This is a genomic window from Methylobacterium fujisawaense (genome assembly GCF_014138435.1).
GTDB classification, from domain to species: domain Bacteria; phylum Pseudomonadota; class Alphaproteobacteria; order Rhizobiales; family Beijerinckiaceae; genus Methylobacterium; species Methylobacterium fujisawaense.
In genome coordinates this window covers 167003-393691 of sequence record NZ_JACJIM010000002.1, presented here as the reverse complement: position 1 = coordinate 393691, position 226689 = coordinate 167003, and the positions used below count along the sequence as shown (strand labels likewise).

General features: G+C 69.3%; 215 protein-coding genes and 1 tRNA gene (2 of these 216 only partly in view). 125 read left to right on the top strand and 91 right to left on the bottom strand.

Features of this window, described 5'->3' with window-relative positions:
- On the top strand, positions 1-121 hold the 3' portion of the coding sequence (gene ilvD, locus GGQ91_RS06775) for a dihydroxy-acid dehydratase (protein WP_043380071.1). The gene continues 1610 nt to the left of window position 1, outside the view; only the last 121 of its 1731 coding nucleotides appear in the window; its start codon lies off the left edge, out of view; it ends in the stop codon at positions 119-121.
- A complete protein-coding gene (locus tag GGQ91_RS06770; protein WP_043345803.1) occupies positions 108-1010 on the top strand; it encodes a tetratricopeptide repeat protein in 903 nt (300 codons plus the stop codon). Before ilvD (GGQ91_RS06775) ends, GGQ91_RS06770 begins: the two co-directional genes overlap by 14 nt.
- Positions 1011-1037: 27 nt before the next feature.
- On the opposite strand, the gene GGQ91_RS06765 is transcribed toward GGQ91_RS06770, so the two are convergent.
- Together GGQ91_RS06765 and xth are read right to left on the bottom strand one after the other, a co-directional pair.
- Complete coding sequence (locus GGQ91_RS06765) at positions 1038-1661, bottom strand: glutathione S-transferase family protein (RefSeq protein WP_043380068.1); 624 nt, start codon at positions 1659-1661, stop codon at positions 1038-1040.
- A gap of 71 nt (positions 1662-1732) precedes the next feature.
- Positions 1733-2527, bottom strand: a complete 795-nt coding sequence (gene xth / locus GGQ91_RS06760) for an exodeoxyribonuclease III (RefSeq protein WP_182591638.1) — start codon at positions 2525-2527, stop codon at positions 1733-1735.
- 95 nt (positions 2528-2622) lie between these two features.
- Here xth and GGQ91_RS06755 point away from each other — a divergent pair, with 95 nt between their 5' ends.
- From GGQ91_RS06755 to glpX, 3 genes are all read left to right on the top strand, one after another.
- Positions 2623-3309, top strand: coding sequence for a ceramidase domain-containing protein (locus GGQ91_RS06755; RefSeq protein WP_075380448.1), 687 nt, complete (start codon positions 2623-2625; stop codon positions 3307-3309).
- Positions 3310-3418: 109 nt separating this feature from the next.
- On the top strand, positions 3419-4735 hold the full coding sequence (locus GGQ91_RS06750; RefSeq protein WP_182591637.1) for a homoserine dehydrogenase: 1317 nt from the start codon (positions 3419-3421) through the stop codon (positions 4733-4735).
- Positions 4736-4880: 145 nt separating this feature from the next.
- A complete protein-coding gene (gene glpX / locus GGQ91_RS06745; protein WP_043345791.1) occupies positions 4881-5864 on the top strand; it encodes a class II fructose-bisphosphatase in 984 nt (327 codons plus the stop codon).
- 61 nt (positions 5865-5925) lie between these two features.
- Here the strand turns inward: glpX and GGQ91_RS06740 are convergent, their stop codons facing one another.
- Positions 5926-6861, bottom strand: a complete 936-nt coding sequence (locus tag GGQ91_RS06740; protein ID WP_043758118.1) for a L,D-transpeptidase — start codon at positions 6859-6861, stop codon at positions 5926-5928.
- Positions 6862-7362: 501 nt separating this feature from the next.
- Here GGQ91_RS06740 and GGQ91_RS06735 point away from each other — a divergent pair.
- The 4 genes from GGQ91_RS06735 (at position 7363) to GGQ91_RS06720 (ending at position 12185) form a co-directional block, all read left to right on the top strand.
- Positions 7363-8613 carry a nitrate/nitrite transporter gene (locus tag GGQ91_RS06735; protein ID WP_043380057.1) on the top strand — a complete coding sequence of 417 codons (1251 nt, stop codon included), beginning with the start codon at positions 7363-7365 and terminating at the stop codon, positions 8611-8613.
- 215 nt (positions 8614-8828) lie between these two features.
- Positions 8829-10121, top strand: coding sequence for an MFS transporter (locus GGQ91_RS06730; RefSeq protein ID WP_043380055.1), 1293 nt, complete (start codon positions 8829-8831; stop codon positions 10119-10121).
- Between the two features lie 6 nt (positions 10122-10127).
- Positions 10128-11348: a CaiB/BaiF CoA transferase family protein gene (locus GGQ91_RS06725; RefSeq protein ID WP_043356163.1), complete on the top strand. Its 1221-nt coding sequence runs from the start codon at positions 10128-10130 to the stop codon at positions 11346-11348.
- Between the two features lie 24 nt (positions 11349-11372).
- A complete protein-coding gene (locus tag GGQ91_RS06720) occupies positions 11373-12185 on the top strand; it encodes an enoyl-CoA hydratase/isomerase family protein (protein ID WP_043356161.1) in 813 nt (270 codons plus the stop codon).
- A gap of 9 nt (positions 12186-12194) precedes the next feature.
- Here GGQ91_RS06720 and GGQ91_RS06715 read toward each other — a convergent pair whose 3' ends face one another.
- The 4 genes from GGQ91_RS06715 to dctP form a co-directional block, all read right to left on the bottom strand.
- A complete protein-coding gene (locus GGQ91_RS06715) occupies positions 12195-12662 on the bottom strand; it encodes a YbaK/EbsC family protein (protein ID WP_043356159.1) in 468 nt (155 codons plus the stop codon).
- 194 nt (positions 12663-12856) lie between these two features.
- Positions 12857-14209, bottom strand: a complete 1353-nt coding sequence (locus tag GGQ91_RS06710; RefSeq protein WP_043356157.1) for a TRAP transporter large permease — start codon at positions 14207-14209, stop codon at positions 12857-12859.
- A complete protein-coding gene (locus GGQ91_RS06705; RefSeq protein ID WP_043380051.1) occupies positions 14206-14898 on the bottom strand; it encodes a TRAP transporter small permease in 693 nt (230 codons plus the stop codon). The genes GGQ91_RS06710 and GGQ91_RS06705 overlap by 4 nt, the downstream gene beginning before the upstream one ends.
- Positions 14895-15917, bottom strand: a complete 1023-nt coding sequence (gene dctP / locus GGQ91_RS06700) for a TRAP transporter substrate-binding protein DctP (RefSeq protein WP_043353295.1) — start codon at positions 15915-15917, stop codon at positions 14895-14897. Before dctP ends, GGQ91_RS06705 begins: the two co-directional genes overlap by 4 nt.
- 194 nt (positions 15918-16111) lie before the next feature.
- On the opposite strand from dctP, the gene GGQ91_RS06695 reads away from it, so the two are divergent.
- Both GGQ91_RS06695 and GGQ91_RS06690 read left to right on the top strand, forming a co-directional pair.
- Positions 16112-16765: a GntR family transcriptional regulator gene (locus GGQ91_RS06695; RefSeq protein WP_043353293.1), complete on the top strand. Its 654-nt coding sequence runs from the start codon at positions 16112-16114 to the stop codon at positions 16763-16765.
- A gap of 185 nt (positions 16766-16950) precedes the next feature.
- Positions 16951-17880: a class I SAM-dependent methyltransferase gene (locus GGQ91_RS06690; protein WP_043353290.1), complete on the top strand. Its 930-nt coding sequence runs from the start codon at positions 16951-16953 to the stop codon at positions 17878-17880.
- A 4-nt stretch (positions 17881-17884) separates the two neighbouring features.
- Here the strand turns inward: GGQ91_RS06690 and GGQ91_RS06685 are convergent, their stop codons facing one another.
- From GGQ91_RS06685 to GGQ91_RS06665, 5 genes are all read right to left on the bottom strand, one after another.
- Positions 17885-18565: a GntR family transcriptional regulator gene (locus GGQ91_RS06685; protein ID WP_043353288.1), complete on the bottom strand. Its 681-nt coding sequence runs from the start codon at positions 18563-18565 to the stop codon at positions 17885-17887.
- A gap of 21 nt (positions 18566-18586) precedes the next feature.
- Entirely contained in the window at positions 18587-21574 is a 2988-nt protein-coding gene (locus GGQ91_RS06680) for an FAD-linked oxidase C-terminal domain-containing protein (protein WP_182591636.1), read from the bottom strand.
- Positions 21575-21772: 198 nt separating this feature from the next.
- Positions 21773-23578 carry an IlvD/Edd family dehydratase gene (locus GGQ91_RS06675; protein WP_182591635.1) on the bottom strand — a complete coding sequence of 602 codons (1806 nt, stop codon included), beginning with the start codon at positions 23576-23578 and terminating at the stop codon, positions 21773-21775.
- 161 nt (positions 23579-23739) lie between these two features.
- On the bottom strand, positions 23740-24507 hold the full coding sequence (locus GGQ91_RS06670) for an SDR family oxidoreductase (protein WP_043380039.1): 768 nt from the start codon (positions 24505-24507) through the stop codon (positions 23740-23742).
- Between the two features lie 2 nt (positions 24508-24509).
- A complete protein-coding gene (locus GGQ91_RS06665) occupies positions 24510-25223 on the bottom strand; it encodes a GntR family transcriptional regulator (RefSeq protein WP_043353275.1) in 714 nt (237 codons plus the stop codon).
- Between the two features lie 119 nt (positions 25224-25342).
- On the opposite strand from GGQ91_RS06665, the gene GGQ91_RS06660 reads away from it, so the two are divergent.
- Genes GGQ91_RS06660 through GGQ91_RS06640 form a run of 5 tightly spaced genes read left to right on the top strand, consistent with a single transcriptional unit; the run spans position 25343 to position 31910 of the window.
- A complete protein-coding gene (locus GGQ91_RS06660) occupies positions 25343-26602 on the top strand; it encodes an ABC transporter substrate-binding protein (RefSeq protein WP_182591634.1) in 1260 nt (419 codons plus the stop codon).
- Positions 26603-26609: 7 nt separating this feature from the next.
- On the top strand, positions 26610-27485 hold the full coding sequence (locus GGQ91_RS06655; protein WP_043353271.1) for a branched-chain amino acid ABC transporter permease: 876 nt from the start codon (positions 26610-26612) through the stop codon (positions 27483-27485).
- A gap of 14 nt (positions 27486-27499) precedes the next feature.
- Positions 27500-30058 carry a branched-chain amino acid ABC transporter ATP-binding protein/permease gene (locus tag GGQ91_RS06650; RefSeq protein ID WP_182591633.1) on the top strand — a complete coding sequence of 853 codons (2559 nt, stop codon included), beginning with the start codon at positions 27500-27502 and terminating at the stop codon, positions 30056-30058.
- On the top strand, positions 30055-30978 hold the full coding sequence (locus GGQ91_RS06645; protein WP_182591816.1) for a 3-hydroxyacyl-CoA dehydrogenase: 924 nt from the start codon (positions 30055-30057) through the stop codon (positions 30976-30978). Before GGQ91_RS06650 ends, GGQ91_RS06645 begins: the two co-directional genes overlap by 4 nt.
- Positions 30979-30980: 2 nt before the next feature.
- Positions 30981-31910 (top strand): 3,5-dioxohexanoate:acetyl-CoA acetone transferase, encoded by a 930-nt coding sequence (locus tag GGQ91_RS06640; RefSeq protein WP_043380028.1) that lies wholly within the window; start codon positions 30981-30983, stop codon positions 31908-31910.
- Between the two features lie 183 nt (positions 31911-32093).
- On the opposite strand, the gene GGQ91_RS06635 is transcribed toward GGQ91_RS06640, so the two are convergent.
- Genes GGQ91_RS06635 through GGQ91_RS06625 form a run of 3 tightly spaced genes read right to left on the bottom strand, consistent with a single transcriptional unit; the run spans position 32094 to position 35007 of the window.
- Positions 32094-32375: a DUF167 family protein gene (locus GGQ91_RS06635; protein WP_043380025.1), complete on the bottom strand. Its 282-nt coding sequence runs from the start codon at positions 32373-32375 to the stop codon at positions 32094-32096.
- Positions 32376-32385: 10 nt separating this feature from the next.
- The gene (locus GGQ91_RS06630) at positions 32386-33753 is read right to left on the bottom strand and encodes an FAD-binding oxidoreductase (RefSeq protein ID WP_246410593.1); all 1368 of its coding nucleotides are present in this window, start codon (positions 33751-33753) and stop codon (positions 32386-32388) included.
- Between the two features lie 60 nt (positions 33754-33813).
- Positions 33814-35007, bottom strand: a complete 1194-nt coding sequence (locus GGQ91_RS06625; RefSeq protein WP_182591631.1) for a fumarylacetoacetate hydrolase family protein — start codon at positions 35005-35007, stop codon at positions 33814-33816.
- 300 nt (positions 35008-35307) lie between these two features.
- On the opposite strand from GGQ91_RS06625, the gene GGQ91_RS06620 reads away from it, so the two are divergent.
- The 6 genes from GGQ91_RS06620 (at position 35308) to GGQ91_RS06595 (ending at position 42618) form a co-directional block, all read left to right on the top strand.
- Positions 35308-36369 (top strand): ABC transporter ATP-binding protein, encoded by a 1062-nt coding sequence (locus GGQ91_RS06620; RefSeq protein WP_043380019.1) that lies wholly within the window; start codon positions 35308-35310, stop codon positions 36367-36369.
- Between the two features lie 71 nt (positions 36370-36440).
- Positions 36441-37748, top strand: coding sequence for an ABC transporter substrate-binding protein (locus GGQ91_RS06615; RefSeq protein WP_182591630.1), 1308 nt, complete (start codon positions 36441-36443; stop codon positions 37746-37748).
- Between the two features lie 23 nt (positions 37749-37771).
- Positions 37772-38728 (top strand): carbohydrate ABC transporter permease, encoded by a 957-nt coding sequence (locus tag GGQ91_RS06610; protein WP_043353236.1) that lies wholly within the window; start codon positions 37772-37774, stop codon positions 38726-38728.
- A 47-nt stretch (positions 38729-38775) separates the two neighbouring features.
- On the top strand, positions 38776-39663 hold the full coding sequence (locus GGQ91_RS06605) for a carbohydrate ABC transporter permease (protein ID WP_182591815.1): 888 nt from the start codon (positions 38776-38778) through the stop codon (positions 39661-39663).
- A gap of 132 nt (positions 39664-39795) precedes the next feature.
- On the top strand, positions 39796-41424 hold the full coding sequence (locus tag GGQ91_RS06600; RefSeq protein ID WP_182591629.1) for a dihydroxyacetone kinase subunit DhaK: 1629 nt from the start codon (positions 39796-39798) through the stop codon (positions 41422-41424).
- Positions 41425-41661: 237 nt separating this feature from the next.
- Positions 41662-42618 (top strand): D-2-hydroxyacid dehydrogenase family protein, encoded by a 957-nt coding sequence (locus GGQ91_RS06595; protein WP_182591628.1) that lies wholly within the window; start codon positions 41662-41664, stop codon positions 42616-42618.
- A gap of 25 nt (positions 42619-42643) precedes the next feature.
- On the opposite strand, the gene GGQ91_RS06590 is transcribed toward GGQ91_RS06595, so the two are convergent.
- Genes GGQ91_RS06590 through GGQ91_RS06575 form a run of 4 tightly spaced genes read right to left on the bottom strand, consistent with a single transcriptional unit; the run spans position 42644 to position 46690 of the window.
- Positions 42644-43777: an ABC transporter permease gene (locus tag GGQ91_RS06590; protein WP_182591627.1), complete on the bottom strand. Its 1134-nt coding sequence runs from the start codon at positions 43775-43777 to the stop codon at positions 42644-42646.
- Entirely contained in the window at positions 43744-44667 is a 924-nt protein-coding gene (locus tag GGQ91_RS06585; protein WP_182591626.1) for an ABC transporter permease subunit, read from the bottom strand. Before GGQ91_RS06585 ends, GGQ91_RS06590 begins: the two co-directional genes overlap by 34 nt.
- Positions 44664-46250: a peptide ABC transporter substrate-binding protein gene (locus GGQ91_RS06580; RefSeq protein WP_182591625.1), complete on the bottom strand. Its 1587-nt coding sequence runs from the start codon at positions 46248-46250 to the stop codon at positions 44664-44666. The genes GGQ91_RS06585 and GGQ91_RS06580 overlap by 4 nt, the downstream gene beginning before the upstream one ends.
- A gap of 2 nt (positions 46251-46252) precedes the next feature.
- Positions 46253-46690: a GlcG/HbpS family heme-binding protein gene (locus GGQ91_RS06575; RefSeq protein WP_182591624.1), complete on the bottom strand. Its 438-nt coding sequence runs from the start codon at positions 46688-46690 to the stop codon at positions 46253-46255.
- A 187-nt stretch (positions 46691-46877) separates the two neighbouring features.
- On the opposite strand from GGQ91_RS06575, the gene GGQ91_RS06570 reads away from it, so the two are divergent.
- On the top strand, positions 46878-47612 hold the full coding sequence (locus tag GGQ91_RS06570; protein WP_182591623.1) for a dihydrofolate reductase family protein: 735 nt from the start codon (positions 46878-46880) through the stop codon (positions 47610-47612).
- Here GGQ91_RS06570 and GGQ91_RS06565 read toward each other — a convergent pair.
- Both GGQ91_RS06565 and GGQ91_RS06560 read right to left on the bottom strand, forming a co-directional pair.
- Positions 47581-48609 carry an alpha/beta fold hydrolase gene (locus GGQ91_RS06565; protein ID WP_182591622.1) on the bottom strand — a complete coding sequence of 343 codons (1029 nt, stop codon included), beginning with the start codon at positions 48607-48609 and terminating at the stop codon, positions 47581-47583. The genes GGQ91_RS06570 and GGQ91_RS06565 overlap by 32 nt on opposite strands.
- Positions 48610-48689: 80 nt before the next feature.
- Positions 48690-49754 carry a WcbI family polysaccharide biosynthesis putative acetyltransferase gene (locus tag GGQ91_RS06560; RefSeq protein ID WP_043758069.1) on the bottom strand — a complete coding sequence of 355 codons (1065 nt, stop codon included), beginning with the start codon at positions 49752-49754 and terminating at the stop codon, positions 48690-48692.
- A gap of 747 nt (positions 49755-50501) precedes the next feature.
- Between GGQ91_RS06560 and GGQ91_RS06555 the strand changes: the two genes are divergently transcribed.
- Positions 50502-51230, top strand: coding sequence for a hypothetical protein (locus GGQ91_RS06555; protein ID WP_246410592.1), 729 nt, complete (start codon positions 50502-50504; stop codon positions 51228-51230).
- Positions 51231-51302: 72 nt separating this feature from the next.
- Here the strand turns inward: GGQ91_RS06555 and GGQ91_RS06550 are convergent, their stop codons facing one another.
- The gene (locus tag GGQ91_RS06550; RefSeq protein ID WP_182591621.1) at positions 51303-52157 is read right to left on the bottom strand and encodes a LysR family transcriptional regulator; all 855 of its coding nucleotides are present in this window, start codon (positions 52155-52157) and stop codon (positions 51303-51305) included.
- A 95-nt stretch (positions 52158-52252) separates the two neighbouring features.
- Between GGQ91_RS06550 and GGQ91_RS06545 the strand changes: the two genes are divergently transcribed.
- A complete protein-coding gene (locus GGQ91_RS06545; RefSeq protein ID WP_182591620.1) occupies positions 52253-53554 on the top strand; it encodes an aspartate aminotransferase family protein in 1302 nt (433 codons plus the stop codon).
- A 108-nt stretch (positions 53555-53662) separates the two neighbouring features.
- Here the strand turns inward: GGQ91_RS06545 and GGQ91_RS06540 are convergent, their stop codons facing one another.
- Positions 53663-55528, bottom strand: coding sequence for an ABC-F family ATP-binding cassette domain-containing protein (locus tag GGQ91_RS06540; protein WP_043380004.1), 1866 nt, complete (start codon positions 55526-55528; stop codon positions 53663-53665).
- Between the two features lie 276 nt (positions 55529-55804).
- Here GGQ91_RS06540 and GGQ91_RS06535 point away from each other — a divergent pair, with 276 nt between their 5' ends.
- On the top strand, positions 55805-56851 hold the full coding sequence (locus GGQ91_RS06535) for an HD-GYP domain-containing protein (RefSeq protein WP_246410591.1): 1047 nt from the start codon (positions 55805-55807) through the stop codon (positions 56849-56851).
- A gap of 27 nt (positions 56852-56878) precedes the next feature.
- Here the strand turns inward: GGQ91_RS06535 and GGQ91_RS06530 are convergent, their stop codons facing one another.
- Positions 56879-57781 carry a UDP-3-O-acyl N-acetylglycosamine deacetylase gene (locus GGQ91_RS06530; RefSeq protein WP_182591618.1) on the bottom strand — a complete coding sequence of 301 codons (903 nt, stop codon included), beginning with the start codon at positions 57779-57781 and terminating at the stop codon, positions 56879-56881.
- A gap of 244 nt (positions 57782-58025) precedes the next feature.
- Between GGQ91_RS06530 and GGQ91_RS06525 the strand changes: the two genes are divergently transcribed.
- The 4 genes from GGQ91_RS06525 to GGQ91_RS06510 all read left to right on the top strand — a co-directional run bounded on the left by GGQ91_RS06525 (position 58026) and on the right by GGQ91_RS06510 (position 61524).
- On the top strand, positions 58026-58712 hold the full coding sequence (locus tag GGQ91_RS06525; RefSeq protein ID WP_043353212.1) for a Crp/Fnr family transcriptional regulator: 687 nt from the start codon (positions 58026-58028) through the stop codon (positions 58710-58712).
- A 4-nt stretch (positions 58713-58716) separates the two neighbouring features.
- Positions 58717-59775, top strand: a complete 1059-nt coding sequence (locus GGQ91_RS06520; protein WP_100793968.1) for an ABC transporter ATP-binding protein — start codon at positions 58717-58719, stop codon at positions 59773-59775.
- Between the two features lie 64 nt (positions 59776-59839).
- A complete protein-coding gene (locus tag GGQ91_RS06515) occupies positions 59840-60754 on the top strand; it encodes an ABC transporter permease (RefSeq protein WP_043758056.1) in 915 nt (304 codons plus the stop codon).
- Entirely contained in the window at positions 60751-61524 is a 774-nt protein-coding gene (locus tag GGQ91_RS06510; RefSeq protein ID WP_043758053.1) for an ABC transporter permease, read from the top strand. Before GGQ91_RS06515 ends, GGQ91_RS06510 begins: the two co-directional genes overlap by 4 nt.
- A gap of 6 nt (positions 61525-61530) precedes the next feature.
- Here the strand turns inward: GGQ91_RS06510 and GGQ91_RS06505 are convergent, their stop codons facing one another.
- Both GGQ91_RS06505 and GGQ91_RS06500 read right to left on the bottom strand, forming a co-directional pair.
- On the bottom strand, positions 61531-62991 hold the full coding sequence (locus GGQ91_RS06505) for a sodium:solute symporter family protein (protein ID WP_182591617.1): 1461 nt from the start codon (positions 62989-62991) through the stop codon (positions 61531-61533).
- Positions 62988-63191, bottom strand: coding sequence for a DUF3311 domain-containing protein (locus GGQ91_RS06500; RefSeq protein ID WP_043353201.1), 204 nt, complete (start codon positions 63189-63191; stop codon positions 62988-62990). The genes GGQ91_RS06505 and GGQ91_RS06500 overlap by 4 nt, the downstream gene beginning before the upstream one ends.
- Before the next feature lie 200 nt (positions 63192-63391).
- Here GGQ91_RS06500 and GGQ91_RS06495 point away from each other — a divergent pair, with 200 nt between their 5' ends.
- Positions 63392-63622 carry a hypothetical protein gene (locus tag GGQ91_RS06495; protein ID WP_043353199.1) on the top strand — a complete coding sequence of 77 codons (231 nt, stop codon included), beginning with the start codon at positions 63392-63394 and terminating at the stop codon, positions 63620-63622.
- 39 nt (positions 63623-63661) lie between these two features.
- Here GGQ91_RS06495 and ureG read toward each other — a convergent pair whose 3' ends face one another.
- The 7 genes from ureG to GGQ91_RS28055 all read right to left on the bottom strand — a co-directional run bounded on the left by ureG (position 63662) and on the right by GGQ91_RS28055 (position 69471).
- Positions 63662-64279, bottom strand: coding sequence for an urease accessory protein UreG (gene ureG, locus GGQ91_RS06490; RefSeq protein ID WP_043353197.1), 618 nt, complete (start codon positions 64277-64279; stop codon positions 63662-63664).
- Between the two features lie 9 nt (positions 64280-64288).
- The gene (locus GGQ91_RS06485) at positions 64289-65014 is read right to left on the bottom strand and encodes an urease accessory protein UreF (protein WP_455709729.1); all 726 of its coding nucleotides are present in this window, start codon (positions 65012-65014) and stop codon (positions 64289-64291) included.
- Positions 64965-65462, bottom strand: a complete 498-nt coding sequence (locus GGQ91_RS06480) for an urease accessory protein UreE (protein ID WP_182591616.1) — start codon at positions 65460-65462, stop codon at positions 64965-64967. Before GGQ91_RS06480 ends, GGQ91_RS06485 begins: the two co-directional genes overlap by 50 nt.
- A gap of 13 nt (positions 65463-65475) precedes the next feature.
- Entirely contained in the window at positions 65476-67203 is a 1728-nt protein-coding gene (gene ureC, locus GGQ91_RS06475) for an urease subunit alpha (RefSeq protein ID WP_043379983.1), read from the bottom strand.
- A 2-nt stretch (positions 67204-67205) separates the two neighbouring features.
- Complete coding sequence (locus GGQ91_RS06470; protein ID WP_051975955.1) at positions 67206-67826, bottom strand: urease subunit gamma; 621 nt, start codon at positions 67824-67826, stop codon at positions 67206-67208.
- Between the two features lie 126 nt (positions 67827-67952).
- On the bottom strand, positions 67953-68966 hold the full coding sequence (locus tag GGQ91_RS06465; RefSeq protein ID WP_182591615.1) for a LysR family transcriptional regulator: 1014 nt from the start codon (positions 68964-68966) through the stop codon (positions 67953-67955).
- 160 nt (positions 68967-69126) lie between these two features.
- Positions 69127-69471 carry a hypothetical protein gene (locus GGQ91_RS28055; protein WP_246410590.1) on the bottom strand — a complete coding sequence of 115 codons (345 nt, stop codon included), beginning with the start codon at positions 69469-69471 and terminating at the stop codon, positions 69127-69129.
- On the opposite strand from GGQ91_RS28055, the gene GGQ91_RS06460 reads away from it, so the two are divergent.
- From GGQ91_RS06460 to GGQ91_RS06450, 3 genes are read left to right on the top strand one after another with little or no spacing between them, the layout of a single operon-like run.
- Entirely contained in the window at positions 69454-70317 is an 864-nt protein-coding gene (locus GGQ91_RS06460; protein WP_246410589.1) for a GNAT family N-acetyltransferase, read from the top strand. The two genes, GGQ91_RS28055 and GGQ91_RS06460, sit on opposite strands and share 18 nt — an antisense overlap.
- The gene (locus GGQ91_RS06455; RefSeq protein WP_043353190.1) at positions 70314-70928 is read left to right on the top strand and encodes a cysteine hydrolase family protein; all 615 of its coding nucleotides are present in this window, start codon (positions 70314-70316) and stop codon (positions 70926-70928) included. Before GGQ91_RS06460 ends, GGQ91_RS06455 begins: the two co-directional genes overlap by 4 nt.
- Positions 70921-71136, top strand: coding sequence for a hypothetical protein (locus tag GGQ91_RS06450; protein WP_182591614.1), 216 nt, complete (start codon positions 70921-70923; stop codon positions 71134-71136). The genes GGQ91_RS06455 and GGQ91_RS06450 overlap by 8 nt, the downstream gene beginning before the upstream one ends.
- Here the strand turns inward: GGQ91_RS06450 and GGQ91_RS06445 are convergent, their stop codons facing one another.
- Both GGQ91_RS06445 and GGQ91_RS06440 read right to left on the bottom strand, forming a co-directional pair.
- Positions 71137-71316 (bottom strand): hypothetical protein, encoded by a 180-nt coding sequence (locus GGQ91_RS06445; RefSeq protein ID WP_182591613.1) that lies wholly within the window; start codon positions 71314-71316, stop codon positions 71137-71139.
- Positions 71317-71770: 454 nt separating this feature from the next.
- Positions 71771-71998, bottom strand: coding sequence for a hypothetical protein (locus GGQ91_RS06440; protein ID WP_043353185.1), 228 nt, complete (start codon positions 71996-71998; stop codon positions 71771-71773).
- Positions 71999-72252: 254 nt separating this feature from the next.
- Between GGQ91_RS06440 and GGQ91_RS06435 the strand changes: the two genes are divergently transcribed.
- The 6 genes from GGQ91_RS06435 (at position 72253) to GGQ91_RS06410 (ending at position 80796) form a co-directional block, all read left to right on the top strand.
- Complete coding sequence (locus GGQ91_RS06435) at positions 72253-73506, top strand: efflux RND transporter periplasmic adaptor subunit (RefSeq protein WP_053610732.1); 1254 nt, start codon at positions 72253-72255, stop codon at positions 73504-73506.
- Positions 73507-73555: 49 nt separating this feature from the next.
- A complete protein-coding gene (locus tag GGQ91_RS06430; protein ID WP_043379972.1) occupies positions 73556-76720 on the top strand; it encodes an efflux RND transporter permease subunit in 3165 nt (1054 codons plus the stop codon).
- Between the two features lie 153 nt (positions 76721-76873).
- A complete protein-coding gene (locus GGQ91_RS06425) occupies positions 76874-78010 on the top strand; it encodes a CaiB/BaiF CoA transferase family protein (protein ID WP_182591612.1) in 1137 nt (378 codons plus the stop codon).
- 42 nt (positions 78011-78052) lie between these two features.
- Positions 78053-78802 carry a glucose 1-dehydrogenase gene (locus tag GGQ91_RS06420; protein WP_075380412.1) on the top strand — a complete coding sequence of 250 codons (750 nt, stop codon included), beginning with the start codon at positions 78053-78055 and terminating at the stop codon, positions 78800-78802.
- 10 nt (positions 78803-78812) lie between these two features.
- Entirely contained in the window at positions 78813-79961 is a 1149-nt protein-coding gene (locus GGQ91_RS06415) for an acyl-CoA dehydrogenase family protein (RefSeq protein ID WP_182591611.1), read from the top strand.
- Position 79962: 1 nt separating this feature from the next.
- Positions 79963-80796, top strand: a complete 834-nt coding sequence (locus GGQ91_RS06410; protein ID WP_043357632.1) for an HTD2 family dehydratase — start codon at positions 79963-79965, stop codon at positions 80794-80796.
- A gap of 171 nt (positions 80797-80967) precedes the next feature.
- Here GGQ91_RS06410 and GGQ91_RS06405 read toward each other — a convergent pair whose 3' ends face one another.
- A complete protein-coding gene (locus tag GGQ91_RS06405; RefSeq protein ID WP_043357630.1) occupies positions 80968-81393 on the bottom strand; it encodes an organic hydroperoxide resistance protein in 426 nt (141 codons plus the stop codon).
- Positions 81394-81479: 86 nt separating this feature from the next.
- The gene (gene ade, locus GGQ91_RS06400; protein ID WP_182591610.1) at positions 81480-83201 is read right to left on the bottom strand and encodes an adenine deaminase; all 1722 of its coding nucleotides are present in this window, start codon (positions 83199-83201) and stop codon (positions 81480-81482) included.
- Positions 83202-83329: 128 nt separating this feature from the next.
- Here ade and ilvD (GGQ91_RS06395) point away from each other — a divergent pair, with 128 nt between their 5' ends.
- A complete protein-coding gene (gene ilvD / locus GGQ91_RS06395) occupies positions 83330-85159 on the top strand; it encodes a dihydroxy-acid dehydratase (protein ID WP_182591609.1) in 1830 nt (609 codons plus the stop codon).
- On the opposite strand, the gene GGQ91_RS06390 is transcribed toward ilvD (GGQ91_RS06395), so the two are convergent.
- The 3 genes from GGQ91_RS06390 to fcl all read right to left on the bottom strand — a co-directional run bounded on the left by GGQ91_RS06390 (position 85160) and on the right by fcl (position 87910).
- The gene (locus GGQ91_RS06390; protein ID WP_043379961.1) at positions 85160-85837 is read right to left on the bottom strand and encodes a GDSL-type esterase/lipase family protein; all 678 of its coding nucleotides are present in this window, start codon (positions 85835-85837) and stop codon (positions 85160-85162) included.
- Positions 85838-85840: 3 nt separating this feature from the next.
- The gene (locus tag GGQ91_RS06385; protein ID WP_182591608.1) at positions 85841-86863 is read right to left on the bottom strand and encodes an SGNH/GDSL hydrolase family protein; all 1023 of its coding nucleotides are present in this window, start codon (positions 86861-86863) and stop codon (positions 85841-85843) included.
- A 75-nt stretch (positions 86864-86938) separates the two neighbouring features.
- Entirely contained in the window at positions 86939-87910 is a 972-nt protein-coding gene (gene fcl, locus GGQ91_RS06380; RefSeq protein ID WP_043357622.1) for a GDP-L-fucose synthase, read from the bottom strand.
- A 277-nt stretch (positions 87911-88187) separates the two neighbouring features.
- Between fcl and GGQ91_RS06375 the strand changes: the two genes are divergently transcribed.
- The 4 genes from GGQ91_RS06375 to GGQ91_RS28385 all read left to right on the top strand — a co-directional run bounded on the left by GGQ91_RS06375 (position 88188) and on the right by GGQ91_RS28385 (position 92410).
- Positions 88188-89612 (top strand): hypothetical protein, encoded by a 1425-nt coding sequence (locus tag GGQ91_RS06375; RefSeq protein WP_182591607.1) that lies wholly within the window; start codon positions 88188-88190, stop codon positions 89610-89612.
- A 73-nt stretch (positions 89613-89685) separates the two neighbouring features.
- Positions 89686-91209 carry a phytoene desaturase gene (locus GGQ91_RS06370; protein WP_075380409.1) on the top strand — a complete coding sequence of 508 codons (1524 nt, stop codon included), beginning with the start codon at positions 89686-89688 and terminating at the stop codon, positions 91207-91209.
- A complete protein-coding gene (locus tag GGQ91_RS06365; protein ID WP_182591606.1) occupies positions 91190-92260 on the top strand; it encodes a phytoene/squalene synthase family protein in 1071 nt (356 codons plus the stop codon). The genes GGQ91_RS06370 and GGQ91_RS06365 overlap by 20 nt, the downstream gene beginning before the upstream one ends.
- A gap of 21 nt (positions 92261-92281) precedes the next feature.
- Entirely contained in the window at positions 92282-92410 is a 129-nt protein-coding gene (locus GGQ91_RS28385; protein ID WP_257787419.1) for a hypothetical protein, read from the top strand.
- Positions 92411-92617: 207 nt separating this feature from the next.
- Here GGQ91_RS28385 and hemC read toward each other — a convergent pair whose 3' ends face one another.
- Positions 92618-93541: a hydroxymethylbilane synthase gene (gene hemC, locus GGQ91_RS06360; protein ID WP_182591605.1), complete on the bottom strand. Its 924-nt coding sequence runs from the start codon at positions 93539-93541 to the stop codon at positions 92618-92620.
- 186 nt (positions 93542-93727) lie between these two features.
- Between hemC and GGQ91_RS06355 the strand changes: the two genes are divergently transcribed.
- The 3 genes from GGQ91_RS06355 (at position 93728) to GGQ91_RS06345 (ending at position 95942) form a co-directional block, all read left to right on the top strand.
- On the top strand, positions 93728-94648 hold the full coding sequence (locus GGQ91_RS06355) for a metallophosphoesterase (RefSeq protein WP_182591604.1): 921 nt from the start codon (positions 93728-93730) through the stop codon (positions 94646-94648).
- Between the two features lie 201 nt (positions 94649-94849).
- Positions 94850-95404 carry a tellurite resistance TerB family protein gene (locus tag GGQ91_RS06350; RefSeq protein WP_182591603.1) on the top strand — a complete coding sequence of 185 codons (555 nt, stop codon included), beginning with the start codon at positions 94850-94852 and terminating at the stop codon, positions 95402-95404.
- Positions 95405-95480: 76 nt separating this feature from the next.
- Positions 95481-95942: an ABC transporter ATPase gene (locus GGQ91_RS06345; protein WP_182591602.1), complete on the top strand. Its 462-nt coding sequence runs from the start codon at positions 95481-95483 to the stop codon at positions 95940-95942.
- Positions 95943-95980: 38 nt separating this feature from the next.
- Here GGQ91_RS06345 and GGQ91_RS06340 read toward each other — a convergent pair whose 3' ends face one another.
- A complete protein-coding gene (locus tag GGQ91_RS06340) occupies positions 95981-97513 on the bottom strand; it encodes an acyl-CoA carboxylase subunit beta (protein ID WP_043379941.1) in 1533 nt (510 codons plus the stop codon).
- A 158-nt stretch (positions 97514-97671) separates the two neighbouring features.
- Positions 97672-97746 (bottom strand) — tRNA-Val (locus GGQ91_RS06335).
- 258 nt (positions 97747-98004) lie between these two features.
- Here GGQ91_RS06335 and GGQ91_RS06330 point away from each other — a divergent pair.
- Positions 98005-98346, top strand: coding sequence for an Rdx family protein (locus GGQ91_RS06330; protein WP_083683805.1), 342 nt, complete (start codon positions 98005-98007; stop codon positions 98344-98346).
- Between the two features lie 55 nt (positions 98347-98401).
- A complete protein-coding gene (locus GGQ91_RS06325; RefSeq protein ID WP_078947284.1) occupies positions 98402-100618 on the top strand; it encodes a sensor histidine kinase in 2217 nt (738 codons plus the stop codon).
- Between the two features lie 45 nt (positions 100619-100663).
- Here GGQ91_RS06325 and GGQ91_RS06320 read toward each other — a convergent pair whose 3' ends face one another.
- The 8 genes from GGQ91_RS06320 to GGQ91_RS06285 are packed head-to-tail and all read right to left on the bottom strand — an operon-like array spanning position 100664 to position 111957.
- The gene (locus GGQ91_RS06320) at positions 100664-101812 is read right to left on the bottom strand and encodes an ABC transporter permease (RefSeq protein WP_182591601.1); all 1149 of its coding nucleotides are present in this window, start codon (positions 101810-101812) and stop codon (positions 100664-100666) included.
- An 11-nt stretch (positions 101813-101823) separates the two neighbouring features.
- The gene (locus tag GGQ91_RS06315; RefSeq protein WP_043758002.1) at positions 101824-102840 is read right to left on the bottom strand and encodes an ABC transporter permease; all 1017 of its coding nucleotides are present in this window, start codon (positions 102838-102840) and stop codon (positions 101824-101826) included.
- Complete coding sequence (locus GGQ91_RS06310; protein ID WP_182591600.1) at positions 102837-104792, bottom strand: ABC transporter substrate-binding protein; 1956 nt, start codon at positions 104790-104792, stop codon at positions 102837-102839. Before GGQ91_RS06310 ends, GGQ91_RS06315 begins: the two co-directional genes overlap by 4 nt.
- Complete coding sequence (locus tag GGQ91_RS06305; protein ID WP_179696782.1) at positions 104789-105655, bottom strand: hypothetical protein; 867 nt, start codon at positions 105653-105655, stop codon at positions 104789-104791. The genes GGQ91_RS06310 and GGQ91_RS06305 overlap by 4 nt, the downstream gene beginning before the upstream one ends.
- A complete protein-coding gene (locus tag GGQ91_RS06300; RefSeq protein ID WP_182591599.1) occupies positions 105655-107496 on the bottom strand; it encodes an ABC transporter ATP-binding protein in 1842 nt (613 codons plus the stop codon). Before GGQ91_RS06300 ends, GGQ91_RS06305 begins: the two co-directional genes overlap by 1 nt.
- Positions 107493-109445: a glycosyltransferase gene (locus GGQ91_RS06295; protein WP_182591598.1), complete on the bottom strand. Its 1953-nt coding sequence runs from the start codon at positions 109443-109445 to the stop codon at positions 107493-107495. Before GGQ91_RS06295 ends, GGQ91_RS06300 begins: the two co-directional genes overlap by 4 nt.
- Positions 109433-110710: a glycosyltransferase gene (locus tag GGQ91_RS06290; protein ID WP_182591597.1), complete on the bottom strand. Its 1278-nt coding sequence runs from the start codon at positions 110708-110710 to the stop codon at positions 109433-109435. The genes GGQ91_RS06295 and GGQ91_RS06290 overlap by 13 nt, the downstream gene beginning before the upstream one ends.
- Entirely contained in the window at positions 110707-111957 is a 1251-nt protein-coding gene (locus GGQ91_RS06285; protein ID WP_043757995.1) for a glycosyltransferase family protein, read from the bottom strand. Before GGQ91_RS06285 ends, GGQ91_RS06290 begins: the two co-directional genes overlap by 4 nt.
- A gap of 226 nt (positions 111958-112183) precedes the next feature.
- On the opposite strand from GGQ91_RS06285, the gene GGQ91_RS06280 reads away from it, so the two are divergent.
- Positions 112184-113437: a glycosyltransferase family 87 protein gene (locus GGQ91_RS06280; RefSeq protein ID WP_244447648.1), complete on the top strand. Its 1254-nt coding sequence runs from the start codon at positions 112184-112186 to the stop codon at positions 113435-113437.
- Here the strand turns inward: GGQ91_RS06280 and GGQ91_RS06275 are convergent.
- Positions 113397-114257, bottom strand: coding sequence for a carotenoid 1,2-hydratase (locus tag GGQ91_RS06275; RefSeq protein ID WP_043757989.1), 861 nt, complete (start codon positions 114255-114257; stop codon positions 113397-113399). The genes GGQ91_RS06280 and GGQ91_RS06275 overlap by 41 nt on opposite strands.
- A complete protein-coding gene (gene crtD / locus GGQ91_RS06270; RefSeq protein WP_182591596.1) occupies positions 114254-115789 on the bottom strand; it encodes a 1-hydroxycarotenoid 3,4-desaturase CrtD in 1536 nt (511 codons plus the stop codon). Before crtD ends, GGQ91_RS06275 begins: the two co-directional genes overlap by 4 nt.
- A gap of 109 nt (positions 115790-115898) precedes the next feature.
- Here crtD and GGQ91_RS06265 point away from each other — a divergent pair, with 109 nt between their 5' ends.
- The 15 genes from GGQ91_RS06265 to GGQ91_RS06195 all read left to right on the top strand — a co-directional run bounded on the left by GGQ91_RS06265 (position 115899) and on the right by GGQ91_RS06195 (position 130410).
- Positions 115899-116768: a polyprenyl synthetase family protein gene (locus GGQ91_RS06265; protein WP_043352586.1), complete on the top strand. Its 870-nt coding sequence runs from the start codon at positions 115899-115901 to the stop codon at positions 116766-116768.
- Positions 116769-116788: 20 nt separating this feature from the next.
- Complete coding sequence (locus tag GGQ91_RS06260) at positions 116789-117925, top strand: methyltransferase (protein ID WP_182591813.1); 1137 nt, start codon at positions 116789-116791, stop codon at positions 117923-117925.
- 94 nt (positions 117926-118019) lie between these two features.
- A complete protein-coding gene (gene bchC, locus GGQ91_RS06255; protein WP_043379907.1) occupies positions 118020-118958 on the top strand; it encodes a chlorophyll synthesis pathway protein BchC in 939 nt (312 codons plus the stop codon).
- On the top strand, positions 118955-119959 hold the full coding sequence (locus GGQ91_RS06250; protein WP_182591595.1) for a chlorophyllide a reductase iron protein subunit X: 1005 nt from the start codon (positions 118955-118957) through the stop codon (positions 119957-119959). The genes bchC and GGQ91_RS06250 overlap by 4 nt, the downstream gene beginning before the upstream one ends.
- Before the next feature lie 3 nt (positions 119960-119962).
- Positions 119963-121492, top strand: a complete 1530-nt coding sequence (bchY, locus tag GGQ91_RS06245) for a chlorophyllide a reductase subunit Y (protein ID WP_043757979.1) — start codon at positions 119963-119965, stop codon at positions 121490-121492.
- Positions 121492-122958 carry a chlorophyllide a reductase subunit Z gene (gene bchZ, locus GGQ91_RS06240; RefSeq protein ID WP_182591594.1) on the top strand — a complete coding sequence of 489 codons (1467 nt, stop codon included), beginning with the start codon at positions 121492-121494 and terminating at the stop codon, positions 122956-122958. Before bchY ends, bchZ begins: the two co-directional genes overlap by 1 nt.
- Before the next feature lie 35 nt (positions 122959-122993).
- Entirely contained in the window at positions 122994-123215 is a 222-nt protein-coding gene (locus tag GGQ91_RS06235) for a hypothetical protein (protein WP_170861823.1), read from the top strand.
- A 127-nt stretch (positions 123216-123342) separates the two neighbouring features.
- Complete coding sequence (gene pufB / locus GGQ91_RS06230) at positions 123343-123579, top strand: light-harvesting antenna LH1, beta subunit (protein WP_043349888.1); 237 nt, start codon at positions 123343-123345, stop codon at positions 123577-123579.
- Positions 123580-123589: 10 nt separating this feature from the next.
- The gene (gene pufA / locus GGQ91_RS06225; protein WP_012319766.1) at positions 123590-123781 is read left to right on the top strand and encodes a light-harvesting antenna LH1, alpha subunit; all 192 of its coding nucleotides are present in this window, start codon (positions 123590-123592) and stop codon (positions 123779-123781) included.
- An 82-nt stretch (positions 123782-123863) separates the two neighbouring features.
- Complete coding sequence (gene pufL / locus GGQ91_RS06220) at positions 123864-124688, top strand: photosynthetic reaction center subunit L (RefSeq protein ID WP_043379897.1); 825 nt, start codon at positions 123864-123866, stop codon at positions 124686-124688.
- Between the two features lie 80 nt (positions 124689-124768).
- Positions 124769-125749, top strand: a complete 981-nt coding sequence (gene pufM, locus GGQ91_RS06215; protein WP_043379895.1) for a photosynthetic reaction center subunit M — start codon at positions 124769-124771, stop codon at positions 125747-125749.
- Positions 125750-125759: 10 nt separating this feature from the next.
- Positions 125760-126857, top strand: a complete 1098-nt coding sequence (gene pufC / locus GGQ91_RS06210) for a photosynthetic reaction center cytochrome PufC (RefSeq protein ID WP_182591593.1) — start codon at positions 125760-125762, stop codon at positions 126855-126857.
- A 108-nt stretch (positions 126858-126965) separates the two neighbouring features.
- Entirely contained in the window at positions 126966-127109 is a 144-nt protein-coding gene (locus tag GGQ91_RS06205) for a DUF3096 domain-containing protein (protein WP_075380395.1), read from the top strand.
- A gap of 165 nt (positions 127110-127274) precedes the next feature.
- Positions 127275-129965 (top strand): pyruvate, phosphate dikinase, encoded by a 2691-nt coding sequence (gene ppdK, locus GGQ91_RS06200; protein WP_111473873.1) that lies wholly within the window; start codon positions 127275-127277, stop codon positions 129963-129965.
- A 193-nt stretch (positions 129966-130158) separates the two neighbouring features.
- Positions 130159-130410 (top strand): hypothetical protein, encoded by a 252-nt coding sequence (locus GGQ91_RS06195; RefSeq protein WP_043379889.1) that lies wholly within the window; start codon positions 130159-130161, stop codon positions 130408-130410.
- An 88-nt stretch (positions 130411-130498) separates the two neighbouring features.
- Here the strand turns inward: GGQ91_RS06195 and GGQ91_RS06190 are convergent, their stop codons facing one another.
- The 3 genes from GGQ91_RS06190 to GGQ91_RS06180 all read right to left on the bottom strand — a co-directional run bounded on the left by GGQ91_RS06190 (position 130499) and on the right by GGQ91_RS06180 (position 135882).
- Positions 130499-131998, bottom strand: coding sequence for a peptidoglycan L,D-endopeptidase MepK (locus tag GGQ91_RS06190; RefSeq protein ID WP_182591592.1), 1500 nt, complete (start codon positions 131996-131998; stop codon positions 130499-130501).
- A gap of 143 nt (positions 131999-132141) precedes the next feature.
- A complete protein-coding gene (locus GGQ91_RS06185) occupies positions 132142-134151 on the bottom strand; it encodes a L,D-transpeptidase family protein (RefSeq protein WP_182591591.1) in 2010 nt (669 codons plus the stop codon).
- Between the two features lie 246 nt (positions 134152-134397).
- Positions 134398-135882 carry a sigma-54-dependent transcriptional regulator gene (locus GGQ91_RS06180; protein WP_043357728.1) on the bottom strand — a complete coding sequence of 495 codons (1485 nt, stop codon included), beginning with the start codon at positions 135880-135882 and terminating at the stop codon, positions 134398-134400.
- A gap of 250 nt (positions 135883-136132) precedes the next feature.
- Here GGQ91_RS06180 and GGQ91_RS06175 point away from each other — a divergent pair, with 250 nt between their 5' ends.
- The 7 genes from GGQ91_RS06175 to recJ all read left to right on the top strand — a co-directional run bounded on the left by GGQ91_RS06175 (position 136133) and on the right by recJ (position 145144).
- The gene (locus tag GGQ91_RS06175) at positions 136133-138004 is read left to right on the top strand and encodes a M3 family oligoendopeptidase (RefSeq protein ID WP_091955064.1); all 1872 of its coding nucleotides are present in this window, start codon (positions 136133-136135) and stop codon (positions 138002-138004) included.
- 105 nt (positions 138005-138109) lie between these two features.
- Positions 138110-139471, top strand: coding sequence for an ABC1 kinase family protein (locus GGQ91_RS06170; RefSeq protein WP_043379882.1), 1362 nt, complete (start codon positions 138110-138112; stop codon positions 139469-139471).
- 122 nt (positions 139472-139593) lie between these two features.
- On the top strand, positions 139594-139887 hold the full coding sequence (locus GGQ91_RS06165; RefSeq protein ID WP_043357734.1) for an aa3-type cytochrome c oxidase subunit IV: 294 nt from the start codon (positions 139594-139596) through the stop codon (positions 139885-139887).
- Between the two features lie 207 nt (positions 139888-140094).
- Positions 140095-141312, top strand: coding sequence for a Re/Si-specific NAD(P)(+) transhydrogenase subunit alpha (locus GGQ91_RS06160; RefSeq protein WP_043357735.1), 1218 nt, complete (start codon positions 140095-140097; stop codon positions 141310-141312).
- 24 nt (positions 141313-141336) lie between these two features.
- A complete protein-coding gene (locus tag GGQ91_RS06155; protein ID WP_043379880.1) occupies positions 141337-141792 on the top strand; it encodes a proton-translocating transhydrogenase family protein in 456 nt (151 codons plus the stop codon).
- Positions 141793-141796: 4 nt separating this feature from the next.
- Entirely contained in the window at positions 141797-143194 is a 1398-nt protein-coding gene (locus tag GGQ91_RS06150) for an NAD(P)(+) transhydrogenase (Re/Si-specific) subunit beta (protein WP_043357739.1), read from the top strand.
- Between the two features lie 252 nt (positions 143195-143446).
- Positions 143447-145144, top strand: a complete 1698-nt coding sequence (gene recJ / locus GGQ91_RS06145) for a single-stranded-DNA-specific exonuclease RecJ (RefSeq protein WP_246410616.1) — start codon at positions 143447-143449, stop codon at positions 145142-145144.
- 11 nt (positions 145145-145155) lie between these two features.
- Here the strand turns inward: recJ and GGQ91_RS06140 are convergent, their stop codons facing one another.
- The 4 genes from GGQ91_RS06140 to GGQ91_RS06125 all read right to left on the bottom strand — a co-directional run bounded on the left by GGQ91_RS06140 (position 145156) and on the right by GGQ91_RS06125 (position 148220).
- Entirely contained in the window at positions 145156-145611 is a 456-nt protein-coding gene (locus GGQ91_RS06140) for a CAP domain-containing protein (RefSeq protein ID WP_210274774.1), read from the bottom strand.
- 166 nt (positions 145612-145777) lie between these two features.
- Positions 145778-146851, bottom strand: a complete 1074-nt coding sequence (locus GGQ91_RS06135; RefSeq protein WP_182591589.1) for an HD-GYP domain-containing protein — start codon at positions 146849-146851, stop codon at positions 145778-145780.
- Positions 146852-146960: 109 nt separating this feature from the next.
- Positions 146961-147113: a hypothetical protein gene (locus tag GGQ91_RS06130; protein WP_167380416.1), complete on the bottom strand. Its 153-nt coding sequence runs from the start codon at positions 147111-147113 to the stop codon at positions 146961-146963.
- A 414-nt stretch (positions 147114-147527) separates the two neighbouring features.
- Entirely contained in the window at positions 147528-148220 is a 693-nt protein-coding gene (locus tag GGQ91_RS06125) for a GntR family transcriptional regulator (protein ID WP_043357745.1), read from the bottom strand.
- Positions 148221-148700: 480 nt separating this feature from the next.
- Here GGQ91_RS06125 and oxlT point away from each other — a divergent pair, with 480 nt between their 5' ends.
- Together oxlT and GGQ91_RS06115 are read left to right on the top strand one after the other, a co-directional pair.
- A complete protein-coding gene (gene oxlT / locus GGQ91_RS06120) occupies positions 148701-149978 on the top strand; it encodes an oxalate/formate MFS antiporter (RefSeq protein WP_075380389.1) in 1278 nt (425 codons plus the stop codon).
- A gap of 100 nt (positions 149979-150078) precedes the next feature.
- Positions 150079-150750 carry a class II aldolase/adducin family protein gene (locus tag GGQ91_RS06115; protein WP_043757949.1) on the top strand — a complete coding sequence of 224 codons (672 nt, stop codon included), beginning with the start codon at positions 150079-150081 and terminating at the stop codon, positions 150748-150750.
- 75 nt (positions 150751-150825) lie between these two features.
- On the opposite strand, the gene GGQ91_RS06110 is transcribed toward GGQ91_RS06115, so the two are convergent.
- Both GGQ91_RS06110 and frc read right to left on the bottom strand, forming a co-directional pair.
- On the bottom strand, positions 150826-151758 hold the full coding sequence (locus tag GGQ91_RS06110) for a methionyl-tRNA formyltransferase (protein ID WP_043351424.1): 933 nt from the start codon (positions 151756-151758) through the stop codon (positions 150826-150828).
- A 182-nt stretch (positions 151759-151940) separates the two neighbouring features.
- The gene (gene frc, locus GGQ91_RS06105) at positions 151941-153218 is read right to left on the bottom strand and encodes a formyl-CoA transferase (protein ID WP_182591588.1); all 1278 of its coding nucleotides are present in this window, start codon (positions 153216-153218) and stop codon (positions 151941-151943) included.
- 447 nt (positions 153219-153665) lie between these two features.
- Here frc and GGQ91_RS06100 point away from each other — a divergent pair, with 447 nt between their 5' ends.
- Positions 153666-153944: a hypothetical protein gene (locus GGQ91_RS06100; protein WP_043380811.1), complete on the top strand. Its 279-nt coding sequence runs from the start codon at positions 153666-153668 to the stop codon at positions 153942-153944.
- 5 nt (positions 153945-153949) lie between these two features.
- On the opposite strand, the gene GGQ91_RS06095 is transcribed toward GGQ91_RS06100, so the two are convergent.
- Positions 153950-154708 (bottom strand): hypothetical protein, encoded by a 759-nt coding sequence (locus GGQ91_RS06095; RefSeq protein ID WP_246410588.1) that lies wholly within the window; start codon positions 154706-154708, stop codon positions 153950-153952.
- 432 nt (positions 154709-155140) lie between these two features.
- Here GGQ91_RS06095 and GGQ91_RS06090 point away from each other — a divergent pair, with 432 nt between their 5' ends.
- Genes GGQ91_RS06090 through GGQ91_RS06080 form a run of 3 tightly spaced genes read left to right on the top strand, consistent with a single transcriptional unit; the run spans position 155141 to position 158538 of the window.
- Complete coding sequence (locus GGQ91_RS06090) at positions 155141-157027, top strand: MHYT domain-containing protein (protein ID WP_182591587.1); 1887 nt, start codon at positions 155141-155143, stop codon at positions 157025-157027.
- Between the two features lie 36 nt (positions 157028-157063).
- Positions 157064-157477 carry a response regulator gene (locus GGQ91_RS06085; RefSeq protein ID WP_043351430.1) on the top strand — a complete coding sequence of 138 codons (414 nt, stop codon included), beginning with the start codon at positions 157064-157066 and terminating at the stop codon, positions 157475-157477.
- Complete coding sequence (locus GGQ91_RS06080; protein WP_051975973.1) at positions 157474-158538, top strand: sensor histidine kinase; 1065 nt, start codon at positions 157474-157476, stop codon at positions 158536-158538. Before GGQ91_RS06085 ends, GGQ91_RS06080 begins: the two co-directional genes overlap by 4 nt.
- A gap of 10 nt (positions 158539-158548) precedes the next feature.
- On the opposite strand, the gene GGQ91_RS06075 is transcribed toward GGQ91_RS06080, so the two are convergent.
- Positions 158549-159112: a TetR/AcrR family transcriptional regulator gene (locus tag GGQ91_RS06075; protein WP_053610700.1), complete on the bottom strand. Its 564-nt coding sequence runs from the start codon at positions 159110-159112 to the stop codon at positions 158549-158551.
- A 97-nt stretch (positions 159113-159209) separates the two neighbouring features.
- Between GGQ91_RS06075 and GGQ91_RS06070 the strand changes: the two genes are divergently transcribed.
- The 4 genes from GGQ91_RS06070 (at position 159210) to GGQ91_RS06055 (ending at position 164903) form a co-directional block, all read left to right on the top strand.
- A complete protein-coding gene (locus GGQ91_RS06070; protein WP_043380805.1) occupies positions 159210-160313 on the top strand; it encodes an efflux RND transporter periplasmic adaptor subunit in 1104 nt (367 codons plus the stop codon).
- On the top strand, positions 160310-161413 hold the full coding sequence (locus GGQ91_RS06065; protein ID WP_053610699.1) for an efflux RND transporter periplasmic adaptor subunit: 1104 nt from the start codon (positions 160310-160312) through the stop codon (positions 161411-161413). The genes GGQ91_RS06070 and GGQ91_RS06065 overlap by 4 nt, the downstream gene beginning before the upstream one ends.
- A gap of 22 nt (positions 161414-161435) precedes the next feature.
- Positions 161436-164501 (top strand): efflux RND transporter permease subunit, encoded by a 3066-nt coding sequence (locus tag GGQ91_RS06060; RefSeq protein WP_043380799.1) that lies wholly within the window; start codon positions 161436-161438, stop codon positions 164499-164501.
- Positions 164502-164681: 180 nt separating this feature from the next.
- A complete protein-coding gene (locus tag GGQ91_RS06055) occupies positions 164682-164903 on the top strand; it encodes a hypothetical protein (protein WP_043380797.1) in 222 nt (73 codons plus the stop codon).
- Between the two features lie 16 nt (positions 164904-164919).
- On the opposite strand, the gene GGQ91_RS06050 is transcribed toward GGQ91_RS06055, so the two are convergent.
- Complete coding sequence (locus tag GGQ91_RS06050) at positions 164920-165297, bottom strand: 4a-hydroxytetrahydrobiopterin dehydratase (RefSeq protein WP_182591586.1); 378 nt, start codon at positions 165295-165297, stop codon at positions 164920-164922.
- Positions 165298-165484: 187 nt separating this feature from the next.
- On the opposite strand from GGQ91_RS06050, the gene GGQ91_RS06045 reads away from it, so the two are divergent.
- The 3 genes from GGQ91_RS06045 to GGQ91_RS06035 are packed head-to-tail and all read left to right on the top strand — an operon-like array spanning position 165485 to position 167969.
- Entirely contained in the window at positions 165485-166465 is a 981-nt protein-coding gene (locus GGQ91_RS06045; RefSeq protein ID WP_043349145.1) for an ABC transporter substrate-binding protein, read from the top strand.
- Between the two features lie 51 nt (positions 166466-166516).
- The gene (locus tag GGQ91_RS06040) at positions 166517-167254 is read left to right on the top strand and encodes an ABC transporter permease (RefSeq protein WP_043349142.1); all 738 of its coding nucleotides are present in this window, start codon (positions 166517-166519) and stop codon (positions 167252-167254) included.
- Entirely contained in the window at positions 167235-167969 is a 735-nt protein-coding gene (locus tag GGQ91_RS06035; RefSeq protein ID WP_053610698.1) for an ABC transporter ATP-binding protein, read from the top strand. The genes GGQ91_RS06040 and GGQ91_RS06035 overlap by 20 nt, the downstream gene beginning before the upstream one ends.
- A 162-nt stretch (positions 167970-168131) precedes the next feature.
- Here the strand turns inward: GGQ91_RS06035 and GGQ91_RS28380 are convergent, their stop codons facing one another.
- The 3 genes from GGQ91_RS28380 to GGQ91_RS06025 form a co-directional block, all read right to left on the bottom strand.
- The gene (locus tag GGQ91_RS28380; RefSeq protein ID WP_281375012.1) at positions 168132-168257 is read right to left on the bottom strand and encodes a hypothetical protein; all 126 of its coding nucleotides are present in this window, start codon (positions 168255-168257) and stop codon (positions 168132-168134) included.
- Between the two features lie 58 nt (positions 168258-168315).
- Complete coding sequence (locus GGQ91_RS06030) at positions 168316-170238, bottom strand: hypothetical protein (protein WP_182591585.1); 1923 nt, start codon at positions 170236-170238, stop codon at positions 168316-168318.
- A gap of 145 nt (positions 170239-170383) precedes the next feature.
- A complete protein-coding gene (locus tag GGQ91_RS06025; protein ID WP_043349135.1) occupies positions 170384-170710 on the bottom strand; it encodes a HesB/IscA family protein in 327 nt (108 codons plus the stop codon).
- A 153-nt stretch (positions 170711-170863) separates the two neighbouring features.
- Here GGQ91_RS06025 and GGQ91_RS06020 point away from each other — a divergent pair, with 153 nt between their 5' ends.
- Entirely contained in the window at positions 170864-172111 is a 1248-nt protein-coding gene (locus tag GGQ91_RS06020; protein ID WP_182591584.1) for a deoxyguanosinetriphosphate triphosphohydrolase, read from the top strand.
- A gap of 25 nt (positions 172112-172136) precedes the next feature.
- Here GGQ91_RS06020 and GGQ91_RS06015 read toward each other — a convergent pair whose 3' ends face one another.
- Entirely contained in the window at positions 172137-172577 is a 441-nt protein-coding gene (locus GGQ91_RS06015; protein WP_182591583.1) for a hypothetical protein, read from the bottom strand.
- Between the two features lie 279 nt (positions 172578-172856).
- Here GGQ91_RS06015 and argS point away from each other — a divergent pair, with 279 nt between their 5' ends.
- The 6 genes from argS to tatC all read left to right on the top strand — a co-directional run bounded on the left by argS (position 172857) and on the right by tatC (position 179195).
- Positions 172857-174608, top strand: a complete 1752-nt coding sequence (gene argS, locus GGQ91_RS06010; RefSeq protein ID WP_043349127.1) for an arginine--tRNA ligase — start codon at positions 172857-172859, stop codon at positions 174606-174608.
- Positions 174609-174656: 48 nt separating this feature from the next.
- Entirely contained in the window at positions 174657-176027 is a 1371-nt protein-coding gene (locus GGQ91_RS06005) for an SPOR domain-containing protein (protein WP_043380780.1), read from the top strand.
- 270 nt (positions 176028-176297) lie between these two features.
- On the top strand, positions 176298-177302 hold the full coding sequence (gene nagZ / locus GGQ91_RS06000; RefSeq protein ID WP_043355644.1) for a beta-N-acetylhexosaminidase: 1005 nt from the start codon (positions 176298-176300) through the stop codon (positions 177300-177302).
- A gap of 156 nt (positions 177303-177458) precedes the next feature.
- A complete protein-coding gene (locus tag GGQ91_RS05995; RefSeq protein WP_043355642.1) occupies positions 177459-177731 on the top strand; it encodes a twin-arginine translocase TatA/TatE family subunit in 273 nt (90 codons plus the stop codon).
- 103 nt (positions 177732-177834) lie between these two features.
- Positions 177835-178398 (top strand): Sec-independent protein translocase protein TatB, encoded by a 564-nt coding sequence (tatB, locus tag GGQ91_RS05990; protein WP_043355641.1) that lies wholly within the window; start codon positions 177835-177837, stop codon positions 178396-178398.
- Complete coding sequence (tatC, locus tag GGQ91_RS05985; RefSeq protein ID WP_043355639.1) at positions 178395-179195, top strand: twin-arginine translocase subunit TatC; 801 nt, start codon at positions 178395-178397, stop codon at positions 179193-179195. The genes tatB and tatC overlap by 4 nt, the downstream gene beginning before the upstream one ends.
- Before the next feature lie 13 nt (positions 179196-179208).
- Here tatC and GGQ91_RS05980 read toward each other — a convergent pair whose 3' ends face one another.
- Both GGQ91_RS05980 and tyrS read right to left on the bottom strand, forming a co-directional pair.
- Positions 179209-179892, bottom strand: coding sequence for a response regulator (locus GGQ91_RS05980; protein WP_182591582.1), 684 nt, complete (start codon positions 179890-179892; stop codon positions 179209-179211).
- Positions 179893-179932: 40 nt separating this feature from the next.
- Positions 179933-181204, bottom strand: a complete 1272-nt coding sequence (gene tyrS, locus GGQ91_RS05975; RefSeq protein WP_043355636.1) for a tyrosine--tRNA ligase — start codon at positions 181202-181204, stop codon at positions 179933-179935.
- Between the two features lie 123 nt (positions 181205-181327).
- Here tyrS and GGQ91_RS05970 point away from each other — a divergent pair, with 123 nt between their 5' ends.
- From GGQ91_RS05970 to ribB, 4 genes are all read left to right on the top strand, one after another.
- Complete coding sequence (locus GGQ91_RS05970; RefSeq protein ID WP_100793966.1) at positions 181328-182461, top strand: anhydro-N-acetylmuramic acid kinase; 1134 nt, start codon at positions 181328-181330, stop codon at positions 182459-182461.
- Positions 182458-183075 carry an MrcB family domain-containing protein gene (locus GGQ91_RS05965; RefSeq protein WP_182591581.1) on the top strand — a complete coding sequence of 206 codons (618 nt, stop codon included), beginning with the start codon at positions 182458-182460 and terminating at the stop codon, positions 183073-183075. The genes GGQ91_RS05970 and GGQ91_RS05965 overlap by 4 nt, the downstream gene beginning before the upstream one ends.
- 248 nt (positions 183076-183323) lie before the next feature.
- Positions 183324-184424: a chorismate synthase gene (gene aroC, locus GGQ91_RS05960; protein WP_053610690.1), complete on the top strand. Its 1101-nt coding sequence runs from the start codon at positions 183324-183326 to the stop codon at positions 184422-184424.
- Between the two features lie 32 nt (positions 184425-184456).
- Positions 184457-185533 (top strand): 3,4-dihydroxy-2-butanone-4-phosphate synthase, encoded by a 1077-nt coding sequence (ribB, locus tag GGQ91_RS05955; RefSeq protein WP_043380842.1) that lies wholly within the window; start codon positions 184457-184459, stop codon positions 185531-185533.
- 6 nt (positions 185534-185539) lie between these two features.
- Here ribB and GGQ91_RS05950 read toward each other — a convergent pair whose 3' ends face one another.
- A complete protein-coding gene (locus GGQ91_RS05950) occupies positions 185540-186157 on the bottom strand; it encodes a LysE family translocator (RefSeq protein WP_043355632.1) in 618 nt (205 codons plus the stop codon).
- A 150-nt stretch (positions 186158-186307) separates the two neighbouring features.
- A complete protein-coding gene (locus GGQ91_RS05945; protein WP_043380769.1) occupies positions 186308-187237 on the bottom strand; it encodes a histone deacetylase family protein in 930 nt (309 codons plus the stop codon).
- Between the two features lie 192 nt (positions 187238-187429).
- Between GGQ91_RS05945 and GGQ91_RS05940 the strand changes: the two genes are divergently transcribed.
- The 8 genes from GGQ91_RS05940 to GGQ91_RS05905 all read left to right on the top strand — a co-directional run bounded on the left by GGQ91_RS05940 (position 187430) and on the right by GGQ91_RS05905 (position 194037).
- Complete coding sequence (locus GGQ91_RS05940; protein WP_043380766.1) at positions 187430-188008, top strand: L,D-transpeptidase; 579 nt, start codon at positions 187430-187432, stop codon at positions 188006-188008.
- A 162-nt stretch (positions 188009-188170) separates the two neighbouring features.
- A complete protein-coding gene (locus tag GGQ91_RS05935; protein ID WP_043355628.1) occupies positions 188171-188611 on the top strand; it encodes a hypothetical protein in 441 nt (146 codons plus the stop codon).
- 100 nt (positions 188612-188711) lie between these two features.
- Entirely contained in the window at positions 188712-190715 is a 2004-nt protein-coding gene (locus tag GGQ91_RS05930; protein ID WP_043380765.1) for an acetyl-CoA carboxylase biotin carboxylase subunit, read from the top strand.
- 408 nt (positions 190716-191123) lie between these two features.
- Positions 191124-191555, top strand: a complete 432-nt coding sequence (locus GGQ91_RS05925) for a gamma-glutamylcyclotransferase family protein (RefSeq protein ID WP_043357002.1) — start codon at positions 191124-191126, stop codon at positions 191553-191555.
- A 146-nt stretch (positions 191556-191701) separates the two neighbouring features.
- Entirely contained in the window at positions 191702-192550 is an 849-nt protein-coding gene (locus tag GGQ91_RS05920; protein WP_043357000.1) for a formate/nitrite transporter family protein, read from the top strand.
- Between the two features lie 56 nt (positions 192551-192606).
- Entirely contained in the window at positions 192607-192891 is a 285-nt protein-coding gene (locus GGQ91_RS05915; protein WP_182591580.1) for an acylphosphatase, read from the top strand.
- 79 nt (positions 192892-192970) lie between these two features.
- Entirely contained in the window at positions 192971-193744 is a 774-nt protein-coding gene (locus GGQ91_RS05910; protein WP_179696754.1) for a DUF599 domain-containing protein, read from the top strand.
- The gene (locus GGQ91_RS05905) at positions 193741-194037 is read left to right on the top strand and encodes a DUF3253 domain-containing protein (protein ID WP_043356993.1); all 297 of its coding nucleotides are present in this window, start codon (positions 193741-193743) and stop codon (positions 194035-194037) included. The genes GGQ91_RS05910 and GGQ91_RS05905 overlap by 4 nt, the downstream gene beginning before the upstream one ends.
- On the opposite strand, the gene GGQ91_RS05900 is transcribed toward GGQ91_RS05905, so the two are convergent.
- From GGQ91_RS05900 to epmA, 5 genes are all read right to left on the bottom strand, one after another.
- On the bottom strand, positions 193986-194801 hold the full coding sequence (locus GGQ91_RS05900) for a YdcF family protein (RefSeq protein WP_043356991.1): 816 nt from the start codon (positions 194799-194801) through the stop codon (positions 193986-193988). The two genes, GGQ91_RS05905 and GGQ91_RS05900, sit on opposite strands and share 52 nt — an antisense overlap.
- A gap of 5 nt (positions 194802-194806) precedes the next feature.
- A complete protein-coding gene (locus tag GGQ91_RS05895; RefSeq protein ID WP_043356989.1) occupies positions 194807-195457 on the bottom strand; it encodes an RraA family protein in 651 nt (216 codons plus the stop codon).
- Between the two features lie 90 nt (positions 195458-195547).
- Positions 195548-196159, bottom strand: coding sequence for a glutathione S-transferase family protein (locus GGQ91_RS05890; RefSeq protein ID WP_182591579.1), 612 nt, complete (start codon positions 196157-196159; stop codon positions 195548-195550).
- A gap of 16 nt (positions 196160-196175) precedes the next feature.
- Positions 196176-197219: a lysine-2,3-aminomutase-like protein gene (locus GGQ91_RS05885; protein ID WP_043757902.1), complete on the bottom strand. Its 1044-nt coding sequence runs from the start codon at positions 197217-197219 to the stop codon at positions 196176-196178.
- Complete coding sequence (epmA, locus tag GGQ91_RS05880) at positions 197216-198271, bottom strand: EF-P lysine aminoacylase EpmA (RefSeq protein ID WP_182591578.1); 1056 nt, start codon at positions 198269-198271, stop codon at positions 197216-197218. Before epmA ends, GGQ91_RS05885 begins: the two co-directional genes overlap by 4 nt.
- A 198-nt stretch (positions 198272-198469) precedes the next feature.
- Between epmA and efp the strand changes: the two genes are divergently transcribed.
- On the top strand, positions 198470-199093 hold the full coding sequence (efp, locus tag GGQ91_RS05875) for an elongation factor P (RefSeq protein ID WP_197739341.1): 624 nt from the start codon (positions 198470-198472) through the stop codon (positions 199091-199093).
- A 45-nt stretch (positions 199094-199138) separates the two neighbouring features.
- Here efp and GGQ91_RS05870 read toward each other — a convergent pair whose 3' ends face one another.
- On the bottom strand, positions 199139-200146 hold the full coding sequence (locus tag GGQ91_RS05870; protein ID WP_182591577.1) for a heparan-alpha-glucosaminide N-acetyltransferase: 1008 nt from the start codon (positions 200144-200146) through the stop codon (positions 199139-199141).
- 353 nt (positions 200147-200499) lie between these two features.
- On the opposite strand from GGQ91_RS05870, the gene GGQ91_RS05865 reads away from it, so the two are divergent.
- From GGQ91_RS05865 to GGQ91_RS05830, 8 genes are all read left to right on the top strand, one after another.
- Positions 200500-201105 (top strand): cold-shock protein, encoded by a 606-nt coding sequence (locus GGQ91_RS05865; RefSeq protein WP_043757891.1) that lies wholly within the window; start codon positions 200500-200502, stop codon positions 201103-201105.
- Between the two features lie 150 nt (positions 201106-201255).
- Positions 201256-201750, top strand: a complete 495-nt coding sequence (locus GGQ91_RS05860) for a DUF192 domain-containing protein (protein ID WP_075380365.1) — start codon at positions 201256-201258, stop codon at positions 201748-201750.
- Between the two features lie 118 nt (positions 201751-201868).
- A complete protein-coding gene (locus GGQ91_RS05855) occupies positions 201869-202273 on the top strand; it encodes a hypothetical protein (RefSeq protein WP_043347060.1) in 405 nt (134 codons plus the stop codon).
- Between the two features lie 81 nt (positions 202274-202354).
- Complete coding sequence (locus tag GGQ91_RS05850) at positions 202355-203227, top strand: dienelactone hydrolase family protein (RefSeq protein WP_182591576.1); 873 nt, start codon at positions 202355-202357, stop codon at positions 203225-203227.
- A 189-nt stretch (positions 203228-203416) separates the two neighbouring features.
- The gene (locus GGQ91_RS05845; RefSeq protein WP_043347066.1) at positions 203417-203872 is read left to right on the top strand and encodes a response regulator; all 456 of its coding nucleotides are present in this window, start codon (positions 203417-203419) and stop codon (positions 203870-203872) included.
- A gap of 77 nt (positions 203873-203949) precedes the next feature.
- Entirely contained in the window at positions 203950-204150 is a 201-nt protein-coding gene (locus GGQ91_RS05840; RefSeq protein WP_043347064.1) for a hypothetical protein, read from the top strand.
- A gap of 116 nt (positions 204151-204266) precedes the next feature.
- Positions 204267-205442, top strand: a complete 1176-nt coding sequence (locus GGQ91_RS05835) for an alpha/beta hydrolase (RefSeq protein WP_182591575.1) — start codon at positions 204267-204269, stop codon at positions 205440-205442.
- A gap of 74 nt (positions 205443-205516) precedes the next feature.
- On the top strand, positions 205517-205717 hold the full coding sequence (locus tag GGQ91_RS05830; protein ID WP_043347054.1) for a hypothetical protein: 201 nt from the start codon (positions 205517-205519) through the stop codon (positions 205715-205717).
- 3 nt (positions 205718-205720) lie between these two features.
- Here the strand turns inward: GGQ91_RS05830 and GGQ91_RS05825 are convergent, their stop codons facing one another.
- From GGQ91_RS05825 to GGQ91_RS05795, 7 genes are read right to left on the bottom strand one after another with little or no spacing between them, the layout of a single operon-like run.
- Positions 205721-206677, bottom strand: a complete 957-nt coding sequence (locus GGQ91_RS05825; RefSeq protein WP_179696745.1) for a beta-propeller fold lactonase family protein — start codon at positions 206675-206677, stop codon at positions 205721-205723.
- A complete protein-coding gene (locus GGQ91_RS05820) occupies positions 206674-207207 on the bottom strand; it encodes an SRPBCC family protein (protein WP_043380734.1) in 534 nt (177 codons plus the stop codon). The genes GGQ91_RS05825 and GGQ91_RS05820 overlap by 4 nt, the downstream gene beginning before the upstream one ends.
- 21 nt (positions 207208-207228) lie before the next feature.
- A complete protein-coding gene (locus tag GGQ91_RS05815) occupies positions 207229-207819 on the bottom strand; it encodes a DUF447 domain-containing protein (protein WP_182591574.1) in 591 nt (196 codons plus the stop codon).
- 4 nt (positions 207820-207823) lie between these two features.
- The gene (locus tag GGQ91_RS05810; protein ID WP_182591573.1) at positions 207824-209386 is read right to left on the bottom strand and encodes a DUF6513 domain-containing protein; all 1563 of its coding nucleotides are present in this window, start codon (positions 209384-209386) and stop codon (positions 207824-207826) included.
- The gene (locus GGQ91_RS05805) at positions 209383-209958 is read right to left on the bottom strand and encodes an amino acid kinase family protein (RefSeq protein ID WP_179696743.1); all 576 of its coding nucleotides are present in this window, start codon (positions 209956-209958) and stop codon (positions 209383-209385) included. The genes GGQ91_RS05810 and GGQ91_RS05805 overlap by 4 nt, the downstream gene beginning before the upstream one ends.
- Complete coding sequence (locus GGQ91_RS05800) at positions 209955-210656, bottom strand: (5-formylfuran-3-yl)methyl phosphate synthase (protein ID WP_182591572.1); 702 nt, start codon at positions 210654-210656, stop codon at positions 209955-209957. Before GGQ91_RS05800 ends, GGQ91_RS05805 begins: the two co-directional genes overlap by 4 nt.
- A gap of 27 nt (positions 210657-210683) precedes the next feature.
- Positions 210684-211211, bottom strand: a complete 528-nt coding sequence (locus tag GGQ91_RS05795) for a DUF3280 domain-containing protein (RefSeq protein ID WP_043380837.1) — start codon at positions 211209-211211, stop codon at positions 210684-210686.
- Positions 211212-211397: 186 nt separating this feature from the next.
- On the opposite strand from GGQ91_RS05795, the gene GGQ91_RS05790 reads away from it, so the two are divergent.
- From GGQ91_RS05790 to GGQ91_RS05750, 9 genes are all read left to right on the top strand, one after another.
- Complete coding sequence (locus tag GGQ91_RS05790; RefSeq protein WP_075380358.1) at positions 211398-212669, top strand: ABC transporter substrate-binding protein; 1272 nt, start codon at positions 211398-211400, stop codon at positions 212667-212669.
- Between the two features lie 121 nt (positions 212670-212790).
- A complete protein-coding gene (locus tag GGQ91_RS05785) occupies positions 212791-213774 on the top strand; it encodes a YVTN family beta-propeller repeat protein (protein ID WP_043348205.1) in 984 nt (327 codons plus the stop codon).
- 67 nt (positions 213775-213841) lie between these two features.
- Positions 213842-214276 (top strand): cupredoxin domain-containing protein, encoded by a 435-nt coding sequence (locus tag GGQ91_RS05780; protein WP_078947281.1) that lies wholly within the window; start codon positions 213842-213844, stop codon positions 214274-214276.
- A complete protein-coding gene (locus tag GGQ91_RS05775) occupies positions 214276-214518 on the top strand; it encodes a hypothetical protein (RefSeq protein WP_043348203.1) in 243 nt (80 codons plus the stop codon). Before GGQ91_RS05780 ends, GGQ91_RS05775 begins: the two co-directional genes overlap by 1 nt.
- Complete coding sequence (locus GGQ91_RS05770) at positions 214515-215264, top strand: ABC transporter ATP-binding protein (protein WP_043348201.1); 750 nt, start codon at positions 214515-214517, stop codon at positions 215262-215264. Before GGQ91_RS05775 ends, GGQ91_RS05770 begins: the two co-directional genes overlap by 4 nt.
- Positions 215261-216154 carry an ABC transporter permease gene (locus GGQ91_RS05765; protein WP_043348198.1) on the top strand — a complete coding sequence of 298 codons (894 nt, stop codon included), beginning with the start codon at positions 215261-215263 and terminating at the stop codon, positions 216152-216154. Before GGQ91_RS05770 ends, GGQ91_RS05765 begins: the two co-directional genes overlap by 4 nt.
- Before the next feature lie 13 nt (positions 216155-216167).
- Positions 216168-216806, top strand: coding sequence for a hypothetical protein (locus GGQ91_RS05760; RefSeq protein ID WP_043348195.1), 639 nt, complete (start codon positions 216168-216170; stop codon positions 216804-216806).
- A gap of 247 nt (positions 216807-217053) precedes the next feature.
- On the top strand, positions 217054-219624 hold the full coding sequence (locus GGQ91_RS05755; RefSeq protein ID WP_182591571.1) for a TonB-dependent receptor: 2571 nt from the start codon (positions 217054-217056) through the stop codon (positions 219622-219624).
- Positions 219625-219836: 212 nt separating this feature from the next.
- Entirely contained in the window at positions 219837-220190 is a 354-nt protein-coding gene (locus GGQ91_RS05750; RefSeq protein WP_078947280.1) for a hypothetical protein, read from the top strand.
- A gap of 42 nt (positions 220191-220232) precedes the next feature.
- Here the strand turns inward: GGQ91_RS05750 and GGQ91_RS05745 are convergent, their stop codons facing one another.
- The 4 genes from GGQ91_RS05745 to GGQ91_RS05730 form a co-directional block, all read right to left on the bottom strand.
- On the bottom strand, positions 220233-221750 hold the full coding sequence (locus tag GGQ91_RS05745; RefSeq protein ID WP_043348191.1) for an undecaprenyl-phosphate glucose phosphotransferase: 1518 nt from the start codon (positions 221748-221750) through the stop codon (positions 220233-220235).
- 144 nt (positions 221751-221894) lie between these two features.
- Positions 221895-223094: a glycosyltransferase gene (locus GGQ91_RS05740; protein WP_182591570.1), complete on the bottom strand. Its 1200-nt coding sequence runs from the start codon at positions 223092-223094 to the stop codon at positions 221895-221897.
- A 140-nt stretch (positions 223095-223234) separates the two neighbouring features.
- Positions 223235-223918, bottom strand: coding sequence for a PAQR family membrane homeostasis protein TrhA (trhA, locus tag GGQ91_RS05735; protein ID WP_182591569.1), 684 nt, complete (start codon positions 223916-223918; stop codon positions 223235-223237).
- A 150-nt stretch (positions 223919-224068) separates the two neighbouring features.
- Positions 224069-225172, bottom strand: coding sequence for a COX15/CtaA family protein (locus GGQ91_RS05730; RefSeq protein WP_053610676.1), 1104 nt, complete (start codon positions 225170-225172; stop codon positions 224069-224071).
- A 186-nt stretch (positions 225173-225358) separates the two neighbouring features.
- Here GGQ91_RS05730 and GGQ91_RS05725 point away from each other — a divergent pair, with 186 nt between their 5' ends.
- Positions 225359-225565, top strand: coding sequence for a DUF2842 domain-containing protein (locus GGQ91_RS05725; protein ID WP_043345928.1), 207 nt, complete (start codon positions 225359-225361; stop codon positions 225563-225565).
- A gap of 69 nt (positions 225566-225634) precedes the next feature.
- The gene (locus GGQ91_RS05720; RefSeq protein ID WP_182591568.1) at positions 225635-226000 is read left to right on the top strand and encodes a hypothetical protein; all 366 of its coding nucleotides are present in this window, start codon (positions 225635-225637) and stop codon (positions 225998-226000) included.
- A 66-nt stretch (positions 226001-226066) separates the two neighbouring features.
- Here the strand turns inward: GGQ91_RS05720 and aat are convergent, their stop codons facing one another.
- Positions 226067-226689, bottom strand: partial view of a leucyl/phenylalanyl-tRNA--protein transferase gene (aat, locus tag GGQ91_RS05715; RefSeq protein WP_043757844.1) — the 3' portion only. The gene runs 61 nt beyond the window's last position; the window shows 623 of its 684 coding nt (coding positions 62-684); its start codon lies beyond the right edge, outside the window; it ends in the stop codon at positions 226067-226069.

The window sequence follows — 226689 nt, the reverse complement described above, 5'->3', positions numbered from 1 at the left end:
TCCGAACTCCGCGACCTCCGGCTACCTCTGGAAATACGCGCAAGGCGTCGGCCCGGCGCTTTACGGCGCCGTGACCCATCCGGGAGGTGCCAAGGAGACGCAGAGCTATGCGGACGTCTAGGACTGACCTCAGCCGGCGCAGGGCGCCGGTCGGGGCCGATCCCGGTCGGTTCCGGTTCGCCCGCGGCCTCGCCGTCGCGACCTGGGCGCTCGCTTTGCTTGCGCTCCCGGTCGAGACCTCGCGTGCGCTCGACGCCAATGTCCGCACGCCCGTTCAGGTGCCGGTCGCCGACAAGAGCTATCGCTCGGCCAAGGACGCGCTCCGGGCCGGCATGCGGGAGTACAATGCCGGCGACAAGCAGGGCGCGGCCCGCGCCCTCGAATACGCGGCCGGCCAGGGCCACGCCCTGGCTCTGTGGAAGCTCGGCCGGATGTATGCCGACGGCGACGGCGTGCCCCATGACGACTTGAAGGCGTTCGAGTTCTTCTCTCGGATCGCCGATGCCAGCACCGATGACGGCCCCGACCCGCAGAACTCGGCGGTTCTGGGCAGCGCCTTCACGGCTCTGGGTACCTATTTTCTGGAAGGGATCAAGGGCACCTACGTGCGCCCGAATCCCGAACGCGCTTACGACATGTTCAACTACGCCGCGTCGTACTACGGAGATCCCAACGCGCAGTACAATCTCGCCCGGCTCTACCTCGACGGGACGGGCGTCGAGGCCGATCCGAAGCAGGCGGCGCGCTGGTTCAACCTCGCGGCCGAGAAGGGCCACCATCCGGCGCAGGCACTGCTCGGGGACATGCTGGTCAACGGTCTCGGCGGGATCCCGATCCAGCGGGTGAGGGGCCTGATGTGGCTCTCCCTCGCGCGGGAAGGGGCAGAAGCGCGGAAGGACGACTGGATTGTCGCGCTCTACGACAAGAACTGGGCGGCCGCGAGCGAGGACGACCGCGCCGAGGCGCAGACGCAACTGCAAACCGTGGGCTCGATCCGGCGGCGGCGCTGAGCGCCGCCGCCGGACCGCCCGGCCGGTTCAGCCCTTCTTGGCCTCGAGTGCAGCCTTGAACGACGGCCGCGCCAGCGTGGCATCGACATAGGCCGCAAGCTTGGGCCAGCGGTCGGCATCGACCTTCGCCTGCGCCAAGTGCAGATTGTAGAAGCTGGTCGCGATGGAGATGTCGGCGATGCTGAACGCGTCACCGACCAGATACGGGCCCGAGATCTCGCGCTCCAGATAGTCGAACAGCGGCGGCAGGTCCGTGTCGAGCGCCTGGGCGACCGCACCTTCGTCGGTCGGCTGCTTCATCATGTTGGGTTTCAGCACCCGCTGGACGAAAGGCACGATCAGCTTCGCGAACAGTTCGGTGTCGCCGAACTTGTCGAACCAGACGGCGCGGCCGAGCGCCTTCGGTTCGGTCGGAACGAGGGCCGGCGTCGGGTGCTTCCGCTCCAGATACCAGAGGATCGCCGAGGAATCGGCAAGGCGGAAACCGTCGTCCTCGATGGCTGGGATCTTCCCGAGCGGGCTGGCCGCCTGGAAGTCGGCATCCGGCGCGTGGAACATCACAGGCCTGTGCTCGTAGGCGATGCCCTTCTCGGCAAGCGAGACTAGGACCTTGCGGACGTAGGGCGAATAGCCGGTACCGTAGACGATCAAGCGTGGCTCCTGAGCTGAAAGACGGGCGGCGACCGGTCTGGTCGCTGCGCCCGCCAACATGGGTTATCTTTTCAGCCGGCCGTCAGTTCCACCGTCACCGGCACATGATCCGACGGCTTGTCGAGCCCGCGCAGATGCTTCTGGACCGAGGCCGAGACCAGGCGGTCGCCGGCCTGGGGCGACAGCAGCACGTGATCGATGCGGATCCCGGCATTTCGCTGCCAGCAGCCGGCCTGGTAATCCCAGAAGGTGTAGAGCCCATCGCGCGGGTCGCAGGCGCGCAGCGCATCGGTATAGCCCTCGGCGAGAAGCGCCCGGAACGCCGCGCGGGTCGTCCCGAGAAAGAGCGCGTCGGAGCGCCAAGCCTCCGGATCGGCCGCGTCGGCAGGTTCCGGGATGACGTTGTAGTCGCCCGCCAGCACCACCGCGATCTCGTCCCGCAGGAGTGCCCGGGCGTGGAGCTGCAGCCGCTCCATGAAGGCGAGCTTGTAGGCGTATTTCGGGCTGTCCACCGGATTGCCGTTCGGCAGATAGATCGACGCCACGCGGACTGGGCGCGTCTCCGCGCCGGAAATGAGCGCCTCGATGTAGCGGGCCTGCTCGTCCGACGCATCGCCCGGAAGCCCGCGCCGGATCTCGGAGAGGGTTAGCGGTTCCCGGACGAGGAGCGCCACGCCGTTATAGGCCTTCTGGCCCAGCGTCTCGACCGCGTAGCCCGCCGCCTCGATGTCGGCCCGCGGGAAGGCCTCGTCCTGGCACTTGAGTTCTTGCAGGCAGACCACGTCGGGCCGCGCCTCCTCGAGGAAGGCGAGAAGATGCGGGAGCCGCTGCTTGATCGAATTGACGTTCCAGGTGGTGATCCGCATCGCCTCGCTTCCGGTCGCCGCCGGGCCGTCATCCGCGCTTCGCGTCGCGCTGACAAGGCCATCCCGGCGCAAGGACGGGGATCTAGGGTCGGCGGATGGACTGGTTCGAGCCGGTGAGAGCCTATTGCGAGCGCGGCGGTCCGCAATTCTGGGCCGAGCCGGCCAACGCCCTGTCGAACGCGGCTTTCCTCGTGGCGGCTGCCGCTGCTGCACGACGCGCCTCCGCAGCCGAGCCGCCGGACCGAGCCGGCCTCGCCCTATCCGCTCTGGTCGCGGTGGTGGGCATCGGCTCGTTCCTGTTTCACACGCTGGCGGTCTACTGGTCGATGCTGGCCGACGTGATCCCGATCGCCCTGTTCATCTACGCGTATCTCGCGCTCGCCCTGCGGCGATTCCTGAGGCTGGCGCCGATCCGGGTCGCTGCGGCGACGGGGGGCTTCGCGCTCCTCGGCTTCGCCCTCACGCCCGTGCTCGACGGGCTTACCGGCCTCGACGTCGCGCGGCTCACCAACGGATCGGTCGACTACCTGCCCGCTCTGCTGGCGCTGTTCGGGATTGCGGGCGCGGTCACGCGTCGGCCGGAGGAGCGCTTTCTCGGGACCGGGCGGCGGCTCGCCGGGATCGGCCTCCTGTTCCTGATCTCGCTCGCCGCGCGGACCGCCGATCAGGCCGCCTGCACGCTTCTGCCGACCGGCACCCATCCGCTCTGGCACGTGCTGAACGCCGTCATCCTCTACGCCCTGGTGGCGACGGCGGTGCGGCACCGCGAGTCCGCCGGGTGAGCCGTCCGGCGATCCGGGGCCGTTTCCTTGCGGGCGGTGCGGAATTCTTGCAGAAGTGCGCCGCATCGGGCGCCCGGCCCATCACGGTCGCCCGGGTACGGAAGGGGTCATGACAGTGAGCTTTCGCCTCGGGATCGCCGGACTCGGGACCGTCGGTGCGTCCGTGGTCCGGATGGTCGAGCGCCGCCGCGCCGCCTTCAACGCCGCGGGCCTCGATCTCCGCGTCACGGCGGTGTCCTCGCGCGACCGCACCCGGGACCGCGGCCTCGACCTCGCCGGCATCGAATGGTTCGACGATCCGGTGGCGCTCGCCCGGTCCGGTTCCGTGGACTGCGTGGTCGAGCTGATCGGCGGCGCCGAAGGACCGGCCAAGGCGGTGGTCGAGGCGGCGCTGGATGCCGGCAAGCCGGTGGTGACCGCCAACAAGGCGCTGCTTGCCCGCCACGGTGCCGCCCTCGCCACGCGCGCCGAGGACAAGGGCGTAGCCCTCGCCTTCGAGGCGGCGGTGGCCGGCGGCATCCCGGTGATCAAGACCCTCCGCGAGGGCCTGCCGGGCAACACGATCTCCCGCGTCTACGGAATTCTCAACGGCACCTGCAACTACATCCTCAGCCGCATGGAGCGCGAGGGCCTGACCTTCGAGGCCTGCCTGAAGGATGCGCAGGCCCTGGGCTACGCCGAGGCCGATCCGACCTTCGACGTCGAAGGTTTCGACACGGCCCACAAGCTCGCGATTCTGACGAGCCTGGCCTTCGGGACCGCGGTCGACGCCGAGGGCGTGTCGGTGGAGGGCATCTCCCGGGTGCAGCCTCTCGACCTGCGCATGGCGGACGAGCTCGGCTACCGGATCAAGCTCCTCGGCGTCGCGCAGGCGGCCGAGGCCGGCATCGAGCAGCGGGTCCACCCGACGATGGTGCCGAAATCCTCCGCCATCGCGCAGGTCATGGGCGTGACCAACGCCGTGACGATCGACGCGGATGCGGTGGGCGAGCTGACGCTGATCGGTCCCGGTGCCGGCGGCGAGGCGACGGCCTCCGCGGTCGTGGCCGACATCGCCGACGTGGCGCGCGGCGTGATCCGCCCGACCTTCGGCATTCCGGCCGCCGCGATGCGCCCCAGTGAGCGCGTGGAGATGCAGCGGCACGAGGGCGGCTACTACATCCGCCTCACCGTCCATGATCGCCCGGGCGTCGCGGCGGGTGTCGCTCAGCGGATGGCCGAGCGGGAGATATCCCTGGAGAGCATCCTGCAACGCCGCATCGAGGGCGCGGAGACGGATCCGCACGGCCGCTCCGGACGGCCCGTGCCGCTGGTGCTGATCACCTATGCGGCGACCGAGGGTAACATCCGGGACGCCCTCGACGCGATCGGCGCCGACGGCCTGCTGGCGGAGCCGCCGCAGGTGATCCGGATCGAGCGCGAATAACAGTGCATGCCGGACGGTGATCCGCGAGGCCTTGATGCAGGATAGTGGGCGCCCGCGAACAGGGGTATAGGCTTCGCGGCCGTCATTCGACGGCGTCCACCCGGGATCCGACCTCAAGATCGGGCTCGGACAAAGGCAGGAAACCATGGCTGAGGCCCCCAAGTCGGCATCGCGCGGCGTCCCGCGCACGCTCGCCCTCGAACTCGCCCGGGTCACGGAGCGCGCCGCCATCGCCGCCGCGCGATTGCGCGGTCAGGGCGACGAGAAGGCGGCGGACCAGGCGGCGGTCGACGCGATGCGCGACGAGCTGAACAGCCTGCCGATCCGCGGAACCGTGGTGATCGGCGAGGGGGAGCGCGACCAGGCGCCGATGTTGTTCATCGGGGAGCAGCTCGGTCTCGGCGAGGGGCCGGAGGTCGACATCGCGGTGGATCCGCTGGAGGGAACGACCCTCTGCGCCAAGGACATGCCCGGGGCGATCGCGGTCATGGCGATGGCCGAGCGCGGCTCGCTCCTCGCGGCCCCCGACGTCTACATGCAGAAGATCGCCATCGGGCCGGGCTATCCGCCGGGTCTCGTCGATCTCGACGCCAGTCCCACCGACAACATCGCTGCCCTGGCCCGGGCCAAGGGGGTCGAGCCGAAGCAGATCACGGCCCTGATCCTCGACCGGCCCCGGCACGCCGCCCTCGTGGCCGAGGTGCGGGCGGCCGGCGCGGCGGTCCGCCTGATCTCGGACGGCGACATCGCGGGGATCATCTTCACCGCGAGCCCCGAGGAGACGGGCATCGACATCTATCTCGGAACCGGGGCGGCTCCCGAAGGCGTCCTGGCCGCCGCGGCGATGCGCTGCATCGGCGGCCAGATGCAGGGACGCCTGATCCTCGACACCCCCGACCGGCGGCGCCGGGCCGCCGAGATGGGCATCGAGGATCTCGACCGGAAATACGATCTGACCGACCTCGCGAGCGGCGACGTCATCGTGGCCGCCACGGGCATCACGGACGGGGCGCTTCTGCGGGGCGTCCGATTCCGACCGGACCGGATCCAGACCGAGACGCTGGTCTACCGTTCCGAGGCCGGCACGGTCCGGCGAATCCTCGGCGAGCACCGCCGCGGCTTGACCTGAAGCCGCAGGCCGCTGCCGCCGGTTCTACCGGCGGCGCGGCTGATCGCGGTTCAGCCGGGCATCAATTCAGCACGACCACCTTGGTGCCGACATTGACGCGGCTGAACAGGTCGATCGCGTCCTGGTTGATCATGCGGATGCAGCCCGACGACACGCTCTTGCCGATGGAGAAAGGCTCCAGAGTCCCGTGGATGCGGAACAGCGTGTCCTTGTTGCCCTGCCAGAGGTACATGGCCCGGGCGCCGAGGGGATTGCGCAGGCCGCCCGAGACGCCGAGGCCGCTCTGCAGCTTGTCGACCTCGCTCGCGAGCTTCGGGCTGCGGGCGATCATCTCCTTGGGCGGATACCAATCCGGCCAGGCCTGCTTGGAATTGACCGTCGCGGTGCCCGACCACGAGAAGCCTTGCTTGCCGACACCGACGCCGTAGCGGCGGGCCCGGCCGTTGCCCTCCACCAGGGTCAGTTGGTGGGCCCGCGGGTCGACGATGATCGTCCCCGGCTCGTAGGGCCCGTGATAGGCGATCTCCTGGCGCAAGAAGGCCGGGTTCATTTTCTTGTAGTTGAACGCCTGCACCGGGAACACGTCGTCGGTGATCGGGCCATAGATCTTGGCGTAATCGATCGGCTCGTTGTCGGGCGCGCGCAGGATGGCCTTCGCCTTCGCGGCCTCCAGGGGCGAAAGACCTTCGGCGGGCGGTGCCCCGCCCGGACGGGCCGGGACGGTCGCGTCGGGGTCGAAGCTGGCGGCTGGCGGAGCAACGGGCGCCTGGACCGCCGGGGCGGGGCGCACGAAATCCGTGCGGCCCGTATAGGGCAGGTAGCGGCCGCCGCGACGCACATAGAGCGCACCGCTCTGATCCTGATAGAGCTGGCCGTCATCGCCGAACCCGTCGATGCCGGCATCGCCGACCGGGCCGCGGCCCTGGGCGTGAACGGTCGAGGCAAAGGCGAGGACTGTGAAGCCGGCCAGGAGAAGGCGACGGATCGAGGCGGACATGGATCGAAATTCCTCGGGAGGCGACACCGGGACTTGCCGCGGCGCGCAATCGAGCGGGCCTGCACGAAGTCGCGGCGGAGCTCGTCCCGGGGCTTAGCAAAACTCACGCTTTGCCGCCAAGTTGCCGACCGTGATCGAAGGCAATTTACTGGGTCTTCCGGACCGTTTCTCCGCCCCTGTGTTGCGCGCATGCAGCAACCATTACGAGCTGCGGCGCTCACCGATCCGTGATGGCGCCGTCCGGCCGCCCGTTTACTCGGCAGGCCTGCCTCGATGAACGGCAGCGGCTGGATCGATTCCGACACGATCCCGGGCCCGCCCGTTTGGGGCGATCGGCGCGTCGCGCATCAAACCCGACGTGGCACGCATGCTGCATTGCTCGATCAGCCGCGCCTGCTGCGGCGGCGGAGCAACGGCGCTCCAAACAGCGGACGGTGTGAGTCCGGATCCCCGGCATGAGCGACCGCGCAGCGGTTCGCCTCCTTTCGACGAGCACCAGCTATGGCCAGCTTCAAAACGGTGATGAAGTCGGGTCACCCCCCGACGCTGTTCGCGGCATTCCTCTATTTCGACTTCTGCTTCGCCATCTGGGTCCTGAACGGCGCCATGGGCCCGTTCATCACCGAGACCTTCAAGCTCACGCCGGCCCAGACCGGCTTCATGATCTCCCTTCCGATCCTCGCCGGGGCGCTGATGCGCTTCCCGCTTGGAATTCTGGCCCAGTATATCGGCCGCAAGAATGCCGCGATCACCGAGATGAGCGTGATCATGCTGGCGATGGCCTACGGATATCTCTTCGTCTCGTCCTACAACGACGTGCTCGCCATGGGCGTCCTGCTGGGCATCGCCGGCGCGTCCTTCGGCGTCGCACTGTCCCTCGGATCCGGATGGTTCCCACCGGAGCACAAGGGCTTGGCGATGGGTATCGCGGGCGCCGGCAATTCCGGCACCGTGCTGGCCGTGCTGTTCGCCCCGCCGCTGGCGCAGGCCTATGGCTGGCAGACCACCTACGCCTTCGCCGGCATCGTCATGCTCCTGCCGCTGGCGATCATGATCGTGCTCGCCAAGGAGCCGCCGGATTGCGAGCACCAGTCGTTCAAGGAACACGTCTCCTGCCTCTTCACCAAGGACGGCTGGGCGTTCTCGCTGATCTACGTCATCACCTTCGGCGGCTTCATCGGCCTGTCGAACTTCCTGCCGACCTTCTTCTACGAGCAGTTCGCCGTGACGAAGGTCGAGGCCGGGCGCCTGACCATGCTGGCGGCCTTCATGGGCTCGGGGATTCGGATCGTCGGCGGCTACTTCGCCGATCGGATGGGCGGGATCGCCGTGCTGTCGGTGGTGCTGCTCGCGGCGATCGCCACGCTCCTGTCCCTGACGGCGACCCCGTCGCTGGCATTGACCACGATCCTGTTCATGCTGTGCTTCGCGGCGCTTGGGGCCGGCAACGGCGCCCTCTTCCAGCTCGTTCCCCTGCGGTGGCCCAACAACACCGCCGTCGCCGGCTCGATGATCGGCGAGATCGGGGCCCTCGGAGGCGCCATCCTTCCGAACGTCATGGGCCTGTCCAAGCAGTATACCGGGTCGTTCTCCATCGGCTTCATCGGCTACGCCGCCTTCACGGCGGTCGTGCTCGGCTGCCTCGCCCTCTGGCAGCGGAAGTGGGTCGGAAGCTGGGTCGGGCCTCGCGGCAAGGCCCTGGGCACAGCGACCGAAGCCGAACAGAACCAGCTGCAGCCCGTCACGGCCTGACAGCCCGCGTCGCGATCGCGATCACCCAGAACGGGGGCCCGGGCGGCCCCCGTTTTCCGTTGGGGCGCCCGGATCGATCGCGCGCCGGATACAAGTCGGCGGTTGCGTTCTGCCGCGCGACGCGTTTGAATAATGCATTATGAAAGAGCGTCCGGTCCATCAGCCGAGGCGCCCGGCGACCGCCAGCGGCGGCGCCCCGATGGGAGGAACGGTCGATGTCGAAGCGCATCAGCGCCACGAACGGCGTGCTCGGCCTGCTCTGCGTGATGTATTTCATCACCTATCTGGACCGGGTGAACATCGCGACAGCCGGCGCAGAGATCATGCGCGATTTCGGGATGTCGAAGACCGATTTCGGTCTGATTCTGTCTGCCTTCGCGTATCCCTACGCGATCTTCCAAGTGATCGGCGGGTCGGTCGGCGACAAGTTCGGCGCCCGACGCACGCTGCTCGCCTGCGGCGTGATCTGGGCCGCCGCGACGATCCTGACCGGAATGGTCGGTGGCTTGGTGAGCCTGTTCCTGGCCCGGGTCCTGCTCGGCTTCGGCGAAGGCGCGACCTTCCCCACCGCAACCCGCGCGATGCAGAACTGGACCGCGCCCGGCCGCCGCGGCTTCGCCCAGGGCATCACCCACGCCTTCGCGCGCCTCGGCAACGCGGTGGCGCCGCCGATCGTCGCCTTCCTGATCTTCCATTTCGGGTGGCGGACCAGCTTCGTGATCCTCGGCGCCGTGAGCTTTATCTGGGTGGCGATCTGGTGGCTGTATTTCCGCGACGATCCCTCCGACCATCCGGCGATCACCCGGGCCGAACTCGACACGCTGCCGCCGCCCCGCAAGGTCGGCGCGAAGCAGAGCGTCCCGTGGGGCGCTCTGACCCGCCGCATGCTGCCGGTCACCATCACGTATTTCTGCTACGGCTGGACCCTGTGGCTGTTCCTCGGCTGGCTGCCGAGCTTTTTCAAGGAGAACTACAGCCTCGACCTGAAGAACTCGGCGCTGTTCGCTTCGGGCGTGTTCTTCGCCGGCGTGGTGGGCGACACGGTTGGCGGCATGATGAGCGACGCCATCCTGCACCGGACTGGCAAGGTGAAGCTCGCCCGCCTGTCGGTGATCGTCGTCGGGTTCCTCGGCGCCGCTGCGAGCCTCGCCGGCGTTTTCATGACGCGGGATCTGACCCTGGTGGCGCTGCTCCTGTCCTCGGGTTTCTTCTTCGCCGAGCTGGTCATCGGGCCGATCTGGTCCGTGCCGATGGATATCGCGCCGAAATATGCCGGCACCGCCAGCGGGTTGATGAATACCGGCTCGGCCGTGGCCGCGATCGTCTCGCCGATCGTCTTCGGCGTGATCGTCGACATGACGGGGAGCTGGACGCTGCCCTTCGTCGGTTCGATCGGCCTGTGCCTGCTCGGTGCGGCGCTGGCCTTCACGATGCACCCCGAGCGGGAATTCGTGGATCCCGCCCCGCCACTCGATGGTCGCGTGGGCTCCGTGGCGGCCGGGGAGTAGCGCGCGATGGCGGAAGCGATGAAACGGTCCGGTCCGCTCGCCGGGATGCGGGTGATCGAACTCGCCCACATCATGGCCGGTCCGGTCTGCGGGCTGATGCTCGCCGACATGGGCGCGGAGGTGATCAAGGTCGAGAAGATGGACGGCGACGACACGCGTCGCACCGTTCCGCCGGCCCTGGAAGGCGAGAGCGCCGCCTACATGATGATGAACCGCGGCAAGCGCGGCATCAGTCTCGACCTGAAGGACCCGGACGGTGTCGCGGTCCTGCGCCGCCTGCTCAAGGGGGCCGACGCGCTGATCGAGAACTACCGCGGCGGCACGATGGAGCGCCTCGGGATCGGCTACGAGACGCTACGCGAGGAATTCCCGGCTCTCGTCTACTGCTCGCTCTCCGGCTTCGGCCGCACCGGTCCTTATGCGGAGCGGGCCGGCTTCGACCTCGTGGCGCAGGGCATGAGCGGGCTCATGTCGATCACGGGGGAGGGCCCGGGGCGGCCCCCGATGAAGTGCGGACCGCCGGTGACCGACATCACCGCCGGCATCCTGGCCGCCATGGGCGTTCTGGCGGCCTACTCGAACCGGCTCCGGACCGGAAAGGGCCAGGCTGTCGACACCTCGCTGTTCGAGGCCGGCATCACCCACACCTACTGGCAATCGGCCATCGCCATGGCGACCGGGATCGCGCCGGGACCGATGGGCTCGGCCCATCCGCTGAACGCGCCCTACGAGGCCTTCGAGACCGCCGATGGCTGGATCACGATCGGGGCGGCCAACCAGACCAACTGGCTGCGCCTGCTGAAGGCGATCGGCGCCGAGGCCCTCGCCGATGATCCGCGCTTCGCCGTCAACCGCGACCGGATGATCAACCGGCAGGACCTCGCCGGTACCCTCGCGCCGATCTTCCGGGCCCACAGCTCGGCCGAATGGCTCGCCCGGCTCGAAGCCGGCGGCGTCCCGGCCGGGCCGGTGCTCGACGTCAACGCCATGCACCGGGATCCGCAGGCCCTCGCCCGCGAGATGGTGGTGGAGGTCGAACACCCGCGGGTCGGCCGCATGAAGACCCTCGGCCTGCCGGTCAAGTTCTCGGAGACCCCGGGGCGCGTGCATGGGCCGGCCCCGTTGCTTGGCGAGCATTCCCGGGCGATCCTGGCGGAGGCCGGATACGCCTCGGCCGAGATCGACGCGCTGATCGCGCGCGGCGTGGTCCGCGAGACCGCGGCCTGACCCCGCCACCCGGAGACCCCGCGCATGAGTGCCACGCCCGCCACCGACGAACTGCTGTTCACGACCGATGAGGCCGGCATCGCCCGCATCGTCCTGAATCGGCCGCAGGCCCGCAACGCGCTCACCTTCGCGATGTATCAGGGCCTGATCACCTGCTGCGAGGCGATCGCCGGGAATCCGGCCATCAAGGCGCTGATCATCACCGGGGCCGGCGAGAAGGCTTTCGCGGCCGGCACCGACATCGCCCAGTTCCGCAGCTTCAGCACGGCGGAGGATGCGCTGGGCTACGAGCGGTTCATGGACAAGGTGCTGGGCTCCCTGGAGCGGCTGCGGGTTCCGACCATCGCGGCCATCGCGGGTGCGTGCACGGGCGGCGGCGCGGCCATCGCGGCGGCCTGCGACCTCCGCATCGCCACCCGCGATGCCCGCTTCGGCTTCCCCATCGCCCGGACGCTGGGCAATTGCCTGAGCCAGGGCAATCTGAAGCGGCTTTCCGGTCTGATCGGGCCGGCACGGGTGAAGGACATCATCTTCACCGCCCGCCTGGTCGGGGCCGAGGAGGCGCTGGCCATCGGGCTGATCGGCGAGATGGTGGACGATCGCGCCGCGCTCACCGAGCGGGTCGATACCCTGGCGCAGCTCCTCGCCAACCACGCGCCGCTGACCATGCAGGCGACCAAGGAAGGGCTCCGGCGGCTGGCGGAGGAGGAGGCTGTCGCCGAGGGCGCGCCACATCCCGGCGATGACCTGATCCTCATGTGCTACATGAGCCAGGATTTCCGCGAAGGCATGGAGGCCTTCCTGGGCAAGCGCCCGCCCAACTGGACCGGGCGCTGAGGGCAGCCCTCAGGTCGGCAGCGCGCAGACATCGACCCACGCGGCATCTGTCAACGCGGCCATCCGCGTCGGCGCGATCCGCACGGAGCTGTGGGTGCCGCCGGCGGCCGGCACCACCTCGTCGAACGCTTGGAGCGAGACGTCGCAGTAGACGGGCAGGGGCGTGGCCAGGCCGAACGGGCAGACGCCGCCCACCGGGTGGCCGGTGACCGCTTCGACCTCGCCGAGATCGAGCATCCTCACCTTGCCGCCGAAGACGGCCTTGGCCTTCCTGTTGTCGAGACGCGCGTCGCCACGGGTGACGACGAGAGCGACATGATCGCCCACGCGGATCGACAGGGTTTTGGCGATCTGCGCCGGAGCGACGCCATGGCCCTCGGCCGCCTCGGCGACGGTCGCGGTGCTGGCCTCGAGCTCGATGACCGCGATGTCGGGCGCCTTCTCGGCGAAGAAGGCGCGCACGGATGCGAGACTCATGATTCGTTCCGAAGCTTCGATCAGGGCAGTGCGGGAAGCCCGCTGCCATAGGCGCACCGGCACGCTTCAGCCATCGCCTGGACGCGACCCGCCGGTGCGTGGGAGGTGGCGCTCGCGCGGCTGCACCCCGGCATGCGGCAGGCCCTTCCCCGGACGGAGAAGGGCCTGCCTGAGGAATCGATGCTTCGGTCCGCCTACCGTGTGGTCGCCAGCAGCAGGTCCGGGAGCCACAGGGCGATGCCCGGGACGAGGCACAGGATCAGGATCGCCACCGCCATCAGGATCACGAAGGGCAACGTCCCCCAGATGATGTCCGACAGCGGGATGTCGGGGGCGATGTTCTTGATGACGAAGATGTTCAGGCCCACCGGCGGGTGGATCAGGCCCATCTCCATGGTGATGGTCATCACCACGCCGAACCACACGAGGTCGAAGCCGGCAGCCTTGAGCGGCGGCAGGATGATCGGCGCCGTCATCAGGATGATCGAGACCGGCGGCAGGAAGAAGCCCAGCGCGATCACCAACGCCAGGATGGTCAGCAGCAGCAGCCAGGGCGAGAGCTGCATCGCGACGATCGCAGCGGCGGCCGATTGCGAGATGTGCAGGTAGCTCATCACGTAGGCGTAGAGCAGCGACATGCCGATGATCAGCATCAGCATGGTCGATTCCCGCAGGGTCGCGGTCAGGATCGGCGTGACGTCGCGGAACCGCCAGACGCCGTAGATCGCGGCGATGAGCGCCAGCGCCATCAGGCCGCCGAGACCCGCGGTTTCCGAGGGCGTGGCGTAGCCGCCGTAGAGCGCCACCATCACGCCGGTGAGCAGGACCACGAAGGGCAGGACCCGCGGCAGCGTCGAGAAGCGCTGCGCCATGCTGTACTGATCGTCGGCCAGGATCGGCGAGGCCGGTCCGCCACGCTCCATCACGGCCTTGGCCGCGGCGTATTCCGAGCGGAAGCGCACGATCGACCACGCCGCGAACAGGGCCACGAGCAGCAGCCCGGGTCCGATACCGGCGAGGAACAGGCGTCCGAGCGACTGCTCGGCCGCCACCGCGTACAGGATCATGGTGATCGAAGGCGGCAGCAGGATTCCGAGCGTGCCGCCCGCCGCGATGATCCCGGCGGCGAAGCCCGGCGAGTAGCCGCGCTTGCGCATCTCCGGGATGCCGGCCGAGCCGATCGCCGAGCAGGTTGCCGGGCTCGAGCCCGCCATGGCGGCGAACAGCGCACAGGCGAACACGTTGGCGATGCCGAGACCGCCCGGGATGCGGTGCATCCAGGCGTGCATGGCCGAGTAGAGGTCCTGCCCGGCCTTGGACCGGCCGATGGCCGCACCCTTCAGGATGAAGAGCGGGATCGACAGCAGGGTGATGGAGGCCATCTCCTCGTAGACGTTCTGCGCCACCGTATCGAGGGAGGCGCCGGGCATGAACGCCACCATGAAGGCGAGCGCCACGAAGCCGAGGGCGAAGGCGATGGGGATGCCCGAGAGCATCGCACCCAGGGTCGCGCCCGCGTACAGGAAGCCGATCGCGGCCGTGCTCATCGTTCAACCTTCGCGGAAACGGTCTGACCCATCGGATCCGGTCCTCGAGGCGCAACCTCGGGCGCCCCGTGCATGTCGCGGTTGACGTCGGCCCCGAGCCCGATCTTGGGCTGTGCCCAGCCGGCGGCCCGCGGCCCGTAGGCCAGGCCCTCGGCAATCTGGAGGACGAACTGGATGCACAGCAGGCTCATCCCGACGGACATCAGCGTATAGGGGATCCAGAGGGGCGGCCCCCAGGTCGATTGCGAGACCTGCCCGTCGACCCAGGCCTCGTGATCCAGCGACCAGCTCTTCCAGGCGAAGAACAGGCAGAAGGCGAGGCTGACGATGTCGGCCAGCAGAAGGCGCACGCGGTTGGCGGCCGGCGGCAGGAGACCGGTCAGGGCCTCGATCGCGACGTGGCCGCGCTTGGCCTGGACGCCGGCGGCCGACAGGAAGGTGGCCCCGATGATCAGGAACACCGCCATCTCGTCCTGCCACTCCGTCGGTTCCTTCAGGAGATAGCGGACGACCACGCTGTGGGTCAGGACGAGGCAGGCCGCCACCAGGCAGAGGCCGCCGACCGCCAGGATCACTTGATTCAGCAGGCGCATCGTCCGGTCGAAGGCGCCGAGCAGGCCGGGCAGACGCGGCTCGGCCGCGCCCCGCGCCTCCGGAGCGGCCGTAGCCGCGTCGAAGCCGTGGCTCACGCGACCTGCTCCGCGAGCTTCAGCAGTTCCGCGCAGTTCGCGTTCTTGGCGGCGTAGTCCTTCCAGGCCGTGTTGCGGGCGAGGTCCCGCCACTGACCCAGCGACTTCTCGTCAACCTGGACGACCTTGGCCCCGGCCTTGGAGAAGATCTCCTCGACCCGAGTGTCATCCTCCTTGGCGCCGGCTTGGCCGAAGGCTTCCAGCTCGGTGCCCACCGCCATGATCAGGTCCTGCTGCTCCTTCGGCAGGCCCGAGAACACGATCTTCGACATCATGATCGGCTCGAGCATGAACCAGTAGGAGCGCTCGCGGCCCGAAGTGAGGGCCTTGGACAGCTCTTCCAGGCGGAAGGAGATCAGGCTGGTGGACGAGGTGATCACCGCATCGCAGGCGCCGGTCTGCATCGCCGCGTAGGATTCGTTCGACGGGATGGAGAGGGTGGCTGCGCCGGCCTCTTTCATCATCATGTCCATCTCGCGCGAACCGCCTCGGACCTTCATGCCCTTGGCGTCGGCCGGCGAAACGAGGGCGCGCTCGCGGCTCGCGACGCCGCCGGCCTGCCAGACCCACGAGACCAGGACGATCCCCTTGGCGTCGAGGATTTCCGAGAGCTTGCGCCCGACCGGCGCCGCCTTCCAGGCCACCGCCTGGGCATAGGACGTCACCAGCGCCGGCATCAGGCCGATATTCAGCTCCGGCACCTCGCCGCCGGCATAGGGGCTCGGATAGAGCGACATGTCGAGGGCGCCCTTGCGCATCGCGCCGAACTGGGCGTTCGTCTTCATCAGCGAGGAGCCGGGATAGACTTGAACGTCCAGGGCGCCCTTCGAGCGCTCGCCGACCATCTTGGCGAACTTCCGGCACATGCGGTCGCGGAAGTCGCCCTCGTCGATGGTGCCGCCCGGGAACTGGTGGGACAGCTTCAGCGTGGTGGCGGCCTGGGCAGAGCCCAGCCCGAACCGCAGTACCGCCGGAGCCGCGAGCGTGGCCGCGATCAGCGAGCGACGAGTTGGCGTCATGGATTTCTCCCGCACCGCAAACAACGCGGCAAAGTTTTGTGCGCCGCAATAGTGGGGCGCTTCGTTGTATGCATGGAAAACCGCCTTGTATATTTTGTCAATGCTCCAGCATAATGTTCGCGTGCGTTGGACATCCGCCGGCCTCAACGGGCGGGACGACGCGCGGCCCGACGATCGGGGGAGGAACCAGGCGCATGAGCCACGCGCAACGGCTACGGCAGCGAATCGAGGACGAGATCGTGGCGGGCGAACTCGCGCTGGGATCGCGGCTCGATGAGAATCAGCTCGCGGCCCGTTTCGGGGTCTCGCGCACGCCGATCCGCGAGGCGCTGCTGCAGCTCGCCGTGACCGGACTCGTCCAGACGAAGCCCCGGCGCGGCGCCATCGTCAGTGCGCCCGAGCCACACCTGCTGCTGGCCATGTTCGAGACGATGGCGGAAATCGAGGCGGCGTGCGGTCGCCTCGCCGCACGCCGCCTCGTGGCCGAGGATGCCGCCGCGCTGCGCGCCGCCCTCGAAGGCTGCCGCGGGGCCCTGTCGACGGAGGATACGGAGGCCTATTACGCCGAGAATTACGTGTTCCATACGGTGGTGTATCGGGCCAGCCGCAACGCCTTCCTGGCGGAGCAGGCGCTGTCCCTGCACCGCCGTCTCGCGCCGTATCGGCGTCTGCAGCTGCGCGTGCGCCAGCGCCTGCCGCAATCGCTCGCCGAACACGAAGCGATCGTCGCTGCCATCATCGCCGGAGACGAAGTCGGGGCGGCCGAGGCGCTCCGGAGCCACGTCATCGTCCAGGGTGACCGGTTCACCGATCTGGTCGCGGGGTTGCGGGCGCAGAGCGCGGCCTGAAAGCTTCGACCTCTCCGGGTGCCCGACGATCATCCCGCGGCGCAGACCGCCCGCAGCGGGCCGCGAAGCCGGTGCGTCTTCATCGCCTCCTAACCGTGAAATCAGGTCGGACTGCGTAGGTGGTCCACCGGACTCGACCAGAAGTTGCAATCCCGGCATCCTTCACCCGGAACCCGGGAGGCACCATGCTGAAGGACGTTGTCAGGACTGCCGGCCGACGCGCGGGGGTGGATATCTTCCGGGCGAGCGGCGAAGCCTTCCGCTGGAGTCATACGGTCCACGATTACTATCCGGTCGTACCGTCCGCGCGGTGGAAGCCGGGCCAGGCGCCGCACGGCCGGCTCAAAGCCGTCCTCGGCCAGAACCATGCGGCCTACGAGGCATTCCTCACCGCCCTGGAAGCGCAGGCCGACCTGCTCCATAGCGTCCCGCACGACGCGCACGCTGCGGGTTCGGCTGCACCGCACTGGAACAACACGTGGTTCACCGCCCTCGACGGCGCCGCCCTGCTGACGATGCTGGCCTGGAAGCGCCCTGAACGATACTTCGAGATCGGCTCCGGGTGCTCGACCTGCTTCGCGCGCCACGCGATCGACACGCTGAAGCTGCCGACGCGGATCACCTCCATCGATCCGATGCCACGCCGCGAGATCGACGCCCTGTGCGACTGGACCGTCCGCAGCCCGCTGGAATCCTGCGACCTGAAGATCTTCGAGGAACTGAAGGCCGGCGACATCCTGTTCTTCGATGGATCGCATCGGTCCTTCGCGAACTCCGACGTCACGGTGTTCTTCTTCGAGGTGATGCCGCGCCTCGCGCCGGGCGTGATCGTACAGATCCACGACATCTTCATTCCGGACGATTATCCGTCAGCCTGGAATTGCCGCCTGTACAACGAGCAGTATCTTCTGGCCGCGATGCTGCTGTGCGGCGCTCCGCCGTTCCGCGTGACCGTGCCGGTGATGTATATCTGTCAGGACCCGGCGATGAGCGCCCGGGTGAAGACGGTCTTTGCCGCCCGCGCGACCGGACCGGACATTCCGTTCCTCTACGCGAACGATTCCCGCACCCCGGGCGCGTCGTTCTGGTTCGAGATGACGGGGATGCCGGGCTGAGCCTTCAGGCAACCTCCGCCGCGCCGTAATTGGCGGCGATGACGGACTTCTTCCCGCGGATATGCTCGCGCATCAGGACGGCCAGGGCAGCGCCGTCCCGGGCACGGAGGAGTTCGATCATCCGTTCGTGCTCGGAGACCGCGCGGGCCCACTGATCCGGGGTCTGGTGCGCGGAATACCGCGACCTTTGGATCCGGCCGGACAGGCTCTCGTAGATATTCGCCAGAATGACGTTGCGACTGGCCGCCATGATGCCTTCGTGGATCCGGCGGTTGTGGCTGAAGTAGCCCGCCTCGTCGCCCGACTGCCAAGCCGCCACCATCGCGTCGTGGTCGACCGCGAGGGCGTCGATCTCGGCGTCGGTGATGGTGCGGCAGGCCAGGTCCCCGGCGGTCGCCTCGAGCCCGGCGATCACCTCCATCATTTCCTCGAGCTCGGTCTCCGAGATGCTGGCGACCCGCGCCCCGCGGTTCGGAAGCAGTTCGAGCAGCCCTTCCGTCGCCAGGATCTTGATCGCCTCGCGGAGCGGGGTCCGCGAGATCCCGAAGCGCTCCGTCAGCTCGCTCTCGTTGATCCGGGCCTTCGGCTCCATCTCCCCGGACCGGATCAGCTCCCGCATCCGGTCCGCGACCTCGTCGTGGAGGTAGCGGCGGCTGATGCCGATCCCGGGCTCGATCTTGTTCATGGTCCCCCGACACAAACCAGATCAGTGCGACCTGTTGTGTATGTGTAAGTCTCCGGCAATGGAGTGTCGAGGCACGAGGGCCCGATCGAGAACGCGAGCCACATGTTCCGCCTCGAGACCGAGGCCATCGTGAATCTGATGTCGGCAGCTTGTCCCGTCGGCGATCACGAGATCGTCCGGCCCGGCGGCGCGCAGGGTCGGGAACAGCGACAGCTCTGCCATGGCGAAGGATGTCTCGATGGATTCCGGCCGATAGCCGAAGGCGCCGGCCATGCCGCAGCAGCTCGATTCGACGACCCGTAGGTCGAGCCCCGGCACGGCCCGGAGCACCGTCTCCACCGAGCCCATCACGCCGAACGACTTCTGGTGGCAATGGCCGTGCAGGTGCGCGACGCGCCCGCCCTGGTCCGCGAACGGTAGCGCGATCCGGCCCGCCGTCAGGTCTGCCGCCAGCAGCTCCTCGAACAGGACGGACTGCCGCGCCAGAAGCGCCGAATCCGCACCGGGGAGTAGCGCTGTGAACTCGTCCCGGAACGTGAGCAGGCAGGATGGTTCCAGGCCGACGACCCGCGCGCCCGCGCGGACGAAGGGCAGAAGCGCGTCGAGGGTTCGGCGCGCCTCCAGCCGGGCCCGGTCCGTCTGGCCGGCGGAGAGCCACGTCCGGCCGCAGCAGAGCGGGCGCCGGCCGCGGGCCGGATAGACCCGATGCAGCCGGTAGCCCGCGGCCAGCAGCACGCGCTCGGCCGCCTCGAGATTCTCCCGCTCGAAGGCGCGGTTGAAGGTGTCGCCGAAGAGGATCACGTCGCGGAAATCCCCCGCGACGTCGTGGGTATGCGCGGGTTCGCCCTGCTCGCTCCAGGGCCGACGCCAGCGCGGCAACGAGCGCCTGGCCGACAGGCCGGCGACGCGCTCCGACAGGGCCGCGAGGGCCGGGTACCGGTCGCGCAGGTTGAGGATCGGCGCGAGCTTCGCGGCCGCCCCGGCATAGAGCGGCATCATGGCGATGAGCCGCTCGCGGAGCGGCAGCCCGTGGCGGGCGTGGTAATGGTGCAGGAACTCGATCTTCATCTTGGCCATGTCCACGCCGGTCGGGCATTCCCGGCGGCAGGCCTTGCAGGAGACGCAGAGATCGAGAGTCCGCTTCATCTCCGGGCTGGTGAAGGCCTCCTTGCCGAGCTGGCCCGAGATGGCGAGCCGCAGGGAATTGGCGCGGCCGCGCGTGAGGTGCTGTTCCTCCCCCGTCACCCGGTAGGACGGGCACATGGCGCCGCCGGCGAGCTTCCGGCAGGTGCCGTTGTTGTTGCACATCTCGACGGCGGAGCCGAAGCCGCCCCAATCCGACCAGTCGAGCGCCGGCTTCATCGGCTCCGTCACCGTGTAGTCCGGCTTGAAGCGGAACAGAGACCGGTCATCCATCGCGAGCGGGCGCACGATCTTGCCGGGGTTCAGGCGGTTCTCGGGATCGAACGCGTCCTTCACGTCCTCGAAGGCGCGCGTCAGGACCGAGCCGAACAGCGGCTCGATGTATTCCGAGCGTGAGATGCCGTCGCCATGCTCGCCGGAATACGAGCCCTTGTAGCGGCGCACCAGCTCGGAGGTCTCCTCCGCGATCGCGCGCATCCGGCGGACGTCGCCAGCCTCCTTCATGTCGAGGATCGGGCGAACGTGCAGGCAGCCCACCGAAGCGTGGGCGTACCACGTGCCGCGGGTGCCGTGCTTGGCGAAGACCGCCGTGACCGCGTCTGTGTAATCGGCGAGGTGCTCCAGCGGGACGGCGCAATCCTCGATGAAGGAGACCGGCTTGGCGTCGCCCTTCATGGACATCATGATGTTGAGGCAGGCCTCGCGAACCTCCCACACCGATTTCTGGCGGGCGGGCTCGACCACCTCCACGACGGCGTCCGGGAAGCCGTGATCGGCCATGCAGGCGTCGAGGCGCTTCAGGTCGCGCGTCACGGCGGCGAGGTCGTCGCCGGCGAATTCGGTGAGCAGCAGGCAGTTCGGCTGTCCGCGGGTGATGTCGGCCAGCGTCGTGCGGAACAGCGGGATATCGGCGCCGAGCACGAGGACGTTGTTGTCGACGAGCTCGACCGCCACCGGGTCCAGGCCGACGATGTGCCGGGTCGTCTCCATGGCGGCCCGGAAGGATGGGAAGTGGCACACGCCCATCACCCGGTGCGTCGGCAGGCGCGAGAGCTTCAGCGTCACCGCCGTGGTCGCGGCCAGCGTGCCCTCGGATCCGACGAGCAGGTGCGCGAGGTTCGGCTGCGCTTCGATCAGCGCGTCGAGGTTGTAGCCGCCGACGCGGCGCTGGACCTTCGGGAAGCGCGCCTCGATCTCCGCGCGGTGGTTCACGGCGAGGCCGCGCATCCTCGCGGCCAGCGCCGCCGCCCGATCCGAGCCGTTCACGCCCGACCGGACGTCACCGGTCAGTCCGAAGCCGAAGGCCTCGCCGTCGTGGAACAGCGCCTCCATCGACAGGACGTTGTCGCTCATCTTGCCGTAGCGCAGGGAGCGGGCGCCGCAGGAATTGTTGCCCGCCATACCGCCGATGGTGCAGCGGGTCGCCGTCGAGGGCTCGACGGGGAAGAACCATCCGTTGGCCTTCACCCGGGCGTTCAGCCGCTCCAGCACCATGCCGGGCTCGACCGTGATCGTGCCCGCCTCCGGATCGTAGGCCCGGACGCCGTTGAAGTACCGCGAGCAGTCGACCACCAGGCCCGACCCGATCGGCTGGCCGTTCTGCGACGTGCCGCCGCCGCGCAGGATCACCGGCGCGCCGTGTTCGGCGGCGATGCGCAGGGTTGCGGCGATGTCGGCCGCGGAGCGCGGCAGCACCACGCCGGCCGGCATGATCTGGTAGATCGACGCGTCCGTGCTGTAGCGTCCACGCGTGAACGCGTCGAACCGCGCCTCGCCCTGGAGTTGCTCCGCCAGCCTGCGCGGCAATCCGGCTTCCAGGCGCGCCGCGGCCCGCGGCGCCGGGGCATGCGCCCTCGCTTCCGTCACGATCGATCCCTCCCGTGATGGGACATGCCCACCTGACGGGAAATGTATTCAAAATTCAGTGCAGAGCAAACCGGCCGAGCTGTCGCGCTGGAGAGCGGGCTCGCGATGCCCTGTGCAGCCGTAGGCCCGGAGGGCCGTCGCAAGGGTTGCTCAGGACACCGCATGTTTCAACCCCGCGGCCGACCCGGGGAACAGGCCTCAGTGGTTGTCCCGCGGCACTCCGGAGACCTGCGCGACCTTCTGGAACTTCACCGCGCCCTTGAGCACCATGCCCTGATCGAGCTGATCGACCTGATCGCGATAGATCTCCTGCCACGGCGTCTGGGTCGCCGGGTAGGGATAGCCGCCGCGCGCCTCCAGATCCGCGCGCCGGCGGGCGAGGTCCTCGGCCGGGAGCAGGATGTCGGCGCTCCGGCGATTGAGGTCGATGCGGATACGGTCGCCGGTCTGCAACAGGGCCAGCCCGCCCCCGGCGGCCGCCTCGGGCGAGGCGTTCAGGATGGCGGGCGTCCCGGAGGTGCCGGATTGCCGGCCGTCGCCGATGCAGGGCAGTGCGGTGACACCGCGCCGGATCAGCGATCCCGGCGGCTGCATGTTCACCACCTCGGCGGCGCCGGGATAGCCGATCGGTCCGGCTCCGCGCATGATCAGGATCGTGTTCTCGTCGATGTCGAGCGCCGGGTCGTCGATCCGTGTGTGGTAGTCCTCCGGTCCGTCGAACACGATGACGCGCCCCTCGAAGGCCATCGGGTCGTTCGGATTGCGCAGGTAGCGGGCCGCGAACTCCTCGGAGATCACGCAGGTCTTCATGATCGCCGAATCGAACAGGGTACCCTTGAGGTTCAGGAAGCCCGCGCGCTCCATCAGCGGCGCGCCATAGGCACGGATCACGTCGCGGTTCCAGCTGTGCCGGCCGCGGTAGTTCTCGCCCACGGTTCGGCCGTTGCAGGTCAGGGCGCCCTCGTGGACCTTCCCGGCGTCGATCAGCTCCGCGAAGACCGCCGGAAGGCCGCCGGCGCGAAAGTACTCCTCGCCGAGCCAGCGTCCGGCGGGCTGCATGTCCACCAGGAGAGGGATCTCGAATCCGACCCGCTCCCAGTCGTCGCACGTCAGCGGTACACCGATATGCTTCGCAATCGCGTTGATGTGGATCGGCGCGTTGGTCGAGCCGCCGATCGCCGCGTTGGCCACGATGGCGTTCTCGAAGGCTTCGCGGGTGAGGATGTCGGAGGGCTTGAGGTCCTCCCAGACCATCTCGACGATGCGTTGGCCGGTGGCGTAGGCGGCTTGCCCGCGCTCGCGGTAGGGGGCCGGGATCGCCGCCGAGCCGGGCAGGGCGAGACCGAGCGCCTCGGCGAGCGCGTTCATCGTGGAGGCCGTGCCCATCGTGTTGCAGTGGCCCGTGGACGGCGCCGAGGATCCGACGATGTCCATGAACTGCTGGAAGTCGATGTCGCCCGCCGCGTGCCGCTCCCGGGCCTTCCAGACGATCGTCCCCGAGCCGGTCAGCTCTTTGTGGAAGTAGCCGTTGAGCATCGGCCCGACATTCAGCGAGATCGCCGGGATGTTGACCGTGGCCGCCGCCATCAGACAGGCCGGCATGGTCTTGTCGCAGCCGGTGAGCAGGACGACGCCGTCGAGGGGATAGCCGTACAGCACCTCCACCAGGGACAGGTAGGCGAGGTTTCGGTCGAGGGACGCGGTCGGACGCTTGCCGGTTTCCTGAATCGGATGGCAGGGGAATTCGAAGGCAACGCCGCCGGCCGCCGTGATGCCTTCCCGGACCCGCTTGGCGAGTTCGAGATGGTGGCGGTTGCAGGGAGACAGGTCGGACCCCGTCTGGGCGATGCCGATCAGAGGTTTGCCCGAACGCAACTCCTCCGGCGTCAGTCCATAGTTGAGGTATCGCTCCAAATAGAGCGCGGTCATGCCGGGATTGTGCGGGTTGTCGAACCACGCCTTGGAGCGCAGGTCAGATGGGGTGATCCGGCGTTTGTCGCTCATGGTCGCTTCCTCGCATCCTGTGGCCGGCGCGGACGGTCCGGCTCCTGTCTTCGGCAGCGGCCGCAGGACGCGCGACCGCGGTCGCGGTCGCGGCGCCCCGGACTCGGTTTTGGATACTCCGGCGCATCAGGCAGGGCAGCCTCATCGGCGCTGGATTGATTTCAGGACAGCATCCGCGTGTCACCGTCGATGGAAATGGCCTGACCCGAGATGGTCCGGCCGCGGGGCGAGCAAAGCAGCAGGATCTGGTCGGCGAGCTGCCGGGCGGTGACGTAGTCCTTGACCGAAACGAACGAGAAGGCGCGGGCTTCCATCTCGGCGAAGCTCGTGCCCTGCTGCTGGGCCTTCGATTCGAGCACCCGGCGCTGCCGGTCGCCGGCCACCAAGCCCGGCAGGATCGCATTCACCCGGATGCCGGACCCGCCGAGTTCGATCGCCAAAGACTTGGTGAAGCCGATGACCCCCCATTTGGCCGCCGCGTAGGGGCTGCGCAGGGCGAAGCCGAACTTGCCGGCCGCCGAGGACAGATTGACGATCGAGGCATTCGGGCTTTGGCGCAGATGGGGCACCGCAAGGCGCGCGCAGTTGAACTGGCTGGTCAGGCACACGGTGAGACATCGGTCCCACTCTTCGGGGGCGATCTCCTCGACCCGGCCGGTCGGGCCGGCGATGCCGGCATTGTTGATCAGCACGTCGAGGCCACCGAGGAACTCGACCGCGCGGTCCATCATCGTGGCGACGCCATCGCGGTCGGCGACATCGGTCCGGATACGGCCGACCGCGTCCGGCAGACCGGCCAGGGCCTCGCTGTCTACGTCGCAGGCGAAGACACGCGCCCCTTCCTCCAGGAAGGCCTCGACGATCCCGCGGCCGATTCCGGCAGCACCCGCCGTCACCAAGACACGCAGGCCGGCAATCCCCAGATCCATGATCAGTCCTCTCCCTGAACGTCCCGCAATCCGCCGCGGGTCAAGATGAACTCCGCGGCTTCCCGGATGTCGGCCGCGATCGCGGCGGCGGCGGCCGCGCCGTCCCGGTTCTCGATCGCCACCACGGCCTCGGCGTGCCGCCGAAGCGCGAAACCCTGGCGCAGCCGCTCCGGATGGGCGCGCAGATCCAGATTGATGACCGGGCCCGCCTTCAGCCAGAGCCGGGCGATGATCTCCTGCAGGGGACCGAGTCCGCAGGCACCGTAGATCGCGAAATGCAGATCGCGGTTGAGTTGCACCGCGCGCGCCCGGTCGGGCTCTGCCGCCTCCGCTTCCGCCCGGAACGCGGCCTCGGTCCGCCGGATCGCTGCGAGTTCAGTGGCGGTCCGGAGCTCGGCCGCACGGGCCACGGCGATGCCCTCCACGGCGATGCGGGTCTCGACCAGGGCCCGGAAGGCGTCCGCGCTCATGACCGGCACCCGGATCACCCGGTTCGGAGCCACTTCCAGCACGCCGTCCGCCGCCAGACGGCTCACCGCCTCGCGGACCGGCATGACCGAGACGCCGAGCGCCGCCGCGCTCTGGCGCAGGGACAGCCGGTCGCCCGGCGCCAGCCGTCCCGAGGCCAGGAGGTCCGACAGCGCTTCGTAGACGGTGTCGGACAGGGTCCGCCGTTCGAGCAGAGGCAGTTCGGCAAGGACCGATGTGGAATTCATATGCCGACCCTAGACGGATCCGGCACTATCGCGCTAGTGATCTGTGATCACAGTTTGGGTGAGGGCCGCCAGAGCCCACAACAACAACCCGGCTGGAGGAAACGCACGGGAGCGGAACGATGACGGACCGGTTCGGGGATTCCCTTTCTCGCCGCAGCCTTCTGAAAGCCGGCGGCGCGGCGCTTCTCACGCCGGCTCTTGCGAGCCCGGCCCTGTCGCAGGGTCAGTCGGACGTGATCCGGATCGGGCACCTGACGCCGCGGACCGGCTTCCTCGGACCGCTCGGCGAGTTCGCCGTGCAGGCGGCGCAGCTCGCGGTCGAGGAGATCAATGCCGCGGGCGGCATCGCGGGTCGGAAGGTCGAGCTTCTCTCCGAGGACAGCGTCAACCCGCAGACCGCCTCGGCCAAGGCCGAGCGCATGGTCCAGCGGGACCGCGTGGCGTGCCTCGTCGGCGAGATCAACTCGGCTTCGGCGCTGGCGATCAGCCAAGTGGCTCAGCGGGAGAAGATCCTGTTCATCAACACCGGCGCCAATTCGGACGCGCTGCGCGGCTCCGACTGCAAGCGCTTCATGTTCCACGTCGAATCGCAGAACACCATGATGGTGCGCGCCTGCGGGCGGGCGCTGCTCGACCGGGGCCTGATCAAGGGTCGCAAGGTCTATGCGCTCACGGCCGACTACGCCTTCGGCCACGACCTGTTGAAGCAGGCCAAGAAATACTTCGCGGCCAACGACGCGACGCTCGTCGGCGAGGATCTGATTCCCACCGAGCTCACGGACTTCTCGCCCTTCCTGCTCAAGCTCCGTCAGGCCAAGCCGGACCTCGTGATCTGCAACCTCGCGGGCGCGCAGATCACCAATTTCCTCAAGCAATACAGCGAGTTCGGCCTGCCGTTCCCGGTCGCCGGCTTCGGCTTCGACACGGCGCTCGCCTGGGGTGCCGGGCCCGGCAACTTCCTCGGAACCTGGCCGGTGATCTGGCATCACCAGATCGACTCGCCCTCGGCGAAGACGTTCGTCGCCGCCTTCAAGGCCAAGTACAAGAAGCCGCCGGAGAACCAGGGCTGGGGCGACTACACCGCACTCAAGATCGTGGCGCAGTCGATGAACGAGGTGAAGGCGACCGAGTCGATCAAGGTCGTCGAGCACCTGGAATCGGGCGCGAAGTTCGACATCGCCAAGGTCCGCGAGGGCTATTTCCGCCCCTGGGACCACGAATTGATGCAGGAGATGTTCGCGATCACCGCCCTGCCGGCGGATCAGGTCAAGAACCCCTACGACATCTTCACCTCGACCGGGCCGCTCCCCGGTCCCGGCGAGAGCCTGGAGGTCCTCGCCACCACCCGTGACGAGAACGCCTGCACCTTCCCGGCGTGAGGCCGTCATGCAGCTCGTCTTCATCCTGGAGCAGGTGCTCAACGGCCTGCTGATCGGCGTGCAGTATCTGCTGATCGCGCTCGGCCTGTCGCTGATCTTCAGCCTCGGCGGCATCGTGAACCTCGCCCACGGTGCCTTCTACGCCATCGGCGCCTACCTGACCGTGCTGCTGACCCCCTCGATCGGTTTCGGCGGCGCCCTCATCGCATCTCCCCTGGCGGTGGGGGTGCTCGGGCTCGTGATCGAGCGCTTCCTGTTGCGGCGCTTCTATCGCGGCGATCCGACCCTCGGTCTGCTCCTCACATTCGGACTCGCCATGGTGGCCGAGCAGGCCCTGCGCATGGCCTTCGGGGCGGCGCCGGTGCCGTTCGGGATCCCGACATGGCTGCGCGGTCAGGTCTTCATCGGCGACCTGATCTACTCGCGCTACCGGCTCTCGATTCTCGTGGTGGCTGTGGCCTGCGTGGCCGGCCTTTGGCTGCTCCTGACCCGCACCAGCTTCGGGCGCGTGGTCCGGGCCGGCGTGCAGAACCCCGACATGGTCGCGGCCCTCGGCATCTCGCTCCGGCCCTACATGACCGCCGTTGTCACCATCGCGGTGGGGCTCGCGGCGCTGGCCGGGACCATGATGGCCCCGGTCACAGGGGTCCAGCCCGCCATGGGCGCCGAGATCCTCACCTTCGCCTTCGTGGTGGTGGTGATCGGCGGCCTCGGCTCTTTCTGGGGGGTGGTGCTCGCCGCGCTGATCGTCGGCGTGGTCCGGGGCCTCACCGCCTACGCCTATCCGCCGGCCACCGAGGCCGCCGTCTACGCCCTCATGGTGCTCGTCCTGCTGCTGCGCCCGCGCGGCCTGTTCGGCGAGCACATCGCCCGGTTCGAGTGAGCGGAGAGCGTCCCATGTCCGGAGCCGCCGAGCCGCTGCCGCTCGCCCTGCCGCAGCGCGGCCTGATTTTGCGCGAGAGCCGCCAGCTCTGGGCGGCGCTCGCCGCCCTCATCGTCCTGCCCTTCGCCCTCGACGCCATCGGCCTGACGCTGATCACCGCCACCGACGTGGTGATCTTCGCCCTGGCCGTGCTCGGCCTGAACATCCTGGTCGGCTGGACCGGGCTCACCTCCTTCGGCCATGGGGCGTGGTTCGGGATCGGCGCCTACGCGGTGGCGATCCTGCAGACGCGGCTTGTCCCCGGCGACATGGCGCTGCCGCTCCTCGGCGCCCTGGCGATCACCGGAGTCGCGGCTCTGGCGGCCGGAGCCCTGATCCTGCGACGGCGGGGTGTCTACTTCTCGCTGCTGACGCTCGCCTTCACGGCGATGCTCTACGCCATCGCGTTCCGCTGGACCGACCTGACCGGCGGCGAGAACGGCATCGGCAACCTGCACCGCTGGGCGGTGCTGCAGGAGCCCGGCGCCTACTACGCGGCGGTGTCGGGTATCGCCTTCGCGGTGCTGGTCGCGCTCTGGCGGTTCCGGCGCTCGCCGATGGGCACGGTACTCGTGGCGATCCGCGAGAACGAGCAGCGTGCCGGCTTCCTCGGCTACGCCACCAACCGCTACAAGCTCGCGGCCTTCGTGATCTCGGCGACGATCACCGGGCTGGCCGGGGCGCTCTCGGCCTACAGTCATCGCTTCACCTCGGCCGACCCGATCTCCATCGCGTTCTCGGGCGAACTGCTCGCCATGGTGGTGATCGGCGGGATGCGCTCGTTCCTCGGGCCGGCCCTCGGCGCGCTGTTCTACATCCTGTTCCGCGAGTTCCTGTCGATCTACACCGCCGACTGGCTGCTGTATTTCGGGCTGCTGTTCGTCGCCTTCATCGTGTTCTCGCCGGACGGGCTGGTCGGCATCGCGGCGCGGCTGCTCAAGCCGTTCCGGCGCGTCCCGACCGAGGGCGCGGCCATGGCGGCCCGCCGCGCCGGCGCCTCGGGCCGCGTCCCGGCGCGCTTCATCGCCGAGGGACGCGGCACGGGACCGGTTCTCGTCGCCGATGCCATCAGGAAGAACTTCGGCCCCGTGAACGCGGTGCGGGGCGTCTCCTTCGCGGTGGCGGACAAGACGCTTCACGCCCTGATCGGCCCCAACGGTGCCGGCAAGACCACGGCCTTCAATCTGCTTTCCGGCATGTTCCGGCCGAGCGGCGGCAGCATCCGCCTCGACGGTCAAGAGATTGCCGGCCTGGAACCGCACGCGATCACCCGGGCCGGACTCGGGCGCTCGTTCCAGATCACCAACCTGTTCCCGGGCCTCTCGGTGGAGGAGAACGTCCGCCTGGCGGTGCAGGCGCGCCACGCGGCGCATTTCAGCCCCTGGCGGGACGCCCTTTCGATCCGCGCGATCGCCGACGACACCGCCGAGCTGCTGCGCTGGACGGGCCTCGCCGGGATCGAGCGGGCCGAGGCCGGCAGCCTGTCCTACGGCGGCCAGCGGCTCCTCGACATGGGGCTGGCGCTGGCCACGCAACCCCGCGTGCTGCTTCTCGACGAGCCGCTCGCCGGCTTGGCCGCCGCCGAGCGCGAGCGCGTCGGCGAGCTGATCAAGGCGCTCTCGGCCGACATCCCGGTCCTGCTCGTGGAGCACGACATCGACCGCGTGTTCCGTCTGGCCGACCGCGTCACCGTGATGGCCGACGGCGCCGTGCTGGTCGACGGCTCCGTCGCGGATGCCCGGGACGATGCCCGGGTCCAGGCGGTTTATCTCGGATCGGGCACGGCGGCGATCGCCGCGAAGCCGCGCGCCAGCGCCGCCGAGGCCGAGACGCTGCTCGCCATGGAGGGCGTCGATACCTTCTATGGCAAGTCGCACATCCTCAACGGGGTCAACCTCACGGTGAACCGGGGCGAGGTGGTGGCGCTCCTCGGCCGCAACGGCGCCGGCAAGTCGACCCTGCTCAAGACGTTGATCGGCACAGCATCGCCGGCCGCCGGCCGGATCGTGCTCGCCAACCGGGACATCGCGGGCCTCTCGCCCGACAAGATCGCCCGGCTCGGCATCGGCTACGTGCCGCAGGGGCGGGCGCTGTTCGCCGGGATGAGCGTCGCGGAGAATCTGGGCCTCGGTCGTCTGCGGCGGCTCACCGGTGCCGGCATCCATTGGGACGAGGAGAAGGTTCTGGAGTTCTTCCCGCGGCTCAAGGAGCGCTGGACCGTCGATGCCGCCCGCCTGTCGGGTGGCGAGCAGCAGATGGTGGCGGTGGCCCGCGCGCTGTCGGGCGATACGCGGCTCCTGCTTCTCGACGAGCCGTTCGAAGGCCTGTCGCCGGCCGTGACCGAAGAGCTGTTCGAGGCCTTCGACCGGCTGCGCCGCGAGATCGCGATCATCCTGGTGGACCATCACCTCGATCTGGCGCTGGCCCTGTCCGACCGGACCGTGGCGCTGGAGCGGGGCAGCGTGCAGTGGGCGGGCGAGTCGCGCCTCTTGCGCGAAGATCAGGAGCTGAGACGGAAGGTGCTGTGGCTATGACCGAAAGCGTCGCAATCGTCGGCGCCGGCCTGATCGGCCGGGCCTGGGCGATGATCTTCGCCCGCGCCGGCTGGGACGTGCGGCTGTTCGATTCCGCCGAGGGCGTCGCCGAGGCTGCGCTCCCGCTCTGCGCCGAAGGACTCCGCACCCTGGCGGCCAACGGGCTCTGTACCGATCCGGAGGGAGCTGCCGGGCGCATCCGGAGCGCGGGGAGTCTCGCCGCCGCCCTCGACGGTGTGGACTTCGTCCAGGAGAACGGGCCCGAACGGCTCGACGTCAAGCGGACCCTCTTTGCCGAACTCGATGCCCACGCGCCGCGGGACGCGGTGATCGCGTCGTCCTCATCGGCCATCCGCTGCTCGCTGTTCACCGAGGATCTGCCGGGCCGGGCGCGCTGCCTCATCGGCCATCCGGTGAATCCGCCGCACCTGATCCCGCTCGTGGAGATCTCCGGCGCGCCCTGGACCGATCCGGCGGCTCTGGCACGAGCGCGAGCGGTGTACGAGGCCATCGGACAGGTCCCCATCACGGTGCTGAAGGAGATCGAGGGCTTCATCCTCAACCGGCTCCAGGGCGCCCTGCTGGCGGAGGCGTTCCGTCTCGCCTCGGAGGGCTATGTCACCCCGCAGGATCTCGACAAGACCGTCGCGGACGGGCTCGGCCTGCGCTGGAGCTTCATGGGACCGTTCGAGACGATCGAGCTGAACGCGCCGGGCGGCATCGCCGATTACTGCGCCCGCTATACCGGCTTCTACAAAAGCCTGGCCGCCGATCCGGCGCCGCCTTCGGTCTACGAGGCGCCGGCCACCGAGGCGATCCTGGCCAAGTGGCAGCCGCCGGACGATCTACCCGCACGCATGAACCGCCGCGACACGCGGCTGGCGGCGCTCCGGGCCCACAAGGCATCACAGAAGGACTGAGCATGGCCTCACAGCGGAAAGTCATCATCACCTGCGCGGTGACGGGCGCGATCCACACGCCCAGCATGTCGCCGCACCTGCCCGTGACGCCCGAGGAGATCGCCGACGCCGCCATCGGCGCCGCCGAGGCCGGCGCCGCCATCGTGCATCTGCATGCCCGCAATCCGGTGAACGGCCAGCCCGACCAGACACCCGAGGCCTTCGCCAAGTTCCTGCCGGTGATCAAGCAGCGCTCGAACTGCGTGGTGAACATCACCACCGGCGGCGCGCCGACCATGTCGATCGAGGAGCGGGTGCGCCCGGCCGCGACCTTTCAGCCGGAGGTCGCCTCCCTGAACCTCGGCTCGATGAATTTCGGCCTGTTCGGGATGCTCGACCGCTTCAAGGACCTGAAGCATCAGTGGGAGCGGGACTATCTCGGCAACAAGGACATCATCTTCCGCAACACCTTCGGCCAGATCGAGCACATCCTGACGACCTGTGGTCCGAACGGGACGAAATTCGAGTTCGAGTGCTACGACACCGCGCATCTCTACAATCTGAAATATTTTTTCGACCGCGGCCTCGTGCAGGCGCCGCTGTTCATCCAGACGGTGTTCGGACTGCAGGGCGGGATCGGCGCGCATCCCGACGACGTGATGCACATGAAGCGCACCGCCGATCGGCTGTTCGGCGATCAGTACCGCTGGTCGGTGCTCGGGGCGGGCCGCAACCAGATGAACATCGCCGCCATGGCGGCCGCGATGGGCGGCAACGTCCGCGTCGGCCTTGAGGACAGCCTGTGGGACGGGCCCGGCAAGCTCGCCGAGACCAACGCCGCGCAGGTGCGCCGCGTCCGGTCGATCATCGAGGGGCTCGGCCTCGCCGTCGCGTCGCCCGATGAGGCGCGCGAGATGCTGGCGCTGAAGGGCGGCGACAAGGTCGCGTTCTGACAGCGCGTCCTGCCTATCGGGACAGTGCGTCGCGATTGGCGAAGCGCACTGTCCCCCGCCGCGGGGTTTCGCGATCCCGTGCCCTCCTGGCGACCAGGGCAAAGCCGCTCAGCGGAGCGAGACATCGGCGAGCGTGCCCGGCTGGATGCTCCCGCTCCGCGCAAAAGCCGGGTCGGCAGCCTCTCAAGGCTGACCGAACACCCGTTCGAGATCCGCCTCGATGACGCCGTCGATCTCCAGGATCTTCAACCGGCTCTGATCGCCGGCGACGATGCGGACCGAGCGGCGTCCGACCTTGAGCGCCTTGGCGATCATCGCCACGAGGGCCTCGTTGGCGGCACCCTCCACCGGTGGCGCCGCGACGCGCGCCTTCAGGTAGGGCTGGCCCTTCTCGTCCCGTGCCCAGCCCTCCGCCACGTCGCGGCCGCCACGCGGCGTGAGGCGGACAGCCAGCCGGGTCACCACGGGCGATCTCTCAGAAGATCTTGCCCGGATTCAACCGCCCGTCCGGATCGAGCGCCCGCTTGACCATCCGCATCACGGCGATCTCCTCAGGCGAGCGCGACAGTTTCAGCTTGCTCCGCTTCTCCAGCCCGATCCCGTGCTCTGCCGAGACGGAGCCGTTCAGCTCCGCGAGGGGCTCGTAGATCGCCGCGTCGATGGCGGCGTTGCCGGCGACGTCGAGGCGGGTCGTATTCCAGTGCAGGTTGTTGTCGCCGATATGCCCATAGACGACGGCCCGGCAGCCCGGGATTGCCGCGAGCCGGTCGAGCGCTCCGCGGACGTAGCCATCCATCCGCGACAGCGGCACGCTGACGTCGAAAGCGCGTTCGATCCCGTCGGCATTCAGATGCTCCACGCGGTCGCGGATGCGCCACATGCCCCGGCGCTGCTCCTCCGAGGCGGCGACGGCGGCGTCGAGGATCGTGCCTTCGCCCATCAGCCCTTCGAGGAGGCTCAGAAAACGGTCCGATTCCTCGGCGACACACTCGATCTCGATGATCGCGTAGAACGGATAGTCATGGCCGAGAGGCGGGGTCGCCCGTCCGGGTGCCGTCATCAGGCGGTAGAAATCCGGCCACAGACCCTCGAAGGAGGACACGCGTCCCTGGAAGGCGCTTTGGGCTGCCCGCAGCACCCGCGCGCCGTCATCCACCCCCGGGCAGGCGATGAGTGCCGTCGCGTAGCCGGCCGGCTCGGGGCGCATGCGCAGGACGGCCCGCGTGACGATGCCCAGCGTGCCTTCGGTGCCGAGGAACAGCTGCTTCAGGTCGAGCCCGGTGTTGTTCTTGATGAGGGGGCGCATGGACGACACCACGGTGCCGTCGGCGAGCACGGCCTCCAGGCCGAGCACCATCTCCCGCATCATGCCGTAGCGCAGGACGCGCAGGCCCCCGGCATTGGTCGAGATCGCGCCGCCGATGGTCGCCGAGCCGCGGGCGCCGAGGTCCAGGGGAAAGAACAGCCCGGCCGCCGACGCCGCGTCCTGCACGCTCTCGATGGTGGCGCCGGTCCCGACCACCACCGTCATGCCCAGCGGATCCACCGGCTCGATGCCGGTCATCCGCTCCGTCGACAGCGTGATCTCGTCAGGCTGGCAGAGCGTCCCGTCGACGAGGCCGGTGGCTCCGCCGCGGGGCACCACGGCGACGCCGGATTCGTGGCACGCTGCCATGACCGCGCTGGTCTCCTGCGTGCTGCGGGGTCGAACGAGTGCCAGAGCGGCGCAAGGCTCGGCCGGGCGCGTCCAGTTGGCCGAGCGCCCGCGGAGCTCCGCGCCCGTGACGAGGCCGGACGGTCCGACGATCGCGGCGAGGCGGTCGAGGAAGGCGGCGTCGGTCATCGGCATCATCTCAGGCTTGGTCTGGTCGCCGCGTCGGGCGGCACTCCGCGCGACGCTCTCTCATAGAATCTTCCGCGCCGCGAGGTTTCGCATCAGTGCGCGGGCGCCGAACGTCCAGGGCTCGCAGGCATCGCAGGGGCGCATGCGGTTGACGAGGCTGCCGAGCTCCGGGCTCGCCACCACGACGCGGTCGCCCTCGGCATGGGTGAAGCCGAGGCCGGGCCCGTGCCGGTCCTGGATCGGCGCGAACATCGTGCCGAGGAGGAGCAGGGCCCCATCCGGGTAATTGTGCGTGCGCCCCATGAGCGCCTCCGCGAGTTCCTCCGGATCGCGGCTGATCTCGGCGAGCGGCGAGGTGCCCTCAAGCCGGAAGCCATCCGTCCCGGAGACTTCGAGGGTCACCGTGGTCCGGCGGACATCGTCGAGACCGAACGTGTCGTCGAACAGGCGGAGGAACGGGCCGACGGCGCAGGAGGCGTTGTTGTCCTTGGCTTTGCCGAGGAGCAGCGCCGATCGCCCTTCGAAGTCGCGCAGATTCACGTCGTTGGCGAGGGTCGCGCCGACGATTCGCTGGTCGGAGGCGATGGCGAGGGCCATTTCGGGTTCGGGATTGTTCCAGCGCGAATCCGGGTGCAGGCCCGCATCCGCGCCGCACCCCACCGCCGAGAGCGGCTGTGCCTTGGTGAAGATCTCGGCATCGGGGCCGATGCCGACCTCGAGATACTGGCTCCAGGCCCCTTGCGCGACCAGCACCGCCTTGAGCGCCGTGGCCTCGGGCGATCCGGGCTTCAGCCGACGCAGGTCGTGGCCGACCAAGCGCTCGACCTCGGCACGGATCGCCGCAGCGGCGGCGAGATCGCCCCGGGCGCGCTCCTCGATGACCCGCTCCAGCATGGAGGTGGCGAAGGTCACGCCGGCCGCCTTAAGCGCCTGCAGATCCACCGGTGCGAGGAGCCAGGGCCGGGCCGGGTCGCGGTCATCCGGCGGCGTGTTCGCCAAGATGGCGTCCAGGCCTCCGAGATCCTCGCCCGCCGCGCCGCGCAGGGCCGTTCCCGGGTCGCGCGCCTCGCACAGGTCGCTGACCGTCGGGAAGGCCGCGGTGATGTCGACGACGCGAGCCTCACCCACGGAATCGGCGCGGATCGCCACGACGCTCGGCCCGGCCGCATCGGGACGCCAGACCCGGCCCACGAGCGCGCCACGGCATCCGTCGGCGGGGAGGATCCCCCGTGCAGTCAGACCCGATGACGACATGCGCTCACCTCTCTCGGATGTCCGGGAACCGGGCAGCCCGCTGCGACGGGGGTCCGGTGCCACGATTCCGGATCGGCCTGCCGGCAGCGAGGCCGGATCGCGGTCCCATATCATCCCCGGCGCGCCGAGACGCGACGGTTGGTTTCACCGCGGCGCCCTCGTCACGGGTACAGATCGCGCCGCCTGACAGAACGAAGATTATCTGTAGCTTTACCCAGGTCCCCGCTTGCTTTCCCCCGGCCCCTCCTTTGTACTGCCGCCCTAGAGCCGCCGATAGAGCGGCCTTGATCGGGAGGAAGCATGGCCTCGGTGGGAATCCGCGAGGTTCGCAAGGCTTTCGGGTCGACGAACGTCCTGCACGGCGTGTCCGTGGACATCCGGGACGGGGAATTCGTGATCCTGGTCGGTCCGTCGGGGTGCGGAAAATCGACGCTTCTGCGTATGATCGCCGGGCTGGAAAATATCTCCGGCGGCGAAATCCGGATCGGCGAGCGCGTCGTGAATGATGTTCCGCCGAAGGAGCGGGACATCGCCATGGTGTTCCAGAATTACGCGCTCTACCCGCATCTCACGGTCCGCGAGAACATGGCGTTCTCGATGCGGATCCGGAAGGCCGCGGCCTCCGAGATCGACCTGCGCGTGAACAAGGCGGCGCAGATCCTCGGTCTCACCCACCTGCTCGACCGTTACCCACGCCAGCTCTCCGGCGGCCAGCGCCAGCGCGTCGCCATGGGCCGGGCGATCGTGCGCGACCCGCAGGTGTTCCTGTTCGACGAGCCGCTCTCGAATCTCGACGCCAAGCTGCGCGTGGCGATGCGCACCGAGATCAAGGAGCTGCACCAGCGCCTGAAGACGACGACCATCTACGTCACCCACGACCAGATCGAGGCGATGACCATGGCCGACCGGATCGTGGTGATGCACGACGGGGTCGTGGAGCAGATCGGGCCGCCCCTCGAACTCTACGACCGGCCCGACAACCTGTTCGTCGCGGGCTTCATCGGCTCGCCGGCCATGAATTTCGTGCCCGGGAAGGTCCGGGCGAACGGACGTCTCACCTTCACCACCGAGACCGGCCTGACGATCCCGCTTGCCGACGCCCCCTCCGGCGTCGAGGGGCGCCCCCTCATCCTGGGCGTCCGGCCCGAGCATTTCGACCTCGCATCCGACGGGATCGCAGCCGAGGTGGTGGTCGTGGAGCCGACCGGATCCGAGACCATGCTGGCGGTCCGGGCCCTCGGCCAGGAGCTCACCTGCGTGCTGCGCGAGCGCGTGCGCGAGCGGCCGGGCGAGACCGTCTCCCTGCGTCCGAACCGCGTGCATTTCTTCGACGCCGAGACCGGCCGTCGCCTGCCGAACTGACCTGCATCGGGGCCGATGCGGGCGCGCGCGCGGCGCGCACCTGAAGCAGATTCACTGAGGGAGAAGAACCGATGCCCGTTCTCGACCGCCGTTCCCTCCTCGCCGGTGCCGCCGCGACCGGCCTCGCCGGCGGCGACCTCCTCGGCTTCGCCCGGGCCTGGGCGCAGAGCACCGAGTGGAAGCCCGAGCCCGGCGCCAGCCTGTCGCTCCTGCGCTGGAAGCGCTTCGTGCCGAGCGAGGACGAGGCGTTCATGAAGATGGTCGACGCCTTCACCAAGGCGACGGGCGTCAAGGTCACGGTGACCAACGAATCCTTCGACGACATCCAGCCCAAGGCATCGGTGGCCGCCAATACCGGACAGGGCCCCGACATGGTCTGGGGCCTGTTCTCGTTCCCGGCACTCTTCCCCGACAAGTGCCTGCCGCTGGAGGACGTGGCGGACGCGCTCGCCAAGAAATACGGGCCCTGGTTCCCGTCGGCGGAGGCCTACGGCAAGGTCAAGGGCAAGTGGATCGCGATCCCCGTCGCCTTCAACGGCGGCTATCCGAACTACCGCATCTCGGCGATGAAGAAGGCCGGTTTCGACAAGTTCCCCACCGACACGGCCGGATTCCTCGAACTCTGTCGGGGCCTGAAGAAGAACAACACGCCGGCGGGCTTCGCGCTGGGTCACGCCACGGGCGACGGCAACACGTGGTGCCACTGGGCCCTCTGGTCCCACGGCGCCAACCTCGTGGACGCCAACGAGAAGATCGTGATCAACTCGCCCGAGACCGCCAAGGCGCTGGAATACGTCAAATCCCTCTACGAGACCTTCGTGCCCGGCACGGTGTCGTGGAACGACTCGTCGAACAACAAGGCGTTCCTCGCCGGCGACCTATACCTCACCAACAACGGCATCTCGATCTACGCCGCGGCCAAGAAGGACAACCCGAAGCTCGCCGAGGACATGGACCACGCCGTCTGGCCGATCGGACCCGCCGGCAAGCCCACCGAGTTCCAGCTCGCCTTCCCGATCCTGGCCTTCAAGTACTCGAAGGCGCCGAACGCCTGTAAGGCCTTCATCAGCTTCATGATGGAGGCAGCGAACTACAATCCCTGGCTCGAAGCTGCGCAAGGCTACCTGTGCGAGCCGCTGTCGAACTACCCCAAGAACCCGATCTGGACGAGCGACCCGAAGAACGCGGTCTTCGCCGAGGCCGGCCGGCGCTCCCTCGCGGCTGGCGGCCTCGCACCGGTCAGCGAGCGCATCGCCGCGGTGCTCGCCGACTTCGTGATCGTCGACATGTTCGCGAGCCACTGCACCGGCCGTGAGGACGTGAAGGGCGCGATCAAGAACGCTGAACGCGCAGCGACCCGCATCTTCCGGAACACCTGAGCGCGGCTGCCGGAGGCGAGACCATGGCGCATTCCGCACTGACAGAGCCGGCGCCAGTCGCTGTCCCGATCCGCTCGGGCTGGCAGCGCCTGCGCGCGAGCCGCGGCTGGGCGGGCTTCTGGTTCATGCTGCCGACGGCGCTGATCCTCGGCCTGTTCCTGGCCTATCCGCTCCTGAAGGGCATCTGGCTGTCCTTCACCAACGCGCGGATCGGTCGCGAAGGCGTGTTCATCGGCCTGGAGAACTACGCGTGGCTCTGGGACGACGACGTCTTCTGGCTCTCGGTGTTCAACACCTGCCTCTACACGGCGGTGGCCTCGGTGGTGAAGTTCGGCATCGGGCTCTATCTCGCCCTGCTGCTCAACAAGAACATGCCGTTCAAGGCGATCATCCGCTCGATCGTGCTGATCCCGTTCGTGGTCCCTACCGTGCTCTCGGCCATCGCGTTCTGGTGGATCTTCGACAGTCAGTTCTCGATCATATCCTGGTCCTTGCGCCATCTCGGCGTCATCGACGGCAACATCGACTTCCTCGGTGATCCGGCGATGGCGCGAGCCTGCGTGATCTTCGCCAATATCTGGCGGGGCGTGCCGTTCATTGCCATCACGCTGCTCGCCGGCCTGCAGACGGTCTCGCCGTCCCTCTACGAGGCCGCGACCCTCGACGGCGCCTCGAACTGGCAGATCTTCTCGCGGATCACGCTTCCGCTGCTGACACCGATCATCGCCGTGGTGATGACCTTCTCGGTGCTGTTCACCTTCACCGATTTCCAGCTGATCTGGGCCATGACCCGCGGCGGACCGGTCAACGCCACGCACCTGATGGCGACGCTCTCGTACCAGCGGGGCATCCTCTCGGGGACCCTGGGGGAGGGCGCCGCCATCGCCACCGCCATGGTGCCGTTCCTGCTCGCGGCCATCGGAATCTCGTGGTTCGGCCTGCAGCGCCGGGCTTGGCAGGCCGGGGAGTCCGACCGATGAGCGCGCCCGCACCGCCCGCCCACGTCGACCCGCATCTCGCCCCCGTGATGGAGGCGCGGCCGACCGGGCTCACCGACAATTCGGAGGGGATGGCCTATCTCGAGCGCCTGCCCCGGCGGCTCGTGACCACCTACCTGCCGCTCCTCGTCATCCTCGCCGTGCTGCTGTTCCCGTTCTACTGGATGGCGCTGACGGCCATCAAACCGGACGAGCAGCTGATCGACATGGAGCGGTTCAACCCGTTCTGGGTCGTGGATCCGACGTTCAAGCACATCCACAAGCTGCTGTTCGAGACGCAGTATCCGCGCTGGCTCTGGAACACGATGTACGTGTCGGTGGCGGCGACCGTGCTGTCGTTGTTCGCCAGCGTGCTCGCCGCCTATGCCTGCGTCCGCGTGCGCTACCGGGGTGCAGGCTGGGTCGGCGCGGCGATCTTCCTCGCCTACCTCGTGCCGCCCTCGATCCTGTTCATCCCGCTGGCCACGATCGTGCAGGCCTACGGCCTGTTCGACTCGCCGATCGCCCTCATCCTCGCCTACCCGACGATCCTGATCCCGTTCTCGACGTGGCTCCTGATGGGCTACTTCAAGACCATCCCGTACGAGCTGGAGGAATGCGCGCTGATGGACGGCGCCAGCCGGTGGCAGATCCTAACCAAGGTCATCCTGCCGCTGGCCTTCCCGGGGCTGATCTCGGCCGGGATCTTCTCTCTGACGCTGTGCTGGAACGAGTTCATCTACGCGCTGACCTTCCTGTCCTCGACACAGAACAAGACGGTGCCCATCGCCGTCGTGAGCGAGTTCGTGGACGGCGACGTCTACAAGTGGGGTTCGCTGATGGCCGGCGCGCTGCTCGGCTCGCTCCCGCTGGTGATCCTCTACTCGTTCTTCGTCGAGTACTACGTGTCGGCGCTCACAGGCGCCGTGAAGGAGTGACGGAGGCCGGCTCGACGCCTCCATCATCGCGAACGGCGTGACGAGGCCGTTGCCTGGGCGACCGGATTGCGCCGACACTGCGTGCGGATCCGCCGACCCAGAATCGGTGACCGCCCCATCGAAGGTCACGCCATGGCCCATGTCATCGACGCCCGCGCAACCCTGGTCAACGACGCCCTCGACGGCCTGCTGGCAGCCAGCGGCGGGCGCCTTGCGCGGCTCGAGGGCGATCCCGGGATCCGCGTGATCCTGCGCGCCGTACCGGAGCCCGGAAAGGTCGCTGTGGTTTCCGGTGGCGGCTCCGGTCACGAGCCGGCCCATGCCGGTTTCGTCGGGCCGGGTCTGCTGAGCGCGGCCGTCTGCGGGGACGTCTTCGCCTCGCCGAGCGTCGACGCGGTGCTGGCCGGGATCCTCGCGGTGACGGGACCGGCCGGCTGCCTGCTCGTCATCAAGAACTATGCGGGCGACCGGCTGAATTTCGGTCTCGCCGCCGAGCGGGCCCGGGCGCTGGGCCATAAGGTCGAGACCGTGATCGTCGCCGACGACATCGCCCTGCCGGACGCCAAGCAGCCGCGCGGCGTCGCCGGAACGCTGTTCGTCCACAAGGCGGCGGGTCATGCTGCGGAAGCCGGGGAATCGCTCGAAACCGTTGCGGCGCTCGCCCGCCGGGCGGCCGAAGCGGCGAAGTCGCTCGGCATCGCAGTCTCGACCTGCACGATCCCCGGTTCGCCGCGCAGCGAGCGATTGGCGGAGGGTCAGGCCGAGCTCGGCCTCGGCATCCACGGGGAGCCGGGCGTGGAACGCATCACCCTGCCGAGGGCCAGCGATCTCGCCCACATGATGGCCGACAGGCTTTCGCGGGCGATCGCGGGTGCCGACCGTCTGGCCCTCCTTGTGAACAATCTCGGCTCCGCCTCAGCCCTGGAGATGCAGATCCTCACGCGGGCGGTGCTCGCCACCGATCTGGGCCGGCGCGTCCGTCTGCTGCTCGGTCCGGCGCCGCTGATGACGGCGCTGGACATGCACGGCGCCTCGCTGTCGGTCCTCCCGCTCGACGATGCGCTGGAGCGGGCCCTGTCGGAGCCCGTGCCGGTCGCGGCCTGGCCGGCGGCAGTCCGGATCGCGCCGCCGATCCTACGGCCGGTGCCGGAGGGGCTCGCGGGTGAGACTTTCACACCGTCGCACGACGCCGTCACGGGGGCTCGCATCGCTGCCGTCACAAAGGCGCTGATCGAGGCTGAGGAGACCCTCAACGGTCTCGATGCCAAGATCGGCGATGGCGATGCTGGGACAACCTTCGCGGGGGCCGCGCGCGCCGTACGGGCTGAGTTCGACCGACTGCCGCTGGCCGATCCGGCCGCCCTGTGCCGGGCCCTGGCCGAGCGGATCGGCCGCGCCGTCGGCGGCTCGAGCGGTGTGCTCGGCTCGATCTTCTTCGCCGCGACGGCCTCGGCCCTTGCCGACGGGGCCGCATGGCCCATGGCGCTCGGGCAGGGCGTCGCGCGCGTCCAGAGCCATGGCGGCGCTCAGGCCGGCGACCGCACCCTGCTCGACGCGCTGATTCCCGCCGTCGAGGCCCTGAGGAGTGGAGACCTGACCGCCGCCGCGGCGGCGGCCCGAGCCGGTGCCGAAGCCACGGCCCGCATGACCCGCGCCGGCGCCGGCCGCTCGAGCTACCTGGCTATGGGCGATCTCGTCGGTATTCAGGATCCCGGCGCCGCCGGCGTCGCCGTGGCGTTCGCAGCATTGGCCGAGACCTAGGAGCCGTCCGCGTCTCCTCCGTGATCCCGCCGGCCGAATGTCGGGCGAGCCCCGACAGGGGGGATCTCTCATACTGGCCGCCCGCCCCGAAGGCCTGGTCGATCCCGGGCTCCGGGCTGGACGGCGCGGTCGTGGCGTGACGGGCTCGCTTGACCGCGGCGCAGTTTCGAAGAGCCGACGTCGTGTCATCGATCGGACTTCGTTGACGCTCTGCCCACCGAGGCCTACCCCATCGCCATGCGCACCTGCCTCATCCTCGACGATTACCAGCAGGCAGCCCTCGCGCTCACAGACTGGACTCGCCTCGCCGATCACGTCGCCGTCTCGGCCATCGCCGAGCACATTCCGGATGCGGATGCCCTCGTGGCGCGGATCGCGCAGGCGGAGATCCTTGTGATCATGCGGGAGCGCACGCCGTTCCCCGCAGCCCTGCTGGAGCGGCTGCCCCGGCTTCAGCTGCTCGTCACCAGCGGCATGCGCAACCTCGCGATCGACCTTGCGGCCGCCCGGGCGCGCAACGTGGTCGTCTGCGGCACGGATTCGAGTCCCACGCCGCCGACGGAGCTGACCTGGGCGCTGATCCTTGGACTGGCGCGTCACGTGGCGTCGGAGGGCCGGGCCATGCGCGAGGGGGGGCCCTGGCAGAGCACGATCGGAACCGATCTCGCGGGCGCGACCCTCGGCATTCTCGGGCTCGGCAAGATCGGGACGCGGGTGGCCCAGATCGGGCGATCCTTCGGCATGCGGGTGATCGCCTGGAGCCCGAACCTCGATGAGGCCCGCGCGGCCGCCGCGGGGGTCGAGCGGGCAGCCTCGAAGGAGGCGCTGCTGGAGGCGAGCGATATCGTCACGATCCACCTCGTGCTGGGCGATAGGACGCGCGGCCTCCTGGGGCCGGCCGAGTTGCGCCGCATGCGGCGCGACGCGTTCCTCGTGAACACCTCACGGGCGCCGATCATCGATCAGGACGCCCTGGTGCGGGCCCTGGACGAGGGCTGGATCGCCGGCGCGGGCCTCGACGTCTTCCAGACCGAGCCGCTGCCAGCCGACAGCCCGTTCCGCCGCCTGCCGAACGTGCTGGCATTGCCGCATCTCGGCTACGTGTCGCGCAACAATTACCGGACGTTCTTCACCCAGGCCGTCGAGGACATCGAAGCCTGGCTCGCCGGTGCCCCGATCCGGCAGCTGGGCTGAGTCGAGGAAGCCGCCGACCGCGGCATCAGTCTCCGCGGGGGTCCAGCGCGTCCGCGAGGCCGTCGCCGATCAGGTTGAGGGCCACCAGGGTCGCGATCAGGAAGGCGGCCGGGGCCGCGAGCATGTGGGGCGCCCCCTCGATGGAACGGGCGCCTTCGGCGATCAGGACGCCCCAGCTCGTCTGCGGCTCCTGCACCCCGAGCCCGAGGAAGGACAGGAAACTCTCCAGCAGGATCACCTGAGGCACCAGCAGAGTGGCGGTCACCGCCACCGGACCGAGGGTGTTGGGCACGATGTGCCGGAGGATGATGCGGGGTGTCCCGAGGCCGAGCGCCCGTGCGGCGCGGACGAAATCGCGCTCGCGCAGCGACAGGGTCACGGCGCGCACCACCCGGGCCATGTCGAGCCATTCCACCGCGGCGATCGCCACCAGCATGAGCAGCAGGCTCGGGCGGAAGAACACCAGCAGGAGGATCACGAAGAACACGAAGGGGAGGGCGTACAGCACGTCGACGCCGCGCATCATCACGGCATCGACGGCGCCCCCGATGAAACCCGCCGTGGCACCGTAGGCGACGCCGATGAGCAGGGCGACGAGGCTGGCGGCGAGCCCGATCGCCAGCGAGATCCGGCCGGCGACGAGGCAGCGGGTCAGCAGGTCGCGGCCCTGGATGTCGGTGCCGAGGAGGAAGTGCAGGCGCCGGATCGGCACCGCGACGACGAGGCTCCGACCGCCGTCGCGCTCGTCCAGGATGTCGGGGGATCCGAAGAGCGCCGAGCGCGGCAGGTAGGCCAGACTGCGCCGATCGACGCCCGCGTCGGACCCGAGGGTGAGCCGCAGCGTGTCGCCGTCGCGTGCGACTGCGTCGAGCCGGACCCGCATCCGGAAGGCGAGGCGCTCAAGCGCCGGCCGGAGATGCTCGGCATCGGGCTGTGCGGTGAGGCCGGCCGGGAGCTGACGCAGGTCCGGATAGGCGCGCTCGGGATCGTGGCCGGTGAGCCCCTGACCGATCAGGCAGGCGAGGGCGATCAGGATCAGCACGGCGAGGGCCGCCATGGCGGTGCGTTCCCGGGCGAAGCGGAGAACGGCGCGCCGGGCCGGCCCCGGAGCCGCGGCGGTGATGGTCACGACGCCGCCCGGAGGCGCGGGTCGAGCCATGCGCAGGCGAGGTCGGCGGCGAGGTTGAGGGCGATGACCAGTCCGGCGACCAGCAGCACCGTGCCCATCACCAGCGTGTAGTCCCGGTTGAGCGCGCCCTCGACGAAGTAGCGGCCGATCCCCGGCAGGCCGAAGATCGTCTCCACCACCACCGAGCCGGTGAGCAGGGACGCGGCCAGCGGCCCGAGATAGGCCACAACCGGGAGGAGCGCGCCCCGCAAGGCGTGGCGGGTGACGCGGGCCGGCGGCAGGCCGAGGCTGCGCATGGTGCGGACCGGCTGCGTCCGCAGGGTCTCGGCCAGCGAGGTCCGGGTCAGCCGGGCCAGGGCACCGACCTGCGGCAGGGCCAGCGTCACGACCGGCAGGACCAGGTGGCTCGGGGCGCCGTCGTTCCAGCCTCCCAGCGGCAGCCAGCGCAGCGTCAGCCCGAAGGCGATCTGGAGCAGGGGCGCGACCACGAAGCTCGGCAGCGAGAGGGTCAGGGCCGCACCGACGCCCAGGAGCCGATCGACGACGCCGCCGCGCCGGAGCGCCGCCGCGATCCCGAGCCCGACGCCGAGCGCCGTGGCCAGCACGAGGGCGAGGGCGCCCAGCGTCGCGGAAACCGGGAGGCCCCGGGCGATCAGATCGAGGACGCTCTGGTCGCGGAACGAGAAGGAGGGGCCCAGGTCGCCCCGCACCAGCGCCGCGAGATAGCTGCCGAACTGCGCGACGAGCGGCCGGTCGAGGCCGTAGACCCGGCGCAGGTTCTCCATGGCGGCGGGCGCCAGCGGCCGCTCCAGGTCGAACGGTCCGCCCGGGGCCAGCCGCATCAGGAAGAAGCTGACGGTCACCACGGCGAGCAGCGTCGGCACCGCCTGCAGGAGGCGGCGCAGGATGAAGCGGATCACGCGTCGAGCCTCAGGAACCGCGTCGGCGCGGCGTTGCGCAGGTTCGGATGGTAGCCATGCAGCCGCGGCGCGATCAGCGCCTTGGAGCGGTAATGCATCAGCGGGATCCAGGGCAGTTCGCGCAGGGCGATGGCCTCCGCGTCGTAGAGCAGGCCGGCCCGCCGGGTGAGGTCGCGCTCGGCGGCCGCCTGCGCCATCAGGGTGTCGTAGGCGGCATCCGACCAATGGCCGGCATTCATGCCGTCATTTCCGCTCTGGAGCAGGAACAGGAAGTTCTGCGGGTCTGAATAATCGGCGAGCCAGCTCATGCGGGCGACGTCGAAATCGCCGCCGTCGCGCAGATGGGCGAAATGCGTCTTGGCGTCGGTGTAGACGAAGCGGGTCCTGATCCCGAGGTCGCGCCACATGTCGCCGAGCGCCACCGCGACGGTGCGGTTGTTGTCGCTGATGTTGAACCGGTACTCCAGGGTGAGGGGGCGGTCCGGGCCGAAGCCCGCTTCGGCGAGCAGTCGGCGCGCCTCCGCCTCGTGGTCGATCGGCAGGCCGCGGCGGCCCTCGGTCTCGGGCGGCGTCCGGTAATTGTCGAGGCCGGGCGGACACAGGGAATAGGCGGGACTCATGGTGCCGCTGTTGAGCCCGTCGGCCAAGTATTCCCGGTCGATCACGAGCGACAGCGCCTGTCGGACGCGCCTGTCCGAGAACGGCGCCTTGCGGGTGTTCACCACCAGCGCCGCCAGTCCCAGCAAGGGTCCGAGCACCACCTGCGTTCCGAAGCGGCGACGCAGGTCGGCGATCTGGTCGACGGGCAGGTCGGAGAGCGAGTCGATCTCGCCGGCGGCGTAGCGGCGCACGGCCGATGCGATGTCGGGCGTCGGCAGGAAGGCGACCCGGCGGATCGCGAGGCTCGCCGCATCCGGATGGTGCGGGTTGGCCTCCAGCGTGATGGCGCCGCCCGGCACGCGGTCGGCGAGCCGATAGGGCCCATTTGTCACGAGGTTTCCCGGCCGGGTGAAACTGTCGCCGTAGCGTTCGACCGAGGCGCGGTGGACCGGCAGGGCGGTCTGATGGGTGAGGAGTTCCAGGATGTAGGGCGTCGGCTGTTCCAGGGTGATCGCGAGCCGCAGCGGCGCCTCCGCGACCACGCCCAGGGCGTCGGCCGGCTTCTCGCCGCGGTTCACGGCGGCGGCGTTGCGGATCGGGAACAGGATCTCGGCGTATTTCGCCGCCGTGGCCGGATCGAGCATCCGGCGGAGCGAGTAGACGAAATCCGCCGCGGTGACCGGCTCGCCATTCGACCAGCGACCGTCGGGCCGCAGGTCGAAATGCAGGGTCGCGCCGTCGTCCGAGACGGTCCAGGCGCGTGCGGCGCCCGGGATGATGGCGCCGCAATTGTCGTAGGTGAGCAGCCCGTCGCCGAGGTCGCGCAGGATATGCGCCTCCGCGACCGTGGACGAGCGGTGCGGGTCGAGGGTCTCGGGATCGGCGTCGTTGCCGCGGCGGTAGAGCGCCTCGGCCGCGCGGGCGGGCGGCACGGCCGAGAGGGCCATCGCGCCGGCCAGCCAGTCGCGCCGACGCAGGCGCATGGTCAGGCGCCGGTTTCCGGCTTCAGGCCGGCCGCTTCGATGCCGACCACCGCGCAGATCTCGTCGTTGTCGGAGGTGTCGCCGGAAATGCCGACCGCGCCGAGGAGCCGTCCCTCACCGGACCGGATCAGCACGCCGCCGGGCACCGGCACGAGGGCGGCGGGGCCGGTCAGATGGGTCACGGCGGCGACGAAATAGGGCTGCTGCTCCGCCCGAGCGTGGATCGCCCGGGAGCCGAGACCCAGCGCCAGCGCGCCGTTGGCCTTGCCGCTCGCGATCTCGGCCCGGCGCAGGGAGGTCCCGTCCTCGACCGCGGCCGCCTTGAGGGCGCCGCGGGCATCGTAGACGACGACGGCCAGAGGCTTGAGCGTCCGTGTCCGTGCCTCCCGCAGGGCGGTGTCGACGATGGTGCGGGCGGCCTCGAGGGTCAGGTCGATCATTGGAATCCAACACGGACGCCGCTCCCGGCGGCCGCCGCATTCTTACGGACCGGGGCGCGCCGGGTCCACAGACGCAAATCGCTGCGGCGTTCGATCCCGCGCGCCGCCCTGGGCCGAAGGGACGATCCGCCTAGTTTCGCGGGTGTTCGCGGGGGGAGAGCCCCGGCGCGCTGAACGAGGATCGTCCATGGCATCCGCCGAACGCCCGTACGTGATCTGTCACATGACCTCGTCGGTCGACGGCCGGATCAAGGTGCGCCGCTGGAAAACGCTGGATGCCGACAGCCATTACGAGCGCGTCCACGGTGAGCTGAAGGGCGATGCGTGGATGTGCGGGCGGGTGACGATGCAGGGCTATGCCGACAGCGCCGATCCGTTGCCCGAGCCGATCCGGGACGACGGCGTTCCGGTCCCGCGGACGGATCATGTCGCCCGCCGCGACGCGCCGGGCTACGCCGTGGCTCTCGACGCGCGCGGACGTCTGGATTGGGGGGCGCGCAATGCGATCGAGGGGGACCATGTGGTGGTGGTGCTCACCGAATCCGTGCCGGATCCGCATCTGCGCGCGCTCCGGGCCGGCGGCCAGTCCTACCTGTTCGCGGGCGAGCGGACCGTTGACTTCGCCCAGGCGGCGGCGAAGCTGCGCACCCTGTTCGGGATCGAGCGGCTCCTCGTCGAGGGCGGCGGCCACATCAACGGCTCGATGCTGAAAGCCGGGATCATCGACGAACTGAGCCTGCTCCTGGTGCCCGCCGTCGATGGCCTGACCGGGACGCCCGCGGTGTTCGACTTCGCCGGCGAGGAGGCGGACACGATGGGCAGCCGCCGCAAGCTCGACCTGACGGCCTGCGAGCGCCTTTCCGACGGCGTGGTGTGGCTGCGCTACCGGATCACGCCGGTCGAGCCGCCGGCAGCCGGATGATGCTCGCCAGGAACGCGTCGTAGCCGGCCGCGACGGCCGCCGGCTGCTCGAAATGCGGGAATGCGCCGGTCGGCAGGGTCTCGACGCGCCAGTTGGGCCGGTCGGCGACCCGCGGCGCCAGCCGGTAATCGACGAAGTCGCCGCGCGTGCCGTGCACCATCCAGACCGGAAGGCGCAGGCGCTCGTAAAGACGTGTCGCGTCGGTGGGGAACAGGTGACCGGCGATGAAGCACCAGGGGGCGTGCTCGGCGCCGGGCTGGTGCGCCGACGCGTACTCATAGGCGAGCAGACCCTCGTCGATGTCGGACGAGCCGAAGGTCTTCTGCAGGAAGAAGCGCATGCTCGGCCGTGTGACCAGGGCATCGAACAGCGGCCGGCCCAGGGGCGGCCGGTCGAGGGCGTCGCGCAGCCAGTCGCGGCCGCGATCACCGTCCGGGGGACCGTACCCCGAGAGCCGCCCATCGAATCCGGTCGGGCTGATCAGCGCGAGGCTGCGATAGGCATCCGACCGTTCCAGGCTGGCCCGCGCGAGGTACGAGGCCGACAGTGAGACAGCCAGGGCATCGATCGCCCAGCCGCCATGCCGGTGCCGGATCTCATCGACCGCGGCGTGGATCGCTTCCACCATCAGCCGCGGCGTGTAACGGCGGCGCGACCGTTCCGAGAAGCCGAAACCCGGCAGGTCCAGAGCGTAGACCGGCCGCGTGCCGCGGTAGCGCAGGTAGAGCGGCCGCACCTCGTAGGCGTTGGCCGCGGCGTTGATGGAATGGATCAGCAGGAGCGGCACGCCCTCGGCCTCGGTCGATCCGTAGAGCGAGATCTCGCCGGCGCGTCGGGTCCGGAGCCGTTCGTGCCGCCCCGGCAGGGCGGGCGGCAGGGGCATCCGCCGGTTCACCGCGAGCCCGCTCCAGCCGGCCAGGGCCGCGGCCGAGCCGACGAGCGTCAGGGCCGCCGCGGCCGCGAAGCGACCGGCGCTGTGCCGGGACTGAGAGCCCATCGAACCACCTCGACGTCCATCCCGCAGCCGCGGGCCGTGCGCGACAACGCCGGGACCGATGGGAAGTGCCCGCCTGAACCTTAAGACGCGTGTCCGGCGAGGCTGCCGGCGCTCAGGGCCGGGGCCCGGCTCTCCGACCGCGCCGGCGCCGCGTCGCGCCCGGCGGCCTCACGCAGGAAATCTACCGTCGGCGGGTCGCTGAGCCAGCCCTGGACACGCTGCGAGATCAGAAGCTTGCGCTCGCGCCGGTCGTAATTCGCGTAGGAGGCGGCGACGAACTCGGCCCGGCTCATCGTGCGCGCGGGACCGGACCGGCGCGTCTCCGCCTTGAAGAACAGGGCGCTGCCGGGCACGCCGTAATGCTGGGCGATCTCCGGATAGACCGGCCAGCTGCCCTGACCGCCGAGATCGTCCGGAAGGAACGCGTCGAGATCGCATTCCTCGAACGGGACGCCGGCCCGGGTCAGCAGGCCCCGGGCGAGGTCGGCGACGACGTAGAGCTTCGTGTGGTTGATCGAGTGCATGAAGCAGCCCCGGCGCGCCCAGCGCGTGAGGTGCGTGTCCAGATCGTACCCGGCCTGGACGCCGAGCCCGCGCAGATACGAAACCGACTCGTCCCAGAGATTGAAATACCCGAGGCGCTCGAAGACCGGCTCGGAGAACAGGCGCAGCGCCTGCGCCTGCGAGAATCCGGAGAGGTAGGCGAACAGCGTGATCGCCGAGTGCGAATGCCCCATCGGCCCCGAGATCAGGCCGTTGAGCGTGACGGAATCCTGCACGCCCACATGGACGAGATCCGGATGATAGGCGCTGAACACGATGGTGGGGATCAACCGCACCTTCGGGTGCGTCCGCAGCGTGTCGATCGTGCCGCCGCCCTTGAACCGGGGCAGGTAGATGCTGCTGAAGACGTGATCGTAGCCGTCCGCATGCGCCATCAGGTCCGCGAGACGCGGGAACCGGCGGGCCGCCGTAAAGGCCGACACGAAATCCACCCGCGCCTCGGGCAGCAGGTAGCGCATCGTCTTGGCGATGGACCCCGCTTGGCAGACGCCGATCACGAGGATGCGCGGCGATCCGGTCCGCTTCTTCCCGAACTGCGCGAGCCGGTGCCGCGCGCGCCAGAGGCTATCGACGGTCAACATTCGGCCTCTCTCGCATGTCCGCGGGCTGCGGGCAAACGCAGCCTTCGCCCACCCATCGGACGAGGGAATCGGCGGCGTTTGCCGGACGAAGGGCACCGTCGCCCCCGGCCACCGGGTCGCCCGATCACCGGGCCGCGGACCGCCGCATGGCATCCACCGGGTGTCCACGGCACAGGCGCACCGCGCATCCTGTGAATCGGGACGGCTCATGGCATGATGGGGCATGCCTTGGCATGACCGCCGAGAACTGCGTGTCATCCACTACATGTTTCAGTATAAAAATAGAAAACTCTGTTGTGTTACAGGCCTATTGTCTTCGCACATCGTCGCCGACACCGTGGAAAGGCGCGGGCACGGCCGGAATAGACTTGACACCTTCAAGTGTTTGCGTGCACGTAAGAATTAACGGAGCATGAAGCTCGCGGATGGGGTGCCGGTGGTCATGAGGGCCGCGTGGCGCCCGAGAGCCGAGGCGTTTCCCGCTTGCATCCCCGCCACTCCGCCTAACCGGCATCACGGACCGGCGCGTCCAGTTCTGAACAGGCCCGCTCTGCGCAGCCGGCCGCCTACGGCATGACCCGGCAGGCGCGACCGCTGACGCGCTTGGTCGCGCCGCGCGGCGACACCGCAGCTCGGCCCGGCCTTGCCGGGCGTCGCCGCGCCGGTTGCCGGTCCGGACGGCATTCGCCCGCTGTACCGCCGGCACGTCTGTCTGCCGGCGCAGCACGCTGAGGCACGCCGCTCACGTTGAGCGGCGATGGGAGCGCATCGGCTCGAAGAGATGGAGACCGCGCGATGGATTACATACCTCCCCTGGCTGCCGTCACGGCTGCCACCCAGAAAGCGAACCACGCCGAAGAACTCGGGCTGACGACAGCGAAGACGGCGCCGGCCGCCGTCTCGGCTGCACCGGATCCCCGGTCCATCTACACGCTCTCGCCGGAGGCGGCCGGCGCCGTCTTCGCGCTGGCCGAAACCCAGATCCGGGCGATCGACGCCATGCCGTTCGATCCGCCGGATCGGCGCGGCACCCAGATTGCCGCGGCGGCCATGGCGACGGTCACGGCGACGACGCCTGTCGTCTCTCCGGAAACGACCAAGACGATCGGCGCAGCCAACCGCAACTGGAGCGAGGATGTCCGGCTGGATCACAGTTCATCCCGCGTCGTGGGAACCGACACGGTCGTTCAGTATGACAATCCCCGGGTCATGGCAGCCTGGAGCGCGGCCTTTCCGGACGTGGCTGGCCGGAAGTTCCGGGGCGCGCACCTGTCCGATACGGACTTCCGCTCGGCCCTTCGCCAGTTGGAGATCGATATCGGCTTCCACGGGCCGGAGCGGGAAGTCTACGTTCTGTGCAACAGCGCGCATTTCGAAAGCATCAGTCAGGACAACCCGAAGACGCACTTCAATTGGATCGATGTCGACAACGACGACATCGTTGTGTTCTGGCCGAAATCCGGTGACGAAGCATAGATCCTGGCATGCGGCGGCGCTGGGCTTCACCGTCGTGGTCGATCGGCTTTCCCTCGCCGATCGATCGCAGGCTCAGAGCGCCGGCAGAACGGACCGGACATGGGCGGCGAAGGCCCGCGTGAGCGGAGTGGCATGCGCTCCATCCATGCGGATCGTCAGACCGATGCGCGGCAGCGCCGGCAATCCGCTGCTGCGGGTCAGGATGCGCAGATCGGGCGGGACGGCAGCGCGGGTCAGGACTGCCACGGCCTGCTCGGAGCGCGTCACGGCCAGCAGGCCCGACAGGCTGCCGCTCGCGTAGGCGATCCGGTATGGGCGCCCCGCCTTGTCGAGGGCGGCCCGCGCCGCCCGATGATCGAGGGTATCGGGATCGCCGAGGGCGAGCGGCAGCGGGTCGGGCCAAGCCGCGGGCGCACCGCGCGGCGCGACCCAGACAAGATCCTCGTGCCGGAGGATCTCCCCCTCGGCCGAGCGGGCAACGGAGACCAGCGCCAGATCGAGTCCACCGCGTTGCCATCGCTCCTCCAGACGGGGCGTCGCGGCGCAGACCACCGCGATCGCCGCCGCGGGGTGTCGGGGTGCGAAGCCGCGCAGCAGGGCCGGCAGGAACGCCTGCGCATAATCGTCCGGACAGCCGATCCGCAGCGTGCCGGTGAGACTCCGTCCGGACAATTCAGCCAGGGCGTCGTCGTGCGCGGACAGGATCCGGCGCGCATGAACCAGAAGGCGCTCCCCCTGCACCGTCAGGGAGACCCCGCGCCCCGTCCGCCGCAGAAGCGGCTGCGCGACGAGATCCTCCAGGCGCTTCATCTGCATGCTGAGGGCGGCCTGACTGCGGCTGACCCGCTCCGCCGCCCGGCTCAGGGCGCCGGTCTCCGCCACCGCGGCGAAACTGCGCAGGAGATCGATGTCGAGGCTGTGAGCCATAAGAACCTCTGAACTCTCGGTTCAGAACGATAAGCTTTTCTGCCGTCCGCGGCGGTCCTAGCATGGCGCGGCTGGACCCGGGTGCAGGACCGACGATGACACGGAACGACGACGCCGATTTCTGGACGCGCGCACGTCGGCATCTCGTGCGGTACGGCGGCTCCTTCGCGCCGGTCATCATCGAGCGGGCGGAGGGCAGCTTCGTCTACGACGCGGACGGCCGGAAGATCCTCGATTTCACCTCCGGCCAGATGAGCGCGATCCTGGGCCACGGGCATCCCGAGATCGCCGCGGTGGCCGCGCATCACGTCGGACATCTCGACCACCTGTTCAGCGGCATGCTGAGCCGGCCCGTGGTCGATCTCGCGACGGAGCTGGCCCGGATCGCCCCCGGCGACCTCGAACGGACGCTCCTGCTGACCACCGGCGCAGAGGCCAACGAGGCCGCCCTGCGCATGGCCAAGCTCGCCACGGGCGGCTGGGAGGTCGTGGGCTTCGCGCAATCCTGGCACGGGATGACGGCGGGGGCGGCCGGGGCGACCTACAGCGCCGGCCGCAAGGGCTACGGCCCGGCCTCCGTCGGCTCCTTCGCGATCCCCGCGCCGAACGCCTACCGCCCCACCTTCGAGAAGGACGGAGCCCCCGACTGGCAGACCGAACTCGATTACGCCTTCGCGCTGGTCGACCGGCAATCGACCGGCAACCTCGCGGCGTTCCTGGCCGAGCCGATCCTCAGCTCCGGGGGCATCCTCGAACTGCCACCGGGCTACCTCGCCGCGCTCAAGCGGAAATGCGCGGAGCGGGGGATGCTGCTGATCCTCGACGAGGCCCAGACGGGCATCGGCCGCACGGGCCTGATGTTCGCCTGCGAACGCGACGGCGTGGTCCCGGACATCCTCACCCTGTCGAAGACCCTGGGCGCCGGCCTGCCGCTCGCGGCGGTCCTGACCACGCCGGAGATCGAGGATCTCTGCCACGCCCGCGGGTTCCTGTTCTACACCACGCACGTCTCCGATCCGCTGCCCGCAGCGGTGGGCCTCAAGGTGCTGGAGATCGTCCGGCGCGACGGCCTCGTCGCCCGGGCCGAGGAGGCCGGCGCCCGGCTCGCCACGCGGTTGGGCGCCCTTCAGCAGCGCTTCGCCTGCATCGGCGACCTCCGGGGCCGCGGGCTTCTGCAGGGCGTCGAGATCGTGGCCGACCGGGGCACGAAGGTGCCGGCGCCGGATCTGGGCGATGCGATCACCCGGCGCTGCCTGGACCTCGGGCTGAGCATGAACATCGTGCAGTTGCCGGGCATGGGCGGCGTGTTCCGCATCGCCCCGCCGCTGACCGCCACCGACGAGGAGATCGACCTCGGCGTCGACATCCTGGAGCGGGCGATCGAACTGTCGCTCTGAACGAGCATCGCGCCGCCCGGCCTGCCGTGGCGCTGCTGGATGGTTTCGCAGCGCCCGCACGGATGGGAACCACCGGCCTAGAGGGGTCCGAGCGCGCCGGGGAACGCCTCAGGCGGCCTCGATCTCCGCGCTCACATTCAGCCATTCCTCCTCGGCGGAGGCGAGCGCCTGCGCGGCGTCCGCGCGCATCTTGGCGATCTCGCCGGCCTTGGCGGCGTTCTCCCGGAAGGCGGACCCGTCCTCCAGCGCCGCGTCGATCTTCTGGATCGCCGCGGTCAGCTTGGCCATGCGGGCCTCGATGGCCTCCAGGCGTTTGCGCAGCGGCGCCAGGGCCGCGCGGCGCTCGACGCCGGCCCGGCGCGCCTCGGCCTTCTGGCCGCCGGACGGTTCGGTCTCGCGCTCCGCCTCGCGCTCCGGCCCCGACAGGACGAAGCGCCGGTAATCGTCCATGTCGCCGTCGAAGGTCTTCACCGTGCCGTCCGCGACGAGCCAGAGCCGGTCGGCGCAGGCCTCGACCAGGAAGCGGTCGTGGGACACGAGGATGACGGCCCCTTCGTAGTCGTTGATCGCCTCCACGAGGGCCTGCCGGCTCTCGATGTCGAGGTGGTTGGTCGGCTCATCGAGGATCAGGAGGTGCGGGCCGTGGAAGGCCGCGAGGCCCATGAGCAGGCGCGCCTTCTCGCCGCCCGAGAGCTTCTCGACCGGCGTGTCGGCCTTGTTGGCGCCGAAGCCCAGCCGCGCCGTCGCGGAGCGCACCTTGGCCTCCGGAACGTCCGGCATCAGGGTTCGGACATGCGCGTAGGCGCTCTCGGAGGGCCGCAACTCGTCGAGCTGATGCTGGGCGAAATAGGCGACCTCCATCTTTGAGGAGCGCTTGACCTCGCCGGCCACGGGGCCGAGCCGCCCGCCGATCAGCTTGCAGAAGGTCGACTTGCCGTTGCCGTTCGCGCCCAGCAACGCCACCCGGTCGTCCGGCGCGAGGCTGAGGTCGAGCCCGGTCAGGACGATCCGGTCCCCGTAGCCGGCCTTGACCCGCTCCATCGCCACGATCGGCGGCGACAGGGGCTTCTCCGGGCTCGGCAGGTGGATCACCGGCACGTCGTCGTCGAGCAGCGCCGCGATCGGCTCCATCTTGGCCAGCCGCTTCATCCGCGACTGGGCCTGCCGCGCCTTGGTGGCCTTGGCCTTGAACCGGTCGATGAAGCTCTGGAGATGCGCGCGCTCGGCATCCTGCTTGGCCTTCGCCTTGGCCTGGAGCACCCGCTTCTCCGAGAGCTGCTTGGCGAAGCTCGAATAGCCGCCGCGGTAGATCGTCAGCTTGCCGCGGTCGAGATGCAGGATGTGATCGACGCTGGTGTCGAGCAGGTCGCGGTCGTGGCTGATGATGATGGCGGTGCGCGGATAGCGCTCCAGGTAATCGTACAGCCAGAGCGTACCCTCGATGTCGAGATAGTTGGTCGGCTCGTCGAGGAGCAGCAGGTCCGGCTCCGAGAACAGGACGGCGGCCAGCGCCACGCGCATCCGCCAGCCGCCGGAGAAGTCCGAGCAGGGCCGCCCCTGGGCGGCCGCATCGAACCCCAGGCCGTGCAGGATCGCGGCGGCCCGGGCCGGCGCCGAGTGGGCGCCGATATCGACGAGCCGGGTCTCGATCTCGGCGCGGCGCAAGCCGTCCGCATGCTCGGCCTCCGCCATCAGCCGGGCGCGCTCCGTGTCGGCGGCGAGCACGACGGCGTGCAGCGTCTCCGGCCCGGCCGGTGCCTCCTGGGCAACGGCGCCGATCCGCATGCCCTTGGGCAGCGCCACCGATTTCGCATCCACCGGCAGATCGCCGAGAATGGCCTTGAACAGCGTGGTCTTGCCGGCCCCATTGCGCCCGACGAGACCGACGCGGGCGCCTTCCGGGATCGTGAAGCTCGCGGAATCGAGGATCAGACGGTCGCCGATGCGATAGGTGAGGTCATTGACGCGCAGCATGACGGCGTTCTGGCTGTCCGGACGCGGCGAGGCAAGCGCCGGCTCCGCGCCGACCGGCACGATTCGAGAGGCCTCGGCGTGACGGGTTGGATACCTGATTGAAGCGGAGAATACCTGCCTGGGCGGCTAAAATTTTAACGTAATGCGACTATAATTATCTTGAGCGACGTCTATCCAGATTTCGATAGGCCGATCATTGGTTAGAGTGCGCTCGCACACGTTGGACGCCCGGAACGAGGCGAGCGACGGGGGGAGTTGTTGGGCCAGACCCTGATCTTGACCGACGATCTCGAGCGGGGCGGGCGGCTCGCGCGCAACCTCGGCGGCGGCATTTCCGTGATGTTGCACGACCTCTACGGCGACGCGGCCCCGCCATCGGGCGCCGCATTGATCATCAGCGACGTCAGCGCACTGACCTCCGAATCCGTCCGGCGCCTGCGTCAGGTCCTGTCCACGGTGCGGGCCCCCGGGGTCCCGTTTCTCGCCCTGATCCACGGCAATCTCGGGCGCGGCGAGATCCAGGCGACGGCTCTGGGGGCGACCCGGGTGATGGCGGCCTCCACGGCGAGCGCCCTGCTGCTGAATGCGGTCGCGACCCTGACCGGCGGCGGGCCGGATACGCGATCCGCCCGCCGGTGGCGGCATCAGATCCATGAGGCACATGCGGCCTTCGTCAGCCTGTTCCGGGCCGATCAGGCGCCCCCGCCGGCGGTGGTCGAAAGCGGCGCCGACTTGGTCAATCAGGCCATCCGCGAGGCGAAGGTGCGCAACTGGCTCGACGTCGTCGCGAATTTCGACGACGTCACCCACCGCCACTGCCTGAGCGTGGCCGGGATCGCAGCCGAATTCGCCCGTATTCTGGGGCTCAGCGAGGCCGATTCCCGGTACCTGGTCAAAGGGGCGCTGCTCCACGACATCGGCAAGGCCAAGATCCCGCTCGCCATCCTGAACAAGCCGGCACCGCTGACGCCTCTCGAGCGCAAGGAGATGGATCGTCACCCGGCGCTCGGTCACGCGATGCTGCTGACGGGCGATTATGACGCGCTGACCCTGTCGGTGGTCCGCTCGCACCACGAATATCTCGACGGTTCGGGCTATCCGGACGGCTTGCGCGGGTCGCAGATCCCGGATCTCGTCCGGCTGATCACCATTTGCGACATCTTCGCCGCGCTGATCGAGGCGCGCCCCTACAAGGCGCCGAAATCGGCCCAGGAGGCCTACGCCATCCTGACGCAGATGACCGCGAAGCTCGATGTCGATCTGGTCCGAGCCTTCGGTGAAGTCGCGGCCGCCTGCGAGCCCTCTCGACCTGCCTCCGCCTGAGGCCTCCCCCGGTCTGTCGGCCGCGCCTCAAACGAGTTCCCAGGCCGAGCTGTCGCTCATCAGGGCCGCGACCAGGGCGTGGTTGAGTTCGTGTCCCGTGTGGAAGGCTGAGATGCGGCCCTCGATCGGGTGCCCCGCCAAAGCGAGATCGCCGATGAGATCGAGGATACGGTGCCGCACCGGCTCATCGGGGACCCGCATCCCGCCGAGCACGTGCCCGCGCACGAGGAGCGCCGCCGAGCGGGGCGATACGCCCTGCAGGAAGTCCGTCCCCCGGATGAAGCCGTAGGCGCGCCCCGCCATGGCTCGCAGGTAGCGACCGAAGCTGCGCGCCGGCGCAATCTCCCGCTCGAAGCCTTCAGGCGTGATCGCACCCGACCAGTCGACCGACCCGAAATGCGCCAGCGCGAGGTGGCCGCTGATGTGGAGTCCGTCGCCGGGCTCGATCTGGAGCCGCCGCCGCCCGTTCTCGACCGCAACGGTCCGCAGCAGGCGGATGACCCGGCAGGGCAAGGTCTGCTCGCTCCGGCCCGCGGCCCGGATGGCCTCGCACCACGGCGTGGCGCTGCCGTCGAAGATCGGCAGCTCGTCCGCGTCGATCTCGGCCAGCACGTTGTCGATCCGCAAGGCGCTCAGCGATGCCATGAGGTGTTCGATCGTGCGGACGAGGACCCCCTCCCGCCGCACCGCCGAGGACAGCGGCTGCGATTCCCGAAGTCGCCAATCGGCCGGCACATCGACCGTGCGACCATCCTTCAGACGACGCCGAAAGACGATGCCATGGCCGGCCGGCGCCGGGCTGACGCGGACCGTGGCGTGTCGCCCCGAATGGAGGCTGCGTCCCGACCGCTCGAACGGATGAGACAAGGTCGCCTGAAGACGAGGGCCTGGAGCGGCTGTCGAGAGCGGGAATGGAACGTCTTGATGCATCGAGTCAGGCCGCCGCAGCGGACAGGGAACCTAGCCCTCATGGGTGATCCACGCCAATAAACTCCTGTTCATCGGGACGCGGCTTGACCGTCCAGCCCGCGACCGTCACGATCATTATGCCCGATCGATCCAGCACCGCCCCGGCGGAGCGCGACGTCACTGTACGGGCTGCTCCCGTCCCCAGATCTGCTGGCTGGCCCCCGTCAGGGCAGGGACGGAGGCCGGAGTTGAGGGAACACGATCGATGGCGCGGTTGGGGACGATACCCTTCTTCAAGGATCCGGGCATTGAGCTCGGGCCCTACGAGCCCCGCTGCCACTGGCGCCGCTTCGACGAGAACGAGGTTCTGGTCGACTTCGACGACATCTCCACCGACGTCTACTTCATCGCCTCCGGCGAGGTCCGCATCCTGAACCGGACCCAGTCCGGCAAGGAGGTCATCCTGGGGGAGATGCGAGGCGGGGCCTTCTTCGGCGAACTCGCCGCGATCGACGGGATCGGCCGCTCGGCCAACGTCACGGCGCTGACGCGCGGCGAGGTCTGCGTGGTGCCGGCCCCGGTGTTCCGCCAGATCGTCTTCGCGTCGGAGGCGATCGCCGACCGGCTGTTCCGGCTCCTGGCCAAGCGCGTGCGCGAGCTGAACACGCGGCTGATGGAGCACGCCCTGCTCGATCTCAAGCACCGGCTGTATGCCGAGCTGCTGCGCCTCTCCGTGCCGCGGGCCGGGGCCGGGGGCGAGCGGGTGGTGTCGCCCCCGCCCTACCACCACGTCCTCGCCGCCCGGATCGGCTGCCGGCGGGAGCAGGTGACCCGGGAATTCACCGCGATGGCCGCCGAGGGTCTGGTCGACCGCACCCGCGGCGCCCTCGTCCTGCGGCGGCCGGATCTCCTGGAAGCGCGCGTGGCCGAGGCGCTGCGCGAGGATTCCTGATCCGTTGTCCGGCCTGCCGGCGCCGCGCCTGCGGCTCGAGGAGCTGACCAAACGCTTCGGCACGCACCACGCCGTCGAGGCCGTGACGCTCGATCTCGAGCCGGGGGAGTTCTTCTGCCTGCTCGGGCCATCCGGCTGCGGGAAGAGCACCCTTCTGCGCATGATCGCGGGCTTCGAGAGACCGACCGCCGGGCGGATCCTGCTGGGGGAGGCCGATTTGACCGCGCTGCCGCCCCACCGGCGGCCGGTCAACATGATGTTCCAGTCCTATGCCCTGTTCCCGCACATGAGCGTGGCCGGCAATATCGGCTACGGTCTCAAGGGCCTTGGCCGCGCCGCCGCCGCGAACCGGGTGGCGGACCTGCTCCGGCTCGTGCGCCTCGACGGGTTCGGCGACCGCCGACCCGACACGCTCTCGGGCGGTCAGCGGCAGCGGGTCGCCCTGGCCCGGGCGCTGGCCCGGGAGCCGCAGCTGCTGCTTCTCGACGAGCCGCTCGGCGCCCTGGATCGCGGCCTGCGCGAGGAGACGCAGGGCGAGTTGCGCGCCGTCCAGCGGCGGCTCGGCACCGCCTTTATCGTCGTCACGCACGATCCCGAGGAGGCGATGATGCTTGCCGACCGGATCGGCGTCATGGAAGGCGGGCGCTTGATCCAGGTCGGACCTCCGGCGGAGCTCTACCGACGCCCGGCGAGCCGCTTCGTGGCCGGGCTGCTCGGCGACGTGAACCTCATCCCCGGCCGCCTCGGCGCGGGAGGGCCCGGCGGCGCCCGCGAAGTCGAGACCGCTTATGGCGCCGTGCGGGGCGTCGCGGCGGGCACGTTGGAGACGGGGGCCGCCGTCGTGGTCGCCGTGCGGCCGGAGGACCTCGTTCTCGGCACGGAGGGGCTGCCGGTGGTGATCGCCGATTCCGTCTTTCTCGGAGACAGGCTGCGTCGGACCCTGCGCCTGCCCGACGGCACGACGCTGCGGGCGAGCGGGCGACCGACGGAGGCCGGGCAGGCGCTCGGATCGGCCTCGCATGCCGGCTTCGCGGCCGAGGCCGCCGTGATCCTGCCCGCATGATGCCCATCGCGCCGTCGGACGACCCGCATGGCCGCCCGGAGCGGCGCGATCCGGGTGCCCGCCGGTGAGCGGCCGGATAACGGCACGGCTGTTCGATCGTCTCGTGCGGCTGCCACCCTTCCTCTGGCTGGCGGCGTTTTTCCTGCTGCCGTTCGCGATCACCCTCAAGATCAGCCTGTCGGAGCCGGCGACGGCGATCCCACCCTATTTGCCGGTGCTCGACTGGCGGGCCGGCCTCGACGGCTGGTCGACCTTTCTCGAAGCCCTGAACTTCGACAATTACCTGACGCTCTACGCCGACCCGCTCTATCGGGACGCCGTCCTCGGCTCGCTGACCTACGCCGCCCTGGCCAGCCTGATCCTTGTCGCCCTGGGGACACCGCTCGCCTACGCGCTGGCCCGCGCCCCGTCCCGATGGCAGCCGCTCCTCGTGGCGCTGGTGGTCGTGCCGTTCTGGACCAGCTTCCTGATCCGGGTCTACGCCTGGATCGCGATCCTCAAACCGGAGGGTCTGCTGAACCTCATGCTGATCCGGCTCGGGCTGATCGGCGAGCCGCTCACGATCCTCAACACCGACGCCGCGGTGATCATCGGCCTCGTCTACGCGTATCTGCCCTTCATGGTCCTGCCGCTCTACGCGGTGATGAACCGCCTCGACCCGACGCTGCGGGACGCCGCTGCGGATCTCGGCGCCTCGCCGACCCGGGTGTTCTGGACCGTGACCCTGCCGCTCAGCCTGCCCGGGATCGCGGCCGGCGCGGGCCTGTGCTTCATCCCGATGATCGGCGAGTTCGTGATCCCGGACCTTCTCGGCGGCTCGGAAACCCTGATGCTCGGCCGGGTGCTCTGGACCGAGTTCTTCTCGAACCGCGACTGGCCCCTGGCCTCCGCGGTGGCGGTCCTGATCCTCGCCATCGTCATCGGCCCGGTGGTGCTGTTCCGGGACAGCCTGCGCGCCGGCGAGGGAGAGTCCCCGTGACCTGGGTCACCCGCACCGCCCTCGCGGCCGGCCTCGTCTTCCTCTACGCGCCGATCGTGGTGCTGATCGTCTACTCGTTCAACGCCTCGCCCCTGGTCACGGTCTGGGGCGGTTTCTCGACCCGCTGGTACGGTGCGCTGATGTCCGACGCGCCGCTCATCGCAGCCGCCTGGGTCTCTCTGAAGGTCGCGATCCTCGCGAGCCTGCTCGCCACGATCCTCGGCACCCTCGCAGCCCTGGTCCTCGAGCGGCAGGGCCGCTTCCGCGGACGGGCGCTGTTCACCGGCCTCGTCGTCGGACCGATCGTGATGCCGGAGGTGATGATCGGGCTCTCGCTCCTGCTGATGTTCATCGGGATCGGGCTGGACCGGGGCCTCCTCACGATCGTCATCGCTCACACGACGTTCTGCACGGGCTTCGTGGCGGTGGTGGTCGGGGCGCGCCTGCGCGGTCTCGATCGATCCCTGGAGGAAGCCGCGGCCGACCTCGGCGCGACGCCGGCACGGGTGTTGATGACGGTCACCCTGCCGCTTCTGGCGCCCGCTCTGACCGCCGGGGCCCTCCTCGCCTTCACCCTGTCGCTCGACGACCTCGTCATCGCGAGCTTCGTGTCCGGCCCCGGCTCAACCACGCTGCCGATGCGGCTCTACAGCCAGGTCAGACTCGGGGTGAACCCGGAGATCAACGCGGCCTCGACCCTCCTGGTCGGGCTGGTGAGCGCCGCGGTGCTTCTGGCATCCTGGCTCACGACCCGGCGCGGGCAGGCCTGAGGCCCGTCACTCAGCGGCCTGCGCGGCGGTCGCCCCGACGCGCATCAGTTGCGCCACCGCGAGGGTGACCACGAGATTCACCATCAGCGCCACGATGCCGACATTCACGTCCTGGAGCGGTCCGAGGGCGGAGAGGCTGGACAGGCTGAACCCGCTCAGAACGGTCGCCGCCACGGTGGCGACGCCCGCGACGATGCCGGCCATCGCAGCGCGCCGATCGAGCGGGTTGCGCCGCATCAGGCTGGCGATGAAGCACGGGAAGAGCTGCGTAACGAAGTTGTAGCCCATCAACAGGAGCTGCACGATCGTGTCTCCGCCCGACAGGGTGAAGCCCACGCAGACCAGCGCCAGAACCGGCACCAGAATCTTGCACAGCCGGGCGGTGGCGGCATCGTCCATGCCGGGTCGCAGAGGCCGGACGAGGTTGTTGGCCACCAGCGTCACGCCGGCGATCAGGATCATCGATCCCGGGACCAGAGCGGTCAGCACGCCGGTGGCGCCGATGAGGCCGATGACCCAGGGCGGGAAGGTCGCAAGGGCGAGCTTGAACAGCGACAGATCGACATCCGGGCCGGTGAGGCCGGGCACCTGCATGACGGCCGTGAAGCCGATTACGAACACGAAGAGATTGATCAGCTGGTAGATCGGCAGGATCACGGCGTTTCGCCGGAAGGCGCCGGGCTCGCGCGCCGTGTAGAGCGACGCGAAGGTGTGCGGCCACATGTATCCGCCCAGGGCGGTGAGCAGGACCGTCGTGGTGAACCAGGTCGGGCTCTGGCCGCGATCGGGCAGGGCGAGGAAGCCGGGCTTCGCCGCCTCGATGGCCTGGAACAGCCCTCCATAGCCGCCGTAATAGTGCACCGGCAGGTAGATCCCGAGGAAGACCACTACGAACAGGATGCTGGTGTCCTTGATCACCGCCGTCCAGGCCGAGCCGTGGACGCCCGAGACGACCACGTAGACGGTGAGGGCGGCCGCCCCGATCCAGACCGCGGCGGTCGACGAGATGGCCCCGTAGGACGCTGTGGAGACGATGATCCCCAGGCCCTTGAACTGGAGCACGAGGTAGGGGACCAGCGCCACGATCCCCACCAGAGCCACCAGCATGCCGAGCGCCGGGCTTCGGTACTTGCGGGCGAAGAAATCGGGTTGCGTGTAGAGGCCGTTCTGCTTCGCGTAGCGCCAGACGGGCGGCAGCAGCCAATACGAGGTGACGTAGGCGAGCGTCAGGTAGCAGAGGATGTAGTAGGCCGGGCCGCCCTTGCCGTAGGCGATGCCGGACCCACCCAGGAACGTAAAGGTCGTGTAGATCTCGCCGGCCATCAGCAGGAAGACGAGGGTGGTGCCGAAGCCCCGGCCGCCCACCGTCCACTGTTCCAGGCCCATCTCACGACCCAGCCGTGCGTAGAGCCCGAGGCCGATCGCCAGCGCGAATCCGGCCGCCACGATGATGAGGGCGACGCTCATCGCGGATCCTCCGGGCTTCGGTTCTGGGGATCGGTGAGATAGATCACCGCCATCACCGCCGAGGTCCCGATCACGCAGAACACCAGCCAGGCGAGGAGCAGCGGCAGGCCGAGAACGAAGGGTTCGACCCGGTTCAGAAAGAACGGACCGATCAGGATGCCCAGAAAGGGCAGGGCGGCGAGCCACCGCAGATTTCGCATGCGCGATACCGTCCAGAAGGCCCCGATACCGCGGGTTGAATCAGTCGCGACGGACTGTCAACCTGACGGAGCCACCTCGATGCGCAGACAGATCAATCTTACGTGTTGTGCGCTCGCGCACGCGGCCCCGGGTCCGGCACGCCTAATCTCGTGCGGCTTCGCGACGTTCGGCGCCGCGGATGCACGAGGGATTTCGCGCGATGAAACCGACCCTGACCATCGCCGCGCTGGCGGCGCTTCTCGCCGTTCCGACGGTCCAGGCTGAGGCACGGCCGCGTCAGGCGGCCGCCAAGGTCCAGCTCAGCGCCGCACTCAAGGCGCGCCAGACCGTCATGAACGATTTCAACGCCCGCATGAGCCGCCTCGACGCGCTCATGGGTGTGCCGAAATCGTCGTCGGTTCGCGCTCGCTCCGCCGAAGCCGGGCGCTAGAGTCGAGCACCACGCGTTCGACGCGACCGGCTCATCGGTTCAGCGACCGAGACCGCCCGCCTCTTCGACGAAGCGCGCGACGGAATCCGCGCCCGCCCCCTCCCGCAAGGACGCGAACACGTAGGGCCGCGCGCCGCGCATCCGCTGCGTGTCGGATTCCATGACCGACAGGTCGGCGCCGACGAGGGGCGCGAGGTCGGTCTTGTTGACGATCAGCAGATCCGAGCGCGTGATGCCCGGGCCGCCCTTGCGGGGGATCTTCTCGCCGCCGGCGACGTCGATGACGTAGAGGGTGATGTCGGCGAGTTCGGGCGAGAACGTCGCCGCGAGATTGTCGCCCCCGGATTCGATCAGGACTAGATCGAGCTTGGGGAACCGCCGGGTCATCTCGGCGACGGCGGCGAGGTTGATCGAAGCGTCCTCTCGGATCGCGGTGTGCGGGCAGCCGCCGGTCTCGACACCGAGAATGCGCTCCTCGGGGAGGGCGCCGGCTACGGTCAGGATGCGCGCATCCTCCTTCGTGTAGATGTCGTTGGTGATCGCACAGATCTCGTAGCGGTCGCGGAAGCGCTTGCAGAGCTGCTCCATCAGGGCGGTCTTGCCGGAGCCGACGGGACCGCCGATGCCGACGCGGAGGGGGCCGTTCGAGGAGGTCATGCTTCGGGCTCAGGATCGGAAGATGCGGGAATATTGAGTCTCGTGCCGAAAGGAGCCGAGATCCAGGCGGAAGGTTGCGGCACCGAGGGCGTCGAGCCCCGCCTCAGCGGCGGCGGCGGCCAGCGGCACGAGCCGCGGAGCAAGGGCGGCGATCACCCGGGTCCCGGCTGCCTGGCCCACGGGCGCCGCCCGCAGGGCCGCCGAGACGAGGTTCTGAAGGAAGGCGAGGCCGTAGACGGCGAGAACCGACGCCAGCGCCATGCGATGCGCCCCGGCGGCGAGCCCGACGGCGACCGGGTAGGCGACCGGACCAGGCAGTTCTTCGGAGAGCGCCGCAAGCGCCGGGCAGGGCCAGGCGCCGCGTGTCGCGTCCAGAAAGCTCCGCCCCTGCTGGCTCGTCTCGAGGTGCAGTTCCCGGGACGGGGCGAGGGCGAGCGCGAGATCGTTGACGGCGATGAGGCCGACGCCGTCGGAGGCGCCTGCCGCCCGGTGGGCCTCGGCCGCGAGGATCAGGTCGTTGCGCAGGGCGCCGCGGGTACAGACGTCCTCGAGCCACAGCGTCAGGCCGGCCTCGTCGCGGATATCTCCGGCTTCGACAGCCCATTCCAGGCCGTGCGAGTAGGCGTAGGCGCCCACCGGGTAACCCGGCGACAGCCACGCCATCAGACGCAGCGAATCCAGGGTTTCAGCCGCCGGCATGGTGGTGATGGTGGTGGCCGCCGTGGGAATGGTCATGCTCGTGGGCGTGGCCGCCGGAATAGGCACCGCCCTCGGGCCGGAACGGTCGCTCCACGGGCTCGGCGGTGCCGCCGAGACCGCGCACCATCTCGGCGAGCACATGGTCATCGGCGATCCACACCGCGTCCGCGCCGATCTCGGCGGGGATGTGCCGGTTGCCGATGTGCCAGATCAGGCGCTTGAGGGCATGGTCGTCCGGTGCGCGGATCTCCAGAAGGCGCTCCGGCGCCGCCTCGACCCAGACGAGGCGGCCGTCCTGCAGGATTAGGGCGTCGCCGTCCTCCAGCACGGCCGGCTCCGGCAGGTCGAGCAGGAAGCCCAGCCCGCCTGCGCCGCGCATGGCGACCCGGCGGCGATGCCGGTCGCCGTGATCGAGCACGACGCGGTCGACGATCTCGCCGCCGGACAGGGCGTCCCGGCGAAGGATGCGGGTGGCGCGAATCATCGGACGGGACCGCTCAGAACAGGAAGTAGCGCTGCGCCATGGGCAGCACCTCGGCGGGCTCGCAGACCAGCAGCTCGCCGTCGGCCCGGACGTCGTAGGTCTCGGGATCCACCTCGATCTCGGGCGTGGCGTCGTTGAGGATCATGCTTTTCTTCGAGATGCCGCCGCGCACATTCTCCACGGCCACCAGGTCCTTCTGGACGCCGAGCCGTTCCCGCAGGCCGTCGTCGACGGCGGCCTTGGAGACGAAGGTCAGGGCGGTGGCGAAGGGGACCCGACCGTAGGCACCGAACATCGGCCGGTAATGCACCGGCTGCGGCGTCGGGATCGAGGCGTTCGGGTCGCCCATGGGGGCGGCCGCGATGCTGCCGCCCTTCAGCACGAGATCGGGCTTCACCCCGAAGAAGGCCGGCGTCCAGAGGACGAGGTCGGCGAGCTTGCCGGGCTCCACCGAGCCGATGTGCCGGGAGATGCCGTGCGCGATGGCCGGGTTGATCGTGTATTTGGCGATGTAGCGGCGCGCCCGCAGGTTGTCGGTGCCGGAGGCATCCCCCGGCAGCGCGCCCCGCTGCCGCTTCATCTTGTCGGCGGTCTGCCACGTGCGGATGATGACCTCGCCGACCCGGCCCATGGCCTGGCTGTCGGAGGACATCATCGAGAGCGCGCCGATATCGTGCAGGATGTCCTCGGCCGCGATGGTCTCGCGCCGGATCCGGCTCTCCGCGAAGGCGAGATCCTCGGGGATCGACGGGTCGAGGTGGTGGCAGACCATGAGCATGTCGAGATGCTCGTCGATCGTGTTCCACGTGTAGGGCCGCGTCGGGTTCGTGGACGACGGGAGCACGTTCGGCAGCCCGGCGACCTTGATGATGTCGGGGGCGTGCCCGCCGCCGGCGCCCTCGGTGTGGAAGGCGTGGATCGTCCGGCCCTTGAAGGCGGCGATCGTGTCCTCGACGAAGCCCGATTCGTTGAGCGTGTCGGTGTGGATCATGACCTGGATGTCGTGGGCATCGGCCACGGACAGGCAGGTGTCGATCGCCGCGGGCGTGGTGCCCCAATCCTCGTGCAGCTTCAACGCGCAGGCACCCGCCCGCACCATCTCGACGAGGCTGTCCGGCCGGGACGCATTGCCCTTGCCGGCGAAGGCGAGATTCATCGGGAAGGCGTCAGCCGCCTCGATCATCCGGGCGATGTGCCAGGGGCCCGGGGTGCAGGTGGTGGCGAAGGTGCCGTGGGCCGGCCCAGTGCCGCCGCCGAGCATCGTGGTGATCCCCGAGCAGAGCGCCTCCTCGATCTGCTGCGGGCAAATGAAGTGGATGTGGCTGTCGAAGCCGCCCGCCGTCAGAATCTTGCCCTCGCCGGCGATGACCTCCGTGCCCGGGCCTACCACGATGTCGATTCCGGGCTGCACATCCGGGTTGCCGGCCTTGCCGAGCTTGAAGATCCGGCCGCGGACGATTCCGACATCGCATTTAACGATGCCCCAATGGTCGAGGACCACGGCGTTGGTGATCACCGTGTCGACGGCGCCGTCGGCGTTGGTCGCCTGGCTCTGGCCCATGCCGTCGCGGATGACCTTGCCGCCGCCGAACTTCACCTCCTCACCGTAGGTGGTGAAGTCGCGCTCGACCGTGATCTCCAGGCTGGTATCGGCGAGGCGGATACGGTCGCCGACCGTGGGGCCGAACATGTCGGCGTAGGCGGACCGGGGCAGGCTGGCGGGCTTGGGCGAATTGGCCATGGTCAGAGCTTGCCCATCACGTCGCCGCGGAAACCGTACACGGTGCGTCCGCCGGAGAGCGGCACCAGCGCGACCTCCCGCGTCGATCCCGGCTCGAAACGCACGGCGGTGCCCGGCGCGATGTCGAGGCGCTTGCCGCGGGCCTGCTCCCGCTCGAACACGAGGCCCGGATTGACCTCGAAGAAGTGATAGTGCGAGCCGACCTGGATCGGCCGGTCCCCGACATTGGCGACTTCGAGCACGGTCCGCTCGGCGTCTGCGTTGAAGACGATCTCGCCGGGCAGCGTCGTCACGGCCCCGGGGACGTCTGCCGAGGCCGTCCCCCGGATCGGGTGGTGCACGGTGACGAGCTTTGTCCCGTCCGGGAAGGTGGCCTCGACCTGGATGTCGTGGATCATCTCCGGCACGCCCTCCATGACCTGATCGCTGGTCAGCACTTTGGCGCCGGCCTGCATCAGATCGGCCACGGTGCGGCCGTCCCGGGCGCCCTCGACCACGAAATCGGTGATCAGCGCCACCGCCTCCGGGTGGTTGAGCTTCACGCCCCGTGCGAGGCGGTTGCGCGCCACCTGTGCCGCCATGGCGATCAGCAGCTTGTCCTTTTCGCGGGGTGTCAGCAGCACGGGCAACCTCGTCGTCGTGGCCGCCGGAGCAAGGATCATGCGCGTTGCGCGGTCAAGGCCAAGGCGGGCCCCGTGGAGACGCTTCGGGCCATCGACGGTCGGGGGCCGCTCAGGGTCCCGGCGACGTCACGAGGTCATGGCGATGAACCCGGCGAACAGGTCCGGCAGGGACTCGCCCTTGACGGCGCCCGGCAGGTCGCGGGGATGGATGAACTCGTCCCGGAACCAGGGATAGCGCTTCGGATCGAAGGACGCCCGCAGCCAGTCGATCGTCCGCCGCACGCGGCCGATCCGCTCCGCATCCGGGTGATAGGTCAGCCAGATGTCGACGCCGAAGCGGCCGAGATTGTCCACCGGGACGACCTGCGCGCCGATCGCGCTGGCATAGGTCGGCAGGAGGCCGATCCCGGCGCCCTTCGCGATCGCCCAGTAATACGCGCTGCTGACATTGATCTTCAGGGTGATCGGCACCGTCGCGGGAAAGCCCGGCACTGAGCGCACGTAATCCTCGAGGCGCATGGTCTGGCTGCCGTCCTGAACCACGATCCGGTGGCGCGCGAGATCCTCGGGGCGATCGGGAAGCCCATACGTCTCCACGTAGCTCCGCCCGGCATAGGGCACCATGTGGATGCGGCCGAGCTTGACGACGCGCAGGTCCGGGCTCGTCGGGCGCGTCAGCTGGATGGCAACGTCCGCTTCAAGCCGCAGGACGTCGGCGGATTCCATGGCGCAGCGCAGGTCGACGGTCAGGCGCGGATTGGCGCGCTGGAACTCGACGAGCCGCGGCGCGAGCCAGAACGCCCCCAGCCCCTCCGTCACCGCGATGCGGACCTCGCCGGTCTCGGCGAACGGAGCGACCTCGCCCGTGCGCACCAGGCTGAACGCCGCAGCCTCCATGCGGTTGGCCGCGTCCAGGATCGCCTGGCCCTCGGTGGTCAGACGGATCCCGTCGACATGGCGCGTCATCAGCGGGGCACCGATCAGGGCCTCGAGATCGCCGATCCGGCGACGCACCGAATTCACGGACAGGCCGAGCTTGGCGGCCGCCGATCGGAAGCTTCCGGACCGCTGGAGCGTCAGGAAGACTCGGATGCTCTGCCAGTCGGGCATCGAGCCCCGGCTTGCCTCCGTCTGTTCCATCGACGGAACACCCCTGTTTCAATTTTTGCACATACAGCCAGAGCGCTAGATGCGAAGTGCTGGACCGTCAATCCGAAACCGAATGACAGGTCATCCGATGACACTGCACATGGCTCGCGGCCAGTTCGTGGCGGGGGATACGGATCAACTTGGTCCAGCGTCAGTCACTGTGGAGCCGCGGCATGACCTGAGCATGTTGCGCGTCGATCGTATCGCCCGTCATCTCGTCGTATTCATGCCGGCGCCGGACGATCTCAGACGCCTGATCGAAGATGCGCGTACAGATCTGCCGGATCTGGCACCCCTGCACGTCGTGCAGCGCGTGATGTCGATCAATCCGGACAGCGTCCTGGCGATTGCCCAGAAACACAAGTTCGATGCGGCACATCCGCAGGGCGACGGCTTCGTCGCCTGCCTGATGCTGAATGCGGCCGGCCTGGCCGCGCTCAAGACGGGAACGCTCGATGCGTCGGATCCACCGGCCGCGATGCTGGCCGGTCAGCACGAACGTCCGGCCGGGATCTATGTCTGGGCGGTCTACGCGCGGCGGCGGCTTGCCGGTGGCGTCAGCCTCGTCTTCGACCGTCTGTCGAGCCCAACCTATCGCGGCGTCGATTTCTACGCCCGGGCGGCGACGCCCGAGGGCGCGGATCTGCTCACGACGCTCGGCTTCACGGTCCGCAAGACCGGCTGTGTGGACCTGTACCATTTCGCCCGCGGGCCGAAGACGGAGGCCGCACCGCTCTACGACAGCCACAAGCCGGGCGGGGCCGGCACCAGCGTCGCGGTCGCGCGGAACCTGGAGGATCTGTCTCGGGTCATCGCCCTGCGCGCCGCCGTGTACATGGCAGAGCAGGCCTGCCCCTACGAGGAGGAGTTCGACGGCAACGACCTCTCGGCGACGCACCTGATCGGCTATGTCGGGGACGAGCCGGCGGGCTGCCTGCGCATCCGGTTCTTCGCGGATTTCGCCAAGATCGAGCGACTTGCGGTCCGGGCCGAGTTCCGCAACACCCGCTTGGCCTTCGCCCTGGTCCGGGCCGGCATCGAACTCGCGCGGGTGAAGGGCTACCGCCGGCTCTACGGCCACGCCCAGAAGCGCCTCGTCGGCTTCTGGAGCCGCTTCGGCTTCCGGATCTTCGACGGTGCGCAGGAACTGGTCTTCTCGGACTTCGACTACGTCGAGATGCTGATGGAGGCAGAGCCGCATCCGCAGGCCATCGGGCTCGGCGCCGACCCCTATGTCATCATCCGGCCGGAAGGACGCTGGCACCGGGCGGGGACCCTCGACCGGTCTCGCAGCCGGGCCGTGACGCGGCCCTCCGTGGACCGGACGGTGGCGGCGCGATGAACCGGCCGATCAATCCGGCGCTGTATCGCCGGCCCCGCAGCGTCCCGGTTCTGGTGCTGGTGGACATGCAGCAGGAATACGAGATCGCCGGGCGTCCGCTCGCCCTGTCGGGGATCGAGCCCGCGCTCCAAAACTGCCGCCGCGCCCTCGCGCATGCCCGCGCGAGCGGCATACAGGTGGCCTATGTCCGCTGGGTCGGGGCGCCGCTGTTCCAGGCGGGCAGCCGCTACGCCCGCTGGATCGAGGGGTTCGAGCCCCACGGCTGCGACATGATCTTCGACCGGGACCGCCCCTCCTGCTACGCGAGCCCCGCCTTCGCCGACGCGATGGAGCGCGGAAGCCCGCCCCTGGTCATGGCGGGCTTCGCCGCCGAATCCTCCTGCCTCGCGACGGCGGTCGACGGCTTCCACCGGGGTCAGGACGTGACCTTCCTGTCCGATGCCTCCGCCAGCCACGATCTGGAGGACATCGGCGCCGAAGAGATCCACCGGTCGGTGAGCGCGGTGATGCGGGTCTTCGGCGACGTCACGGACACGCAATCGTGGATAGCGACCTCCTCGCCGTTCAAGCCCATGCCAGCCGCCCCGAGATCGAGGCACGACAATGACTGACCGCGCCCAGAGCCACGGGATGCCGGAGGACGACCCAGCGGGCGAAGAGGACGTGACCCTCCGTCTTGGCCGCCACGCGATCCAGCTGCTGCAGGCGGCGCGCGATGCCGGCGAGCCGAAGCTGATCGCACAGGCCGAAGCCATGGCGATGGCGGTCGGCTTCGTCCTGGCGAGCCGCATTCAGGACGGGATGCCGGAGACCGATTGATCAGTCGGTTCCGTCGTCTCCGCCGATCAGGCGCATGGCGCGCAGGCGTGCCATGCGCTCGTCCCGCGCGCGCCTGTCGGCCGCGAGGGCGCGCCAGAGGGCCAGAAGCTCGGTCTCGTGAGGCGTGTCGAGGGTTTCGTCGGCGTCGTGCGCCGTTCCGGTGTGATCGAAGGCGTCCATCTTCGTAGTCCTGCGCCTTGAGTTGCGTTGGGCTAACAGCACGGCATCGCGATCGTCCAGCCCGAAAGATGTGCAGAGCCTGTACAAGCCGCGTGGATCGTCACGCCCGGGCGAATCCATAACCGGCAAACGAGCACCGACGCCGCGGCAACGCGCCGTCCCATTCGACTGCCGGGACCTGCCAGAAACGCCGGGGTACCAATATTGTGCAGGGCTGGATCAAGGGCCTTTTTTCGGCAAAGCGCGGCGTCGAATCCTGCCGCAGGACTGATCGATGACTCGGCACACCGGCGTCTGACTTCAAGGGCCGACCGAGCGGCGCATATCCGATCCCGGGAAGGCCGAGCAAAAAGCTCAGAAACATCCCGGACATCGAACTGTGGCAGTGCCGGACAATGGCATTCCGGACGAGGCGCCCGGAACGGGTTTTCCGACGATGCGGATCCGGATCGCGTCAGGTCCGGGATTGCGTGAGCGCGGCGATGATGGATTCGACCACTTCGATCTGCTCCTGCACGGCGACCAGCCGCGGACCGGCATCGGCGCCGTCACCCAGTACGAACGTGCCTTTCCGGCGCCGCGCGTCGCGCAGTTTCCGCACCGATGCGACGATGATCTGCCGTTCCTCGATTAGCGCATCGCGCAGCTCGTTCAGGCCATCCAGTTCCAGCGTCGAGGCCATGCGGCGTCCCGGTCTCACATCCTCGGCGCGGCATCGGCGGATGTTCCGCGCCGCCGCACCAGGCACGGATCGTCCGGACGGGGTGTCGGACGGCGTGACGCTACCCTCTGCCGTCGGCGCTTGCACGCTTTACGTCGGGGAACATTGCCGTGATCGGCGGGACGCCACGATGTCCGGAACGCGGATTGTATGCTAATGGATGCAAAATCTTCCGGCTGTGCGGAGCTTTCGGGCCAAGGGGCGGATAACGGCGCATGCTGAATGAGGACGTGCGTGAGCGCGACACCTTTCGATCCGACGCGCCGGTGACGCGCACGGACGACGACGGCGTCCATCGACCGGCGCCGGGCCCCGCATCGAGACGCTCCGGCGCGGCCGGTCTGGGCCTGCTCCTCCTCGCCATCACGGGCGGCGCCGCCTACGGCTACACGTATCTGAACAGGCCCGTCGCGAAGCCCGTGGCGGCGGCACCGCTTCCTGTGCCCGTCACCCTCGGGACGGTCGAGCAGGGTCCGTTCGCCCTGGTCTCGAACGGCCTGGGCACCGTGCAGGCCTACAACACCGTCCAGGTCCGCACGCGGGTCGACGGCGAGATCCAGCAGGTGGCGTTCCGGGAGGGACAGACCGTCCACAAGGACGATGTCCTCGTGCAGATCGACCCGCGGCCCTATCAGGCAGCGCTCGCTCAGGCGAAGGCCAAGAAGGAACAGGACACGGCCAATCTCGGCAACGCCAAAGCCGACCTTGTCCGCTACACCGGACTGGGCGCCTACGCCTCCCGACAGCAGACCGAGACGCAGACCGCCCTGGTCGCCCAGCTCACCGCGCAGGTGGCGTCCGATCAGGCGGCTATCGACAACGCCACGACGCAGCTCGGCTACGCGACGGTCCGCGCGCCCATCGACGGCGTCACCGGCTTCCGGCAGGTCGATATCGGCAACATCGTCAACGCGGCGGGCCAGACCCCGATCGTCACGATCACGCAGGTGGAGCCGATCTTCGTCGTCTTCACGGCGCCGGAGGATCAGTTGCCCGCGATCGCCGCAGCCCTGCGCAAGGGCGACGTCCCGGTGGAAGCCTGGAGTTCGGACGGGCTGACGAAGCTCGCGGACGGCAAGCTCGCCCTGTTCAACAACCAAGTCGACACGGCGACCGGCACGATCCGCCTCAAGGCCGTTTTCGAGAACAAGATCCACGCCCTGTGGCCGGGCCTGTCGGTCTCCACCAAGATGCGGGTCGGCACGGTCGCCGTCGCCATGACCGTACCGGACAATGCCATCCAGCACGGTCCCGACGGCCTGTTCGTCTTCTCGGTGGATGACGGAAACCACGCCCATCAGCGCGCTCTGAAAGCGGGGCGCTCCGATTCCGGTCGGACCCGGATCCTCAGCGGCGATCTGCAGCCCGGCGAGCGGGTGATCGTCGCCGGTCAGTACAAGGTCCAGGACGGCAGCCTCGTGGGTGACCCGCACGCCGCCCACACCGCGCAGGCGGAGGCGCTGCGTTGAGGGTGAGCGAGGCGGCGATGACGAGAGCAGTTCCGCGCGAGGCCGAGCGGTGAAAGGCGGCATCTCGGCACCCTTCATCCGGTTTCCGGTGGCGACCACGCTGATCATGGTCGGCATCCTGTTCCTCGGGGTCGTGGCCTATCCGCTGCTGGGCGTCGCACCGCTGCCGCAGGTCGATTTCCCGACGATTCAGGTGACCGCGCAGCTCCCCGGCGCGAGCCCGGAGACGATGGCTTCGTCGGTGGCGCAGCCGCTGGAGCGGCAGTTCTCGCAGATCCCGGGCGTGGCGCAGATGACCTCGACGAGTTCCCTCGGGATCTCGACGGTCACGGTCCAGTTCGATCTCAACCGCAACATCGACGGCGCGGCGAGCGACATCCAGGCGGCGATCAACGCCGCCAGCGGCCAGCTTCCGAAGAACCTGCCGACCCCGCCGACCTACCGCAAGGTCAATCCGGCCGACTCGCCGATCCTGCTGCTCTCGGCCACCTCCGACAGCCTGCCGCTGATCGATGTGGACGACGCGGTCGACGTGCAGCTGGCCCAGCGGATCAGCCAGATCTCCGGCGTCGCCCAGGTCTTCATCGGCGGCCAGCAGAAGCCGGCTGTCCGCGTCCAGATCGATCCGGCCAAGCTCGTGGCCAAGGGCCTGTCTCTGGAGGACGTGCGCGCGCAGCTCACGCTGACCACCGTCAACAACCCCAAGGGCAGCATCGACGGCGGCAGCCACAGCTACACGATCTACGCCAACGACCAGCTCACTGCGGCGCAGAACTGGAACGACGTCATCATCGCCTATCGCGACGGCGCGCCGCTGCGCGTGCGCGATATCGGACAAGCCGTCGCCGGCCCCGAGGATACCAAGCAGGCCGGCTGGACCAACGGCCGGCGCGGCATCTTCCTCGTCGTGTTCAAGCAGCCCGGCGCCAACGTCATCGACACGGTGGACAGCATCAAGGCGCAGCTGCCGCGCCTGACCGCCACCCTGCCGGCCGCCATCAAGGTCGGCATCCTCAGCGACCGCACCCAGACCATCCGCGCCTCGGTCGAGGACGTGCAATTCACCCTGATGCTGACGATCGTGCTGGTCGTCGGGGTGATCTTCGTCTTCCTGCGCAGCTTCTGGGCGACGGTGATCCCGAGCGTGACGGTGCCGCTCGCGCTGCTCGGCGCCTGCGCGCTCATGTGGATGGCGGGCTACACCCTCGACAACCTCTCGCTGATGGCGCTCACCATCTCGGTGGGCTTCGTGGTGGACGACGCCATCGTCGTGCTCGAGAATATCAGCCGCTACGTCGAGGCGGGGATGCGGCCCATGGAGGCCGCGTTCAAGGGCGCGGGCGAGATCGGCTTCACCATCGTGTCGATCTCGGTGTCGCTGATCGCGGTGCTGATCCCGCTGCTGCTCATGGGCGGGATCATCGGCCGGCTGTTCCGCGAGTTCGCCGTGGTGCTGTCGATGACGATCGCGGTCTCGGCCTTCGTGTCGCTGACGCTGACCCCGATGATGGCCTCGCGGCTTCTCAAGCCGCACGACGGCGAGCGCCATGGCCGCCTCTACCGGATCAGCGAGGCCGCGTTCGACGGGCTGCTTGCAGTCTACGCCGATGCCCTCGACGTGGCTCTGCGGTTCCGCCGCGTCACGCTCTTGGTGTTCTTCGCCACGCTGGCACTGACGGGCTACCTGTTCGTCGCGATCCCGAAGGGTTTCTTCCCGCAGCAGGACACCGGTTTCATGATCGGCGTCACCGAGGCGTCGCAGGACATCTCGTTCTCGGCGATGCAGGCGCTGCAGGAGAAGGTCGGCGCCATCGTCCAGGCCGATCCGGCGGTGGCCACCGTCGGCATGTCGCTCGGCGGCAACGGCCAGGCGCTCAATTCCGGGCGCATGTACATCACGCTCAAGCCGCGCGACGAGCGCGACGCCAATGCCTTCCAGGTGATCGGCCGCCTGCGGCCGAAACTCGAGCGCGTGGAGGGCATCCGGACCTTCATCCAGGCCACCCAGGACGTGCGCACCGGAGGCCGCACCTCGCGGACCCAGTTCGAGTACACGCTCCAGGATCCGGATCTCGCCGAGCTGAACGCCTGGGCGCCGCGCATCCTCGACACGCTGAAGACCCTGCCCGAGCTGCGCGACGTCGCCACCGACCAGCAGACGCGCGGCACGACGCTGACGCTGTCGATCGACCGCGACGCCGCCTCGCGCTACGGCATCACGCCTCAGCTGATCGACGACACGCTCTACGACGCGTTCGGCCAGCGCCAGATCGCCCAGTACTTCACGCAGCTGAACAGCTACCACGTCGTGCTGGAGGTTCTGCCGGCGCTGCAGGGCAGCGTCGAGAGCCTCGACAGGATCTACATCAAGGCGCCGATCGGGGGCGGGCAAGTACCGCTGGCGGCCTTCGCCCGCTGGACGACCGTTCCGGTGGCGCCGCTCGCCGTGAACCACCAGGGCCAGTTCCCGGCGGTGACGATCAGCTTCAACCTCGCTCCCGACGTAGCACTGGGCCAAGCGACCGAGGCGATCGGCCGGGCGATGCGGGAGCTGCAGGTGCCGCCGACCGTGGTGAGCGGCTTCCAGGGCACCGCCCAGGCCTTCCAGCAATCGCTCTCGACGGTGCCGCTCCTGATCCTGGCGGCGCTGTTCGTGGTCTACCTGATCCTCGGCATCCTCTACGAGAGCTTCATCCACCCGATCACGATCCTGTCGACCCTGCCGTCCGCCGGCGTCGGCGCCCTGGCGGTGCTGATGTGGGCGGGGTTCGACTTCAGCCTGATCGCGCTGATCGGCATCATCCTCCTCATCGGCATCGTGAAGAAGAACGGCATCATGCTGGTCGACTTCGCCATCGTCGCCGAGCGCGAGGAGGGGCTCACCCCCGAGGCCGCGATCCGGAAGGCCGCGCTGCTGCGCTTCCGGCCGATCCTGATGACCACGATGGCCGCACTCCTCGGAGGCATCCCGCTGATGGTCGCCACCGGCACCGGTTCGGAGATCCGGCAGCCCCTGGGCTACGCCATGGTGGGCGGCCTCGCGGTGAGCCAGGTGCTGACGCTGTTCACGACGCCGGTGATCTACATCTATCTCGACCGGCTGGCCCACCGCCTGTCCTTCCGCGACCGGCCGGAGACGACGCAGGTCGCCCGCGCGGACGCGGAGCCGGTGGAGGAGGTCCGCGGACCGCCCACGCTGCACGCAGCCGAGTAGGCTCGACCGCCGGCCTCGCCGGCACCGTGTGAAAGCCCGGCCGGAGGCCCACGACCGGGCAGCCCTGTCACCGCCGCCCGCTTGGCGGAGCCTCCGGCCGTTCCACTTGTTCCAGCTCCGGCCTCGCGGGGCGGCGCAAAGACGAAGGTGCGGATGAGCCAGAACCTGCCGTTGCGAGGGCTCACCGTGCTCGCCCTGGAGCAGGCCGTCGCCGCCCCCTATTGCACCTCACGGCTCGCCGATGCCGGCGCCCGGGTCATCAAGATCGAGCGGCCGGAAGGCGATTTCGCCCGCGGCTATGACGCGGCGGTCGACGGCCTGGCGAGCTACTTCGTCTGGCTCAACCGCGGCAAGGAGAGCCTCGTCGCCGACATCAAGGACCCGGCCGATGCCCGGCTCCTGCACGCGATCCTCGCGCGGGCCGACGTGTTCGTGCAGAACCTCGCCCCCGGCGCCGCGACGCGCGCGGGCTTCGGATCGGCGGAGCTGCGTGCACGCTATCCCCGGCTGATCACCGTCGACATCTCGGGCTACGGCGCCGGCAACCCCTACAGCGACATGAAGGCCTACGACCTGCTGGTCCAGGCGGAGAGCGGGCTCGCGGGCATCACCGGCCATCCGGCGGGACCCGGCCGGGTCGGCGTGTCCGTCTGCGACGTCGCCTGCGGCATGGATGCCCATGCGGCCGTGCTGGAGGCTCTGATCGCCCGGGGCATTTCCGGGCAGGGCTGCGCCCTGGAGGTCAGCCTGTTCAGCGCCGCCGCCGACTGGATGAACGTGCCGCTGCTCTATTTCGAGGGAACCGGGCATGCGCCGCAGCGGGTCGGCCTCGCCCATCCCTCGATCTGTCCCTATGGCGCCTTCCCCACGGCCGACGGCAGCCTCGTGCTGATCTCGATCCAGAATGAGCGCGAATGGGCGCGCTTCTGTGCTGGCGTGCTCGGGGAGCCGGATCTCGCCCGCGCCGAAGGCTTCGCGTCCAACAACGCCCGGGTCACCAACCGCGCCGCCGTCGACCTGCGCATCGGCGCCGAGCTGGTGCGGCTGAGCCGCGACGCCGCCGCCGCCCGGCTGGAGGCGGCCGGCACCGCCTACGGCTTCGTCAACACGCTTGCGGACCTCGCCACACACCCGGCGCTGATCCGCACGGAGGTCGGGACACCCGCCGGATCTGCCCGCATCGTCGCGCCGCCGGTGCTGGTCGACGGGCAGATCCGCGCCCTCGGCCCTGTCCCGGCGATCGACGCGCACGGCGCGCGGATCCGGGCCGAGTTCGCGCCCGGCACCTGAGGACCTAGAGATCGACACCGAACGACACGCGGGGAGGACACGATGAGGCTCGACGGCAAGATCGCGCTCGTGACGGGCGCCGGCAGCGGCTTTGGAGCGGGGATCGCCCAGCGTTTCGTCGCCGAGGGGGCGAAGGTCGCCTGCATCGACATCGACGGCGCGGCCGCCGCGCGGGTCGCGGCGGATCTGGGCGACAACGCCATCGCCATCGCCGCAGATGTCGGCCTCGCCGCCGATGTCATCGCCAGCGTCGACGAGACACGGCAGCGCTTCGGTCTGCCGAACATCCTGGTCAACAACGCCGGCACCACACACCGCAACAAGCCGCTGATGGAGGTCACCGAAGAAGACTTCGACCGGGTCTTCCAGGTCAACGTGAAGTCGATCTTTCACTACGTCCGGGAGGTCGCCCCGCTCATGCGCGATGCGGGCGGCGGCGTTATCCTGAACGTCAGTTCGACGGCGGCTCTGCGGCCGCGGCCGGGGCTGACGTGGTACAACGCCTCCAAGGGCGCGGCGAGCCTCGCCTCGAAGTCCCTGGCGCTCGAACTGGCGCCCTGGAAGATCCGGGTGAACGCCCTCTGCCCGGTCATGGGCGCCACCGGGCTCCTCGAGCATTTCATGGGCGTGCCCGATACCCCCGAGAACCGCGACCGGTTCATCGCCACGATCCCGCTCGGCCGCCTGTCCCAGGCGAGCGACATCGCGTCGGCCGCCCTGTTCCTCGCCTCCGACGAGGCGGCCTTCATCACCGGCGTCGATCTGCCGGTCGACGGCGGCCGCACGGCCTGAGGAGATGTCGATGGAAGCCTATACCGAGATCCGCGAGGCGGTCGCCAAGCTCTGCGCCGGCTTCCCGGGCCCGTACTGGCGGGCCCTCGACCGGGAGATGGCCTACCCGACCGCGTTCGTGAACGCGCTCACCGAGAGCGGCTACCTGTCGGTTCTGATCCCCGAGGCGTATGGCGGCTCCGGCCTGCCGCTCTCGGCCGCGGCCGCGATCCTGGAGGAGGTCCAGCGGGCCGGCTGCAACGGGGGCGCATGCCACGCGCAGATGTACACGATGGGCACGCTCCTCCGGCACGGCTCCGAGGCGCAGAAGGCCGAATATCTCCCGGCCCTCGCGGAAGGACGCCTGCGGCTCCAGGCCTTCGGCGTGACCGAGCCCACCTCCGGCACCGACACCGGCAGCCTCAAGACTACGGCCCGCCTGGAGGGCGACCACTACGTCGTCAGCGGCCAGAAGATCTGGACCAGCCGTGCTGAACATTCGGACCTGATGCTGCTTCTGGCGCGCACGTCGCCCAGGACCGAGGGCATGAAACGCACCGACGGCCTGTCGGTGCTCCTCGTCGACATGCGGGAGGCCAGGGGCAACGGCCTCACCATCCGGCCGATCCGCACGATGATGAACCATGCCACCACGGAGGTGTTCTTCGACAACCTCCGGGTGCCGGCCCAGAATCTCATCGGCGCGGAGGGCAAGGGATTCCGCTACATCCTGTCGGGCATGAACGCCGAGCGGATCCTGATCGCCGCCGAATGCATCGGCGACGCCAAGTGGTTCATCGAGAAGGCACGGATCTATGCCGGCGAGCGCTCGGTCTTCGGCCGTCCGATCGGTGCCAATCAGGGCGTGCAGTTCCCGATCGCCAAGGCCTACGCCAACATGCGCGCGGCCGAGCTGATGGTCCGGGAGGCGCTGGCCCTCTACGAGGGCGGCGCGAATCCGGGAGCCGAGGCCAACATGGCCAAGATGCTCGCGGCCGACGCGTCGTTCGAGGCCGCCAATGCCTGCATCCAGACCCATGGCGGCTTCGGCTTCGCCGAGGAATACGACATCGAGCGGAAGTTCCGCGAGACCCGCCTCTACCAGGTGGCGCCGATCTCCACGAACCTGATCCTCGCCTACCTGTCCGAGCATGTGCTCGGCCTGCCGCGTTCGTACTGACATGACCGATTTCGCCGCCTGGATCGGCCGGACACGCGAGGCCTCCGACCTCGTCACCCCACGCCTGATGGCCGAGTTCCGCGCGACCCTCGGGCCGCATCTCGCCCCGGTCGCCGACGGCATCGCGTGGCCGGCGCTGCACTGGTGTCTCGCCCCGGAGACGCCGGCCGCCGACGCCCTCGGGCCGGACGGCCACGTCGCGAAGGGCGGGTTCCTCCCGCCCGTGCCGTTGCCCCGGCGGATGTGGGCGGGCGGACAGATCGAGACCCTTTCGGATCTGCGCGCGGGAGACGCCGTCACCCGCACCGAGACGGTGCGGGACGTCGTCTTCAAGGACGGGCGAAGCGGAAGCCTGTGCTTCGTCACCGTCGAGCACGCCGTCGCCACGGGACGGGGCGTCGCGATCCGTGAACGGCAGGACATCGTCTATCGCGAGGCGGCCGGTGCGCAGACCGGAACCGATGCCGCGCCCGAACGCGACGATCCCGATGACTACGCGGCAATCTGGGCAGTGCCCGCGACGCCGACGCTGCTGTTCCGCTATTCGGCGATGACCTTCAACGGCCACCGCTTCCACTACGACCAGCCCTACGCGACGCAGGTGGAGGGTTATGCCGATCTCGTCGTCCACGGCCCGATGCAGGCCACGCTGCTGATGAACCTCGCAGCCACGCTCCTGGGACACGTGCCGCGGATGTTCACCTATCGCGGCGTCTCGCCGATGACGGCCAACCAGACCTTTCGCGTCTGCGGCCGAACCCGCGGGTCCGGGTTCGAGGGTGTGACCCTCGATGCAGCCGGGAAGGTCTGCATGCGCGCCCGCGCCGACATGTGAGATCCGGCGCGCGAGGTCAGTCGGAGGGCGGCCTTGTCCGGCACGGATTGCGGACCGACGCCATCAGCGTACGCGTCGCGGCGCCACGACGGCACGGCATCGACCCGCGGATCGAGCCCGCGGGTGGTGCGACGGCGGGCCTCGCGGACGCGAAACCCGCCGGACGCCGTCTTAGGCCAGCTTCAGACCGACGTTGACGTTGCCGCGGGTCGCGTTGGAGTACGGGCAGACCTGGTGAGCGGCGTCCACGAGCTTCTGCGCGTCGGCGCGGTCGAGGCCCGGCAGGCTGATCGTGAGATCGGCGGTGATGCCGAATCCGCCTTCGGAGCGCGGACCGATGCCGACGTCAGCCGTGACGCTGGTATCGGCCGGGACCTTGAGCTGCAGCGACGGGGCCACGGCCTTCATGGCGCCGAGGAAGCAGGCCGAGTAGCCGGAGGCGAAGAGCTGCTCCGGGTTCGCGCCCGGGCCACCCGCGCCACCGAGTTCCTTCGGCGTCGACAGCTTGACCTCGAAGCTGCCGTCGGCCGTGCGGGCGGCGCCGTCGCGGCCACCGGTGGCGGTGGCGGTGGTGCGATACTTCACATCTACGGACATAGCGATCTCCGGTTGGAGGAAGAAAGTCGGCATGTAGGCGCCGGCGGGCCTTCGCACAGCCCCATTTAGATTGCGCACAATCGAAATCAAGGGTCGATCAGGGCGAAACGGTCGACATCCACAAGCCCCCGGTCGGTGATCTTGAGATGGGGGATGACCGGGAGCGGCAGGAACGCCACCTGCAGGAAGGGCTCCGGCAGCACGACACCGAGGCCTCTGGCGGCCGACCGCAGAGTCACGAGCGACCGGCGGATGTCGTCGAACGGCATCAGGCTCATCAGGCCGGCGACGGGCAGCGCGATCTCGGCGCGCACCTCGCCACCCTCGACCACGACGAAGCCGCCCTCGATCTCGCCCAGACGGTTCACGGCCACGGCCATGTCGGAATCATCCGCCCCGACGACCGTGATGTTGTGACTGTCATGCCCGACCGACGAGGCGATGGCCCCCCGCTTCAGGCCGAAGCCTTTCACGAACGCGACCCCGATGCCGCGCACCCCCGGCGCGGAGCGGCCGTGCCGTTCGACCACCGCGACCTTGATGACGTCCTGGTCCAGGTCGATCCGGCGCTCCCCGCCGGAATAGGGCAGGGCGAGGTCGTGACGCAGGGTGATGATCTGGCCCGGGATCACCCCGATCACCGGCGTCGAAGGCCCGGAGCCCGGCGCGGCGAAATCCGCGGCGCTGACCCGCCGCGCCCGCACGCTGCCGCGGCCGATCGGCTCCACGGCGGGTCGCGTGGCGAACAACGCCTCGTTCACCGGGCGTCCGGCACTGAGAACCTGGGACACGGCGCAGGTGTCGAGATCGTCAAGCACAACGAGATCGGCGCGCTGGCCGGGGGCGACGAGCCCCCGGTCGTAAAGCCCGAACGCCCGGGCCGCCGACCACGAGGCCGCACGGTAGGCGGCGAGGGGTGGGACGCCGAGGGCGATGGCGGTCCGGATGACGAAGTCGAGATGCCCCTCCTCGGCGATGTCGAGGGGATTCCGGTCATCGGTGCAGAAGGCCAGGAACGGCGCCGTCCGCTCGGTCAGGATCGGCGCCAGCGCGTGCAGATCCTTGCAGACCGAGCCCTCTCGGATCAGCACCGTCATCCCCTTGGACAGTTTCTCCAGGGCTTCTTCCGGCGTGGTGGCCTCGTGTTCGGTGCGGATGCCGGCCGCGATGTAGGCGTTCAGTCCGAGGCCGCGCAGGAGCGGGGCGTGACCGTCGATATGCCGGCCCTGGAACGCGGCGAGCTTGTCGAGCACGCCGGGATCGGCCGCCAGCACGCCGGGAAAGTTCATGAATTCGGCGAGCCCGATGACCTTCGGGTGGCCGACGAAGGACAGCAGATCCTGCGCGTCGATCCGCGCCCCCGAGGTTTCCAGATGGTCGGTGGCCGGGACGCAGGACGAGAGCTGCACGCGCAGGTCCATCGCCAGCGTTTCGGACGAAGCAAGGAACCATCGAAAGGCGTCCGTTCCGAGCACGTTGGCCATCTCGTGCGGGTCGCAGATCCCCGTGGTGACGCCGTGGGGGAGAACGCAGCGCTCGAATTCCTGCGGGGGCATCAGCGAGGATTCGACGTGGAAATGCGTGTCGATGAAGCCCGGCACAACGACCTTGCCGGAGATGTCGATCTCCCGCGTGCCGCGATAGTGGCCGAAGGTGCCGACGATGCGGTCGCGGCAGATCGCGATATCGGAGGCGACAAGCGCCCCGGTGACGAGGTCGAGGAAACGGCCGCCCTTCAGGACGAGGTCAGCTTCCGTGCGACCCTGGCCCTGCGCGATGGCCCGCCGGAGCGATTCCACCTGTGTCATCACGATATGATCCCTCCGTCCTGCCATCTGCCAGGAGCATGCCACGGCGGCGGCCCCTTCCGCGACGCTTGCAGAGGCGCGAACACCGGCGCAGAAGCCTTTCACCTTTGAACCAGTCGAAGCTCTCGATGCCCGCCTATCGTTCCCGCACCACCACCCACGGCCGCAACATGGCCGGCGCCCGCGGCCTCTGGCGCGCCACCGGCATGAAGGATGCCGATTTCGGCAAGCCGATCATCGCCGTGGTGAACTCGTTCACCCAGTTCGTGCCCGGCCATGTCCACCTCAAGGATCTCGGCCAGCTGGTCGCCCGCGAGATCGAGGCCGCCGGCGGCGTCGCCAAGGAGTTCAACACCATCGCGGTGGATGACGGCATCGCCATGGGCCATGACGGGATGCTGTACTCGCTGCCGTCCCGGGAGCTGATCGCCGATTCCGTCGAGTACATGGTCAACGCGCATTGCGCCGACGCGATGGTGTGCATCTCGAACTGCGACAAGATCACACCCGGCATGCTGATGGCCAGCTTACGCCTCAACATCCCGACGGTGTTCGTCTCGGGCGGCCCGATGGAGGCCGGCAAGGTCCAGCTGCCGGGCATCGCCAGGAAGGTCGATCTCGTCGACGCGATGATCGCCGCAGCCGACGACCGCATCTCCGACGAGGATGTCGCGGTGATCGAGCGCTCGGCCTGCCCGACCTGCGGATCGTGTTCGGGCATGTTCACGGCGAATTCCATGAACTGTCTCACCGAGGCGCTGGGCCTGGCGCTGCCGGGCAACGGCTCGGTGCTCGCCACCCATGCCGACCGCAAGCGCCTGTTCGTGGAGGCCGGTCACCTCATCGTCGATCTCGCCCGCCGCCACTACGAGCAGGACGACGCGGGCGTGCTGCCGCGCGCCGTGGCGAGCTTCAAGGCGTTCGAGAACGCCATGACCCTCGACATCGCCATGGGCGGCTCGACCAACACGGTCCTCCACCTGCTGGCGGCGGCGCAAGAGGGCGAGGTGCCCTTCACCATGGCCGATATCGACCGGCTGTCCCGGCGGGTGCCGGTGCTGTGCAAGGTCGCCCCGGCGGTGGCCAACGTCCATATGGAGGACGTGCACCGGGCCGGCGGCATCATGGGGATTCTCGGCGAGCTCGACCGGGCCGGTCTGATCGACACCGAGGTCGGCAACGTCTCGGCCGGCACGCTGGGCAACGCCCTTGCCCGCTGGGACGTGCGCGCCGCGCCGAGCGCGTCGGTCCAGACCTTCTACCGGGCGGCCCCGGGCGGCGTGCCGACCCAGGTGGCCTTCAGCCAGGAATCCCGCTTCGACGAGCTCGACCTCGACCGGGAAGGCGGCGTCATCCGCGATGCCGCACACGCCTATTCGCAGGATGGCGGGCTCGCGGTCCTCTACGGCAACCTCGCCGAGCAGGGCTGCATCGTGAAGACCGCAGGCGTCGATGCCTCGATCCTGACCTTCACCGGGACGGCGCGGGTGTTCGAGAGCCAAGACGCGGCCGTCGACGGCATCCTCAACGGCAAGGTCACGGCTGGCGAGGTGGTGCTGATCCGCTACGAGGGGCCCCGCGGCGGCCCCGGCATGCAGGAGATGCTTTATCCGACGAGCTACCTGAAATCGAAGGGGCTCGGAAAGGCCTGCGCCCTCGTCACCGACGGGCGGTTCTCCGGCGGCTCCTCGGGCCTGTCCATCGGCCACGTCTCGCCGGAGGCCGCCGAGGGTGGCCTGATCGGCCTCGTGCGCGACGGCGATCGGATCGCCATCGATATCCCGAACCGGCGCATTCATCTGGACGTGGATCAGGCGGAGCTGGATCGGCGGCGGATCGCGCAGGACGCGGCGGGCTGGCAGCCTGCGACCCCGCGCAAGCGCAAGGTGAGTACGGCATTGCGTGCCTATGCCATGCTGACGACCAGCGCGGCCCACGGGGCGGTGCGCCGGCTCTGATCAGCGGGCGCCGAGAACCAGAACGGCGGCAGCACCGAGGAGCGCTGCCGCCGCCACCGCAAGACCGATCCACCGTCGGCGGACCTTGGCTGCGCCCCGCCCCACCCCTCCGGGCGTCGGCGGCGGGATGCGCCCGAGCGCGGCGAGCATCAGCGGCTCGATGGCGGCGTAGCCGGCCGGGCTCAGATGAAGCCCGTCGGTGCCGTATTCGGGCCGGAGTCCGCCTGTCTCGGTCGCCAGCACCGCATGGTAGTCGATGAATGTCGCGCCGTGCTCGTGCGCATGGTCTCGCAACCATGCATTGACCGCCGCGATCATTGCCGGCGCGTCGCGCACCTCCGGATTCCAGGGGATGCTGGCGGCGGGCATGATCGAGCCGATCCAGGCCTTCACGCCCATGGCACGGGCCTCGTCGAGCATGCCGGCGAGCGTTCGGGCGATCTCGTCGGCCGGGACGAAGAAGCCCTCGTTGCGGCCGATATCGTTCACACCGCACAGAAGATGCACGCCCCGGGCTCGCGTTTCCTCGAGGTCGCGCCGAAACCGCATGGTGATCCAGCGGGCCGTCTGACCGGACCCGCCGCGGGGGATCAGGTTGTAGGCCTCGAAGGTGCCGGCCCGGTGGAAGCCCCACAATTCGGTGATCGAATCCCCGATGAAGACGATCGGTTCGCGCACGGCTCAGGCCGGCGTCGCGGTCCCGAGGGTCTCGGCCACCTCCGCCTGGAGGCGGTCCGCCATCATCTGGCGGCCCTCTGAGGTCACGTGAACGATGTCCGTGAAAAGGTTTCGGGCGTCGCCTTCGAACAGGCGGCTGAGGTCCCGGGCCGCAAAGGCTGAATCCTGCGTATCCAGCCGGCCGAGAACACCCTCGAAACGTGCATATTGGCGGTCGAGATAGGCCAGGAACGTGTCGGAGGCCGTGCCCGCCTCCGTGCCGACGGGCGCGCCCTTGCGGACGATCGTGGGCTGCAGGAGGAACCGAACCGGGGCACCGATGCCGGGAGAGAGCCGCGCGAGCCGCCTGAGCGCCAGCTCGAACTGCCGCACGACCTCCCATTCCCAGATCTCGGACTGCCAGTTCGTCAGCGCCCGCAGATTCTCGAGACGGTTGAAGATCATCGCCTGCAGGCCGTCATAGGACAGTGCTACCGTGTCCTCTGCGCTCTTCCTCGGGTCGAAGAAGTAATCGTAGAGACTTTCATTGGCGAAGTGATTGTATGGAACGCCGGCCCGCGGATCGAAACTCCAGGGCTGGAAGATGTCGGTCGCTCCGCCGACGATCAGGATGACATCGGGCTGAAGATCCATCAGCCGCGTCGTGACCAGGGCGATCATCTGATTCAGGCAGGCCGAGACGGCGCCGAAATTGTAGACGCGCGCCCCCGCCCCATGGGCCTGCTTCAGCCCGGTCTCCAGCCGCCCCGGCACGGTATCGGCGAAGACCTGTCCGTCGATCAGGGTGCTGTCGCCGACGACGAAGACCCGCAGCGTCTCGGATGAGGGCCGCGTATCCGCATGCACGTCGTTGCGATACCCGAGGGCGTCGTAGCGCCAATCCTGGCCGCCCGCGACCGTCAGCGGCTTGCCAGCGAACTGGACGTACGGTGCGGGAAACCGGCTGTTCGCGTCGAAGTTCTGGAAGCTCTGCAGGAACTTTCGGCGTCGCGCATCGGCGCTGTCATCGGGTGGCCGATGGGCCATGAACCGTCTCCTCCCCGAGCGGATGGTCGGTGGCGATGGAGTGAAAGGATGAGGCGGCCGCGCCGGCGCGGCCGTTCAGCTCCGAATCGAGGCGTGGTTCTCGAGGAACCATCCATAGGTCTGGCGCAGCCCGTCCTCCAGGCCGATCTCCGGCCGCCAGCCCATGGCCCTGAGGCGCGACACGTCCATCAGCTTGCGCGGCGTCCCGTCGGGCTTGGTGGCGTCGAAGTCGAGCCGGCCTGCGTAGCCGATTACCTGGGCCAGCGCCTCGGCCAACTCCCGGATGGTGCAATCCTCGCCGGTGCCGACATTGATGTGCGACAGGTCCGGCCGCGTGTTGGCCGCGTAGACCCCGTCGTCCATCTCCATCACGAAGACGCTGGCGCGGGCCATGTCGTCCACGTGCAGGAACTCGCGCATCGCCCGGCCGGTGCCCCAGACCGTGACCGACGGGCGGCCTTCGACCTTCGCCTCGTGCAGGCGGCGCATCAGCGCCGGCAGGACATGGGCGTTCTCGGGATGGAAGTTGTCGTTCGGCCCGTACAGGTTCGTCGGCATGACGCTACGGTAGCGCCGCCCGTATTGGCGGTTGTAGCTCTCGCACATCTTGATCCCGGCGATCTTGGCGATCGCGTAGGGCTCGTTGGTCGGCTCCAGGAGCCCGGTCAGGAGCGCGTCCTCGCGCATCGGCTGCGGGGCCAGCTTCGGGTAGATGCACGACGAGCCGAGGAACAGCAGCCGGTCGACATCGTGCGTGTGCGCGGCGTCGATCAGGTTCGACTGGATCAGCAGGTTCTCGTGGATGAACTCGGCCGGGTACGTGTTGTTGGCGTGGATGCCGCCGACCTTGGCGGCCGCAAGGTAGACCTGATCGATGCGGTTGTCGGCGAAGAAGCGACGGACCGCCGCCTGATCGAGAAGGTCGAGACTCTGGCGGTCGGCCGTGAGAATGCGCTCGTGGCCCAGCTCACGCAGCCGACGCACGATCGCCGAGCCCACCATGCCCCGATGGCCCGCCACGAAAATGGTCTGACCTCGACCGTCCATCACGCGTCCGTTCCCTGCCGAAAGCTCGGATTTCCAAGCCCCTATAGCCCCTTTCCGTCGGGATATCGCCGCGCAAACACGCGTTTTCTGAGGCGGCTGCCGGTGCCCCCTCGGCCGCCGGGAGAACACCTATCTGTGCGGGCACTTCCGATATCAATACAACCGAAAGTTAGCGTTAATCATTCCACTAGAAGATGCATTCTGTTCCCGCTCGCTGATCGCTGAGTTGCATGGCCGGTTCGGAACCCCGTCCCGCTGCGCAGCAATGGAGTTCCAGATGCGTCCCTCGACCCTCGTGCCGGCTCGCGCCCGGGCTGCCTGGCTCGCCGTCCCCCGCTGGTGGATCACCCCGACAATCCCGCTCACCGCCGGCCTCCTGATCTGCACGGCGCAGACGACACCGGTCCAGGCGCAGCTTCTTCGCGGCACCCTGGACACAACCACGGGTAGCATTCTGGGCACCGGCGTGACGCTCGGCACCACCGCTCCCGGGACCGGCATCCTCGGGACCGGCCTCAACGTCGGGACCACGAGCGGAGGCGTCCTCGGAACCGGTCTGGTCGTCGGCACGACTGGCCCAGGCGACGGACTGCTCGGCACCGGTCTCAACCTCGGGACGGCGAGCGGAACCGGAACTGGCGGAACTGGAACCACCGGCGGAACCGGCGGAAGTGTGACCGGCGGCGGGACCGGCGGAACAGCGGGAAGCGGAGCAGCCGCCAGCTCCAATCAGGGTCTCTACATCGTCACAGGGAGCACCACGCAGTCCCAGGGCCAGACCGTAATCACCGACCTGAGGCTCTCACAGCTGTCCAGCATCACCGGCGTCGCCGCCAACAACACCAGCGGCTTGGCCGCCCCGATCGCTGTCGGCGCCGACGCCCTCGCGGTGGGCGCCGGTTCAAGTGCGGCCGGTTCGGCATCGACCGCCGTGGGCACCGGCGCGAGCGCGGCGAATACCGGCAGCGTCGCCCTCGGCTTTGCGGCGAGCGCTCAGGGCCTCGGCGGAACGGCCATCGGTACGGCATCTGCGGCGTCGGGGGCCGGGAGCACCGCGCTCGGGTTCGTCGCCGGCGCGACCGGGACAGGTTCCACCGCCATCGGCGCGGCCGCTTCGGCCGCCGGAAACAACAGCGTCGCGCTCGGCAACGGGGCTGCCGCCAACCAAGCCAACACGATCGCCATCGGCGCCAACGTGAAGACCACGCAGGCCAACCAAGTGGCGATCGGCAATTCCGCCAACACCTACCGGCTGGCCGGCGTCGCATCTCAGGCAAGCGCTGCCGCTCAGAGCGGAGCGACGGCCTTCGTGACCACCGATGCCAGCGGCAACCTTGCGGCCTCGGCCTACGGGCCGTCGACGATCGCAGGTCTCGGGAACCGAATCGATTCGGTCCAGGGACAGGTCAACGCTTTGGAGGCCAAGACCGATTCCGTGCAGCGCTACGCCATCCAGACCCGCAAGGAGGCCCGGCAGGGCGTGGCGATGGCCATCGCGATGGCGACCGCGCCGATGCCGTCCGCGCCGGGCAAGACCACCTGGGCAACGAATGGCGCGACCTATCGGGGCGAGTGGGCGGGCGGCCTTGCGGTGGCGCACCGCTTGCCGACCTGCTGCGTCCCGATCGCGGTCACGGCCGGCATGGCCTATGGCGGCGACAACGCCGTCGGCGTCCGCGCCGGACTGGCCGGCGAGTTCTGAACGACTGGGACCCGGCACGGCGGACGGCACTTCGACCTTGCGCGTCGGTGAAAGGCCGCAGTAGTGTCAACCAATGCTGACACTCGCAGTCGACCACAGGGTTGCGCATTCGATCGATGGGCGTCCGCACGCCGTCGTCGTCGGCTCAGGCTTCGGGGGTCTCGCCGCCGCGATCCGTTTGGGTGCGCGGGGCTACCGCGTCACCGTCCTCGAACGCCTGGCCCAGGCCGGGGGCCGTGCCCGGGTCCACCGGCAGGACGGCTTCACCTTCGATGCCGGTCCGACGATCGTCACGGCCCCGCAGCTTTTCGAGGAACTCTGGCAGCTCGCCGGTCGCCAGCTCGCGGACGATGTGACGCTGGTGCCGATGGATCCGTTCTACCGGATCCGCTTCGCCGACGGGACATCCTTCGCGTACAGCGGCGACGTGGATCGCATGCGCGCCGAGGTCGCGCGCTTCGCACCGGACGACGTCGCGGGCTACGAGCGCTTCATGGCTCACAGCCGGGCCGTTTGCCGGATCGGCTTCGAGCAGCTCGGTCATGTGCCTTTCGGCAGTGTCGGATCGATGCTCAAGATCGCACCCGACCTGTTGCGCCTGTCCGGACACCGTTCCGTTTACGAGGTGGTGGCGCGGTTCATCCGCGACGAGCGGCTGCGCACGGTGTTCAGCTTTCACCCGCTGCTGATCGGCGGCAACCCGTTCCGAGCCAGCGCCATCTATTGCCTGATCGCCGATCTCGAGCGGCGTTGGGGCGTCCACTTCGCCATGGGCGGGACCGGGCAGCTGGTCGATGGCTTGGTGCGTCTGATCCGGACACAGGGCGGCCGCCTCCGCCTCGGCGTCGACGTCGCGCGCATCCAGGTGGAGGAGGGCGCTGCCACGGGTGTCGTACTGACCAGCGGCGAGGTGATCGGCGCCGACCTCGTGGTCTCCAACGCCGACTCGGCCGTGACGCATGCGAGTCTGCTGCCGGAAGCGCAGCGCTGGAGCCGCACCCGGTTTCGGCGGGCCCGCTCGTCCATGGGGCTCTTCGTCTGGTATTTCGGCACCAATCGGCAGTATCCGGGGGTAGATCATCATACGATCCTGCTCGGACCGCGGTACCGCGGCCTGCTGGCCGACATCTTTGACCGGAAGGTCTTGGCCGAGGACGCGAGCCTCTACCTGCACCGGCCGACCGCCACCGACCCGAGCCTCGCCCCCCCGGGATGCGACGCCTTCTACGTCCTGGCCCCGGTGCCGAATCTCGCGGGTGGCCAGGATTGGCAGGCCCTTGCCGAACCGTATCGGCGCCGGATCGCCGCCATGCTGGAGGCGAGTGTGATGCCCGGCCTGTCGGAGTCCATCGTTACGTCCAAGGTGACGACCCCTCTGGATTTTCAGGACGATTTCCTGAGCTACCGGGGCTCGGGCTTCGGTCTGGAGCCGGTGCTGACCCAATCGGCGTGGTTCCGGCCGCACAATCGGTCGAACACCGTCCGCAACCTTTACCTGGTCGGCGCCGGCACACACCCGGGTGCGGGCCTGCCGGGCGTGCTCTCCTCTGCCCGTATTCTCGACAGCGTGGTCCCCGATGCCCGCGTTACCGCCTGAATTCGCCGCCGCGGCCGACCGCACCGCCTGCCGGGTCGCGATCCGGGCCGGTTCGAAGAGCTTCTTCGCCGCCGGCCAATTGCTGCCGGCCGAAGTCCGCGAGGCGGCCTACGGCCTCTACGCCTTCTGCCGACTCTCGGACGACCTCGTCGACGACGCGGCCGATCCGGCCGGACGACGCGACGCCGTGGCCCGCCTCGAGGCACGCATCGGCCGTGCCTATGCCGGGCGACCCGCCGACGCTCCCGCCGACCGGGCCTTCTCGGAGATCGTCGCCACGTACGCGATCCCGGAGGCCCTGCCGCGTGCCCTGATCGAAGGCTTTGCCTGGGACGCCGAAGGCCGGCGCTACGCCGATCTGGGGGCGCTCCATGCCTACGCCGCCCGTGTCGCCGGCTCCGTCGGTGCCATGATGGCGCTGATCATGGGCACCCGCGAACCGGACGCCCTGGCCCGCGCCTGCGACCTCGGCGCCGCGATGCAATTCACCAACATCGCCCGCGACGTCGGCGAGGATGCCCGGATGGGCCGTCTCTATTTGCCGCTGGACTGGATGGATGCGGCCGGGCTCGATCCGGAGGCATTCCTCGCAGATCCGCGGCCGAGCCCGGCGCTGGCCAAGGTGGTGGCCCGCCTCCTCGCCGAAGCGGACGTCCTCTATACCCGCGCGGAGGCCGGAATCGCAGCGCTGCCGCGCGGCTGCCGGTCGTCGATCCGGGCGGCCGGATTGATCTATTCCGAGATCGGCCGCGTGGTGGCGGCGCACGACTACGATTCGGTCCAGCACCGCGCCCGGGTCGGAACGGCACGGAAGCTGGTTCTGATCGCCCGCGCAGCCCGCACGCCCGCGGTCGCGGCCGGCCTCGGCGGGCCTTCACTGCCGGAAGCCGCCTTCCTGATCGAGGCTGTCGCGCGCGAACCGCTCGTGCCGACGCGTCGGCGCCCGGCGCTGCGGCCGTGGTGGGATGTCGGCGGCCGGGTCGTGCACGTCCTCGATCTGATCGAGCGGATGCGTGAGCGCGAGACGTTCGGCCGCTCGGCGCCGTCCTGACCTGCGGCCTGGAGGACATCGGTGAGCGACGGGCTGTTCGCGGCTTTCGATATCGGCCTCGTCTTCGCCCTGGCTTTCGGGGTGGGGATTTGGCAGCTCATCGTGGTCCGCCGCAGCATCCGGCGTGATCGCGATCGCAAGCCGGACTGAGGCGATCCGCACCGCACAGGTCCCGGCCGACTGGCCAGGCGCTGAAAGCGCCCGTCGGCGGATCCGGGCTCTGTCAGCGACGGGCGACGTCAGGCCCCAAATTCGCCCTCCAGCACGTCACGCTCCCCGCCACAGGGCGGCGGCCGGTCGCCATCCGCACCGGCCTGCGTGAGGGCGATCGGGAGGGTGGGTCCTGCGGCCCGTCTTCTACTGCAGGTGACGGGTATAGGTGTCGCCGGCAGCCGCCTTGAGGGCGGCTCCCGCCTCCTGGCCGATCCGCTCCGCATCCGCCACGGGCCCCTGTCGGGACGCGGACCAGTGGCGGCTGCCGTCGGGCAGGAACAGCAAGCCGTCGATCCGCAGGACATCCCCGTCGATCTGCGCCAGGGCGGCGATCGGCGTCCGGCAGGATCCATCGAGTTCCGCGAGCAGCGACCGCTCGGCCGACACCGCGATGGTGGTCCGGGCGCAGGCGATGGGCGCCAGGAGGTCGCGGATGACCGCGTCGTCCGTACGGCACTCGATGCCCAGTGCCCCCTGTGCCACGGCCGGCAGCATCTCCTCGACCGACAGGACGCTGCGGGCCATGTCTTCCAGCCCGAGGCGCTGGAGGCCCGCCAGGGCGAGCAGCGTCGCGTCGCATTCCCCGGCCTCAAGCTTGCGCATCCGGGTGTTGGCGTTGCCCCGCAGCGGCACGACCCGGAGATCGGGCCGCCGCATCAGAACCTGCGCGCCGCGGCGCAGCGACGAGGTCCCGATCCGCGCGCCCGCCGGCAGCCCGGCCAGACCGTCCGCGTGCGGCGACAGGAATGCGTCCCGCGGATCGTCACGTTCGAGGATGCAGGCGATGGTGAGCCCGTCGGGAAGCCAGGTCTCCACGTCCTTCATCGAGTGCACGGCGACGTCGACCTCGCCGGAGAACAGCGCCTGCTCGAGTTCCTTGGTGAACAACCCTTTGCCGCCGATCTCGGAGAGCGGCCGGTCCAGGATCTTGTCTGCCACGGTGGTCACGACCACCAACTCGGTCTCCAGGCCCGGATTGGCGGCGACGATTTGGTCCCGCACCATGCCGGTCTGCGCGAGCGCCATCGGAGAGCCGCGGGTGCCGATGCGCAGGGGGCGGTTCAACATCTGGTTCCGGATCACTTCGCTGGACGAGACACTGCCTTATAAACCGAGCGGGGCGGCAGGCCATGGTCCGTCTCGCGGTTTCGAAGCGGCAAAGCGCGATCGTGAAATCCAGTCTTGCCCCGCTTTCGCCGGACTGCGCTCCTAGCGGGACACCGGCGTAGTTCGGAGCCAACGGGTGTTGTCGCGATGCTGATCATGCCGAGCCGACGGCAAGTCCTGACGGGGCTCGCTGCAGGCGCGGGCATCACCGCCGCCACCGGCGTCTATGCCCTCGACATCGAGCCGCTGCATCGGCTGGTGGTGACATCCTATGCGCCGACCCTGCCGCGGTGGGATCCGTCGCTGCAACTACGGGTGGCGGTCCTGGCGGATTTCCACATCTGCGAGCCGTTCATGCCGTTCGACCGGGTGGCGCAGATCGTCGAAGCGACCAACGCGCTCGAATCGGATCTGGTGCTTCTGCTCGGCGATTATCCGGCCGGGCGGATCGCGTGGCGCAAGCTGCCGCTCGATCAGTTCGCCCGGATGATGACCGAACTCAAGGCGCCCCTCGGCACGCACGCGATCCTCGGCAATCACGATTGGTGGGACGACCATACGGTCCAGAGGAACGGCCGCGGCGTGCCCGCGGTCAGGCGCCTGCTGGAGGCACAGGGTATCCCGGTTCTCGAGAATCGTGCGGTGCGCCTGGTGAAGGACGGCCGGCCGTTCTGGCTCGCCGGTCTCGGCGACCAACAGCCCTTCTTCGACGCGTGGAACACGTTCAGCTTGGCCGACCTGCCGCGAACGCTCGATCCGATCACCGATTCGGCACCCGTGATCCTGATGGCGCACGAGCCCGACATCTTCGTCGCCGTGCCCGACCGCGTCTCCCTGACCCTCGCCGGGCACACCCATGGCGGCCAGATTCGCCTGTTCGGCCACGCCCCCGCGATCCGCAAAGTGCAGGGACACGACTATTCCTACGGCCATGTCATCCAGGACGGCCGCCACATGATCGTCTCGGGCGGGTTCGGGATGAGCCGCATCCCGGTGCGGATGGGCGTCCCTCCCGAGATCGTCCTCCTCGAACTCGGCAAGACGGACGCGGTGACGGCCGCCAGCTGAACGCGGGGCATTCGCGGGACCGCCGCTCGACTGTCAGACGATCGATGGATCGTCGAAGCACAATCTAGCCGCGCGCAAGTCATGCGATCGGAATTCTTTAGATCAGATGATGAATTCCGGTGCCCGGAGGCTTTCGGCGGCAATTTGACACATCGAGATGTGCATGGGACCGTCCCGCATCGATTCGATCTGGGGACGTTCATGCCGATCCTGCTCGGCCTCATCGGTATCATCGTTGCGGGACTGTTCTGGATCTTGCGGACGCACGGGACCGTCAAGGGTCTGCAGGAGGTCAACCGGGACACGAAGGGGCTCCAGCGCCGCGCCGTGTCCACCTTCGAGAACCTCGTCGGAACGCCGCTGCAGCGTGTGCGCGATCCCCGCTTGGCCGCGATCATCCTGATGATTCAGCTGGTCCGTACGGGCAGCCCCCTCACCGCCAGCGAGAAGACGCGGATCCTCGAATACATGGAGACGCCCCTGGAGGTGGAGCGGATCTCGGCGACCTTCGAGCGGGCCTGGGGCTACACGCAGGCGCGGCTTCCCTTCTCGCACGTCGCCGACGCGCTGGCTCCGCTGCTGCGCGACGCGCTGACACCGGCCGAGCGGGAGCAGTTGATCGCGATGCTGACCCAGGTGGCTGGCGCGCATTCTCCGCCGAGTGAGTTGCAGCGCGAGGGCATCGCCCGCCTGAAGCGACGGCTTCTCGCCGGCGCGGGGGCCGCTCTCGACACGCGGCGGGGCGAATCCGCCTGATCCGGACCATGGCGGGTCGGAGGCGCCGAAGCGCCGGTTGGCTCGCCTTTGCGCGCCGTCGCGCTACCTCGCGGGAATGCGCGCACTCTTCCCCCTGATCGTCTTCACACTTCTCGCGGCCGGCTCAGGAACGGCCCGGGCGCAATCCTGCGACACCTTGATCGACAAGGTGACCGGCGAGACTGCGGCCAAGACAACGGATCGCCGGAGCGACTATGCCAGCTTCACGGCCGGTGAGGACATGACCCTGACCCTCGCCTGCGGCGGAACGGACCACTCGTCGGTCGGCGCCCAATATCGGGGCGCCACTCCGCCGGATCGCTATTTCGACGTGTTCGGCAAGGCCGGCCACGCGGTGACGGGCATCGATGCCTCCGTCATCACGGAGGCCGCGCACCGGGCCCAGGCCACCGCGACCAAGCTGCGCCACAGCAATGTCGATCTCGGCGGCGCTCGGGTGACCTGTTCGGCCATGGTGTCGCCCGACAAGGGTCCGCTGACCCTGTGCGCGGTGATCGAGAACAGCGACCGCAGTTGAGAGGCCGGCGGAGCGTGCCGCCGGCCACCGCGCCCGTGTCAGAGCGGGATGTTGTCGTGCTTCTTCCAGGGCTGTTCCATCTTCTTGGTGCGGAGCATGCCGAGGGCCTTGGCGATCCGGCGGCGGGTCGAGTGCGGCATGATCACCTCGTCGATGTAGCCGCGCTCGGCCGCCACGAACGGTGACAGGAAGCGGTCCTCGTACTCGCCGGTGCGGGCCGCGATCTTCTCCGGGTCGCCGATCTCGCTGCGGAAGATGATCTCCACCGCGCCCTTGGCGCCCATCACGGCGATCTGGGCGGTCGGCCAAGCGTAGTTGACGTCCGCACCGACGTGCTTGGAGGCCATGACGTCGTAGGCGCCGCCGAAGGCCTTCCGGGTGATGATCGTCACCAGCGGCACGGTCGCCTGCGAATAGGCGAAGAGCAGCTTTGCGCCGTGCTTGATCAGGCCGCCGTATTCCTGGGCCGTGCCGGGCAGGAAGCCCGGCACGTCCACGAAGGTCACGATCGGGATATCGAAGGCGTCGCAGTAGCGCACGAACCGCGCGGCCTTCCGCGAGGCGTCCGAATCGAGGACGCCCGCAAGCACGAGCGGCTGGTTCGCCACGAAGCCGACGGTGCGCCCCTCGATCCGGCCGAAGCCGGTGATGATGTTGCGGGCGTAGGCGGACTGGATCTCGAAGAAGTCGCCCTCATCCACGACGCGGCGGATCAACTCGCCCATATCGTAGGGCTTGTTCGGATTGTCGGGGATCAGCGTATCGAGGGATGCATCGATGCGGCTGACGTCGTCGAAGCTCGTGATCTCCGGCACGCCGTCGGTGTTGTTGGCCGGCAGGAAGTCGAGGAGGCGGCGGATCTGCAGGATCGCCTCGACGTCGTTCTCGAACGAGCCGTCGGCGATGGACGACTTGGTGGTGTGGACCTTGGCGCCGCCGAGCTCCTCGGCCGTGACGACCTCATTGGTGACGGTCTTCACCACGTCGGGGCCGGTCACGAACATGTAGCTCGTGTCGCGGACCATGAAGATGAAGTCGGTCATGGCCGGCGAATAGACGTCGCCGCCCGCACAGGGGCCCATGATCACCGAGATCTGCGGGATCACGCCCGAAGCCATGACGTTGCGGCGGAACACCTCCCCGTAGCCGCCGAGCGCCGCGACGCCCTCCTGGATGCGGGCGCCGCCGGCGTCGAAGATGCCGATGATCGGGGCGCGCATCTTCAGCGCCATGTCCTGGACCTTCACGATCTTCTGGGCGTGCGCCTCCGACAGGGAGCCGCCGAACACCGTGAAGTCCTTGGAGAACAGGAAGACCGTGCGGCCGTTGATCGTGCCCCATCCGGTGACGACGCCGTCGCCCGGGATCTTCTGCTTCTCCATGCCGAAATCGGTGGAGCGGTGCTGCACGAACATGTCGAATTCCTCGAACGACCCGTGGTCGAGGAGGAGTTCGATCCGCTCGCGCGCCGTGAGCTTGCCGCGCTTGTGCTGCGCCTCGACGCGCTTCTCACCGCCGCCGAGCCGGGCCTGCGCCCGCCGCTCTTCGAGCTTGTCGAGGATATCCTTCATGGCTGTTCCCGCCCTTCCCCTGCCCGTGACCTGCGACCCGGATCGGGCCGGGTCCAAGCTTATGCGTTCACCGATCGAGCGCCCTTAGCACGCGCATTTCGGGTGGCAAACCGACACGGTGGTCCGCGGGATCAGACCGTCTGGGGATGGGAGCGGGATGGTGGACGGTGCAGGGATCGAACCTGCGACCTTTCCCGTGTGAAGGGAACGCACTACCGCTGTGCTAACCGTCCGTACCGGCGTGCCGTTTCAACGCACGCGACCGAGCCGCTCGCCCCCGAGGGCGCCGCGACCCGGTGGCCGGCGTTCTAGAGCGCGGCGGCCCGGGACGTCAAGCGCGGCCGACGATCTTTGCCGCACGGAGACGGGCCGGCGAAGCGCCTCCGCGTCCCGGATTGCCGAGTGCGGGTTCGGCCGTCGCCGGCGGCAGGCGCGCCACCACGGGCGCCGGCGAGGTTGACAAGGCCCGCGGCCCGGTGCGCTGTGGGGCCATGCACGATGGGCCAGCGGGCGCGAGACAGGGCAGCGACGTGACGGCGGCCTGCGCGACGGGGCCGGATCGGCCGCGCGTGGCGATCACCTACTGCACCCAGTGCAACTGGCTGCTGCGGGCAGCCTGGATGGCGCAGGAGCTCCTCTCAACCTTTCGCGACGATCTCGGCGAGGTCGCCCTCGTCCCAGCCTCGGGGGGCCTGTTCCGCATCACGCTGGGCGATGCGCTCCTCTGGGAACGGGTGCGGGACGGCGGCTTCCCGGACGTGAAGACCCTGAAGCAACGCGTGCGCGACCACCTCGACCCGGCGCGCGATCTCGGCCATATCGACCGATCATGAGGCGAGGGAACGGCAAGGCGCCTGCGGGGCACTGCGGGCCGGGGACGGACCCCGCTTGAGTCCGGATCACCAAGCCGAGGGGGCGGGCGTCCCGGCGGTCATCCCCGCGCGCCGGTCGTGGCTGTCGCGGCGGCTGCATCGCTTCGGGCGGAACGGCTTCTCGACGCAGGTCTACCTGATCGCGCTGGTGATCGCGCTGATCGGCCCGGGCCTGCTGTTCACCAGCATCCTGCTGATGCGCTACGCCTCCGCCGAGCGGGCGCGCTTCGAGCAGGACGCCCGCGAGAACGTGCGCGGCATCGGCCTGTCCCTCGACCGCGACACCGCCGGTCTGGTCTCGGTGCTCCAGACACTGGCCACCTCGCCGCGGATCCGGCAGGGCGATTTCGAGGCGTTCGACGCCCAGGCGCGTCTCGTGCGCGAATCGATCGATCTGGACGTCCTGCTGCGCCGGCCCAACGGTCAGGAGGTGGTGAACACCGGCGTTCCCCGTGGGGCGCCGATGCCGATCGTCGCGTTCCCCTTCGATCAGGACCTCGCCCGGGGCACGCAACGGGCGATGGTGAGCGGCTACGTGCCGGGTCCGATGCCGGGCGAGGCGACCTACGCGGTGGGCGTGCCGGTGATGATCGACGGCGAGGTCGGCTACATCCTGAGCTTCACGGTGCCCCTGTCGCGCCTCCAAGGCATCCTGTCCCGTGAGGTCGTCCCGGGCTGGACCACCGGCATCAGCGACCGGGCCGGCATCGTTCTCGCCCGCCTGCCGGATCCCGAGGCGGTGGTCGGCAAGCCGCGCCTTGCCAGCCTTCGACAGGTGCAGTCGGCGACGCCCGGCGTCTGGGACGGCCAGGACCGCCAGCACAAGCCGGTGGTGGTGATCGAAGCGCGCTCGCGGCTCACAGGCTGGATGGTCGCCACCAGCATCCCGCAGACTGTCGTCGATGCGCGGGTGCGGCGCTGGATCTGGGCGTTCGCCGGTTTCGGCCTGCTGGTCCTCGCCACGTCGTCGCTCCTGGCGGTGAATCTCTGGTCGCGGGTCTCGCGCCCCCTCCGGTTGCTGGCCGCCTCCGGGCCAGCCCTCGCCCGGGGCGAGGCGATCCCGCGGGTGTCCTCACCGGTGCACGAGATCCAGCGACTCGCCGTCGTGCTGTCCGAGGCCTCGCTCCGGCTGCGGACCCGGGAAGAGGAGCGCGACCGGGCGCTGGCGGAGACCAAGCGCGGCCTGAGCGCCCTGAGCGAGAGCGAGGCGCGCTTCCGGCACATGGCCGATTCGGCGCCGGCCCTGATCTGGATGACCGACGAGACCGGGGCGGTCAGCTTCGCCAATCTTCATTTCGAGCACTTGTTCGGGCTGCCGGCCAACCAGTTCAACGACGATGGCTGGCACCAGATCGTCCATCCCGATGATCTGGACGGCTTCCGGACCGCCTTCGCGGAGGCCTTCGAGGCCCGGATCCCGTTCCGCACGGAGGCCCGGGTGATCGACCGGACGGGGGCGGTGCGCTGGCTCCAGTGCGAGGGTGTCCCGCGGCTGGACGACGGACAGAATTTCCTGGGCTACACCGGCTGCAACATCGACATCACCGACACAAAGAATGCCGAGGAGCACCTGCTGCTCCTGATCCACGAGTTGAACCACCGGGTGAAGAACACCCTGGCGACGGTCCAGTCGATCGCCGCCCAGTCACTGCGCGGGCTGGAGGGCGCGGAGGCCGATGCGGCACGCGCCGCTTTCGAGGCGCGCCTCCTGGCCCTGGCGCGGGTCCACGATGTCCTCACGCGGGAGAGCTGGGAGGGCGCGGAACTCTCCGCGGTCGTGGCGGACGCGATCCGGCCTCTGGAGGCCGGCGCCGGCCGGGACTCGCGGTTCCAGGTCGTGGGACCGGCCCTGCGTCTGCCGCCACGGCTCGCGCTGTCCATCGCCATGGCCCTGCACGAACTCGGTACGAACGCCGTGAAGTACGGCGCGCTCTCCGCGGAGGGCGGCGTGGTCGAGATCTCGTGGACCGTCCGGCGCGCGGAGGACATGCAGCTGTCGCTGCGGTGGTCCGAGCGCGGCGGTCCGCCGGTGAAGAAGCCGACGCGGACCGGCTTCGGCTCGCGTCTGATCGAGCGCAGCCTCGCCCGGGAACTCGCCGGCGAGGTCGTCCTCAGCTACGAGCCGACCGGCGTGGTCTGCACCATCGACGCCCCGGTGCCGCCGCCGGGCCTGCTCGAGCGCAAGGGCGTCGCCGCACCGACACGTATCGCACCGTTGCCGCTCGCGGGTTAGGGGTTTAGAGACGCCCGTCCGGACGTGCGGGGACGGCCGCCTCCGTCAGTGATAGGGATCGGCCGCGTCGCGCAGGCCGTCGCCCATGAAATTGAAGGCCAACACCGTCACCAGCACGGGCAGGACCGGCAGGAGCAGCCAAGGGTAGAGCTGCACCGCCGCAAGATTCTGCGCCTCGTTGAGCAGCACGCCCCAGCTGGTCACCGGCGGTCTCAGGCCCAGGCCGAGGAACGACAGGGCGGTCTCGCCGAGGATCATGGTCGGGATCGACAGGGTCGCCGAGGCGATCAGGTGGCTCATGAAGTTCGGGATCAGGTGCCGGCCGATCACCCGGGCGGGCGAGGCGCCCATCAGTTCGGCGGCCTGGACGAAATCCTCCTCGCGCAGCGCCAGCAGCTTGCCGCGCACCGCCCGGGCGAGCCCGGGCCAGTCGAGCAGCCCGAGAATCACCGTGATCCCGAAGAAGATCAGCAGCGGGCTCCAGTTCGGCGGCAGGGCCGCCGACAGGGCGAGCCAGAGCGGCAGCTCGGGCAGGGACCGGACCACCTCGATCAGCCGCTGCACCCCGGCATCGACCACGCCGCCGAAATAGCCCGCGATACCGCCGAAGAAGAGCCCGAGGGTGAAGGAGATCGCCACGCCGACAAGGCCGATGGTGAGGGAGATCCGGGCCCCGTAGACCATGCGGGAGAACAGGTCGCGCCCGAGCTTGTCGGTTCCGAGGAGGAACAGCGTCCCGTTCTCCGGCGGGCAGACGAGGTGCCAGTCGGTGTGGACGAGCCCGAGCCAGTCGTAGCCGTCGCCCCGGCAGAAGAACCGCAACGGCTGCGGCGCGGACGCGTCGACCTTGTAGTCCCGGCGGAACGTGTCGAGGTCGAGATGGGCCCGGTAGGGATAGACGAACGGGCCGACGAAGCGGTCCGCATGGAACAGGTGAACGCCCTGGGGCGGCGCATAGAGGTAGTCGCCGTTGCGGCGGGCCTGGCCGTAGGGTGCCAGCTGCTCGACGAAGGGCACGATCGCGTAGAGGGCGAGCAGGATCAGGGCCGAGGCCACGGCCAGACGATGGCGCAGGAACTTACGCAGGATCAGCCGCCAGGCGGACGCCGTCGCGACCGGGCTCTCGGCCCTGGCCTCAGGCTCGAAGGGGGCCGGATCGACGAAATGTCCCGATGCGGCGAGCGCGTCGTTCATGGCGGGCCGGTTCATCGCAGGCCCATGCGGATGCGCGGATCGAGCCAGACCAGGATCAGGTCCGAGATCAGCATGCCGACGAGGGTCAAGGCCGCGACGAACATCAGGAGGAAGCCGGCCATGAACTGATCCTGACTGCGCAGGGCTTCGAGGAGCAGCGGCCCGACGGTCGGCAGGCTGAGCACCAGAGAGACCAGAACCGAACCCGAGACGAGGTGCGGCAGCAGGTTGCCGATATCCGCCACGAACGGGTTCAGCGACATCCGGAACGGATACTTCAGCAACGCCTGCAGGGGCGGCAGGCCCTTGGCGCGGGCCGTGACCGTGTAGGGCTTGGCCAGTTCGTCCAGCAGGTTGGCACGCATCCGCCGGATCATGGCCGCCGTACCGCCGAGTCCGATCACCAGGGTCGGCACGATGAGATGCGCCAGGAGCGAGCGGACCTTCTCCCAGGTCCAGGGCTGGTTGGTGAGGGCCGAATCGTAGAGGCCGCCGATCGACAGCCCGAACCAGCGGTTGGCGTAGAAGAGCAGGATCAGCGCCAGCAGGAAGCCCGGGACCGCGAGGCCGACATAGCCCAGCAGGGTCACGACGGCGTCGCCGACCGTGTTCCGGTGTGTCGCCGAATAGATCGCCGCCGGGATCGCGACGAGGTGGACGAACACCACGGCCGTCAGATTGATCAGCAGGGTCAACCACAGGGCGTCGCCGACGACATCCGCCACCGGCTTGTCGTACTCGAACGACCAGCCCCAATCGCCCTGGAGCAGGCCCGAGAACCCAACCGAGCCGGGCATCACCCCGATCCACATCAGGTATTGCTGCCAGACCGGGCGGTCGAGCCCGTATTGCTGGATCAGCAACTCCGCCTTCGCCACGGAGCTGGCATCGCCGGTGGCGCGCAGCTCCATGATCCGGTTGGACAGGTAGTCGCCGGGCGGCAGCTTGATGATGATGAAGACGAGCGCCGAAATGACCAGCAGCGTCACCGCCATGGTGACGATCCGGCGAAGGATCTGACGGATCACCGGACCTCCGCGCGGGTGTCGGCGCCGGTCTCCCAGAACAGCTCGTCGAGGCGCTGCACGCCGATCATCGCAGTGGGTTCCCAGGAATAGAGGGCGCGCTTCGGAAGGTTGATCAGGCGATCCGCGCCGACAACGGGCTGGAGCGCCCCCGCCACCGTGCCGATCACCCAGGTGTTGCGCGCGTGATTCGTCAGCATCTCGCGCCAGATCGCGGCCTGCTTGGCGGCGTCGTCGGTGTCGCGCCACTGGCGGTCGAGGTCGAGCAGCCGCTGGACCTCCGGAACGTCGCAGGGCTCGCCGCTCTTGCCGCGGCTCTCGACGTTCATGCTCCAAAGGGGCCAGGAATAGTGCTCCGGCTGGGCAGGGCTCAGCTCGGTCGGCGGCATGATCGCGGTCGGCACCGCGAGGTCGAGCCCCTGGGCGGCTACCATGATGGTCATGCCGCCGATGGAGCGCCGATGCAGGTTGGTGCGCTCCTGCGGCTTTGTGATCAGCCGGATGCCGACCTCGCGCCAGAACTCCGTGATGAGGAGCAGCGCGTCCAGCACCATCTCGGCCTCGCCGTCGCTCTCCACCACGATCTCCAGCGGCCGCCCACCGGGCAGCAGCCGCGTGCCCGCGCCGTCGCGTCCGGTCAGACCGAGTTCATCGAGGAGCTTCGCCGCCTGCGCCGGATCGTAGGCGGCGTTCAGCGTCCGCATCTCCGGCTCGAAGAGGGCGCTGTCCGAGAGGATCGTATCGTTCCCCTCGGTGCCCAGTCCGAACAGCAGCGTGTTGTTCAGGGTCCGGCGATCGATGGCGAGCGACAGGGCGTGCCGGTAGCGCACGTCGCGGTTGAGCTGCCGCCAAGCCGGATCCGTCGTGGTGAGATTCGGGTAGAGGGCGATCTCCGATCCCCGGGCCACGGGCCACAGGTTGGTGCGGTACCGATGGGCCGCCTCACCCTCCTTGAGGCTCGGGATATCGGGCATCGTCAGGCCGCGAAACATCAGGTCGGCCTCGCCGGCGTTGGTCTTGGCGACCAGGAGGCCCTGCGAAGCCACGTCCATCACGATGGTGTCGACATAGGGCAGTTGCGTGCCGGCCGTGTCGACCCGGTGGTAGCTGCGGTTGCGCTCGAAGCGGAACCGGGTGGCCGGCGAGCGGGTCCGCGGCACCCAGCCCTGCAGGGTCGGACACTCCGGATTGTTGAGCTCGTAATTGTCGTCGAGGCGGTTGTGCAGCGCCGCCCAGCTGCGGAGCTTGAGCGCCTTGGCCTTCGCGTCGGCCGCCTCCTTGCCGATATAGCGGGCATGATACGGTTTCAGGTAGTGCGCCGGCCGGTAGATCAGCGGGTCCCGCGGCGCCGCCAGGGCGGGCAGGAACATCGGGTTCGGCCGGTCCCAGCTGTAGCGGACCGTGACCGGGTCGAGGAATTCCACCTGCGGCAGCTTGCCGTCGACCCGGAAGAAGGCCGGCGGCCCATCGGGATTCAGCGCCTTCTCGTTGGCGACGTCCTCCCAGTAATAGCGGAAATCCTCCGTGGTGAACGGATGGCCGTCCGACCAGCGGTGGCCCTGGCGGAGCGTGAAGGTGAAGCGCCCGCCCTCGACATCGACACGTTCCAGCACGTCGGGCCGCAGGTTCAGCGCGGCATCGTAGCCGACCAAGCGGGTATAGCCGTAGACCGACAGGTAGCGGACATCCCGGGCCTTCGCGATGAGGGTCCGGATCGTGCCGCCTGCCGTCCCGAGACGGCGGCCATGGGCGGCGAGGTCGGCGACGGCGGGCTTGGTCGGCGGACCGGGCGCATCCGTCGGCGGCGTCTCTGCGAAGGCCCATGACGGCGCGCGCGACCAGCTCAATGTGGCGCCCAGGCCGGCGAGGAGGGCGCGGCGGGAGACCGTGCCGTCCCGTCTGCCGCGGTGCGGGAGGGAGGCGAAGGCGTCGTCCCGGAAATCCCCGGCGCTCATGGGCTGCCCCGAAGCGTCACCGAGGTCAGCCGCGCCGGCGAGTAGCCCGTGGCCCGGTGCAGGTCATCGAAGGCATGCGACCGCACGATCAGGTCTGCAGCCTGCCGGAGAAGAGAATCGTCGGCCGGCTGCTCGAAGTGGCGGCCGTTCCGGGTCCAGCGGATCGGCTCCGGGCTGCGTTCGGGGCCGGTGATCATCGCGATGGTCGGATGCGCAGGTCCGCCATGGGCGTGGATCCGGTGTCCGGCCGCATCGTCGTCGAAGAGCAGACGGGTCAGGCCCCGGGCCTGCGCCTCGACGACCCGCCGCCCCTGGGCGACGTGGTCGTCGAAGAACGCCACCGTCCGCGCCGGGTCCAGTATGGACCAGTCGGCTTTCGACCAGTCGGCGGTGCTGTAGCGCGCCTGCCGGTCGCGGTACTGGAGGCCCGACAGGTCGGGATCGTGGCAGAAGATCTGTGCCTGCGGGCGGGCCTGCCGGATGACCCAGGTGGTGAGGCCGCGGAACACGCCGGATTCGACCACGAAATCCGGCTTCAGCGCCCGCATCGCGATGTAGAGCTGCAACGCGCCGTTGAAGCCGCTCCCGCCCCGGCGCTGGCGGACGGGCGCGGTGGGGATCAGCGCCCAGAACGCCTGGACCTGTTCGAGGACGTCGCCATCCGGAACCAGGCCGGCGGCGGCGAGATCCCGTTCCAGGATGGCGGCGGCCGATTCGAGCAGCGTCGCCACCTCGCGCGGTGACGTCGGCCGGTGGCTCCAGTCGGGGGCCGCCGGGACGAGGTCGTAGCCCAGGCGGTCGAAGAGCGGCGACAGCACCTTGCGGCGCAGGCGCTCCAGCATCACGGGTGGCCGGGCCTGCATCACGCGGCCTCGACCGCGTGGGCGGCGCCGAAGCGCACCCGGTGGCCGCTCTCGACCGCGCGCATCGCCCCGGCCTCGTCGGGGGCCAGGCGAAAAGGCTCCTCCCAGCGCATCGGATCGTTCTGGTCGCCCGCGACCGCCGCGAAATCGAGCGGATGGTCGAGGCTCGGATCCGGCACGGCCGCGAGCAGCGCCTGCGTATAGGGATGCACCGGCCGGCGGAACAGGGCGGCGCGGGGCGCCTCTTCGACGATGCGCCCCCGGCACATCACGCTGATGGTATCAGCCATGTAGTCGATCACTGCCAGATTGTGGGAGACGATGAGGTAGGAGAGACCCAGCGCCGCCTGGAGATCCTTGAGCAGGTTCAGGATCTGGGCCTGGACCGAGACGTCGAGGGCCGAGACCGGCTCGTCGAGCACCAGCAGCCGCGGCTTCGGGGCGAGGGCCCGGGCGATGCCGATGCGCTGCCGCTGGCCGCCCGAGAAGGCGTGCGGGTAGCGGCCGAGACCGCTCGACTCCAGACCGACCATCGCCATCAGGGCACGACAGCGCTCCCGTCGCTCTCCTGCCGGGACGCCGTGGATCTCCATCGGCTCGGACAGGATCTGGCGCACGGTCATGCGCGGATCCAGGGACGCGTAGGGGTCCTGGAACACGAACTGGACCGTGCGGCGATAGGCGAACAACGCATCGCCGCTCAAGGCGTGGACGTCCCGGGGGCCGCTACCGTCGTCGAACAGGATCCGCCCGGCATCCGGCCGCAGCGCCCGCATGATCATCTTCGAGACGGTGGTTTTGCCCGATCCGGACTCGCCGACGAGCCCGAGCGTCTGGCCGCCCGCGAGGCTGAGCGAGACGTCCGAGACCGCATGGACGGTCCGCGGCTTCTGCCACATCCGTCCCGCGCGCAGGGTGAAGCTCTTGCTGACGCCCTCGACCTGGAGGAGCGGCCCCGGCAGCGGCGCGGGCTTCTGCCCGGGCGGTATCTCGGCCCGCGCGGGGCGGATCGGCGTCAGGCGCTCGCCGGGTTGCATGTCGAAGCGGGGCACCGCGTGAAGGAGCGCGCGGAGATAGGCATGGCCCGGCGTCCGCATCACCGTGTCGCGCGGGCCCGCCTCCACGAGGCGGCCGCGATACAGGACCGCCACGTCGTGGGCGATGTTGGCCACCACGCCGAGATCGTGCGTGATCAGCAGGATCGCCATCCCGGTCTCCTCCTGGAGCCGGGCGAGCAGGGCGAGGATCTGAGCCTGCGTTGTGACGTCGAGCGCGGTGGTCGGCTCGTCGGCCACCAGCAGGGCGGGCTTCAGGATGAGCGCCATGGCGATCATGGCCCGCTGGCGTAGGCCCCCGGACAGCTCGAACGGATAGGTCCGCAGGGCGCGGTGCGGATCGGGGAAGCCGACCCGGGCCAGCGCCTCCTCGGTTCGGGCATCCGCCTCCTTGCGGTCGGCACCGGTATGGATCCGCAGGGCCTCGCCAATCTGATCGCCCACCGTGTGGAGCGGAGACAGGCAGGTCATCGGCTCCTGGAAGATCATCGCGATCCGCTGGCCGCGGATCGCCCGCATCGCCTCGCTGTCGGCGGGGAGGCGCGCGATGTCGGTCTCCGTTTCGCCATCCCGAAACAGGATCCGGCCGCGGGTGATGGCGGCGGCCGGGGGCAGAATCCGGAGGATCGCCTGGGCGGTCACCGATTTGCCCGAGCCGGACTCCCCGACGAGAGCAAGGGTCCGGCCGCGGTGAACGTCGAGGGACAGGCCGTGCAGCGCCTCGAACGGGCCGCTCTCCGTGCGGAACGCGACCGCGAGGTCGCGGATGGACAATAGCGGGCTCAACCCGTCCTCGCGATCTGTGAGACCCGAGACTTAGACGCCTTGAGGCCCATGTCCATCGCGGCGACGCCGAAGTGCTCGCGAAGATCCAGCAGCTGTATCGCCGGGTGCCGGACGAGGTGCGCGATCAGCGCCGCGACGAAGCTCCAGAGGGCGTCGTCATGGACGCGATGGTGGGTCAGCAGACCGACCGGCTGCTCCGGCGCACGGACGATGGCGTCGGCGACGCCGGTCAGCAGCGCCTCCGGATCGCGCAGGGACCGGGTGCCCCGCCAGTCGATCGGGTCAAGCGTGGCGTCGAGCCGGCGCAGACCCGGAACCGGTGGGCCGGGTACGGCCGAGAGGCCGCAATAGCCGAGATCAGGCAGGGCGGCGGCGAGATCCGGCGCGAGGCGGTTCCAGGGTGGGACGAAGACCGGCAGCACCGTGGCCTCCGCCAGCCGCGCGCGGGCGATCCTCAAGCCGGCCGCGGCCTCCGCGATCCGGATATCGAGGGGCCGGTGCGCACCGAACTCCGCCGGCTTCTCGCCGGGGGGCGCGTGGTTGCTGTGGGCGAGGCCATGAATGGCGACCCTCACGCCCGGAGCCGTTTCGAGGCGCCGTTTGAGCGACGGCTCGATCCCGGACGGAATCGCCGCGAGGAGCAGCGGGATGCCGTGCGCCTCCGCAAGCCCCACGAGCCGATCGAGCTCCGGGCTCGCCGCGATCGCATCGTCGTCGCGCCAGAACAGCGGAACACGCCCGCCGCGGGCGGCCACGGAATCCAGGGCGCGATCGATGACCGCGAAGGCCGGATCCGTCGGGGGAACGGATCCGCGCCGCGCCGGACCGACGCCGTGCAGGCTCTCGACCAGTTCCACCGTGCGCCGGGCGCCGGCGATGTCGATGCCGTGCGGACCGGGGACGGGTGCAGCCGCCTGGGCCTCGACGGCCTGGACCAGGGTTTGGGCCGTCAACTCCGATTCCGGCAGCACACGGGCGAGACCGCGGGCGGCGAGGCACGCGGCGCGCAGGCGTTGCTCGGTCTCGACGCCGGCCTCGAACGGCACCAGCACGGCGGGCGTGCCCGTGGCGAGGAGATCGATGGCCGTGTTGTAGCCGCACTGGCTCACAGAGACGGCGGCCCCGGCCAGGAGGGCGCGGTAGTCGGGCCGGGCACGGCCGAGGACGCCTGGAGGAAGATCGCGGCCGATCCCGGACAGCGCCGCCTCGGGCACGCCGTGGCCGGCGAGGATCCGCCAGCCGAGATCCGGCCGCTGCCGGGCCGCCTCGGCGGCAGCGCCGAGCAGAACCAGCCCGGCCGGCCCGGATCCGGCGGCGACCAGCACGCCGGCGCGACGGATTGCCGGCGGAGCGACCGTGCCCTCGTCCACGTAGCCGGTGTACCGGACTTTCGCGGCGGTGGCCGCATCGACGGGCCAGGAGGCATCGAGGGGCACGAGAGCTGGATCGCCGTGTACCAGAACGGCGTCGTAGAGGTCCGCCACGCGTGCGTGCGCCTCGGCGATGCGCGCGGGCTTCGTCGAGGCGACGAGAATGTCGCGGACGGATGCGAGGACGAGCGGGCGCGGCCGACCTGCACGAGCGGCATCCACCAGAGCCAGGAACTCGTGTGCCAGGGCGCGCCGGCCGAAGGGGAACAGCTCGGTGATGACGGCATCCGGTCCGAAGGCCGTCACGGTCTCGATCATCAGGGCGCTTCGGCGTGCCAGCAGCGCCGACTCGGCCGGACGGCCGTCGGGCTCCAGCAGCGTCGAGAACTCCGTGCCGGCGATCCGTAGCGGCGGCAGCTGAACGAGGCGCAGGCCGTCGCGGCGGACCATCGGCGCCGGAACGCCCCCTGAGACCAGCAGTGTCTCGTGACCGGCCGCCGCGAAGGCGCGGGCGAGGGCGGCGGCGCGGGTGAGATGCCCCGCGCCCAAGAGATGCGTCACCGCGATCAGGACGCGCACGCGGGCAGCTCCGATTCGTGTGCGGCCACGTCCGACGACAGACCCGCGGAGGCACGCAGCCGGCCGGCGATCAGCGCGATCGCGGCCTCCTCGGAGAAGTCTCGCACAAGCCGCGCCCGGGCGGCCTCGCCCAGCCTCCGGCGGAGGCCCGGATCGTCGGCGAGACGGATCAGCGCCGCCGCCAGCACCGCCGGGTCGCCCGGCGGGACCAGGACCCCGTGCGTGCCATCGGTGATGAATTCCGGCGTGCCGGCGAATGCGGTCGCCAGAATCGGCAACGCTTGGCTTGCCGCCTCCATCAGCACGTTCGGCAATCCGTCGCGGTCGCCGCCCGGGGCCGGCTTCGTCGGCAGGACGAACAGGTCGGCCGCGCGCATGGCCTCGATCACCGCAGGCTGCGCCAGGGCGCCCCGGAAGCGGATCCGCTCAGCGAGGCCACAGGTGCCAACCCGCGCCTCCAGGGCAGCGCGCAGCTCTCCGCCGCCGATCAGGTCGAGCTGCCAATGCAGGCCTGCGGGCAGGGTGGCCAGGGCGTCGATCAGATCGTCGTGTCCCTTCTTGGCGACGAGCCGTCCGACGCAGAGGAGCCGGAGCGGCCGGGCCGGATCCGTGCCGTCGCGCGTTTCATGCGGCGGCGGGATCGGAAAGCGGCTGAGGTCGAGCCCGTGGTAGGCGAGCAGCGTCCGGCCGGGCGCGAGCGCGTCCAGACGTGCAAGCCCGTCGCGGGTACAGGTCACACCCCAAGCGGCGTCGCGTAGCTTCTCGGTCAGCTCCCAGTCCGGCGTCGTCCAGATATCCTTGGCATGCGCCGAGAAGCTCCACCGGCGCGCGGTGAGCAGCGCGGCGTAGCGGGCGACGCTGGCCGGCGTATGCAGAAAATGCACATGGATATGGGCGATGTCGGCCGGCAGTTCCCGGGCGAGGACCAGGGCCTGCCCGAGGCGGCGCAGCCGCGACGCCGTCGGGTCGCGCCGGAAATCGCGGACGAACAGCGCGAGAAGCGCCGGGAGGTTCCGCCGCCGGAGCGCCGCACCGAGTCCGCGGAGCACACGCAGCGGCGCATCGCGCAGATATTCGGGCAGGTAGGCGGCCTCGGCTCGGATCTGCCCGTGCATCGGATGGCGCGCCCGGTCGGTCGGGCGGCGCAGGGACCAGATCTCCAGGGACAGACCGCGCCGCTCCAAGGCGAGCAGCTCCTGCGCGATGAAGGTCTCGGAGAGCCGCGGATAGCCCTTCAGCACCACGGCGACCCGTTTGGCGCTCACGAATAGGCCTGCAGGCACGGGCGAGCCTCTTCGTCCGCGCTGCCGCGCGCCGTCAGCGCCCGCACGCGGCGGGCGACCGCGTCGAGGCCGTCGAGCAGACCCGGCACCAGCACCCGCGACGGCGGATCCTGCTCCGGCAGGTCGCGGAGCGCGGCCGCCATGCGCCCGGGCGTCCGGCCCTCGGCCTCCATCAGGACCCGCGCGAGGCCAAGCCGCTCGGCCGCGAGCGCCCGGATCGCCTGCTCCCGCCGCGGCTCGGTCCGGGGCACGAGGATTGCGCGACGGTCGAAGGACAGAATCTCGCAGAAGGTGTTGTAGCCCCCCATGGCGACGATGCCGGCGGCCTTGCGCAACAGGAACTCGATCTCGCTGTCGAAGGTGATCGCGGCGATCTTTCCGCCGAGCGCGCGGATGCGCGCCGCGAAACCGTCGCGGGTGGCGGTATCGAGGAAGGGACCGAAGGCAATCAGGGCGGGCAAAGGGATCGCCGGATCGGCCTCGTAGGCGGCGATCACCCAGTCGATCAGGGCGGCACCATCGCCGCCGCCGCCCGGCGTGACCAGAATGAACGGGCCGTCGGCGATGGCCGGCTCCTCGCGGTCGGCGCGGCGCTCCGGGAGGTCCCGGCGCAGATAGCCGGTATAGATCAGGCGCGCGTCGATGCGCGCGGCGATCTCGGGATCCATCGGCAGCGCCGCGAGGGGCTGATGGATGCGGCTCAGCCCATAGACCCAGATCTCGTCGTAGAACTGCACCATCGTCTCGATCGCCCCCTTGCGCTCCCATTCGGGCACGAGACGATCGGCGTCGTCGAGGACGTCGCGCAGTCCGAGGACCAGGCGGATGTCGCGGTCGGCGGCGCCTTCCAGCACCGGCAGCAACTCGCCGTGGAAGCCAGCCGGTTCCTTGTCGACGATGATCAGGTCGGGGCGGAAGGTTCCGCAGGCCTGGGCGATGATCGCCGACCGCTGCTCGACCGTGCGGGCGAGGGGGGTCGCCGCGTCGAGGCTGGCATAATTGCCATCCGCGAACTTGGTCACCGGCGGCAGCCGGACGGTCCGGACGCCCGGCGCAAAGGCGAAGCGATCAACCACCGGCGAGCCCGAGACGATCATCGCTTGAGCGCCGCGGTTGCACGCCACGATCGCGTTGGCGATCGCCCGCGAGCGGCGCAGATGCCCCAGCCCGAAGGTGTCGTGGCTGTAAATCAGGACGCGCGGGGCCGAAGACGCCTCGTCCAGTCGCATCAAGGTGACCGCCCCGGTTGACGGCGCAAGGATCGCAGCCGCCGCCCTCTCGCACAAGCCGGGCCGGGCCGCAAACAGCGCTGTTAACGGGCTTCAAACCGCGGGAACCTAAGCTTCCGCCAAGTCCGGATACCGAAATCGCCCGATGCCTGCGCCTCCCCAGTCCCGCGCGCCGGGCCCCGCGACCGCACGTTTGCCTGCCTTATGGGCCGACCTCGCGGATCTCGTGAGCAGCGACGCCCGACTGTCCGCCTTTGCCATGCGCGCGGCCCGTGTGCTGGTCCCGTTCGGCCTCGCCCTGGTCCTGCTGGTCTACGGGACCGGCCCGGAGCCGCGGCGGAACTGGTACGGCGATCCGCTCGGAAACGATTTCGCTCAGGTCTGGACGGCGGGCCGTTCCGCTCTGGAGGGCCGGGGCGGCGAGCCCTACGATCTGCCGGTGCATCTGGCGAACATGAAGGCCGCCTTCGGGCAGGATTGCCGCTTCGCCTGGCACTACCCGCCGGTGTTCCTCCTGCCGGCGGCCGCCATGGCGCTCATGGAACCGCAGCCGGCCTATCTGCTCTGGATTGCACTCTCGGTCGCCCTGTTCGCGCTGACGATGCGCGTGGCAGCCGGCCGGATGGATGTGGCTTTCGTCGCGCTCGCGCATCCCTTGGTCCTGAGCAACCTCGCCTACGGCCAGAACGCTCTGTTCACGGCGTCGCTTCTGACCCTCGGCGCGGTGCTCGTGGACCGGCGCCCCTGGCTGGCCGGGCTCTGCTTCGGCCTGCTGGCCTACAAGCCGCATTTCGCGGCGCTGGCGCCCGTGCTCCTGCTGGCGACCGGGCGGCGGGATTGTCTGGCGGCCTGCCTCGCCACGGTGCTGGTCCTCTGCCTCGCATCGCTGGCCCTCTTCGGCACGGCGCCCTGGAGCGGCTTCTTCGGCACGCTCGGAGACACGAATCGGATCATCCTGCAGAACGCCGCCGCGGGCCTCGACCTCAATGCCAGCGCGTTCGGGGCCGTGCGCTTGGTCGGCGGCGCGATGGCCACAGCCTGGATCGCGCAGGTGCTCGTCGCCGCACTGGCCCTCGGGGTGGCCTGCCGCGCCTGGTGCCGCCCCACCGACGCGGCGCTGCGCGCGGCGGCGCTCGTCGCCGCAGCGCCGATGCTGTCGCCGTATCTGCCGGTCTACGATCTGGCGCCCGTCGTCCCGGCCACGCTCCTGCTGGCCCTCGCCGCGCACCGGGCGGGCGGATTGCGACCGCACGAACGCGTCCTGATCTGCTGTGCGCCGCTCTTCGCGGTCACGCGGGAGGTGGCGGGGCTGACCGGCTTTCCCCTCGGATTCGTGCTGAGCGTCGCAACGCTCGCCTGCATTGCCCACCGCATCCGGCCCTGGACGGTCTTCGAAGGTCGGCACCGAACCGGGAGGGGCGGCGTCGACATCCAGGCCCTCACGGGGCCAGCGGCCGGGGAATCCGGAAGGGCAGCATGAGCCGCACCAGCGGGTTGCGGAACCGGTCGAGCGACAGGCTCTCGTGCATGGCCCGCACCGGCTCGCCGCCCAGCGTCGAGGCGAGGAGCGAGCGGGCGTAGAACGGCGTGTCCTCGTAGGTCGCGAGCACCCGCGACCGCCCGTCATCGCTGCGGGTCTCGCGCGGCATCCGCCAGAACCCGGTCGCCGGCAGCGACGCCGCGGGCGGCGGCCGTATCTCGCGGCGGCTGCCGTCGGCGGAGAACCGGAGCGACAGATTCTGTCCGCCGCCGTCGCGATGGTGGACGTCGTACAGGATCGCGGCGCCGTCCGGCAGGTCCGCCCGGCACCACGTCCACCGGGAGAAGGCGGCCTCCAGCGGTTCGTCGCCGTCATTCGTGTCGAAGTAGCCTCCGCCACTCCAGCGCAGATCCGGCTGGTCGAAATCCACCTCGACCCGGGAGGACGGCGCCATCGGCCACCAGCGGTGGCGGCCCGCCCTGTCGAGATGGAACGGGCCCGCCGTGAAACCGCGCGGCTCGAGACGGACGGTGCCGCGGAGTCGATGGGGCAGCGGCGCCCCGCGCTCGTCGATGCGAACGGTCAGCGCCGTGCCATCCCAGTGCATCGCGCTCGGGCCGATGGCGATGTGATCGGGGCCGCGCGACAGGCTGGCGGCGCGCCGCTCGGTCATCGCGAAGCGGCCGCGATCGCCGTAGAGGACCACATTCATGGCGCAATGGGCGAAGGGGTCCTTCTCGGCGCTCCACGCGTAGTAGGGCGAGAACACGCTTCCGATGAACGCGATGATCGTGAGGCCGTGACGGCCATCGTCGCTCACCGCATCGACGTACCACCACGCGTAGCCGCCCCGCGCGACCGGGCCATCGAATCGCGGTCCTCCAGGATCGCCGCCGCTGCCAGCCGACCCGATTGCGCGGCCATCGGCACGCCCGGGCCGGGATGGATCGAGCCCCCCGCCAGATAGAGGCCCGGCAGCGCCGTCCGGGCGCCCGCGCGCTTGAAGGTCGTCGCCCATCCCTGCGCCGCCCGCCCGTAGAGCGCTCCGCCCGTCCCGGGAAAGAGGGCGTCGAAATCCCGTGGCGTCGTGGTCACCGCCGACGACGCGAAGGTCAGGGTGAGCCCGCAGGCCTCCAACCGGCGGATCAGGGTCGTCTCGCATCTCTGGGTCTCCGACGGCGTGAGCGGTCGCTCCCGGCCATCCGCCGGTGCGTTGACGAGCATGAGCAGGCGCTCGGGCCCCTGCGGCGCGGTCCCCGCCGCGTCCCGGTCCTGGGCACAGACGTAGACCGTGGGATCGTCGGGCAGGCGACGGTCTCGCAGGATCGTGTCGAACTCGGCCCGGTAATCGCGGGAGAAGAAGACCGTGTGGTGCGCCAGCGGGAAGCCGGAAGGCACCGCCTCCGCGCAGAATGTGACGGCGGACAGCGAGCGCTCGCCGGGCGCGAGCCGCTCGCCGGCGACGGCGGCGTCCGGTCCGAACAGGCCCGCGCCGAGGGCGGCGCAATCGGCATTGCAGACGACGCGGTCGGCCGGAACCGTCGTGCCGTCGGCCAGGCGCACGCCGACGACCCGACCGCCCGCGGTGAGGATCCGCTCGGCCTCCGCAGCGTAGCGGAAGGCCGCGCCCCGCTCCTCGGCGAGATCGGCCACGGCCCGCGCGAGGCCGCTGAGGCCGCCCGAAACGGTCCAGATTCCGGCCTGCTCGACATGGGCGACGAGCATCAGCGTCGCCGGCGCGGTGTAGGGCGAGGCGCCGCAATAGGTGGCGTAGCGTCCGAACAGCTGGAGCAGCCGGGGATCGCGGAAGTAGCTGCCCAGCGCAGACTGGAGCGTGGTGAAGGGCTGGATCCGCCAGAGGTCGCCGAGGCCCGACAGGCCGACCCTTTGCGCGAGGCCGGCGGGGCCGGTCCGGCCCTCGCGGATGAACGGCCCTTCGAGAGTGCGGTAGACCTCCGCCGAGCGGGCGCAGAAGCGCCGATAGCCGTCCGCCTCACGCCGTCCCGCGAAGGCCGCGACGGCGTCGGCGGACGCCTCGATGTCGGCGAACAGGTCGAGGCGCTCGTCCCGGCTCCAGGCATGCCGGGCGAGGAGCCGAGCCGGCGCCAGGGAGATCCGGTCCCCGAGCTCTGCACCGCATTCCGCGAACAGCTCCTCGAAGACCCAGCGCATCGTGAAGACGGTCGGGCCGGCCTCGATGGCGCGGTCTCCGACGGGGATGGCGCGCATCTTTCCGCCGGGCTGCTGCGCCCGCTCGAGGACCGTAGTGTGGAATCCGGCATGAGCGAGCCGCACGGCCGCGGCGAGACCACCGATCCCCGCTCCGATCACGACGACGCGCTCCTGCGCCACGGTCGCTCCACCTTCTCCCCCGGAAACGGGATTGATCTGCCGGCGCCAAAGTGTCAATAAGAAATGACACTTGTTGCTGACAACCGCACACAACACGGGAGGCAACGCGATGGAGTCCGGTCGGCGGATCGAGATGGCGCTGGATCGCGCCGTTGCTCACGCGGAGGCGCCGGGCGCGCCGCCCCTTCTGGCGGAGGCGCTCCGTTACGCGGTGTTCCCGGGCGGGCATCGGATCCGGCCGCGGCTGTGCCTGTCGGTCGCCCGCGCCTGCGGTGATGACGACCCGGCCGGCTCAGAAGCGGCGGCCGCAGCCATCGAGCTTCTGCACTGCGCCTCCCTGGTCCATGACGACCTGCCGTGCTTCGACGATGCGCCGATGCGGCGGCAGAAGCCCTCCGTCCATGTCGCTTTCGGCGAGCCCATCGCCGTCCTGACCGGCGACGCCCTGATCGTCCTTGCCTTCGAGACACTGGCCCGGTCCGCCGGCTCCCATCCCGCGCGCCTGGGACGGCTCGTGGGCCTCCTCGGTCGCGCCGCCGGGTCGCCGTCGGGCATCGCCGCAGGGCAAGCCTGGGAATCGGAGGCCCATATCAGCCTCAGCGACTACCAGCAGGCGAAGACCGGGGCCCTGTTCGCCGCCGCCACCGTCGCCGGCGCCGCCGCGGCGGGAGCGGATTCGGAGCCCTGGCGCCGCCTCGGCGAGTGCCTCGGCGAGGCCTATCAGGTCGCCGACGACCTGCGTGACGTCGCCTGCCGCCAGGAGGAGATCGGCAAGCCTGCCGGGCGCGACGCAACTCTGGGGCGGCCCAACGCTGCGGCGCTTCTGGGCACCGGCGGCGCGCTGGATCGGCTGTCGAGACTGACGCGCGAGGCCGTGGCGGCGATTCCGGCCTGCCCGGGCATGGCCGCGCTGACCGCCGAGATCGAGGCGCAGGCGCGGCTGTTCCTGCCCGCGAGCCTGCGGGCGGTGACGGCCTGACCGGCCGATCGCTCTCCGGCATCGGTGCGGCGGCGTCCGTCCCGTCCGCCTGGACGGATCGATGGAACGCCTGGCGCAGCCGCCTGGTCGCGAGCCCCCGCTTCCAGCGCTGGGCGGCGGGCTTCCCCCTCACGCGGGGCATCGCCCGCCGGAACACGCGCGCCCTCTTCGATCTCTGCGCGGGCTTCGTCTACGCGCAGGTTCTGACTGCCTGCGTCCGCCTCGACCTGTTCGCGATCCTGGCCGAAGGCCCCCTGACGATCGAAGCCCTCGCTCGCCGGCTCGACCTGCCGCCGGACAACACCCAGCGCCTTCTTCGGGCCGCGGAATCCCTCGGGCTTGTCCGCGCCCTGTCGGGTGAGCGGTTCGGGCTGGCCGATCTCGGCGCCGCTCTCGTCGGCAATCCTGGGATCGCCGCGATGATCGAGCATCACGCGCTGCTCTACGCAGACCTTGCAGATCCGGTGGCCCTGCTTCGCGGCCAGGCCCCGCCGACCGGACTCGCGCGCTACTGGCCCTATGCCTCCGGCCTCTCGGGCGATGCGCAGACGGTGGCCCCCTACAGCGGCCTGATGGGCGCCTCGCAGGCGCTGATCGCGGAGGACGTGCTCGATGCCTGCGACCTGTCAGGGGTCCGGCACCTGATGGATGTCGGAGGCGGGGAGGGCGCCTTCCTGCAAGCGGTGGCAGGACGGCACGCGACGCCGCGCCTGACCCTGTTCGATCTCCCCGCCGTGGCCGAGCGCGCCGCCAGCCGCTTGGCCCAGGCCGGCCTCGAAGGCCGGATCGCCTGCCGCGGCGGCGATTTCCACGGGGGCCTGCCGACCGGCGCCGACACGATCTCCCTCGTTCGGATCGTCCACGACCACGACGACGAGCCCGCCCTGGCGTTGCTCCGAGCGGCCCACGCGGCTCTGCCGCCGGGCGGAACGCTTCTGCTCGCGGAACCCATGGCCGGAACGCCGGGCGCGGAACCGGTCGGGGACGCCTATTTCGGCTTCTATCTCCTGGCGATGGGATCCGGGCGCCCGCGCCGTGCGGAGGAGCTCCGCGCGATGCTCCGGACGGCAGGATTCGCCGTGACGCATGAACATCCGACCCGACGCCCGCTGCTCACCCGAGTTCTGAAAGCCCAAAAAACAGGCCGTCTCAAGTAAGTGTCACTTGACGCTGGCCTGTGTCTATCTAGGATGACACTTAGCGGCTTCGCATCAGAGAGAGTCGCAAGGCAAAGGGTGGACGATTCCAGCCATGGACGCTCTGGCCGTCATTCTGGAAAACCCGGAGCACCTTTCGGTTCAGCGCTTGGCTCTGACGCCGCCCGGCGATGCCGATGCCGTGGTGGCCATTTCCTGGAGCGGGATCAGCACCGGCACCGAGCGCCTGCTCTGGTCGGGCCGCATGCCGCCCTTTCCCGGGATGGGATATCCGCTCGTACCCGGCTACGAATCCGTCGGGACCGTCATTGAGGCCGGCGCCGATACCTCGGTTCGGGTCGGCCAGACCGTCTACGTTCCAGGGGCACGCTGCTTCGGTTCCGTCCGCGGCCTGTTCGGCGGCGCGGCCTCTCATTTGGTGGCGCCGGCCGCCCGGCTCGTGCCGGTGGACGCGTCGCTGGGCGACCGGGCCTGCCTCCTGGCCCTGGCGGCGACGGCCTATCGCGCCCTCGGCGGAATCCGGCCCGGGGCGACCCCGCTCATCGTCGGGCACGGCGTCCTCGGACGGCTGCTCGCCCGCCTGACCCTGGCGGCCGGCGCGGAGCCGACGGTCTGGGAGACGGATCCGGCCCGGGCCACGGGAGACCATGGCTACGCGGTCGTGGCGCCCGACGCCGACCCGCGCCGCGACTACGCCACGATCACCGACGTCAGCGGCAACGCCGCCGGCCTCGACGATCTGATCGCCCGGCTGGCGCCCGGCGGCGAGATCGTCCTGGCCGGCTTTTACGAGGCTCCCCTGAGCTTCGCCTTCCCGCCCGCCTTCATGCGCGAGGCGCGCATCCGGATCTCCGCCGAGTTCCGTCCTGAGGACACCGCGGCGGTGACGAAGCTGATCGAAGGCGGACGCCTGTCTCTCGACGGACTGATCACCCACCGTCTTCCCGCGGGTCGAGCCCAGGACGCCTACCGCACCGCATTCGCGGATCCGGCCTGCCTGAAGATGATCCTCGATTGGAGGGACGCCGCGTGAACGTTCAGCTCAACAAGGCCGCCCTGTCCCAAGCCGCGCAGCTCCGCGCCGAGGCCGCGGTCGAACCGGATCCCGTCGCGACGAGCCAGGCCAAGAAAGAGACCCAGATCATCGCGATCTACGGCAAGGGCGGCATCGGCAAGTCGTTCACGCTCGCCAATCTCAGCTACATGATGGCCCAGCAGGGCAAGAAGGTCCTGCTCATCGGTTGCGATCCGAAGAGCGATACCACCTCGCTGCTGTTCGGCGGCAAGGCCTGCCCGACCATCATCGAGACCTCGACCAAGAAGAAGCTGGCCGGCGAGGCGGTCGCCATCGGCGACGTCTGCTTCAAGCGCGACGGCGTCTACGCCATGGAACTCGGCGGCCCGGAGGTCGGGCGCGGCTGCGGCGGCCGCGGCATCATCCACGGCTTCGAGCTCCTCGAGAAGCTCGGCTTCCACGAATGGGGCTTCGACTTCGTCCTGCTCGACTTCCTGGGCGACGTGGTCTGCGGCGGCTTCGGCCTGCCGATCGCCCGGGACATGTGCCAGAAGGTCATCGTCGTCGGCTCGAACGACCTGCAATCGCTCTACGTCGCCAACAACGTCTGCTCGGCGGTGGAGTATTTCCGCAAGCTCGGCGGCAATGTCGGCGTCGGCGGCCTCGTGATCAACAAGGATGACGGCACCGGCGAGGCGCAGGCCTTCGCGGATGCCGCCGGCATCCCGGTCCTCGCCTCGATCCCGGCCGACGACGATATCCGCCGCAAGAGCGCGAATTACGAGATCATCGGCCGGCCGGAGAGCCGCTGGGGCAGCCTGTTCTCGGATCTGGCCGCCAACGTCGCCGACGCCGCGCCGCACCGGCCGACCCCGCTGACACAGGATGGGCTGCTCGGCCTGTTCTCCAGCGACGTCACCGGCCGCGACGTGGTGCTGGTGCCTGCGACCCACGAGGACATGTGCGGCGTCGCCCGCGTGTCCAAGCCGTCCCTCGAAGTCGTCTACGACGAGGTCTGAGCGATGGCCGTCTCCCTCGACATCGCCGATCTGCGGGCCCGCCAGGCGGCGCCCACCATCGATCGCGCCGCCACCGAGGGCGACGGGCTCGGCTGCCACGCCGGCAAGGACGCAATGCGGGCGGCCGCCGAGGCCGCCGGCCTGTCGGACACCCTGGCACAACTCCGCAGCGACTATCCGCAGGGTCCGCACGACCAGCCCCAGAGCATGTGCCCCGCCTTCGGCTCGCTCCGGGTCGGGCTGCGCATGCGCCGGACCGCCACGATCCTCTCGGGCTCGGCCTGCTGCGTCTACGGCCTGACCTTCACCTCGCACTTCTACGGGGCCCGGCGCAGCGTCGGCTACGTGCCGTTCAATTCCGAGACCCTGGTCACCGGCAAGCTGTTCGAGGATATCCGCGAGGCGGTCTACGCCACGGCGAAGCCCGAGGATTACGATGCCGTCGTCGTCATCAATCTCTGCGTGCCCACGGCCTCCGGCGTCCCGCTGCGCCTTCTGCCGAAGGAGATCGACGGCGTCCGGGTGATCGGCATCGACGTGCCGGGCTTCGGCGTCCCGACCCATGCCGAGGCGAAGGACGTGCTCGCCGGCGCCATGCTGAAGGTCGCCCGCGCGGAAGCCGAACAGGGACCGGTGGCGGCGCCCCGGGGCGGCCGTTCGGAGCGCCCGAGCGTGGCGCTCCTCGGCGAGGTCTTCCCGGCCGATCCGGTGGTGATCGCGTCGCTCCTGGAGCCGCTCGGACTCGCGGCCGGCCCGGTGGTGCCGACCCGCGAGTGGCGCGAGCTCTACGCCGCCCTCGACTGCGCCGCCGTGGCGGCGATCCACCCGTTCTACACCGCCTCCATCCGCGAATTCGAGGCGGCGGGCCGCCCGATCGTCGGTTCGGCCCCGGTGGGCGTCGACGGAACCGCCGACTGGCTCGACCGGATCGGCGAGGCCTGCGCGGTGCCCCGCGCCACCGTCGAGGCGGCCAAGAACCGGATCCTGCCCGGCATCCGCGGGGCGCTCGCCGCCATGCCGATCAAGGGCCGGATCACCCTCTCGGGCTACGAGGGCTCGGAGCTGCTGGTGGCCCGGCTGCTGGTCGAGAGCGGCGCCGAGGTCCCCTATGTCGGCACCGCCTGCCCGCGCACGCCCTGGTCCGAGTCCGACCGCGCATGGCTGGAAGCGCGGGGCACGCAGGTTCAGTACCGCGCCTCCCTGGAGGACGATCTCTACGCCCTGGATTCGCTCAAGCCCGACCTCGCCATCGGCACGACGCCGGTGGTGCAGCGGGCCAAGGAGCGCGGCACGCCCGCCCTCTACTTCACCAACCTGATCTCGGCCCGCCCGCTGATGGGCGCGGCCGGCGCCGGGTCGCTCGCCACGGTGATCAACGCCGCGCTCGGCAACAAGGCGCGGTTCGATGCCATGCGCGACTTCTTCGAGGGCGTCGGCACCGGCTACGCCGCGGGGGTCTGGCAGGAGGTGCCGCAGCGGCGGCAGGGCCCGAAGATCGAGGGCCCGAAGAAGCCGATCGGGGAGATGGCATAATGCTGATCCTCGATCACGACAGGGCCGGCGGATACTGGGGCGCGGTCTACGTCTTCACGGCGATCAAGGGCCTGCAGGTCGTCATCGACGGCCCCGTGGGCTGCGAGAACCTGCCGGTGACGTCGGTGCTGCACTACACCGATGCGCTGCCGCCCCATGAATTGCCGATCGTGGTCACGGGCCTCGCCGAGGAAGAGCTCGGACGGCACGGCACCGAGGGCGCCATGAAGCGCGCCCACGCGACCCTCGATCCCGGCCAGCCCAGCGTGGTCGTCACCGGCTCCATCGCCGAGATGATCGGCGGCGGCGTCACCCCCGAGGGCACCGGCCTCCAGCGCTTCCTGCCCCGGACCATCGACGAGGACCAGTGGCAGGCCGCCGACCGGGCGATGCGCTGGCTGTGGCAGGAATACGGGGCGAAGAAGTTCGCCAAGAAGGGCATCCCGGCCCGGCCGGAGCGCAAGACCGGCGAGCGGCCGCGGGTCAACCTCATCGGTCCGGCCTACGGCACCTTCAACATGCCCTCCGACCTCGCCGAGATCCGGCGGCTGGTGGAGGGGATCGGCGCCGAGGTGAACCTGACCTTCCCGCTGGGCTCGCACCTCGCGGACGTGCCCAAGCTGGTCAACGCCGACGCCAACATCTGTCTGTACCGGGAATTCGGCCGCCTGCTCTGCGAAGACTTGGAGCGGCCCTACCTGCAGGCGCCGATCGGCATCCTCTCGACGACGAAGTTCCTGCGCTCGCTGGGTGCCATTCTGGGCCTCGACCCGGAGCCGTTCATCGAGCGGGAGCGGCACACGACCATCAAGCCGGTCTGGGATCTCTGGCGGTCGGTGACCCAGGATTTCTTCGGTACCGCGAGCTTCGGCATCGTCGCCACCGAGACCTACGCCCGGGGCGTGCGTCATTTCCTCGAAGACGAGATGGGCCTGCCCTGCCATTTCGCCTTCGGCCGCTCCGCCGGGCTGAAGCCCGACAACGACGCCGTGCGGGCCGCCATCGCGGCCAAGCCGCCCCTGGTTCTCTTCGGGTCGTTCAACGAGCGGATGTACCTCGCGGAGTGCGGCGCCCGGGCGACCTATGTTCCGGCCTCGTTCCCCGGCGCCATCATCCGGCGGCATACCGGGACGCCGTTCATGGGCTACGCGGGCGCCACCTACCTGGTCCAGGAAGTCTGCAACGCCCTGTTCGACACCCTCTTCCACATCCTGCCGCTCGCCCGCGACATGGACAAGGTCGAGGCCACACCGGCCCGCCTCCACCGCGAGCTGCCCTGGGACGAGGCCGCCCGTCAGGCCCTCGACAGCCTCGTGGAGGCCCAGCCGGTCCTGGCGCGGATCTCCGCCGCCAAGCGCCTGCGCGACGCCGCCGAGCGCGCCGCACGCGACACAGAATCCGCCGCCGTGGCGCCCGCCCATGTGGCGCGGGCCCGGGCCGATCTCGCCGGGGGGATCCCCGCGTGAGCCGCCTTTCCGTTTCACCCAGAGGAGACCTGACGATGAGAACGATGGTCCCGACCGGCCGCCAGCATCAGGAAGCCATTCAGTTCCGGCTGATCCTGACGGCGACCTACCCGTTCTTCCTCGCCGCGGCCGCGCTGAACCGGTTCCGGCCGGCGCGCGAGGCGGCCCGTCCTGGCCTGGCACCGGCGCGGCGCTCGGTCTTCGGCGAGGCCCGCGCCATGGCGGTTCAGGCGATCCCCTTCGCCTTCATGGGCTGACACGCCCCTGAGCGAGACACTTCCGTCCGGTCACGCGGGGGAAGTCGAGCCGCGACCGCTGCAAGGCATCGTGGCTGAACCCGTCGCGCCTCGTCAGAGGCGCGGCCAACACACGGAGGTCTGAACGATGGCGAGTGGACCCGTCACAACAGAAAGACCGAGCAGCCTGTCCGGGCTGACGGAACCGGAAGCCAAGGAGTTCCATGCGATCTTCCTGACGAGCTTCCTCATCTTCACGGCGATTGCCGTGGTCGCTCACATCCTCGTCTGGTTGTGGCGCCCCTGGCTTCCCGGACCGCAGGGCTACGCCTCTCTCGACGGCGTCCGCGATGCGGCCCACGCCCTCGTCACGATGATCGGCTGAGGAGGATCGAATGCACAAGGTTTGGTTGCTTTTCGATCCGCGGCGCACGCTGGTGGCTCTGTTCACCTTCCTCTTCATCCTGGCGCTGCTGATCCACTTCATCCTGCTCTCGACCGACCGGTTCAACTGGCTTGACGGTCCGAGAAACAACAAGGCGGCCGAGAACACCATCACGCTCGCGCTGCCGCAGATGCCGGCCTGACCGCCGGTCCGGACCGCGGCGCGCGAGGGCCGCGGTCACCCCAAACCTTCCCTTTCTCCGGCCTGACTGAGGAGCAGCCGCCATGGCGATGCTGAGCTTCGAGCGCAAATACAGGGTCCGCGGCGGCACCTTGCTCGGCGGCGACCTGTTCGACTTCTGGGTCGGGCCGTTCTTCGTCGGCTTCTTCGGGGTCGTCGGGTTGTTCTTCACGGTGCTGGGCACCGCCCTCGTCATCTACGGCGCGGCGATCGGGCCGACCTGGAACGTCTGGCAGATCAACATCGCGCCGCCGGATATCAGCTACGGCCTGAGGCTCGCCCCGCTGAAGGAGGGCGGTCTCTGGCAGATCATCACGTTCTGCGCGCTCGGGTCCTTCGTGTCCTGGGCGCTGCGCGAGGTCGAGATCTGCCGCAAGCTCGGTATCGGCTACCACGTGCCCGCGGCCTTCGGGATGGCGATCTTCGCGTATTTCACGCTGGTGGTGGTCCGGCCGTTCCTGATGGGCGCCTGGGGATACGGCTTTCCCTACGGCATCCTCAGTCACCTCGATTGGGTTTCCAACACCGGCTATCAGTATCTGCACTTCCACTACAATCCAGCGCACATGCTGGCCGTGACGTTCTTCTTCACCACGACGCTCGCCCTGGCGATGCACGGCGGCCTGATCCTGTCGGCGACCAACCCGAAGAAGGGCGAGGTCGTGAAGACGCCGGAGCACGAGGACACCTTCTTCCGCGACACGATCGGCTACTCGATCGGCACGCTCGGCGTTCACCGCCTCGGCCTGTTCCTGGCCCTGTCGGCGGGGTTCTGGAGTGCGGTCTGCATCGTGATCAGCGGGCCGTTCTGGACGCAGGGTTGGCCGCAATGGTGGGGCTGGTGGCTCAATCTGCCGGTGTGGCGATGACAAGCCGGACGCGATCGGAACGAAGGACATAACGCGGGTCGCCGCCGTCGAGCGCGCGGCACTCCGGGGGAGGGCAGGCCATGGCCTATTACCAGAACATCTTCACGCAGGTTCAGGTGCGCCCGCTGGTACCGGAGCACGGCGTTCCGGTGGCGGTCGATGACCGGATCGGCAAGCCGTTCAACAGCTACCTGTTCGGGCTTATCGGCAACAGCCAAGTCGGTCCGATCTATATCGGCTATATCGCGGCGCTCTCGATCGTCTGCGGCTTGATCGCCTTCGAGATCATCGGGCTCAACATGTGGGCCTCGGTGAATTGGGATCCGGTCCAGTTCGTCCGGCAATTGCCGTGGCTCGCCCTGGAGCCGCCGCTCCCGAAGTACGGGCTGAAGGTCCTTCCACCCCTCAACGAGGGTGGCTGGTGGCTGATCGCCGGCTTCTTCCTGACGGCCTCGATCCTCCTCTGGTGGGTCCACCTCTATCGGCGGGCGCGGGCGCTCGGGCTCGGCACCCACGTGCCGTGGGCCTTCGCGTCGGCGATCTGGCTCTACCTCGTCCTCGGCTTCATCCGGCCGGTGCTGATGGGATCGTGGTCGGAAGCCGTGCCCTTCGGCATCTTCCCCCACCTCGATTGGACCGCGGCCTTCTCGCTCCGCTACGGGAACCTGTTCTACAACCCGTTCCACATGCTCTCGATCACGTTCCTCTACGGATCGACGCTGCTGTTCGCGATGCATGGCGGCACGATCCTGGCCTGCTCGCGCTACGGCGCCGAACGGGAGATCGATCAGATCGTCGACCGCGGCACGGCCACCGAACGCGCAGCTCTGTTCTGGCGCTGGACCATGGGCTTCAACGCCACGATGGAGTCGATCCACCGCTGGGCCTGGTGGTTCGCGGTCCTGACCACGCTCACGGGCGGCATCGGCATCCTGCTCACCGGGACCGTGGTGGACAACTGGTACCTCTGGGCGGTCAAGCACGGCGTCGCGCCCTCCTATCCGCAGGTCTACGGCCCGATCGTGGATCCCGCTCATCTCGCACCCGGCATGAAGCCGTGAGGAGGCCGTCATGAAGACGATTCTGGCGGTCATCGGCGGGGCTCTGGCCCTGTTCCTCACCATCGCGATGTTCGGCGGCGCGGGCTGGACCCATCCGCCGATGGCGAACAAGCAGACCGGCTTTCGCGGAACGGGCATGGACCTGATCCGCACCCGGGCCGGGAACGCGGCGCTGTCGGCGGCCAACGTCGCGCCGGCGCCGGCCGACCCGGCTGAGGCAGGGGGCGACAAGGCTTCGGCGGTCTACCAGAATGTGCAAGTGCTGGGAGATCTCTCGGCCGAGCAGTTCAACCGCTTGATGGTGTCGATCACCGAGTGGGTCGCACCCCAGCAGGGCTGCACGTACTGCCACAGCACCGAGAACATGGCTTCGGACGAGCTCTACCAGAAGCGCGTCGCCCGGCGCATGCTGCAGATGACCCAGTACATCAATTCTACTTGGAAGGAGAAGCACGTCCACGAGGCGGGTGTGACCTGCTACACGTGTCACCGCGGCAATCCGGTGCCGGCGAATATCTGGTTCGACCACCCGGTTCAGGGGACGGGGCGTTTCATCCCGCGCAACAACAGCCAGAATCTCGCGTCCGCAGAGGTCGGCAACACGTCGCTGCCCTACGACGTCTATCAGGCCTTCTACCAGCACAAGGACACGCCCGAGGATGCGGTGCGGGTCAACGCCACCACGGCGCTGCCCGAGACGAAGGGCAAGCCGATCCAGGACGCGGAGAAGACCTTCGCAATCATGATCAGCATGTCGCAGTCACTGGGCGTGAACTGCACCTTCTGCCACAACACCCGCTCGGTGGCGCAGTGGGATACGAGCACGCCGAACCGCGTCCATGCCTGGTACGGCATCCGCATGGTCCGCGATCTGAACCAGGACTACATGACGCCGCTGACCTCGGTCTTTCCGCGGAATCGCCTCGGAGTTCTGGGCGACGTGCCGAAGATCAACTGCGCCACCTGTCACAACGGCGCCAACAAGCCGCTCAACGGCGCCAACGTGATCGAGCCCTATCCGGAACTGTCGCACCCGACGATTTCGGCGAACCTGCCCACGGGCGAGGCGAAGGACCCGATTCCCGGCACCGAGACGCCGAAGCCGTGATCGGACCGGAGCGGCCGGACCGTCCGGCCGCTCCGCTCAAGCTCCGGGGAACCTCTGTTGGGTAAAGGCGTCGATACCGGCGGCCAAGCTCGGCCTCAGGAGGCGCCCGTGACCATCACCATCTCGAACCTCCAACCGCTCATCGCGATCCTTGCCGGGATCCTGATCCTGGTGATGCCGCGGCTGCTCAACTACATCGTCGCGATCTACCTGATCATCGTCGGCGTGATCGGGCTCGGAATCCTCCATTGAGGGGCAGCGCCCGCACCGCGACGCGGGGGGCCTGACAGACCGTCGAACCCGTCATCCACGCACGCACAGGGCCATCGCGCGTTCATCTTGCGTTGCGCTGCGGGATGGTCCAACCCCGCCCATCAGCTCGGCCAGCGCCGGGCACCAGATACGGACGGGATCGACATGGCGACCGGAAGCGCGAAGTGGGTCTACGCCTTCGGCGACGGCAAGGCGGAGGGCAAGTCGCAGATGCGCGACCTGCTCGGTGGCAAGGGCGCCAACCTCGCCGAGATGTGCAATCTCGGCCTGCCGGTTCCGCCCGGCTTCACCATCACCACCGAAGTCTGCACCTACTACTACGATCACGGGAAGTCCTACCCGCCGGAGTTGAAGGATCAGATCGCCGCTGCGCTCGCCCAGATCGGCACGCTCACCGGCCGCAAGTTCGGCGATGCCACGAATCCCCTCCTCGTCTCGGTCCGCTCGGGCGCCCGGGCGTCGATGCCCGGCATGATGGACACGGTCCTGAACCTCGGGCTCAACGATGAGACCGTGCTGGCGCTGGCCAAGGAGGCCGAAGACGAGCGCTTCGCCTTCGATTCCTACCGTCGCTTCATCACCATGTATTCGAACGTGGTGCTGGGCGTTGAGCACCACGCCTTCGAGGAGGCGCTGGAGCAGTACAAGGAAGCCAAGGGCTTCGAGCTGGACACCGAGCTCAGCGCCGCGGACTGGAAGACGCTCATCCAGACCTACAAGAAGATCGTGCGCGACGAGCACGGATCCGACTTCCCACAGGTCGCGGACGACCAGCTCTGGGGCGCGATCAGCGCCGTATTCAATTCCTGGATGATTCCCCGAGCCAAGAAGTACCGGGAGCTGAACAACATTCCGGAGAGCTGGGGCACGGCCGTCAATGTGCAGGCCATGGTGTTCGGCAACATGGGCGACACGTCGGCCACCGGCGTGGCCTTCACCCGCAATCCGTCCACCGGCGAGAAGGCGCTCTACGGCGAGTTCCTGATCAACGCGCAGGGCGAGGACGTGGTCGCGGGCATCCGCACGCCGCAGAACATCACCGAGAAAGCCCGGATCGAGGCCGAGAGCGACAAGCCTTCCATGGAGAAGGCCATGCCCGAGAGCTTCGCGGAACTGACCCGGATCTACGGGATCCTGGAGTCGCACTACCGCGACATGCAGGACATGGAATTCACCATCGAGAAGGGGAAGCTCTGGATGCTCCAGACCCGCAACGGCAAGCGCACGGCGAAGGCCGCCCTGCGCATTGCCGTGGATCTGGCGGGCGAGGGGCTGATCTCCCGTGAAGAGGCGATCGGCCGGGTCGAGCCCGGGGCGCTCGACCAGCTCCTGCATCCGACCATCGACCCGAAGGCGGACCGCAAGGTCATCGCCTCGGGCCTGCCGGCCTCGCCCGGTGCGGCGACCGGCGAGATCGTGTTCAGCTCCGAGGACGCGGAGGCGCATCGCAAGGCGGAGCGCAAGTGCATCCTGGTGCGGATCGAAACCTCGCCCGAGGACATCCACGGCATGCACGCCGCCGAGGGCATCCTGACCACCCGAGGCGGCATGACGAGCCACGCGGCCGTGGTCGCCCGCGGCATGGGCAAGCCCTGCGTCTCCGGCGTCGGCTCCATCCGGATCGACTACAAGGCGCAGACCCTGACAGTCGGCGGCAACACGCTCAAGGCCGGCGACAAGATCACCATCGACGGGTCCACCGGACAGGTGATCCAGGGCGAGGTGAAGATGCTGGAGCCCGAGCTGTCGGGTGACTTCGCCACCCTGATGGAATGGGCCGACGCCTTCCGCGGCATGAAGGTGCGGGCGAACGCCGATACGCCGACGGATGCCCGCACGGCGCGCAACTTCGGCGCGGAGGGCATCGGCCTCTGCCGTACGGAGCACATGTTCTTCGAGGGCGACCGCATCATCGCGGTGCGCGAAATGATCCTGGCAGACGACGCCGAGGGCCGCCGTGCGGCACTCGCGAAGATCCTGCCCTATCAGCGCCAGGACTTCCTCGAGCTGTTCACGATCATGTCCGGGCTGCCGGTCACGATCCGTCTGCTCGACCCGCCGCTCCACGAGTTCCTGCCGCATACCGATGCCGAGGTCGCCGAGGTCGTGAAGGCGACCGGGGTCGCCGAGGAGAAGATCCGGCACCGGATGCGGGAGCTGTCCGAGCACAACCCGATGCTCGGCTTCCGCGGCTGCCGGCTCGCCATCGCCTTCCCGGAGATCGCCGAGATGCAGGCCCGGGCGATCTTCGAGGCGGCCGTCCAGGCCGCCGCCGATACCGGTAGCCCGGTCACGCCCGAGGTGATGGTGCCGCTGGTGTTCACGCGCGCCGAGTTCGACATCGTGAAGGCGCGCATCGACGCGATGGCGAAGGCTGTCGCCGAGGAGAAGGGCGCGACCCTCGACTATCAGGTCGGCACGATGATCGAGCTGCCGCGCGCAGCGCTCAAGGCCGGCGAGATCGCCGAGACGGCCGAGTTCTTCTCCTTCGGGACGAACGACCTGACGCAGACGGCCTTGGGCATCTCCCGCGACGACGCGGCAACCTTCCTGGGTCCGTACACCCAGAAGGGCATCCTGCCGGCCGATCCGTTCATCACCATCGACCAGGAAGGCGTGGGCGAACTGGTGCGCATCGGCGTCGAGCGCGGCCGCAAGACCCGGCCGAACATCAAGCTCGGGATCTGTGGCGAGCACGGCGGCGATCCGGCCTCGATCGGCTTCTGCCAGGAGGTCGGCCTCGATTACGTGTCCTGCTCGCCCTACCGGGTGCCGATCGCCCGGCTCGCGGCCGCCCAGGCGGCGCTGGGCAAGGTCTCGGGCAAGGAAGGCTGAGCGCGCGCCGGAGGCCGCCGCGCGGCGGCCTCCGGATGGCGACCAACCATCCGAATGAAGACCAGTGGAAAAACCTCGCCTTTCGGTTGAACTCGACTCTTTGTGAGGCGTTCTTTCGTTGAACGAGGCGGTCTGGCGTGCGCCTATTCGGCCTGCGTCGGGTCAACGTCGCCCGTCAGAATCGGCCGTCAAGATGTCTCACAGCCCATCGCCGCTGTGCCTCACCGGGACCGATGCGGCCGCGTCAGTGCCGCGCGCGGCCGTCCGTGCGTATCTCGCCCTGGTCGGCGGCCTGGGCGGCTTGGTGACCGCCGTGATGCTGATGATGTCGGTCGCGGCCAACAGCGGCGGCGAAGCCGAACGCATCGCCGGGACGCAGGACGACAGCTACGCGGCAACGCTGGTCGGCGCCTTGGCGGTCAACCTGTCCAAGCCCCTGCGCTGAGTCGAACGGGCGCTCTGGCCGCCCCGCACGAGCCGTCCGACGCGGACGGGCAGGCGAAGCGCACCTCCCCGTCAGACCAACCCCTCGATCAGCGTGCTCCGGGCAAGGCGCGCGCGGCGGAGCCGGTAAACCGGGTTGTCAGGTCATCGCCCGGACTGCGCGTGCTGAACCGCGTCGTGACGCGGTCCGGAACCGCAGCGACGACCGAGTCGGGGGCTGCACCGCGGAGACGGGTGGCAGCCACATGCACGGGGACAGCGCGGCTCGCCGGCGTCGCAACGGGACCGGCGGACACGGAATCGAACAGGGCGCGCAGCTGGGCCTTCGCGTCCGCGTCCGGAGCCACGAGCGAACGCGGACGAACCGGGTCCGGCGCCGTGGGCTTGCCGAGGGCGCGAATCTCGCTCGCGGACGGAAGATTGGCCATCCCCCGTTCGAGCGCGGCGAATTGCACCGGGCGCGGTGGCGGAAGCGGCATGTTCAGGCTCGCAACCGCGGCTGCGAGGTCCGAGGGACGCCGCGGCGGCAGCGGCGTCGTGACCGCCGGCATGGCGTCGTCGGCGGGCGCGGTTTGATCGGCCGTCAGAAGCGACTTGGCGTCGGTCGGCTTGATCTCCGCGCTCTTCGCCTGAGCCCGCGCCGCCAGCGAACCGCGCAGCGCGTCGTCGGTGGCGGGAGCCGCATAGGCGAGGGCCGTCCGTGCGCCCACCGGATCCTGCGGATCGGCGCTCGCCACGGCGACGACGGGGGCGCGCCGTCCCTTCTTCTCGACCGCCACCGGCGGCGGTGCCGGAGCGGGCTCGGGGCTGGATCGACCGCCGCCGAACAGACTCGCCAGGAAGCCGAACAGGCCGGGACCGTCTTCTTCCTCGCCGCCGGCCATCTGGGTCGTGATCCCCGCCACGGTACCGCCGCGGGCCAGGATCTCGGCCTTGGCCTCCTCATAGCGCGGGAAGGGACGGTTGTCGCTCGGGAGCAGCACGGTCTTGCCGTCGGGGAAGAGCCGGGCGAGCTGATCGTGGGTCATCCGCGGCCACATCCGCACGGAACCGACATCGAGATGCACGAAGGGCGTTCCGGCATGCGGATACCAGCCGACGCCGCCCCGTTGCATCTGGAGCCCGACCTCGCGGATCCGGTCGATCGAGACGTCCGGCACGAAGAAGTCCATCGCCTTGCCGAGCATGTGCTGGCTGTACTCGGCCACCATCTTGGAGCGGCGGCGAAGCATCGCGTTGGTGCCGGGAGACCGATAGGCCGAGACGATGTGGATCGGTTGCGACGAGCCGACCTGGCGATAGGCCTCCCAGACCGTATCGAACAGCCGCGGATCCATCTTGGTGGGCTCGTTGATCCGCCAGTCGCGGAGCAGCCAGTTCAGCTGATCGAGGGCCGCGCGGTCGTAGCGGCCATCGCGCTTGAACGTGATGGTCGCGCTTTCCTGCGTGTGCGTGTGGTAGATGGTCAGCGAGCGGGTGTCGCCGTTGGCCACCGCGTCCTCGGTTTCGGCCGTCCCGACCAGCACTCCGAGCACGAGGCCGGACAAGCCGAGGGCGAGATGACGGAGGGGACGCGGGAGACTGGGCACGACGGTCCTGATCCTCTCCCGAAACCCTCGCCCGAACGCATCTCAGCCCGGGCTGTCGGTCGAAACGGCTAAGGCTCGACCGTGGCGAAATCGTGCCCGGCTGTGCGTCTGCGCACGCGAAAGTTGCGGGTTCCGCGGGTGGCCTACCACCACCCGCGCGGCGCCGATTGCTGCGGCGCAGGCGTCCAGAGCCCGGGCTCGCCGTATTCCGGCGCGCTGTCGGCCCGGGCGGCGCGGCGCAGGGACCGGCGCCGCGTGTCCGCTTCCTCGTAGCGCCCTTCGGGCCACGCCTCGGCATTGGCCACCGGGCGCTCGGGCGCGCGGCGATGGACCGTCCGCGCCACGGGCGGCTTCGGCGCAGACTCGGCCTTGCGCCGCGGCGGCTCGTCCGGCAGCCGGGCAATCGCCGGTCCGCCGCCGCCGGGCAGCCCGAGGGCCGCGCGCATCGGCGCGTCGTAGCCGTAAAGGTCCGGCAAGGTGCGGTAGGTGCCGCCATCGTCCACGAAGGCGGTGAAGTAGGCGAGATGGACCGGCAGCTTCTCCGGCAGCCGGATCGTCCGCTCGCCCTTGCCGATCAGCTTCTTCAACCTGTCCTGAGACCAGTCCGGCAGCACCGCGTCGGCAAGGCGGAACGGGTCGTCGACGCGCACGCAGCCGTGGCTGAAATCCCGCTTCGAGGCTGAGAACAGCGAGCGGTTGGGCGTATCGTGCAGGTAGACCGCGTGCTGGTTCGGGAACATGAACTTGATGAAGCCGAGCGCATTGCGCTCGCCGGGGGGCTGGCGGAGCGAGATGTGCCCCCCGCGGCGGACGACCTCGTAGCCCCCCCAGGTCTTGCCACCGTAGCCGGCGAGCTTCGGCGCCATCGTCTTCAGGATCGAGGGCGGCACGTACCAGGACGGGTTGACGACCGCGTATTCCATCAGCCCCGAGAACAGGGGCGTCCGCGATTCCGGCTTGCCGACGATGACCCGCGCCTCATCGCGCAGGACGCCGCCCCGGTAGGCGCGCAGGCGGTATTCCGGGACGTTGACCAGGATGTAGTCGGATCCCAGATCGCCGGGAAGCCACCGCCACCGCTCCATGTTGACGATGAGTTCGGCCTCGCCCCCCGTCGGGCGTGCGGCGCGACCGGCATCGGCAAGGGCCAGGACCGTCTGGACGTTCAGGACCCCGTTGCCCGGCAGCCCGCGGCCGCGCTGGAACTTCGCGACCGCGTCGGCGACGACGGACTCGTACTCGTCCGGCTCGCCGGGGGGCTTGTCGAACGTTCCGGCCGGGCGGCTCTCGAGATTGAAATGCGCCCGGAGCAGCGGCACGCGGGCATCGCGCATGCCGACGCGCAGGGCCGGTCCGGCCGGAAGGCGCAGCGGCTTCACGGCGGTCGGCACGGGACCGCGCAGGGCGGCGAGACGCGCCTTGAGGGCGAGATAGCCGGGCGTCGCCGGATTGTAGCCCTGGAGCGCCTCGCCGGCCTTCGCGCCGGCCTCATCGAGCTTCGCCAGCACCGCGTCCCCGGCGGGAAGATCGAGATGCGGCGTGATCAGCCGCGAGATCGAGGCCAGGTTGACGCGGCCGCCACGGGCGTCCCGGGCATAAAGCACGGCCGCCGCGGACAGGCGGAGATCGGCATCGGCGAGCGCCTTCTCGTCCGGCTTATCGGGCAGCGACGGGACCGTGTAGGCACGCGAGTCGAGACCGTCCTCGGCGGCAGCCGCCAGCCGGGCCGACACCGCCTTTGCAGCCTCGGTCCACGCCCCGCCGGAGATCCAGAGCGGCTTGTAGGTGCGGGCTTCGTAGAAGCTCCGGATCGCATCGCGATCCTTGCCGGTCAGACGGAGCAGAAGGGGGGCGGGATCCGCGAAGCGGGCGAAGACCGCAGCACCGAGCGGATCCGTCGGGGCGACCGGCGCCGTGGCGGCGGGGGCCGGCGCCGGCTCGGCCGCCGGTGCCTCAGGCTTGTAGTCGGGTAGAGCCGTCGTGGCCGGAGCCGAGGGAGCCGCCTGCGCAGGCGGCGCGGCGGCTGGCGATGCCGGGACATCGGCGGAGGGCTGGTCCAGCGAGACGGTCTCCGCACGAAGCGAGGCGGCCGGGGCCAGCGTACCGCAGAGAAGGGCGGCCAGCGCCATGAGGCTGGAGCGCGGGACGCGCATCGTGATCTCCCGGGGTGCGGCGGCAGGACCGCACGCTCAGAGTGTGATTATCCGCGCAAGCGTGGCTTTCAGCAACCGCAGTCGTCGCGAATAGAACCTCTGTCGCGCAGATGAATGTGTCATTTCTAATGCTGCTCAGCTTATGATCTACCTAATCGTCGGTCGATTGCGTGCAGCATCAGGTGAATTTCCCGCACCACCGCACCGACCGAATGCGGTCGGTGCGTTAGCGCACGCGGCGCTCGATCAGGCCGCGTCCTCGGTCTTCGCGTCGTCCTCCAAGCCCAGATCCTTGAGCTTTCGATAGAGGGTGGAGCGACCGATGCCGAGGCGACGCGACACCTCCGACATCCGCTGCCGATAGAACTGGAGCGCGAAACGGATGATCTCCGCCTCCAGGACGTCCATCGGCTTCATCTCGCCGGTCTCCTCGGTCACGAGGGACATGGCGTGAGGGTCGCGCACCTCCACGCGGACGATCTCGCGCACGGGCTCGGGGGCGTAGGCCGGCATCTGCGTCTGAACCGGCAGGGCCGGGATGCGGACGTCGAAGCCTTCCACCTGCGCGGCGATCTGGGGGAATTCGGCCACGGTCAGTTCGTCGCCGTCCGCGAGCACGACAGCGCGGAACAGGGCATTCTCCAGCTGCCGGACATTCCCCGGCCAGGGATAGCGCGTCAGCAGTGCCATCGCCTCCGGCGTGATGGCCCGGACGCGCTTGCCTTCCTCGGCCGAGAACCGCGCGCAGAACGAGCGAACGAGGTCCGGTATGTCCTCGCGGCGCGCCCGCAACGGCGGCAGCGTCATCGGGAAGACGTTCAGGCGATAATAGAGATCCTCGCGAAACTTGCCCTGCTTGACGAGGTCGAGCAGCGATCGGTTGGTGGCGGAGACAAGGCGGATGTCCACCCGCACGGAGCGTTTGCCGCCGACGGGATCCACCTCGCCTTCCTGCAGGGCCCGGAGCAGCTTGACCTGCGCGTCGAGGGGAAGCTCGCCGATCTCGTCGAGGAAGAGCGTACCGCCCGAGGCCTCGACGAACTTGCCGGCATGCTTTTCGGTCGCACCGGTGAACGCGCCCTTCTCGTGACCGAACAGCGTGGATTCCACGAGATTCTCGGGGATCGCCCCGCAATTGACCGTCACGAACGGCTTGCCGCGCCTGTCGCCGGATCCCTGGATCGCCCGGGCCAGCACCTCCTTGCCGACGCCGGACTCGCCCTCGATCAGGACCGGGATATTCGATTTCGCCGCCCGCTCGGCGAGGCGGATCAGCCGCTCCATGTCGGGGCTTTTGGACGTGAGATCCTTGAAGGTCAGCGCCCCGGAGGCCCGGCGGCGCATGCGACGCACCTCCTCCTCCAGCGTATCGACCCGCAGGGCGTTCTTGATCGAGACCTGCAGCCGCTCGGCACCCGCCGGCTTGACCACGAAGTCCACGGCGCCGGCCCGCATGGCGCCGACCACCGTGTCGATGGAGCCGTTGGAGGTCTGGACGATCACCGGGGTGGCAAGGCCGCTCTTGCGCATCTCGGCCAGCACGCCAAGCCCATCGAGACCGGGCATGACGAGGTCGAGGAGCACGACGTCCGCGCCTTCGGACCGGAGCAGGGCCAGTGCGTCCGCGCCCGTTTCGGCGACCCGGGGCTCGAAGCCGAAGCGGCGCACCGCCGCCTCGGCGAGACGCCGCTGGACCGGATCGTCGTCCACAATGAGCACGGTGGCGGACATGGCGGCTCCCTGAACGGCGCGCGAAGGCCGGACTCGCGACATGGGCTCAACCCCGTCACGGGCTCCGATTCGGCGACTGTTTCGTTTCGAGCCGTAGGGTGACCCACAGACGTAAAGTGGCGCTTAACGACGTTTGCATCGTGTCGTCGACGATCGCGCGGGGCTTCGAACCGACACGCCGCGTTGAACGCGTGGCGGCACGCTCGATATCAGGGTACGGGGCCGCTGCCCTTAGAGAGGATTGCACGACATGATGCCGAGCCACGCCGCATCGCCGGTGACTGTCCGCCTGCCGGAGGGCGTGAGCGCCGCGCGCGCCGCCGCGAAGGCTGCCGACCTCGGCCATCTTCCGGAATGGGATTTGTCGGACCTCTATTCCGGCCTCGATGACCCCAAATTCTCCGGCGACATGACCCGGGCCGAGGAGGAGTGCCGCCGGTTCTCCGAACTCTATGCCGGCCGCATAGCCGAGCTCGCCGCGGGACCGGAGGCGTCCGCCCGACTGGCGGAGGCCGTGCGCACCTACGAGGGGATCGAGGACCTGCTGGGCAAGCTGATGTCCTTCGCGGGTCTCGTCTATTCCGGCGATACCACCGACGAGGCACGGGCCAAGTTCTACGGCGACACGCGCGAGCGCCTGACCAGCGCCTCCGCGGATCTCCTGTTCTTCGCCCTGGAGCTGAACCGCGTCGACGACGCGGCGATGAATGCCGCGATGGCGGAGGGGCCGCTCGCCCACTACGCGCCGTGGATCGAGGACCTGCGCAAGGAGAAGCCGCACCAGCTCGACGACCGGACCGAGAAGCTCTTCCTCGAGAAGTCGGTCACGTCGAACGCCGCCTGGGACCGTCTGTTCAACGAGACGATCGCCTCGCTGCGCTTCACCGTGCAGGGCGAGGAGATGCCTCTGGAGCCGACGCTCAACAAGCTCCAAGATCCGGACGGAGCCGTCCGCAAGGAGGCGGCCGGTGCGATCAGTGAGGTTTTGCGTGGGCAGTTGCGCGTCTTCACGCTGATCACCAACACGCTGGCGAAGGACAAGGAGATCTCCGACCGCTGGCGCGGCTTCAAGGACGTGGCGGACGCGCGCCACCTGTCGAACCGGGTCGAGCCCGAGGTGGTGGAAGCCCTCGTCGACGCCGTACGGGCGGCCTATCCGCGGCTCTCCCACCGCTACTACAAGCTGAAGGCGAAGTGGTTCGGGCAGGAGACGCTGCCCTATTGGGACCGGAACGCGCCTCTTCCGCGGGTCGAGCAGCGGACGATCCCCTGGACGGAGGCCCGTGACACGGTTCTCTCCGCCTACGATGCCTTTTCGCCGGAGATGGCGGGGATCGCGAAGCGCTTCTTCGATGAGCGTTGGATCGACGCGCCGACCCGTCCCGGCAAGGCGCCGGGCGCCTTCGCGCATCCGACCGTGCCGTCGGTGCACCCCTATGTCCTGGTAAACTACCAGGGCAAGCCGCGGGACGTGATGACGCTGGCGCACGAGCTCGGCCACGGCGTCCACCAGGTTCTCGCCGGCCCGAACGGCGCCCTGATGGCGCCGACCCCCCTGACGCTCGCGGAGACCGCCAGCGTGTTCGGGGAGATGCTGACCTTCCGCAGGCTCCTCGCCGCCACCACCGACACGACCCAGCGCCGGGCCATGCTCGCCGCCAAGGTCGAGGACATGATCAACACGGTGGTGCGCCAGATCGCCTTCTACTCTTTCGAGCGGAAGGTGCATCTCGCCCGCGCGAAGGGCGAGCTGACCACCGATCAGATCAATGCCCTGTGGCTGTCCGTGCAGGCCGAGTCGCTCGGTCCGGCCATCACGCTGGATTCCGGCTACGAGCCGTTCTGGGCGTATATCCCCCACTTCATCCATTCGCCGTTCTACGTCTACGCCTACGCGTTCGGCGACTGCCTGGTGAACTCGCTCTATGGCGTCTACGCCCAGGCGGAGGAGGGCTTCGTGGAGCGCTACTTCGCGCTGCTCGCGGCAGGCGGCTCCAAGCCCTACGGCACGTTGCTTGCGCCGTTTGGGCTCGACGCGAAGGATCCGGGCTTCTGGCAGATCGGGCTCGGCATGATCGAAGGGATGATCGCCGAACTGGAAGGCATGGAAGGCCAGCCCTGACCGCGACGCCGCGGGGTGCCCCCCCGCGGCGCAGGGCCCCACGCCCCTGGTTCACGCGGGGGCGCGGCTTATCTCCGGATCATCACACGACAAGCAGATCGAGAGATGGCCGAGACCGACCGCGAAGCCAACCGCTTCTCCGCCCGTGCCGGGCGCTACGCCAGCGTGGGCGCCAATGTCGGCGGCGTAGCCGCTCGCATGGCCATGGCACGGCTGTTCGGGAAGGAGGGCACGACCAATGCGGCCGCCCTCGCGCAGGCGCTGGGCGGCCTGAAAGGTCCGATCATGAAGGTGGCGCAGTTGCTGGCCACCGTTCCCGACCTCCTGCCCCCCGAATACGCCACCGAGTTGCAGAAGCTCCAGGCCGACGCGCCGCCGATGGGCGCGGCCTTCGTCCGGCGCCGGATGCAGTCGGAACTCGGAGCCGGGTGGCAGAGCCGCTTCGGGAGCTTCGACCTCAAACCCGCAGCCGCCGCCTCGTTGGGCCAAGTGCACCGTGCAACCGCCCAGGATGGTGAACGGCTCGCCTGCAAGCTTCAGTATCCGGACATGCAATCGGCCGTGGAGGCCGACCTGAAGCAGCTGGAAGTCGCCTTCGCGCTGCATCGCCGGATGAACACGTGGCTCGACACCCGCGAGATCGCCAAGGAGATCGGCGCCCGGGTCCGCGAGGAACTCGACTACGAACGTGAAGCCAAGCACGCGGCACTCTACGGGGCCGTTCTGAAGGACATCGCGGCGGTGCGCGTGCCCCGGGTCTTTCCGGATCTCTCCACCAAGCGCCTCCTGACGCTCAGCTGGCTCGACGGAGACAAGATCCTGGGCTTCGCCGACGAGCCGGTGGAGGTGCGCAACCGGATCGCCCAGGCGATGTTCAAGGCATGGTGGCACCCGTTCAGCCGCGCGGCCGTGATCCACGGCGATCCGCATCTCGGCAATTACACCGTTTTCTCAGAGGGCGGCGAGGCTGCGGGCATCAACCTGCTCGATTACGGCTGCGTCCGCATCTTCCATCCGCGATTCGTGGGCGGTGTCGTGGATCTGTATCGCGGCCTCTTGGAGAACGACGAGGCCCGCATCGTCCACGCCTACGAGGTGTGGGGCTTCAAGGACCTCGACAAGGAGAAGATCGAGATCCTGAACATCTGGGCCCGATTCATCTACGGCCCCCTGCTGGAGGATCGGACCCGCACGGTCGCGGACGGGGTGAAGCCCGGAGAATATGGCCGGCGGCAGGCCTTCCAGGTCCACCAGGCGCTGAAGGAGCGCGGACCCGTCACCGTTCCGCAGGAATTCGTCTTCATGGACCGCGCCGCCGTCGGACTCGGCGCGGTGTTTCTCCACCTCAGGTCGGAACTCAACTACCACCGGTTGTTCGAGGCCGAGATCGAGCATTTCTCGCTGGACGAATTGTCGGATCGCCAGGGCCGGGCCCTCGCCGAGGCGGGATTGCCGGAACCGGTCTGATCGGGATCGAAGATCCACCGAGAGAGCGATCAACTTGCGTGCGTCCGATTGCGGCAGATAAACGCTTGAGCTACATCCGACCCTGACCGCAAGAAGTCGCGTCTTAGGGAAACGAGCGCACGATGGCCGAGAGTGACACGGTGGCCGGGCACACCTACAGCCCGGCGATGGACGCGAGGACTCACGAACAGACCTATCGCGGGTTCGTCCGGTTCGTCGAAATTGCCACCGGCGTCGTGATTTGCTGGGTCTTGGCCCTTGCGATCGGCGGAATCCGCGAGGCGTGGCTGCTGGCCATCGTCGGCGTGATCGTCGCTGGAGCGGCAGGAGCCGTCGGTGCCCTGGCGCCGGCCGTCGGCTGGCGTGCGCCGCTGGTCGTGGGCATCCTCCTCGTCCTCTACCTGTTCTTCGCCTGAAGCGAGGCCCGAGCGGCCGGTTCGCTGGCTGCCTCGGATGAGGAGCTCGCTCGCATTCGCCGAGCGGGCCGCTGACGCATTGTTGGCAATTAAATTGAGCACAAGTTACATTCCGGCCGCTTCCAACGCGGTATCGTAGATCCGCCTCTCGAAAAGCGTCGCCGGTTCGCGCATTCGAAGGCCGAGCTTTTCCAGGGGAACCCTCGCATGCGCATTGCTGTGCTGTCCGAGACGGACTCCGCGGAGCCGCGCGTCGCCGCGGTTCCTGAGACCGTCAAGAAGTTCATTTCGCTCGGTGCCGATGTCGTGGTGCAGTCCGGTGCGGGCAAGAGAGCCGGCATCCTCGACAGCGAGTACGAGGCGGCCGGCGCCAGCATCGCTGGCAGCGCGGCCGACGCCGCCGGTGACGCCGATCTCGTGCTCAAGGTCCGCCGACCGAGCGCCGAAGAGCTGCCGCAGCTGAAGCGCGGCGCCACCGTGATCGCGATCATGGACCCCTACGGAAACGAGGCGGCCCTGAAGGCGATGGCCGAGGCCGGCGTCGACGGTTTCGCCATGGAGCTGATGCCCCGCATCACCCGGGCCCAGGTGATGGACGTGCTGTCCTCGCAGGCGAACCTCGCCGGCTACCGCGCGGTCGTCGATGGTGCCGCCGAGTACGGGCGGGCGATGCCCATGATGATGACCGCCGCAGGCACGGTGCCGGCCGCCCGCGTCTTTGTGATGGGCGTCGGCGTGGCCGGTCTCCAGGCCATCGCGACCGCCCGCCGCCTCGGCGCGGTGGTCACGGCCACCGACGTCCGACCCGCCACCAAGGAGCAGGTCGAATCACTCGGCGCCAAGTTCGTGGCCGTCGAGGACGACGAGTTCAAGCAGGCCGAGACCGCAGGCGGCTACGCCAAGGAGATGTCGGCCGAATACCAGAAGAAGCAGGCGGAGCTCGTCAAGGGCCACATCGCCAAGCAGGACATCGTCATCACCACGGCGCTGATCCCCGGACGTCCGGCTCCCAAGCTGGTGTCCGAGGAGATGGTGGCCTCGATGAAGCCGGGTTCGGTCCTAGTGGATCTCGCGGTGGAGCGTGGCGGCAACGTCGCCGGCGCCAAGGCCGGTGAGGTCGTCACCAACGACCGCGGTGTGAAGATCGTCGGCCACGTCAACGTTCCGGGGCGCCTCGCCGCGACAGCCTCGAGCCTCTATGCGCGCAATCTCTACGCCTTCGTCGAGACCCTGATCGACAAGGACTCGAAAGCGCTCGCCATCAACTGGGACGACGAGCTGGTGAAGGCCACGAACCTCACCCGCGGCGGTTCGGTCGTCCACGCATCCTTCCAGCCCAAGACCGAGGGAGCGACCTCGGAAGCCGCGTCCGTGGGGCTCGCCAAGCCGGAGACCGGCACGGCCGCTCCGGCCGGCGCACAGTGAAGCCCGGCCGAGAGGAGTAGCAGAATGGCAACCGTCATCGTCCCTCCCGATCAGGCAGCCGATCAGGCCCGCGTGCTGGCCGACGCCGCGCGCGCGGCGGCCGCGGTGGCCCGCAACGCCGCCGACCAGGCACAGGCCATCGCCGACGGCATGGGCCACGGGCTCAGTGCCGCGACCGGCGGCGCCGTGGATCCCACGGTGTTCCGGCTCGCGATCTTCGTGCTGGCGATCTTCGTCGGCTACTACGTGGTCTGGTCGGTGACGCCGGCGCTCCATACGCCGCTCATGTCGGTCACCAACGCGATCTCGTCGGTGATCATCGTCGGCGCGATCCTGGCGGTCGGCGTTCCCCTGATCGAGAAGGGCACCGGACTGGCCCGGTTCTTCGGCTTCATCGGCATCGTGCTCGCCAGCGTGAACATCTTCGGGGGCTTCCTCGTCACGCAGCGCATGCTCGGCATGTACAAGAAGAAGGGCTGAGCCGGTGTCTGAGAACGTCTCCTCCCTCCTCTATATCGTCGCCGGCGTCCTGTTCATCATGGCGCTGCGGGGGCTCTCGCACCCTACCACCTCCCGGCAGGGCAACCTGTACGGCATGGTCGGCATGGGTCTCGCGATCCTCACCACGCTGGTCGGCCACCCGCCGGCCGGGTTCGGCGCCTGGATCCTCGTGCTCCTCGGCCTCGGCATCGGCGGCGGCGCCGGCGCGGTGATCGCGAAGCGCGTGCCGATGACCGCGATGCCGCAGCTCGTGGCCGCCTTCCACTCGCTGGTCGGTCTCGCCGCGGTCTTCGTGGCGGCCGGCGCGCTCTATGCGCCGCAGGCCTTCGGCATCATCGAGAACGGCCACTTCCACAAGCAGTCGCTGTTCGAGATGGGCCTGGGCGTCGCCATCGGTGCCATCACGTTCACCGGCTCGGTGATCGCCTTCGCCAAGCTCGACGGACGCATGTCCGGCAAGCCGATCATGCTGCCCCAGCGTCACCTCATCAACGCGCTGCTGGCCGCCGGCCTCGTCCTGCTCATCGCCCTGTTCATCGGCACCGAGTCCAAGGCGATCTTCTGGCTGATCGTCATCGCCGCGCTGGTCCTCGGCGGCCTGATCATCATCCCGATCGGCGGCGCCGACATGCCGGTGGTCGTGTCGATGCTGAACTCCTACTCGGGCTGGGCGGCGGCCGGCATCGGCTTCACCCTGGGCAACCTCGCGCTGATCATCACCGGCTCGCTGGTGGGCTCCTCGGGTGCGATCCTGTCCTACATCATGTGCCATGCGATGAACCGGTCGTTCATCTCGGTCATCCTGGGCGGCTTCGGCGGCGACACCGCGGCGGCCGGCACGGGCCAGGTCGAGACGCGCCCCGTGAAGCAGGGCTCCGCCGACGATGCCGCCTACATCATGAAGAATGCCGAGCGGGTCATCATCGTCCCGGGTTACGGCATGGCGGTCGCCCAGGCGCAGCACTCGCTCCGCGAGATGGCCGACATGCTCAAGAAGGAGGGCGTCGACGTGAAGTACGCCATCCACCCGGTGGCGGGGCGCATGCCGGGCCACATGAACGTGCTGCTCGCCGAGGCGAACGTGCCCTACGACGAGGTCTTCGAGCTGGAGGACATCAACGGCGAGTTCCCGCAGGCGGACGTCGCCTTCGTGATCGGCGCCAACGACGTCACCAATCCGGCGGCCAAGACCGACAAGGCTTCGCCGATCTACGGAATGCCGATCCTCGATGTGGAGAAGGCCAAGACCGTGCTGTTCATCAAGCGTGGCATGGGTTCCGGCTATGCGGGCGTCGAGAACGAGGTGTTCTTCCGGGACAACACCATGATGCTGTTCGGCGATGCCAAGAAGGTCGTCGACAGCATCCTGAAGTCGCTCTGAGGCCCGGGTCTCGGGCGGATTTCCGGGGCGGGCAGCGATGCCCGCCCTTTTTCGTTGCGACGGCGCGCGTTCGCCGACGCTGTTGCGGCGGTGCGCAAGATTCTGCGGCCCACCCGGTGTAGGGTGGCATCCGTGTCATCCGCCCCGCCCTCCGTCGATCCGCCGCCCTTCCTGGGGGTCGCCGCCTCCATCACCGGCCGGCGCTGGCAGGAGCGCTGTGGCGGCGCGGCGGTCCAGAATCACATCGCCAAGATGGTTCAGGCCCACGGCCTGCCGGAATTGCTCGCCCGTGTGCTGGCAGGGCGCGGGATCTGTCCGGAGGCCGCGCCGCGCCACCTTGCGCCGCGTCTGCGCGACCTGATGCCGGACCCGAATACGCTGCTCGATATGGACGCCGCCGTCCGCCGCCTGGTCCGGGCCGTGCGCCGCGGCGAGACGGTGGCGGTCTTCGGCGACTACGACGTGGACGGCGCCGCGAGCGCGGCCCTGCTCGCCGGCTACCTGCGCGGTGTGGGCCTGAGGGCTCCGATCCACATCCCCGATCGGATCACCGAGGGCTACGGCCCCAACATCGCTGCGATCACCGCATTGGCGGCGGACGGCGCGACGCTTCTGGTCTGCGTCGATTGCGGCACGAGCGGCCACGCGCCTCTGGAAGAAGCCGAGAAATCGGGCCTCGACGTGATCGTCCTCGACCATCATGCGGCCTCCGAGGTGCTGCCGCCGGCCCGCGCCGTGGTCAATCCCAACCGCCTCGACGACCTGTCGGGCCTCGGCCATCTCTGCGCCGCCGGGATCGTGTTCCTCACCCTGGTGGCGCTGAACCGTGCCCTGCGGCTGGAGGGCTTCTTCGGGCCGGACCGTCCCGAACCGCAGCTCACCGATGCCCTCGACCTCGTAGCGCTGGCGACCGTGGCCGACGTCGTGCCCCTCACCGGTCTCAACCGGGCCTTCGTGACGCAGGGCCTGACGGTGATGCGCCATCGCGGCCGCATCGGCCTGGCGGCCCTGCTGGACGCGGCCTCGCTGAGCGAGCCGCCGGAATCGTGGCATCTCGGCTTCGTCCTCGGGCCGCGCATCAATGCCGGTGGCCGCATCGGCGATTCGGCCCTCGGTGCCCGGCTTCTGACGACGGCGGACCCGAACGAAGCGGCCCGGATCGCCGCCGACCTCGATCGCCTCAATCGCGAGCGTCAGGCGATCGAGGCGCAGGCCGTCTCCGAGGCCGAGGCCGAGATGGACCGTGCCCTGACGCTCGACCCGACCCGCACCGTGCTGGTCACGGCCAGTCCTGAGTGGCATCCCGGCATCGTCGGACTCATCGCGTCGCGCCTGAAGGAACGGTTCAACCGCCCGGCCTTCGCCTTCGCGATCCGACCCGACGGCAGCGCCACCGGCTCGGGTCGCTCGATCCCGGGGTCAGATCTCGGGCTTGCGGTGCGCGCCTGCGTCGAGGCCGGGATCGCCCTCAAGGGGGGCGGACACGCCATGGCGGCCGGCGTCACCGTGCGGACCGACGACATCCCCCGCTTCGAGGCGCATCTCGTCATGCTGCTGGGGGCGAGCGTGACCGTGGCGCGGGCGGCCGACGCCCTGCTGATCGACGGCGGACTCAGCGCCGGGGGCGCCACGGCGGAAACGGTCCGGCTGCTCCAGCAGGCCGGACCGTTCGGACAGGGCGCGCCGGAGCCGATCTTCGCCCTCGGGCGCCATCGCCTGGTCGATGCCGGCGTGGTCGGGTCGAGCCATGTCAGGGCCCGCCTGCGCAGCCGCGACGGACAGGCGGTGGGCGCCATCTGCTTCCGTGCCGCCGAGCGCCCCCTCGGCCTCGCGCTGCTGAACGGGATCGGTCGGGAACTGCACGTGGCCGGAACGCTGTCCTGCGACCGCTGGCGCGGGGCCGAGCGGGCCCAGCTCCGGATCGTCGATCTGGCGCCGGCGGACCCCTGAGAGCCGCGGCGTCAGGTTCCTGCCATGACAAGGGCCCAGAACCGCTTGTAGCGCGTGGTCGGCGCATCCACGCGGGCGATCCCGATCCTGCGGATCTGCGGCAGCAGCATATTCTTGTTGTGCTCGGGGCTCGCCTTCCAGCGGGCGAGCACCTGCTCGAGGGTCTCGGAGCCGGCACTGAGATTCTCCGCCGCCCAGGCTTTCGCCAGACCGACGGAGGCCATGCGCGACGTGAAGCTGCCGCCGATCTCGTGGCTGAGCTGGCCGTGGCGCGCGTTGTTGCCGGCCTGGAAGGCCGCTGCCTTCACGAGAACCGGATCGACCACGACGGGGCTCAGGCCGTTCTGAACCCGGTAGGCCGAAATCGCGGCCGCGGCCGCGACCTCGTCGAGCACGGCTGTGTGCGTCGCATTCTCAACGGACGCATCCGGCATGACGGAGACGCCGCCGCATGCGGTGAGGCTCATCAGAAGGGCGGCGGCGAGGGCGAACTTGAATTTCGGCACGGTCCGGACGGCGATCGGTGATAGACACCCGCCTCCCTCCAGGGCGGTTGCGGCGAAAGCGCGGCACGCGGCGTGCCCGCACGATGCCGCACTCGCGCGTGGCACGCGCGCCACGCACCCGGCGTGATCACGCCGCCAGGGACATGCCGGCCAGCATCGAGGGTGCGAAGGCGCGGAGGAGATCCAGATCCAGATGACCGGTGCCGCCGACCATCGTGGCCAGGGCGTCGGCGGGGGTCGCCGATTGCCGATACGTGCGCCGCTCGGTCAGGGCCGAGAACACGTCGCAGATCGTCACGATGCGCACGAGGTCCGAGATGGCCGAGCCGGCCAGGCCGTCGGGGTAACCTTTGCCGTCCAGGCGCTCGTGGTGATGACGGACCACATCGATGATCGCCGCCTCGAACTCACCCTGAGCGACCAGCAGGTCGGCGCCGATATCGGGATGGCGCTGCATGAGCCGCATCTCCTCAGGATTGAGCGGCCCCGGCTTGTTGAGGATCTCGACCGGAATGCGCGACTTGCCGATGTCGTGCAGCAGCGCGGATCGAACCAGTCGCGCGAGGTCGGTCCGATTGAGGCCGATCTGCGCGCCGAAGGTCGCAGCGTGTCCGGCGACGCCGAGCGTGTGCTGATAGACGCCGATCTCGTGGCGCCAGACTTCGGCGAGCCACGCCCCGATGCCGACCTCGGAAACGGCAGCGAGGACCAGCTCGGTTCCCCGCTCCACGTCGGCACGCCGGAGTCGGGCGCCGAGGGCGGCGCTGTCGAACAGGTCGGCGACGATTGCGGTGGCATCCGTGACGCGCTCCGCGAGCTGTCGCCGACGCGCCTCGGCCGACCGCGTCGCCTCTTCGATCATGGCGAAGACATTCGCCAGGACGATCTGGCGCGGTGCCGCGGCGGGGAGCTGGCGGAGGTTGGACGCACCCGCCATGGGCTCGCCGCGTACGAGAACCAGGAGCGGGAGTGACGGCCTGTACCGGTCGAGAGTGGTCCGCAACGTTGCGGCTTGGACCGGTGGAAGATCCAGAACCACGAGGTGGGGCCGCTCGGCCGGGATCGGCGCGCCCGGCGAGAGCGCCCGGCAATCCATCACCAGCGCGATCGCGCGCTCAAGGGCTCTCTGCTCGGATGGGCGATCCGAAATCAGAAGGACGTAGGGGCCGTCCGAGAATCGCGATGCGGCGCCGAGGGCCAACGCGGTCGCTCCTCGCCCGCAGGGTCAACGATCCATTTACCCTACGCGCAAGTTTTGAGGAAAGCGTTAACCGTGCTCGGCGCCCTCACCGAAACATCGACGGATCGCGTCAGGCCAGCTTGGCGGAGGCGACGTCGCCGGTCGGTGCGACGGTCGAACGACCGGACGTGCGCTCGGAGCTCAGAAAGTCGGCGAACTTCACGGTCAGCAGCGCCTGGCAAACGGCGAAAGCGACAAAGATGGCGAGGAAGCTGGCGATCATCGGACTCTCCAGGGCGGCCGGGCACCGCGATATGTTGCGGTGCGAGAGATGTCATGCCGCCCCGCAAACTGGTATGCCAGATAACGAATACCGTTCATGCCGCCTATGCATGGAAGGCGGAGATGCGACCGCATTGCGCACAGAAGCCGCACATCGCATGCGCCACGCTCGCAGTTAAGAGTGGCGCACAGAGACTTCGCGCCTTTCAAAATTTTTGCAGTGCGGCAACGCTTGTGCGCGATTTAATTTGTAACCAGCACTCGGTCGGGGTTCAGACCACCGGGTCGGTCGGTGCTGTCGCAGCCGAAGCGCACGACCGTGCGGCCCTCGCCGACGATTCCCGATGCGGTCGGCAAAGCGGTCGGCGAGGCTTTGTCGGTCGAAACGGACCCTGTGGGACGGTCTCGACGCCGATCAGTCCAGGTAGTCGCCGTAGGTGTCGACGTGCTGAGCCAGCCCGAGGCCATGCTCGCGCACGAGACGTTCGGCCAGGTCGGCATCTCGCGCTTCCAGAGCCGATATGATGGCGACGTGCTCCCGGATCGAACGCTCGGCCCGGTCGCCCTGCCGGAGCGCCGTGCTGCGGATGCCCCGCACATGCATCAGAAGATTACTGGTCAGATCGGCAATCGCATCGCAGTGTCCCAGAGCGATGATGCGTTGATGGAAGCGGATGTTCGCGTCCGAGTACTCATCGATGTGCTCTGAGGGCTGTCCCTCGAAGAATTCCGGGAAGGACTCGCGCAGGGCGCGAAGCTGGGCATCGGTGGCGCGGGTGCAGGCGAGGCGAGCCGCCATGCTTTCCAGCGCCGTCCAGGCGTGGATCATGCTGACGATCTCGCGCTTGTTCTTCTTGATCACGAAGACACCGCGCCGGGCCTCGGACCGGACGAAGCCTTCCTGCTCCAGAACCGTCAGGGCCTCGCGCACCGGCGTCCGGCTGACGCCGAGATCCTGCGACAGCTTCCGCTCGTCGAGGCGGACCTCGTCCGGACGTCCGTAGATGTCCATGTTGGTGATGGCTGTCTTGAGCGCCTCGTAGGCCAAGGTCCGGAGACTGGAGCTGGCGACGATGGGCTTCACGCTCAGCGGTTCGGAATTCGACATCCCTCGTCCAGTCAGCTCACACGTATGATGTCTCGCACGCATTCTCTGTCGTGCGCTCCCAAGCGGACTAACCCAAACCTTGGCCAGATCCTAGTCAATTGCGGGGCGGCCCCACAGACCTGTGACCTTTGCCGACTTTTCGCCTCGCGGAAGTTGTGCAGGCGCGGCTCCCCATCCCCCGTTTTGACCGCACGTTCGGCCGATCTGTTTTAATCCCAGCACCGAAACGTGTATTTTTATGCCGGTTCGATTGACAGCCCGGAGGGATACCAGCACCATCCTGCTGGCATACCGTCGACCATCAGTCCCGCGCTGCTGAGTCCAATGCGGATGCTCGAGTACTTGAGACTTTATTTGCCTGCGGGCCAAGAATTTTTCGAAGAATCCCGGTCATCTTGTTCTGCCAAGCTGGGCCGCGGCAGGGCATACAGCCGGTCTGAGCACAGACCCCAACAATAATACTGCCAAGGAGGGATGAGTATGTCCGAGATCGTCAAACCGGCGGGGCGTGGCCGCTGGCTGCAACTCGCCTTCGGCGTCGTCTGCATGTGCATGATCGCCAACATGCAGTACGGTTGGACCTTCTTCGTGAACCCGATGCAGGAGCGGCACGGCTGGGATCGCGCGGCGATCCAGGTGGCGTTCACGCTGTTCGTCGTCACCGAGACGTGGCTGGTCCCGATCGAGGGCTGGTTTGTCGACAAGTATGGCCCGCGGATCGTCACGCTGTTCGGCGGCCTGCTCTGCGGCATCGCCTGGGTGATCAACTCCTACGCCGACTCGCTCACCGTGCTGTACATCGCGGCCGCGATCGGCGGCACCGGCGCCGGTGCGGTCTACGGAACCTGCGTCGGCAATTCGCTGAAGTGGTTTCCCGACCGACGCGGCCTCGCCGCGGGCATCACCGCGATGGGCTTCGGCGCGGGCTCGGCCCTGACCGTCGTGCCGATCCAGGCCATGATCAAGTCGCAGGGCTACGAGGCGGCGTTCTTCTACTTCGGTATCGGGCAGGGCGTCATCGTGATGCTCATCGCCCTGTTCCTGCGGTCGCCCGCGAAGGGGCAGGTTCCGGAGATCGCCCGGGTCAGCCAGTCGAAGCGCGACTACAAGCCCTCCGAGATGGTCCGCACGCCGATCTTCTGGGTCATGTACGCGATGTTCGTCATGATGGCGGCCGGCGGCCTGATGGCGACCGCGCAGCTCGGCCCGATCGCCAAGGACTTCAAGATCGCCGACGTTCCGGTCTCGCTGCTCGGGATCACGCTGCCGGCGCTGACCTTCGCGGCCACGCTCGACCGGGTGCTCAACGGCGTGACGCGTCCGTTCTTCGGCTGGGTCTCCGACCATATCGGCCGCGAGAACACGATGTTCCTGTCCTTCGCGATCGAAGGCCTGGGCATCTACGCGCTCAGCCAGTTCGGCCAGAACCCGATCGCCTTCGTGCTTCTGACCGGTCTCGTGTTCTTTGCCTGGGGTGAGATCTACTCCCTGTTCCCGGCGACCTGCGGAGACACGTTCGGGTCGAAATACGCCGCCACCAATGCCGGCCTGCTCTATACGGCCAAGGGCACGGCGGCGCTGATCGTCCCCTATACCAGCGTGCTCACGACCATGACCGGGAGCTGGCACGCGGTGTTCCTGGCGGCAGCGGCCCTCAACATCGTCGCGGCTCTGCTGGCGCTCTTCGTCCTGAAGCCGATGCGGGCCGCCTATACCAAGAAGCCCGAGGCGAGCCTCGCGCCGGTCCTGGCCCAGTAGCGCGGTCCAGGCGACACGAACCGACGAGAATGAGTCCGGCGCCGTCTTTACGGCGCCGGGCTTCCTGCATACCGGGGACCGGACTTTCCGGAGATCGGGTATGGATAGGGACGAGCGGATCGCGCGGGAGAGCGTCGTGGCGGCGGCACGGGCGCTCGACGCCCAGGGGCTGAACCGCGGGACGTCGGGGAACGTCTCGGTGCGGTTCCGCGATGGGCTCCTGATCACACCCTCCGGCATGCCCACCGACAGGACGGGACCGGACGATGTGGTCCCGATGGCATTCGACGGCACCCACCCGCCGGATCAGAAGCCCTCTTCGGAATGGCGCTTCCATCGGGACATTCTGGTGTCCCGTCCGGAATTCGGTGCGGTGGTCCACGCACATCCGGTCTACTGCACCGCTTTCGCCATGTGCGGTCAGGCGATACCGGCGATCCATTACATGATCGCCGCCTTCGGAGGCCCGAGCGTGCGCTGCGCGCCGTATGCGCCCTATGGCACCGCTGAACTCTCGGACCTGGCCCTGACGGCGCTGGCCGATCGCAACGTCTGCCTCCTCGCCAACCACGGCATGATCGCGGCCGGCACCGATCTGGAGAAGGCCCTCTGGCTCGCCGTCGAGCTGGAGACCCTCTGCCAGCAATACGCCGTCGCGCGGCAGATCGGGACGCCGATCGTCCTGTCCGACGAAGAGATCGGCATCACCGTCGAGCGCTTTCGCGGCTATGGGCTGAATGCGGCGGGGAGCACAGGCTCAACGACCGCGTAGCCGAGAGGCCCCGCGGGATCGGTCGGGCGCCGCGCCGTCTAAGGTCGGATGCGCTCCACCGCCGGCGCGGGCATCCTATCGCCCGAGCACCTGCCCGACCGCCAGCCCGACCTCCTGGGCGAATGCAGCGGCCGCGATCTTCTTGCCGCCCTCCGCCTTGACCTTGCGAATCTCGATCCGGCCGCCCTGCGCGCAGACGCTGAACCCCGCGTCGTCGATGGCGATCACCTCGCCGGGCTTGCCCACGACATCGGCGAGCTTACGGACCCGATGCAGGGTCGAATCGAAGATCTGGAGCTTCTTGCCGTCGAGCGTCGTCCAGGCGCCCGGCGCCGGATTGGCCGCGCGGATCAGGTTGTAGATCTGCTCGGCATGAGCGGACCAGTGGATCTCCGCCTCCGCCCCCCGGAACCAGCCCTCGTAGCTGGCGGCATCCTCATCCTGGTCAATCTCGACATGCTCTCCCGCAACGACGAGATCGGCCGCCTCGAGCATCGCCTCGACGCCCATCGGGAACAGGTTGTCGAAGTAGACGTCGCCCAGCGTCGCATCGGCGCCGATCGGGCAGGTCTTCTGCAGGATCACCGGCCCTTCATCGAGCCCGTCGGTGGGCCGGAAGATCGTAAGGCCGGTCTGCAGCTCGCCGCGGGCGATCGGCCAGTTGATCGAGGACGGGCCGCGATACCGCGGCAGCAGGCTCGGATGATACTGGATGGTGCCGTGCTTCGGGATATTGACGAAGCTCTGGGGCGCGAATTGCAGCACGTAGGCCATGATGCCGATGTCGGCATCGAGCCCGCGCATCGCGGCCTCGGCCTCGGGACTCTTCAGGCTGGGGAACTGGAAGACGGTCAACCCCTTCTCGACCGCCGCGGTCTTGAGGACGTCCGGCTTGGCGCCGGGCTTCTCGGGCGCGCAGAACACCGCGGCGACCTCATCGCCTCGCTTGAGGAACGCCTCCAGGACCGCCTTGCCGAAATCCTGTTGGCCGATGAAGGCGATGCGCATGCAATCTCCTGGGCTTCGACCGGGCCCATGGCGGCCCGGGAAAGGGACGGTCGGAGCGCGGGGCGCGGCGGCGAGCGGTCGTGCCCCGTTGGTCGGACGGCGTCATCCGAAGTCCGGGACGGTGCGGCCCCGGACACGACGGCGGCGAACCCAGGCCGGAGCCCGGGATCGCCGCACGCCGCTCACTCTGCGGCGATCTTCTGAACGACGCCGATCGCGCCGGACTCGGAGATTTCACCGACCTCGGCCTCGGAATAGCCCAGCACGCTGCGCAGGATCTCCTCGGTATGCTCACCGAGCAGCGGGGAGCGCTTCACGTCGCTCGGGCTCGCCGACAGCTTGATGGGATTGCCCACCGTCAGGTACTTGCCGCGCGTCGGATGGTCGACCTCCACGATCGTGCCGGTCTTCCGCAGCGACTCGTCCTCGGCGATCTCCTTCATGGACAGGATCGGGCCGCAGGGGATGTCGTACTTGTTCAGCGTGTCCATCACCTCGAACTTGGACACCTTCATCGTCCACGCCTCGATCCGCGTGAAGATCTCGTTGAGATGCGGCAGTCGGGCCTTCGGCGTGGCGTAGTTCGGGTCGGTCTTCCAGCTCGGCTCGCCGATGATGTCGCAGATCGGCTCCCACACGGCGGCCTGGGTGATCACGTAGATGTAGGCGTTCGGATCCTGCTCCCAGCCCCTGCAGCGCAGGATGCGGCCCGGCTGACCGCCGCCGGAATCGTTGCCGGCGCGCGGGGTCGCCTCGCCGAACGGGATGCCTTCACCGAACTGGCTGTATTCCTTCAGCGGCCCGTGCTCGAGCCTCTGCTGATCGCGCAGCTTCACCCGGCACAGGTTGAGCACGCCGTCCTGCATCGCGCAGTCGACCTTCTGGCCGAGGCCGCTCTGGGTCCGGTGATACAGCGCCGTGACGATGCCGAGCGCGAGGTGCAGACCCGTTCCGGAATCACCGATCTGCGCACCCGTCACCATCGGGATACCGTCCCGGAAACCCGTGGTCGAGGCCGAGCCGCCGGCGCATTGCGCGACGTTCTCGTAGACTTTGCAGTCCTCGTAGCGGCCGGGACCGAAGCCCTTCACGGAGGCCAGGATCATGCGCGGGTTGGCCTCGTGGATCTTCTCCCAGGTGAGGCCCATGCGGGCGAGCGCGCCGGGTGCGAAGTTCTCGACCAGGACGTCGCATTCCTTGATGAGGCGCCAGAGGACCTCCTTGCCCTTCGGATTCTTCGAATCCAGCGTGATCGAGCGCTTGTTGTGGTTCAGCATCGTGAAATAGAGGCTGTCCACGTCAGGAATGTCCTGAAGCTGCTGACGCGTGGCGTCGCCGACACCCGGCCGTTCCACCTTGATGACGTCTGCACCGAACCAAGCCAGGAGCTGCGTGCAGGTCGGGCCGGATTGAACGTGGGTGAAGTCCAGGATGCGGACGCCTTCGAGGGCCTTGGTCATGATCGGTCTCGGAGCTGGAGTCGGATTCGGGAATGTCGGAGGGCGGCTCAGGCCGCGCGGAATGCCGGCAAGCTGCCTGCACGGGTCGGTGACGGGCAACGCGCGACGCCGGGGCAGGGACCTCTCATCCTCGAACGGATCATGTCTGCTATCCCTCCCAATGCGCGGTCTCGTCGTGTCGCGACACCGTCACTCGGACCCTGGGTGACGAGTCCTCGAATTTGTATACCACATGCCATTCGCCGGATGCGAGTGCCGATTGTGGATCGGGCCTATGGCGGCCCGTGACGAAGCGTAAGCCGGCCAGACGCGGCGCTCAACAGACAGCTTGCAGCCTCGGACCAAGTGGGAGCGCCCCTTGGCATTCGCGGCCGGGCGGTCCATGATTTCGCCAAAATTGGCCCGCCGCCGCGGGATTAAAGTCGCAACGCTGCACGAGGAACGCCCATGCTCGCCAGCACCAGCCTGATCAAATCCTCCTGGATCGCCGTCGACGTCGCCCGAGACCGCGCCGAGCGCGTCCTCGTCGTGGAGACCTACATCGCGGTCAGTCCGCTCGAGCCGAACTACGATGCCGCGCAGTACGAGCGTGTCCTGGCCTGCGTCCAGAACGTGCTCAAGTCGCACCCGGAGATCGACCGCGCGTCGATCCTGAGCATGCACCGCGGTTCCGGATGCACGGCGCTGTTCCGAGACCAGTCCGCCAAGCAGTCCGCCGCCGCCTGAGGGTCTCAACCCTCTCCGTCTTCGGCTGGCCGGGAGAGATCCGGCGGGTCCAGGGCGACGCGCGCCGCGTGAAACCACCAGAGCGGTATGTCGCGATTGGCCTGGGCCAGTTCCGAGGCCCAGCCTTCCTTCGGCATCACGTCGGCGCGGTCGGCGAACAGGCGCAACGCCGCCTCCGCGCGCTCCCTGCGGCACCGTTCCGCGATGGCCCGGCGCTCGGCCTCGGCGCGCGCATCCGTCTGCTCGATGAGGCGGCGGGTCGCGAGATCGTCGGCATCGAAAGCGAATTGCTGCCAGAACGCCTCCGCCTCCCGGGCGACGTCGCGCTCGCGGCGGAGCGTGGCGAACGCTCCCTCGGCCGCCTCCCGGGCCGCTTCGGCCGTTTCAGCGCGCGCGAGAAGACGGTTGTTGGCCTCCAGAAGCTCGCGCTCCCGCTCCGGCGACATCCGCTGCCGACGCAGCACCCGCAACTCTTCCTCGTCGGCGAGGCGGCTCAGAAGCCATTCGGCGAGCGGGCCGTCGGCAAGGGCGTCGGCGGAGCGGCGATAGCGCTCGCGCAGACCCGGGTGACGGCTCTCGAAATCCGCGGCCTCCCAGCCCGCGCACGCCTCGCCCGCCGGACGGTCGTGATCGTAAAGGGTCCGCGCCAGGGCGTCGCGCAGGTCGTCCGGAAGTCGTGCCGCAGCGTGTCCGTTCATGAACCTGCATTCGCGATGAGCGATCGACGGAACTCTAGAACGCGCGCGCGCGACCGATGAGGCCATCGCGGTCTGGCGAACGCGGATTTTTCTACGCAGTCTATGGGCGCGCCGGCGGCGGCGCCCAGGGTCGGTCGGGGCCCGGCCGTCGGCTTGCCCGGATGGGGCCCGCATCTTGGCTCCCCCCTCCACCGCGAACCCGCGTCAGGCTGGCGGATCTTCGGCTCGGGCGGGGGCCACGATGGATCGTCGCTCCTCCTGCTTGCCGCAACCTGTCGGGACAGGCCGAAGGCCGCCGCGCGGGACAATGCGCGATCGCCGCGGCGACGGGAAGGCCCGGGCTTCCGCCACGCCGCGCCAGCCGCAGCCGACCGGCAGGTCGGCCCCGCGCTCACGATCCTGGCTGCGGGAGACCACGGTGCCTTCGATTCCCGATGGCGCGCTTCCAGGGCTCAGGATACATCCCGATCTGCGCGCTCCACACGTCGATCCCAGTCGATGGTCCATACAGGCTACAATCCGGCGCTCGTCGCCCTGTCGATCGGCCTCTCCATCTTTGCGTCCTACACAGCGCTGGATCTGGGCAGTCGCATCCGAGGGCCCGTCGCGGCGGGCCCCCGCTGGCCGTGGATCACCGGCGCTGCGCTCGCCATGGGCGGCGGCATCTGGTCGATGCATTTCGTCGGCATGTTGGCCTTCGAAACCGGCATGCCCACCACCTACGACATCGGCCTGACCCTCCTGTCCCTCGCGATCGCCGTCGCGGCCACCGGCGCCGGCTTTCTGTGGGTGGAGCGGACCGGGGAGGGGCTCGGCAGCATCCTCGTGGCGGGCGTGCTGATGGGTCTGGGGGTCGCCGGCATGCACTACACCGGCATGGCGGCGCTTCGGATCCCCGGCGACCTTTCCTACAATCGGCCCATGGTCGCGCTCTCGGTGGCGATCGCCGTGACCGCGGCGACCGCGGCCTTGTGGCTCTCGTTTCACCAGCACGGCGTCTGGCAGAAGCTTGTCGCGGCCTGCGTCATGGGGGTTGCCGTGGCCGGCATGCACTACACCGGCATGGCCGCCGCGACGATCACCGTCGATGAAGGCGGCCCCCACGCCGCCCATGCGATGACGAGCGTACAGGGCCAGCAGAATCTCGCGCTCTACGTCGCCGGCGCGACCTTCCTCATCCTGTTCCTGGCGATCCTCGCCTCGTCCCTGGACCAGCAGCGGGTGCAACGCGAATTGCTGGCGAGCGAGGCACGGTTTCGAGCCGCGGTGCAGGCCGTGCGTGGCGTCCTGTGGACCAACGATGCCGAAGGCCGGATGCTCGGCGACCAGCCCGGCTGGAGCGCGATCACCGGCCAGACGCGGGCGGAGTACCAGGGCTACGGCTGGGCCGACGCGGTGCATCCGGACGACGTGCAGGCCTCCATCGAGAGCTGGAACGCAACCGTCCGGGCGCGACAAACCTACGTCCACGAACACCGGGTCCGGTCCCGCGACGGATCATGGCGACATTTCGCAATCCGCGCCATTCCGGTGCTCGATGCACGCGGCGCGATCCGGGAATGGGTCGGCGTCCATACGGACATCACCGAACAGAGGCAGGCCGAAGCCGATCTGCGCGAGTCCAACGAGGAGATCCAGCGCTACGCCTATATCGTGAGCCATGACCTGCGCGCGCCGCTCGTCAACGTCATGGGTTTCACCAGCGAGCTGGAGGCGACCCGGACCGAGATCCAGGCAGCCCTTCGCGGGCACCCGGAGGCGGAGCGGCTCGACGGCGATCTCGCCGAGGCGCTCGGCTTCATCAAGGCGGCGGTGAACCGGATGGAAGGGCTGATCGCCGCCATCCTGAAGCTCTCCCGAGAAGGGCGGCGGCAATTCTCCCCCGAGCGCCTCGACATGACGAATCTGCTGCGCGACGTGGCGGACGCTCAGAGGCACCAGACGGAGGCCACGGGCGCCACCGTGACGATCGCCCCCGACCTGCCGACGATCGTCGCCGATCGCGTGGCCGTCGAGCAGGTCTTCGGGAACCTGCTGGACAACGCCGTGAAGTATCTCGACCCCGGCCGGCCGGGACGCGTGACCGTGACCGCCACGGCCGTCGGAGACCGGCGGGTTTGTTTCTCCGTCGCCGATAACGGCCGGGGGATCGCCGCACGGGATCATGCCCGCGTCTTCGAACTCTTTCGACGCTCCGGCCTGCAGGATCGCCCGGGCGATGGGATAGGCTTGGCCCACGTCAAAGCCCTGGTGCGCTCGTTCGGCGGCCGGATCGAGGTCCGTTCGGAACTCGGCGTCGGCACGACGTTCGACGTGACCTTGCCCCGCGCTCCGGCTACAGCGGTCCAGATAGACCCCGAACCGGCGCCCATCGCCGCCGAATGAGCGTGGAGCCCGCCCGTGCATCCTGTCAGCATCGTGATGATCGAGGATGACGAGGGACATGCGCGCCTCATCGAGCGCAACATCCGTCGCGCCGGCGTCAACAACGAGATCGTCCCGTTCCGGAACGGCACCTCGGCGCTGGACTACCTGTTCGGCGCGGACGGCACCGGCGAGGCGAGTGCCCGGCGGCATCTGCTGATCCTGCTCGATCTCAACCTGCCCGACATGACCGGCCTCGACATCCTGGAGAAGGTCAAGGCGAACCCGCATACGCGGCGCTCCCCGGTGGTTGTGCTGACCACCACGGATGACAGCCGCGAGATCCAGCGCTGCTACGATCTCGGGGCCAACGTCTACATCACCAAGCCGGTCAGCTATGACGGCTTCGCGAACGCGATCCGTCAGCTCGGATTGTTCTTCTCGGTCATGCAGGTTCCCCAGAACCCATGAGCACCGGGCGTGTCAGCGGGGACGGGACCGCCGCGGCGGCACGCATCCTCTACATCGACGACGATCCAGGCCTCGGTCGCTTGGTCCGGCGCGCCCTGGAGGCCCGGGGCTACGCGGTCGAGATCTGTCCCGACGGCGCCGCGGGGCTGGCACGGCTGGCGCAGGGCGGTATCGATGCCGTCGCCCTGGACCATCACATGCCCGGCCAGACCGGCCTCGATCTGCTGCCGGAAATCCGTGCCCTGCCTGAGGCGCCCCCGGTCATCTACGTGACGGGCTCCGAGGACAGCCGCGTCGCCGTCGCGGCCTTGAAGGCCGGCGCGGTCGACTACGTCTGGAAAGACGTTCAGGGGCAGTTCCGGGAGCTGCTGGGCGAGGCCGTCGCCACGGCGCTGCGGCAGGAGAGCCTGCGGCGCGACAAGGAACGCGCCGAAGCGGAGGTGCGTGAGGCGCGCGACCGCGCCGAACTGCTTCTGCGCGAGGTCAACCATCGCGTCGCCAATTCCCTGGCCCTCGTCGCGGCCCTTGCGCATATGCAGCGCAACGCCGTCACGGATTCGGCTGCCAAGGCTGCGCTCGACGAGATGCAGGCCCGGATCTCGGCGATCGCCGGGATCCATCGGCGCCTCTACACCTCGGACGACGTCGAGTCCGTGGAGCTCGACGCCTACCTGCAGAGCCTCGTCGAGGAATTGCAGGCGGCCATGCGGGCGAGCGGGCGGGATCATGCCATCCGGCTCCGGGCGGCGCCCGTGCGCCTCTCGACGGACAAGGCTGTCTCGGTGGGCGTGGTCGTAACCGAACTCGTCACCAACGCGTACAAGTACGCCTATCCGGTCGGCACGTCGGGCGAGATCCGCGTGGCGATCGAGTGCGATGCCGCCGACACCGTGCGGCTCGCCGTCGAGGATGATGGAATCGGCTGGACCGGAGAGGGTGAGATCCGCGGCACCGGGCTCGGCTCACGGATCGTGCGGGCGATGGCGTCGAACCTGCGCTCGGCATTGTCGTATGCTCCCGGATCTCCGGGCACGCGGGCGGTTCTCGCCTTTCAGGTCTGAGCGCGCAATCTCAGCCGTCGGTCCGGCTCGCGATACGATCGAGGGCGTCGAGCATCGGCACGAGCGAATCCTCGCCGAGCTGGTGGAAGCCCAGGGCCCGACTCATGAACAGGCCGAGGATCGCGAAGAACAGGACGGAACCCTCGCCCGGACGGGCGCCGTCGATCTGACCGAGCTGATCCAGCTGATCCACCACGAAGGCCTGGAACCCCTTCTGCGCCTCCGGCGACTCCATCGAGGCCAGCAGGAGTGCGCGCGCGGATTCGTTGTCCTCGCAATAATGCCCGCGCACATGCGCCACCATCGCCTTCGGGAACTGAGACGGGCCGGCGGGGATCGCCGCAGCGCATGCCGCGATCTCCTCGCGCACATCCGCAAGCTTTCGGGCGACCAGAGCCACCACCAACGCATCCTTCGACGCATAATGGTGCAGAACCCCGCCTTTGCTCAGCCCGGCCTCGGCGGCAACCGCGTCGATCGTCAACCCCCGCACGCCCGCCTTGAGCAGCACCGCGGCGGCGGCCTCAAGGATGATTTCGGGCCGGGCCGCCAGCCGTTGTCGCTTCACCTGCATCGCTGACCTGCACTAAAAACCGTCTGGACGGTATGTAACGGATGGCGTAGGAACGCGCCACGCATTTCGCACGAGCCGCGCCGACACGGTCGATCGCATGAGCCGCATCGTCTTCCGTCCACCCCCATCCGTTGTACTGGTGTTAACCGCGCTCGCGTCGATCGGGTGCGCACGGGCCGAACCGGACGCCGCGCTCGATCCCGCGATGGCGCGCGTGCGGGTGGTGCAGGCACGCCGTACGCCCCAGGCGCTCGAGGTCGTGGTGACCGGCGACATCCAGGCCCAGGCGCAGGTCAACGTCTCGTTCCGGACCAACGGCAAGGTGGCCGAGCGGCGGGTCGAGGTCGGGGATCACGTCACCGCCAATCAGGTCCTCGCCGTTCTCGAGCCGCTGACCCAGCAGGCGAATCTCGACAACGCGAAAGCCGCCCTCGCTTCGGCCGAGGCACTCCTGACCCAGGCCAAGATGTCCTTCGAGCGTCAGAAGCAACTTCTTGCCGGCGGCTTCACCACGCGCTCGACCTACGACAATGCCGAGCAGGAGCTGCGCACGACACAGGCGGCCGTCGATTCGGCGAAGGCCGCTTTGGGAACCGCGCAGGAGCAGTTCTCCTATACGGAACTGCGCGCCGGCGTGGCCGGTGTCGTGACCAGCCGGAGCTTCGAGGTCGGCCAGGTGGTCCAATCGGGGCAGACCGTTCTCGTGATTGCGCAGGACGGCCCCCGGGATGCGGTCTTCAATGTCTACGAATCGCTGCTGGCCCAGCCGCCGGCGGGCGACACCATCGCGGTCGCGCTCCAGTCGGATCCGGCGATCACCGCGGTCGGGACCGTGCGCGAGATCTCGCCGACGGTGGATGCGGCGAGCGGCACCGTCCGGGTCAAGATCGGACTCAAATCGACTCCGGCCGCGATGGGGCTGGGTGCCGTCGTGGTCGGCCGCGGACGCTTCGCGCCCCATGAAGCGGTGATCCTGCCCTGGTCGGCGCTGTACCGCTACGACGGGCAACCGTCCGTCTGGATCTACGACCCCGACCGGCGGACAGTCTCGGTCCGCGCCGTCGAGATCGACCGCTTCGGGCCCGACATCATCGCGCTGAAGCGCGGCGTCGAGCCGGGCGAGCGCGTGGTCGTCGCCGGCATCCAGTTCCTGCGCCCCGGTCAGACCGTCGCGGCCGCCGAGATCGGAGCTCGCCCGTGAAGGCGCACACGTATCTCGCCCTGAGCCTCGTCGCGGCAGCGCTGGCGGCCTGCAACGGACACGGCGAGGAGGGCGGCGAAGCCGCGGCAGCGGCCCCGATACGTCCGGTGCTCACGCAGGTGGTCGTGCCGAGCGACACCGTCATGTTCGGGCCCTTCGCCGGCACGATCGAGCCGCGCTATCAGGCGCAGCTCGGCTTCCAGATTCCCGGCCGCATGGTGGCGCGGGACGTGACGATCGGCGACCTCGTCACCCGGGGCCAGCGCCTCGCGGCCCTGGACACCATCGTGACACGCTTCGACCTGACCCGTGCCGAGGCGGACCTCGCCGATGCGAAGGCGCAGGCCGAGAACGCCGAGGCCGCCGAGGCGCGGACCCGGCGCCTGATGTCGGGCAACAGCGTCGCCCAGGCCACGCTCGACCAAGCGGTTGCCAAGCGCGAGACGGCCCGGGCGCGGGTGGACCAGGCCTTGTCCAGCCTGCAGAAGGCCCGCGACCAGATGGGCTACACCGAGCTGAAGGCCGAGTTCGACGGTGTCGTGACCCAGCGCCTCGCCGAAGTCGGCCAGGTGCTCACCGCCGGCCAGGGTGTCGTGACCGTGGCGCGGCCGGACGTCCGCGAGGCCGTGGTCGACATTCCCGAGGTCTATGTCGGAGCGCTGCCGGCGGACGGCGTCTTCACCGTCGCGCTCCAGAGCGCCCCGGAGCTCACGGCGCGCGGGCGCGTCCGCGAGATCGCGCCGCTCGCCGAATCGGGGACGCGCTCCAAGCGCATCCGGATCAGCCTCGACCAGCCCGGCCCGGCCTTCCGGCTCGGCGCGACCATCAACGTGTCGCTGATGCGGAATGTCTCGCCCACCGTGCTGCTGCCGGCATCGGCACTGCTCGAGGACGGCGGCCGCCGCTCGGTCTGGGTCGTGTCCGCCGACGGGAAGTCCGTGTCGCGTCGCGACGTGACCGTAGCGGCGGCGCGGGACAACGCGGAGGACGGTCGCATCGCGGTCGTCGATGGGCTGAAGGCCGGCGAACGCGTCGTGGTCGCGGGGGTCCATGTCCTCAAGGAAGGCCAGGCCGTGCGCCTGGCCAACGGCGCCGTCTGATCCGGCCGCACGGGGTTTTCGCGTGAAGGATTTCAACCTTTCCGACTGGGCGCTCGAGCACCGCTCGTTCGTCTGGTTCCTGATGCTGGTCTCGCTCGTGGCGGGCGTGATGGCCTATGGCCGCCTCGGCCGCGAGGAGGATCCTCCGTTCACCATCAAGACGATGGTCGTGCAGACGACTTGGCCGGGCGCGACCATCAAGGATACCCTCGATCAGGTCACCGACCGGGTCGAGAAGGAACTCCAGCAGCTCAACGGCCTCGACTACGTCCGCAGCTACACGACCCCGGGATCCTCCACAGTCTTCGTGAATTTCCGCGACACCCTGAAGAAGGGCGAGGTCCAGCCCGCCTTCTACCAGGTTCGCAAACGTCTCGGGGATATCAAGAGCCAGTTCCCGGACGGTGTGCAGGGGCCGTTCTTCAACGACGAGTTCGGCGACGTCTACGGCAACGTCTACGCCTTCACGGCCGACGGCCTGACTCACCGGCAGTTGCGCGACTACGTGGAGAGCATCCGCACCGACGTGCTGCGCGTGCCCGATATCGGCAAGACGCAGCTGCTCGGCACCCAGGACGAGACCATCTATCTCGACTTCTCGACCCGGAAGCTCGCCGGTTACGGCATCGATCTCCAGGCCCTGATCAAGGCGCTTCAAGCGCAGAACGCCGTCTCGGCATCCGGGGTCGTTCAGGCCGGACCGGAGCGCATTTCGCTGCGGGTCAGCGGCTCCTTCGCCTCCGAAGCCTCGCTTCAGGACTTCAATCTGCGGGTGAACGATCGCTTCTTCCGTCTTGCCGACATCGCCGAGATCAGCCGCGGCTACGAGGATCCGCCCGCGCCCCTGTTCCGGGTGGACGGCAAGCCCGCGATCGGGCTGGCCATCGCGATGCGTCCGGGCGCCAACCTGCTGCATTTCGGTGAAGCGCTGAAGGAGCGCATGCGGCGGATCGAGGCGACGCTGCCGGTGGGCGTCGGCGTCCACCTCGTTTCGGATCAGCCCAAGCAGGTCGAGCATGCGGTCGGCGGCTTCACCGAGGCGCTGGTCGAGGCCGTGGTCATCGTGCTGGCCGTGAGCTTCGTGAGCCTGGGCATCCGGGCCGGCCTCGTCGTCTCGGTGTCGATCCCCCTCGTGCTGGCGATCGTCTTCGTGGTCATGCAGATCATGGACGTGACCCTGCAGCGCATCTCGCTCGGCGCGCTGATCATCGCGCTGGGCCTGCTGGTCGACGACGCCATGATCACCGTCGAGATGATGGTCGCGCGGCTGGAGCGGGGCGACACGCTGCGCAAGGCCGCCACCTTCGCGTACACGTCGACGGCGTTCCCCATGCTGACCGGAACGCTGGTGACCGTGGCGGGCTTCCTGCCGATCGGCTTCAACGGCTCCGGCGCGGGCGAATACACCTACTCGCTGTTCGTGGTGATCGCCGCATCGCTGCTGGTATCGTGGGTCGTGGCGGTTCTGTTCGCCCCGCTCGTCGGCGTCACGCTGCTGCCGAAGACCATGAAGCACCACACGGAGAAGCGCGGCATCTTCACGCGCCTGTTCATGGCGGCCCTGCGCGTCGCCATGCGCTGGCACTGGACGACGGTGGTGGTCTGCCTCGCGCTGATGGCGGCCGCCATCGTCGGGATGGGGCATGTGCAGCAGCAGTTCTTCCCGTCCTCGGACCGCTCCGAGGTGCTGGTCGACCTCACCCTCCCGCAGAACGCCACCATCGCCGAGACCAGGGCGCAGATGGACCGGTTCGAGACGAACCTGAAGGGCGATCCGGACGTGTCGAGCTGGTCGTCCTATGTCGGTCAGGGCGCGGTCCGATTCTACCTGCCCCTCGATCAGCAGCTCGCCAACGCCTTCTTCGGTCAGATCGTCATCGTCACGAAGTCGCTCGAGGTGCGCGACCGCGTGATGGCGCGTCTCCAGGCCATCGCCCTGCGCGACTTCGTCGGCACCGACGTGCTGGTGCAGCCCCTGAGCCTCGGACCGCCCGTAGGCCGACCGGTGCAGTACCGCCTCAGCGGCCCGAACATGGAGACGGTGCGCCGCCTCTCGCTCGACCTCGCCAACGTGGTGGCCGGCGACAAGCGGCTCGACGTGCCGACCTTCGACTGGAACGAGCCCGGCAAGGTGCTGCGGGTCGAGATCCTTCAGGACAAGGCGCGTCAGCTGGGCGTCACCAGCCAGGACGTCGCCGGGATCCTCAACGGGATCGAGGGCGGCCAGGCGATCACGCAGGTCCGGGACTCGATCTATCTGGTCAACGTCGTCGGCCGCGCCCGCGCGGTGGAGCGGTCTTCGCTGGACACCCTGCAATCGCTGCAGGTCGGTCTCGCGAACGGCACCGTGGTCCCCGTGCTCGCCTTCGCCCGGATCGGCTACGATCTCGAGCAGCCGATCGTCTGGCGCCGCGACCGTCTGCCGACCGTGACGGTGCGCGCCACGATCCACGACGCGACCCAGCCGGCCACCATCGTCGCCGCTCTGCAGCCCGGCATCGACGCCTTCATCAAGGCGCTGCCGGAGGGCTACACCGTCCAGACCGGCGGCGCCGTTGAGGAATCCGCCAAGGGCCAGGGCCCGATCGCGGCCGTCGTCCCGGTCATGCTGCTCGCCATGGCGTTCTTGCTGATGATGCAGCTCCAGAGCTTCGGCCGGATGATCCTCGTCTTCACCGTGGCGCCGCTCGGCCTGATCGGCGTCGTGCCGGCGCTGCTCCTGTTCGACAAGCCGATGGGCTTCGTCGCCATCCTGGGCATCCTGGCGCTGATCGGGATCATCATCCGCAACGCGGTCATCCTGGTGAGCCAGATCGAGGAGTTCCGGGCCGAGGGGATGGCCCCCTGGGAAGCGGTCTTCGAGGCGACCCACCACCGCATGCGGCCGATCCTGCTGACGGCAGCCGCCGCGAGTCTGGGCCTGATTCCGATCGCCCGGGAGGTCTTCTGGGGCCCGATGGCTTTCGCCATGATCGGCGGGATCCTGGCGGCGACTTTCCTCACGCTCCTGTTCCTGCCGGCCCTCTACATCGGCTGCTACCGCATCCGCCCGGATGCGGGCGCCCGACCGGCGGCCCACGCCGGCTGATCGCCCGGCTCACGCGATCGCAGCGCCCGCGGGTGCTGCGAGAAACGGTCGGCCCGCCCCTCCGCCCCCTCAGGGCGGGCCGACCGTGACGAAAGCTTGATCGCGGGCCGCAGCCCGTCATCGGAAACCTTGCGGTGGCTTGGCGCGTAGGGTGCGGCGAGAACGAGGACCGCCCCATCCATGAACGCCTTCATCGCCGTCGTATTGGTCTGCGCCAACGGCCTGGCACAGGACGCCTGCACGGACGCCCAGGCCCTTGAGGTCCGGAAGGTCCGAGTTGCCAACGAGCTCGGATGCGCCACCGGCTGGCAGGAGATCATCGCCCGCACCGAGCGCCGCGACGAGATCGGCAAGACCGCCTACCTCAAGACCGAGTGCCGCCGCGTGAAGGACCCGCAGTGACGCCCGCGCCGCGCGGCTACTTGTCGTACTTGATGTAGGCGAAGCGCGGATCCGCGGGCGTCCCTTCGAGGCCCTGTCCCTCCAGGGCCGGCTGCCAGGACACGACCTCCTCGATTTTCCGGGCGAGGGCGAAGTCCTTCTCGGTGATGCCTTTGGCGGCGTGGTTCATCAGCCGGACCTCGACCCAGGCATAGGACGCCGTGATGTCGGGATGATGCCAGGCTGCTTCGGCGAGGTGACCCACGGTGTTGATCACCATCAGCGTGCCCTTCCAGCCGGCCGTCTTGTAGGTGCGGCGGATCCAGCCATCCTCCAGGCGCCAGGCGGGCAGTTCGGCCTTCAGCCGCGCCTCCACGGTCGCCTCGTCCAGAACTCCCTCGCGTCGCTCGGTCATGATCGCATGTCTCCCCTGATGGCGTCTCGGTCGAGGGTGCCGCCGCAGCCGGTTGCGCGCAAGCGTGTTCCGCACGGTGGACGGAAACCGGTGTGAGCCCTATGACCTTTTTCCAGTGGCGTCCCGTTCATGCGGCACGTCAGTCTACCGCCGTCGAAGACTGCGAAATACGATGGGAGAAGGCGTGATGCTGTCACGGCGCGCGATGCTCGCCGGCGGCCTGCTGGGCGGCCTCGGCCTGCGGGCGGCGCGCGCGGACGTGCCGACCATCCGTCTCGGGAGTCTGCCCTTCGGGACGTCGACCTGGGAGGCTGCGGTGATCAAGGCCCGCGGCCTCGACACCGACAACGGCTTTCAGCTCGATGCCGTGAAGCTCGCCGGCAACGACGCGGCCCGCATCAGCTTCATCGGAGGACAGGTCGATACGATCATCGGCGACCTGCTCTGGGCCGCCCGCCTCGGCAATGACGGGCAGGCGGTGCGCTTCATCCCGTACTCGACCTCCGAGGGCGGCGTGATGGTACCGGCCGGGAGCGCGGTGAAGAGCCTCAAGGATCTCGCCGGCAAGCGCCTCGGGGTGGCCGGCGGTCCCCTGGACAAGAACTGGCTGCTGCTCCGGGCGCAGGCGAAGGACGCGGCCGGAATCGACCTGGAGCGCGAAGCCGAGATCGCCTACGGCGCGCCCCCGCTGATCACGCTGAAGCTGGAGCAGGGCGCCCTCGACGCAGCGCTCACCTACTGGACCTACTGCGCCCGCCTTCAGGCGAAGGGGTTTCGCCAACTGGTCGGTGCCGAGGACATCATGCACGCCCTCGGCGTCCCCGGTGACGTGGCGCTGATCGGCTACCTGTTCCAGGACACCACCGTGAAGGAGAAGCCCGCTGCCGTGGCGGCCTTCGCGCGGGCGTCGCGGGCGGCCAAGGACATCCTGGCCTCGGATCCGACCGCGTGGCAGATCGTGCGCCCGCTGATGGCGGCCGAGGACGATGCGACCTTCGAGGCGCTCAAGCGCAACTTCCTCGCCGGCATCCCGCGGCGCCCCGTGGCGGAGGAGCGCGCCGATGCCGAGAAACTCTACACCGTGATGGCGCGGCTCGGCGGAGCGCGCCTCGTCGGAAAGGGCGACGCACTGCCTCCCGACCTGTACTACACCGGTCGCAATGGGTGATGCGCCGGCCCAGCGGGCCACCGTTGCAGCGGTCCAGACAATCGGGATCGCCTGGGCGTGCTGACCCGCATCGCGTCTTTGGTCGTGCTCCTTGCAGCCTGGCAGTTGGCTGCACTCGAGGCGGGATCGCGCCTGCTGCCGGCGCCGCTGGCGGTGCTGCGCTTCATCGTTCAGGAGGCGGAGCGCGGCGACCTCGCACACAATGTCGGCATGACGCTGCTCCGCGTAGCGATCTCATTCACGGTGGCGATGCTTCTCGGCGTCGTCCTCGGCGTCGCGCTCGGACGCTCGAAGGTCACCGATCTCACGCTCGACACGCCGCTTCTCGTCCTCCTCAACACGCCGGCCCTGGTGATCACCGTACTGGCCTATGTCTGGGTCGGGCTCACCGAGACCGCGGCGATCCTGGCGGTGGTCCTCAACAAGCTCCCGAATGTCGCGGTGATTGTCCGGGAAGGGGCCCGTAATCTCGATCCCGGCCTCGACGAGATGGCCCGCGCCTATCGGCTCGACCGGCTTACCTGGGCCCGCGACCTCCTGATCCCGCAGCTCCAGCCCTACATCGTCACGGCGGCGCGGTCCGGCCTCTCCCTCGCCTGGAAGATCGTGCTGGTGGTGGAACTGCTCGGTCGTCCCGACGGAGTCGGCTTCGCGATCAACTATTACTTCGTCCAGAGCACCGACGTGGCGGCCATCATCGGCTACAGCCTCGTCTTCATGGCCGTGATGATCGGCATCGACGTCCTCCTGCTGCAGCGGCTCGAAGCCTATGTCCGTCGCTGGCGCTGAGCCCGTTCTTCAGGTCGCGATCGCGTCGAAATGGTATCGGCCGCGCGATGCCGAACCGGTCGAGGCGGTTCGCAACCTCGAATTCGAGGTCGCAGCCGGGGAAATCGTCTGCCTGATCGGGCCATCGGGCGCCGGAAAGACCACGACGCTGCGGATCCTGCTCGGCCTCGATACCGCGTTCGAGGGACGCGTCTCCGGGGCGGAGCGGGCCGGTATCGTATTCCAGGAGCCGCGGCTGCTCCCCTGGCGCAGCGTCGAGCACAATGTCCGCCTCGGGCTCCCTCGGGCGCGGCGCGGGCTCGACCTTGACGGCTTGTTCGCGCAGCTCGGCCTGACGGCATGGCGGGCCAGCTATCCGAAGGCGCTCTCCCTGGGGATGCAACGCCGCGTGGCACTGGCACGGGCCCTGGCCGACGGGCCGCGGGTGCTGGTCCTCGACGAGCCCTTCGTGTCCCTCGACGATGCCGCCGCCGCCGAGCTTCGCGGCCTCGTGGTGGATACGGTGGATCGGTCCGGCATGAGCGTCCTGATGGTGACACACAACGTCGCCGAGGCGATCGGGATCGCCGACCGTCTGCTGCTGGTCTCCCGGCGTCCGGCGGGTCTCATCGCCGCCGTGTCCCTCGATCGACCGCGCCGGGAACGCGACCGCGCCTGGGCCGAGGCGACCCGGGCGAACCTGGCAGCGCAGCATCCGGAGATCATCGCGCTGTAACCTCCGCAACGGGCCTGCGTGATCGCTTGAGCAGCGAAGTTCGACGCAGGCCGTTCCGCGGTCGACGACGAACGCTCCGACAGCCGGCGCGGCAGCTTTCAGCCTTGGGCTGTCTCGGCTCGGTCCAGTTCGAGAGCCAAGCCCGATCGGCGAGACGGGAATCTACCCGACCGGCCGCAGGCCAGATCGCGCGGCGGCAACGTCTGCGACGTTGCCATACTCGACCGGCATGCAGGTCAGCGCCAGGGCGGCGGCGAGCGCAGCCTTCGCGAGACGGACGGCGCGCATGGGGCCTCCTCAGGCCGGTCTTCCGGCTGCGACAGCCCGGAGACCGGTCACGGTCGCCTCAATTCGCCTTCGCCTCGACGTCCAGCCGGTCGAGCACGGCCGCCGGCGAGCGCGCCGCGCCGAGATCGATGAAACCGATCCCGGCGGGCTCTTTGGACTTCGCGTGGACCACGAGCTTGCCGGGCTTCATCACGAACTGGCCCATGGCGGCGCCGATGCCCTTGGCGGCCGCGCTGTTGCCCAGGATGATCGGCACGCCGAGCAGGCTGGCGGTGACGTACTCCTTGCGCAGCTCGTCCGGCTTGAGGCTGAGATCCTTCGATTGCGCGGCCAGGAAGCGCTCGAACAGGCCCGCGTTCTCCACCGTCAGGTCGAGGGCCTTGGCGCTTCCCGAAAACATCACCATGGTCGCGGCCGGCAGGGTGCCGGAGAAGAGCTCGGGCCCGATACCGCCCAGCGTGCCGGATAGCCGGACGGTGCCGATGTCGCGACCCGACACCGTCACCTCGCGCAGGGCGAGGTCGCGGGCCTTCTCATCCAAAGTGGCGTCGGCCACGAGGTCGAGGTCGAGATCCCGGTACCCGTAAACCGGCAGCATGCCGATGATCGGCGCGCCCGCCACGAGATCCGCCGGCAGGTTGAGGCCGGAGAGACTGAGGCGGGTCGCGCTGGGCACGCCGTCATTCGGCGCCCCCAGAGCGAGTGTGGCCTCGCGCAGGGCGATCCGGCGGACAGGCCGGGGCGATACCGACAGGGCGAGGGGGTCGGCGGCGGTGTCGCCCGTCCTCGGATCTGCCGGCCTGCCAGGCCCCGCCCGGCCAGAGTCGGAGAGGCCGCCGCGGGCCGGAGCCCGACCATCACGCGGCGGCGCCCGCTCGGGTTCGCCCTCGGGCGGCAGCTCGATCGACAGGTCGCTCAGGGTCAGATTGCCGAGCTTGGGCGTCAGGCGGCGCATCTCGATATCGGAGAAGCCGGGCCCGGCCGTCGGCTCGGCGGCGATCCCCTGGAGGGCCGCGACGGTCGGCACCAGCGAGGTCCCGAGGACGGCGAGGCGACCGACATGGACACGCAGGCTGCCGCGCGACAACGCCAGGTTGTCCAGGACGGTGCTGCCCTCCGACCCGGCGGAGGTGTAGGCGGCCCGGCCGATCTCGAACAGAACCGGCCCCTTCGGATCGGAGTCGCTGACGCTGAGGCCCTGCATCTCCAGGCTGCCGACGGCGGTGGCGGCGATGAGATCGGCCGCCGCGGCGGCCAGGGGACGCCGGTCGCTGGAGCCATCGAAACCGCCGGCCACGATCGCGAAGGCGCCGCTCCAGCCGTCGGGGATCTGCCGGCCGCCGAGATCACGCCCGTCGAGGCGTGCGATCTTCACCGTCGTGCCGCGCGCGTCGGAATAGGTCACATCGGAGACCTGGATGGTGCCATAGACCCGCTGGACCGGTCCCTTGCCGTCGCCCGGAACCGTGTACAGCCGGCTGAGGGCCGCCAGATCCAGATCCGTGGCGCGCACCTGCCCGTAGGTTCCGGAACCGCGGTTCGGCCCGGCGACGGAGCTGACCGTGGCGCCGGCCGCCGTCAGTTCCCCGACACGGCCGGCGCGGATGTCGCGGGCGACCACATCGCGGTAGGTGACGGTCTGCCGGTTGTCGCCGGGACCCGCATTCTCGGAGGTGAGGACCGGCACGGTGAGGCTGCCCGCATCGAGCCGGGCGAGCCGCTGCTCCCAGGGCACGTTGGAATCGGGCCGCAGGATCGCCGCAAGATCCTCCTTGGAGAGGCGCGTGCCGCTCGCCGTGAGCTTCGGGGCCTTCAGCAGCGTGCCGCCGAGCGGGATGACCACGTCGGTGACCGTCACGTCCTGGACGGCGGCGGCGCCCTCCTGCGCGGCGAGTGGCGCGGGGGCGAGGCCGAGGAGGACGAGGATACCGGTTGTCGCCCAGGCCGACCGGAGGCGGAGGCGGGCCTTCGGGTGGTTCATGGCTGCATCCGGACCAGGGCTCGCGCGGGAATTCCCTAGCCGTGCCGCGTTTTTTGAGGCGAGGCAATCAGGCATGCCGGCCCGGGCGACCGTGCCGGCACCGGTGTCGTATGGACGCAACGGCGCGGATGCGCCGGGCGGGTCGCTACAACGAGAAGGAGGTGCCGCAGCCGCAGGAGGCGGTGGCAAGCGGGTTCTCGATCTTGAAGGACTGGCCGATCAGATCGTTCACGAAGTCGATCGTGGAGCCGTTCATGTACTCCATCGAGATGGGGTCGACGATGACGGTGGCGCCGTCGCGCTCGATCGCGACGTCCTGCGCCTCACGGGTGCGGGCGATGTCGAAGGCATACGAGAAGCCCGAGCAGCCGCCGCCATTGACGCTGATCCGCAGCGACGAGCCGGCCGGCTCCGCCCCCATGATCTCGTTGATGCGCTTGGCCGCGCGGGCGGTCAGGGTGATATCAGCCATCAGTCTCTGGCCACGCAATCGTTTGGTGGACGGCGCACCCCGCCTGTTGCCGAGGGCGTCCCGGCCCACAAGATATGAGGCGCAAGCCCGCGCCGCAACGCGCCGGGCGAGGAGCCGTCATGAGCAGGGTGCGTGAGTTTGCGAGCGGATGCCGTGCGATCCAACGGTGAGCGCTGGCGCGCGGCCTACGCCACCGATCCGGCCCGCACCCGGGGACGCCTGATCCCCGAGGCCGGTTCGCCGACCCGCAGCGACTTCCAGCGGGACCGGGACCGGATCATCCACTCGACGGCGTTCCGGCGGCTGAAGCACAAGACGCAGGTCTTCGTGCATCACGAGGGCGACCATTACCGCACCCGCCTCACCCACACCCTCGAGGTCAGCCAGATCGGCCGGGCGCTCGCCCGCGCCCTCGGGCTCGACGAGGATCTTGCGGAGGCGCTGGCCCTCAGCCACGACCTCGGCCACACCTGTTTCGGCCATACCGGGGAGGACGCCCTCGACGCCTGCATGGCCCGCTACGGCGGGTTCGACCACAACGCCCAGGCCCTGCGGATCGTCACGCGGCTGGAGCGGCGCTACGCCGGCTTCGACGGGCTGAACCTTGCCTGGGAGACCCTGGAGGGCCTCGTCAAGCACAACGGCCCGCTGCTGACGGCCGACGGCCAGCCGACGCCCCGCTACGCCGCGCGCGGCATCCCGGCGGCGATCCTGGAATACGATGCGCTGAACCCCCTCGACCTGTGGAGCCAAGCCGGCCCCGAGGCCCAGGCGGCCTCCCTCGCCGACGACATCGCCTATGCCGCCCACGACCTCGACGACGGACTGCGCGCCGGCCTGTTCGAGATCCCGGAGCTGCGCGCGGTGCCGTTCCTGGCCGGGCTGCTCGACGAGATCGACCGGCTGCATCCGGGCCTGGAGCCCTCGCGCATGATCCACGAACTCGCCCGGCGGGTGATCACCCGCTTCGTCGAGGACGTGATCCGCGAGGGCGGACGCCGCATCGCCGAACTGGATCCGCGCCGCGTCGAGGACATCCGGAATGCGGATCAGGCGGTCATCGTCTTTTCGCCGGAGATTGCGGCGGCCGATGCCGATATCATGCGCTTCCTGTGGGACCGCATGTACCGGCATCCCGGCGTGGTGGCGGTGCGGAAGAAGGCCGACGCCATCGTCAACGACCTGTTCGCCGCGTTCACCGCGGCGCCGTCCCGGATGCCGGAGGAGTGGAGCGCCGGTCTCGAGGAGGCCAGCGAGGCGCGGGTCGCCCGCCGGGTCGCCGACTACATCGCCGGCATGACCGACACCTATGCGGTCCTGGCGCATCGCAAGCTCTACGCGACGACGCCGGACCTGCACTGGGAATTGCCCAGCCGGGGCCTGCCCCTCGCCGAGCCCTGAGGGCCCGGCGCGGGATGGGTTGGGATCAGCAGCCGCAGCCGCAGGTGAAGCTGCCGCAACACCCGCCGTAGCCACCGCCGTAGCCGTAGCCGCCGTAGGCCGCCGGATAGCCGTATCCGTAGCCGCCATAGGCGGCCGGGTAGCCGTAGCCGTAGCCGCCATACCCGTAACCACCATAGCCGTAGCCGCCGTAGACGCTCCCGGCGGCGAGCCCGAGCCCGAGGCCGATCCCCGCGCCGGCCAGCCCGTAGCCGAGGGCCCGTCCGTAGCCGCGGCGATAGCCGTAGCCGTAGCCGCGCCCGTAGAAGCCGCGGGCCGCGTAGCCGCCCCGGTAGCCGTAGCCGCCCCGGAAACCACCGTGGACGCCGCCGTGGAAGCCGCCGCCGTGGAAGCCGCCCGCCTCCGCACCCGGCGCGGCCAGGATCAGGGCGCAGAGCGCCGTACCCGCAATCGTCAAGGTCTTCATCAGTAACTCCGCGATCGGCACACGCGCGACCGTCGGCGATGACACAGTGTCGTCCCGGCCAAGACAAGCCGAACACTGCGCGATCCGTATTCGTCGCGTGGGATAACGTGAGAGCGCCGCGCGCTTGGTTACCGGACCGATGCCGGGAATGTGGGCTCCTCCAGGCCGGCGAACCGCTCGGCGCCGTGACACCCTCCCGCCCCCTTGCTAGACCGCCCGGGCGGGCACAGGCCGGACGAGCCGGGCGACGAGACCCCCGCGCAAGCGAGATCGAGACCCATGAACATCTTCGCCCTGTTCGAGGCGCGCGTGCGCGAGGCCGTGGAGGCGCTGACCCGCGCCGGCCATCTGCCCGAGGGCCTCGACCTGGGCCGCGTGGTCGTCGAGCCGCCCCGGGACGCGGCGCACGGCGACCTCGCCACCAACGCGGCGCTGGTCCTGGCCAAGGAGGCGCGGGCCAACCCGAAGGCGCTGGGGGAAGCCCTGGCGGCGGAACTCCGCGCCGATCCGCGGATCGTGGAGGCGAGCGTCGCCGGGCCCGGCTTCATCAACCTGCGGCTCGATCCCGCGATCTTTCACGCAGTCGTGCGCGACGCGCTCTCCGCGCCGGAGGCGTTCGGCCGGGCGGAGCTGCCCGGCGGGCCGATCAATGTCGAATACGTGTCGGCCAATCCCACCGGGCCGATGCATGTCGGCCATGGCCGCGGCGCGGTGTTCGGTGACGCCCTCTCCAATCTGCTCGTCGCGGCCGGCAGGCAGGTGACGCGGGAATATTACATCAACGATGCCGGCGCACAGGTCGATGTGCTGGCCCGCTCCGCCTTCCAGCGCTACCGCGAAGCTCTGGGCGAGCCCTTCGCCATCGCGGACGGCTTGTATCCGGGCGACTACCTCAAGCCCGTGGGCGCCAAGCTGGCGGAGACCCATGGCCGCGCGCTCCTCGACCAGCCCGAGGCCGCGTGGCTTCCCACGGTGCGCGAGACCGCGCTGGACATGATGATGACCATGATCCGGGCCGATCTGGAGGCGATCGGCATCCGCCACGACGTGTTCTTCTCCGAGCGCACGCTCCAGGAGAGCGGTGCCGTGAAGACGCTGCTCGCGGAATTGCGCGCCAAGGGCCTCGTCTACGAGGGCCGCCTGCCGCCGCCCAAGGGCCAGCTGCCGGAGGATTGGGAGGACCGCGAGCAGACGCTGTTCCGCACCAAGGAATTCGGCGACGACAGCGACAGGCCGCTGCTGAAGTCGGACGGCTCGTACACGTATTTCGCCTCCGACATCGCCTACCACCGGGCGAAGTATCTCGCGGGCGCGACCGAGCTGATCGACGTTCTCGGTGCGGATCACGGCGGCTACGTGAAGCGCATGCAGGCTGCCGTGAAGGCGGTGAGCGACGGCGCGGCGACGCTCGACGTCAAGCTCTGCCAGCTCGTGCGGCTGTTGCGCGCAGGCGAGCCGGTCAAGATGTCGAAGCGGGCCGGGGAATTCGTGACCCTGCGGGACGTGATCGACGAGGTCGGCCGCGACGCCATCCGGTTCATGATGCTCTACCGGAAGAACGACGCGACCCTGGATTTCGACCTCGCCAAGGTGGTGGAGCAGTCGAAGGACAATCCGGTCTTCTACGTTCAGTACGCCCATGCCCGCGTCCGCTCGGTGCAGCGGCAGGCGCGCGAGGCGTTTCCCGAGGCCGACCTCTCGGCCGCGGCGCTGGCACGCGAGGCGGACCTCGCGGTGCTGAGCGATCCGGGCGAGATCGAGATGATGCGCCTCATCGCCCAGTACCCGCGGGTTCTCGAATCCGCAGCCCTGGCGCACGAACCGCACAGAATCGCATTCCACCTCTATGAACTGGCCTCGGCGCTACATAGTTTCTGGAACAAGGGCAAAGACTTGCCGCAATTACGGTTTGTTAATGCAACCGACCGAAAGTCGACGTGGGCCCGGCTGGCGCTCATCGAAGCTCTGCGGAGCACGCTGGCGGCCGGCCTTGCGATTCTCGGTGTGACCGCGCCGGACGAGATGCGATAGGCCCGAGCGCATCGGGCCGGTCACCGGCGTTGATGTGAGGATGCTGCCATGACGAACGCTTCGCGCGCTCAGGTCGATCTGGACGCTTTCGCGCGCGATCTGCGTCAGGAGACGGGTCAGGCGCCGCAGGCGGCCAAGGCGGATCCGCTGGCGGAACTCGCCCGCATCGTCGGCCAGGACGATCCGTTCCGGGCTCTGCTCGCCGCGCGCGACGAGATGCGCGCCGTCGCGCCCGACACCCAGCCGCAGGCCGGCTGGAACGCTCGGGTGGAGCCGAGCTTCGCGCCGGAGCCCGCCAAGGCGACGCCGGCCGACGCATTCGATCAGTACCTCGCCTCCGTGGAGCAGGACACGCATCGCGAAGGCGGCGCCTACGCGCCAGATGGCGTCGCGGTATCGAGCGGCGACGACGCCTACGCGGACAGCCACGCCCTGCGTCGCGCGAATCCGCGCCGGCGCCTCGTCTCGGTCGGCGCCGGCGTCGCCGTGGTGGCGCTCGCGGTCACCGGTGCGCTCACCTACAAGGGCATGAGCAATTCGGGCCATGGCGGCGTGCCGGTGGTGCAGGCCGATTCCACCCCGCTCAAGGTCGCCCCGAAGGTGGCCGACGGTGTCGAGATCCCGGATCAGAACCGGCAGATCTACGATCCGAAGGGCAAGAAGGACGGCCAGATCAAGATCGTCAACCGCGAGGAGCAGCCCCTCGACGTGGCCGAGGCCGCGCGCGCGGCCCAGGGCCCGTCGCAGCCGACCGGCGCCCAGGGCGGCACGACGCCGGGCAACGGCCCGTTCGAAGCGTTCGGGGAGCCCCGCCGCGTCCGCACCGTCGCAGTCAAGCCCGAGGCGCCGCCCGCACCGCCGCCGCGGGAGCAGCAGGCCGTCGACGCCGGGCCGGCCCCGATCCCCACCATGGTTCTGCCCGGCGACGAGCCGCCGCCGGCAGCGCCCGCGAAGTCGAAGCCGATGCGCCAGGCCGCCGCCATGCCGGCGACCACGGCCACGCCCGTCGACGCGCAGCCGGACGCCGCGGTCGAGCCGCCGGCTCCCAAGCCGGTGGCCGTGAAGCCGCCGCCGAAGGCCGCCCAGCGGATCGCCGCCGTCGCCCCGGCCGGAGCGGCCGCGCCCGACACCACCGCCAGCACCACCACCGACGACGAGGCCGTGAAGTCCGGCCCGGTCAGCGGCTTCTCGGTGCAGCTCGGGGTGCGCAGCTCCGCCGCCGAGGCGAAGGCCGCGTTCCGGCAGATGCAGGCCAAGTACACACAGCTCGCCGGCAAGCCCGAGCTGATCCGGCAGGCCGAGGTGAACGGCAAGACGATCTATCGCGTCCGCGTCGGACCCCTGGAGAAGGCTCAGGCCGCGAGCCTGTGCAGCGCCCTGCAGGGCGAGGGCGGCCAGTGCTTCGTGGCCAAGAACTAAGGTTCTGACGGAAAGCCGCGGTCGGGGCAGCGCTCCCGCCCGCGGTGATCCGCTCGGGCGCCCCGCCGACCGAGGCTCGCCGACCGAGTCTTGCCGACCGAGTCTTGAAGGCCACACCGGCGGCGGCATCGCTCCGGCCTCCGCCCGGAGCCGCGGTTTGGTCTTGCCGGCTCCCCGTTCCCGCCCGACTCTGTCGCCATCGAGCCGAACCGCCCGGCGATCCCGCCGCCGTCTTCGCGCCGCCACCGAGCAGTTTCCGAGCCGTTCCTGATGACCTCCCGCGCCCTGATCCTCGGTTGCACCGGCTCGTCGCTCTCGGCGGAGGAGCGGTCCTTCTTCCGGGACGTGAAGCCCTGGGGATTCATCCTGTTCAAGCGCAACATCGGAACCCCGGACGAGGTCCGCGCCCTCACCGGCGCGCTGCGGGACTGCGTCGGATCCGATCGCGCGCCGATCCTGATCGATCAGGAGGGGGGCCGGGTCCAGCGCATGGGTCCGCCCCACTGGCCGGCCTACCCGGCCGGCGGCCGCTACGGACGCCTGAACGGCAGCGCCGCGGCCGTCGCCCGCCTCGGCGCGCGCCTGATGGCGCACGACCTCGCGGAGGTCGGCATCAACGTGGACTGCGCCCCCGTCCTCGACGTGCCGGCGCCGGGCTCGCACGACATCATCGGCGACCGGGCCTACGGGACGAGCCCGGACAGGGTGGCCGAGATCGGCCGCGCGGTCGCCGAGGGCCTGATGGCCGGGGGCGTCCTGCCGGTGATGAAGCACATCCCGGGGCATGGGCGCGCCACCTGTGACAGCCACCACGGCCTTCCGGTGGTGGATGCGACGCGCGCGGATCTGGCGGAGCAGGATTTCCGGACCTTCCGGGCGCTCGCCGACCTGCCGATGGCGATGAGCGCCCACGTGGTCTTCACCGCCATCGACCCCGACCGGCCGGCCACCCAGTCCGCCATCGTCATCCGCGACATCATCCGCGGCACCATCGGGTTCGACGGGCTTCTGATGACCGACGATCTCTCCATGCACGCGCTGACCGGCTCGTTCCGCGACCGGACGGAGCGCGCCTTCGCGGCGGGGATCGATATCGGGCTCCACTGCAACGGCGCCATGGACGAAATGCGCGCCGTGGCCGAAGCGGCGCCCGCGCTCACCGGAGAGGCCGCGCGCCGCGCCGCCTCCGCGCTGGCGCAGCTCGACCCCGCCGGCGACGGACTCGACGTTCCGGAAGCCCGGGAGCGCTTCGCCGCGGCCCTCGCCGCCGCCTGACCTGGGCCCCTTGCGGCCTTCCACCGCGGCCTTCCACCGGCCGTGGCATCGCCTCTGCTTGTGTTCGGGCGGCGCGATCCCTAGGTTCGCCCCGAAATCCTCAACCGGACGTGGCGTCGCGCTCCCGCTTCTTCGGGGCGCCCGCAGGAGGTTGCCATGGGCAGCATGAGTATCTGGCACTGGGTCATCGTCGCGGTCATCGTGATGCTGCTCTTCGGACGCGGCAAGGTGTCCGATCTGATGGGCGACGTCGCGAAGGGCATCAAAGCCTTCAAGAAGGGCATGGCCGAGGATGAGACCCCTCCGGTCAGCCAGGCCGCGCCGCCGCCGGCCGAACCGGTCCGCACCATCCCGCACGCCACCGAGACGAGCCCCGGCACGGCGATCCCGGCGAGCCATCTTCCCGGCGGCGAGCGCAAGCCGGTCTGACGGCGGGCGCGACTGTAGGACTGGCAGAGCGCACGCGCTCGTGTAGAGCCTGACGGGGTCCGGCCACCGCGCCGGATCTCAGGGCAGCAGGACCGTCGACGACATGCTGGACATGAGCTGGGGCGAGGTGATGCTGATCGGCGGCGTCGCCCTCATCGTCATCGGGCCGAAGGATCTGCCGAAGGCGCTGCGCACCGTCGGGCAGATCACCTCGAAGCTGCGCCGCATGGCCGGCGAATTTCAGATGCAGTTCAACGAGGCGATCCGCGAGGCGGAACTCGACGACGTCCGGCGCGAAGTGGACGGGATCCGCAACACGGTCCGGAATGCGAGTTCGACCTTCAATCCCGTGCAGACCATCCGCGACGAGTTGAAGGGCGCCGTCGAGGGCCGGGCCAAGGTCGGCCCGGAGAAGCTCGGCCCGGAGAAGCCGCCGGTCGAGACCCGATCCCTCGCCGATGCCACGGCGCAGCTCAAGGCCGAGCAGGACGCCGCAGCACCGGCCCCGGTCTCGGGGACGCCGCCCGCCGAATCGTCCCATGATCCTGCACCGCAGATGGCGGAGGCACCCCTGCCCGTGCCCGGGTCGGTGGACGATCCGTTCGGGCCTCCGCCCGCCCCGCATCACGCCACCGAAGAGTCCCAGAACGGCACGGCCGCCCGATGATCAGCGATGCGGACGAGGCCGAGATCGAGGCGTCGCGGGCGCCCCTGCTCGAACACCTGATCGAATTGCGGGCGCGGCTGATCAAGTCGCTGATCGCATTCGTGCTGATGTTCTTCGCCTGCTTCTTCTTCTCGCGCGATATCTACAACGTTCTGGTCTACCCCTATGTCTCGATCGTGGGTGCGCAGAACGCCGAGCTGATCGCCACGCACTTCCTCGAGCAGGTGTTCACCAACATCAAGCTCAGCGTCTTCGGGGCGGCCTTCCTGGCCTTCCCGGTGATCGCCACGCAGATCTACGCCTTCGTGGCCCCGGGCCTCTACCGCAACGAGCGGAAGGCGTTCCTGCCCTACCTCGTGGCCACGCCGATCTTCTTCGTGCTCGGCGCGCTGGTGGTGTTCTTCCTGGCGATGCCGCTGCTGATCAAATTCTCGGTGTCGCTCCAGCAGGTGGGCGTGGCCGGGGAGCCGACGATCAAGCTGCTGCCGAAGGTCGACGAGTACCTGTCGCTGATCATGACGCTGATCTTCGCGTTCGGGATCGCGTTCCAGCTGCCGGTGATCCTGACGCTGCTCGGTCAGATCGGGATCATCGACGCGGCCTTCCTGCGGGAGAAGCGGCGCTATGCCATCGTGCTGGTCTTCGTCGCCGCCGCGATCCTGACGCCGCCGGACGTGATCTCCCAGCTCTCCCTCGCGATCCCGATGCTGCTGCTCTACGAGGCCTCGGTGTTCTCGGTGGCGCGGGTCGAGAAGCTGCGGGCGGCGCGGCGCGCGGCGGAAGGCCTGGAGCCGTGAGGCGGCGCCGGGCTCAGTCCGGCGCACGCAGGCGGTAGCCCACGCCGGTCTCGGTGAGCAGGTAGCGCGGGCGCTCCGGGTCCGGCTCGAGCTTCTGGCGCAGCTGCCGGATATAGACGCGCAGGTATTGCGGATCCGACGAGGCCGGCGCGTGGCGCATGAGCTGCGCGTGGGTCAGCACCTTGCCGGCATGCTGCACCAGCACGCGCAGGAACTCGTATTCCCGGCGCGACAGCTTCACCGCGCGCTCGCCGACCCGGACGACGCGGCGGACGAGATCGACCGAGAGGTCGTCGACCCGGAAGACCGGCCGCTCCCCCTGCATGGCCAGGCGATGGCGCAGGGCGGTGCGGATGCGCGCCAGCAGCTCGTTCATGCCGAAGGGTTTGGTAACGTAATCGTCGGCCCCGAGATCGAGGGCCTCGACCTTGCCGCGCTCGTCGTCGCGACTCGACAGGATCACGACCGGCAGGTCGGGCCAGCGCTCGCGGATCGCCGCAAGGAGGGCATGGCCGGGCATGTCCGGCAGGCCGAGATCGAGGATCGCGAGATCCACGCCCCCGGCCTCCAGGGCGGCGAGCGCCGCGGCCCCGTCGGCGGCCTCGGCGACCGCGTAATCCTGCGTCCCGAGGCCGGTGCGGAGCAGCCGGCGGATCGGCGGCTCGTCGTCGATCACCAGGATCCGGGCAAGGCTCACGCGGGCTGTTTCCCGTCGCGGATCCAGGCGGCCGGACGGCTCATTCCGGCCGGAGCAGCACGTGCCGCTTCTTGCCGAAGGACAGCTTGATCACGCCGTCCGGGGTCAGGTCGCCCTGGCCGAGCATCGCCTTCTCATCCGTGACCGGTACATCGTTGACCCGCAGGCCGCCGCCCTTGATCTGCCGGCGCGCCTCGCTGGTGGAGGGCACGAGCTTGGCGACGTCCGGGCCGAAGGCGGTGAGCACCCCGAGCCCGGCCTCCAGGGTGGCCGACGGCACGGTCACGCTCGGCAGGTCGGCGGCCAGCGTCCCTTCCACGAAGGTCTTGCGCGCGGTCTCGGCGGCGGCCTCCGCGACCTCGCGGCCGTGCATCAGCGCGGTGGCCTCGGTGGCCAGCACCGTCTTGGCCGCGTTGATCTCGGAGCCGGCGAGCGCGGCGAGACGCGCGATCTCCTCCATCGGCAGCAGGGTGAACAGCTTGAGGAAGCGGGCCACGTCCGCGTCCTCGGTGTTCCGCCAGAACTGCCAGTAATCGTACGGCTTCAGCATCTCCGGGTTGAGCCAGACGGCCCCGGCCGCGGTCTTGCCCATCTTGGCGCCCGAGGATGTCGTCAGCAGCGGGCAGGTCAGGGCGTAGAGCTGCGGCGTGCCCATGCGGCGGCCGAGATCGATGCCGTTGACGATGTTGCCCCATTGATCCGACCCGCCCATCTGCATGACGCAGCCGTAGCGACGGTTCAGCTCGACGAAGTCGTAGGACTGGAGGATCATGTAGTTGAACTCCAGGAACGACAGCTCCTGGTCGCGCTCCAGGCGCAGGCGCACGCTGTCCATCGACAGCATCCGGTTCACCGAGAAATGCCGGCCGATGTCGCGCAGCATCTCGATGTAGTTGAGCTTGGTCAGCCACTCGGCGTTGTCGACCATCACGGCGTCGCCGGCCCCTTCGCCGAAGCGGAGGAACCGGTCGAAGGTCTTGCGGATCTCGGCCTTGTTGGCGTCGATCTGCTCGACGGTGAGGATCTTGCGGGTCTCGTCGCGGCCCGACGGGTCGCCGACCCGGGTGGTGCCGCCGCCCATCAGGGCGATCGGCCGCCCCCCCGTGGCCTGCAGCCAGTGCAGCATCATGATCGACAGCAGGTGCCCGACATGCAGCGAGGGCGCCGTGCAATCGTAGCCGACATAGGTGGTCAGCCGGCCTTCCAGGGCCGCGGCGTCGATGCCGGCCAGGTCCGAGGTCTGGTGGATATAGCCGCGCTCGGTCAGGATCCGCAGGAAGTCGGATTTCGGCGCGAAGCTCTCGGCGGTCATGGCTGCCATCTCGGGTCGCGCGCTGGCGCGACAGGCCGAGGCCCCGCATGCTAGCTCGCGCTGGGTTCAGGATACGGCGCGCTCTTAGCAGGGCGTTGGCCGAAAGGCACGGGGCAGGGCGGCATGGCGATGATGCGCGCGATCGGACTGATGAGCGGCACCTCGCTGGACGGCGTCGACATCGCGCTGATCGAGACCGACGGCGAGCGGGTCCACGTGGTCAAGGGCCACAACAACTTCCTGGAGCCGCTGGGTCCCACCGGCTACCGCGGCTACGCCGACGACGAGAAGGCGCTCCTGCGCGCGGCCACCAAGGATGCCGAATCCGTGCTCCATCCCGGCGACCGGCCCGGGCGGCTGCCGGAGGCGGAAGCGTTCGTCACCCTGGCCCATGCCGAGGCCGTGGAGCGCTTCCTGGAGGAGCATGGCCTGTCAGCGTCCGAGATCGACGTGATCGGCTTCCACGGCCAGACGGTGATCCACCGGCCGGACCAGCGCATCTCGATCCAGATCGGCGACGGGCAGGCGCTGGCGACCCGGCTCGGCATCCCGGTCGTCTCGGACCTGCGCCGGGCCGATATCGAGGCGGGCGGGCAGGGGGCGCCCCTGGTGCCGGTCTTCCACAAGGCGCTGGCCGAGGCCTCGGGCTTCGACGGGCCGTTCGGCATCCTCAACATCGGCGGCGTCGCCAACGCGACGCTGATCGACTCGAAGGGCGGCGTCATCGCCTTCGACACCGGTCCCGGCAATGCGCTGATCGACGAATGGATGCAGGAGCGCGAGGGCAAGAACCTCGACGATGGCGGTCGCACCGCGGCCCGGGGCCGTCCCGACGAGCAACTGCTCGCTTGGCTGCTGACGCACCCGTTCTTCTTCCGCAAGCCGCCGAAGTCGCTCGACCGGAACTGGTTCTCCCACAAGCTCGCCGGCCAGCTCTCCACCGAGGACGGCGCCGCCACCCTGACGGCCTTCACGGCGCGCGCGGTGGCCCGCGCCCTCGACCACGCCCCCGAGATCCCGACCCGCTGGATCGTGGCCGGCGGCGGCGCGCGCAACGGCGAGCTGGTGCGGCTCCTCAACTATCATCTGCGCGCGGAGATCACGACCGCGGACGCCATCGGCTGGTCCTCGGCCTACCTGGAGGCGCAAGCCTTCGCGTATCTGGCGGTGCGTTCGCTCAAGGGCCTGCCGATCACCTTGCCGTCGACCACCGGGGTGCGCGAGGCGATCACCGGTGGGGTCCTGACGCGGCCGTGAGTCTCGGCCACGCGCTCCGGCGGATCATCGAGGAATACCCGCTCGCCCGGCTCGACCCGCCGGCCGGCCATCCGCTGGCCTCCGTCATCCGCAAGGGCGCGCCGGAGGAGCTGCGCGCCGCACTGGCGCCGATCGACGGGCCGTTCCTGGTCAAGGGCAGTCCCGGGCGCGGGAGCCATTGGGCTGCGATCCCCTGGCTCGCCGTGTTCGACCCCGCCATCACCACCAGCGCCACGCGGGGCTACTACCTCGTCTACCTGTTCCCGGCCCATCGCGAGGCGGTGCACCTGTCGCTGGCGCAGGGAACGGTGGCGGCGATCCGGAGCTACGGTCCGACGGCGGCCGGCGCCCATCTCCGTGCAAGCGGCGCTGCGCTCAAGGCGCGGCTCTCGGACTTCGCCGACGCGCTGCCGAACGCGACGATCGCCCTCGGCAGCGCGGGCGAATTGCCGGAAGGCTACGAGGCCGCCCACATCCTCGGCCTCACCTACGACCTTCCCAATCTCGGCGACGAGCGCCGGCTGCACCGGGATCTCGCCGTGGCGGTCGCGGCATATCGGGCGCTGAAGGCGCGGGGCGGGCTCGACCTGTCCTGTTCGGGCGGGACGGCATGAGATCGCAGGCCGCCGCGAGGGCCGTCCTGACGCAGCGACGCAATCCGGTAGCGCCGCTGTTCCGCTGCCCGGGATCGCTGCGCTGCGCCCGCAGGGACGGGGATTCCGAGCGAGCGAACGCATCCGCCAAGCCCTTCGCCAAGCCCTCCGCCCAGCCCTCCGCCCAGCCCTCTACCCAGCCCTCCGCCCGGACCCTTGCAGGCACCGCGTTTGTGCCCCCGGCGCTCCCGCGCTAAGGCAACGGCGCCATGTCGCACAACACCTTCGGCCACCTGTTCCGCGTCACGACCTTCGGCGAGAGCCACGGGATCGCGCTCGGCTGCGTCGTCGACGGCTGCCCGCCGGGCCTGCCCCTGGAGGCCGAGGAGATCCAGGCCGAGCTGGATCGCCGGAAGCCCGGCCAGTCGCGGTTCACGACGCAGCGCCGCGAGCCCGATCAGGTGAAGATCCTGTCCGGCGTGTTCGCGGACGACCGCACCGGTGGCCGCCAGCTCACCACCGGCACGCCGATCGCGCTGATGATCGAGAACACGGACCAGCGCTCGAAGGACTATTCGGAGATCCGCGACAGCTACCGCCCCGGCCATGCCGATTACACCTACGACGTGAAGTACGGCATTCGCGACTATCGCGGCGGCGGCCGGTCCTCGGCGCGCGAGACCGCCGCCCGGGTCGCGGCCGGCGCCGTGGCGCGCAAGGTCATCCCGGGCGTGACCATCCGGGCAGCCCTGGTGCAGATGGGACCGCACGCCATCGACCGGTCCCGTTGGGACTGGGCCGCGGTCGGCGACAACCCGTTCTTCTGTCCCGATGCCGAGACGGCCGCCTTCTACGAGACCTACCTCGACGAGATCCGGAAGGACGGCTCGTCGGTCGGCGCTGTCATCGAGGTCGTGGCCGAGGGCGTGCCGCCTGGCCTCGGCGCGCCGGTCTACGGCAAGCTCGACGCCGATCTCGCCGCGGCGATGATGTCGATCAACGCCGTGAAGGGCGTCGAGATCGGCGACGGGTTCGCGTCGGCGGCCCTGCGGGGCGAAGACAATGCCGACGAGATGCGCGCCGGCAACGGCGATCGGCCGCGTTTCCTCGCGAACCATGCCGGCGGCATCCTCGGCGGCATCTCCAACGGCGAGCCGGTCGTGGTGCGCTTCGCCGTGAAGCCAACCTCCTCGATCCTGACGCCCCGCCGTTCGGTCGCCCGCGACGGCAGCGAGGTCGATCTCGTCACCAAGGGCCGGCACGATCCCTGTGTCGGCATCCGCGCCGTGCCGGTTGCGGAGGCCATGATGGCCTGCGTGCTGGCGGATCACTATCTGCGCCATCGCGGACAGGTCGGATCGCAGCCCTGATCCGGGTCCGTCCCAACGATTCGAGAATGCCCGTGCCCCACTGCTCCGTCACAGAGGCCATTGCGGCCTTCGCCCGCGGCGAGATCGTGGTCGTCACCGACGATGACGATCGCGAGAACGAGGGCGATCTCGTCGTCGCCGCCTCGCTCTGCACGCCGGAGAAGATGGCGTTCATCATCCGCAACACCTGCGGCATCGTCTGCGCGCCGATCACGCAGAGCGAGGCGCGGCGGCTGCACCTCGCTCCCATGGTGGCGTCGAACGACGCGCCGCTGGGTACGGCCTTCACCGTCACGGTCGACGTCAAGCACGGCCTGACCACGGGGATCTCGGCGGAGCAGCGCTGCAACACGGTCCGGGCGCTGGCCAACGGCAACATGGGCGCGGGCGACTTCGTGCGGCCCGGCCACGTCTTCCCGCTCATCGCCCGCGACGGCGGCGTGCTCATGCGCTCGGGCCATACCGAGGCCGCGGTCGACCTGTGCCGCCTCGCCGAGCTGCCGCCCGTGGGGGTGATCTGCGAGCTCGCCAACGACGACGGCACCGTGATGAAGGGGCCGCAGATCGAGGCCTTCGCCGAGACGCACGGCCTCAAGCAGGTCTCGGTGGCCGATCTCATCGCCTACCGGCAGGCACGCGACCGGCTGGTGGAGCGCGTCGGCCACTTCACGGTCCGCTCGAACCACGGCGACGTGAACGCCTACGTGTTCTCGACGCCCTTCGAATCGATCCAGCAATTCGCCTTCGTGATGGGCGACATCGGCGACGGCCGGGACGTGCTGGTGCGCCTGCACCGCTCCAACGTCGCCGCCGACGTGATCGGCGGGGGAAAGCAGATCGACGCCGTGCTGAAGCGCTTCGCGGCCGCCGGGCGCGGCGTGCTGGTCTATCTCCGGGACGGGACTGCGGGCGTGCCGGTGAAGACCGTCACCGACGAGGGCACGGAGGCCCTGCGGGCGCGGCAATGGCGCGAGATCGGGCTCGGCGCCCAGATTTTGCGCGATCTCGGCGTGGTTTCGATCCGCAACCTCGCGACCTCGTCGCGCTCCTATGTCGGCCTTTCGGGATTCGGCATCGAGCTCTTGGGCGACGAGCCCCTGGAGGGCTGACGCTCTTCAGGCGCGGCGCAGGACGGTCCAGACCGCGGCGCCGGCCATGATGGCGGCGGCACCCCGGTTCAGCCGCACGCGGACGGCGGGCCGTCGCAGGGTCTCGCGCGCCCGGGCCGCCAGCGCCGCGTAGGGCGTCATCACGGCCAGCAGGATCGCGGCCGTGATCAGGATGAGTGCGACGACATCGGCCGCCGTCACGCGCCGCAGATCGACGAGCGTGGGCAGGATCGCGAGGTAGAAGACGATCGTCTTCGGATTGCCCAGGGTGATGGTCAGGCCGGCGACGAAGCTGGTCAGCGGCCGGTCGCGGGCTTCGCCCGCGATCCGGACAGCCGTTCCGGCGGCGCGCCAGAGCCGGAACGCCAAGTAAGCGAGATAGAGCGCCGCGCCGTAGCGGATGACGGCGAAGACTGCGCCGAATGCCTCCGCAATCAGTGACAGGCCGAAGATCGCGGCGGCGAGATAGGTCAGGTCGCCCAGGATCAGACCGGCCGAAAAGGCCATCGCGGCGCCGAAGCCCGAGCTGAGGGCCCGCGCGACAAGCGCGACGACGCCGGGTCCCGGCACAGCGGCGGCAACGCCCAGGGCCAGCGCATAGGTCAGGAAGCCCGTGAGCGTCATCGGCCGAAACCCGGACGGGCTGCGCCGGTGCGGTCGACGCGCTGGCGCGCAAGCGACGGCATCCGGCTCAGCGTCAGCATGGCGGCAGTCTCTCGAAGCGCAGATTATGGCGCGCGCGGGAGCGGGTGCAATCGCGATGCAGCGCCGCCGTCAGCGCCCCATCAACGCGTCGACATGGGCCGCCACCGATTTGCCGAGCCCCTCGAGACTGTAGCCGCCCTCCAGGATCGAGACGATCCGCCCGCCGGCGCAGCGGTCCGCGACATCCATGAGCCGGCGGGTCGCCCAGCCGAAATCCTCCGCTTCGAGGCGCAGATTGGCCAACGGATCGAGCCGATGGGCGTCGAAGCCGGCGGAGATCACGATCACGTCCGGCCGGAAGCTTTCCAGGCGTGGGAGGATGCCGGTTTCGAAGGCTTCGCGAAACACCTCGCCGTCGTCGTTGGGCCGCAGCGGCACGTTGACGATCGTGTCCTTCTCGCCGCGCTCGGACGACGCCCCCGTCCCCGGATAGAGCGGCATCTGGTGGGTGGAGCAGTAGAGCACCGCGGCGTCGTCCCAGAAGATGTCCTGGCTGCCGTTGCCGTGATGGACGTCCCAATCCACCAGGGCCACCCGCTCGGCCCCGTGCTTCTGGCGGGCGTGGCGGGCCGCGATGGCGGCATGGTTGAACAGGCAGAAGCCCATCGACCGGGTCCGCTCGGCATGGTGACCCGGCGGGCGCATGGCCACGAAGGCGTTGCGGCACCCGCCGCCGACGACGGCATCGACGGCGTGCATTCCGCCGCCCACCGCCCGCAGCGTCGCCTCCAGGCTCCCCGCCGACAGGATCGTGTCGGAATCGATGCCGACCATGCCGTGCTCGGGCACCGCAGCCACCAGCGCGTCCACGTACGCGCGCGGATGGGCGAGCGTCACCGCCTCGATCTCAGCCTTGGGTGCAGAGGCCCGCACGAGGCCGGCGAAGCGCTCATCCTCCAGGGCCCGCTCCACGGCGCGCATCCGGGCCGGCCGTTCCGGATGTCCCTCCGGGACCTCGTGATCGAAGCTGGCGGGATGGCTCACGTACAGGGTGGTCACGAGGGTCGCTCCCGGATGCTCTCCTGTCGCGCACCTGCAACAGGAGCCGGCAATGTGCCACGGGCCCAACGCGCGGACTACGGCGGGGTGCCGTTGCCCCCTTATGGTTGCGCGATTCTTCCGTGGGACGGACCCGGATCATCAATCCATCGAGGCTCCGTCCACCGCCGCGAGGATCGTCGGGGCAGAGCCATGCGCATCACATCGGTCATCGGCTGCGCGCTGTTGCTGGCGGGCTGCACCTTCAAGGGCGTGCCCGATCCGGCCCTTTCGGCCCGCGATGCCGAATTCATGGCCCTGGTCCCGGATGCCGAGTTCGATCCGCACTTCGCCCGCTATGAGGTCGCCGATCCGACCCGGGAATCGCCCGGCACGATCGTGGTCGAGACGAAGGAACGGCAGCTCTACCTCGTGTTGCCGGGCGGCAAGGCGATCCGCTACGGCGTGTCGGTGGGCGACGAGGCCTATGGCTGGACCGGCACCGCCCGAATCGACCGCAAGGCGGAATGGCCGGCCTGGAATCCCCCGGCCGAGATGATCAAGCGCTGGCCGCACGTCCACGCCATGCAGGGCGGCCCGATGAATCCCCTTGGCGCCCGCGCCCTGTACCTGTCGGATCACGGCCGGGACACGCTCTACCGGATCCACGGCACCAACGAGCCCGAGAAGATCGGGCAGGCGGTCTCCTCCGGGTGCATCCGGATGCGCAACATCGACGTGGTCGACCTCTACAACCGGGTCCCCGTCGGGGCCTCGGTCATCGTCCGGTAACGCAACCGGTCAACGTCCCAATAAGCCTGCTTGCTCGGGGGGTGTTTACCTGAACTTCCGTTCAGATCTCGCCATTAACCTCTGGAAGGGAAGCGGTCCCGTAAGTTGAAGACACACAGGGACTAGCACCGGCCGCAGCAAAGGTCGGAGGAGCAGGCGATCATGACCACCATCTCCGTTCAACAGTTCTGCAACCATGCTGTTTCGACCGGCACGATCAGCGACGAGGACCTGCTGGTCCTGAAGCGCGAGGTTCTTCCGGAAGGCCTCATGAACCGCGAGGACGCCGACCTGCTGATCGCCCTCGAGCGGGCCGTGATCGGCTCCGACGCCTTCGCCGACTTCCTGGTGGCCTCGGTCGTCGACTTCGCCGTGTGGGGCTCGCGCCCGACGGGCTACATCGACCGCGACGTCGCCGCCTGGCTGGCCGCCTCGCTCAGCGGCCGCGACGGCCCGAGCGCGGTGGGCGCCCGGATCGCCATGGAAGTCGTCCGTGAGGCGCAGAGCAGCGCAGAATCGCTGGTGGCCTTCGCCCTCGAAGCCAACCGCCGCGCCCGGGACACGGTTTCGGCCCCGCGGATGACCTTTGCCCTGGCGGCGTGAGCCTCGGAGCAACGCACAGCTTCCGTCCGCGGCGCAACTGATCTATCGGGACAGTCAAGCCGGTGCGCAATCCGGCGATCTCGAAAGCAGTGCGCCAGCGATGTTCGAAAAGATCCTGATTGCCAACCGGGGCGAGATCGCCTGTCGCGTGATCAAGACCGCCCGGAGGATGGGCATCAAGACCGTAGCGGTCTACTCGGATGCCGATCGCGACGCCGTGCACGTCGCCATGGCGGACGAGGCGGTCCATATCGGCCCCGCTGCCGCATCCGAATCCTATCTCGTGATCGAGAAGATCGTCGAGGCCTGCAAGAAGACCGGCGCCCAGGCGGTCCATCCCGGCTACGGCTTCCTGTCCGAGCGCGAGGCCTTCCCGAAGGCGCTCGAAGCCGCCGGCATCGTGTTCATCGGCCCCAACCCGGGGGCCATCGCCGCCATGGGCGACAAGATCGAGTCGAAGAAGGCGGCGGCCGCCGCCGAGGTCTCGACCGTTCCGGGCTTCCTCGGCGTGATCGAATCACCCGAGCACGCCAAGACGATCGCCGACGAGATCGGCTACCCGGTGATGATCAAGGCCTCCGCGGGCGGCGGCGGCAAGGGCATGCGCATCGCCTATTCGGGCGACGAGGTGGCGGAGGGCTTCGCCCGCGCCAAGTCGGAGGCGGCCTCCTCCTTCGGCGACGACCGCGTCTTCATCGAGAAGTTCATCACCGACCCGCGCCACATCGAGATCCAGCTGATCGGCGACAAGCACGGCAACGTCGTCTATCTCGGCGAGCGCGAGTGCTCGATCCAGCGCCGTAACCAGAAGGTGATCGAGGAGGCGCCGTCGCCGCTCCTCGACAAGAAGACCCGCCGGAAGATGGGCGAGCAGGCGGTCGCGCTGGCCAAGGCGGTGAACTACGATTCGGCCGGAACGGTCGAGTTCGTCGCCGGGCAGGACAAGTCCTTCTACTTCCTAGAGATGAACACCCGTCTGCAGGTCGAGCATCCGGTCACCGAGATGATCACCGGCCTCGACCTCGTCGAGCTGATGATCCGGGTCGCGGCCGGCGAGAAGCTGCCGATCACCCAGGACGACGTGAAGCTGAACGGCTGGGCGGTCGAGAGCCGCGTCTATGCCGAGGACCCGACCCGCAACTTCCTCCCCTCGATCGGCCGGCTGACCACCTACCGTCCGCCGGAGGAGGGCCGGCAGGGCACGGCGATCGTGCGCAACGATACCGGCGTGGAGGAGGGCGGCGAGATCGCCATCCACTACGATCCGATGATCGCGAAGCTGGTCACCTGGGCGCCGACGCGCGCCGAGGCGATCGCCGCGCAGGGTGAGGCCCTCGACGCCTTCGCCATCGACGGCATCCGCCACAACATCCCGTTCCTCTCGGCGCTGATGGCCCATCCGCGCTGGCAGGAGGGGCGGCTGTCCACAGGCTTCATCGCCGAGGAATTTCCCGAAGGCTTCACGGCGCCGGAGCCGGCCGGGCCGGTGGCCATCCGCATGATGGCCGCCGCGGCGGCGATTGACCACAAGCTCAACCAGCGCAAGCGCGGCATCTCCGGGCAGATGCGCGCCCCGGGCCTCTTCGCCTTCGAGCGCGAGCGCGTGGTGATCCTGGCCGGCCAATCCTATCCCGTGACCGTCGAGCCGGAGGGCGAGGATATCCTCGTGACCCGGGACGACGGCACGGCGCTCACGGTGGCGAGCGCGTGGCGCCCGGGCGAGCCGGTCTGGATCGGCACGATCGGCTCCGAGCGCGTGGCGATCCAGGTGCGCAGCCTGCTCAACGGCGTGTTCCTGCAGCATGCGGGCGCGGCCGCCGAGGGCCGGGTCTATACCCGCCGCGAGGCGGAGCTCGCCGCCCTGATGCCGGTGAAGGAGCAGGCGGGCTCGGGCAAGCAGGTGCTCTGCCCGATGCCCGGACTCGTGAAGCAGATCCTGGTCACCGAGGGCCAGGAGGTAAAGAACGGTGAGCCGATCGCGGTCGTCGAGGCGATGAAGATGGAGAACATGCTCCGCGCCGAGCGCGACGCCACGGTGGCGAAGATCCACGCCAAGGAGGGCGACAGCCTCGCCGTCGACGCGGTGATCCTGGAATTCGCCTGATCGCGGCAGGCGCGTCGCATCCGCCGTCGCGACGGCGGTTCACGACGCGCAGACCAAGCTCCTGGCGACGGCGCTGAACAACAGCGCCGGTGCTTCGCGGTGATCGGCTGCGTCACGCCGATCACCGCCATGAGCTTCGGGATCGCCAATGCGCCCGTCCTGCGGCCGGCGACCGCTTTCTTCGCGGCGATCTGGCCTTGTGCGGCGATGGGCTTACATTGGATCGGGAGGCGCGTGCTGCGGCGCATCAGACCATGGGCTCGGGGGAGATCTTCGTGACATTCGTGATCCCCGCCTTCACGCTGGCACTCGCCTGTGCGGCCATGCGGGCGAACGAGTGGTCGGTCCAGCGCGACGAGCGCAAGCCCGGACGGTAATTCGGGCGCTCGGCCGACCAAGCGCGGCCACATGCCCCTCTATTTCGCCTACGGCGCCAACATGGATGCCGCCGCGATGGCGCTCCGCTGCCCGGTTTCGCGGCTGATCGGTGGCGGGCACCTGCCGAATTACCGCTTCATCATCATGCGTGAGGGCTACGCCTCCGTCGTGCCCGATCCCCGACGCACCGTCTGGGGCGTCCTGTGGGAGTTGGCTGTCGACGACATCCCGGCGCTCGACCGCTACGAGGGCGTCGCCGGGGGGCTCTACACGAAGGCGGCGCTCCCGGTCCGCACGGGGGAGGGCGTCAAGCGTGCTCTGATCTATCGCGGATGCTCGACCGCGCCTGGCCGCCCGCGGCCCGGATATCTGGACGCCGTCGTCGCGGCGGCGCGCGCGGCGCAGCTGCCGTCGGCCTATCTCCGGGAACTCAGCAGTTGGGCCCGCGGCCTTCCCGCCTGAGCGCCGCGCACTTGGTACGCGACATGCTTGCCCACGATCGAGCTGGAGGGCGAACGGCAGCACCACGCCTGGCCAGCCATCCATGATTGCGCAGCGCGCCCGTCGGCCAACGATGATTGGCGTGCGCCTGCGAGGGAGAGTTGTACATGTCGTATTTGGCGCCCGCCGATTTCGTGAAGAAGGCCGTCGATGCCGGTGAGGCAAAGGTCTTCATGGCGACCAAGGATACCTTCATCCGGGCCTACATGGCCGGCGCGATCCTGGCGCTCGCCGCCGCCTTTGCGGTGACCGTCAACCAGGCGACCGGTCAGCCTCTGGTCGCGGCGCTGCTGTTCCCGGTCGGCTTCTCGATGCTGTACCTGCTCGGCTACGACCTGTTCACCGGCGTCTGCGTGCTGACCCCGCTCGCCCTGATCGACAAGCGGCCGGGCGTCACCGTCGCCGGCGTCGCCCGCAACTGGGTGCTGGTCTTCTTCGGCAACTTCGCGGGCGCGCTCACCACCGCGGTGTTGATGTCGATCGTCTTCACCTTCGGCTTCGCCACCGAGCCGAACGCCGTGGGCAAGCTCATCGCCGGCATCGGCGAGGCGCGCACCCTCGGCTACGAGAAGTACGGCGCCGCCGGGATGCTGACCCTCTTCGTCCGCGCCATGCTGTGCAACTGGATGGTCTCCACCGGCGTCATCGGCGCCATGCTGTCGACCTCGGTGCCCGGCAAGGTCATCGCGATGTGGATGCCCATCACGGTGTTCTTCTTCATGACCTTCGAGCACTCGGTGGTGAACATGTTCCTGTTCCCGTCGGCGATCCTCATGGGCGGCCACCTGACGGTGATGGACTACCTGCTCTGGAACGAGATCCCGACGCTGATCGGAAACATCGTGGGCGGCATCGCCTTCACGGGCCTGATGCTCTACTCCACCCATGTCCGCACCGGTGCGACGCGGAGCCCGGCCCTGGGTGCCGGCGTCCGTCGCCCGATCGCGGCCGAGTAAGGCCATCCCGGCCCGCGTCGCCCGGCGCGGGCCCAGTCAGACGAAACGGCGCCTGCATGAGCGAGACCCGGACGATTTCAGTCATCGTCACGGGCCGCGTCCAGGGCGTCTCCTACCGGGCCTGGACGCAGGCGGAAGCCCGCGCCCGGGGCCTCTCGGGTTCCGTGCACAACCGCGACGACGGCACGGTCGAGGCGGTGTTCAGCGGCCCACCGGAGGCCGTGGCGGCGATGGAGGCCCTGTGCCGGTCGGGTCCCGCCGGTGCGCGCGTGACCAACGTGGCCGTGCGTGCCGGCGGCGACGTGCCGCCCGGCGGCGGATTCCGGATCCTGCGCGACTGACCTCGGCGGCGCGGGTTCAGTACGCGCCCGCGGGCTGATATGCGGGATCGCCCCCTCGCGAATCCGCCATCCGGAGACCATGAACGACCTCTCCGCCGGCAGCGCCGCCTTCTCGCACCTCGACCTCGGGGCGCTCCTCTACTTCATCGTCGCCTGGGTCGCCTACGGCCTCTCCGTGGGCCGGCTGCGCGGACGGATGGTCTCCCTCAGCCAGATCATGAACGGCCACCGGGCCAACTGGGCGCGCCAGGTCATCGGCCGCGACAACCGGGTGGTCGATACGCAGATCAACGCCTCCCTGCAGAACGGCACGGCCTTCTTCGCCTCGACGTCACTGATCGCCCTGGGCTCCGTCCTCACCCTGTCGCGGTCCGGGGACGATGTCCTGAACCTGTTCGCGACGCTTCCCTTCGGGACGGTGGCCAACCGCCTGACCTGGGAGTTGAAGGTCGCCGGCCTCGCACTGATCTTCGTCTACGCCTTCTTCAAGTTCGCCTGGGCCTACAGGCTGTTCAACTACACGGCCATCCTGCTCGGCGCCGTGCCGCCGAAGGGATCCGGCGCGAGCGACACCGAGATGCTGCGGGCCGTGCGGCGGCTCGCGGCCATGAACGTCAGCGCCGGGCGTCACTTCGCCCGCGGACAGCGGGCGTTCTTCTTCGCGCTCGCCTATCTGGGCTGGTTCATCAGCCCCTACATCCTGTTCGTCTCGACGACCGCCGTGGTGATCATCATGTGGCGCCGCCAATTCGCCTCGGAGATCCGCAAGGCGCTTCTGGAAGCCGGGGAGGGACCGCACGAGGGGCCGCTCGACGCTCCGCTCCTGTCGCCCGCCGAGGAGGCACGCACATGACCGACGCACGACCCGACGACGACGCCATCGAGACGACGATGCTGCGCCTCGTGACCGAGCGCGGCGCCGACAAGACCGTCTGCCCCTCGGAAGTCGCCCGCGCCCTCGGCGGTCCGCATCCGGATGGCTGGGGGCCACTGATGCAGCCCGTGCGACGGATCGCGGTGCGGCTCGCCCATGCCGGGCGCATCGCGATCCTGCGAAAGGGAAAGGCCGTCGATCCGGACGATTTCCGGGGCGTCTACCGGCTGTCGTTGCCGGGCTCGGGCGCGGGAAGCCAGTCGGGCGTGTAGCCGGACCAGCGGTAGACGGCGAGGCCGATCCACTCCTTGATCGCGAGGTCGAACTGGAGGAGCCCGTCCGAGGCGAAGCCGTGGACACGGGTCACGTCACCCCAGCCGCGGGTCCGGTAATCCACCGGGAAGGCGTCCACCGTGAAGCCCGCTTGGCGGAAGCAGCCGATCGCCCGCGGCATGTGCCAGGCCGAGGTGACGAGCAGCCAGCGCTCGCCGGGCTTCGGCTGCACCAGAGCGGCCGAGAAGGCGGCGTTCTCCTGCGTGTTGCGTGAGCGGTTCTCCAGGATGAGGCGCGTCCGCGGCACGCCGATCACATCCGCCTGCCGACTGACGATGTCGGCCTCCGCGATGCCGCCGGCGATGAAGCCGCTGCCGCCGGAGAAGACCAGCCGCGCCCCGGGAAAGCGGCGGGCGAGGTCGGCGAGGTAGATCGGTCGCTCGCCGGCATCGTTGACGACGATCTGATCCCGCGCTTCCGAGAGGCCGGCCTCGATCCCGCCCCCCAGCACGATGATCCCCGCCGGTGCCGGACCGTCGGCCGGATAGGGCGGGAACCGCTGCTCGAGGGGCAGCAGGACCATTTCCGACACCGGCGACAGGCCGCCTGCGGCGAGCAGCAGCGCGCCGAAGAGCGCGCATCCGAACCCGGTTCTGCGCCACCGCGTCATCGCCGTCAGGCCGAGGCCGACCAGGATGGCGAAGATGCAGAAATTGGAGGGCGTGATCAGGAAGAAGATCAGCTTCGAAGCAGGGAAAAACACGGATCTCAAGCCGGCTTCGTCTCGGATTCGAACCGGGCCAGGGCGGCGGCATCCGGCGGAAGCAGGCTCGCGAGCGTGGCGCCCCGCTCCACCTCGCGCTGGATCCAGAGATCGAGACGCTGCTGCTCCACGGCTTCGAGGGCGACGCGCTCTGCGATCGCGGCCGGCACGGCGACGATTCCGGTGGATTCGCACACGAGGATGTCGCCCGGATGGATCGCCGCCCCTCCGCAGGCCACCCGCTCCTGCGTGCCGACCAGGGCGAGGGTGCCCCCGGCGGCTGCCGGCCGGCTCCAGGCCGGGATGCCGATCTCGTCCGGCAGGGCCGCGTCGGTCACGAGGCCGACGGCGCCCCGCTGGGCGAGCCGCGCGGCCAATATCGCCCCGAACGGCAGGGCCAGGCCGGACGCGGCGGCATCGATCACCACGACCGCGCCGTCCGGCACGGCGTCGATGGCGGCGGCGAGGTCGCCGGCGGCATCGTCACGGGCTGGAATCATCCGCATCGTGTAGGCGGGGCCGACGACGGCGCCGCTGCCGCGCGCCGAGAGGCCGTGCGGGGTGAAGGCCTTCACGCCGGCCCGCGTCAAGGCGCGGGCGAGGCTCGCCGGGGTGACGGCGGAGAGCGCATCGCGCAGGGTCGGATCGATGGCCATCGGGGGCTCCGTGAAAGGCCGGCCCCGGTCCGGGCGGCGCGGTCGGGAAAGGTGGATCGCGCCGGCGCGCCGGCAAGTCCGAGGATGCCGTCAGGCGATGGGCTCGCCCAGGGCGCGGGCGGCGCCGGGCCGGGCGGCCACGCGCTCGTACCAGCGGTGCAGCGCCGGGCGCCCGATCCGCTCGGCCGGCAGGTTCAGCCAGCGATGCGCCGCGCAGCCGAGGGCGATGTCGGCGATGCTGAAGCCCTCGCCGACCATGTAGGTCCGCTCCGCGAGATGGCGGTCGAGGATCGCGGCCATGGCCTCGCTCTTCTCCAGCGAGGCGGCGATCAGGGCACGGTCGGGCGCGGCCGCCCGGTAGAGCTGCCAGAACGCGTCGCGCATGGCGGGCGTGAAGCTCGTGGCCTGCCAATCGACCCATTGCTCCACGTGGGCGCGCGCCCGCGGATCCGCCGGCAAGGCCAGGGCCGGACTGGTCGCCGCGAGATAGCGCAGGATCGCGTTGGATTCCCAGAGGACAAAGCCGTCCTCCTCCAGCGTCGGGACGAGACCGTTCGGGTTCAAGGTGCGGTAGCCGGGATCGTTGACGACCCCGTGGGCACCGCCGGCCGCGACCCGCTCGTAGGGCAGGCCGGCCTCGTCGAGCCCCCATACGGCCTTCTGCACGTTAACCGAGGTGAGGCGGCCCCAAAGCCTGCGCATGGTCGAAGAGTCTCCGTCACACCTTGGGCGGGTAGGCATGATCCTGCCCGTTCGGATCGGTCACGCGGACCCCGTCCCCCGTCTCGCGGAGGTAGCCGGGGCCGATCGGCACCTTGCCGTGCCCGCCGGGAATGTCGAGCACATAGGTCGGCTGGGCGAGGCCCGAGAGGCGGCCGCGCAGGGCGCGCATCAGCTCCTGCCCCTCGGGCACACCCGTGCGGAGATGGCCCGTTCCGGGGGCCAGATCGCCATGATGGAGGTAGTAGGGCTTGATCCGGTTCTCGACGAGAACTCGCATCAGCGCCTCGAGGGTCGCGGCCTCGTCGTTGACGCCGCGCAGGAGCACCGACTGGCTCACCAGGGGGATGCCCGCATCGACCAACCGGGCGCAGGCGGCGCTGGCAGCGGCGGTGAATTCCCGCGGATGGTTGGCGTGGATGGCGACGAAGACCGCCCGCCCGAAGCGCTTGAGCGCCTGGACGAGCGCATCGGAGACGAGATCGGGTTTCACCACGGGCACGCGGGTATGGACCCGCATCACCCGGACATGCGGGATGGCGGCGAGGCGCTCCGCGATGACGCCGAGGCGGCGCGGCGAGAGCGCGAACGGGTCGCCGCCGGTGAGCACCACCTCCCAGATCCGCGGATCCTGCGCGATGTAAGCGAGGGCGGTGTCGAGCTCGGCGTCGGTGAGCGTCCCGAGCCCGTCGGGTCCGACCATCTCCCGGCGGAAGCAGAAGCGACAATAGACCGGGCAGACATGGAGCGGCTTCAGCAGCACGCGGTCGGGATAGCGATGCACGATCCCGGTCACGGGGGCGTGGGCGGCGTCGCCGATCGGGTCGGCGCGCTCCTCCGGCGTCGCCACGGCCTCCTCGGCCCGGGGGACGAACTGGCGGCCGATCGGATCGTCGGGATCCTGCGGGTCGATCAGTTCGGCCATGTCGGGCGTCACCGAGACGGCGTAGCGTGCGAGGACGGCGCCGAGGGCCTCGGCCTCCGCCCCGGAGATCAGGCCGGCGGAGAGAAGGTCGTCCGCGCTGCGCAGGGCCCGGTTCATGGCCGCGTCTCCGCCACGGGTGTCCAGATCACGTCCTCGATCCGGGTTGCCCCGCAGGCCAGCATCGCCAAGCGGTCGAAGCCCAGGGCGATCCCGGACGCCTCCGGCATGACGGCGAGCGCCGCGAGGAAGTCGTCGTCGATCGGGTAGCGCTCGCCGTAGACGCGCTGCTTCTCGGCCATCTCCGCCTCGAACCGGCGGCGCTGCTCCTCCGGGTCGGTGAGCTCGCCGAAGGCGTTGGCGAGTTCGATGCCGCAGGCGTAGAGCTCGAAGCGCTCGGCCACGCGCGGATCGTGCGGCGCCGGACGGGCGAGGGCGGCCTCGCTGATGGGGTATTCGCACAGGATGGTCGGGCGGCCGAGGCCGAGATGCGGCTCGATCCGCGCGACGAGGACGCGGGAGAACAGGTCGGCCCAGGTGTCGTCCGGGACGACCCGGAGCCCGGCCCCGGCGACGGCGGCGGCCAAGGCATCCCGATCGGTCGCACCGCTCGGCGTGACGCTGGACAGGAGGTCGATCCCGGCGAAGCGGTCGAAGGCCTCCGCCAGGGTCAGGCGCTCCGGTTCCGCGAAGGGATCCGTCTCCCGGCCGCGGAAGACGAGACGACGGGCGCCCGCGGTCTCGGCCGCGCAGGCGAGCAGCGCGGCGCAATCCGCCATCAGCGCCGTGTAGGCGGCGCCGGCCCGATACCATTCGAGCATGGTGAACTCGGGATGGTGCAGCGGCCCGCGCTCGCGGTTGCGGAACACGCGGGCGACGCTGAACAGCCGCGTCTCGCCCGCGGCCAGAAGCTTCTTGCAGGCAAACTCCGGTGAGGTGTGAAGGTAGAGGGGCGTGCGGGCACCGCTGGCGCCGATCGCCTCCGTGGCGAAGGCCGACAGATGCGCTTCGTTGCCGGGCGAGACCTGGAGGCAGGCGGCCTCGGCCTCGATGAAGTCGCGGTCGGAGAACCATGCGCGGAACGCCGCGAGGATGCGGTTGCGCAGGAGCAGCGCCGGGCGCCGGTCGGCGTGGCGGCCGGCTGACCACCAGGGGGAGGCCGCGCCCGTCACGACCGGCCTCCGCGTCCGCTACGGAGCGAGTCCGGCCGGCTCCGACCGTACGGCGTCGCGTTCTCGAGCACTCTCAATCCTCGGCCCTGACTGGCTCCGGACCGCGGAGACGCGCCGCGGCCGAGGCTGTGTGCCATCGACGGTTCACGCCCGCCCGCTGGCAACCGCGGCGCAGATGCGATAGTGGCGGGGTCCGAGATGCAGCGCCCGCGCTTGGCGCGTGCCGGCCCCCATGTCAATGCAGGACGCAATTCCGTGAAGGTGATCGCCTCAACGCTCCGTAAGGGCAATGTCGTCGAGAAGGATGGCAAGCTCTACGTGATCCTGTTCGCCGAGAACATCCACCCCGGCAAGGGCACGCCGGTGACCCAGCTCGACATGCGGCGGATCACCGACGGCGTGAAGGTGTCCGAGCGCTACCGGACGACCGAGCAGGTCGAGCGCGCCTTCGTGGAGGATCGCGAGCACACCTTCCTGTACAGCGATGGAGAGGGGTTCCACTTCATGAACCCCGAGAATTACGAGCAGATCGCCGTGCCGGAGGACGTGGTGGGCGATGCCGCCCCGTATCTCCAGGAGGGCATGGCGGTGATGCTCTCGGTCCATAACGGCGTCCCGCTGACGATCGAGCTGCCGCAGCGCGTGACCCTGGAAGTCGCCGAGACCGAGCCGGTCCTCAAGGGTCAGACCGCCTCCTCGTCCTACAAGCCCGCGACCCTGTCGAACGGCGTGCGCACGACCGTGCCGCCCCATATCGCGGCCGGCACCCGCGTCGTCGTCATGACGGCCGACGGTTCCTACGTCGAGCGCGCCAAGGACTGATCCGGTCCTCGCCGGTCGCCGGGCCCGGGCGGTCCGGCGCCGGGCTCAAGGCGCGGCCCGCGCGGCCGCGTCCAGGGTGGCGTAGCAGGCCTGCGAGAGCCCCTGCGCGCGCAGGCGCTCCGTCCCGCTGAAGGGGCGTCCATCCTCCCGGAACAGATCCTCGCGGAGCAGCGCCTCCGACGTGCAGCGCGCGGCGATGCGGCAGAGCGCCGGCTCGCCGCCCGTGCGGGTGCAGATCGTCACGTAATCGGCGCGGAACGCTTGCAGCCCGGCACGTGGATTGGCGCCGATCACCGTGACGACACCGGTCAGCAGGGCCAGCAGGACGGGCTGGTGGATGAGGTAGATCGCGAGGCTGTGGCGGCCCGCGAAGGTGGCGGCGCGCCCCAGGCGCGTGCGTGGAGCCCAGGCCCCGAGGCGCGAACGGGCAAGCTTCGGCAGCGCCAGACGACCCAGGACGATCCCGGCCAGAACCAGCCCGAACCAGGGGAAGAGCGGCACGTAATCGTTCGTCCGTGGCACGACCGAGCCCAGGCCGAGAAAGGACAGGGCCGCGGCGTCGAAGATGGGCGCGTGCACGACATGCGGTGCGGCGAGGAAAGCGGCGGCCGCAACGGCCGTGACGGGCACCGGCAGGAACAGGAACGGCAGCCCGAGCAGGCTCGAGACGGCGATGCAGTGGAGCACGCCGAAGAACACGAAGGCGTCCGGGAACATGACCCAGGTGCCGAGGGTCACGAGCAGCGCCGCCCCGCCGATCCGCGCGAACCGCAGCAGGGTCGGCCGGACCCGGACGCCCCGGCCGTTCATCAGCACGAGCCCGACGCCGACCAGAAGCAGGAAGCTTCCGGCGATCGCCTCGGCGGCGTGCCGGCCCAACGGGGTCAGCGCGTAATTCTCCGCCGTCAGCCGCAGATGGCCGAGATCCCAGACCGTGTGGTAGCTCGCCATCGCCGCCAGGGCTGCGGCCCGGGCGGCGTCGATGACCGGCCATCGGCGCTGCGCAGCCGGTGATGCGGAGACGGGGCGGTCGAGGGTGACGTCAACGGACATGATGGTGCTCCCAAACCATGTCGGCGCCGCCCTTTCCACCGGAACCGGCTCGGGTCGCCTCGGCCCACCGTGACGCAGGCGCGAAGGCTCTCGGAAACGTGAAGGCGGTGGGCGCGCGAATGTGCGGCGACGGTCCGCAGCGGGGGATCGGAAAAACCCTTCGGCGGCCCCGGCGCTTAAACCCCGTTTTCCCCGGGAGCTGCGACCGATCGACTGTTGCGGCCCCGCCTCCGTGCGCCAAGATTGCAACTTCGCGGGGCTCATCAGACGGCCAAATGGGCTTCCCGGCCATCAGGACTTCGTTAATCTTGCCGGGAGAGCGCGCGGCGTGATTCGGTGTAGGTTGCTCGGCCATGTCTGACGAACGCGGATCCGGGCCGGAGAACCCCGAACGGTTGCCGGTCGCCCGAACCGGCGAACAGGGTCAGTACGAGGACGAGGCTCTCGATCTCGTCGAGGTGGCGGGGCGCATCAAGTGGTTCGACGTCTCGAAGGGCTTCGGCTTCATCGTGCCCGACGACGGCGCGCCGGACATCCTGCTGCACGTGACCTGTCTGCGTCGCGACGGGTATCAGGCCGCGAGCGAGGGCGCACGCATCGTCGTGGAAGCCGTCGAGCGCCCACGGGGCTGGCAGGCGTTCCGGGTGATCTCCCTCGATCAGGCCACGGCGGTGCATCCGTCCGAGATGCCCATGCCGCGCACCCACGTCACCGTGACGCCGACCAGCGGATTGGAAACGGCCGTCGTGAAGTGGTTCAACCGCCTGCGCGGGTTCGGCTTCCTCACGCGGGGCGACGGCACGCCTGACATCTTCGTGCACATGGAGACGTTGCGGCGCTACGGGATCGCCGAGCTGAAGCCCGGGGAGTCCGTTCTCGTCCGCTATGGCGACGGCTCGAAGGGCGTCATGGCGGCCGAGGTCCGGCTGATCGACGGGGCGATGCCCGCCTCGCATTAGTTTGCGCCCTCCCGGCGGCGCGCCGCCTGCGCCATAGGCTTGGCGCATCGGCGGAAATCCGGCGCCGGATTCCCCTGTCGCACATCCTGGTCTAACACCGGCGCCGGCACCGCGCGGGACCGCGCGCCATTCCTCGAGAGGCTTGAGCCTGTGAGATCCATATTCCGCGCCGCCTCGGCGGCCGCACTAGCCTGTCTCGCCGTGAGCGCGGTCGGCCCGGCCCCGGCTGCTCGGGCGCAGGCTGCGGCGCGCGCCGCTGCGGTCAAGTCGGAGCCGCTGACGATCATCACGAAATCCGGACCCAAGCGCTTCGACGTCGAGGTGATGCGCGATGACGCCGCCCGCGCCCGGGGCCTGATGTTCCGTCGGCACATGGCGGGGGACCACGGCATGCTGTTCGATTTCGAGCAGGACCAGCCCGTAACCATGTGGATGAAGAACACCTATCTGCCTCTCGACATGGTCTTCATCCGCGCCGACGGGACGATCAGCCGGATCGCGGCCGATACCGAGCCGCTCTCCACCGCGATCATCGCTTCGGGCGGCCCCGTCCTCGCGGTCCTGGAACTGAATGCGGGAACCGCGGCGAAGCTCGGGATCGCGCCGGGCGACCGGATCGAGCACGCCATGTTCAAGGCCCGCTGACGTCCATCCCGGCCCGCGAACGCACCGGGAACAAGTGCCTTGACCGCCGCCGAATTCCGCGCCAGTGTTCCGGCAATGTTCCGGTGCGCCGGAAGGCAGGTTCAGGGCGGAGGACCCGATGGGCAACGCAGCCGCGGCCGAACTGTTCGGCAATGACGACTGGTCGGTCCAGACGGACGGGATCGAGCACCGGGAGACCGGCTATTTCATCGCGCGCGGCGCCCTGGCCATGCGCCGGGCCGAGGGCTTGTGGGACTGGCCGCTGCAGATGGCCGAGAAGCGCTGGTGCCGGCCGAGCCTGTTCCGGGAAGCCTTCCTGGCGGCCCTCGACCGCTTCGGCATTGCGCGCGACGCCGAGCTGATCCGGTCCTTCGCACTGGGCTACGGCATCCGCGCGGTGGTCGCACCGGCCGCCGACACCTTCGTCAGCCTGGGTGAGATGCTGACGCCGCGCGAGACGCTTGAACCGATCCGGGTAACCGTGCGCCGGCCGGCGCGGGCCCTGGCTGCCGCAGGGGCGTGACGGACCAGCGGCGGGCGGATGATTTGACCCGGGCCGCCGCACGCGGATAGCCCTCATCCTTGAAGCAAGGGAGAGAGCATCATGGCGGATCACGACCGGGCTGGACTCGACGGGCTGATCACGCCGCCCTTGTCCCGGCGAGGCTTCGTGATGACGAGCCTGATGAGTGGCTTGACCCTCGCGACCACCCGCGTGGAAGCTCAGGTGATCCACACGGACCCGACCGGCATCGAGGCCGGCGAGGTCAAGATTCCGGCCGCAGACGGGCCGATGCCGGCCTATCGGGCGGTTCCGGAGGGCACCGGCCCCTTCCCGATCGTTCTGGTGATCGAGGAGATCTTCGGCGTCCACGATTATATCAAGGACATCTGCCGCCGGCTCGCGAAGGCCGGCTACTGCGCGGTGGCGCCCGAACTCTACGCCCGCCAGGGCGATCTCTCGACCATGTCGGATCCCAAGCAGATCATCCGGGACGTCATCGCGAAGACGCCGGACGCGCAGTGGATCGGCGACCTCGATGCGGCGGCCGCCTGGGCGGCTTCGGCGGCGAAGGGTGATCCGAACCGGCTCGGCGTCATGGGCTGGTGCCGGGGTGGACGTGACGTCTGGCTGTACGCGGCGCATCGTCGCGACCTGAAGGCGGCGGTCGCTTGGTACGGGCCTGTCGGCGGCGAACGCACCGACATTCAGCCGCGCACCGCCGGCGACGTGGCCGCCGAGATCCATGCTCCGCTGCTCGGCCTGTATGGGGGAGCCGATACCGGTATCCCGGTGAAGGCCGTGGAAGAGGCGCGCGATCGTGCTCTGGCGGCGGGCAAAAGCGTCGAGATCGTGGTTTATCCGGATGCGCCGCACGGCTTCCACGCGGATTACCGTCCGAGCTACCGGCGGGAGGCTGCCGAGGATGGCTGGACACGCGCTCTGGCTTTCCTGAAGTCACACGGTGTCGGCTGAAAAGACGTCATCGACGGTCGAGCGAACGCGTTCTGCGTTGGCTGTGTTGCCCAAGACACGGCCTCAATTTCTCAATTGTGCAAGGATCAAAGGAGGATCTGTGCCCGCGCGGGTGTGGCCCTTCGCGGCGTTCGGGCGTTGAACCGATCGAAGCGACCGCCGTTCAGCCCCTGTAGAGTGTCCTGGCCCATGAGCGAATCGGTACAGCCTGGCCAGAAGCCCGTGATCCTCGTCGTGGAAGACCAGCCCGACGAGCGCTTCCTCGCGGCCACGCTGCTGGAGGATACGGGCTTCACGGTCATCGAAGCCGAGACCGCCGATCGCGCCCTGGCCATTCTCAATGATCGCGCGGACGAGGTCAGCGTGGTGTTCTCGGACGTCCGGACTCCCGGGCCGATCGGCGGTTTCGAACTGGCGCGGATCATCGGCGTGACCTGGCCGCGCGTGCGGGTCCTCCTCACCTCCGGCGATGCCGGCGACCAGCCGAGCGACCTGCGCGTCTCGGCGACGTTCATCCCGAAGCCCTGGCGCGCCGAAGACATCCTCGCCTGGGTGGAACAGGCCGCCGGCCGGCCGTCCACCGAGCCCGGACCGTCCGTTATCGGACCGGGCGGCAAAATAATCCCCACCGGACTGGAAACCTGAGGCGGCCACACAGTTGTACGCCACTCCGGAGCAGCAGCCCCCGGACGTGCGCAGTACACTTGACCCGCGGCACCGCCATGAAGATCGTTGCAATCAACCACGCCGATTCCCTGCGCCGGCCCGGCGCCCGGGATACGGTCGAGTCCGTCCTTCTCGATACGGTCCGCGAGGGGCTGCTCAGCGTCTACGGCGCAGCGGAGCACGACATTCCGGCGGAGATGGCAGCGATCGTGCGGCGGCTCGACCGTCCGGATATGACGCGGTGCATGCTGTCCTGAGGCTCGACCGCCGAAGCTTGGCGGAAGACTGAGGCGATGAGTCGCCAAGGCGAGAGAATCTGCTATTCAGCGCATTCTGACCTGCCGACGCCAAGCGTCTCTCAGTCGAGTCCCTGATGCGTCTCACAGTTCTTCGCGGATCGCTGACTGCCGCCGCGATCATGACCCTGGCCGGCCTCGCATCCGTCCAGGCGGCGACGCCGCCCGCCCAGCCTGCCAATGGGGCGGGGGGTGCGGGTGACCGCAAGGCCACGATCACCAAGCGGCTGCTCGGGCGCGGCACGCCCTCCACCTATGCGTTCTACGCCGCGGGCGCTGCGCCGGAGGCGGGACGGCCCGTCGCCATCGTCCTGCACGGGTGGGGGGCGGTCAATCCGCAGAGCTATGGCGGCTGGATCGACCATCTCGCCCGCCAGGGCTGGCTCGTCCTGTTCCCCCGGTTTCAGGAGGTCAACCGGACGCGACCGGCCGATGCCCCGGCCATCGCGGAAGGCTTGGTCAAGGCCGCGCTTGCCGAACTTGCGACGGAGAGCGAGGCCAAGCCCGATCTCGGCCGCGTCGCGATGATCGGCCATCTCGCCGGCGCGCCGCTCGCCATGGATCTCGCAGCGGCCGCGAAGGCGCAGGGCCTGCCGGTTCCGAAGCTGATCTTTGCGGCGACGCCCGGCGGTATCGCCAGCGGGCCGAAATCCAGAGGTATCGCGCTGACCGACCTGGCGGCGATCGACCCATCCACGCTCCTCGTGGCCATGGTCGGCGACAAGGACACGCGGGCTGCCGACCTCGCGGCGAAGCGTCTCCTGCGCGAGGCCAGCGGCGTGCCGCTGGACCGCAAGTTGTTCGTGCGGGTCCTTTCGGACGATCATGGCTTCCCGGCCCTTACGGCGACGCTGGCCGCCCCTGCGGGCGTCGACAGCGCCTATGACGGGGGCAACATCAAGCCCGCGCCGGAGCCCAAGGATGCGCCGAAGGAGTCGACCAAGCCGCCGCCGTTCCGCTGGTCCGCCGACATGGCCTTGACCGGCGAGCAGCAGACGCTGGTCTCGCAGATCAATCTCGCCCGGGTCGATGCCCTGGACTATCTCGGTTTCTGGAAGACCTTCGACCTCGCCGCCGCCGCGGCCTTCGCCGGGTCGGATGCGACGGCGCTGAAGAACAATCCGCGCTTGGCCGACATGGAGCGCTGGAGCGACGGCTGGCCGGTGAAGCGGCTCGCCGTCGAGACGCCCCGGCCCACGCCGGCCGCGCAGGCGGGGACGCCGGCATCCGCGCCCGCAGGCCGCAAGCGCTGAGATCGGCGGTTCCGGCAGCTTGGCCCTGGCGCGGGGCTTGCTAATCTCCTCCCGTTCGACACGGGAGCGCGATCATGCCCGAGTTCGTCGCCAGCCTGCTGGCCGCTGCAGCCTTCTGCCTGACATTGCTCGCGCTGAACGCGCTGACGCGGCTGCTGATCCAGGCGCATTTCGCGCCCTCGGATCTCGGCGAGACCGGCCTCCTGCAAATCGGCGGCGCGCTGGTGATGGCCCGGGCGGCCTACCGCCGGGCGCCGCACCGCCGCACGGGCTGAGCCTCAGCGCAGGAAGGCGCCGAACGAGCGCGGGCCGTTGCCGGTGGGGATGGTCGCCAGCACCTTGAGCGTCTTGGAATCGAGGACGCTCAGGGTGTTGTCGCCCCAATTGGCCACGTAGAGGCGGCCGTCCGAATCCGCGGCGATCCCTTCCGGATGATCGCCGACATCGACGTCGGCGATCGGCTTCAGCGTGGCGAGGTCGAACGCCGTGACGCTGCCGGCATATTGGTCGGTGACGAAGCCGCGCCCGCCGGCGAGGGCGATCACGTAAGGCCGGCGGCCGGTCGGCACGCGGCCGATCTCGCGCCCGGTCTTCAGGTCCAGAACCGAGACGTCGTCCCCGGTGACATTGGCCGTGTAGGCGCGCCCGGCCGCGGCATCGAGGGTGATGCCGAACGGATGCTGCCCCACGGGAATGACGGAGCTCTCCCGTCGGGTCGCTGTATCCACGACGGAGACCGTGTCGGCCTCGCGGTTGGCGACATAGAGCGTTCCGCCATCGGGGCTGACGGCGATTCCCGAGGGCGAGGCGCCGACCGCGATCTCGCCGTCCGGGACCAGCGTACCGTCGCGCTCGGTCAGCACGAACAGACGGTGCCCGTACCAGTCGGCCACGTAGACGGTGCCGCCCCGCGGGTCGGCCGCGACGCCGAGCGGCCCGCCGGGCAGCGGCACCTCGGCGAGGACGCGGCCGGCATCGAGATCGAGGATCGCGAGACCGTGCCCCTCCGGACGCGTGACGTAGGCGCGCCGGCGATCGGGCGACAGGGCGATCCCGGCCGGGGCCCCGTCGACGGGGATGCGGCGCACCACCGTCCGGGTGGCCAGATCGACGATCTCGATCGCGCCGCCGAGCTGCGCGGTGACGATGGCCTCCCGGGCCGGTTCGGCTCGGGAGGCGGTTGCGATGAGAACGAGGCCGGCGACGAGGGCCGCGCGGCCCCGAGACAGGCTCACGAGCCCTTCTCGACCTTGGCCTTCAGGTTGGCGAGGCTCGCCTTGATCCAGTCGCCGACGCCCTTCTCGGAAGCCTCGTCGTTCAGATCCGGCGGCGGATCGTTGTTCATGTAGCCGCGATAGAAGGCCGCCTTCCACTCGACCTTCGACTTGGCGTTGCCCTCGGGCTCGACCGTGATCGTCGCCGAGTAGTCGTTCGCCGGAAGATCCTTCACGTCGACCTTGTCGATGTAATAGGAGAACAGCTTGTCATCGGGCTTGTACTTGTTGCTGGTCTCCTGGATCTGATCGCCGTTCTTCAGGGTCAGGACACGCTTGAACTTGCCGGCCGGATCGCCGTTGAGCTCCGTCTTGGTGACGTTCTGCATCCAGTCGGAATTCTTCATATCGCCGAGCACGGCCCAGACCTTGTCGGCGGGGGCATTGATCTCGATCGACTCGGTGATCTTGCGCCGGGTTGGGCCGTGGGCCTGCGCGGTAGCCGCCACTAGGGCTGCCGTGGCCGCCAGGGCCAGGGTGATTTTCTTCATCTTGTCCTTCTCCTCCCGCCCTCAGCGGTCGTCGCGATCGAGAACGCGCGCCTCGGGGCCGAGCGCCGCCGCGACCTTGTCCTCGATCCAACCCCAGGCCTCGCGCTCGCGCGGCCCAGCGGTCTTGCCGATGGCGATGGCGAGGTAGGCCATCTCCGTCAACACCTTATCGGGCTCCAACATGTGGAGCCGGGTCGAAAGAATGGCGCCTTCGAGGACGGCGGCCTGCGCGCGGTTATAGCCGATGAACGGCGCGTGCGCGGCGCTGTGGACCATGCGGCCGCGGAAGCGCGGCCGCGTCTCGTGGGCCTCGACGGCGGCGACGGCGAACTCCGCGTGGCCGAAACTGTCGGCGAGGCGGCGGCCCTCGATCGCCGTGCAGGGCAGCGTCGGCCATTCGCGTCGGCCGGTCACCGCGCCGGCGATCACCCGGATGTCGCGGGGGCTCGAGGCCGCGAAGCAGGGGTTGGCCTCCAGATTGGCGATGGTCGGCGACGGCCGGAACGGCGCGAGGGCGTAGCCGTCATCCTCGCCGATCAGTCCGAACGGAACGAGGTGCAGTTCGCCCGCCGGGGACAGGGTCGTGACGATGGTCTCGAGGATCAGCGGCATGGCCTCACGCCTTGTCGGCGGGGACGAGGCGCCCGCAGACCAGCTTCGTCGGCGGGTCCTGCGGACGCTCGGGCGCGGCCTCGGCCCGCACCTGGGCTTCGGGAATGGTCTCGGGCGGCGTTGCGCCGGCCTCGGGCCCGACCAGCCGCGCATCGCGGGTCCCCGGTGGCGGCGCATCGGGTCCCGAATGCCGGGTATGGCCGGCCTTCTTGAAGGCGGTGGCATCTTCGATGTCGGCGTCGGCGGCGCAGCCCCAGTCGAGCGCCTCGTCCTGGACGTAGCGCTTGCCGAGCCGCCACGCCGTCTCCGCCTTGGCCAGTTCGGCGCCGAGATAGAAGGCGTGGGCGCCGTCGCTGGCCACATCGAGTTCGGGGAAGAAGGCCATCGCGTCGGTGCCGACCCTGTGGATGTCGCGATTGTAGAGGTGGATCCCGTCTTCGGCGGTCACGATCCGGTAATTCGGGTCGCGCACCTCCGCGGCGGCCTGGGCGATCTCGTCGGCCGTCTGCACGAACGGGCGCTTGTCGTGGAGGGCAAGCAGCGCCCGACCGTATCCCTTGGGCAGCGCGGAATCGGCCTTGGCCGCGTACATGACCCGTCGGGCGGCGTCGTGCTCCTCGACGGTGCGGCGGGTGTGGTTGGAGACCTGCACGATCAGCACATTGCCGATCGACAGTTCCGAGCACATGCCGACGAGCAGCGCGGTGACGCCGAGGGAATCGGCCTCGGTCAGCTCGGTGAGATTGCCGGTACCCATCATCATGTCGATCTCGGGCCAGCGGGCGCGGGTGTCGCGGTAGCGCGCGATCGAATCGACGAAGCCGTGATGGATCGGCTCCAGGATCGGATCGGCGAGGAAGGGGCGTCCCGCCTTCAGCATGCGCTCGATCGCGCGATCCAGGGAGGGCAGGTCGTCCGGCCGCAGGGGCACGAGGATCGGCACCGCGTCGGTCTCGAAGGCGAGATCGAGGGTCTCCTCATTCAGGCTCAGCAGGAAGTCGGCGCCGGCCCCGGCGCCCCGGACCAGCTCCTCGCGGGAGAAGGAATCGACGCTGACCTTCAGGCCTGCGCCCTTGAGGGCCTGGACGGACTCCTCGAGATGCGGAAACGGAGTGTCGGGCAAGCCGCCGAGATCGATGACGTCCGAGCCGCGCTGGGCGAGATCGAGGCCCTTGGCGACGATCTGCGCGACACTCATCTTCGACGCATCCACGATCTCCGAGAAGATCCGGAGGTCGTGCCGGGACAGATCGACCTTGCGCGCGGTCAGGCCGAGCCAGGCCGGCAGGTCGACCACCTCGTCGGGTCCCCGCTCCACGGGCACACCGAAATGGGCGGCGAGATGCTCCGGGTTGGCCCGGCACCGGCCCGGAAGGATGATCCGGGTGGCGCCCTCGGGGAGGACGATCCGTCGGCGGATGATCTCCTCGGTCATCAGCGCCGCGACCTTCACGCCGGCATCCGCGATGCTCCAGTGCAGATTCTCCGGCAGCCCCGCCGCGACCTTCTCGAGCCGCGCCCGGGCCAGACGGCCGGTGACGAAGACGATGTGCTCGGGGGTGCTCACGCGGCGGTCCTCGTCTCGACCGCAACGCGGCACTGCGGGCCCCAGATCTCGATCGCCCCCTCGAACTTGGCTGCGAAGCCCGGGAAGGCGCCATCCACGATCCCCTCCTGCGCCAGCGCGACGGGATCCTGGCCCTGCGGCACGTCGATGGATTTCACCAGGACGCAGCGCTCGGCCCGGATCCGCGTCGCGAGCCAGAGGGCGAGGCTGTCCGAGGTCACGTCCCAGGTTTCCGGAATGTCCGGATGGCCGCCGCGCAGGCCGCGCGGATTCCAAACCCGAATCCGGGCGGGCGCGGTCTCCGCCCAGGGCTCCAGGCTCTGCGCCAAACGCGGCTCGATCCCGCGGAAGATTCCGGCCGCGTCGCTCATGGCATCGAGGGCCCGGCGATGGGCCTCGGCATCGCCGAACCGCTCCCGTGCCTGCGCGGCCCGGACGGCGTCGGCGAAGGCGCCGCCGCCCGGGACCACGATGCAGCGCCCGTGTGCCCCGTCGCCGATCGCCGTCAGCAGGGCGCGGCGGCGATGCGGATCCGCTTCGAGGCTGCCGCCGATCTTGATGACGGTGGTCACGCCGCGTCCTGCCGGCTCGGCCGGAGGGCGCGCAGCGCCTCGGCCACGCGCAGGGGATCGATGCCGTTGCGGCGGTCGAAGTCCCGGCACAGGCCGCCGCGGAAGCCGAGATAATCCGGCCGGTATGCGCACAGAACCGGGATGTCGATCACCCGAAGCGACCCGGCGAGGCCACTCATCAGGCCGTGCACCCGGCAGGCGGCGGTGAAGGCCGAGAGATCCGCGGGAGCGGCGAGATCGGGCAGGCGGGCGCCGGTCTTCCCTGCGGTATCGACCATGGCGCCCGCGAAGCCGGCGGCTGCGAGTGCGGGCACATGCGGGGCCGTCGTGCCGTCCTCGGCGAACAGCACAGCGATCAGCCGCCCCGGTGCCGCCGCGACAAGGTCGACCAGGGCCGACGGATCCCGGAGCAGGGCTGGCGTGAGGCCCACCTTCACCCAGTCGACGCCGGTCCGCGCCAGGGCGGCCACGGATCGGACCGCGGGATCGGCCACCGCACTCGTCGCGGCACCGCCGGACACGCGGGCGACGATCTCCCGCACGATCCCGTCGTCCAGGGCGCCGAGCGCCCCGCGCTCCGGATCCTTGGCATCGATCAGGTCGGCACCCGCAAGGCGAGCGGCCTCGGCCTCAGCCGGATCGCGGACGCTGACGAGGAGCCGGGGCAGAGGATCTTGCTGGGTTGAAGACGTGGGCACGAAACACTCGGACTTGAACGGACCGTCTCAGGACTTCCCGGGCAGCGGCTCGGCGAGCAGGCGGTTCTTCACCACCCAGCGCATCGCGTGCGCCCAGGTATCGTCGGTGTCGGCGCGGATCGTCACCTGGCCGCCGCGCACCGCCTTGCCGGTATCGGCCTCGGCGATCGTGACGCTCAGGTTGAAGATCTGACCGGACCCCTTCTCCACATAACCGGTCACGACGAGGTCCGCACCCAGGCTCTTGGCGATGTCCGCCGCGCAGCCGTTGCATTTGTAGAGCGGCCCCTCCTTGGCGACGACGTCGGCCTTGGATGCGGTATCGACGATCTCCAGCCCGGCCCTGTCACGGAGGGCGTTGCGCAATTCGTCCGTGACGAGGGTGAGTTTTCGCGCATCGACCGGCCGCGTCCGGGTTCCGTAGGAGGCGCCGGGATCGAAGAGTTCGACCGGAAACACGGCCGCCTTCTCGGCGGCGCTGGCCGCGCCGGGCAGGGCGGCCGAGAGCGCCACGAAACTGCAGGCAATCGCGGCGCGGAGAGACGTCAGGCGCATCGGCGGGAGCTTCCTCTCGAGGCGTTCGGCCGCCCGTATCGGCGGCGTCGTTCCCGCCATAGGTCGGGCGAAGGGACAATTTGGCAATGTACTTCCGCGTCCACCTATCCCACGACGGCAACGTGAACGTCGGGACGACACGCCGCGGTTGAGCGGCCAGAGCGGAAGCTGATAGAGGCCGCCTACATGCATCATCCTGCACCCGACACCGTCTTCCGGCCTCCGACGCGCCCAGCTTGGCTGCGCGCTGCCCTCGTCGCGCTGGCCCTGGCTCCGCCGTCGGCATGGGCCGAGGACCAAGCCCCGGCTGCGGCGGCGCAACCGGCCCAGCACGCGGCCCCGCAGGGGATCGAGACCCATATCGGCCTGATCTACCGGCCGCAGCCTGCGCCGTCCTCCTACGATGCCGAGGCGGCGCCCGAGGACGAGGGCCTGGCCGGCGCCAAGATGGGCATCGCCGACAACAACACCACCGGCCGTTTCACCAAGCAGTCCTACGTCCTCGACGAGGTGGCGCTGACGGACGACAAGCCGGACGCCGTGGCGGCCGCCAAGACGCTGATCGGCAACGGCGTCCGCTACCTCGTCCTGGCGCTCCCCGCAGATTCCGTCCTGGCGGTCGCGGACGCGGTCAAGGACACGGGGGCCGTCATCCTCAACGCGGGGGCTGCCGACGACCGTCTGCGCGGCACCGATTGCCGCGCCAACGTGTTCCACATCCTGCCGTCCCGGGCGATGCTGACCGATGCCCTGGCGCAGTACCTGACCGTGATGCGCTGGCGGAAGCTCTTCCTGATCGTCGGCCCGACCGAGGCCGACAAGGCCTACGCCGACGCGATGCGCAATTCGGCGCGGAAATTCGCGCTGAAGATCACCGCCGAGAAGCCCTGGACCTTCGGCCCGCTCGCCAAGGCGCGCGGCGACACGCCGACCCGGGCCGAGGCGATGGTCTTCACCCGGGGCCTCGACTACGACATGGCCGTCGTGGCGGATGAGGAGGGCGACTGGGGCGACTACGTTCCCTACCGCACCGTCGATCCGCGGCCCGTCGGCGGAACGCAGGCGCTGACGCCCACGACGTGGTCGCCGGTCCTGGAGACCTGGGGCGCCGCGCAGGCCCAGAACCGCTTCCGCCGGCTCGCATCGCGGCTGATGCGCCCGCTGGATTACCAAGCCTGGGCGGCGGTGCGGACAGTCGGCGAAGCCGTCACGGCGAAGAAGACCAACGATCCGGCCGTGATCGCCCCGTACCTCGTCGATCCCGCCTTCACCCTTCCGGCCTACAAGGGCGTGCCGCTGAGTTTCCGGCCTTGGGACCATCAGTTGCGCCAAGCGATCATCGTCGTGCAGCCCAAGGCGTTGGTCTCCGTCGCGCCCGAGCAGGGCTTCCTGCACCAGCGCACGCCCCTCGACACGCTGGGCGTCGACCTCCCGGAGACCACCTGCAAATTCAAGTAGGCCCGCGGCCTGCGGCGATGGAGAGCGGCCAAGGCCCTCGCAACGCGCGGGAATCGCACTACAAACCACTGGAGAGAACGTCCGCCGAGGACGCCGGGAAGCCGCAAGGGAAGGAATTGGGATGAGCCGCCCCGTCGAGGCATGTCTGAGTGGGATCGCCCTTGGGGCGTGGTTCGCCCTGTGCGGTCCGGCCGCCGCCTTCACCGCCTACGTCACGAACGAGAAGGGCAACTCGGTCAGCGTCATCGACACCAACACCATGGCGGTGACGGCGACCTGGAAGGTGGGGCGGCGCCCGCGCGGCGTGACCGTCTCCAAGGACGGCAAGGAGGTGTACGTCTGCGCCAGCGACGACGACCGGATCGACGTGCTCGATACGAGTTCCGGCAAGGTGGTGCGCTCGCTGCGCTCCGGGCCGGATCCGGAGCAGTTCATCCTCGATGCCTCCGGCAACCCGCTCTACGTCGCCAACGAGGACGACAGCCAGGTCACGATCATCGACATCGAGAAGAACAAGGTGCTTGCCGAGGTGCCGGTGGGTGTCGAGCCGGAGGGGATGGGCCTGTCGCCGGACGGCAAGGTCCTGGTCAACACCTCCGAAACCACCAACATGGCCCACTTCATCGACACGAAGACCTTCCAGGTCATCGACAACGTGCTGGTCGATGCCCGGCCGCGCTTCGCCGAGTTCACCGCCGACGGCAAGTACCTGTGGGTCTCGGCTGAGGTCGGCGGCACGGTGAGCGTCATCGACGTGGCGCAGCGCCGGGTGATCAAGAAGATCACCTTCAAGATCCCGAGCGTGAACGACGAGGCGATCCAGCCGGTGGGCATCCGGATCACCAAGGACGGCAGCAAGGCCTTCGTCGCCCTGGGTCCGGCCAACCGCGTCGCGGTGATCGATGCCAAGACCTACGAGGTCGAGAAGTATCTGCCGGTCGGCCAGCGCGTCTGGCAACTGGCCTTCACGCCGGACCAGAAGATGCTGTTCACCACGAACGGCACCTCGAACGACGTCTCGGTGATCGACGTGGCCGCCGAGAAGGTGGTGAAGAGCATCCCGGTCGGGCTCCTGCCCTGGGGCGTGGCGATCTCGCCGAACTGATCCGCGCGACCTCCGGGCGCCAAGCGAGGACGGCCGCGCGCGAAGCGGCCCTAGGGTGGAACACGACATGACGCGCATGTTTCGAACGGCGGCCCTCGGCCTGGCAGGGCTGCTCGCCGCAGCCCCGGCGAGTGCCCTCGACCTGACCAAGAAGCGGGAGAACCTGCCCGACCTCGTCCTGGGCGACGATCAGGGCAACGACTTCGTGGTCGAGAACAAGGACATCACCCTCGAATCCGGCAAGGCCTACCGGCTGCGGATCGTCGCCAAGGGGCGCCAGGAATACAAGTTCTACGCGCCGGAGTTCTTCCGCTACATCTGGTTCAACCAGATCGTGATCGAGCACAAGGAGATCCACGGCGGCGGACCGCCCGATCACCTGGAGTTCGACGATCCCGGCGAGATCGCCATCGAGTTCGTGGCGATCAAGCCCGGCACCTACACCTGGGCGGCGCGGGGCCTGGAATCCAAGGGCATGACCGGCACGCTGACGGTGAAGTGATGCGCATCCTCCTGCTCTCCGCCTGCCTCCTCGCTGCCGGTCCGGCTTTCGCGGCCGACGATGCCTCCGCCTGTGCCGAAGGCATCACGATGATCCGCGACGCCCTCGCGCTGAATCCGCCGGAGGCGGCCGTGCCGAAGCTCAAGAAGGCCCTGCGGGTGGCCGAGCGGGAGCGGAAGGAGGGCGAGTTCGACGAGTGCCTCGACGCCGTGTCCGACGCCCGGAAGGTCCTGGGCCGATGAGCACATCCGAGGCGGCGGCCCTCCTGATCGAGCATGTCGGCCACCGGTTCGGCGCCCGCGCCGCGCTGGACGACGTCTCGATCACGGTGGAGCGCGGGCACTTTGCCGCGCTGCTGGGGCCGAATGGCGCCGGCAAGACGACGCTGTTCTCGGTCATCACCCGGCTCTACAACAACCAGACGGGGAGGGTCTCGATCTTCGGCCACGCCCTCGATCGCGAGCCGTCCCGGGCGCTGGCGCGACTCGGCGTCGTGTTCCAGGCCCGCACCCTCGACACCGATCTCACCGTCGAGCAGAATCTTCTCTACCATGCGAGCCTGCACGGCATCACCCGCACCGCCGCCAAGGTCCGGGTCGGCGAACTCCTCGACCGCGTCGGTCTGGCGGACCGGCGCCACGACAAGGTGCGCACGCTCTCGGGCGGCCAGTCGCGCCGCATCGAGATCGCCCGCTCGCTGATCCACCGCCCGGACCTGCTGCTCCTCGACGAGCCCACCGTCGGACTCGACCTCGAGTCGCGGGCCGACATCGTGGCGATCGTCCGCGCCCTGGTGCGGGAGGAGGGATTGTCGGTGCTCTGGGCAACCCACATCTTCGAGGAGATCGCGGACGACGACGATGCGGTGGTCCTGCACCGGGGCCGGATCGTCGCCCGGGGACGGGCCGGCGAGATCGGCATGCCCGGCGAGGCGCTCGCCGACGCGTTCCGCCGCCTCGTGGCCGAACCGGGGAGGGCGGCGGCATGACCCATCCGACACCCCTCGCCACACGGATCGGCGCCGCCCCGCCGCGGAGCCAGACAGAACGGATCGGTCGCCTCGACGCGGTGGGCTACCTGATCTGCCTCGGCGGCATCGTCCGCCGCGAATTGCTGCGCTTCTTCAACCAGAAGGAGCGGTTCTTCTCGGCGCTGGTCCGGCCGCTGGTCTGGCTGTTCATTTTCGCGGCGGGTTTCCGCAACACGCTCGGCGTGTCCATCGAGCCGCCCTACCAGACCTACGTGCTCTACGAGGTCTACGTGGTGCCGGGCCTCGCCGTGATGATCCAGCTGTTCAACGGCATGCAGTCGTCCCTGTCGATGGTCTACGACCGCGAAGTCGGCTCGATGAAGGTGCTGCTGACTTCGCCCTATCCGCGCTGGCTGCTGCTCCTCGCCAAGCTGATCGCCGGCGTCGCCGTCTCGATCGTGCAGGCCTACGCGTTCCTCGCCGTGGCCTATTTCTGGGAAAGCGACATCCCGGTGCTCGGCTACCTCACGGCGCTCCCGGCCTTCCTGGCCACCGGGCTCATGCTCGGGGCGATCGGGCTGTTCCTGTCCTCGCTGGTCCGCCAGCTCGAGAACTTCGCCAGCGTGATGAACTTCGTGATCTTCCCGATGTTCTTCGCTTCCTCGGCCCTCTATCCCCTGTGGCGGATTCGGGAATCCTCGGAGACCCTGTACTGGATCTGTGAGCTGAACCCGTTCAGCCACGCGGTCCAGCTCGTCCGATACGCCCTCTACGTCCAGTTCGAGCCGGTCGCCTGCGCCGTGGTGGTGGGCGTGGGGCTCGCCTTTTTCGGCATGGCGGTGGTCGCCTACGATCCCGGTCGCGGCATCATGGCCCGGCGCGGCGGCCCGGCCGGCGACAACACCTGATGGAGCCTGCCCGATGAACGTCCTCCTCACCCGCATCCTCGGCCCGGTGCTGGGGCTGGCCTTTCTCTCCGGCCCCGCCCTGGCTCAGCCGAAGCCGGACCCGAATTGGCCCTGCGTCCAGCGCAAGGTCGCCACCCTGAGCGCCGGCCAGTTCTGGACCGGACCGGACGTCGCGGCGGCCGGCGATTGGGGCAGCGACAACGATGCGGCGGTCCTGGCGCAGAAAATCGCCTCCCGGCGCACGGACCTGTCGCAAGTCGGGCCGCTCCTCGATACGTTCGTGGAGAAATTCGGGTCCGACAAGGACGCGAAGGACAAGGCCCTGACGCGCGTCTTCGCGGGCGTGTTCGAGGTGCTGAACGGCGAGCGGGACAAGGTGGTCAGCGGCATCGCGCGCTACGCGCAGGGGCAGCGCCGGATGGCCGAGCGGATCCGCGACGAGGCCGACAAGATCAGCCAGGTGAAGGACGCGCCGAGCGCCTCGGACGCCACCGAGCTTCCCAAGGACCAGTCCGAGCTGGAGACGAAGTTCGCCTGGGATCGCCGGATCTTCCAGGAGCGAAGCCAGTCACTGACCTATGTCTGCGAGGTTCCGCAGCTGCTGGAGCAGCGGCTCGGCGAGCTCGCCCGCCTGATCCAGGCGCGACTGTGACAGCGTTCGGCCTCCTCTTGCCGATTCATCCCGGACATATTGCCGAAACGTCCCTAAGCCTCTGAGATCGTTATCGAAACTGTTGCCGTTTCACCACGTCGTGACGGCTTAGCTTGGCTCCAACCGGAAATAGAGCCGAAACGCGGCTCGCGTGTTCTTGAACCAATTGTGTGCGTCCCCGGCACCCGCCAAGAGAGACCCAAGCTCGGAAGTCACGAGCATGTGTTCGGTCTTGAGGGGGTTGGGGATGTCACTTCGGGCGCTTCGGAGCAGCCTGGTCGCGTCAGCATCGGTCCTGGCGGGGACGGTTCTCCCCACCGCCGTGCAGGCTCAGCAATCGGTGACGCTCGGCGAGATCAGCGTCGTCTCGACGTCGCCGGTCGGGTCCGGCGGCGGCAATTCGAGCCAGGCGCAGATCTTCAACGGGCCCGGCCCGGTGCCGCCGGCGGGTTCGGTGGGACCGAGCACCGGAACGCGGCTGCGCGGCTCCGAGCAGCCGCTCTACAAGATCCCCAGCACCGTCGAGTCGGTCACCGCCAGCGATCTCACCATCGATCGCGCCAGCAACAACCTGACCACGACGCTGGCCCGGCGCACCCCTGGCATCAACGTCTCCGACTCGCAGGGCAACAACAACCGCGTCGACATCACCTATCGCGGCTTCACGGCCTCGCCGGTCCAGGGCGTGCCGCAGGGGCTCGCCGTCTACCAGAACGGCGTGCGTATCAACGAAGCCTTCGGCGACATCGTCAATTTCGACCTGATCCCCCCGCAGGCGATCCAGCGGATCGACGTCGTCACCGGCAACCCGGTCTTCGGCCTCAACGCGCTGGGCGGCGCGGTCAACATCCAGATGAAGAACGGCTTCACCTGGCAGGGGACCGAGATCTCGGCCTGGGGCGGCTCGGACGCGCGCACCGCCGGCTACCTCGAATACGGCAAGGTCTCCGGCCCCTGGAGCGTCTACTTCACCGGCGACGGCCTGAACGACCGCGGCTGGCGCTACGAGAGCCCGAGCACGATCGGCCGGATCTACGGCGACATCGGCTACCGCTCCCAGGATTCGGAGTTCCACCTGATCGGGCTCGCCGCCCGCAGCTTCTACGGCGCCGCCGCCGCGACCCCGGTGGACTTCACCCACCGCGACCCGCGGGCGATCTTCACCTACCCGCAGACCACCACCACCGAGGTCGGCACCCTCCAGCTGACCGGCCGGGTGGACATCTCGCCGACCTGGGATCTCGCCGGCAACGCCTATTTCCGCCGCTTCAGCCAGACCTACGTCGACGGCAACGACGGCAACTTCGAGAATTGCAGTACACGGTCGAGCTTCCGCGGGAATCTCTGCTTCGAGGATGACGGCTTCAGCCCGGCTGCCGGCCAGTCGCAGAACGCCTTCCGCAACCAGTTCCTGATCCTGGGCCAGCAGAACCAGCGGATCCCGTTCCGGGCGGGCATCCCGTACGGCACGCTGGACACGACCCGGACGGAAGCCACCGGCTTCGGCGGCTCGCTGCAGGCGGCCAACCGCGACCGGATCTTCGGCCTGTCCAACACGTTCGTGGTCGGCGGCAGCATCGACGCGGCCAACTACTCGTTCAAGTCGTCCAGCACCCTGGGCGTGATCAACCCGAACCTGTCGATCACCACCGATCCGAGCAACCCGTTCTACGGCAACATCCCGGGCCTCGGCACGCCGCAGCTGCGGACCGCGGGCGCGCTGGGCATCGCGCCGAGCTCGGTCAACGGCTCCAACCTCTATATGGGCCTCTACACCCTCGACACGCTCGACGTGACCGACCGGCTGTCGCTGACCGCCGGTGCTCGGCTCAACTTCGCGCGCATCCAGAGCGAGGATCTGACCGGCTTCTCGCCGGACGTGACCGGCACGCACTACTTCAACAAGATCAACCCGGTCGCCGGCCTGACCTACCGGTTCTTCGACGCGCTGAACCTCTACGGCAGCTACTCGGAGTCGAACCGCGCCCCGACCCCGCTGGAACTGGCCTGCGCCAACCCGGACCGGCCGTGCCTGCTGCCGAACTCGCTGGTGGCCGACCCGCCGCTCAAGCAGGTCACCGGGCGGACCTACGAGGTCGGCTTCCGCGGCCAGCTGCCGAACACCTATGACGGCGGCATCATCACCTACAAGATCGGCGCCTTCCGCACCGACCTCGCCAACGACATCCTGTCGCTGGCCACCCCCGGCAACACCGCCCGCGCCTATTTCGTCAACGTGCCGTCGACGCAGCGGCAGGGCATCGAGGTCGGCGGCGAGTACACGGCGGATTACCTGCGGGTCTACGCCAACTACGCGCTGGTGGACGCGACCTTCCAGTTCAACGGCACCCTGTCGTCGCCCAACAACCCGCTGGCGGATGACGGCGCGATCCAGGTCCGCAAGGGCAACATCGTGCCGCTGGTGCCGACCCATCAGATCAAGGCCGGGTTCGACTATTTCGTCACGCCCAACTGGCAGTTCGGCCTCTACCTCCAGGCCTTCTCCTCGTCCTACTTCCGCGGCGACGAGTCGAACCTGAACCGGAAGCTGCCGCCCTACTACGTGCTGAACTTCCAGACGAAGTATCAGGTGACGAAGAACCTCGAGGTCTTCGGCCTGATCACCAACCTGACCAACAACCGCTACGCCACGTTCGGCACCTTTGCCGAGCCGGGCGCGGTGGCCGGCAACCTGCGGATCAGCGATCCGCGGACCACGACCCTGGCGCAGCCGTTCTCGGTCTACGCCGGCATCCGCTACGCCTTCGGTGCCGACCCCGTGCCGATGTCGCCGGAGCCGATTATCCGGAAGTACTGATCCGTCCCAGGTGTCCAGAAGCGGGCGCCTCCCGCGGCCGACCGGCCGCGCGGGGCGCCCGTCGCGTTTCGCGGCCCTGCATGCGGCCTCCTGTCTCGGGAACGGGCCCGTCTGCCCGGCGTCTCCCCGGTAGCCGTGCCGGCGCGTCACAATCCGCTCAAGAGCGGGATGTCAGCGCCGGCCGCAATCCGACACCGTGGAGTTCCATCCTGATGATCATGCGTTTCGCCGTTGCAGCCCTGGCCCTGGCGGCCGCCACGCCGGCCCTGGCGACCCCGTGCGCCGACGAGGTCTCTACGCTGCAGAGGCGGCTCGACAGCGCCGGCGCCGTCGCAGTGACGGGCAAGACGCCGCCCGGCGGCCCAACCTCGTCCAACTCGCCCAAGGCGCTCGACACGCCGCCGAAGCTCACCGAGTCGGATGCCGCGGTGAAGCCCACGGCTGCGGGTGTCGAGGAGGCCAAGAAGCTCGTCGCGCAGGCGAGCCAGCAGGACAAGGCCGGGGACGCTCAGGGCTGCCGCGACACGATCATGAAGGCCAAGGAGAAGGCGGGCGCCCTGCCGTAGCGACACCCATGGCCGGCACCGCTCGGGTGCCGGCCCCTCCGCTCAGTAGGCGTTCTCGGTTTTGAACAGCGCGAAGGGCGTGGTGAGCAGGATCTGCAGGTCGAGCAGAACCGACCAGTTCTCAATGTAGTAGAGGTCGTGCTCGACGCGCCGCTGCAGCTTCTCGGACGTATCGGTCTCGCCGCGCCAACCGTTGACCTGGGCCCAGCCGGTGATGCCGGGCTTGACCTTGTGGCGGGCGAAGTACCCGTCGACCACCTGATCGTACAGGGTGTTGGCGGCCTTCGCCTGAAGGGCATGCGGGCGTGGGCCGACGAGCGACAGGTCGCCCTTCAGCACGTTGAACAGCTGCGGCAACTCATCGAGCGAGGTCTTGCGGATGAAGCGGCCGACCGGCGTCACGCGCGGATCGCCCCGCGTGACCATCCTGGCGGCGCCGGCGTCGCACTGATCCACGTACATCGAACGGAACTTGTAGACCTCGATCAGCTCATTGTTGAAGCCGTGGCGCTTCTGCCGGAACAGGACCGGCCCGCGGGAGGTCAGGCGCACGGCGAGGGCGATCACCAGCATGAGCGGCGACAGCGCCAGAAGCATCATCAGACCGACGCACCGATCGAACACCGCCTTCACCACCACGTCCCAATCGGCGATCGGCCTGTCGAAGACGTCGAGCACCGGAACCGAGCCCAGATACGAGTAGCTGCGAGGACGCAGGCGCAGCTTGGCGGCGTGGGCCGAGAGCCGGATATCGATCGGCAGAACCCAGAGCTTGGCGAGCATCTGGAGGATGCGCGCCTCCGCGGTGATCGGGATCGTGAAGACGATCAGGTCGAGCCGGGCGTGCCGCGCATAGGCCACGAGGTCGTCGACATTGCCGAGCTTCGGATGCCCCGCCACCACGTCCGACGACCGATCGGCGTTCCGGTCGTCGAACACGCCGACGATGCGGATGCCGCTCTCGCTCTGTGTCTCCAGGGCGGCGATCAGGGCTTCCGCGGGCTGGCCGCCGCCCACGATGGCGGTGCGCCGGTCGAACCGTCCGGCCCGGGTCTGGGCGTCGATGATCCGGAAGAGGACGAAGCGCCCGACCAGCAGCATCGCGAGTCCGGCGCCGAAGAAGGTTCCCAGCCAGAGGCGCGAGTAATGGTCGGCCACTTTGGCCAGCACGAGGCCGGTGGCGACCATCAGAAAGGTCAGCGACCACGCCACGATCAGCCGGATCGCCGTCCTGAAGAAGCTCCGGAAGGCGGCGATCCGATAGCCGCCGGACGCCTGAATCAGCGTCACGGTGGTCACGGCGATCATCCCGATGGCGCCCGCATAGGTCAGACCGAACGGCACGCGACCGCGCAGCATCAGCACGTGCAGGAGCGTGCCGAGGCCGAAGATCAAGGCGCATTCCAGCGCGCGCACCAGCCCGGCCACGACGACGGGCGAGATCGCCGTGGGACCGGGAACCGCAGCCTCGGCGAGGGGGACGCTGTCACGAGCCGGCGCCGAAGAGGCCTCCATCGGCACGGCGGCGTCGAGAAGATCGCGAATATCGAACGCGCTCATCGATCGGCTCCCCCCGAGCCCTGCAGCCGCCACTTCGAACGGAGCTTGGCACGGGGCATTGATTGAAGACTTAAGGGCGAGGGTGTCGCGGCTTTTTCCACTGCGACGCACAAGCCCCGGCGCATCACGTCCCTGCGACCGAGTTCAGGCGGTCCGGGCTCCAGCGATCTCACCGGGGGCAGGCTTGCGGCTTTGCGCGCGGGCCTCGAAGGCCGCGGCGTAGCCGGAGATCACCTCGCTGCCCATGCGCTCCAGCGAGAAGCGCTGCCGGATCGATGCGCTGAGGCTCTGCGTCCGGGCGGCGAGCACATCGGGAGGGGCGTCGAGGACGCGCCGGATGCCGTCTGCGAGCGCGCCCGCATCCCCGGACGAGACCAGATCGGATGCGGCCGGACCGAAGATCTCCGGTATGCCGCCGACTCGGGTGGCGACCAGGGGCTGCGCCGCCGCCGCGGCTTCCAGCACGACGTAGGGCAGCGACTCCGCCAGCGACGGGACGACCAGGATCCGTCCGCGGGCGAGGACGGAGCGAATCGCCTGGGGCGGCTCGAACGCCACCGCGTCGGCGAGACCGAGGCGTGCCACGGTCTCGCGGAGGCTCTGGGCATCCGGGCCCGAACCGACCATCAGCAGGCGCAGCGCCCGGCCCTCGGCGCGGAGCCGGACCAGGGCTTCGAGCAGATAGGGCAGACCCTTGGCCTCCCGCAGCTCGCCGACATAGAGTAGGTCGAAGGGCTCCGCGACGCGGTCCAGGGGCGCGAACTCGGCCTCGGCGATACCGTTGTGCACGATCCGCGTCACACGCTCGGGACCGCCGACGAAGCGCCGGTGCCGGCCGGCGACGTACTCGCTCTCGAACAGGAACGCGTCGGTGCGGCGGGCCAGCATCGCCTCGGCCCCCATGTAGAGACGGTGGAGTCCAGTGCCCGGACGGTAATTGTAGCTGCCGCCATGCGGGGTGTACGCGCGGATCGCCGGGCCCGCCCCGGCAAGGCGTGCATAGACACCGCCTTTGGCGCCGTGACCGTGAAGCACCTCCGCGCCGACCGTGGCAGCCCGTTGCGCGACGTTCCGGAGGCAGGACCAGTCCGACGGATGCGGATTGCGGCGCATGGGGATGCGGAGGAGGCCGAGATCCAGGATCGGCAGCAGATCCGCCAGGGCTCCCGCGGCGCGCTCGCCGCCGGTGGTGGCGTCGCAGACGATCCCGACCTGATGGCCCGCGGCGGCCTGCAGGCGGGCGAGATCCATCACGTGCCGGAACAGGCCGCCTACGGGCGCCCGGAACACGTGAAGGATCCGGTAACGCTCAGCACTGCCAGAGGCGTTCGACTTCGGGACCACGGTTCAGCTCCCGGGAATATAAGTTCCCAGGTTATGATCCACCGGCGGTCGCGGGACACTTAAAGCAGGATCGGGGGGCTCGACCTTTCGGTCGGGACGGTAAGCGGAGTTTTACGTGCGAGGCCGCAACCGATCCCGCCCTATGTCAGCGGTGCGCCGTTCAGGCTGGCCCAGATCATCCCGTAATGGCAGGCCGCCGCGGCCAGGACGAAGCCGTGCCAGATCGCATTCTGGAAGGGCAGGGTTCGCCAGATGTGGAAGATCACACCGATGGAGTAGAGCGCCCCGCCGATGCCCAGCAGCCACAGAGCCGTGGGCTGGAGCGCTGCGATGACGGATTCGTACGCGAGCAGGCCGCTCCAGCCCAGCAGCAGGTAGAGGCCGATCGACAGCCGATCGAACCGGCCCGGCAGGAGCAGCTTCACGGCGATCCCGATCAGCGCCACCACCCAGATGATCGCCAGCAGCGCGTAGGCTCGGATCCCCGACCCCACGAGGGCGACCAGCGGCGTGTAGGTGCCGGCGATCATCAGGTAGATCAGGGCATGGTCGGCGCGGCGGAGCAGCCATTTGCGCGGACTCACGGGGTACAGGTTGTAGAGGGCAGAGACGCCGAGCATCAGGACCAGTGCCGCGGCGTAGACGACGACTGCCGCCCGCTCGCCGAGGCCGAGATGTGTGGTGACCGCCGTGGCCACCAGGGCTACCGCGCCGGCGAAACCGAGGAGAACGCCGAGGCCGTGGATCACGCCATCCGCCACGATCTCCCGCGGCGTGTAGTGCCAGGTCAGGGAGAGGGGTCGGCCATCTTCCGCGAGAGACATCTTGAAGCCTCCTGCAACGCTTGCAGCATAAAGCTTGAGAAGTCTAAGTCGTTCCCCGTGCAGATTGCTGATGCGGAGTTATCCCAAGGTTCCACTAAAAGCGGTAAAAGTCTCGTGCAGCGCAGCACGATGGCCGCACCGCACGATAGCCTAGATCCGGCCTCTCGCCAGCCCCTCGAACCCCAGGGGCGGCTCCGCGGCCGCCGGCATCACTACGCCGGATCCCCGGCTGATCCGGGCATGGACTGTCGCCATCGTCAGCACGGCCATGGCCAGCACCTGATGCGCGAGCGCCGCCCAGAGCGGAACGGCGAGGAGCAGCGTCGCGATTCCCAGCGCCATCTGGGCGAGAACGAGGATCACGACACCGTTGGCGCGGCCGGCCGCGTTCGCCGGCCCGGTGAGGCGGGCGTCGATGGCGTGAAGGATCGCCACGACCAGGACCAGATAGGCCGTCACCCGATGGTCGAACTGAACCAGGGCGTGGTTGTCGACGAAGTTCTCGATCCAGGGCCGGATCGCGAACAGGCTATCCAGCGGCGGCACGAAAGCGCCGTCCATGGTGGGCCAGGTATTGAAGACGAGGCCGGCATGGGAGCCGGCGACGAGCCCTCCGAGGAAGATCTGCACCAGCACCAGGATCGGGAGCACCATCGCAGTCGCCTGCAGGCGCGCCGGGACCGGTGCCAGGACGCCGCGGCGCTCGCCCGCCGCCAGCCAGACGAGGCCGGCCAGGATCAGGCTGGCGGTGGTGAGGTGCAGGGCGAGCTTGAGCGGGGCCACCGCGGTCATGCCGGGCTGGAGGCCCGAAGCGACCATGATCCAGCCGATGGCGCCCTGAAGGCCGCCGAGCACGCCGAGGCCGAGCAGCCCGAATCCGAGACGCCGGCTGATCCGGCCCTGCCACCAGAACACGATCAGCGGCAGGAAGAACACGAGGCCGATGAGCCGGCCGAGGACGCGATGGCCCCATTCCCAGCCATACAGGACCTTGAACGCGGACAATCCCATCCCCTGGTTGAGGATGTTGTATTGCGGCGTGTCCTTGTACTTGGCGAATTCGGCGGCCCAGTCGGCCTCGGTGAGGGGGGGGATCGCCCCGGTGACGGGGCGCCACTCGGTGATCGACAGGCCGGACCCGGTCAGACGCGTCGCGCCGCCGACCGCCACCATGGCGACGACCATGGCCGCGACCACGTAGAGCCAGGTCCGCACCGCCCCCGACCGCCGGTCGCCCGCGCCACTCATGTCCATGCCCGTCCCTTCCACGGATGCCGGGATGCCCCGGCCGCCGCCTTCGGGTTAGGGGATGTCCGACCGCCCAGCAACGGCGCCGGCGCCGCAGCCCGCGTCAGCGGGCGCGTTGCCAACCGGATCACAGGACGGTAGCCGTCCCCGGTCGGCGCCGGGAGCGCCGGCCGCGAGGCCACGGACACAGCAATGCGCCGCCGCACCCGAACCCTGATCGGCACCCTCGTGATCCTCGCCTTCGTCTGCCTCTACGGCCCGCTGGCGATGGCCCTGGCCGACAGCCGCATCGCGGAGACGCCCGCGCCGGTGCAGGCGGTGATCTACTCGATTCTCGGCATCGCCTGGATCTTCCCGCTGATGCCGCTGATCCGGTGGATGGAGCGGCCCGATCGCTGACGCCGATCCCTCGATTTTGCCGCACTCGGGGATCACAAGCCTGCCCGTTCCCGCTCGAGATCCCGCTCCGTGCACCGCCCGCCCCTATGCCTTACGCCTCTGGCTGCCCTCGTCGTGATGCTGGCGCCCTTGCCGGTCCTGGCTCAGGGGACCCCGCGCTCTATCGGTGAATGCGAGCGCCTGAAGAACGACCTCGCCTACAATCAATGCCTCGCGATGTTCGGCCCCGCGGCCAAGAACGTCGCCGGCGGCTACGCCTCGGCCGACACCGCTGTGGCCACGGCTGCCACCCCGGCGGCCGCCATGGCAGAGCCAATCCCCCAGGTGGAGGAGACGGCCGAGGCCAGCACCAGCCGCCGCCGGCGCTACCGGTCCGCGCGCGGCCGGCAGTACGCCTCGTTCTCGACCGGCTACCGGCACCGGCGCCGGCGCTGACGCCGGCCTCCGGATCGTCCGCTCCGACGCCTGGCAGCTCGACCGGGATCCTCTGGGATCTCGACCCTAAGGCAGGTCCGGAGATTCCAGAGCCTCGAGGACCCGCGCGCCCGGCATCGAGCCGTCGCCGGGCCAGACGTTCCAGTCGGCGACCTGATCGAGGGCTTCGGCGAGCCGCCGCTTGTAGACGTGCCGCGGCACCTCCTCGGCACCGAACTGGGTGAGATGGTCGGTGACGAACTGGGTATCGGCGAGCCGGTAGTGCCCGGCGCGGAGGCGGGCCATCAGGTGGACGAGGGCGACCTTCGAGGCGTCGCGCACCTCGTGGAACATGCTCTCGCCGAAGAAGGCCGCCCCCAACGAGACACCGTACAGGCCGCCGACGAGCCGCCCGTCCGCGCCCGCATAGACCTCGACCGTGTGGACATGGCCGAGATCGAACAGGGCGCCGTAGAGTTCGCGGATCCGTGCGTTGATCCAGGTGCGCTCGCTGTCCCGGCGCGGCGCGGCGCAACCGTCGATCACAGCTTCGAAGTCGGTGTCGCAGCGGACCACGAACTGGTCGGACCGCACCGTCCGGGCGAGGCGCCGGGGGACGCGGAACGCGTCGAGGGGCAACACGCCCCGCGCCTTGGGCTCGACCCAATAGAGCGTCGGGTCGTCGGCGTCCTCCGCCATCGGGAAGATTC

Coding starts and splice junctions, on each gene's coding strand:
- GGQ91_RS06770 (WP_043345803.1), top strand. CDS start 108: ATGCGGACGTCTAGGACTGACCTCAGCCGGCGCAGGGCGCCGGTCGGG.
- xth (WP_182591638.1), bottom strand. CDS start 2,527: ATGCGGATCACCACCTGGAACGTCAATTCGATCAAGCAGCGGCTCCCG.
- GGQ91_RS06755 (WP_075380448.1), top strand. CDS start 2,623: ATGGACTGGTTCGAGCCGGTGAGAGCCTATTGCGAGCGCGGCGGTCCG.
- GGQ91_RS06750 (WP_182591637.1), top strand. CDS start 3,419: ATGACAGTGAGCTTTCGCCTCGGGATCGCCGGACTCGGGACCGTCGGT.
- glpX (WP_043345791.1), top strand. CDS start 4,881: ATGGCTGAGGCCCCCAAGTCGGCATCGCGCGGCGTCCCGCGCACGCTC.
- GGQ91_RS06740 (WP_043758118.1), bottom strand. CDS start 6,861: ATGTCCGCCTCGATCCGTCGCCTTCTCCTGGCCGGCTTCACAGTCCTC.
- GGQ91_RS06735 (WP_043380057.1), top strand. CDS start 7,363: ATGGCCAGCTTCAAAACGGTGATGAAGTCGGGTCACCCCCCGACGCTG.
- GGQ91_RS06730 (WP_043380055.1), top strand. CDS start 8,829: ATGTCGAAGCGCATCAGCGCCACGAACGGCGTGCTCGGCCTGCTCTGC.
- GGQ91_RS06725 (WP_043356163.1), top strand. CDS start 10,128: ATGGCGGAAGCGATGAAACGGTCCGGTCCGCTCGCCGGGATGCGGGTG.
- GGQ91_RS06720 (WP_043356161.1), top strand. CDS start 11,373: ATGAGTGCCACGCCCGCCACCGACGAACTGCTGTTCACGACCGATGAG.
- GGQ91_RS06715 (WP_043356159.1), bottom strand. CDS start 12,662: ATGAGTCTCGCATCCGTGCGCGCCTTCTTCGCCGAGAAGGCGCCCGAC.
- GGQ91_RS06710 (WP_043356157.1), bottom strand. CDS start 14,209: ATGAGCACGGCCGCGATCGGCTTCCTGTACGCGGGCGCGACCCTGGGT.
- dctP (WP_043353295.1), bottom strand. CDS start 15,917: ATGACGCCAACTCGTCGCTCGCTGATCGCGGCCACGCTCGCGGCTCCG.
- GGQ91_RS06695 (WP_043353293.1), top strand. CDS start 16,112: ATGAGCCACGCGCAACGGCTACGGCAGCGAATCGAGGACGAGATCGTG.
- GGQ91_RS06690 (WP_043353290.1), top strand. CDS start 16,951: ATGCTGAAGGACGTTGTCAGGACTGCCGGCCGACGCGCGGGGGTGGAT.
- GGQ91_RS06685 (WP_043353288.1), bottom strand. CDS start 18,565: ATGAACAAGATCGAGCCCGGGATCGGCATCAGCCGCCGCTACCTCCAC.
- GGQ91_RS06675 (WP_182591635.1), bottom strand. CDS start 23,578: ATGAGCGACAAACGCCGGATCACCCCATCTGACCTGCGCTCCAAGGCG.
- GGQ91_RS06670 (WP_043380039.1), bottom strand. CDS start 24,507: ATGGATCTGGGGATTGCCGGCCTGCGTGTCTTGGTGACGGCGGGTGCT.
- GGQ91_RS06665 (WP_043353275.1), bottom strand. CDS start 25,223: ATGAATTCCACATCGGTCCTTGCCGAACTGCCTCTGCTCGAACGGCGG.
- GGQ91_RS06660 (WP_182591634.1), top strand. CDS start 25,343: ATGACGGACCGGTTCGGGGATTCCCTTTCTCGCCGCAGCCTTCTGAAA.
- GGQ91_RS06655 (WP_043353271.1), top strand. CDS start 26,610: ATGCAGCTCGTCTTCATCCTGGAGCAGGTGCTCAACGGCCTGCTGATC.
- GGQ91_RS06650 (WP_182591633.1), top strand. CDS start 27,500: ATGTCCGGAGCCGCCGAGCCGCTGCCGCTCGCCCTGCCGCAGCGCGGC.
- GGQ91_RS06645 (WP_182591816.1), top strand. CDS start 30,055: ATGACCGAAAGCGTCGCAATCGTCGGCGCCGGCCTGATCGGCCGGGCC.
- GGQ91_RS06640 (WP_043380028.1), top strand. CDS start 30,981: ATGGCCTCACAGCGGAAAGTCATCATCACCTGCGCGGTGACGGGCGCG.
- GGQ91_RS06630 (WP_246410593.1), bottom strand. CDS start 33,753: ATGACCGACGCCGCCTTCCTCGACCGCCTCGCCGCGATCGTCGGACCG.
- GGQ91_RS06625 (WP_182591631.1), bottom strand. CDS start 35,007: ATGTCGTCATCGGGTCTGACTGCACGGGGGATCCTCCCCGCCGACGGA.
- GGQ91_RS06620 (WP_043380019.1), top strand. CDS start 35,308: ATGGCCTCGGTGGGAATCCGCGAGGTTCGCAAGGCTTTCGGGTCGACG.
- GGQ91_RS06615 (WP_182591630.1), top strand. CDS start 36,441: ATGCCCGTTCTCGACCGCCGTTCCCTCCTCGCCGGTGCCGCCGCGACC.
- GGQ91_RS06610 (WP_043353236.1), top strand. CDS start 37,772: ATGGCGCATTCCGCACTGACAGAGCCGGCGCCAGTCGCTGTCCCGATC.
- GGQ91_RS06605 (WP_182591815.1), top strand. CDS start 38,776: ATGGAGGCGCGGCCGACCGGGCTCACCGACAATTCGGAGGGGATGGCC.
- GGQ91_RS06600 (WP_182591629.1), top strand. CDS start 39,796: ATGGCCCATGTCATCGACGCCCGCGCAACCCTGGTCAACGACGCCCTC.
- GGQ91_RS06595 (WP_182591628.1), top strand. CDS start 41,662: ATGCGCACCTGCCTCATCCTCGACGATTACCAGCAGGCAGCCCTCGCG.
- GGQ91_RS06590 (WP_182591627.1), bottom strand. CDS start 43,777: ATGGCTCGACCCGCGCCTCCGGGCGGCGTCGTGACCATCACCGCCGCG.
- GGQ91_RS06580 (WP_182591625.1), bottom strand. CDS start 46,250: ATGCGCCTGCGTCGGCGCGACTGGCTGGCCGGCGCGATGGCCCTCTCG.
- GGQ91_RS06575 (WP_182591624.1), bottom strand. CDS start 46,690: ATGATCGACCTGACCCTCGAGGCCGCCCGCACCATCGTCGACACCGCC.
- GGQ91_RS06570 (WP_182591623.1), top strand. CDS start 46,878: ATGGCATCCGCCGAACGCCCGTACGTGATCTGTCACATGACCTCGTCG.
- GGQ91_RS06565 (WP_182591622.1), bottom strand. CDS start 48,609: ATGGGCTCTCAGTCCCGGCACAGCGCCGGTCGCTTCGCGGCCGCGGCG.
- GGQ91_RS06560 (WP_043758069.1), bottom strand. CDS start 49,754: ATGTTGACCGTCGATAGCCTCTGGCGCGCGCGGCACCGGCTCGCGCAG.
- GGQ91_RS06550 (WP_182591621.1), bottom strand. CDS start 52,157: ATGGCTCACAGCCTCGACATCGATCTCCTGCGCAGTTTCGCCGCGGTG.
- GGQ91_RS06545 (WP_182591620.1), top strand. CDS start 52,253: ATGACACGGAACGACGACGCCGATTTCTGGACGCGCGCACGTCGGCAT.
- GGQ91_RS06540 (WP_043380004.1), bottom strand. CDS start 55,528: ATGCTGCGCGTCAATGACCTCACCTATCGCATCGGCGACCGTCTGATC.
- GGQ91_RS06530 (WP_182591618.1), bottom strand. CDS start 57,781: ATGCATCAAGACGTTCCATTCCCGCTCTCGACAGCCGCTCCAGGCCCT.
- GGQ91_RS06525 (WP_043353212.1), top strand. CDS start 58,026: ATGGCGCGGTTGGGGACGATACCCTTCTTCAAGGATCCGGGCATTGAG.
- GGQ91_RS06505 (WP_182591617.1), bottom strand. CDS start 62,991: ATGAGCGTCGCCCTCATCATCGTGGCGGCCGGATTCGCGCTGGCGATC.
- GGQ91_RS06500 (WP_043353201.1), bottom strand. CDS start 63,191: ATGCGAAATCTGCGGTGGCTCGCCGCCCTGCCCTTTCTGGGCATCCTG.
- GGQ91_RS06495 (WP_043353199.1), top strand. CDS start 63,392: ATGAAACCGACCCTGACCATCGCCGCGCTGGCGGCGCTTCTCGCCGTT.
- ureG (WP_043353197.1), bottom strand. CDS start 64,279: ATGACCTCCTCGAACGGCCCCCTCCGCGTCGGCATCGGCGGTCCCGTC.
- GGQ91_RS06485 (WP_455709729.1), bottom strand. CDS start 65,014: ATGACCATTCCCACGGCGGCCACCACCATCACCACCATGCCGGCGGCT.
- GGQ91_RS06480 (WP_182591616.1), bottom strand. CDS start 65,462: ATGATTCGCGCCACCCGCATCCTTCGCCGGGACGCCCTGTCCGGCGGC.
- ureC (WP_043379983.1), bottom strand. CDS start 67,203: ATGGCCAATTCGCCCAAGCCCGCCAGCCTGCCCCGGTCCGCCTACGCC.
- GGQ91_RS06465 (WP_182591615.1), bottom strand. CDS start 68,966: ATGGAACAGACGGAGGCAAGCCGGGGCTCGATGCCCGACTGGCAGAGC.
- GGQ91_RS06460 (WP_246410589.1), top strand. CDS start 69,454: ATGCTGGCCGGTCAGCACGAACGTCCGGCCGGGATCTATGTCTGGGCG.
- GGQ91_RS06455 (WP_043353190.1), top strand. CDS start 70,314: ATGAACCGGCCGATCAATCCGGCGCTGTATCGCCGGCCCCGCAGCGTC.
- GGQ91_RS06450 (WP_182591614.1), top strand. CDS start 70,921: ATGACTGACCGCGCCCAGAGCCACGGGATGCCGGAGGACGACCCAGCG.
- GGQ91_RS06445 (WP_182591613.1), bottom strand. CDS start 71,316: ATGGACGCCTTCGATCACACCGGAACGGCGCACGACGCCGACGAAACC.
- GGQ91_RS06440 (WP_043353185.1), bottom strand. CDS start 71,998: ATGGCCTCGACGCTGGAACTGGATGGCCTGAACGAGCTGCGCGATGCG.
- GGQ91_RS06435 (WP_053610732.1), top strand. CDS start 72,253: ATGCTGAATGAGGACGTGCGTGAGCGCGACACCTTTCGATCCGACGCG.
- GGQ91_RS06425 (WP_182591612.1), top strand. CDS start 76,874: ATGAGCCAGAACCTGCCGTTGCGAGGGCTCACCGTGCTCGCCCTGGAG.
- GGQ91_RS06420 (WP_075380412.1), top strand. CDS start 78,053: ATGAGGCTCGACGGCAAGATCGCGCTCGTGACGGGCGCCGGCAGCGGC.
- GGQ91_RS06415 (WP_182591611.1), top strand. CDS start 78,813: ATGGAAGCCTATACCGAGATCCGCGAGGCGGTCGCCAAGCTCTGCGCC.
- GGQ91_RS06410 (WP_043357632.1), top strand. CDS start 79,963: ATGACCGATTTCGCCGCCTGGATCGGCCGGACACGCGAGGCCTCCGAC.
- GGQ91_RS06405 (WP_043357630.1), bottom strand. CDS start 81,393: ATGTCCGTAGATGTGAAGTATCGCACCACCGCCACCGCCACCGGTGGC.
- ade (WP_182591610.1), bottom strand. CDS start 83,201: ATGACACAGGTGGAATCGCTCCGGCGGGCCATCGCGCAGGGCCAGGGT.
- ilvD (WP_182591609.1), top strand. CDS start 83,330: ATGCCCGCCTATCGTTCCCGCACCACCACCCACGGCCGCAACATGGCC.
- GGQ91_RS06385 (WP_182591608.1), bottom strand. CDS start 86,863: ATGGCCCATCGGCCACCCGATGACAGCGCCGATGCGCGACGCCGAAAG.
- fcl (WP_043357622.1), bottom strand. CDS start 87,910: ATGGACGGTCGAGGTCAGACCATTTTCGTGGCGGGCCATCGGGGCATG.
- GGQ91_RS06375 (WP_182591607.1), top strand. CDS start 88,188: ATGCGTCCCTCGACCCTCGTGCCGGCTCGCGCCCGGGCTGCCTGGCTC.
- GGQ91_RS06370 (WP_075380409.1), top strand. CDS start 89,686: ATGCTGACACTCGCAGTCGACCACAGGGTTGCGCATTCGATCGATGGG.
- GGQ91_RS06365 (WP_182591606.1), top strand. CDS start 91,190: ATGCCCGCGTTACCGCCTGAATTCGCCGCCGCGGCCGACCGCACCGCC.
- hemC (WP_182591605.1), bottom strand. CDS start 93,541: ATGTTGAACCGCCCCCTGCGCATCGGCACCCGCGGCTCTCCGATGGCG.
- GGQ91_RS06355 (WP_182591604.1), top strand. CDS start 93,728: ATGCTGATCATGCCGAGCCGACGGCAAGTCCTGACGGGGCTCGCTGCA.
- GGQ91_RS06350 (WP_182591603.1), top strand. CDS start 94,850: ATGCCGATCCTGCTCGGCCTCATCGGTATCATCGTTGCGGGACTGTTC.
- GGQ91_RS06345 (WP_182591602.1), top strand. CDS start 95,481: ATGCGCGCACTCTTCCCCCTGATCGTCTTCACACTTCTCGCGGCCGGC.
- GGQ91_RS06340 (WP_043379941.1), bottom strand. CDS start 97,513: ATGAAGGATATCCTCGACAAGCTCGAAGAGCGGCGGGCGCAGGCCCGG.
- GGQ91_RS06330 (WP_083683805.1), top strand. CDS start 98,005: ATGCACGATGGGCCAGCGGGCGCGAGACAGGGCAGCGACGTGACGGCG.
- GGQ91_RS06320 (WP_182591601.1), bottom strand. CDS start 101,812: ATGAACGACGCGCTCGCCGCATCGGGACATTTCGTCGATCCGGCCCCC.
- GGQ91_RS06310 (WP_182591600.1), bottom strand. CDS start 104,792: ATGAGCGCCGGGGATTTCCGGGACGACGCCTTCGCCTCCCTCCCGCAC.
- GGQ91_RS06305 (WP_179696782.1), bottom strand. CDS start 105,655: ATGCAGGCCCGGCCACCCGTGATGCTGGAGCGCCTGCGCCGCAAGGTG.
- GGQ91_RS06285 (WP_043757995.1), bottom strand. CDS start 111,957: ATGCGACTGGACGAGGCGTCTTCGGCCCCGCGCGTCCTGATTTACAGC.
- GGQ91_RS06265 (WP_043352586.1), top strand. CDS start 115,899: ATGGAGTCCGGTCGGCGGATCGAGATGGCGCTGGATCGCGCCGTTGCT.
- bchC (WP_043379907.1), top strand. CDS start 118,020: ATGGACGCTCTGGCCGTCATTCTGGAAAACCCGGAGCACCTTTCGGTT.
- bchY (WP_043757979.1), top strand. CDS start 119,963: ATGGCCGTCTCCCTCGACATCGCCGATCTGCGGGCCCGCCAGGCGGCG.
- bchZ (WP_182591594.1), top strand. CDS start 121,492: ATGCTGATCCTCGATCACGACAGGGCCGGCGGATACTGGGGCGCGGTC.
- GGQ91_RS06235 (WP_170861823.1), top strand. CDS start 122,994: ATGAGAACGATGGTCCCGACCGGCCGCCAGCATCAGGAAGCCATTCAG.
- pufB (WP_043349888.1), top strand. CDS start 123,343: ATGGCGAGTGGACCCGTCACAACAGAAAGACCGAGCAGCCTGTCCGGG.
- pufA (WP_012319766.1), top strand. CDS start 123,590: ATGCACAAGGTTTGGTTGCTTTTCGATCCGCGGCGCACGCTGGTGGCT.
- pufL (WP_043379897.1), top strand. CDS start 123,864: ATGGCGATGCTGAGCTTCGAGCGCAAATACAGGGTCCGCGGCGGCACC.
- pufM (WP_043379895.1), top strand. CDS start 124,769: ATGGCCTATTACCAGAACATCTTCACGCAGGTTCAGGTGCGCCCGCTG.
- pufC (WP_182591593.1), top strand. CDS start 125,760: ATGAAGACGATTCTGGCGGTCATCGGCGGGGCTCTGGCCCTGTTCCTC.
- ppdK (WP_111473873.1), top strand. CDS start 127,275: ATGGCGACCGGAAGCGCGAAGTGGGTCTACGCCTTCGGCGACGGCAAG.
- GGQ91_RS06195 (WP_043379889.1), top strand. CDS start 130,159: ATGTCTCACAGCCCATCGCCGCTGTGCCTCACCGGGACCGATGCGGCC.
- GGQ91_RS06185 (WP_182591591.1), bottom strand. CDS start 134,151: ATGCGCGTCCCGCGCTCCAGCCTCATGGCGCTGGCCGCCCTTCTCTGC.
- GGQ91_RS06180 (WP_043357728.1), bottom strand. CDS start 135,882: ATGTCCGCCACCGTGCTCATTGTGGACGACGATCCGGTCCAGCGGCGT.
- GGQ91_RS06175 (WP_091955064.1), top strand. CDS start 136,133: ATGATGCCGAGCCACGCCGCATCGCCGGTGACTGTCCGCCTGCCGGAG.
- GGQ91_RS06170 (WP_043379882.1), top strand. CDS start 138,110: ATGGCCGAGACCGACCGCGAAGCCAACCGCTTCTCCGCCCGTGCCGGG.
- GGQ91_RS06165 (WP_043357734.1), top strand. CDS start 139,594: ATGGCCGAGAGTGACACGGTGGCCGGGCACACCTACAGCCCGGCGATG.
- GGQ91_RS06160 (WP_043357735.1), top strand. CDS start 140,095: ATGCGCATTGCTGTGCTGTCCGAGACGGACTCCGCGGAGCCGCGCGTC.
- GGQ91_RS06155 (WP_043379880.1), top strand. CDS start 141,337: ATGGCAACCGTCATCGTCCCTCCCGATCAGGCAGCCGATCAGGCCCGC.
- recJ (WP_246410616.1), top strand. CDS start 143,447: ATGGTTCAGGCCCACGGCCTGCCGGAATTGCTCGCCCGTGTGCTGGCA.
- GGQ91_RS06140 (WP_210274774.1), bottom strand. CDS start 145,611: ATGAGCCTCACCGCATGCGGCGGCGTCTCCGTCATGCCGGATGCGTCC.
- GGQ91_RS06130 (WP_167380416.1), bottom strand. CDS start 147,113: ATGATCGCCAGCTTCCTCGCCATCTTTGTCGCTTTCGCCGTTTGCCAG.
- GGQ91_RS06125 (WP_043357745.1), bottom strand. CDS start 148,220: ATGTCGAATTCCGAACCGCTGAGCGTGAAGCCCATCGTCGCCAGCTCC.
- oxlT (WP_075380389.1), top strand. CDS start 148,701: ATGTCCGAGATCGTCAAACCGGCGGGGCGTGGCCGCTGGCTGCAACTC.
- GGQ91_RS06115 (WP_043757949.1), top strand. CDS start 150,079: ATGGATAGGGACGAGCGGATCGCGCGGGAGAGCGTCGTGGCGGCGGCA.
- GGQ91_RS06110 (WP_043351424.1), bottom strand. CDS start 151,758: ATGCGCATCGCCTTCATCGGCCAACAGGATTTCGGCAAGGCGGTCCTG.
- frc (WP_182591588.1), bottom strand. CDS start 153,218: ATGACCAAGGCCCTCGAAGGCGTCCGCATCCTGGACTTCACCCACGTT.
- GGQ91_RS06100 (WP_043380811.1), top strand. CDS start 153,666: ATGCTCGCCAGCACCAGCCTGATCAAATCCTCCTGGATCGCCGTCGAC.
- GGQ91_RS06095 (WP_246410588.1), bottom strand. CDS start 154,708: ATGGCCTCATCGGTCGCGCGCGCGCGTTCTAGAGTTCCGTCGATCGCT.
- GGQ91_RS06090 (WP_182591587.1), top strand. CDS start 155,141: ATGGTCCATACAGGCTACAATCCGGCGCTCGTCGCCCTGTCGATCGGC.
- GGQ91_RS06085 (WP_043351430.1), top strand. CDS start 157,064: ATGATCGAGGATGACGAGGGACATGCGCGCCTCATCGAGCGCAACATC.
- GGQ91_RS06080 (WP_051975973.1), top strand. CDS start 157,474: ATGAGCACCGGGCGTGTCAGCGGGGACGGGACCGCCGCGGCGGCACGC.
- GGQ91_RS06075 (WP_053610700.1), bottom strand. CDS start 159,112: ATGCAGGTGAAGCGACAACGGCTGGCGGCCCGGCCCGAAATCATCCTT.
- GGQ91_RS06070 (WP_043380805.1), top strand. CDS start 159,210: ATGAGCCGCATCGTCTTCCGTCCACCCCCATCCGTTGTACTGGTGTTA.
- GGQ91_RS06055 (WP_043380797.1), top strand. CDS start 164,682: ATGAACGCCTTCATCGCCGTCGTATTGGTCTGCGCCAACGGCCTGGCA.
- GGQ91_RS06050 (WP_182591586.1), bottom strand. CDS start 165,297: ATGACCGAGCGACGCGAGGGAGTTCTGGACGAGGCGACCGTGGAGGCG.
- GGQ91_RS06045 (WP_043349145.1), top strand. CDS start 165,485: ATGCTGTCACGGCGCGCGATGCTCGCCGGCGGCCTGCTGGGCGGCCTC.
- GGQ91_RS06035 (WP_053610698.1), top strand. CDS start 167,235: ATGTCCGTCGCTGGCGCTGAGCCCGTTCTTCAGGTCGCGATCGCGTCG.
- GGQ91_RS28380 (WP_281375012.1), bottom strand. CDS start 168,257: ATGCGCGCCGTCCGTCTCGCGAAGGCTGCGCTCGCCGCCGCCCTGGCG.
- GGQ91_RS06030 (WP_182591585.1), bottom strand. CDS start 170,238: ATGAACCACCCGAAGGCCCGCCTCCGCCTCCGGTCGGCCTGGGCGACA.
- GGQ91_RS06025 (WP_043349135.1), bottom strand. CDS start 170,710: ATGGCTGATATCACCCTGACCGCCCGCGCGGCCAAGCGCATCAACGAG.
- GGQ91_RS06015 (WP_182591583.1), bottom strand. CDS start 172,577: ATGAAGACCTTGACGATTGCGGGTACGGCGCTCTGCGCCCTGATCCTG.
- argS (WP_043349127.1), top strand. CDS start 172,857: ATGAACATCTTCGCCCTGTTCGAGGCGCGCGTGCGCGAGGCCGTGGAG.
- GGQ91_RS06005 (WP_043380780.1), top strand. CDS start 174,657: ATGACGAACGCTTCGCGCGCTCAGGTCGATCTGGACGCTTTCGCGCGC.
- nagZ (WP_043355644.1), top strand. CDS start 176,298: ATGACCTCCCGCGCCCTGATCCTCGGTTGCACCGGCTCGTCGCTCTCG.
- GGQ91_RS05995 (WP_043355642.1), top strand. CDS start 177,459: ATGGGCAGCATGAGTATCTGGCACTGGGTCATCGTCGCGGTCATCGTG.
- tatB (WP_043355641.1), top strand. CDS start 177,835: ATGCTGGACATGAGCTGGGGCGAGGTGATGCTGATCGGCGGCGTCGCC.
- tatC (WP_043355639.1), top strand. CDS start 178,395: ATGATCAGCGATGCGGACGAGGCCGAGATCGAGGCGTCGCGGGCGCCC.
- tyrS (WP_043355636.1), bottom strand. CDS start 181,204: ATGACCGCCGAGAGCTTCGCGCCGAAATCCGACTTCCTGCGGATCCTG.
- GGQ91_RS05970 (WP_100793966.1), top strand. CDS start 181,328: ATGGCGATGATGCGCGCGATCGGACTGATGAGCGGCACCTCGCTGGAC.
- aroC (WP_053610690.1), top strand. CDS start 183,324: ATGTCGCACAACACCTTCGGCCACCTGTTCCGCGTCACGACCTTCGGC.
- GGQ91_RS05950 (WP_043355632.1), bottom strand. CDS start 186,157: ATGACGCTCACGGGCTTCCTGACCTATGCGCTGGCCCTGGGCGTTGCC.
- GGQ91_RS05940 (WP_043380766.1), top strand. CDS start 187,430: ATGCGCATCACATCGGTCATCGGCTGCGCGCTGTTGCTGGCGGGCTGC.
- GGQ91_RS05935 (WP_043355628.1), top strand. CDS start 188,171: ATGACCACCATCTCCGTTCAACAGTTCTGCAACCATGCTGTTTCGACC.
- GGQ91_RS05930 (WP_043380765.1), top strand. CDS start 188,712: ATGTTCGAAAAGATCCTGATTGCCAACCGGGGCGAGATCGCCTGTCGC.
- GGQ91_RS05925 (WP_043357002.1), top strand. CDS start 191,124: ATGCCCCTCTATTTCGCCTACGGCGCCAACATGGATGCCGCCGCGATG.
- GGQ91_RS05920 (WP_043357000.1), top strand. CDS start 191,702: ATGTCGTATTTGGCGCCCGCCGATTTCGTGAAGAAGGCCGTCGATGCC.
- GGQ91_RS05915 (WP_182591580.1), top strand. CDS start 192,607: ATGAGCGAGACCCGGACGATTTCAGTCATCGTCACGGGCCGCGTCCAG.
- GGQ91_RS05910 (WP_179696754.1), top strand. CDS start 192,971: ATGAACGACCTCTCCGCCGGCAGCGCCGCCTTCTCGCACCTCGACCTC.
- GGQ91_RS05905 (WP_043356993.1), top strand. CDS start 193,741: ATGACCGACGCACGACCCGACGACGACGCCATCGAGACGACGATGCTG.
- GGQ91_RS05895 (WP_043356989.1), bottom strand. CDS start 195,457: ATGGCCATCGATCCGACCCTGCGCGATGCGCTCTCCGCCGTCACCCCG.
- GGQ91_RS05890 (WP_182591579.1), bottom strand. CDS start 196,159: ATGCGCAGGCTTTGGGGCCGCCTCACCTCGGTTAACGTGCAGAAGGCC.
- GGQ91_RS05885 (WP_043757902.1), bottom strand. CDS start 197,219: ATGAACCGGGCCCTGCGCAGCGCGGACGACCTTCTCTCCGCCGGCCTG.
- efp (WP_197739341.1), top strand. CDS start 198,470: ATGCAGCGCCCGCGCTTGGCGCGTGCCGGCCCCCATGTCAATGCAGGA.
- GGQ91_RS05870 (WP_182591577.1), bottom strand. CDS start 200,146: ATGTCCGTTGACGTCACCCTCGACCGCCCCGTCTCCGCATCACCGGCT.
- GGQ91_RS05865 (WP_043757891.1), top strand. CDS start 200,500: ATGTCTGACGAACGCGGATCCGGGCCGGAGAACCCCGAACGGTTGCCG.
- GGQ91_RS05855 (WP_043347060.1), top strand. CDS start 201,869: ATGGGCAACGCAGCCGCGGCCGAACTGTTCGGCAATGACGACTGGTCG.
- GGQ91_RS05850 (WP_182591576.1), top strand. CDS start 202,355: ATGGCGGATCACGACCGGGCTGGACTCGACGGGCTGATCACGCCGCCC.
- GGQ91_RS05845 (WP_043347066.1), top strand. CDS start 203,417: ATGAGCGAATCGGTACAGCCTGGCCAGAAGCCCGTGATCCTCGTCGTG.
- GGQ91_RS05840 (WP_043347064.1), top strand. CDS start 203,950: ATGAAGATCGTTGCAATCAACCACGCCGATTCCCTGCGCCGGCCCGGC.
- GGQ91_RS05835 (WP_182591575.1), top strand. CDS start 204,267: ATGCGTCTCACAGTTCTTCGCGGATCGCTGACTGCCGCCGCGATCATG.
- GGQ91_RS05830 (WP_043347054.1), top strand. CDS start 205,517: ATGCCCGAGTTCGTCGCCAGCCTGCTGGCCGCTGCAGCCTTCTGCCTG.
- GGQ91_RS05820 (WP_043380734.1), bottom strand. CDS start 207,207: ATGAAGAAAATCACCCTGGCCCTGGCGGCCACGGCAGCCCTAGTGGCG.
- GGQ91_RS05815 (WP_182591574.1), bottom strand. CDS start 207,819: ATGCCGCTGATCCTCGAGACCATCGTCACGACCCTGTCCCCGGCGGGC.
- GGQ91_RS05795 (WP_043380837.1), bottom strand. CDS start 211,211: ATGCGCCTGACGTCTCTCCGCGCCGCGATTGCCTGCAGTTTCGTGGCG.
- GGQ91_RS05790 (WP_075380358.1), top strand. CDS start 211,398: ATGCATCATCCTGCACCCGACACCGTCTTCCGGCCTCCGACGCGCCCA.
- GGQ91_RS05785 (WP_043348205.1), top strand. CDS start 212,791: ATGAGCCGCCCCGTCGAGGCATGTCTGAGTGGGATCGCCCTTGGGGCG.
- GGQ91_RS05780 (WP_078947281.1), top strand. CDS start 213,842: ATGACGCGCATGTTTCGAACGGCGGCCCTCGGCCTGGCAGGGCTGCTC.
- GGQ91_RS05775 (WP_043348203.1), top strand. CDS start 214,276: ATGCGCATCCTCCTGCTCTCCGCCTGCCTCCTCGCTGCCGGTCCGGCT.
- GGQ91_RS05770 (WP_043348201.1), top strand. CDS start 214,515: ATGAGCACATCCGAGGCGGCGGCCCTCCTGATCGAGCATGTCGGCCAC.
- GGQ91_RS05765 (WP_043348198.1), top strand. CDS start 215,261: ATGACCCATCCGACACCCCTCGCCACACGGATCGGCGCCGCCCCGCCG.
- GGQ91_RS05760 (WP_043348195.1), top strand. CDS start 216,168: ATGAACGTCCTCCTCACCCGCATCCTCGGCCCGGTGCTGGGGCTGGCC.
- GGQ91_RS05755 (WP_182591571.1), top strand. CDS start 217,054: ATGTCACTTCGGGCGCTTCGGAGCAGCCTGGTCGCGTCAGCATCGGTC.
- GGQ91_RS05750 (WP_078947280.1), top strand. CDS start 219,837: ATGATCATGCGTTTCGCCGTTGCAGCCCTGGCCCTGGCGGCCGCCACG.
- GGQ91_RS05745 (WP_043348191.1), bottom strand. CDS start 221,750: ATGAGCGCGTTCGATATTCGCGATCTTCTCGACGCCGCCGTGCCGATG.
- trhA (WP_182591569.1), bottom strand. CDS start 223,918: ATGTCTCTCGCGGAAGATGGCCGACCCCTCTCCCTGACCTGGCACTAC.
- GGQ91_RS05730 (WP_053610676.1), bottom strand. CDS start 225,172: ATGGACATGAGTGGCGCGGGCGACCGGCGGTCGGGGGCGGTGCGGACC.
- GGQ91_RS05725 (WP_043345928.1), top strand. CDS start 225,359: ATGCGCCGCCGCACCCGAACCCTGATCGGCACCCTCGTGATCCTCGCC.